Raw genomic sequence first — 208,353 nt, 5'->3', positions numbered from 1 at the left:
AACTAGGTTGCCAGCGAATAGCTGTTCGTCAGGTCGTCCTGCAGCACCTGGGCCGCCTGAGTCGTGGTGTCGACGCGCAACTCTTCGGTCAGCACGCGCGAGCGGTAGGCCCATCCGGTTGGCAGGTTGAGCCGGTCGCCGAGCCCTGGCAGGTCGGCCCGCGACAGGGCGGGATCGGTGACCTGGCTCCAGGTCTGCATGACCCATTGCCGGCCGTGGGGGTCCTGAAGTTCGTAGATCTCCTCGCCGGCGTCGAAGATGAAGACGGTGTTCCGGCTCACCTGGTTGACGGTGTAGGGCGTCGGATTCATCGACGACAGCAGCACGGTGGCCTGCAGCAACATGTCGATGCCGCCGAAATTCTTGACGATCTGCGGGCCCTTCGGAGTCTTTTCGATCCGGTTCATCAGCCAGTAGCGCGGACCGTTGAGAAGCGCTGTGGCAGCGCCGTTTTCGGTCGCGATGGTGTGGGCGTCGAGGGCCGACCACAACTCGGCCGGACAGTCGTTGAGGGGGTAGCTGTTGTAGACGGTGGCTTGGGGCCCCGCCTCGCCGGGAGTGACGAGAAGTACTTCGCCATAACGTTTCCCGGACAAATCGTCCGCCTTCTGGTGGCGGGGGGAGCTCGACTGAGGGGCTGACACCAGGGTGAACCTAATCACCCAGGTCAGCGGCGTCAACAATGGTCACCGGCGCGTTCGCACGCGGCTACGGTAGCGATTGCGGGCCGTCAGCGTCGCGCGCAGATCGTCGATCAGCGGGTCGACGAACGTGGAGCGATAATCGTCGTCACCGGCCGAGCGGGCGCTGATGTACATGAACGTCAGCGCGCCCAGGAACAGGCACAGATGGATCAAGGCGTCCGGGACGGGGACGGTCAGGCCCAAGATGGTGGCGTTGTCCGAGGCGGTGTGCGCCCATTCCTTCAACAGCTGTGGCGTGAGCACGATGAGCCCGAGTGTCACGTATATTGCCGCAGTCAGCACCGCAACGACCGTGATCTGCGCCAGCTGTGAGGCCGCCAGCACGAAGACCACATTGGCGCGCTCTGTGCGGCTCAGCGGGGGACTGCTCGGCGGGTCCGGCATGGTCTCGAAAGGTGTGTCGACCAGGTACTCCGATGCGGTAGGACCCGCCGCATGCGTCCGCAGCATCGGTCTGACCCGCTCGGCCGTCGCCGACACGACGAACGCGGCCGCGATACCGACCAGGAACAGCATCGCCAACGCCAGGCGTTCGGCGCTGATCGTGGCCGACATCAGCCAGACGTTGCCGTTGAAGAACACCAACGTGGTCAACAGCACCACCGGTAATGCCCGGACGGCAAGACCCCCGATGGTCGCGAAGTGACTGAGCGTCATGCGCGCCGACCAGCCCGCCACCGACCCGACGCCGCAGCCGGTCAGCAGCATCAGGACCCCCGCGGCGCCGACGGCATTCAAAAGGTGTGCAGGGTTCGCTCCGACGACGATGACGACACCGATGATCGTCATCGCCACCGTGGACGCCAATGCCCGATAACGACCGTTCGATATGCGGGATACCAGCCACCCGATGGTCGTCATTGCTATCGGAGCGAGCACGATGAGCAGCAGGAGGACCCATTCCCGCGGTGACGGCGCGCCGTCGATCACGACGTCTTTGCCTTCGGTGACAAGCAGGACCGGCACGGTCCAGCAGTGCAGCGTCGCGTTGGCAGTCAACATCGGGGCCGACCGCGACCACAGTCGGCGCCACCGGCCGCGTGTCGTGAGCACCGACGGCAGACCGCGCGCCAAGAACCAGCTTTCCGCCTCGTCCGTGGCCGATGAGGGGCCCATGACGGCTCACCTTAACCTCGGGACGCTCGCCGATCCGCGAATTAGTCCGGTGGAGTGTGGCGCTCAGCGTCTCCAGTTTGAACGCGGGGCTTCCGCGGGTGAAGCCTGGGCGTTGCGGGTGAAGCCCAGGCTTTGCGGGTGAAGCCTGGGCGGGATTTCGCCCCCCAGGCCACCGTAGCTGCACTCTCAAGTCCCTGAGTTCACGCTCAAGTCCCTGAGTTCACGCTCAAGTCCCTGAGTTCACGCTCGAGTCCCTGAGTTCACACTCGACGCCCAGCCCGCTAACCGAGCGCCCAGCCCGCTAATCGAGCGCCCAGCCCGCTAATCGAGCGCCCCAGCAGCGGCCTCCTCAGCAGCCCCGGCCGGGGCTGCATCGTCGACCCGCCTAAGCTCAAGGCATGCAACGGATTATCGGGACGGAGGTCGAATACGGCATCTCCTCGCCGTCGGACCCGACCGCCAACCCGATCCTCACATCGACGCAGGCCGTTCTGGCCTATGCCGCGGCCGCCGGCATCCAGCGCGCCAAGCGGACCCGCTGGGACTACGAGGTCGAGTCGCCGCTGCGCGACGCCCGCGGCTTCGACCTGAGCCGCTCGGCCGGGCCCCCGCCGGTGGTCGACGCCGACGAGGTCGGCGCGGCCAACATGATCCTGACCAACGGAGCGCGGCTCTACGTCGACCACGCGCATCCGGAGTACTCCGCGCCCGAATGCACCGATCCGATGGACGCGGTGATCTGGGACAAGGCGGGCGAGCGGGTGATGGAGGCCGCCGCCCGGCATGTCGCGAGCGTGCCCGGCGCGGCCAAACTGCAGCTGTACAAGAACAACGTCGACGGCAAGGGCGCCTCGTACGGGTCGCACGAGAACTACCTGATGAGCCGCCAGACACCGTTCTCGGCGATCATCGCCGGCCTGACCCCGTTCCTGGTTTCCAGGCAGGTGGTGACCGGATCCGGTCGCGTCGGCGTCGGCCCGTCCGGCGACGAGCCCGGTTTCCAGCTCTCGCAGCGCTCGGACTACATCGAGGTCGAGGTGGGGCTGGAGACCACCCTCAAACGCGGCATCATCAACACCCGCGACGAACCGCACGCCGACGCCGACCGGTACCGGCGGCTGCACGTCATCATCGGCGACGCCAACCTCGCCGAGACCTCGACCTATCTGAAGTTGGGCACCACGGCGCTGGCGCTCGACCTGATCGAGGAAGGTGTCGACCTCAGCGACCTCGCGCTGGCGCGCCCGGTGCATGCGGTGCACGCGATCAGCCGCGACCCGTCGCTGCGCCAAACCGTGGCGCTGGTCGACGGCAGGGAACTCACCGGCCTTGCGCTGCAACGGATTTACCTCGACCGGGTGGCCAAACTGGTCGACAGCCGCGACCCGGATCCGCGCGCCTCGCATGTCGTGGAGACCTGGGCGCACGCCCTGGACCTGCTCGAGCGTGACCCGATGGAGTGCGCCGAGTTGCTGGATTGGCCGGCCAAGCTGCGGCTGCTCGAAGGTTTCCGGCAGCGCGAAAACCTGAGCTGGTCGGCACCCCGCCTGCACCTGGTGGACCTGCAGTACTCCGACGTGCGACTCGACAAAGGCCTGTACAACCGCCTGGTGGCGCGCGGATCGATGAAGCGTCTGGTCAGCGAGCACCAGGTGCTCGAAGCGGTCGACAACCCGCCGACCGACACCCGCGCGTACTTCCGTGGCGAATGCCTGCGCCGATTCGGCGCCGACATCGCCGCGGCCAGCTGGGATTCGGTGATTTTCGATCTGGGTGGTGATTCGCTGGTGCGGATCCCGACGTTGGAGCCGCTGCGAGGCAGTAAAGCGCACGTGGGCGCACTGCTGGATTCGGTGGACAGCGCCGCGGAACTGGTGGAACAACTGACCAGCTGAGGGTTGTTAGGCCGACGAAATGTCGGTCGTGACCGGTAGGGTAGAAAAAAGCCAACGGGCGACTGCCCGTGAGGGAGCAGGAGGCGGCGATGGCGCAGGAGCAGACCAAACGTGGCGGTGGCGGCGGCGATGACGACGACATCACCGGCGCGGCGGCCGCGGGCCAGGAGCGCCGGGAGAAGCTGACCGAAGACACCGACGATCTGCTCGACGAGATCGACGACGTCCTGGAAGAGAACGCCGAGGACTTCGTGCGGGCATACGTCCAAAAGGGCGGCCAGTGACCTGGCAGTTGCCCGACCGCCTACCCATCAACCCAGCACTCTCCGGTACATCAGGTGTAGACCTGTCGTCTTTCGCCGACTTCCTACGGCGCCAGGCTCCGGAACTGCTTCCGGCCAGCATCAGCGGCGCGACCGTCGGCGACCAGCTGCCGCACGGCACCACCATCGTCGCCCTGAAATACCCCGGCGGCGTCCTGATCGCCGGTGACCGCCGCTCGACGCAGGGCAACATGATCGCCGGCCGTGACGTGCGCAAGGTCTACATCACCGACGACTACACCGCCACCGGCATCGCGGGCACCGCGGCGATCGCCGTCGAGTTCGCCCGTCTTTACGCCGTCGAACTCGAGCACTACGAGAAGCTCGAAGGGGTGCCGCTGACGTTCGCCGGCAAGGTCAACCGGCTGGCGATCATGGTGCGCGGCAACCTGCCCGCCGCGATGCAGGGTCTGGTGGCCCTGCCGCTGCTGGTCGGCTACGACATCCATGCCGGCGACCCCGAATCGGCGGGTCGCATCGTCTCCTTCGACGCCGCCGGCGGCTGGAACATCGAGGAAGAGGGCTACCAGTCGGTGGGCTCGGGCTCGATCTTCGCCAAGTCGTCGATCAAGAAGCTGTATTCGCAAGTCGCCGACGCCGATTCGGCGTTGCGGGTGGCCGTGGAAGCGCTTTATGACGCCGCCGACGACGACTCGGCCACCGGCGGACCGGATCTGGTGCGCGGCATCTATCCGACCGCGGTCACCATCGACGCCGACGGGGCGCTGGACATCCCCGAGCGACGCATCGCCGAGTTGGCCCGCGAGGTCATCGAGAGCCGCTCGCGCGCCGACACTTTCGGCCCCGATGGTGGTGAGAAGTGAGCTTTCCGTATTTCATCTCGCCGGAACAGGCGATGCGCGAGCGCAGCGAGCTCGCGCGCAAAGGTATCGCCCGAGGGCGCAGCGTGGTCGCGCTCGCCTACGCCGACGGCGTGCTATTCGTCGCGGAAAACCCGTCACGCTCACTGCAGAAGATCAGCGAACTGTACGACCGGGTGGGGTTCGCCGCCGCCGGAAAGTTCAACGAGTTCGACAACCTGCGCCGCGGCGGAATCCAGTTCGCCGACACCCGCGGCTACGCCTACGACCGTCGCGACGTCACCGGCCGCCAGCTCGCCAACGTCTACGCCCAGACACTGGGCAGCATCTTCACCGAGCAGGCCAAGCCCTACGAGGTCGAGTTGTGCGTGGCCGAGGTCGCTCACTACGGCGAGACGAAGGCCCCGGAGCTCTACCGGATCACCTACGACGGGTCGATCGCCGACGAGCCGCACTTCGTGGTGATGGGCGGCACCACCGAGCCGATCACCAACGCGCTCAAGGAGTCCTTCACCGAGAACGCTGACCTGCCCGACGCGCTGCGCATCGCGGTCGAGGCGTTGCGCGCCGGCAGCGCGGACGCCAGCAGCAACGGCCAGTCCAGCGTCGGCGTGGCCAGCCTGGAAGTGGCGATCCTGGATGCCAACCGGCCTCGGCGCGCGTTCCGCCGGATCAACCGTTCCACCCTGGAATCACTGCTGCAGGAACCCGCTTCGGACGACTCGGACGGACCAGCAGAGGGATCCGAGTCCGAGGGCGATTCGGCGGACTGAGTTCCCCGCAACTGACGGCCGGACGCCGCGCAACCGCCGTCACCGCCAAGTGCTCGGCACCATCGGCTCAGTGGGCCCGCCGCCGAATCCGTCGCCGGTCAACGTCGTCAATCCCGCGACGTCGGCCCCGGTATCACGGCTTACTGTCCCAGCCAATCCGAGGTGGCCGACACCCTGGCGTGAGGCCGTGGCTGTGTCGGGTTCGGCGCGCCCTGGCCCCGCCCAATCCGGATCGACCTCGACATCCATATCCATGAACTCGTCGCCGTAATGACGCTGCGTTGTCCGCTTGCGCTGTCGCGCCCGGGCCTGCCGGCGACTCGCGGCCGGTGACTGCGCCGCGGCGGCTGCGGTGTCGGGCTCTGGTGCCTTCCTCTTGGCCTGAGCGCTCAGGCCAGAGGCCATCCCGGAATCAAAGCCGATGCCGGGCGGACCCACTGCATAGGGCGCCATGAAACCCGCCGGAGGCGACGGCGGTGGGGAAGCGGCGGTCGACACGGTCGAAGGGGCCGGACCGGGTGTGGGCACGGTTCCAGGAGCCGACGCGAATGCCGTCACGGGAGAGTTCATGCCTGCGACCGGCCAGGAGCCCGGCGCCGTGGTGATGGGCACCGGCGCGGCCGCGGCGGCCGGGTGCGATAAGCCCGCCAGGCCGGCGAGACCAGCGAGCGCGCCCGCGCCCGTCGCGGGGACCGTCATCGCACCCCCGACAGCTGCCAGCAGCAGCGGGGCTTGGGTCAGCGCGTTTCCGAGTTGGGCGATGTGAGTGGGCCAGTCGAACACGGACAAGGCGACGAAATACTGCAGCGCCTGGGCGGGGTTCTGCGTCATCTGCATCGAGTCCCCGATGAGTTCGAGTCCCCGGGCGACGTACCACATCGGCTGAGTCGCATCGGCGTAGTACTCGTAGCCCAGACCGTTGAGCATGCCGGTCGCGGGGTCCCAGTAGATGCCGAAGTTCTCCAGCACGTCCGCGATGAGATCGGTAAGTGCGTTGGAAACCAACGGGTTACGGATGAGCGGGTTGACTCCGAGGTCGAGCAGGAACGATTGGAATGCGTTGAAGAACATTCGCCCGGGATCCAGCGTCGCTGCCGGTGCTGCCAGGATTCGCGGCGCCGGGACCGGCTGCGGAGTCGAGGTGCGCGCCGCCTCCGCGCTGGCCTGGTAGACGGTCATTGTGGTGGCGGCCTGGATCCACATCCGCACGTAGTCGGCCTCGTTGAACGCGATCGGGATCGTGTTGATCCCGAAGAAATTCGTCGCGACCAGCGCGGCGTGGGTGACATGATTGGCCGCTAACTCCGCCAGGGTCGGCATAGTTGCCAGCGCCGCGACGTAGGCCGCGGCCGCCGTCTCGTGCTGCGCGGCGATCGCTGCGCTGTCGACGCTCGCGTCCAGCAACCACGCCGCATACGGCGCATGCGCGGCTACGCAAGATTGCGCGCCGGCCCCTTCCCAGGCAAGCGACGCGATCAGCCCGGTCAGTTCTTCGGCGGCCGTGGCGTATTCGATGCTCAGCGAATTCCATGCCGCTGCCGCCGCCAGCAACGCCGCGGGCCCCGGGCCCTCGCTCAGCAGCGCTGAGTGCACCTCCGGCGGCGCGGCCATGAACAACGGGGCAGTCACCGGGCACCCGGTGCTGACATCAAACAGGACCTCCCGACCGGGCTGAGGACGGAGATTTTCGAGGAGCCAAACTTTTCGATTCGGCATCACGATACCTACCGCCGCGGGAAACCGCGGCGATTTGCGCCGGGCAAGACAAAACCCGCGGCTGCACTGCGCGGCTTGCTCACCGTCGCTGTCGGACAGCAAGTACCCTCGAACTGTGCAGCGACGAATCATGGGCATCGAGACCGAGTTCGGTGTCACCTGCACCTTCCACGGGCATCGTCGACTCAGCCCGGACGAGGTGGCCCGCTATCTGTTCCGCCGGGTGGTGTCGTGGGGGCGCAGCTCCAACGTCTTCCTGCGTAACGGCGCCCGGCTCTACCTCGACGTGGGAAGCCATCCCGAGTACGCCACCGCCGAATGCGACAGCCTGGTGCAACTCGTCACCCACGACCGCGCGGGGGAATGGGTGCTCGAAGACCTACTGGTCGACGCCGAGCAGCGCCTCGCCGACGAAGGCATCGGTGGCGACATCTACCTGTTCAAGAACAACACCGACTCGGCGGGCAACTCTTACGGCTGCCACGAGAACTATCTGATCGTGCGCGCCGGCGAGTTCTCCCGCATCTCCGATGTACTGCTGCCGTTCCTGGTCACCCGTCAGCTGATCTGCGGGGCCGGCAAGGTGCTGCAGACGCCGAAGGCGGCCACCTTCTGCCTTTCCCAACGCGCCGAACACATTTGGGAGGGCGTCTCCAGCGCGACCACCCGATCCCGTCCGATCATCAACACCCGCGACGAACCGCACGCCGACGCCGAGAAGTACCGACGGCTACACGTCATCGTGGGCGACTCCAACATGTCCGAGACCACCACGATGCTCAAGGTCGGCACCGCCGCATTGGTGCTGGAAATGATCGAAGCCGGCGTGGCGTTCCGTGACTTCTCGTTGGACAACCCGATCCGCGCGATCCGCGAGGTCAGTCACGACGTCACCGGGCGGCGCCCGGTCCGGCTGGCCGGTGGCCGTCAGGCCAGTGCGCTGGACATCCAGCGCGAGTACTACAGCCGCGCCGTCGAGCACCTGCAGACCCGCGAACCCAACCCGCAGATCGAGCAGGTCGTGGACCTGTGGGGTCGCCAACTCGACGCCGTGGAGAGCCAGGATTTCGCCAAGGTGGACACCGAAATCGACTGGGTGATCAAGCGCAAGCTCTTCCAGCGCTACCAGGACCGCTACAACATGGAGCTGTCCGACCCCAAGATCGCGCAGCTGGACCTGGCCTACCACGACATCAAACGCGGCCGCGGCGTGTTCGACCTGTTGCAGCGCAAGGGTCTGGCCGCGCGGGTGACCACCGACGAGGAGATCGCCGACGCCGTCGACCATCCGCCGCAAACCACCCGCGCCAGGTTGCGCGGCGAGTTCATCAGCGCAGCACAGGCCGCCGGGCGTGACTTCACCGTGGACTGGGTGCATCTCAAGCTCAACGACCAAGCGCAACGCACGGTGTTGTGCAAGGACCCGTTCCGGGCGGTCGACGAGCGGGTCAAGCGGCTGATCGCGAGTATGTAACCCTTAACCGGATGCCCACTTCCAAAGTCGAGCGCCTGGTCAATCTCGTCATCGCCCTGCTGTCCACGCGCGGGTACATCACCGCCGAAAAGATCAGGTCAAGCGTCGCCGGCTACTCCGACAGCCCCACCGCCGAGGCGTTCTCCCGGATGTTCGAGCGCGACAAGAACGAACTGCGCGACCTCGGCATCCCACTCGAAGTGGGCCGGGTATCCAACCTGGACCCCACCGAGGGGTACCGGATCAACCGCGAGGCCTACGCACTGCCCGAAGTCGAACTGACCCCCGCCGAGGCGGCCGCGGTCGCGGTGGCCACGCAGCTGTGGGAGTCGCCGGAACTGGTCACCGCCACCCAGGGCGCGCTTCTCAAACTGCGCGCAGCCGGCGTCGACGTCGACCCCGTAGACAAGGGAGTGCCGGTGGCGATCGCCAGCCCGGCCGGCGTCACCGGACTTCGCGGCTCGGAGGATGTGCTCGGAATCCTGTTGTCCGCCATCGAATCTCGGCAGGCTGTCCAATTCCCGCACCGGCCGTCGCGCGCCGAACCCTACGCCACCCGCACCGTCGAACCATGGGGCGTCGTCACCGACAGGGGCCGCTGGTATCTCGTCGGCCATGACCGCGACCGCGACGCCACCCGGACCTTTCGCCTCTCGCGCATCGGCCCCGGCGTCACGACCATCGGGCAACCGGGCGACGTGGCCGTGCCCGACGGTGTCGACCTCCCCGGGATCGTCGCCGCCGCCGTCGCCGAAGCGCCGACCGGCGCGCACGCCACCGTCTGGGTTGCCGACGGCCGCGCCACCGCGTTGCGCCGCGCCGGCAGGTTGGTGGGGCAGCGCCGCTTGGCCGGCCGCGACGGCGACGTGATCGAGATCGACATCGTGTTCAGCGACCGGTTGGCGCGCGACATCACCGGCTACGGAGCCGACGCGATCGTGTTGGAGCCGGCGTCGTTGCGCGAAGACGTGCTGGTCCGGTTGCGGGCGCAGACCGGGAAGGGCGGGGACGAATGACGGCCATCTCCGAACGCCTGATCCGGCTGCTCAACATGGTGCCCTACCTGCTGGCAAACCCCCGCATCACCAAAGCCGACGCTGCCGCCCAGCTCGGTGTGTCCGAGAAGCAACTCCAGGCTGACCTCGACCAACTCTGGATGTGCGGGCTGCCCGGCTACCTTCCCGGCGATCTCATCGACTTCGAGTTCTCCGGTGACACAGTCAAAGTGACGTTCTCGGCAGGCATCGACCGGCCCTTGAAGCTGACCTCGCCAGAGGCGACCGGTCTGCTGGTGGCGCTGCGTGCGCTGGCCGACATTCCCGGTGTGGTCGATCCGCAGGCCGCGCGCAGCGCGATCGCCAAGATCGCGGCGGCGGCCGGCGCCGGAGCCATCGGGCACGAACCCAACGTCGCCGCCGTCGACGAACCGGCACCGATCGAGAGCCGCGCTGCGGCTGCGGTGCGAGCCGCCGTGCGCGACCAGCACGCGCTGACCATCGACTATTACGCCGCCTCGCACGACTCACTGACCCAGCGGGTCGTCGACCCGATCCGGGTCCTGCTGATCGGCGGCCACAGCTACCTGGAGGCGTGGTCACGCGAAGCCGAGGGCGTCCGGCTGTTCCGGTTCGACCGCATCGTCGACGCCACCGACCTGGGCGAAGCCGCCCGCGCGCCCGAACCGGCGTTGCAGTCGCCGCCGGACACGTCGCTGTTCGACGGGGATCCGTCGTTGCCGTCGGCGACGCTGCTGGTGGCGCCGTCGGTGTCGTGGATGTTCGAGTACTACCCGATGCGTGAGGTGCGCGAACTGCCTGACGGGTCCTGCGAGGCGACGATGACCTACGCCTCCGACGACTGGATGACGCGGCTGGTGCTCGGATTCGGGTCGGAGGTGACGGTGCTGGCGCCCGAGTCGCTCGCGCAGCGGGTGCGTGCCGCCGCGGCAGCGGCGCTGGACGCCTACCAGGCCGCTGAACTGGGCTGACAGCGTCGTGGCCGGCGGCGCGCGGTGCGCGTGGTCCGGTGGGCGGCCTGTCCTGCGGTAACATCGGGGCGAACGTCTGGAGGTAATCAAAGTGGGCAGTCTTCAACCGTGGCACTGGCTGATCCTGGCCGTTGTGGTGATCGTGCTGTTCGGTGCCAAGCGGCTCCCTGATGCGGCGCGTTCGCTGGGCAAGTCGTTGCGGATCTTCAAATCCGAGGTCCGCGAGATGCAGAGCGAGAACAAGACCGACGCGGCCATCGAGACCCCCACGCCGGTGCAATCGCAGCGCGTCGACCCCCCGGCCGCCGCTGAGCAGGGTCACACCGAGGCGCGGCCGGCCTAACCCGGCGGCTCTGTCGACCGAATGTGGTGAAAGGTTCCCGGGCTTCAGCGCGCGCCTTCGGTCCTCTGAAACGGCTCAATCCGCGCAATCGGCGCAGCCGCGTCAACCCCGACGCGACCATGTCCCTGGTCGATCACCTCACCGAACTGCGCACCCGGCTGCTGATTTCGCTGGCCGCGATCGTGGTCACCACCACCTTCGGATTCATCTGGTACTCGCACCCGATCTTCGGGCTGGAAAGCCTGGGTGAGTGGCTGCGGCAGCCGTACTGCGCGCTGCCGCAATCGGCGCGCGCCAGCATCAGCGCCGACGGGCAGTGCCGGCTGCTGGCCACCGCGCCGTTCGACCAATTCATGCTGCGGCTCAAGGTCGGGATGACGGCCGGGATCGTGCTGGCCTGCCCGGTGTGGTTCTACGAGCTGTGGGCGTTCATCACCCCTGGCCTCTACAAGAAGGAACGCCGCTTCGCCGTGGCGTTCGTGATTCCGGCGGCGCTGCTGTTCTTGGCCGGAGCGGCGCTGGCCTACCTGGTGTTGTCCAAGGCGCTGAGCTTTCTGTTGACGGTGGGCAGCGATGTGCAGGTCACCGCGCTCTCCGGCGACCGGTACTTCGGTTTCCTGATCAACCTGCTGGTGGTGTTCGGCGTGAGCTTCGAATTCCCGCTGCTCATCGTGATGCTCAACTTCGCCGGCGTGCTGACCTACGAGCGACTCAAGGCGTGGCGCCGCGGGCTGATCTTCACCATGTTCCTGTTCGCGGCGATCTTCACCCCCGGCTCGGACCCGTTCTCGATGACCGCGCTCGGGCTGGCGCTGACGGTGCTGCTCGAGTTCGCCATTCAGATCGCCCGACTGCACGACAAGCGCAAGGCCAAGCGCGAAGCGGCAGCAATCCCCGACGACGAGGCCTCGGTCATCGACAAACCCGAGCCGATACCGGAGCCCTCGGTGCTCGGCGGGACGCATGACGACGTCACCTGACCTTCCTGCCCGCTCCGTCCGCGAGCGCGCCCAAATGTACGACGACACGCCGGCGGGGCTGACATTTTGGGCGCCCTCGCGGAGTGCGAAATGACCGAACTGGACCGCTTCAGCGCCGAGCTCTCTTTCCAGCTCGACGACTTCCAGAAGCGGGGCTGCGCCGCACTCGAAGCCGGCCACGGCGTGCTGGTCTGTGCGCCGACCGGCGCCGGCAAGACGGTCGTCGGCGAGTTCGCCGTCCACCTGGCGCTGGCCGCCGGCGGCAAATGCTTTTACACCACGCCGCTGAAGGCGCTGAGCAACCAGAAGCATTCCGACCTCACCGCCCGCTACGGCAAGGAGCGGATCGGGCTGCTGACCGGAGACCTGTCGGTCAACGCCGACGCCCCGGTGGTGGTGATGACCACCGAGGTGCTGCGCAACATGCTCTACGCGAATTCATCTGCGCTGCAAGGACTTTCACACGTCGTGATGGACGAGGTGCATTTCCTGGCCGACCGGATGCGCGGCCCGGTGTGGGAGGAAGTCATCCTGCACCTGCCCGAGGAGGTGCGGCTGGTCAGCCTGTCGGCGACAGTGAGCAACGCCGAGGAGTTCGGCGGCTGGATCCAGTCCGTGCGCGGGGACACCACCGTGGTCGTCGACGAGCACCGGCCGGTGCCGCTGTGGCAGCACGTCCTGGTGGGCAAGCGGTTGTTCGACCTGTTCGACTACCGCTCGGACACCCACAAGGACAAACCGCACGTCAACCCGGACCTGTTGCGCCACATCGCCCATCGCCGCGAGGCCGACCGGATGTCGGACTGGCAGCCCCGGCGACGCGGGCCCGCCCGTCCCCGCTTCTACCGTCCGCCGGCCCGGCCCGACGTGATCGCCGCGCTGGACTCCGCCGGACTGCTGCCGGCGATCACGTTCGTGTTCTCCCGGGTCGGCTGCGACGCCGCCGTCCAGCAATGTCTGCGGTCGCCGCTGCGGCTCACCACCGAGGCCGAGCGTGCGCAGATCGCCGAGGTCATCGAACACCGCTGCGGTGATCTGGCCGACGCTGATCTGGCCGTACTCGGCTACTACGAGTGGCGCGAGGGTTTGCTGCGCGGGCTGGCGGCCCATCACGCCGGAATGTTGCCCGCGTTCCGTCACACCGTGGAGGAACTGTTCACCGCCGGCCTGGTCAAGGCCGTTTTCGCCACTGAGACCTTGGCTCTGGGCATCAACATGCCGGCGCGGACCGTCGTGTTGGAGAAGCTGGTGAAGTACAACGGCGAGCAGCACGTGCCGCTGACGCCGGGGGAGTACACCCAGCTGACCGGCCGGGCGGGCCGGCGAGGTATCGACGTCGAGGGCCACGCGGTCGTGCTCTGGCACCCGGACGTCGAGCCGTCCGGGGTGGCCGGTTTGGCCTCCACCCGCACGTTCCCGCTGCGCAGCTCGTTCGCGCCGTCGTACAACATGACGATCAACCTGGTGCATCAGCTGGGCCCCGACCAGGCGCACCGACTGTTGGAGCAGTCGTTTGCCCAGTATCAGGCCGACCGGTCGGTCGTCGGGATAGTTCGCGGCATCGAACGCGGCAAGGCAATGCTCGACGAGATCGCCGCCGAGATCGGCGGTCACCAGGCGCCGGTACTCGACTACACCCGGCTGCGGGCGCAGATCGGCGAGCGCGAACGTTCCCAGGCGCGCGCCTCACGGCTGCACCGCCGGCAGGCTGCCAGTGATGCGCTCGCCGCGCTGAAGCGCGGCGACATCATCAACATCAACCACGGACGCCGCGGCGGGCTGGCCGTGGTGCTGGAGTCGGCGCGCGACAGTTCCGACCCGCGGCCGCTGGTGCTGACCGAACATCGCTGGGCCGGGCGGATCTCCTCGGCCGACTATTCCGGGTCGACGCCGCCCGTCGGATCCATGACACTGCCCAAGCGGGTCGAACACCGGCAGCCGCGGGTGCGTCGGGACCTGGCCTCCGCGCTGCGCTCGGCCGCCGAGGGGCTGACGATTCCTGCCGGCCGTCGCGACAAGGACGACGCGCACTACGACCCCGAGCTGGCCTCGTTACGTGAGGAGCTGCGCCGCCACCCGCTGCACAAGTCGGCGGGCCTGGATGAGCAGGTCCGCCAGGCCGAACGCTACCTGCGCATCGAACGCGACAATGCGCAGCTGCAGCGCAAAGTTGCCGCCGCCACCAACTCGCTGGCCCGCACGTTCGACCGCATCGTCGGGCTGCTCACCGAGCGCGAGTTCATCACCGGCCCCGCCCCGGATCCCAAGGTCACCGACGACGGGCGACTGCTGGCGCGCATCTACAGCGAGAGCGACCTGCTGGTGGCCGAATGCCTGCGCACCGGCGCGTGGGCGGGTCTGAAGCCGGCCGAGTTGGCCGCGGTCGTGTCGGCGGTGCTGTTCGAAGCGCGCGGCGGTGACGGCCCGGGCGCACCGTTCGCGTCAGACGTGCCCACGCCGGCATTGCGCCGGGCACTGTTGCAGACGTCCCGGTTGTCGACGGCGCTGCGCGCCGACGAACACACCCATCGCATCACTCAGAGTCGTGAACCCGACGACGGTTTCGTCCGCGTGGTCTACCGTTGGGCACGCAGCGGAGACCTGGCGGCGGCGTTGGCGGTGTCGGACTCCGGAACACCGCTGTCAGCAGGGGACTTCGTACGTTGGTGCCGCCAGGTGCTCGACTTGCTCGACCAGGTTCGCAACGCGGCGCCCGACCCCGATGTGCGGGCCACAGCCAAGCGCGCTATCAATGACGTTCGGCGCGGCGTCGTCGCAGTTGACGCCGGGTAGGCTAAGCCGAAGCTACGGTTACATCCGGACGTGATCGCCGGCCCAGCGTGTGGCCAGCACAAATCGGACTGAGGAGTGACGATGAGTGGACCAGACCCGAGGTGGCAGCAGCCTGGCCAGGGTTCCTCGGACCCGACGATGGCGGGGTCGCCCTGGCAGCAGCAGCCGAACCAGGACGCGACCTGGCACGCCCAGTCGTACCCGGCCGCGGAGTATCCCGGCTACCAGCAGCAAGCCGACCAGGCCTATCCGCAGCAGTACGCGCAGCCCGGCTACGACCCGAATTCGCAAGCCACCCAGTTCGGCGCGACTCCGCAGTACGGGCAGACTCCCCAGTACGGGCAGCAGTCGCAGTACGGTCAGCCTCAGTACGGGCAGCCCGGTCAGACGGGCCCGCAGTACGGGCAACCCGCCCAGTACCCGGGTCAGGCCGCGCCGTACGCCCAGCCAGGACCCAAGCGCTCCAAAGGTCTCCTCATCGGTGTGATCGGCGGCATCGCGGCGCTGTTCATCGTGGTCATCGGGATACTCGGGTTCGTGGTGCCCGGCTTCTTCGTCACCACCAAGCTCGACGTGAACAAAGCCAACTCCGGCGTGCAGTCGATTCTCACTGACGAAACCAACGGTTACGGCGCCAAGAACGTCAAAGACGTCAAGTGCAACGGCGGTTCTGACCCGACCGTGAAGAAGGGCGGCACCTTCGACTGCACGGTCAGCATCGACGGCGCATCAAAGCGCGTCACGGTGACGTTCCAGGACGACAAGGGCACCTACGAGGTCGGCCGGCCGCAGTAACTACAGCGCGTCCAGAGCCTTCTGCAGTCGCGCGACCGAAGAGCCGACGCCGTAGCGGGTCGCCAGTTCGGCGGTGCGTTTGGGGTCTTTGGCGTGCAGCGGCAGCTCGTCGGTGCGCGCCGACAGTGTGACGGGGGCGTCGGTGGCGACGCGTACGACCTTTTCCGCGGCCTCGATGTAGTCGGCGGCGTCACGCAGTTTCGCTCGAAGTCCTTTGGCCAGCTTGGATTTCGGGTCAGCGGCGGCAGCGACGATCCGGTCCAGCGAACCGTATTGGGCGAGCAGGGTGGCTGCGGTTTTCTGGCCCACCCCGGGCACGCCGGGCAGACCGTCGGAAGGATCTCCGCGCAGTAGCGCGAGTTCGGCGTAGGCCGACCCCGCCCGATCCACCGGCACTCCGTACTGTTCGGCCACCTCCGAGGGACCGAACAAGGTGGCGTTGGACATACCGCGGCCGAGGTAGAGCACCCGGACCTGCACCGGGTCGTCGGCAACCACCTGCAGCAGGTCGCGGTCCCCGCTGACCACCACCACCGGGTCTTTTCGTTCCCGGGAAGCCAGCGTGCCCAGCACGTCGTCGGCCTCGAAACCCGGTGCGCCGGCCGTCGGGATCCCGAACGCGTCCAGCAACTCCATGATCATGTCGACCTGCGGTGTCAGCTCGTCGGGCACTTCTTCGACGTCAGGCTCTCCGGCCGGTTCTTCCATGGCGACGCGCTGCGACTTGTACGACGGGATCAGCTCCACCCGCCACTGCGGGCGCCAATCCAGATCCAGGCACACCGCCAGCCGGCTCGGCTTTTGTCGAGTGATGACCACGGCCATCGAGTCGATGAACCCGCGGACGGCGTTGACCGGGCGTCCATCGGGCGCCTTGATTGAGGTCGGTACCCCGAAGAAGGAGCGAAACCACATGCTGGCGCCGTCCAACAGCGCGAGGGGAGCGGACATGCGGGTAATCCTGCCAGGCCGTCCGGTTAGCCTTGGCTGCCATGGACTCTCACCGATTCGAGGCCGCGGTCTATGCCCGCCGCCTGGACGCCGCCGCCGGATTGGCCGCTCGAGCCGGGCTGGCGGGGTTGGTGATCAGTCCGGGGTATGACTTGCGGTATCTGCTCGGTTCACGCGCGGAGACGTTCGAGCGGCTCACCGCGTTGGTGTTGCCGGCCATCGGTGACCCGACGGTAGTGCTGCCGAGACTGGAACTCGCGTCGCTGCGGGGCTCGGCCGCGGCCGAATTGGGACTGGATGTGCGGGACTGGGTCGACGGCGACGACCCCTACCGGTTGGTGCGTGAGGCTTTGGGGTCGGAGCCGGCCGCGGTGGCCGTCACCGACTCCATGCCTGCGCTGCATCTGCTGCCGCTGGCTGCGGCGCTGGGTGTGATGCCCGTGTTGGCCACGGATGTGCTTCGCGAGCTGCGAATGGTCAAGGGGGAGGCCGAGATCGACGCGCTGCGCAAGGCCGGCGCGGCGATCGACCGGGTGCATGCCCGGGTGCCGTCGTTTCTGGTGCCGGGCCGGACCGAAGCCGACGTTGCCGCCGATATCTCGAAAGCAATTGTGGCCGAGGGGCATTCAGATGTGGCGTTCGTCATCGTCGGATCCGGGCCGCACGGTGCAGATCCCCACCACAGGTATTCGGACCGCGAATTGGCGGTAGGCGACATCGTCGTCGTCGACATCGGCGGCACCTACGAGCCCGGCTACCATTCCGACTCGACCCGCACCTACAGCATCGGTGAACCCAGTCCGGAAGTGGCGCAACAGTATTCGGTGTTGCAACGAGCTCAACGGGCGGCGTTCGACTTCGTGCGGCCGGGGGTGACAGCAGAACAGGTCGACGCTGCCGCCCGCGATGTATTGGCCTCGGCGGGGCTCGACGAGTATTTCGTGCATCGCACCGGGCACGGCATCGGGCTGTCCGTACACGAAGAGCCCTACATCGTCGCCGGCAACGATCTGCCATTGGTTGCGGGCATGACGTTTTCGATCGAACCGGGCATCTACTTCCCGGGACGGTGGGGTGCGCGCGTCGAGGACATCGTGGTGGTGACCGACGACGGCGCGATGTCGGTCAACAACCGTCCCCACGAGCTCGTCATTGTGCCGGTGGCCTGAGAAATTCGATTGACCGTCCGCCTTTGCGGGTGCGATCCTGCTCCGTTGCGCTGTCCCCGAAACAATCACGAAGCAGATGAACCTCACTTACCAAGAACTGACCGACTTCACCGCCGGAACTGGCCCGCACCGCCGGTCCATCGCCGACGTCAACGCATGGCTCGACGGACTGGAATACGGTGTGCGGTCGGCGTTGCGAGCGCTGGGCGAGCTGTTGGTCGGTGCGACGGAGCGCGAAACTGCCGAAACCGCCGAACGATTCACCGCGCGCTGCCTAGGCGTGGCCGACTGCGGGCATCTGCTGGAGGAAGAACGCGAACTGAACGCGGTGTCCGGGTTGACGACCGCGCTGGCGCTCGCGGAGCGGATCGATCAGTTCACGGGCGTCTGCGAGATCGGCCCGGGGGAGTACGCGAATCCGCCGATGTGGACGCAAACCGAGATCGGCGAGCAGCGCTACCGCCATCCGCTTTGTCTGCGTGTGCATTTCCCGACTGGGACGTTGCTCGACCACACGGGCTGCGTGGTGCAGATCGAGACGCGCGAAACCATGATGCGTTCGGCCGCGGTGGGCGTTTATGTGATGCCCGCCGAGCAGGCTCAGGCTCGTGCGGTGCTGGACCGGCTCGCCGAACGCGCCAACCAACTCAACCCGTACCGAGGACGGGTCGTGCGCGCCAGTTACCGGCACGGGTTGAGCTTGTCGGTGATTGACCTGCCTTCGACCGCGACGCGCGAGAACGTGATCGTCGGCGACGAAGTGTGGACTGAGGTCGCGCTCGGCGTGACGTCGGTGCGCGACCGTCACGCACTGCTGAACGCGCACAGCCTCGGCGCGCGGCGTGGAGTGCTGTTGTGCGGTCCGCCCGGGACCGGCAAGTCGGCCGTGAGCGCGGTTGTGGCGCGTGAAGTGGTCGGTGACTTCACCGTCATCTACGTCGAGGCGCGAGCCGGTGCGGAATTGCTGACCGTAGTGGTGGAAGAGGCGCAGCGGCTCGGTGGCCCGGTGCTGCTGGTGTTGGAGGATGTCGATTTGTGGTGTCGGGACCGCGCGACCGGCGGCGGGGGACTCTCAGAACTGTTGCAGGCCATGGACATCAAGCCCGAGGCCCGCATCCTGACGCTGGCATCCACAAACGACGCCGCGACCTTGGACAAGGCGGCGATTCGCACCGGCCGTTTCGACTCGATCGTCGAGGTCGGCTATCCGGATCGTGCCGATGCCGCGCTGATCCTGGCCGCGCTGATCCGCGGGGTGCCGGGTGGTGACGACGTCGACGCCGTGGCGGTCGTGGCCGCGCTACCCGAGCGCACCACCGGCAGCGACATCCGCGAGATCGTTCGTCGCGCGGTGCTGAGTGGGAATTTGAGTACGGCGGCGCTGCTGGCTGAGTTGGGTAGCGGACGGTATCGAGCCGAACCGCCGGTGGGGATGTACTTATGAGGCGTGGCGTCTGATTTGGGCGCCGGACTTTGTCACATCTGTCACTGTCCGGACTTGTTTTTCGATTGACCGGCTATCAGCGACAAGTTGTGACTCCGCTTAATCGGGACCGTTGTCGGGTGTGCCGTCAGGAACCAAGCCAGGTGATAGTTGGCGACGGCCTTTTCCCCGCCGATGAGCGCATCGATGGCAGCCAGCAGCTGCCAGTTACCGATGTGCTGTGGGTCGACGGCGTCGGGGTAGCTGTCGAGGACTTGAGTGCTGACCGTCTTCAAATGCTGGCGCAGCAGGTCGATTTCGGAGTCCAGCACCCCGGTACCCGCCGTCACTGCCTTCGCGAGTGTGTGCGCCAGTCGCGGGAGGCCGTCTCGCCACTGGGTGGCCTGACAGAGTTCCCAGCCGAGTTCGTTGACCTCAGGCGCGGATCGTGGTCGCGGCGACATCGCAGGTGGCTCGTCGTCGTCGGCGACGTGATGAATTGGCGTGTAGCTGGCGGCGAGCGTGACATCGCCCAGCAAGGCTTCCAGGTTGCCGCGGCGTCGGGCTGGCGCCAGCAGGGTCACCGCGGACGGCAGCTCAATGCCCGGAGGGATCCAGCCGCTCGCCAAATCCGTTGTCAGCACGGTGGTTTGATCCGCGCAGTCGCCGGCCGCCCACGCAAGGAGGGGTTGCTGACGGGCGACCGCGTTGACCAGGCGCTGTAGTCGTGCTTGCGCGGTGGCATCGGCTGATGCGGCGCCGACGACGGCTCCGGCCGCCGTGGCGGCGACGGCGTGGGCCGCGACTGCCGTGCCCGACGGAGGTGGTGCGGATGCGGCGTTGGCGGCGCTGGTCTGGCGCACCACCGCAGGCTGGCCCGTGCCCGGTTGGCCGGCCGAGGGATTCACCGGCGCCGATGTCGGAGCCGCCGACACGGCTGTGGGCGGACTGGGAGGTGGCGGCGGTGCGATGGTCGTCGAAACCGGTGGCCTCAGGTCAGCGCCGTAAGAGGGGAGTGGGCCGACGGGTTGCGGTGTGACCGCCGGCGCCACCGCAGGCGCGGCCGCGACTATCTGCGGAGGCGGCGAAGCTTCCGGGGCCGCGGCGTGGTGAGCCGGTGGCGGCGAATCGACCACTGGCACATGGGTTTGCGCGGCAGGCACCGCTGCCGGAGTCGTCGATGCGGCGGCGTGGCTAAGATGCGACTCCGCAGACACCGTTGGTGTTGATGGGACGGCATGGGCAGTCGCGGATAGAGGAGTGCCGGACTCGAGGCCCTTGTTGAAGCTTTGGGCGAGTTCGGACGGGGAGACGGAAGAAAGCCCAAGAGAGGTGGGTGCAGAAGACATTGGTGGGGGCGCCGCCTTGGGGGTCCACGCGCCTGACGCCCCCGGCGGTAGGGCAGTCGATACCGGTACGACCGGCGGCAAGGGCGCTGCTGAAAATTGTCGAGCCTGAATTCCTTGACTGCTCGACGGAGACGGGTTCAGTCCTGCTGCGGCCAGACTCGAGAGCGAGCGAGGACCCGTGACCGGTGCCGGAGTGCCGACCGGTTGGGCGCCGGGTGGTTGGGGTAGATGCCCGGATGCCGCGATGGCGGCTAAGGGACTTGGTGCTGCGCGGTCTAGCGCTTCAGGCGGCAATGGCGGATTTCTGAACGCCGACGGCGGAGCAATCGACGCCGACGGATTTTTCAGTAGGTCGTTGACTCGCGGCTCTAAGTCTGGTCGATCAGTCGGTTCCCGGAACATCTCCCGAGAGTTAAGGCCACATCCCTCCGCAAATTGACGTGCTGACTGCCCGGATCCTTCGGCGTCGAGTACTAGTTGTATGGCGTCTAACACGTTGCCGCCATACTTAGCCGCTGCTGAGTTCGCCAGCAATCGGTATTCATTAATAACTGCAATAATATGCGCGGTTTTTGTTGCTGTGGGTTCCTTCGAACCCTCAATTTGCTCTAATATTTTGTTCCCTTCGGCGGCTATACTTGCCAGGTCTTGCCGAAGGCTCATTACGCTATTGAAGGCATTCGAGTATGCAGTCTGTTTAGCGGCATTCTTTTCAGCGACGCGTTGCGCCTGGTCTCGACTGCGGCGAAATGCATTGCGCAGCTCGTCGGCTGTGAGACCAAGTTGCGGAGCGAGAGGGCCGGATTCCGCACTACGGAGAAGATCGGTGAAGGTAGCATAGCCAGTCTGGATTCGTTCACGATTCAATTTGTTCTGCTGGAGTGTCATCAAATCTCCAACATCCGGCCATTGATCACCAACCAAAATGGCAGACCACTTGCCGGGCGGTAAGTCAGTCATGTTTATCCACCGAAAAGCTGCTCATCGGCATATGTCTTCTAGTGTCCGACTCGATTCGTCGCCTGACTGAACTGCGCCGCTGATCTCATTGTCTGACTCGTCTGCAAGGAGTTTGAGCGTAAGCAACTGATAGGAATTTGCAAGAAGGCGAACTTGTTTTGCTAGCTCGGGCGCAGTTGCTGGCTGATCATCGAGCGTAATCAACAAATAATTGCTTCCCGCAACTAGCGCTTGGCGCGCGTTCACCGCCGAGGCAAGCTGTGTTGTGTAGTCGGTACCCTTGTCGCGTGCACTGGTTGTCCTGATGGCTCTGCTCACTTGTCCAAACGCAGCGCACACTTTCGCCTTCGCATCCGCCACCTGCTGACTCGAATACGTCGGAGGAGCCGGAGGCTCATATTTGAGTACCGGACGAAGCCAGGCCGCAACGGCGACGCCGACTGCCACCAACGCAATCCCTAACGACACCAGCGCGAGCCACCGCGACGGCCGCCGGGGCGGAGGCGCCACGGGCGGCCACGGAGCTGGCTGCGGCACAGACACATTCGACACGCGAGGATCGTATCGTTCATCCGGAATTTCGCCAGTCACACTTTGCCACCACCGCCGTACAAGCACGCTGACCTGGATACGAGAACCACAACGTGCGTTTGCTCGGCGACAGCGTTATCGGCCGGGGCCGACGCCCTCGTCACCGCGCTTGTCGTCCGGCAACAGAATGCGCCGCGTCGCCACCGGCTTGCCCTCGACATGTTTGACCACCGCGGGCGCGGGCGGTGGTGTGGTGATGCGCCCCTGCACGGGAGCACCGTTCTTCACCGTCGGACCGACGATGCGTTTGGTATCGGGCTTGGCTTCATTGTTGCTACCCGCGGCGCCGTGCATGGCCCCCGGCGGCATCATCGGCATAGCCCCCATCGCACCTCGTTGGGGCGCCGCAGGTTCCGCCGGCGCGGGCGCGGCAGATGAGACAGCCTGCGATGAGGCGGGCACGGTTCCGGCCGAGGGCGTCGGTGGCGGTCCGAGCATCGCCGTTGGTGTGGTTCCCTCGATGCCCGCACCGCCGCCACCTCCACCACCGCTGACGCCACCGCCGCCTCCGGAGAACCCGCCACCACCGCCACTGAGTTCCTCGGCGTCGACCAGGTCCGCGGGTTCGCCCATACCCCCGCCCGCGCTCTGCTGCATCATCCCCATCCCGGCCTGCATCGCCTGCTGCCCGGCCTGCGCGAGCTGGGAAGGAATCTGGCTCAGCGGTTGCAGCAGACCCCCGAGTGCGCCGGCAATCCCCCCGGCCATGCCCGACACCATCTGCGGCATCTGCTGCAACATCTGAGACATCTCACCTTGACCGCCGACGCCGGCCAATTGCGCCGCGGCCTGTTCCTCGTTGGCCGGGAACTTGGCCAGCGCATCCGACGTTTTCGCCTCCCGTTCGTCGTGGCCGGCCTGGGCCTCGCTGTTGTCCCCGGCATCACCCGCGTTGGCCGCAGCACCCAACGCCCGCAGCAGTTGACTGATCTGAGAACTCCCTGTCGCCAACTGGTCAGGGGTGATCATCGGCGGCGGAGGTATCCCCAGCAGCTGTGAAAGCTGATCGAGGATGATTCGTAGCTGGTCGTCCCCGCTCATCATGTCCTTCCAAGCGTTGCTGCCGTACCTGAAGCTGTGAGCCTCCAGCACACGCCTCGATACTTACCGTCCGCAGGGTCACGGCATTCGGTGATGCTAGCGCCAATTCGACATCTCGGTTATTCAGTACCGCCGCAACACCCAGGCCAGGTAGGACGTTGCTATTTCCTCGCCGGGTCGGGGTCCGCAACGATCAGGTTGTAGCGCTGCATCATGTGCTGGTCGATGATGACGGGCTGGTTCGCCCCTGCCTCGAAGTTCTGTGCGAACAGATCAGTCACCGCCTGGCTGAGCACGTGGTCGTATTCGTCCGGTGTCAGACCGCTGATAAGCCTTGCCACTTCTTCCGGGGTCCCGACATGGCCGTTAACCAGGTACGCATCCGGAAGGGAGATGGGATGTCTGGAAGCGAGTACAGCGTCGAGGATTTCGCGGTCAGCTCTGCCGATGGACATCGGCGGCACGGCGTGGTCGGTAAGAACGGTTGCTGTGGGAGCAGGTCCGAGGATGTCGTTCTCAACGAGGGTGCCGTACACGCTTATTGCAGCGCCGGTGATCACACCGACCTTAGGTATCAGGCCTATTCCCGAGCTGGCGATCTTGACCCCAGCCTCATACGCCGTTTTTCTTTGGTCATATTCGCTGCGCAGTGCGGCATCCTCGACAACATGCTCATTGTCGGCGCGCGCCTGTACCGCGTTGTGGATTCCCGAATCAATCAACCCACGCAGGGTCATGGCATGGCCCAGGTTGGCGTTGTAGCTGTTCATGTTCGGCGCATGGCTCAACAGCTCGCTGACATAAGCATTTTCGGCGACCAGAGCCTGGTTCGCGGCGATCCCGTTGAAGTAATCGGAAGCCGCACGCTCAGTGCTGAGCACGGAGAATATTCCCTTGGCCATCGGCATCGTTCCGGACTCGGCCGCACCCATGTTGTCGGGGGCTTCGCCGAATTCCGTCAGGCCGCCCGGCGTGTGAGCGATATTGCCGATGTAGGGCGCCAGTCCATGTGCCATGCCCCCAACCAGATGCGGATTCACATCACCGAGGGTGTGATGGCCGGGGAGATGGAGAAGTTCCTGTTCGTGACTCCCGATATAAGTGGCGACGGCGTGAGCTGTTTCGCCGGCGAGCCGCGCTTCCGGGCCATGCGCGGCGGCCTCTGCCCAATTGAACAGCGAAGCAACACCTTTGCCGTTGTCAGACCAGAAGTGGTGGGTAACGCGTCCCAGGAACTCGTCACCCCCTCTACCAGTCAACGCATCGTGCACAACCTGGTGATCCGGCGACACCGCCGCGAACATACCGGCGACTAACGGGTCGAGATAAGGGTCGCGCCCGAAGTTCTCGCCGTTGCTGGCGCGGTCATGTGACCAGATCGGTGCGCCCATGATCGCTGATGCCTTGCGCATCATTCCTCGATCCAGCTCTGTGTTGGTTTGCAGAGCCTGATTGCCGCCCTTGACCAACCGCGAAATCGCCTGCAGATCAGTCGCATACAGAATCCCGGGGGAATCCAGTGCGCGCCGCAAGGTGTCCGGCAGTTGTGCCGCACCACCGTTGACCATCTCGGTTCCCTGCGTGGCCCCGGGTTTGAGTTCGGTGCGCGGAAACGCGATCGCGGGATTGCTCATCAATTGCCACGAGTTGGCGATCAGCTGCCCCTGGTCACCGAGTCGACCCTGGGCAGTTTCCACTGCGGCGATCGACATCCCGTGCTGCTGAGCCTGCAACTGACTCAGCACTGCAGCCTGTTCGGGCGTCAATGGTTGCTTGCCGGCACGCTGTTCGTCGGTGATCGAGTTCAACATGTCGTTGACCCGCGAAGCCGCCTGCCGATCACCGGCGAGGGCATCGTGCACGTCGCGTTCGGCCTGGTAGGGCGTCTCGAATTCGTATCCGTCCAAAGCGCCCAACGGTGCCGCGTCATAGCCAAATTCGAAGCGCATTGTTCCAGATAAGCGTTGCAGCACAGCGGAATACGTGTCCCTGACCCAATTGACTACGTGCAGTACCCTGGCCAGGCAATGGGCGGCCTGCTGTTCGAGGCTTTCAACTTCTCGCTCAAGTTCCCATTCGTAGGCCCAGGACAGGAGGCCTTTGTCCGCGAGCGCGTAAGCTTCCCCGATTTGGCGGTCGATGTCTTCGAGTTCGCGTTCCAGCGACGTGATTTGACTACGGGACGCGCGTTGCGCGTCGGCCAAAGCCGCCGCGACACGTTCCAGAGCCACTGCGATCTTGGGAAGTTGTGCCGCTTGCACTCCCAAGGATTCAGTGGTGCGTCGGACTTCGGCCGAGTCGTTGATCGGGTGCTCACCGTTCTCCCGGTTCCAAGCCGCCTCGAACTGGCGGCGGGCTTCGGCGAACGCCGCCTCGGCGTCGCTGGTCGACTGACCCGCGTCATGAAAAGCCTGTGCCAGACTTGCGATCTGCGCCGGGCGTCCGCGCTGCAAGCTCTGGTCAATGATCCATGGATCACCACCGGCGCGATCGATCAGCTGCGCGACGTTCAGATAGCGGAGGTGCACCGCACCGCCCGAATCCGGGTTGCGTTGTCGGCGTCCATGTCTGCGAAGCGCTGCGCCGCGATATCTGCGTGGTCACCGATCGCGACCAGGCTCGTCCGGTGAGTCGACAAACTTCGCTGATGCCGGTCGCGTGCCGCCGTCGCCATATCGTGAAATGCGGAGGCTGCGGCATAGTCACCGAACATCTGTGACGAAAACATCGCTTGCGCAAGATGTTTGACGGCCTCGTGGGTGTGCTCACCAGCACCGTGCGATTCGCTGCCGCCTGAACGCAATCTTGCGTTGTCGACGAACACTTGTGGCTCCCTCCGCCTACCGATAGGACCGAGCAACAACCGAGGCTATTGTCCGGCCGGGACCCCGGCAATTCACCGTTGCCGCGCGTAGGCGGTGAACCGGGAAAACCGGCCAAACGCCAACGAAGCAGAAGTGCCAACGGAGGCTGTGGCCGCGGTAGTTACGACGTGATTGCAACACTCAACCAACTCGACAACGTTTCCCGAACCGGTAGTACCGCCGTGCCAAGGTTGCGCGCATGCTTAGCGCCCCGTGGCTGAAGTGTGCGGTCGTCATGAGTGCGCTGACACTGACGTGGGCCAACGCCGCACCGGTGACCGCCGACGTCAACGAGCTTCCGAACCCTCCGTCGCCGACCGCGCCGTGCAACGCCATCAGCCCGGTCGCCTTCCCGTGCGTGGGGACCGGCAAACTCGCCGACGCGGTCGCCGCCGAATGCCGCAGGGTCGGGATCCCGGACAACCTGTGCCGGGTTCCGTTGGCGCACAAAGTGACTCAAGCGGCGACCGTCGCCTATCTGCAGTCATGGGTACACCGCACCGCCCGATTCCAGTACGCGCTCGGCGACCCGGTGCCGTTCGCGAACGCCCAGTGGATCGGCACCCACAACTCGTTCAACAGCCTCGCCAACGAGTTCACCCCCTCCCACGCCGACTCCAACCAGCAGCTGTCGATGCCCCAGCAACTCGATATCGACGTCCGAGCCATCGAATTGGATCTGCATTACGTGCCGCAGATCGGCCAGCTCGGCGGCCGCGGTGTCGCTGTCTGCCACGGTCTTTCGGCAGCTCAGGCCAACCTGGGTTGCACCACCGAACCGCTGCTGAACCAGGTGCTGCCCAGCATCGCGGCGTGGTTGAACGCCAACCCCAACGAAGTCGTCCTGATTCTCGTCGAGGACCAGTTGCGAAATCCCATGGCGTACACATCGGCGCTGAGCACCCTGCAAACTCAGCTGCGCCGTCCCGACGGAACCAGCCTGATCTACCCGCCGAACCCCGCCGACATCGGCCTCAACGGTTGTGCGCCGCTTCCCAGAACCGTCTCACGCAACGACGTCCGCACCGCCGGCGCCCAGGTGGTGCTGGTCAGCGGCAGCCCTTGTGCGCCAGCGCTCGGCAACGCTGTTTTCAACTGGCAAGGCGAAGAGGTGGACGGCGGCAAGACGTCCCAGTACCAGCCCTACCCGGCTTGCGACGGCACCTACGGCCCGCCCGTCTATGCCACCAACATCGTCCGCTATTTCGAGGACTCGACGTTCGTCTCTGCGTTGGTCAACCCGACCATGCCGCCCAACAATCCGGAGGCGCTCACCCCGGCCAAAACGCAGTCGATGACCAACTGCGGCGTCAACCTGTTCGGCTTCGACCAGTTGCTGCCCGAAGACGGACGTATTCAGGGCACGTTGTGGAGTTGGGCGCCCGACGAGCCGCGCGCGAGCGTAGGAACCTGCACGCTGCAGGGGGCCGATGGCCGGTGGATGGCCACCTCGTGCGGGGAATCGCATCCCGCGGCCTGCCAGGCCGGGTCGGGTGCCTGGACGGTGACGGCGCCCGTCGCGTTTGCGGCAGCTCCGGCCGCGTGCACGGCCACGGGATTGACCTTCGGACTGCCACGAACCGGGGTGCAGAACTTTCTGCTGCATGCGGTGGCGGGACCGGCCGGCGGCGCGTGGGTGCAGTACACCCTCACGCCGTAGGCCGACGAGAGCTATTCGACGCGGTCCAACAGTTCCGACGAGCCCAGCACCCGCTCGATCTGGACCTCGATGACCACCCGGCGCGGGTTGGCCCGCGGGGTGCGGTAGCGCTGGGCGTAGCGCAACTCGGCGTCGCGGATGGCGTCGACGTCTTTGTTCACGATGGAGCGCCCCTCCAGTGACAGCCAGCGGGCACCGTCGACCTGGCTCAGCACGGCTATGCCGCCGCGTTCGGCGTTGACGGCCTTTTGTGACCCGCCGGTGGTGATCACCCGTGCGATGTGAGTCTTGGGGTCGAAGGTGAATCCCACCGCCACCACATGCGGCGAGTTGTCGGCTCGCAGCGTGGTCAACATGGCCAGATGGCGTTCGGTGAGAAACGCCAGCGCGTCGTCGGTGAGGCGGGTCGTGGTCTTGGCCATCGCCCTCCACGCTAGCGCAGGCAATAATCACAGCCGTGGACGACACGGGCACGGGTCCGGTGGTAATTTTCGGCGGGCGCAGCGAGATCGGCATCGAACTCGCGCGTCGCCTGGCTCCCGGGACGTCGGTGGTACTGCTGGCGCGCAACGCCGACCGGCTCGCTGACGAAGTCGCCGCGCTACGAGCGGCCGGCGCCGCGGCGGTGCACACCAGAGAGTTCGACGCCGACGACGTCACCGCACATGGCCCCCTCGTCGAGTCGATCGTCGCCGATCACGGTCCCATCGGCACCGCGGTCCTGGCCTTCGGAATCCTGGGCGACCAGACCCGAGCTGAAACCGACGCCGCGCACGCCGTGGACATCGTGCACACCGACTACGTCGCGCAGGTCAGCCTGCTCACCCATTTGGCGGCCGTCATGCGCCAGGCCCGAAGGGGAGACATGGTGGTGTTCTCCTCGGTGGCCGGGGTGCGGGTGCGTCGGGCCAACTACGTCTACGGTTCGGCCAAGGCCGGTCTGGACGGCTTCGCCAGCGGATTGGCCGACGCCCTGCACGGCAGCGGCGTGCGGTTGCTGATCTCACGGCCGGGCTTTGTCATCGGACGAATGACGGAGGGGATGGCACCGGCGCCGTTGTCCAGCACCCCCGAACAGGTCGCTGCGGCCACGGCCAGAGCCTTGCGCAAGGGCCGACGCACCGTGTGGATTCCCTGGGCGTTGCGGCCGATGTTCTTCGGGCTCAAGCTGCTGCCGCAATTCGTGTGGCGGCGGATGCCGCGATGATCACCGTGGTCGGTCTCGGCGCCGACGGCATGGCCGGGATCTCGGATGCTTCGCGCCGCGAATTACGCAACGCCACAGTCGTTTACGGATCCTCACGCCAACTCGGCCTGCTCGACGACACCGTCCAAGCGACCCGGAAGGAGTGGCCGTCCCCGCTGTTGCCGGCCTTGCAAGACCTGCCCGTCGGCCAATCCGACATCCACGTCCTGGCCAGCGGCGACCCACTGCTGTTCGGCATCGGCGGCACGCTGATCCGGTTGTTCGGCCCGGACAAAGTGCGGGTGCTGCCACATGTCTCGTCGGTGACGCTGGCATGCGCGCGGATGGGGTGGAACGTCCATGAGACGGAGGTGATCAGCCTGGTGACGGCGCAGCCGCACACCGCGGTGCGGCGCGGGGGACAGGCAATCGTGTTGTCGGGCAACGGGAGAACCCCGACATCACTGGCCGCGCTGCTCACCGACCACGGCCGCGGCGACTCGCAGTTCACCGTGCTCGAGGAACTCGGCAGCCCGCGCGAACGACGCCGCGACGACACCGCGCGGGGGTGGGCTGAGAACACCCCTGTCGATGTCGAGGACCTGAATGTGATCGCCGTTCGGTACCTGCCCGACGAGCGCGTGTTCTCGTTGCCCGACAACGCCTTCGCCCATGACGGCCAGATCACCAAACACGGCATCAGGGCGGTCACCCTCGCGGCGTTGGCCCCCCGGCCGGGACAGCGGTTATGGGATGTGGGCGCCGGTTCGGGCAGCATCGCGGTGCAATGGTGCCAAGCCGGCCACGGTTGCACCGCGGTCGTCTTCGAACGTGATGACCAGCGGCGCCGCAATATCGGCACCAACGCCGCGGCCCACGGTGTGCATATCGAAATCCGCGGCGCCGCACCGGATGCGTTCGACGGTGCCCCGAGGCCGTCGGCGATCTTCGTCGGCGGTGGCCTCACCCAGCCCGGTCTGCTCGACGCCTGCCTGGATCACCTGCCGCACGGCGGTCGGCTGGTAGCGAACGCGGTCACCGTGGAATCCGAAGCGCTACTGGCGCAAGCGTATTCCCGCCACGCCGGGGGTCTGCAGCGATTTCAGCACTACCGAGCCGAACCGCTGGGCGGGTTCGCCGGGTGGCGCCCGCAGCTGCCCGTCACGCAGTGGGTTGTGACGAAATGACGGTGTATTTCATCGGTGCCGGGCCCGGCGCCGCGGACCTGATCACCGTGCGCGGTCAACGGCTCCTGCAACGCTGTCCGGTGTGCCTGTACGCCGGCTCGATCATGCCGACAGACCTGCTGTCGCAATGTCGGCCGGACGCGAAAGTCGTCGACACCGGCCCGCTGACGCTGGATCAGATCGTCGGCGAACTCGCGGCCGCCGACGCCGCGGGCCACGACGTGGCCAGACTGCACTCCGGCGACCCGTCGCTCTACAGCGCGCTGGCCGAGCAGTGCCGACAACTGGACGCCCGGGGCATCGGCTACGAAATCGTGCCAGGGGTAACCGCTTTCGCCGCAGCCGCCGCCGCCATCAAGCGTGAGCTCACCGTGCCGGGTGTGGCCCAAACGGTCACGTTGACCAGAGTCTCGACGCTGTCGACCGCCATGCCGCCCGGCGAAGACCTGACCGCCCTGAGCCGCCCCGGTGCCACCCTGGTCCTGTATCTGGCCGCCGCGCAGATCGACGCGGTGGTGCCGCAGCTGCTCGACGGCGGTTACCGCCCCGAAACCCCGGTCGCTGTCGTGGCTTTCGCAAGCTGGCCGCAACAGACCGTGCTGCGCGGCACGCTAACCGACATCGCCGCACAGATGCATAGAGCGAACATCACCAAGACCGCGGTCATCCTGATCGGCGATGTGTTGGCCGCCGAAGGGTTCACCGACAGCTATCTGTACTCGGCGGCGCGACGCAGCCTGGGACCGCATTGATGCGCGTGCTGCTGCTCGGCGGCACCGCTGAAGGGCGCGCGCTGGCCACAAGACTGCACCCGCGGGTCGACCTCGTCAGCTCGCTGGCCGGCCGGGTGCCTGATCCCGCGTTGCCGGTCGGCCGGGTACGCATCGGTGGTTTCGGCGGGGTGGACGGGCTGCGAAGCTTCCTGCACGACGCACACATCGACGCCGTCGTCGACGCCACCCATCCGTTCGCGGCCACCATGACCGCGCATGCCGCGCGAGCGTGCGGCGATTTGGGGATACCCATGTTGGTGCTGGCCCGCCCGGCGTGGGACCCCGGCGCCGCCACGGTCGTGACATCCGACACCGAGGCGGCGGAGGTTGTTGCACGGCAACGCTATTCGCGGGTATTCCTGACCAGCGGCCGGTCGGCTGTCCGGGCGTTCGCCGACAGCGACGCATGGTTTCTGGTGCGGGTGGTCACCGCTCCCGACGTGTTGCCGTCCCGGCATCGACTGCTGCTCTCCCGCGGCCCGTATGAGTACGACGGCGAGCTCGCGCTGATGACCGAGCACCGCATCGACGCGCTGGTGACCAAGAACAGTGGCGGGGACATGACCCGTCCCAAACTGGATGCGGCTGCCGCACTCGGCATCCCGGTGGTGATGGTGGCGCGTCCGCGCCTGCCCGACGGAGTGAACACCGTCGGCACCGTCGAGGAGGCCGAGCACTGGGTGGCGGCGCTCCGGTAGCGCGAGCAGACGCAAAAACCCCCATTTCATGCTGAAATGAGGTGTTTTTGCGTCTGCTCGCGAGGGGTCCGCAGTTAGCCGGGATACCGTCGCAGCGTGAAAACCCGATCACCTGAATCTGTTGTCTGCCAACGGGTTTGCGACGACCCGATGATCAGCAGGCAGCGCATGTCCACCTCGTCGGGGTTCAGGTCGGCCAGCCGGACCACCCGCACCGTTTCGTCGGGGCCGGCCACGTTGCGGCCGATCACCACCGGCGTGCAAGGTTCGCGATGCTCGAGCAACAGATCGCGCATCGCGCCGACCTGCCAGGTCCGCGACTTCGACGCCGGGTTGTAGATGGCCAGCACCAGGTCGGCCGCGGCGGCGGCCCGCAGGCGCGCGGCGATCACGTCCCACGGCTTGAGCCGGTCCGACAGCGAGATCACCGCGTAGTCATGGCCCAGGGGAGCCCCGACGCGGCTGGCGACCGCCTGCGCTGCCGTCATCGCCGGAATCACCCGGACCTGCACGCCGGGCCACTGCTCGGCCTCCTCCAACACGGCGGTGGCCATCGCGAACACCCCCGGATCCCCCGAGGACACCACCGCCACCGAGTGCCCCTGCTCGGCCAGCGAACAGGCCAGTTGGGCCCGCCCGGGTTCGTCGGTGTTGTCGCTGGGATGGCGGCGCTGTCCCTCGCGCACCGGCACCCGATCCAGGTAGTTGCCGTAGCCGATCAGATCGGTCGCCGCGGCCAGTTCGCGCCGGCTCTGCGGTGTCATCCAATCGGAGCCGCCCGGGCCTAGACCCACCACGGCCACCGAACCGGTGGCGGCGGAGGCGCCATTGCGTCGCCGCCCCCCGGGCAGCATGGCTAGTGAGAAATACGGCACGCTGGTCTCGTCGACGTCGGCGGCTGGCAGCACCCGTTGCCCGGGCGTGCTGGCCCGCTCCACATAGAACGTGTCGTCCAGCCGGCCGGCCACCGAAAGTGCCTGCCGCACATTACGATACGAGCGCCCGAGCTTGAGGATCACCGCCGCGTCGGCATCGGCGAGCCGGCGGGTCAATTCAGCCACCGGCAGGGTGCCCGGCAGGATCGACAGCACCTCGTCGCCGGCCACCAGCGGAGTGGCGACGGCGGCGGAGGCGGCGCTCACCGACGTCACACCGGGCACGATCACCGCATCGAAGCGCTCGGTGAGCCGGGTGTGCAGATGCATGTAGGAGCTGTAGAACAGCGGGTCACCCTCGGCGAGCAGCGCCACATTGCGCCCGGCGGCCAGGTGCGCGGCGATGCGCTCGGTGGCTTCGACATAGAAATCCTCCAGCGCGCCCGCGTAGCCACCGGGATGATCGGTCGTCTCGGTAGTGACCGGGTAGACCAGGTGCTCCTCGATCTGACCGGGCCGCAGATAGGGCTCTGCGATACCGCGCGCGATGCTGCGACCGTGCCGCGCGCTGTGATAGGCGACCACGTCGGCGTCACCGATCACCCGCGCGGCTTTGACGGTCACCAGTTCCGGATCGCCGGGGCCCAGCCCGACTCCCCACAGCGTGCCCCGGCCGGTCATTCGCGTTCGGTCGCAATCGCATTGACCGCCGCGGCGGCCATCGCGCTGCCGCCGCGACGGCCGCGCACCACCAGATATGCCATGCCGCGCGGGTTTTCGATCAGCTCTTCCTTGGACTGCGCGGACCCGACGAAGCCGACCGGTCCGCCAAGCACCGCGGCGGGCGGCGGGACCCCGTCGTCGAGTAGTTCGAGCAACCGGAACAGCGCGGTCGGGGCATTGCCGATGGCGACGACGGCGCCAGGCACTCGTTCGGCCCACAGTTCCACCGCGGCCGCCGATCGAGTGGTCTGCCGGCGGGCGGCGAGCTCGGGCGCGCGTGGGTCGGCCACCAGCGAGACCACCTCGTTGCCCGCGGGCAGGCGCGCGCTGGTGATCCCGGCAGCCACCATCGACGAGTCGCACAGCACTGGGGCGCCCTGGCGCAACGCGGCGCCGGCGCGGACCACGACATCATCGGTAAACGCCACGTGTTCGACGACGTCGACCTGCCCGCAGGTGTGGATCAACCGCACCACCACCCGCTCGACGTCGCCGGGGAACCGGGTCAGGTCGGCTTCGGCGCGGATGGTCGCGAACGACTGCCGGTAGATCTCCGCGCCGTCGCGGATGTAGTCGAGCACCCGCCCACTTTAAGACCTCAGTACCCGATACCCCGTCCCGGTGGCGACCAGCACCTCCCCGGTTGGCGGGCTGCCGCATGCTCGTTCGCATCCGACGAAGTGCCGGTGCACGGTGCAGGTCTCGTCCAGCGCCCCTGCCGCGTCGGCGCGCACATCGACACGCGAGTGCGCACAACCCGGGCTGCCGGTACACGCGCTGACATTCAGCCACGGCGAGTGCTCGTCGAACACCAGGCCCAGCGGCGCCAGCACGCGCAGCGCGGTGTCGGCCACGTCGTCGCTCAGATCGCACACCAGCACCGACCGCCACGGTGTGATCACCAGCGGCGCCTCGATTGCGCCGAGGAACTCCGCGATGCGAGCGGGCAGCATCCCGAGAGGGACCCCCGCGCCGAGCGCGACCCGTCCGTCGTCCTGGGGCAGCCAGCCCACCGGCGGTTTGGTCACCGGTGCGAACTCAGTGCCCAGTGCGACGCCGGGAAGCAGCTCCGCCAAGTCATCCAGTTCCGTTATCCGCCAAGCCTTTCCGCGGATCTCCACGAACCGCACTGCGAGCCCGATCAGCGCGCCGGTGATGTCATCCAGGCGCATACCGGTGTCGCGTCCGGCGACCAGGAGCGCCGGACCGTCCTCGGCGACCATCACACCGACGTCGGCGCGCAGACCCGACACATCACCACGGCCGTCGTCGATGCTGAACAAGAACCGGCCACCCAGTCCGGCGAGCCGGGGTTCCCCGCAGATCGCCGCGTCCAGTTCGGCGATCCACGGTCGCACGTCGGCGTTACCGCCGGCCCGACCGGACAACGGTGACGCCACGATATTGCGGACCCGTTCGTGCGTTTCCGACGGCAACAGCCCGGCTCGGGCGACCGCGTCGGCCACCGCGTCCACATCGGCGACCGCCCGCAACTGCACATTGCCGCGGGCGGTCAACTCCAACATGCCCGAGCCGTGTTCCACCGAAAGCCGGGCCAACGTGGTCAACTGCTCGGCAGTAATGATGCCGCCGGGCAGCCGAACCCGCACCAACGCGCCGTCGGCGGCCGGGTGCACCTGCAATGCGCCCGGACACGCGTCGAAGTCGCGGGTTCTGGCCACCCAACTACGGTACGACTTCGGCGGCACGGTTTGGAATCAGACTTCTCGGGCACACCGGTGTCTGTGCGAACGCAGGAATATGCCCCCGGTCGGCTGGCCGACGTGTTCGGTGACCCGGCTCAACCGCTGGTGCTGCTCTGGCACGGCATGCAGACCGATGCCCGCGCCGCGGTCCGCCCGCTGGCCGGCCTGATCGCCGGCCACGGCGCCGCGGTGGTCGCCCCGGATTGGAACTCACACGCTGACGACGGTGGCCGCGCGGATCTGTTGCGGTCGCTGGACTTCGCCCGTCAACACGGCAACGACACCGAGGGCATCGTGCTGGTGGGCTGGTCCCTGGGTGGAGCCGCCGCCGCGGGCCTCACCCTCGACGGCGCCCGCCGCGATCTTGCTCTCGCACATACGGTTTGCCTGGCCGGCGCATTCATGGCACCGGATCCGATCACCGGTCGGGTGTTGACCGAGGAGCTGCCGTCCGACCATATCGGCGCGCCTTTCACGTTGCTGCACGGCGTCGCTGACGATGCCGTACCGGTCGCGGCCAGCAGAGACTTCGCAGCCGCACTGGAACGGATCGGATGGCCGGTGGACCTGGCTGAGCTGGCGGCCGATCACGGCTCGATCGCCGGCGCCGAATACGACGCCGCCGCCGACCGGTACGTGCCGGGTCACGGCGAAGAGACACAGCTGGTGGCACGGGAAGTCGCCGAGCGCATCGCGGCGACGCTGAAGTGAAGTAGTCGACCGCCGTGGCCGCCGGCTGGGGGTTGTCCCGGAAGTGCCTGAAACTCAGGAAGTCCCGGTCCGCTTTGCATAACCCCGGCGCTTGTCGGCCTGCACGTCGCTGGTGAACACCCGGTCGGTGCCCAGCACGCGCCCCATCGCTTCGGCCAGCGGACGCGGCATCAGCCGCTGCTGCAACGACACCATGATGCCCATCGACCGCGGAATAACCACCCGCGCTTCGGGTTTGGTGATGACGCTGACCACCGCCTGCGCCACGTCCACCGGCTCGGCGTTCTTGAATCCTTTCGCGTGCCCGATGCCGACGATCATCTCGGTGTTGGTCAGCGTCGGCATGATCGACGAGAACTGCACGCCGCTGCCCCGATTCTCCAGCCGGACGGAGTCGGTGTAGCCGAGCACCGCGTGCTTGGTGGCGCAGTAGGTGGCGATGCCCTCGGCCGGTAACACACCACCCAGCGACGCGATGTTGACGATGTGACCGCGACGACGCGGCAACATGCGCTGCGCACCCAGCTTGGTGCCGAGGATGACGCCGAACACGTTGACGTCGAGCAGCCGGCGGGTGACGTCGTCGTCCTCCTCCACGGCGCTGCCCACCGCGATCACGCCGGCATTGTTGACCAGGACGTCGATCGGCCCCAGCCCGTTCTCCACCGCGTCGAGGAATTCGATGAACGACGCGCGGTCGGTGACGTCCAGGTGACGCGAGACCGTCAACCCCAGCCGGTCGCCAGACTCGGTGACGGCTGCGTCGTCGATGTCTCCGATCGCCACCTTGGCGCCTGACCGCTGAGCGGCGGTCGCGATGGCCAGACCGATTCCGCGAGCGCCGCCCGTAACAGCGACGACCTTCCCGGCAAGAGACTCAGTGTGCATCGCATCAGCGTACGGTCCCGCTCACCCGGACCGCGCCCGATTCCGCTGTCCTGCTGCACCGCAAAGGTTTTCCAGTCGCGAGTAGAGTAGCTGCGATGGCGACGGCCTCGTGGAATGAACGGATGATCGCCGGGGTCGCCTCGGCCGCGGTGGCTCTCGGTGTCGCCCAGCTGCTCTGCATTCCGTTCGGCGGACGGGCCGACGCCCGCACCGCGGTCGGCTCGGCGGTGATCGACCTGACGCCCGGCCCTGTCAAAGAGTGGGCGATACAGACCCTCGGCACCTTGGACAAGCCCTTCCTGGCGGTGGTCGTGCTGATCGTGGTTGCCACGATCGCAGCGTTGGCCGGGACCTTGGAGACGCGACGACGCCCGATGGGCAGCGCGGTGCTGGTGGTGCTCGGCGTCCTCGGCTGTGCGGCGGTGTTGTCGCGGCAGGGCGGATCGGCGCTGGACGTCATCCCTACCGTCGTGGGTACCGCTTGCGGCGTGGCGGTCCTGCGCGCGCTCGCCCGTCGGTCCTGGTCCGATTCGGAAGATGCACCTGATGCCGGCCGGCGCAGACTGGTCATGCTCGGACTGCTGGGCTTTGGAGTCGTCAGCGGAGTCGCCGGAGCCTTCTTCACGCGGTTGGCGCATTCGGTGACCGCTGACCGCAAGACCTTCGCCCTGCCGCGAGCGCGCACCACGGCACCGCAGATACCGCCCGACGTGCAGCCGAAAGGTGTTGCGCTGCCGAGTTTCATCACTCCCAATGCCGAGTTCTACCGAATCGACACGGCGCTCGCGGTGCCGCAACTCAGCCGCGGCGACTGGAGGTTGCGCATCCACGGCATGGTGGACCACGAAACCACCTACAGCTTGGAGGATCTCGCACGCTTTGACGTCGTCGATACCGTGACGACGCTGACGTGCGTATCCAATCCGGTTGGCGGAGATCTGATTTCGACGGGACTGTGGACGGGCTACCGGCTGGCCGATCTGCTGGCGGCGGCCGGTGTGCACAAGGACGCCGACATGGTGCTGTCCACCTCCATCGACGGGTTCACCGCCGGTACGCCGGTAGAGGCGGTGACGGACGGCAGGGAGGCGCTGCTGGCGGTCGGCCTCAACGGGGTGCCGCTGCCCGTCGAGCACGGCTACCCGGCGCGGCTGGTGGTGCCCGGACTCTACGGCTTCGTGTCGGCCACCAAGTGGGTCGTCGATCTGGAACTGACCCGCTTCGACAGGGCCAAGGCGTACTGGACCAGGCATGGCTGGGCAGCGCGTGCGCCGATCAAGACGCAGTCGCGCATCGACGTGCCGAGAAGCGGTCAGCAGGTGCCGATCGGACCCGCGGTGTTCGGCGGGGTGGCATGGGCGCAGAATCGTGGTGTTCGAGCCGTGGAAGTCCGCATCGGCGATGGCGATTGGCAGTCCGCCGAACTGGGCGCAAGCTATTCCAACGAAACCTGGCGGCTGTGGAGCTTCCGGTGGCAGGCGAAAAGCCCCGGGCGGCAGCAGATTACCGTGCGAGCCATCGACAACACCGGCGCCGCGCAGACCGACGACCGGGCCGATCCCGTCCCCGACGGCGCCACCGGCTGGCACTCGGTGAACTTCACCGTGGCCTGAAAGCCTTACTTCGACGACAGTTTCCGCCAACTGAAGACCGCGATCACCACACCGATCAACGCCGTGATCGGACCGATGACCGACCACGTCGTGGTGTTGCTCATCGGGCTGCCGCCCAGCACTCCGAAGCCTTGCAGCGCCCAGATCAGGCCGAAGAGGGCCACGATCAATCCGACGGCGAACATGACGACGAAACCCCTGCTCATGCCTGGACCCTACGCGCCGATTCGGTGGACTGATCGCCCTGCGGTACGAATGGGGAGTGGCTGAGCCGACCATCCTGCTGTTGTCGACGTCCGACACCGACCTGATCACCGCCCGTTCCACCGACAAGAACTACCGGTGGGCCAACCCGGCGCGGCTCGCCGAAGTCGAATTGCCCGACCTGCTCGAAGACGCCGACATCGTCGTGGTGCGCATCCTCGGCGGCTACCGGGCGTGGGAGGACGGCATCGCCACGGTGCTGGCCAGCGGCGTGCCTGCCGTGCTGGTCAGCGGTGAGCAAGCCGCCGACGCCGAGCTGACCGGACTGTCCACCGTGGCGGCCGGGATCGCCGTGCAGACCCACATCTACCTGGCGCACGGCGGCGTGGAGAACCTGCGCCAGCTGCATGCCTTCCTGTCCGACACCGTGCTGATGACCGGCGTCGGGTTCAGCGAACCGGTGACGACACCGACCTGGGGCGTGCTCCAGCGCCAGGATGCGGGAAACCCGGACGGCCCCACCATCGCGGTGCTCTACTACCGCGCGCAACAGCTGGCCGGCAACACCGCCTACGTCGAGGCGCTGTGCGAGGCGATCGAAGACGCCGGTGGTGCCGCATTACCGGTCTACTGCGCGTCGTTGCGCACCGCGGAACCCGAACTGCTGGCCAAGCTCGCCGAATCCGACGCGATGGTGGTCACCGTTCTTGCGGCCGGGGGAACCAAGCCGGCGGAGGCGGCGGCCGGTGGGTCGGATGACAGCTGGAACGTCGAACACCTTGCCGCACTTGACGTCCCGATCCTGCAGGGACTGTGCCTGACCAGCCCGCGCGACCAGTGGTACGCCAACGACGACGGTCTGTCGCCACTGGACGTCGCCACCCAGGTCGCGGTGCCCGAGTTCGACGGCCGCATCATCACGGTTCCGTTCTCGTTCAAGGAGATCGACGACGACGGCCTCATCTCCTACGTCGCCGACCGCGAGCGCTGCGCCCGGGTGGCCGGCCTGGCCATCCGGCATGCCCGATTGCGACGCGTCGCACCCGCCGACAAGCGCGTCGCCGTCGTGTTCTCGGCCTACCCGACCAAGCACGCGCGCATCGGCAACGCGGTCGGCCTGGACACCCCGGCCAGCGCGGTCGCACTGCTGCGGGCCATGGGCGCCAACGGATATCGCCTCGGCGAGCTGCCCGGCGTCGCAGCCGGCGACGGTGACGCGCTGATCCACGCCCTGATCGAACGCGGGGGACAGGACCCCGACTGGCTCACCCAGGGCCAGCTGGAAGGCAACCCGATTCGGGTGTCCGCCAAGGACTACCGCGACTGGTTCGACACGCTGCCCGCCGAATTCACCGACGCGGTGACCCGCCACTGGGGCGCGCCGCCCGGTGACCTGTTCGTCGACCGCAGCAGCGACCCCGACGGCGAAATCGTCGTCGCCGCAATCCAATCCGGCAATCTGGTGCTGATGGTCCAGCCGCCGCGCGGATTCGGCGAGAACCCGGTGGCGATCTACCACGACCCCGACCTGCCGCCCAGTCACCACTACCTGGCGGCATATCACTGGCTCGATACCGGCTTCGGCGCGCACGCCGTCGTGCACCTCGGCAAGCACGGCAACCTGGAATGGCTGCCGGGCAAGACGCTGGGCATGTCGGCGGCCTGCGGATCCGACGCCGCACTGGGCAACCTGCCGCTGATCTATCCGTTCCTGGTCAACGACCCCGGCGAGGGCACCCAGGCCAAGCGCCGGGCGCACGCGGTGCTCGTCGACCATCTCATCCCGCCGATGGCCCGCGCCGAAACCTACGGTGACATCGCCCGTCTGGAACAGTTGCTCGACGAGCACGCCAACGTCGCCGCGCTGGATCCGGGCAAGCTGCCGGCCATCCGGCAGCAGATCTGGACGCTGATCCGGGCCGCCAAGATGGACCACGACCTGGGTTTGACCGAGCGCCCCGCCGAGGACACCTTCGACGACATGTTGCTGCACGTCGACGGTTGGCTGTGCGAGATCAAGGACGTGCAGATCCGCGACGGCCTGCACATCCTCGGCCAAAAGCCAACGGGGGAAGGCGAACTCGACCTGGTGCTGGCCATCCTGCGGGCCCGTCAGCTCTTCGCCGGTGAACACGCGCTGCCCGGCTTGCGGCAGGCGCTCGGACTGGCTGAGGACGGCAGCGACGAACGCGTCGCCGTCGACGAGGCCGAAAGCGCGGCACGAGAATTGGTGAGCGCCCTACAGAAGGCGGACTGGGACCCCGCGGCGGCCGACCGGCTCACCGACAACCCCGGCGTCGCCGCGGTGCTGCGGTTCGCTGCCACCGAGGTGGTGCCGCGGCTGGCCGGCACCTCGTCCGAGATCGACCAGGTGCTGCGGGCACTGGACGGCCGGTTCATCCCGGCCGGGCCATCGGGCTCTCCGCTGCGCGGACTGGTCAACGTGTTGCCCACCGGGCGCAACTTCTACTCCGTCGACCCCAAGGCGGTGCCGTCCCGGCTGGCGTGGGAAGCCGGTGTGGCACTGGCTGATTCGCTACTGGCCCGCTACCGGGCCGACCATGGGGAGTGGCCCCGGTCGGTGGGCCTGTCGGTGTGGGGCACGTCGGCCATGCGCACCTCCGGCGACGACATCGCCGAGGTGCTGGCCCTACTCGGCGCCCGGCCGGTCTGGGACGACGCATCGCGGCGCGTGGTGGACCTGACCCCGATCCCGTTGAGCGAGCTGGGCCGGCCGCGCCTCGACGTCACCGTACGCATCTCCGGGTTCTTCCGTGACGCGTTCCCGCATGTGGTGACCATGCTCGACGACGCCGTGCGCCTGGTCGCCGCCCTGGACGAACCCGACGAGGACAACTACGTGCGCGCGCACGCCAACGCCGATCTTGCTCAGCACGGCGACCAAAGGCGCGCCACCACACGAATTTTCGGGTCCAAGCCGGGCACCTACGGCGCCGGGCTGCTGCAACTGATCGACAGCCGTAACTGGCGCGACGACGCCGACCTGGCGCAGGTGTACACCGCGTGGGGCGGATTCGCCTACGGCCGCGGATTGGAAGGCCGGCCCGCCACTGAAGACATGAACCGCCAGTACCGGCGGATCGCGGTGGCGGCCAAGAACACCGACACCCGCGAACACGACATCGCCGACTCCGACGACTACTTCCAGTACCACGGCGGCATGGTGGCGACCGTCCGGGCGCTGACCGGTCAGGCGCCGGCCGCCTACATCGGCGACAACACCCGGCCCGACGCCATCCGCACCCGGACGCTGTCGGAGGAAACCACCCGGGTCTTCCGCGCCCGCGTCGTCAACCCGCGCTGGATGTCGGCGATGCGCCGGCACGGCTACAAGGGCGCGTTCGAGATGGCGGCCACCGTCGACTATCTGTTCGGCTACGACGCCACCGCCCACGTGATGGCCGACTGGATGTACGAGCAACTCACCGAGCGGTACGTGCTCGACCCGGAGAACCGCAAATTCATGACGCAGTCCAATCCGTGGGCGCTGCACGGCATGGCCGAGCGACTGCTGGAGGCCGCCGGGCGCGGCATGTGGGCAGAGCCGCGGCAAGACACTCTCGACGGTCTGCGCCAGGCGCTGCTGGAGACCGAGGGCGACCTCGAGGGCTGACCCCGGGACCCGCGAGCAGACGCAAAAGCCCCCATTTCGTGCCGAAATGAGGGGCTTTTGCGTCTGCTCGCCCGGGTTAGATGAAGTCCGAGCCGCCGTCCACGTTCACCGTGGCGCCGGTGACGTAGCCGTTGCGTTTCGACGCCAGATAGGCCGTGATCGACGCGACCTCCTCCGGCAGCCCGGCGCGACCGAGGTCGCAGGGCTGGTGAAAGTTGTTGTCGATCCACGTCATCACGTCCCGCGGGTCGGTGGCGTCCAGCCCGTCGGCGGCCAGGATGTCCTTGAGCACCTCGGTGAAGCTGGCCGTCACAATGGTCCCCGGGCACACGCAGTTGACCAGAATGCCGTCGCCGGCAAGGCTTTTGGACAAGTTCTTGGTGACACTGGCCAGCGCCGCCTTCGACGCTGTGTAGGCGACGATCCGCGGATTCTGGCGCTGGATCGAATGCGCCGACAGCGTCACGACGCGGGCCCAGTTGGCGGCGCGCAGCAGGGGCAGCGCGGCGCGGATCGATCGCACCGCCGACATCGTGCCCAGCGAGAACGCGGCGTCCCATTCGGAATCGTCCATCTGCTCGAAATATCCGTCGCTCGGCCCAATCGTGTGAATCAACGCATTGATTCGCCCCCACCGGCGCGCGACCACAGTGAATCCGTCGGCGATCGAGTCGGCGTCGGACATGTCCACACTGATACTCACAGCGTCCGGTGCGCCCCGTTCACGCAACGACAAGGCGGCGGCGTCGAGTGCGTCCCGGCCCCTGGCCATCACCGCCACGCTGGCGCCTTCGGCGGCGAGGGTTTCGGCGATCGCCAGCCCCATGCCCTTGCTGCCACCGGTGACCACCGCCGTCGCCTCGCCGTACCCCAGATCCATCGACCATCTCCTTCGTCACGATTGTGCGCCCAGCCCGCCCAGCACGAAACGCGCGATGTGCCGGCGGATTTCGTCGCGGTCACCGTCCCCGGTCGCCCAGTGTCGGTCGATGGCGGCCCACACCACGCCGTGAATGAACTGCGCGTCGGCTTCCGGATCGATCCGGTGGAACGTCCCGCCCGCCAGGCCGCGGCGCAGCACATCGATCAACGGCTCCAACATCTCGGCATACGCCGGCCGGACCAGACCAGGAGAGCCCGCGGTCTGCGCTTGCGCCTCCAGGGATAGGCGGCGCAACTCAGCGCCGACACTGTCGTCAAATGCCAGGTCCAATCGCCCGTCAACCCACGCCAGGACGGCTTCGACGTCGTTGCGGGCGGCGCCCATCAGCCGCCTCAGCCGCTGCTTCTCGACACGCGAAGCATCCAGGAACACCTCGGCCACCAGCTCGTCCTTGGAGGCGAAGTGCCGGTAGAACGCACGTGTCCCCAACCCGGCGCGCTCCAGGACCACTGCGATGCTCAGGCCGCGGACCCCGTGCTCACCGAGGACGGTCGACGCGGCGGCGACGATCTGACGGCGGACTTCCGGATCGGGGGCCAGCTTGTCGCGACGCCGGGTGCGCGGCACCCGGTCAGGCTGTTGCGTCATAGGTGGCCAGATAGTCGGTGAACCGTTCGCGCACGCCCTCGGGAGTCAGACCGTAGTCGGACAGGTCGTAGTCGTGTGCCCCGCGGGCGCCGGGCTGGTGCGCTTCGGCCCACGACCGCACCGACCGGGCGGTGTCGTCGGTGAACGCCAAACCCAGAGTCTCGTAACCGATTTGCAGGGTCCGCAGCGGTGCGCGTTGCAGATCGGCGAACGAGATGTCGGCGAACCGGTCGTCGCCGACCCGGCGGCGGAAGCTCATCGCCCGCGCAACCCCTTCGGCCCAACTGTCGACCTGCTCGGCACCGAGCTCATGAGCGTCGTCGCGGTCGCTGCTCCAGCTGCGCACGTAGTGGATCAGGCTGCATACCGAGCCCATCACCTTGGCGGGATCGCGGTGGCTCCACAGGAATTTCGCGTCCGGATAGGCCTCCACCAGCGCATCGAGGGCGAACATGTGCACCGGGGTCTTCAGGTGCCACAGGTTCGGCGGGCAATGCCATTGCAGCAACTTGAGCACCCGGCGATGGAAGGTGTACGTCTCTCGCATGTCGCAGTCCATCAACCACGCCAGGTAGCGCGGGGCCCGCACTGCGCCGTCGAAATGGAAGGTGCGAAAACTCATCCCCATCAGATCCTGGCACTCGGTGGGCGCCGTCGCCTCGGAGTTGTACAGCGTCTTCATCAACGGGAACATCTCGTCGAGCATCTTCAGGCCCGCTTCGGCCTGGGCGATGCGCGGATCCTCGTGCTGGGTGGCGGATTCCGGGGGAGGGGTGGGCGCCTGCGACTCCCACATCCGCAACGATCGGAACTGCGGGTCTGCGGCCACCAGCTGGCTCAGCGCGGTGGTACCGGTGCGGGGCAACCCGATGACGAAGACCGGGCCGCCGACGACCTCGTCGTCGATCTCGGGATGCCGGGCATAGGTGTCCTCGATCTTCAGTCGTTGGATGAGCGCGTTGCTGATGGTGGCGTGCTGAATGACCCGACCGATCTCGTTCAGGTCGGCTTCGGTGTTCAGCGCGTCAACGATGCGTTCCAGGCCCTCCCGGTAGTACGGTGACCCGAAATCGTCGAGACCTGTTGCCGCGCAGGCACCTTGCTCCAATTCGTCGGCGCTGAACGTCATCTCGCGAACCTTTCCCGAACGGCCCGGCGCCGTCCCGCCAGGATTGCTGCCCGCTGATCGGGGCTGACCCGCGCCGTGTCCGGTGGCAGCGCAGCCGCAATCGCATCGAACGGCACCACCCGCACAGTCGGTGTCGGTGCTGTCTCGGTACGCACGCAACGCAGGATGATGGGGCCGTTACTGTGACCCGCGGTGTCCAGCCAGTTGGCCACTCCCGGGTCGTCGGCGGACAACACCACGCGCACCAACCCGTCCGAATCGGTAACCGCCTGATGGGCATTCAGGCTGGATTGATGGCGGCCGTAGTGAATGGTCTCCCACCACGGATTGCCGATCGAGAAACTCCAGTAGACCCCCTCGGGGGGTTCGACTTCCACGATCAACGCCTCACCGGGATCGAGTTCCCACCGCCCGATCACCGGCCTGTTCTCCGCCGCGGCCCCCATCGCACTGCGATCGATCGGTGGCAGGAAGCCGTTGGTCGGCGGCGCGGCGCCGAACTGTACGAAGAATGCCAGATTCTCTTGGACGAAGTCACCCAGCGCGACCACCTGCCGGGACAGCACAGCGCCTGGATCAAGCGAATCAGCTTGCACCGCAACCGGATCACCGAGCTGTTCGACCTGTAGCGCCGACGCGACCTCGGTGTCCCAGTCGTAGAAGAAGTGCCGCACCGTGAACGTGGGATGATCCCCTTCGATGCGCATCCAATTGCCCGGTCGCTCATCGGCGGACAGCACCACCTCGAAGTTCCCCTCGGCATCCACGTCGAGTTCGTCGACCAGCGCGTTGGCGGTCGCGGCGATGCCGTTCATCGTCTGCAGTCCGACGTAGCGTGCGGTGCCGCGGTTACCGAAGACGCGATACGTCCGGCCGCCGCGCAGCACGGCGCGGGTGTAGATGCAGTCCGGGCATTCCATGCCCCACGTCACCACGTCGTCGGTGCTGGTGGGCTGCACTTGCAGCACCGGATCCGGGTCGAACCGCAGCACTTCGTCGATGCCTGCGACAAGGAGCACCAGCAGGTGTCGCATGCCGGCGGCAAGGTCGGCGCGATTGCGATTTCCCGGGTCGGACTCGACGGCCGCGGCCGCACCGGCAAGGCGCTCCAGCAGGTGGGACCAGGCCTGTGCGAGGGCAGGCGCGTCGCCGTGAGACGACGCCGCTTCGGCGATGGAAAACGGCAACCAGGCCGTCGGCTTCGGCGCCTCAGCCACCGACCCAGCCCCTTAAATGAAAATAATATTTTCGCTTAATGAGCTCCGACTATGGCAGCCGCCCGGTCGCGTGTCAACGCTCCCCCCCCCCGCGAGCAGACGCAAAAGCCCCCATTTCGTGCCGAAATGAGGGGCTTTTGCGTCTGCTCGCGCAGCAAGGGCGCGGCGGGCTAGGTTGGCAGCGTGACACCCACGTTCGGCGACCTGGCCAAAGCGCAGTACATCCTGCTCACCACGTTCACCAAGGACGGCCGGCCCAAGCCAGTGCCGATCTGGGCCGCGGCGCAAGGCGACCGGCTGCTGGTCATCACCCAGGCAAAGTCCTGGAAGGTCAAGCGGATTCGCAACACCCCGCGGGTCACGCTGGCGATCTGCGACATGCGGGGCAACCCGAAGAGCGAAGCGGTCGAGGGCACCGCGGCCATCCTGGACAAGTCACACACCGCCGCCGTCTACGACGCGATCGGTAAGCGCTACGGCATCGTCGGCAAGGTCTTCAACCTCGTCAGCAAGCTGCGCGGCGGCATGGAGAACAACGTCGGCCTCGAACTGAAGGTGGCCTGACCGGAATTCAGCCCAGGTGCTCGCCGAAGAACGCGAAGACCCGGCGCCACGCGTCTTCGGTCGCGGCCTCGTCGTAGCCGAACCCGGCGATGCGCAGCAGCGGTTGCCGGGGCAGCTGGTTGGCGAAGCTGTGCCCGGCGCCCGGATAGGACTTGATGTCGGCGGTGATGTTCTTGGCCTCGGTCACCTTGCGCAGTTTCCCGGCCGCCCCAACGCCCAGCGGATCACGGTTGCCGAAGCTGGCCACAACCGGGCAGGCACCCTCCAGGGTCTGGTCGAGCCGGCGCGGCAGCGGAGTGCCGTAGAACGGCGCCGAAGCGCCGAAACCCTTGGGCGACAACACCAGTGCGAACTGGCCGCCCATGCAGAAGCCCGCGATGCCGACCTTCCCGGAACAGTCGGGGCGGGCGAGGAGATGCTCGCGCGCGGCCAGCACGTCGTCGATCGATCGACCCCGCTGAGTCATCACCTCGCGCATCACCCGGGTGATGCATCGGGCCCGGCCGCCGCGCGCGTACAGGTTGGGTGTCAGCGCCAGATATCCCGCTTGTGCGATGCGCTGCGACACCGACTCGTTGTCGGGCGCATAGCCGATCGCGTCGTGGACCACCACCACGCCGGGCCACGGGCCGTCGCCTTCCGGGACGCTCAGCAGCGCGTCGATCGGTCCGGCCGGGGTGTCGAGCTCAATCGTCGTCATAGCGTCATCTAACTGCAGCCGCGACGCGACCGTGCGAGGAACTCCCGGACGATGCCCGGACGTTGGTCCTGACGTGTTAGGACGGGTGCTTCTCAGCTACGCCGTCGTCGAGCTCATGGTGACCATCGGGCTGTCGGCGGCGATCGGTGTCGGCTGGACGATTGCGGTGCTGACGGCCGCTTTCGTCCTCGGACTGGCGCTGGGGGTGCCGCTGGGCGGGTTGCAGCTCAGTCGCGGGTTCACGAAGTTGCGGTCCGGTTCCTCGGAGCCGCGCAGCGCCCTGACCGACGGCGCACTGACCGCGCTGGCCACCGGCCTGCTCGTCATTCCCGGCCTGGCCACCACCGCGCTGGGTTTGTTGCTGCTGGCGCCACCGATTCGCACTGCGAGCCGCCCCGCATTGGCGGCGATCGCGTGGCGCGTTTTCGATCGCCGGGTCCCGCTGGTCACCGACCATCGGCCCGAAGGCGACTACATCGACGGCGAGGTGATCGACGTCGTCGAAGGCGAGGCTCCGACGTTGCCCGGCGCGCCGGGCGTCTATGAGCGAAGCATCCGGCACCCGTAGTTTGGCGCTGTGACGCAGGTTCCGACCAAGCTGTTGGTCAACGGCCGGATACACAGCCCGACGCATCCGGACGCCACCGCGATGGCGGTGCGCGGCGAGGTCGTCGCCTGGTTGGGTCGCGACGACGTTGGGCGCAGCCAATTCCCGGACGCCGAGGTGCAGGATCTCGATGGGGCCTTCGTGGCACCGGGATTCGTCGACAGCCACATCCATCTGAGCGCCACCGGCCTGTCGCTCAGCGGTTTGGACCTGCGCGCAGCTGACTCGAAGGCGCACTGCCTGCAGCTGGTGGCCGACTACGCGGCCGCGCACCCCGGCCGGCCGGTGTGGGGGCACGGCTGGGACGAGTCAGCCTGGCCGGAGGACACCCCGCCGAGCACCGCCGAGCTGGACGCGGTGCTCGGCGACCGCCCGGCCTACCTGGCCCGGGTCGACGTGCACTCGGCGTTGGCGTCGTCGGCTCTGCGCCGACAGCTGCCCGATTTGGCGGCATCCGCCGGGTTCGCTGAACAGCGGCCGCTGGCCGGCGACGCGCATCACCGGGTCCGTTCGGTCGCACGCGGGCTGCTCACCGACGGTCAACTCGCCGAGGCCCGCGCCGCGGCGCTCCGAGCGTTGGCCGCGGCGGGCATCGTCGCGGTCCACGAATGTGGGGGACCGGAGATCGGCGGACTCGACGACTGGCTGAGTTTGGCCGCTCTCGAGCACGGCGTCGAAGTGATCGGCTACTGGGGTGAAGCGGTGACCACCGCGGCGCAGGCCCGCGCTCTGATATCGGAGACCGGGGCCCGTGGCCTGGCCGGAGACCTTTTCGTCGACGGTGCGCTGGGTTCGCGCACCGCCTGGCTGCACGAGGCGTACACCGATGCGCCCGGATGTACCGGCACCCGCCACCTCGACCCGGCCGCCATCGAAGCTCACCTGCGGGCGTGCAGTACCGCCGACGTCACCGCCGGTTTCCACGTGATCGGGGATGCCGCGGTATCCGCGGTCGTGGATGCCCTCGAACGAGTGGTGACCGACCTCGGGGTGCCCACGGTCGCCCGCTGCGGGCACCGACTCGAGCACCTGGAGATGGTCACCGCCGAGCAGGCCGCCAAACTCGGCTCGTGGGGCGTCATCGCCAGCGTCCAGCCCAACTTCGACGCGCTGTGGGGTGGCAACGACGGCATGTACGCGCAGCGCCTAAGCCCGCAACGAGGTTCTCAGCTGAACCCGCTGGCGCTGTTAGCATCCCAAGGCGTGCCTCTCGCCCTCGGTTCCGACGCGCCCGTCACCGCCTTCGAGCCGTGGGCAAGCGTGCGGGCGGCGGTCCATCATCGAACGCCGGGCAGCGGGGTGTCGGCACGCGCGGCGTTCGCGGCCGCGACGCGTGGCGGCTGGCGGGCCGCCGGTGTTCGCGACGGCGGCACGTTGGTTCCGGGGGCGCCCGCCTCCTACGCGGTGTGGGAGGCCGGTGTGCTCGACGTCAGCGCACCCCGCGACGACGTTCAGCGCTGGTCCACCGACCCCCGCTCCCGGGTGCCGGCACTGCCCCGACTCGACGCGTCGGACGATTTGCCCGGTTGCCGCCAAACCGTGCACCGGGGTGCGGTCATCCATGGCTGACCGGCCCGACGACCGGGTAACCGAGAACGGTCCGGAGCAAACCGACGAGGATTTGCCGGTTGCCGAACCCGAGGAGTTGCCGGCCGAACCCGAGGAGTTGCCGGCAACCCCGACTCGGAAGCCGATGACGCGCCGTGTCCGCGCCGCGTTGGTACCGCGGACGGCGCGCCTGATCGCCGCCCTGAGCGCCGGCGGCCTGATGTATGCGAGCTTCGCGCCGTTGAACTGGTGGTGGGCCGCCGTCGTCGCGATCGCGCTGCTGGCCTGGGTGCTCACCCGTCCCGCCACCACACCCGTCGGGGGAGTCGGCTACGGATTCCTGTTTGGTCTGGCCTTCTACGTGCCATTGCTGCCCTGGACCAGCACGCTGGTCGGGGTGGTGCCCTGGCTGGTGCTGGCCACGGCGTGCGCGCTCTTCCCCGGCCTCTTCGGTCTGTGTGCCGTCGTGGTCCGCCGACTGCCCGGCTGGCCGGTGTGGTTTGCGGTGTTGTGGGGTGCGCAGGAATGGCTGAAGTCCGTCGTCCCGTTCGGCGGGTTCCCCTGGGGGTCGGTGGCGTTCGGTCAAGCCGAGGGCCCGCTGCTGCCGCTGGTGCAACTGGGCGGGGTCGCGCTGCTCTCCAGTGCGGTCGTGCTGGTAGGCGCCAGCCTGACTGCGTTCGGAGCCGAGATCGTGCGCTGGTTGCGCGCCGGGGTCGCGCCCGCCAACACCGAGCCGCCGGCCGTGGTGTTGCCCGCGGTGAGTATCTGTCTGGTGCTGATGGCGGCGATGTTGGTGTGGCCGCAGGTACGGCACGCCGGGGCGGGGTCGGGCAGTGAACCCAGCATCAACGTCGCCGTCGTCCAGGGCAACGTGCCGCGGTTGGGACTCGGGTTCAATGCCCAACGCCGCGCGGTGCTGGACAACCACGTCAGCCAGACGCTGCAACTCGCCGAAGACGTGCATGCCGGGACGGTTCCGCAGCCCTATTTCGTCATCTGGCCGGAAGACTCCTCGGACATCGACCCGCTGGCCAACCCCGACGCCGCACAGGTCATTTCCCGGGCGGCCGAGGCCATCGGCGCACCCATCCTGATCGGCACCGTCATGGATGCGCCGGAAAGGATGGGCCAGGACCCGGCATACACCAACACGATGATCGTGTGGAATCCCGGCACCGGGCCCGCCGACCGGCACGACAAGGCGATCGTGCAGCCGTTCGGCGAGTACCTGCCCATGCCGTGGCTGTTCCGGCACCTGTCCGGGTATGCCGACCAGGCCGGCCACTTCGTTCCCGTCCCCGGCTCCGGCGTGGTCCACATGCGCGGAGTTCCGGTCGGCGTCGCCACCTGCTGGGAAGTGGTATTCGACCGGGCGCCGCGCAATGCGGTTCGGCACGGCGCGCAGTTGCTGACCGTCCCCAGCAACAACGCCACCTTCACCAAGACGATGAGCGAGCAGCAGGTGGCCTTCGCGAAGGTCCGGGCCGTCGAGCACGACCGCTACGTCCTGGTGGCCGGCACCACCGGGATCAGCGCGGTGATCGCTCCGGACGGCGCGGAGCTGATGCGCACCGACTTCTTCGTCCCGGCCTACCTGGACAGCGCGGTGCGCCTCAAAACCACGTTGACGCCGGCCACCCGCTGGGCTCCGATCGTGCAGTTGGTGCTGGTCGGAGCGGCTGGCGCAGTGATTCTGGTCGCGATACGGCACAATGGTCATTTCTCGGATCGGTTTCGGCGGCCGACGCGTCGACGGTCCGGGCCGACGGACGAACCCAAAGATCCCGATACGCCGTCAGCTGAAACCGACGATTCGGATGCTGCGGCGGACGTTGACAGTGCGAACGACGCCCCATCCTCCGACGACGAAGACAGCGGGCGCACCTCTATCGGGCGAAATGAAGGAGCTACATGACCACCGGCCAGCCTGTGCCCGAGGTGTCGGGCAGCAGTCCCAGTCAGCGCACCCTGGTCATCATCCCCACTTACAACGAGCGGGAGAACCTGCCGCTGATCCATCGGCGGGTCAAGGACGCCTGCCCCGGCGTTCATATCCTGGTCGTCGACGACAGCAGCCCGGACGGCACCGGTCAATTCGCCGACGAGCTGGCGGCCGCCGACGTCGGTTGCACGCACGTGCTGCATCGCACCGCCAAGAACGGGCTGGGAGCGGCGTATCTGGAAGGCTTCGCCTGGGGTCTGGGCCGCGGCTACACGGTGCTGGTCGAGATGGACGCCGACGGCAGTCACGCGCCCGAACAGTTGTACCGCCTGCTGGAGGCGGTCGACGCCGGAGCGGACCTGGCCATCGGCTCGCGCTACATCCACGGCGGCACCGTGCGGAACTGGCCGTGGCGGCGCTGGGCCCTGTCGTGGACCGCGAACACCTACTCGCGGCTGGCGCTGGGGGTCGGGGTGCACGACATCACCGCCGGCTACCGCGCCTATCGCCGCGAGGTGCTCGAGACGATCGACCTCGACACCGTCGACTCCAAGGGTTACTGCTTCCAGATCGAGATGACCTGGCGCAGCGTCAACGCCGGGTTCGAGGTCGTCGAGGTGCCGATTACGTTCACCGAGCGAGAGATCGGCGTATCGAAGATGAGCGGCTCCAACATCCGCGAGGCGCTGGTCAAAGTCGCTCAATGGGGCGTTGAGGGTAGGCGCGACCGCAGTCGGTCGACTCGCGCGCAGACCAGGTCTCGATCGCCGCGCCGCTAGCCGCTGCCGCGTGAGCGTGCAGTCTTTGAGCGTGAAACCTGGGCGTTGCGGGTGAAACCTGGGCGGGATCGCGCCGATTTTCCCGCCCTGGCTTCACCCCCAAAGCCGTCGTTTCACAATCAACGCCAAGGATGCACGCTCAAAGCCGTGCAGCAGGCAGAGCGCAGCTAGCCCGCGCGTAACGCCTAACCGCGCCGCCGCGACCGAATCAGCTCCAGGCGCTCCTTGAGCAGTTCTTCGAGCTCCTCGACCGAACGGCGCTCCAGCAGCATGTCCCAGTGCGTACGCGGCGGCTTGACCTTCTTCGGCTCGGGCAGGTCACCCTCGATCAGGGTGCCTTCCATACCGTTACGGCACAGCCAGGTGCCAGGGATCTCCGCGTCGTCGGCGAACGGAACTTCGAACTCTTCGCCGTTCTCGGTGCGATAGCGCGCAATCTGACGTGGCGCCAGGTCGTGATTGCGGTCGGTCTCATAGCTCACGGCTCCGAGGCGACTGCCTCGCAGGACACGATCAGCCATTGGTGCTGCTCCTTTGGGTCCGGTGAGCTCTCGATGCTCCCGTCATGCGAATCTCTCTAAGCAAACGTTAAGACTGCTTACGTAGTTCCCGGCTCGGGGATCGCGGCAAACGCGCGACGCGACACTCGATGATACCGGGATCGCGGACAGGATCGGACTAAAGTCGGCAGCCGTGACCCGTCGTGTTCGTCCCCAACCGTGCCGCTGGTGTGGTCGGGACGTGACCGACGTCGGGATGGGACGTCGTCGCCAGTACTGCCGGCAATCGTGCCGCCAGCGGGCTTACGAGCAGCGGGCAATGGTCGCCAGGGGTGAGGCAGGAGCTCAGTCGACCCTCTCGCCCGACGCCGTGGTGCTGTCCGCCGAGGAGGCGGCCGACCTCTCGGATCGCGTCTACCAGCTCCGGTGCGCTGCCGAAGACGTGGCCACCGCGGTCGACGAAAACGCGGGAACCGCGGAGTTGCGGGAGCTGTGCGACGAACTGCTGCGGGCCGCCCGGGCGGCCGACGGGTGGCGGCGCGTCGGCGTCTGAAGCGCCCGTTCGCTTTGCTGCTCAATACCTTGTTTGGCGTTGACCATGAAGCTAGTGTTAATCGCCAGATAGCTGGGAGGGGATGCCATGAGGCGCACAGCAATCGTTGCCGTATCGGTTGTCCTGGTAATCGTGCTGCTGGTCACGGGTTGCGGCCCCTCGCGGAAACAGCAGAAAAGACGATCGAAATCGTCGACGACGACAACCAGCCAGGCGTCCGGCGTCAATAGCGCTGACATCGAAAACCGGATCGTCGTAGCTCTACAGGGGCTGAAATCGAACGGGAGACAGAGCTTGGACTCCGGGTCGGTCGCCGCGACCTGCCCGGCCACCATCGAAGCTCGGCAGGGCGCGTCGTTCGACTGCACGTTGAAGGCCAACCAGGCCACCGGTTCGCGCGAGGCGATGACGGGAACCGGCACCGTGACGCTCAGCGAGCCGAGCGGCAAGACGTTCTCGCTGAAGTACAAACTCGAGGGCAGTACCTCCACGGTCAGCGGCAGCATGACTTCGGTGCCCTGAGCCCGGCCCTGACGTCGCCGCCCTGCGAGAACAACGGAGACGTCGTCACGAGGCGCGGTACAGTCGCGCAATGACTGAAGGCCCGGGTGTACAAGGGAGTGCAGGGCCATCGATCACCAACTTGCGCGGGCACCGGGATGCCCAGCAGCTTTTCGCCGAAGCCGGGAGCATCTGACGTTTTTGAAATCCTGCCGGAGTTGGCGATACTCACCAGCGACATTCTTGGTCGGAGCGCAGCACGAAGCCGCCGCTTCATGCAGCACCTCTGAAGGCTCGGCGAACGCCGCAGCGGGGGTCAGAGACGACCGAATTAACCGAGGGGTTTGGTAATGGCTGATCAACTCCAGCACGCAACCGAGGCGTTGCGGAAAGCGCTGGTGCAGGTGGAGCGCCTGAAGCGCACCAACCGCGCGCTGCTGGAGCGGGCCAGCGAGCCGATCGCGATCGTGGGCATGTCCTGCCGGTTCCCCGGTGGCGTCGACTCCCCGGAAGCCCTGTGGCAGATGGTCGCCGACGGCCGCGACGTGATCTCGGAATTCCCGACCGACCGCGGCTGGGACGTGGGCGCGCTGTTCGACCCCGATCCCGACGCGGCGCACAAGACCTATGCCAACACCGGCGGCTTCGTCGACGGCGTCGCCGACTTCGATCCGGCGTTCTTCGGGATCGCCCCGAGCGAGGCGTTGGCCATGGACCCCCAGCACCGGATGCTGCTGGAGCTGTCCTGGGAAGCGCTGGAGCGGGCCGGGATCGACCCGGGCGGACTGCGCGGCAGCGCCACCGGTGTGTTTGCCGGGATCATCGCCCAGGGCTACGGCATGTTTGCTGAAGAGATCGAGGGCTACCGGCTCACCGGTATGACGTCCAGTGTCGCGTCCGGCCGGGTGTCCTACGTGCTGGGTCTGGAAGGTCCGGCGGTGTCGGTCGACACGGCGTGTTCGTCGTCGCTGGTGGCGTTGCACATGGCGGTGCAGTCGCTGCGCACGGGAGAGTGCGACCTGGCCCTGGCCGGCGGCGCCACCGTCAACGCCACCCCGACGGTCTTCGTGGAGTTCAGCCGGCATCGTGGCCTGGCTCCGAACGGGCGGTGCAAGGCGTACGCGCAAGCCGCCGACGGCGTCGGCTGGTCCGAGGGCGGCGCCATGGTGGTGGTGGAGCGGCTTTCGGACGCGCAGCGCCTCGGTCATCCGGTGCTGGCCGTGGTGCGGGGCACGGCGGTGAACCAGGACGGCGCCTCCAACGGCTTGACCGCGCCGAACGGTCCCTCGCAGCAGCGGGTGGTGCGGGCTGCGCTGGCCAACGCCGGATTGTCGGCCACTGAGGTGGACGTGGTGGAAGGTCACGGCACGGGCACCACACTGGGCGATCCGATCGAGGCGCAGGCGTTGCTGGCCACCTACGGACAGGGGCGCACGCAGCCGCTGTGGTTGGGGTCGGTCAAGTCGAACATGGGCCACACCCAGGCCGCCGCCGGAGTCGCGGGCGTGATCAAGATGGTGCAGGCGATGCGGCACCAGGTGTTGCCCGCGACGCTGCACGTCGACGCACCCAGCCCACATGTGGACTGGTCGGCGGGTTCTGTTGCGCTGCTGACCGAGTCGCAGGCATGGCCGGCCGGCGACCGCGCTCGCCGCGCGGCGGTGTCGTCGTTCGGGATCAGCGGCACCAACGCCCATGTGATCATCGAGTCGGTGCCGGAGTCGCCGGCGCGCGAGCCCGGCCCGACGCGGCCCGCGGTGCCGTGGATGCTGTCGGCCAAGTCCGAGACCGCGTTGCGGTCGCAGGCGGCCCGACTGGCCGAATACCTGGGTGCCCGAGACGATTTGGACGTAGCCGACGTCGGTTGGTCCCTGGCGGGCCGGTCGGTTTTCGAGCACCGCGCCGTCGTGGTCGGCGCGGACCGGCAGGCATTGCTGGCCGGGTTGGCCGAGGTGGCCGACGACGCCCCGGCCGCCACGGTCATCCGCGGTGTCGCTGCGCCGGTCGGCAAAACCGTCTTCGTCTTTCCCGGCCAGGGCTCCCAATGGGTCGGCATGGGCGTCGAATTACTCGACACCGCACCAGCTTTCGCCCGTCAGATCGAGGCGTGCGAGGCGGCGTTCGCGAAGTTCGTGGACTGGTCGTTGATCGACGTCCTGCGCGGCGCGCCCGGTGCGCCCGGCTTGGACCGCGTCGACGTCGTACAGCCGGTGCTGTTCGCGGTCATGGTGTCCTTGGCCGAACTGTGGAAGTCGCTCGGGGTGCGCCCCGACGCGGTCATCGGGCACTCCCAAGGTGAGATCGCCGCCGCTTTCGTCGCGGGCGGACTGTCCCTGCGAGACGCCGCCAAGGTGGTCACGCTGCGCAGCCGGCTGCTGACCGGTTTGGCCGGTCCCGGTGGCATGGTGTCCATCGCGTGCAGTGTCGAGCAGGCGCGTGAGTTGTTGGCGCCGTTCGGTACCCGTATCGACATCGCCGCCGTCAACGGTCCGTCGGCGGTCGTGGTGTCCGGGGAGGTGACCGCGCTCGAGGAACTGATCGCGGTGTGCACGGACCGGGAATTGCGCGTCCGCCGCATCGACGTCGACTACGCGTCGCACTCGGCCGAGGTCGAAGCCATCCGCAGCGAACTCACCGAGGTGCTGGCCGGGATAGCACCGACGTCGTCGCGTATCGCATTCTTCTCGACGGTGACCGGAAGCCGTTTGGACACCGCCGATCTGGATGCCGACTACTGGTATCGCAACATCCGCCAGACGGTGCAGCTCGACCAGGCCGTGCGCAGCGCGTGCGGGCACGGGTATCGGGTGTTCATCGAATCCAGCCCGCACCCGGCCCTCATCACCGGCATCGAGAACACCGTCAACGACTGTGTGGCGGGCGACGCCGAACCGATCGTGGTGCCGACCCTGGGACGCGAGGACGGCGGGCTGCGGCGATTCCTGTCCTCGGCCGCCGCGGCCTGTGTTGCCGGCGTCGCAGTGGACTGGCGCGGCGCGCTGGCCGGGGCGAGTTTGGTGGAGTTGCCCACGTATGCCTTTGACCGGCGGCGCTTTTGGCTGTCCAGCGAAGCTTTCGACGCCGACGCGTCGGGTCTGGGATTGGCTGCCAGCGAACACCCGCTGATGCGGGCGGTGGTGGAGCTACCGGCCTCGGGCGGGGTCGTGCTGACCGGACGGCTGTCGCCGACGGCGCAGGGCTGGCTGGCCGACCACGCGGTGTCGGGAATGGTGGTATTCCCCGGAACCGGGTTCGTGGAGTTGGCGATCCGCGCCGGCGACGAGGTCGGTTGCTCGGTGGTCGACGAGCTGACGTTGCGGTCCCCGCTGGTGATTCCCGGCGGCAATTCGGTTGCCGTGCAAGTGGTCGTCGGTGCCGCCGCCGACGAGACCGGGCAGCGCAGCGTGTCCATCTACTCCCACGCCGACGTCGACGGCGCGTGGGTGTGCCATGCCGAGGGAACCTTGAGCGCCGCGGCCGTCGAACCCGGCGCGGACCTGTCGGTCTGGCCTCCGGCGGGTGCGGTCGGGATCGACCTGTCGGACGGCTACGAGCGGCTGGCCCAGCAGGGCTACGGGTACGGACCGGCGTTTCGCGGGCTGACCGCATTGTGGTCCCGGGGTGAGGAATTGTTCGCCGAGGTGACATTGCCGGAGGCGGCCGGCGGCGCCACCGGGTTCGGCGTGCACCCCGCCCTGCTGGACGCCGCGCTGCACGCGGCGGTACTGGCGAACCCGGCGGGCGACGTGGTGCTGCCCTTCTCCTGGCAGGGCGTGTCGTTGCATGCCGCGGGGGCGTCGAGTGTGCGGGCCCGGATCGCGCCGGTCGGGCCGTCGGCGGTCTCGGTGGAACTGGCCGACGGGTTGGGTCTGCCGGTGCTGTCGGTGCAGGCGATGGCGGCCCGCCCGATCTCCGAGCAGCGGTTGCGGGCCGCGGTCTCCGGGACCGGTCCCGACCGGCTGTTCGAGATGGCCTGGGCGCCGGCCACCTCCGCCGGCACCGACATCCCGTCCTACCAGATCTTCGAATCCGTTGCGTTGCATACCGATCCGGTGAGCGGAACATATGAGCGCACCCGTCGCGCACTGACCGCCGTGCAGTCCTGGCTGAGCGACCATGAATCGGGAGTCTTGGTGGTCGCGACCCGAGGCGCGGTGGCGCTGCCGGGCGACGACGTCACCGATCTGCCGGGTGCGGCGGTCTGGGGTCTGGTGCGCTCGGCGCAGACCGAGAATCCGGGCCGGTTGGTGTTGGTCGATTCCGATGTGCCCGTTGATGATTCGACGGTAGCGGCCGCGCTCGCGGTCGGGGAGCCGCAGGTGTTGCTGCGGGCGGGGCAGGCCTTCACCCCGCGGGTGCGCGCCAGTCGTGCCGTCGACGGCATCCTGGATCCACCGTCCGGGGAGGGACCGTGGCGGCTGGGGCTCAGCAGCGCAGGCACATTCGAGAATCTGCAACTGGAACCGGTGCCGAACGCCGGCGCCCCGTTGCAGCCGGGTTATGTCCGGGTCGCGCTGCGGGCCATCGCGGCCAACTTCCGCGACATCATGATCACCCTGGGCATGTTCACCCACGAAGCGCTGCTGGGCGGTGAAGGTGCCGGTGTGGTCGTCGAAGTCGGCCCGGGCGTCACCGATTTCGCGGTCGGCGACGCGGTGTATGGCTTCTTCCCCGACACCAGCGGCACCCTGGTGCCCGGCGACGTCCGACTGCTGCTGCCGATGCCTTCGGACTGGACCTACGCCGAAGCCGCCGCGATCTCGGCCGTCTTCACCACCGCGTGGTTCGCGTTCATCGACCTGGCAGCCGCCAAACCGGGGCAACGGGTCCTGATCCACGCCGCCGCGGGTGGTGTGGGCATGGCCGCCACCCAGCTGGCCCGGCACCTGGGTCTGGAAGTGTTCGCCACCGCCAGCAAGGGCAAGTGGGACACGCTGCGCGCGATGGGATTCGACGAGGACCACATCTCCGATTCGCGCAGCCTGGAGTTCGAGGAGAAGTTCCGCACCGTCACCGGTGGGGCGGGATTCGACATCGTGCTGGACTCGCTGGCCGGCGAATTCGTCGACGCCTCACTGCGGTTGGTCGCACCCGGCGGCATCTTCCTGGAAATGGGCAAGACCGACATCCGCGACCCCGGCGCGGTCGCCCAGGAGTACCCGGGCGTGCGGTACCGGGCCTTCGACCTGTTCGAACCCGGCCGTCCTCGCATGCACGAGTACATGCTCGACCTCGCCGAACTCTTCGACACCGGCGTGCTGCGCCCGTTGCCGGTCACGACGTTCGACATCCGGCGGGCACCGGCGGCGCTGCGATACCTGAGCCAGGCGCGCCACATCGGCAAGGTCGTCCTGACCCTGCCCGACGCATGGGCACAGGGCACGGTGCTGATCACCGGTGGCACCGGCATGGCCGGTTCGGCGTTGGCGCGTCACGTCGTCGCCCGGCACGGGGTGCGGCACCTGCTGCTGCTCAGCCGTCGCGGCCCGGATGCGCCGGGAGCCGTGGCGTTGACCGCCGAACTCGAGGCCGCGGGCGCCCAGGTGCAGGTGCTGGCGTGTGACGCGGCAGACCGGCCGACCTTGGCGAAGGTGATCGCCGACATCCCGGTGCAGCGGCCGCTGTCGGCGGTGATCCATGCCGCCGGGGTGCTCGACGATGCGGTGCTCACCTCCCTGACACCCGAGCGGGTTGAGCCGGTGTTGCGGGCCAAGGTGGACGGCGCCTGGAACCTGCACGAGTTGACGCGCGACCTGGATGTGTCTGCGCTCGTGCTGTTTTCGTCGATGGCCGGACTGGTGGGCTCGTCGGGGCAGGCCAACTATTCGGCGGCGAACTGCTTCCTGGACGCACTGGCCGCGCACCGGCGCGCCCACCGGCTGCCGGCGATGTCGCTGGGCTGGGGGCTGTGGGATCAGGCCAGCGACATGACGGGCGGGCTGGACGCCGCCGATCTGGCACGTCTGGGCCGCGAAGGGGTCCTGGCGTTGTCGTCGCAGGAGGCGCTGGAACTGTTCGACACCGCGCTGATCGTCGACGAGCCGTTCCTGGTGCCCGCCCGTATCGACCTGTCCGCGTTGCGGGCCCACGCGGTCGCGGTGCCACCGATGTTCCGCGATCTCGTCAACGCGCCGACCCGCCGTCAGGTGGACGACTCACTGGCCGCAGCCAAGTCGAAATCTGCTCTCGCGCAACGCCTACACGCGCTGTCAGAACCCGAGCAGCATGCTCTGCTGCTGGACCTGGTGCGTTCCCACATCGCCACGGTGCTCGGTAACGTCACCCCGGAGGCCGTCGACCCCGACAAAGCTTTCCAGGAGTTGGGTTTCGACTCGCTGACCGCCGTGGAGATGCGCAACCGGCTCAAAACCGCGACCGGCCTTTCGCTTTCACCCACCCTCATCTTCGACTATCCGACCCCCAACGGCCTGGCGTCCTACATCCGCACCGAACTCGCCGGCGTGCCGCAGGAGATCAAGCACGTCCCGGCGGTGCGCACCGACACCACTGACGACCAGATCGCGATCGTCGGCATGTCGTGCCGCTACCCGGGTGGGGTGCAATCCCCAGAAGACCTCTGGGACATGGTGATCCGCGGCCGCGATGTGCTGTCGGATTTCCCGACCGATCGGGGCTGGGACCTGGGCGGGCTCTACAACCCCGATCCCGACGTCGCCGGCACCTGCTACACCCGCACCGGCGGCTTCCTGGACGGTGTCGCCGATTTCGACCCCGCGTTCTTCGGGATCGCGCCCAGTGAAGCGCTGGCGATGGACCCTCAGCAACGTCTGTTCCTGGAACTGTCCTGGGAAGCGTTGGAGCGCAGCGGAATCGACCCCGCGGCACTGCGCGGCAGCGCGACCGGTGTGTTCGCCGGTGTGTACACCCAGGGTTACGGGATCGGCGCTGCGCAGACCGCGGAGGGTTTCCGGTTGACCGGACAGTCCTCGAGTGTTGCGTCGGGCCGGGTGGCGTATGTGCTGGGTCTGGAAGGTCCGGCGGTCTCGGTGGATACGGCGTGTTCGTCGTCGTTGGTGGCGTTGCACATGGCGGTGCAGTCGCTGCGGTCGGGGGAGTGCGATCTGGCGCTGGCCGGTGGGGTCACCGTCAACGCCACACCGGACATCTTCGTGGAGTTCAGCCGCATGCGCGGACTGTCGGCCGACGGGCGGTGCAAGGCTTTCGCCGGCGCGGCCGACGGCACCGGCTTCTCCGAGGGCGGCGGAATGCTGGTGGTGGAGCGGCTTTCCGACGCGCAGCGGCTGGGGCATCCGGTGCTGGCGGTGGTGCGGGGCTCGGCGATCAACCAGGACGGCGCCTCCAACGGCTTGACCGCGCCGAACGGTCCCTCGCAGCAGCGGGTGGTGCGGGCCGCGCTGGCCAACGCGGGTTTGTCGGCGGCCGATGTGGATGCGGTCGAGGGGCACGGCACCGGCACCACGCTGGGCGATCCCATCGAGGCCCAGGCGTTGCTGGCCACCTACGGGCAGGGCCGCACCCAACCGCTGTGGTTGGGGTCGGTCAAGTCGAACATGGGTCACACCCAGGCCGGTGCCGGTGTGGCCGGTGTGATCAAGATGGTCCAGGCGATGCGGCACGAGGTGTTGCCGGCGACGTTGCACGTCGACGCCCCCAGTCCGCATGTGGACTGGACGACCGGTTCGGTTGCGCTGCTGACCGAATCTCAGGGGTGGCCGGCCGAGGACGAGCCCCGGCGCGCGGGGGTGTCGTCGTTCGGGATCAGCGGCACCAACGCGCATGTGATCATCGAGTCGGTGCCGGCGGCGCCGCCTCGGGAGCCCGGCCCGGTGCGGCATGCGGTGCCCTGGGTCGTCTCGGCCAAGTCCGCCGCGGCGCTGCGCACGCAGGCGGCCCGGTTGGCCGAATACATCGGTGCCCGAGCCGCTTTGGATGCCGTCGACGTCGGTTGGTCCCTGGCCAGCCGGTGCGCCTTCGAGCACCGCGCGGTCGTCGTCGGTGAAGACCGGGACGCTCTGCTGGCCGGCCTCTCGGAGTTGGCTTCCGAGGATGGGACCGGTGCAGGCATCCAAGGGGTCGCCCAGCCCGGCAAGACCGCCTTCGTGTTCCCGGGTCAAGGCGCCCAGATGCTGGGCATGGGAATACGATTGCATGCGGCCTATCCGGTGTTCGCCGAGGCGTTCAACGCCGTCGTCACCGAATTGGACCGCCACCTGCTGCGCCCACTGCGTGAGGTGATGTGGGGTCCGGAGGAAAGCCTGCTCAACAGCACCGAGTTCGCGCAGCCGGCGTTGTTCGCCGTCGAGGTCGCGCTGTTCCGGTTGCTGGAATCCTGGGGTGTGCGAGCCGATTTCGTGATGGGGCATTCCGTCGGCGAGCTGTCGGCCGCACACGTGGCCGGTGTGCTGTCGTTGGAGAACGCCGCGGTCCTGGTTGCCGCGCGGGGCCGGTTCATGCAGCGCCTCGATGCCGGTGGCGCCATGGCCGCGGTGCAGGCCACCGAGGACGAGGTCAGGCCGTTGCTGGGTCCCGAGGTCAGCATCGCCGCGGTCAACGGCCCTGCCTCGGTGGTCATTTCGGGTGCCTCCGACCAGGTGGCCGCGCTGGTCGACCAATTCCGTGCCGACGGTCGCCGGGTCCACCCGCTCGCGGTGTCACACGCGTTCCACTCGGCACTGATGGACCCGATGATCGACGAGTTCGGGGCGGTCGCCGCCGGACTTCCGTTCGGGCCGCCCACAATCCCGGTCATCTCGAACGTGACCGGCGCGCTCGCCGGAGACGACTTCGGCACGGCCGCCTACTGGAAACGTCATGTGCGGGAAGCGGTTCGGTTCTCCGACAGCATCCGCTTCGCGCAGTCGGCCGGCGCGACCCGCTTCCTCGAGGTCGGTCCCAGCGGTGGTTTGACGGCCGCCATCGAAGAGTCGCTGCCCGATGCCGCGGTCGCCACGATCAGCACGATGCGCAAGGACCGGCCCGAACTGACGACGCTGACCACTGCGATGGCCCAGGCATTCGTCGCGGGTGTGCCGGTGGATTGGCAGGCGTTGCTGGGGCAGGCCGATTTCGTCGAACTACCCACGTATGCCTTTGAGCGACGCAGGTTTTGGCTGTCCAATGACGGCGCGACGGTAGACGCGGCCGGCTTGGGCTTGACCGCGGGCGAGCACGCGTTGCTGGGCGCGGTCGTCGAATTGCCGTCGTCGGGCGGGGTGGTGCTGACCGGTCGGCTTTCCTCGGCCGCCCACGGCTGGCTGCGCGACCACGCGGTGGGTGGCGTGGTGATCTTCCCGGGTGCCGGTTTCGTGGAGCTGGCCATCCGCGCCGGCGACCAGGTCGGCTGCTCGGTGGTCGACGAACTGACCCTGGCCGCTCCGCTGATCGTGCCCGAATCGGGTTCGGTGGCGGTACAAGTCGTGGTCGACGCCGCGGACGAAACCGGTTCCCGCCCGGTGTCGGTGTTCTCCCGCGCCGAGGGATCGGGATGGCTGCTGCACGCCGAGGGATCGGTGAGTGCCGGTGCCGCGCAGTCCGGTACCGATCTGTCGGTGTGGCCGCCGATGGGAGCCCAGCCGGTGGACGTGTCCGGAACCTATGAGCGGCTGGCCGAAAGTGGGTATGGCTACGGCCCGGCGTTCCAGGGTCTGACAGCGATGTGGCGGCGCGGTGACGACGTGTTCGCCGAAGTGACGCTGCCTGCCACGGCCGGGTTGTCCCCGGCGGGCTTCGGGGTGCATCCGGTGGTGCTGGATGCGGCCCTGCACGCGCTGATCGCGACCGGGGATGTGATCGACCGTGCCGACGGGGTCCTGGTCCCGTTCTCCTGGCAGGGCGTATCTCTGCACGCGGCGGGCGCGTCGGCGGTGCGGGCCCGCATCACGCCGACCGGACCGTCGTCGGTGTCGGTGGAACTGGCCGATGCGCTGGGTCTGCCGGTGTTGTCGGTGGCCTCGATGGTGGCCCGCCCGGTGACCGAGCAGCAGCTCAAGGCCGCCCTGTCCGGTTCCGGCGCCGACCGGCTGTTCGACGTGGTCTGGTCGCCGTCACCGGCGTCAACGACCGATGGCACCCCGGTCTACCAAGTGTTCGAGTCGCAACCCGTCGCCGGCGACACCCTCGCCGGGGTGTACGCGGCGACGCACGCCGCGCTGCGTGCCGTCCAGTCCTGGCTCGCCGAACACGACGCCGGAGTGCTGGTGGTGGTCACCAGAGGCGCCGTGGCGGCGCCCGGCGAGGACGTCACCGACCTGGCCGGAGCCGCGGTCTGGGGCCTGGTGCGGTCGGCCCAGACCGAGCATCCGGGCCGGATCGTGTTGGTGGACACCGACGTATCCATCGGCGACGACGAAGCGGCGGCCGTCCTGGCGGTGGGTGAGCCGCAGGTCTTGTTGCGCAACGGAACCACCCACATCGCACGGGTACACGGCAGCCGCGCCGCACGCGGGCTGTTGACCCTGCCCGCCGAGGGCGCCTGGCGACTGGGCATGAGCACCCCGGGCACGTTCGAGAACCTGCGCGCCGAACCGATCCCCGACCTCGAGGGCCCGTTGCCGCCGCGTCAGGTCCGCATCGCCACCACGGCGATGGCCGCCAACTTCCGCGACGTGATGATCGCGCTGGGACTCTACCCCGACGCGCACGCGGCCATGGGCGTCGAGGCCGCCGGAACGGTGATCGAAACCGGTTCGCAGGCAACCCGTTTCGCGGTGGGCACTCGGGTCACGGGGCTGTTCCCGGACGGAACCGGGACCGTGGCCACCACCGACGAACGGCTGCTGATCGAGATACCGGCCGGGTGGTCCGACACTGCCGCGGCCACCGCCCCCGTGGTCTTCGCGACCGCCTACTACGCGCTGAAGGTCCTCGCCGATGTGCGGCCCGGCCAACGGCTGCTGGTGCATGCGGCCGCCGGCGGGGTGGGCATGGCCGCGGTGCAGCTGACCCGGCACTGGGGTGTGGAGGTCTTCGCCACCGCCAGCAAGGGCAAGTGGGACACCTTGCGGGCCTTGGGGTTCGACGACGATCACATCGCCGATTCGCGCAGCCTGGAGTTCGAGGAGAAGTTCCGCGCGGTAGCCGCCAGGGCAGGCGCAGCCGGAATGGATGTCGTGCTCGATTCGCTGTCCGGCGATTTCGTCGACGCCTCGCTACGACTGGTCACCCCGGGCGGGATCTTCCTGGAAATGGGTAAGACCGACATCCGCGATGCCGCTGTGGTGGCCGAGCAACACACCGGAGTGCGCTACCGCGCCTTCGACCTGTTCGAGGCCGGGCCCGACCACATCCAGCGGATGCTGAGCGAACTGTCCGGACTGTTCGCCGCCGGCGTCCTGAATCCGTTGCCGGTCACCACGTTCGACGTTCGACGGGCACCGGCCGCGTTGCGCTACCTGAGCCAGGCGCGTCACGTCGGCAAGGTGGTGATGAGCACCAGTTCTGCGGTGGCGGACGGGACGGTCCTGATCACCGGCGGCACCGGCATGGCGGGTTCCGCGCTGGGCCGGCACCTGGTGACCCGCCACCGGGCGCGCCACCTGGTGCTGGTGAGTCGTCGTGGGCCGGATGCCCCGGGGGCGGCGGAACTGACCGAAGAGTTGACCGCGGCCGGCGCCGATGTTCGGGTGATCGCCTGTGACGCCGCCGATCGGGACGCCTTGGCCGAGGTGATCACCTCCATCCCGGCGCAGCATCCGTTGTCGGCGGTGATCCACGCGGCGGGGACCCTGGACGACGCGGTGGTGACGTCGCTGACCCCGGACCGCGTCGATGCGGCGCTGCGGGCCAAGATCGACGCTGCCTGGAACCTGCACGAGTTGACCCGCGACCTGAAACTGTCTGCGTTCGTGATGTTTTCGTCGATCGCAGGTCTGGCCGGCGCCTCCGGTCAGGCCAACTACGCGGCGGGCAACTCGTTCCTGGACGCGCTGGCCGCCCACCGGCACGCACACGGGCTGCCGGCCATCTCCCTGGGCTGGGGGCTGTGGGACCAGACCAGCAGCATGACCGGCGAATTGGGCAAGGCCGATCTGGCCCGCTTCGCCCGCGACGGCATCGTGGCGATGTCGTCGGACGAAGCACTCGAACTGCTCGACACCGCGCTGATCCTCGACGAGCCGTTCCTGCTGCCGGCCCACATCGACCTGGTGGCGCTGCGCGCCAAGTTCGACGCCGGCACGTTGCCGCCGATGTTCGTCGACCTGATCAACGCGCCGGCGCGACGGCAGGTCGACGACTCACTGGCCGCCGCCAAGTCGAAATCCGCGCTGCTGCAACGCCTGGACGGCCTGCCCGAGGATGAGCAGCACACCATCCTGCTGGATCTGGTGCGCTCGCACATCGCCACCGTACTGGGCAGCGGCACACCGGAATCCATCCATCCCGACCGCGCCTTCCAGGAACTGGGCTTCGACTCGCTGACCGCGGTCGAGATGCGCAACCGGCTCAAAGCCGCCACCGGCCTGCCGCTTTCGCCGACACTGATCTTCGACTACCCGAACTCGGCGGCGCTGGCCGGCTACTTCCGCCAGGAGTTGCTGGGCAGCGACAGCCCGCAGGCTCAACCCGCGGCGCCGGGTGAAGAGGAGCTGCAGCGGGTGGTCGCCTCCATTCCGGTGCGGCGACTGCGTCAGGCCGGCGTGCTGGATCTGTTGCTGAGCCTTGCCGACGAGGCCAACCCAACGGACGGCGACCGCAACGGCGCCCAGGAGGCGCCGGGTGGGACGGCCGTGAAGGACATCGCCGACATGGACCTCGACGATCTGGTCAGCGCGGCGTTCATGGACGACGACGAATAGTGGCAATGCAGTGAGGGTCGCCGTCACCGGGGCCAGCGGAGTCCTCGGCCGCGGCCTGGTCGCCAGGCTGCTCAGCCAGGGCCACGAAGTGGTGGGGATCGGCACCCGCCGGCCCGAAAGCTGGCCGAGCGCAGCCGAGTTCGTTGCCACGGACTTCCGCGACGCGGCGACGGTGCGGCGGGCCGTTTCCGGCGCGGACGCGGTCGCGCATCTCGAGCCCGCACCCGACGCCATGTCCGAGGTCCTGCACGCCGACAGCAAACGCATCGTGTTCGCGTCTTCGGCGCGTGTTTACGGCGACGTGATCGGACCGGTGACCGAAGACGTTCCGATGGCTTCCGACGGCCCCGGACACGCGCAGGCCGAACGGCTGCTTGCGGCGTCCGGAACACCGTGGGTCGCGGTCCGTTTGCCGCTCGTGGTGGGTCGCGGTGCCGACGACGAGCTGCGCCGTGTCGCGGCGCTACCGGTGCTACCCGTCGACTCCGCCGATCGCCGGGTGCAACTGGTGCACATCGACGACGCGCTGCGGCTGCTGAACGCAGCACTGGTGCGCGACGAGTTCGTCAGCGGCCCAGTCAATCTCGCGGCGTCAGGCTCGCTGACCTGGCGGCAGGTGGCGGCGGCCCTGGGTCGTCGGGTCCTGCCGGTCGGGACCAAACTCGCCGGGCGAAGCCGTTTCTCGGTCCTGCGGAGTGCTGCGCTGCTGGATACCTCGCGGTTGCAGCACGTTTGGGAGTTCACCCCGGCCTGGACCGCCGAGGAATGCCTGGAGGATTTCGCCTTGGCGGTGCGAGGTCGAGTCACGCTGGGCAAGCGGGTGCTGTCGGTGCCGTGGCGATTGGCGCCCGTCCAGGATCTGCCGGCGGTCGACACCGCCGCAGACGACGGCGTCGTACCGCAATTGGCGGGCCCGGAAGGGGCCAACGGCGAGTTCGACACCCCGATCGACCCGCGGTTCCCGACGTTCCTGGCCACCAACCTGTCCGAGGCGCTGCCCGGGCCGTTCTCGCCGTCGTCGGCGTCGGTGACGGTACGGGGACTCCGCGCCGGCGGTGTCGGCATCGCCGAACGGTTGCGGCCGGGTGGTGTGGTGCAGAAGGAGATCGCGATGCGCACGGTCGCGGTGTTCGCGCACCGGCTCTACGGCGCGATCACGTCAGCGCACTTCATGGCCGAGACCGTCCCGTTCGCCAAACCGACGACCATCGTCAGCAACAGCGGATTCTTCGGTCCGAGCATGGCCTCGCTGCCGATCTTCGGTGACCAACGGCCACCGTCGCAGACCGATCCCGTTCGCCGCCAACTGCGGACCTTGCGCAACATCGGGGTGTTCGGCGTCAACCTGGTGGGGCTGTCCGCCGGCTCGCCGCTCGACACCGGTGACTACATCGCCGATATCGAGCGCCTGGAACAACTCGTCGGTGACGACGTCGCCGGCCTCGGCGATCGGAGGCTGCGCAGCTTGATCCTGTTGGCGCGCGACCACGTCGTGCACGGTTGGCTGCTGGCGTCGGGTTCGTTCATGCTGTGCGCGGCGTTCAACGTGTTGCTGCGCGGATTGTGCGGACGGGAGACCGCCCCGGCGGCCGGACCGGAACTGGTCAGCGCCCGGTCGGTGGAGGCGGTGCAGCGCCTGGTGACGGCGGCCCGCTCCGATCCGACGGTGCTGCGTGTGCTCGCAGAACCCGGCGAACGACTGGACAAGCTGGCCGTGGAGGCTCCGGAGTTTCACTCCGCGGTGCTGGCCGAGCTGGCACTGATGGGACACCGCGGCCCGGCCGAAGTCGAGATGCTGTCCACGAGTTACGCCGACGATCCTGAGCTGCTGATCCGGATGGTGACCAAGACACTCGGCGCACCGCCCGCGCCGGCACCACGACACACACCGATTCCGTTGCGCGCCAAGACGATTGCTGTGCTGGCCGCACGGCAGCTGCGCGACCGTGAGGTGCGCCGCGACCGGATGGTGCGCGCCATCTGGGTGCTGCGCGGGCTGCTGCGCGAGTACGGACGTCGGCGGGCCGAGGAAGGCGTGTTCGGGTCCCCCGACGACGTGTTCTACCTGCTGGTCGACGAGCTCGACGCGTTGCCGCCCAACGTTTCCGAGTTGGTGGCCCGGCGTCGCGCCGAGCAGCGCCGCCTGATCGCCGTCGTCCCACCGATCGTGTTCAGCGGCGCCTGGCAGCCGACCACGTCGTCGGCGGCGGTGCTGGCCGGCGGGGACACCCTGCGCGGAGTCGGCGTCTGCGGCGGCCGGGTGCGCGGGCGGGTGCGGATCGTGCGCCCCGAAACCATCGACGACCTGCAACCCGGCGAGATCCTCGTCGCCGAAGTCACCGACGTCGGCTACACCGCCGCGTTCTGCTACGCCGCCGCGGTGGTCACCGAGCTGGGCGGGCCCATGTCCCATGCCGCCGTGGTGGCCCGCGAGTTCGGGTTCCCGTGCGTCGTCGACGTGCGGGACGCGACCCGCGTGTTGCCCTCGGGTGCGCTGGTCGAAGTCGACGGCACGACGGGTGAAATCCACCTTCTCGAACCCTGATCGAGCTACTCTGTGCTGCACGTCCGACGAGGGCCGGGAGGTGCGCAATGTCGTTCGTGGTTGCCACGCCCGAGTTAATGTCGGCTGCCGCAGCGCAATTGGCGACAATCGGGTCAGCGGTCAACGCCGCCAACGCATTTGCCGCAACCCCGACGGTCGAGGTGCTCGCCGCCGGGGCCGACGAAGTGTCGGCGGCCGTGGCGGCCCTGTTCGGTCGGCACGCGCTGGGGTATCAAGCGCTCAGCGCGCAAGCGGAAACCTTCCACGCCCAGGTCGTGGCAACACTCTCCGCCGCGACCCAGGCGTATGCAAGTGCCGAAACCGCCGCCGCGGCGCCGCTGACCGACCTGCTCAACCTGATCAACACGCCGTTCCAGCTGGTGCTGGGCCGTCCGCTGATCGGCAACGGCACCGACGGGGCCGCGGGCACCGGAGCCGACGGCGGCGCCGGGGGACTGCTGTTCGGTAACGGCGGCGCCGGCGGTTCTGGCGGCGGTGCCCATCCGGCCGGCGGGCGGGGCGGCGCCGCGGGACTACTGGGCAATGGCGGTGCGGGCGGTGCGGGCGCCGAAGGAGCCGTCGGAGGTTCGGGTGGCAACGGCGGCTGGTTGTTCGGCAACGGCGGCGTCGGGGGCGCCGGCGGTGATGCTCCGCTCGGTATCGGCGGTCTCGGAGGGGCCGGCGGCCAGGCGATCCTGCTCGGTGCCGGAGGGGGCGGTGGCGCCGGCGGGCAGGGCGCCAACGGCGGCGGCAACGGCGGCGGCAACGGCGGTGCCGGTGGATGGGGCGGACTGTGGGCCGGTAACGGCGGAGCCGGCGGCGCGGGTGGTCTGGCCACCGCGGCGGGTAACGGCGGGATCGGTGGCGCCGGTGGTAACGCGTGGTTGGTCGGCGACGGCGGGGCCGGCGGCCACGGTGCCGCGGCCACGGCCCCCGCAGACACTGGCGGACTCGGCGGCGCCGGAGGTGCCGGGGGCAGCGGCGGGCTGTTGTTCGGCAACGGCGGGACCGGCGGCGGAGGCGGGACCAGCGCTGCCGGCGGCATCGGCGGCGCGGGCGGTCTCGGCGGCAATGCCGGGCTGATCGGGTCCGGCGGCGCCGGAGGCGGCGGCGGCCTGGGCGGCGGGCACTTCAGTGAAACCGGCGGCAGCGGCGGCAGCGGCGGTGCGGGTGGCTGGTTGTTCGGCAACGGCGGTGCCGGCGGAGCCGGCGGCGACGCGCTGACCCAGGCGAACGGCGCGGGTGGTGACGGCGGTGTCGGTGGCGCGGGCGGTGCCGCCAGGCTGTTCGGCGACGGCGGGTTCGGCGGTGCGGGAGGCGCCGGCGGTCAGGCGAACGGCGCCGGCGATGCGGGGGGAGCCGGGGCGCGCGGCGGTCGCGGCGGCTCCGGTGGCTGGGTCTTCGGCAACGGCGGCGGCGGTGGTCGCGGCGGGGTCGGTGGATCGTCGGACACCGCAGCCGGCGGGCCGGGCGGGGCCGGCGGCGAAGGGGGATCGACCACCCTGGTCGGCGACGGCGGCAATGGTGGCGCAGGCGGGTCCGGGGGACAGGGCGCGATCGTCGGCGCCGGCGGCCCGGGCGGCACTGGCGGCGCGGCGGGGCTGCTGTTCGGCAGCGACGGCAGCACCGGCGCGGCGGGCTAGAGCGACCAGCTGTTGGGCTCGGGCCGGAAGCAGAACGCGGGCGCGGGCGGCAGCGGGCGTCGCTCACCGATCGTGATCGCGTCCATGATCAACGCGACATAGCGTTGCCAGCCGTTGCCGGTGTCCATCGTCGACAACACGCTGTAGAGCATCGCGATCAGCCGGGGTAGGTCGTCGGCGACCAGGTCGGCGCGGATGCGACCCTCCCGCTGCCCGCGGCGCACCAGCTCGCCGAGCGCCTCGTTCAACTCTTCCGAGACGTCGGCGGTCAACGATCCGGCGCGTCGGGCGGCCATCAACAGGTTCTGGTCCCGGGCTCCGAGCGTGATCGCCGCTTCGATCAACTGAGTGAGGCCGCGCAGCGGGTCGGCGCAACGCAGTGCATCAGCCAGCGCCGGGCCCAGTTCCTCGCCGATGCTCTGATCCAGGGCCGCCCGGACCAGTTCGCCCTTGGTGGGGAACCGGCGGTACAAGGTCCGCTCGCCGACGCCGGCGCGACGCGCGACGGCCTCCACGGGGGCGTCCGGACCGAGTTCGCCGTAGACGTCCCGCGCGGCACGCAGAATCCGCTCGACATTGCGGGCGGCATCGGCTCGCAGAGTCGGCCGGTCTTCGACGGCTGTCACCGCTACAGCGTAACCGCCGGTTGACTGCCGATGCCGACAGCTCTACGCTCGAACAACTGGCAGACCTCTGACACTTAACGGGAATCAGCTTTGATGTCAACCACTTCCGATGTGCGCTCCGAACCGGACCTGCCGGTGATTCCCGTCCCACGCGCGCCGCACTGCCCGCTGGCGCCGCCCACCGAATTCGCCGACTGGCGCGACGGGCAGGGCCTGCGGCGGGTGATGTGGCACGGCCAACCGGCCTGGATGGTCAGCCGCTATCAGGACATCAGAGCGGCGTTGACCGATCCACGGCTGTCGGCGGACACCATCCCGGATTTCATGAAGCCGCAGAGCACCGAGAACACGCCGGTGATGTTCGCCCGGGTCGACGATCCCGAGCACCACCGGTTGCGCCGAATGCTCACCACCAACTTCACCTTCCGGCGCACCGAGACGATGCGTCCGCAGATCCAGGAGCTGGTCGACCACTACCTGGACCGCATGATCGACAAGGGACCCCCCGCCGACCTGGTCCGCGACTTCGGGCTGCCGGTGCCGTCCATGGTGATCGCCCTGTTGCTGGGGGTGCCGCCCGCGGATCTGGAGATCTTCCAGCACCACACCACGGTCGGTCTGGACACCCGGTCTTCCGACGAAGAGAAGGCGCAGGCCTTCATGGCGATGTACTCCTACATCCAGGAGTTGGTGGATCGAAAGCAGCACGAGCCGGGCGACGACCTGATCAGCCGGCTGGTCACCGACTATGTGGCGACCGGGCAGCTCAACCGGGAGACCGCGGGCATGACCAGCGTGATCATGATGCAGGCCGGTCACGAAACCACCGCCAACATGATCTCGCTGGGAACGGTTGCGCTGCTGGAGAATCCGGAACTGTTCGCCCGTCTCGGGCAGACCGACGATCACACCGTCATCGCCAACATCGTCGAGGAGCTGATGCGCTACCTGAGCATCGTGCACAGCCAGGTGGACCGGATAGCGACCGAAGACTTGATGCTGGGCGGTCAGTTGATCCGTGCCGGGGACGCCGTCCTGATGAATCTGCCGGCCGGGAACTGGGATGCCGACTTCGTCGACAATCCGCAAGTCCTCGATCCCGACCGAAACACCCGCGGCCACTTGGGTTTCGGCTACGGTGTGCACCAATGCATCGGGGCGAACCTGGCGCGCGTCGAGATGCAGGTTGCATTCGCGACGCTGGCGCGGCGGCTGCCCGGATTGAAGCTAGCGGTGCCGGCGGATCGGCTGCAATTCAAGGAATCATCCGACATTTACGGCATGAAAGAGTTGCCGGTCAGTTGGTGACGGTGAACGGCCTGCGCTTCGACGACCGAGTAGCCGTGATCACCGGCGCCGGTGGAGGTCTGGGTGAGCAGTACGCGCTACTGCTGGCCTCCCGCGGCGCGCGGGTCGTGGTCAACGACATCGGATCGTCGGTGACCGGCGAAGGATCCGACGCCGCGGCGGCCGACGCGGTCGCGGAAGCGATCCGCGAACAGGGCGGCCAGGCCGTCGCCGACACGCACAGTGTCACCGACCCCCAAGGCGGACAAGCGATCATCGACACCGCGCTGGCGGCCTGGGGGCGGGTGGACATCGTGATCAACAACGCCGGGATCGTCGGTGACGCGCCGTTCGAGGACATGACCGCCGACCGTGTCCAACCGCTGCTCGACGTGCACCTCAAGGGTGCGTTCCACGTGACCCGCCCGGCGTGGAAAGTGATGCGCGAGCAGCGGTATGGGCGCGTGCTCAACACCTGCTCGGCCGCCGGGATCCTGGGCGCGGAGAACATGAGCAACTACGGGGCGGCCAAGACCGGTCTGATCGGTTTGACGCGCGTGCTGGCGGCCGAAGGCGCCAACGACAACATCAAGGTCAACGCCATCTCGCCGATCGCGCTCACCCGGATGTTGACGCACTCCATCGATCAGACCGGTGACCCGGACGATCCGGGCGCGCAGGCGGTGCTGGATGACCTTGTCGGGCAATACCTTCGGAGGCTGGATCCGGGGCTGGTGGCCCCGGTTGCGGCGTTTCTGACGCACGCGGACTGTCCGGTTTCCGGCGAGATCTACACCGTGGGCGCCGGCCACGTCGCCCGGTTCTTCGTCGGCCGGACCAGAGGTTTCTACAGTCCCACGCTGTCCGTCGAGCAGGTGCGTGACCATCTCCAGGAAATCCGCGACGAAACGGGCTATACCGTTCCCGGCGGCCCCGGCGACGAGATGACCGAACTGTTCGCCACCATCATGAGCAGCTGAACGCCACACCGACACCGTCGGGTGGCGGCACCGACTTCAGACACCCGAACGGTTCGATACCCGCGGCGCTGAACCGGGCGGCGGACTGGTGGGCGTAATTCACGCAGAACAGGCCGGCTTGGTCTGCGCGGCAGCGAAAGTCGCCGAAGGACACCGCGTCACCGTTGGCCAACTCCGCCCCGGTGCCGGCCAGAAACGGCCCCGGATCGGCGCGCGCCGCGCCGATTTGCAGGTGGGCACCGTCGAAGTCGACCCACCCGCCCTTCCACTCGCCATAGGCCGTCTCGGGAGGCGGCGGGGGACTGGCCAGCTCGACCAGACACGACAGCAGGCCGGCGGTGTGCTCGGCGTCCGTCGTGCACTTGGCCTTGGCTCCCGCAGCGCTGAACGCGGTATTGCCGGCGAGCTGGTAGCGGGCCGGATCGACCGGATGAGCTGCTTCGATCCAGGCGATGACGGCCCCGATCGGCGCCCCGGCCACCGGTGGGGTCGACGCCGGTTTGCTGCTGGTCGGTACGGCCGACGTGGACCCCGTCCCCGGTGTTGCCGGTTCACCGGTGTTCGAGTGCGAGCAACCGGCGACCAGCAACGGTATTGCGACCAGCGCGGCGATCCGCATGACATGAGGCTAGCCGCCAGACAGCAGATTTCGGCGCTACCCGCGCCGTGCCCGCGACGATTCCGCTACCGTCGATCTATGCATGAGCGCACCGTCCGCGCCCGTACAACCGCCGGCACCGTCGAAGGGTTCACCCGCGACGGCGTCAACCGCTGGCGATCCATTCCCTACGCCCGCCCACCGGTGGGCGCGTTGCGCTACCGCGCGCCGCAACCGGCGCAGCCGTGGTCCGGGGTGCGGCACTGCCACGGGTTCACCAACTGCGCGCCTCAGCAGCGCCGCTACACGCTGCTCGGCGTCAACCGGTACCAGCCGATGAGCGAGGACTGCCTGACCCTCAATGTCGTCGCCCCGGAACGCGGCGGCGACGGCCCGCTGCCGGTCATGGTGTTCATTCACGGCGGCGGGTACATCCTGGGCAGTTCGGCCACCCCGATCTACGACGGTGCCGCGCTGGCCCGCCGCGGTTGTGTCTATGTGTCGGTCAACTACCGGCTGGGCGCGCTGGGCTGTCTGGATCTGTCAGCACTGTCCACGGCGGACGTCACCATCGACAGCAACCTGTACCTGCGCGACCTGGTGCTGGCGTTGCGGTGGGTCAAGGACAACATCGCCGGCTTCGGCGGCGACCCGGACAACGTGACGATCTTCGGCGAGAGCGCCGGTGCCCACATCACCGCCACGATGCTCGCGGTGCCCGCCGCCGAGGGCCTGTTCCACCGGGCGATCTCGCAGAGTCCGGCGGCCGGCATGACGCGTTCGCAAGACGTCGCCGCCGAGTTCGCCACCCGCTTCGCGCGGCTTCTCGGCGCCCGCGGGCAGGACGCGGCCGACACGGTGATGCGGGCACCGGCCGCGCAACTCATCGACACCCAGCACCGGTTGATCGACCAGGGCATGCAGCAGCGGCTGGGCGCCTTCCCGATCGGTCCGGTCTTCGGTGACGACGTGGTGCCCATCGAGCCCGTCGAGGCGATGCGTTCGGGTCGGGCGCACCGGGTCCCGCTGATCGTCGGCACCAACGCCGACGAGGGCCGGCTGTTCACCCGGTTCCTCGGGATGCTGCCGACCAACCGCAAGATGGTCGAGGAGCTGCTCGCCGATCTGGAACCCGCTGCCCGCGAACGCATTACCGCCGCCTACCCGAAGTACCCCAAGCAGTCGGCGTGTATCCAGCTGGGTGGTGACTTCGCGTTCTGCACGGCGGCCTGGCAGATCGCCGACGCGCACGGCGCGCACGCGCCGACCTACCTGTACCGGTACGACTACGCGCCGCGGACCCTGCAATGGTCGGGTTTCGGGGCCACCCACGCCACCGAGCTGCTGGCGGTCTTCGACATCTACCGCACCCGGTTCGGCGCGCTGCTCACCGCCGCGGCCGACCAGCGGGCCGCCCTGCGGGTCAGCAACGACGTGCAACGACGCTGGCGGGCGTTCAGTCGTACCGGCGTCCCGGGCGACAACTGGCCGGTCCACACCGACGACGAGCGTGCGGTGCTGGTCTTCGACCGCAAGCCCCGCGTGGAGTTCGACCCGCACCAACACCGTCGGCTGGCCTGGGAGGGTTTCACGCTGGCGCGGTGACCTGGCACGCTGTCCTTCATGGCCCCGAACACAGACCAAGCCATTGAGCGTCCCGGCGACCTGACCGCCGAATGGCTGACCGCGGCGGTCCGTGCCGGCGACGTCGCCGAGTTCACCGTCGAACGCATCGGTACCGGCCAGATGAGCGAGTGCTACCGCATCGGGCTGACATACGCCGACCCCGAACCCGTTGCCGGCCGCCCACATTCGGTGGTGTTGAAGGTCGCGGCGACCGACCCGGTGAGCAGGCAGACGGGGCTGGCCATGGGCCTCTACGAGCGCGAGGTCCGTTTCTACCACGACATCGCGCCGCGGTTGGGTGGCGCGATCGCGACGTGCTACCACGCCGCCATCGACGTCTCCACCGGCATCTTCGATCTCCTGCTCGACGACGCGGGACCCGCCGCGGCCGGTGACGAGATCGCCGGTGCCACAACCGAACAAGCTCAGCTGGGCGTCACCGAGTTGGGCCTTCTGCACGGGCCGCTGCTGGGGGACGCGACGCTGGCCGACGCCCAGTGGCTCAACCGTGACTCGCCACTGAACCAGGCATTGGTCACCGCGCTCTACGCCGACTTCGTCAACCGTTACCGCGATCAGATCGCACCCGAACACCGCGCGGTGTGCGAGCGCCTCGTGGAGTCGTTCGACGGATATCTGGCCCAGGAGGCTGCCCGCGGCGGAATCCAGGGCTTGGTGCACGGCGACTACCGGTTGGACAACATGCTTTTCGGTGCCCCGGGAGCCAACCGGGCACTGACGGTTGTCGATTGGCAGACCGTCTCGTGGGGACCGGCACAGACCGATCTGGCTTACTTCCTGGGCTGCGCCCTGCCGGTGGCGGACCGCCGCGCCCAGTACGAGGACTTGCTGCGGGCCTATCATCAGGCCCTCGGCCCGCAGCCAGCCATCACCCTGGACGAAGTCCGGGAAGGCGTACGCCGGCAGAGTTTCTTCGGCGTGATGATGGCGATCGTCTCGTCGATGCTGGTGGTGCAGACCGAACGTGGCGACCGGATGTTCATGACGCTGCTGCAACGGCATTGCGAACATGTCCTGGATACCGACGCGTTGGCGACATTGCCCGAGGCCGCGGTACCCGAGCCGCTGCGGCCGGCACCGGAGGACGAACTCGCCCACGCCGCCACCGATGAGCCGCTGTGGAGCGAAAGCTGGTACGCCGATTTCGTCGACCCTGCGGAGGGGCTGGGCGGCTGGTTCCGGCTCGGCTGGATAGCGAACGAGCAGCAGGTGTGGATCCACGCCTTACTGTGCGGGCCGGACCTGCCCACCATCGCCGTCGATACCAAAGTGCCACTGCCGCAAAGTCCTTGGTCGGTACGGTCCGACACCCTCGAACTGCACCACGCGGCTGACGACCCGCTGCGCAGCTATCGTGTCGACCTGCGCGCGCAGGGACGCTCGTATGCCGATCCGTCGGCATTGCTGCGCGGCGAAGCGGGTGAGCCCGTCGAACTCGCGATGAATCTGGTGTGGGCCACCAGCGGGATCCCCTACCGGTACCGGGTGACGACGCGGTACGAGATCCCGTGCACCGTGTCGGGCACCGTCACCGTCAAACACGCTCGCTACCAGTTGGATTCGGTCCCCGGACAGCGCGACCACTCGTGGGGGGTACGCGACTGGTGGAGCATGGACTGGATGTGGAGCGCGCTGCACCTCGACGACGGGACCCACCTGCACGCGCTGAGCCTGCAGATCCCCGACACCCCGCACCTCAGCATCGGCTACGCCCAGGACGCGGCCGGCAACATCGTCGAGCTGAGCGCGGTGAGCATCCGAGAAGCGTTCGGCGGCAACGGTTTACCGCAGGACACCACGCTGCAGCTCGAGCCCGGGCAGCTCACCGCAGACGTCGTCGTCCGGGCGCACGCGCCGGTGCGGCTGACCGCCGTCGACGGCCGGGTCAGCCAGTTTCCCCGGGCATGGGTCGAGATCACCACCACCGACGGCCGCAACGGCGTGGGCTGGATGGAATGGAACCGCAGCCGGGCCGAACAGAGCCGGTGAAACGTCCGGTGGGTCCCGTCGTCGTGATGGGGGTTTCCGGATGCGGTAAGTCGACCGTCGGGGCGGCGCTCGCGCAGCGGTTGAACGTGGCTTTCCTGGACGCCGACACCCTGCACCCTCCGGCAAACGTCACCAAAATGTCTGCCGGGCAACCGCTTTCGGATGCCGACCGGCATCCGTGGCTGGAGCGGGTCGGCGCCTGGCTGACCGGGCACCCTCGATGCGTGGTCAGCTGTTCTGCGCTGAAGCGCAGCTACCGCGATCAATTGCGCGGACACTGCGCCTCAGCGCAGTTCTTGCACCTGGACGGGTCAAGTGACCTGATCGGCGCACGCCTGGCCGCCAGGTCAGGTCACTTCATGCCGGCAACGTTGCTGCAGTCACAACTCGACGCGCTGGAGCCGCTGGGCGCCGACGAGCACGGTGTGGTCGTGCAGCTCGCCGAGGACCAGGACGTGAACGCCGTCCTCGACGCGTTCCTCGCTAGCGTCCCCAGCGCTTGCGACGGCTGCTGAGTTCGTCGTCCAGCCGGTCGCGTGCGGTCAGGGCTAGTTCGTTGCTGCGAGCAACCGCCCGGTCGGCGAGTTCGCTGCCTCGGTGCGCAGCCCGGTCGGCGAGTTCGCTGCCCCGGTTCACCGCCCGGTCGGCGAGTTCACTGCCCCGGTGCGCGGCGCGGTCGGCGAGCTCGCTGCCCCGATTGGCGGCGCGGTCGGCGAGCTCGCTGCCACGGTGGCGCGCGGTCTCGGCGAACTCCACACCGCGGGTCTGCGCGGTGTCGGCCAACTTCTTGCCGCGCTTGCGCGCCTTCTTGGCATACGGCGCGCTCTTCTCCACCGCGGTGCTGGCCAGCTCTTCTCCGCGCTTGCGGGCCTTCTTCGCATAGGGCGCGCTCTTCTCGGCAGCCGTGCTGGCCAGTTCGCGACCGCGTTCCAGTGCCGCCTCGGCGTAGGGCTGGCTCTTTTCGGCGGCCGTGCTGGCCAACTCCCGACCGCGCTCGAGCGCAGCCTCGGCGTACGGTGCGCTCTTCTCCGCGGCGGTGTTGGCCAGTTCGCGGCTGCGCTCGGCACCGGCCTGCAGACCATGCACGATCCGCTCACCCAACTCCGAATCGAGGAACGAATCGCTGGACCCGGACACCCGGTCCGACAGCCGCTCGGCGGCGCGGCGACCACGCCAACCCAACGACGGCTTACCCGCGGTGTCGGCGGACGCGATGATCAGCCCGCCCAGCAGACTGACGTCGCCCAGGAACGCGCGCCGCTTCTCGGCCTTGCGTTCCGGGTCGGTTTCGTTCCAAAACTGGTGTGTGCCAAGGTTGCCCGGAATCACGGTCAGCGCCAGCGCCGCCGAAGCCAGCCGCGGCAGCCGGCCCGCGGCCAGCAACACCCCACCGCCGATCTGGACGGCGGCGTTGATTTGAGCGAACGTCTCGGCATCCGCGGGAATGTTGGAACTGACCGACTCCGGCAGCGACTGCAAACCGTCGACAGTCGGTTGTGCGGCTTGAGCTGCGGGTTTCGGGTTCAGCAGCGCCTCTATTCCTTGGCCGATGAAGACAGCTGACAGCATGGGTCGCGCGATTCGTCGGATCAACATGGGCGGTGTGTTCCCCGGTCGGCCAGCCCACAAACCGCTGGATTCGTGCCAATCCTCCGTCCCTGCAGCGGGGGATAGGGTGTACCCCGTGCGGGCACTGATCATCGTCGACATGCAGAACGATTTCTGCGAGAGCGGAGCGGTACCGGTGGCCGGCGCACACGCACTGGCGCAGTCGATCAACGACCATCTGACGGGTGCACCCGGCTACGACCACGTCGTCGCGACCAAAGACTTCCACATCGACCCGGGCGACCACTTCTCCGACGACCCCGACTTCGCTTCGTCGTGGCCGCCGCATTGCCGGGCCGGCAGCGTGGGAGCGCAGTTCGACCCCGATCTGGACACCCGGCCCATCGAAGCGATCTTCCGCAAAGGCGCCTACGCCGCGGCCTACAGCGGTTTCGAAGGTGTCGACGAGCGTGGCACCGCCCTGCTGGATTGGCTGCGCCGGCGCGATGTGGACGCCCTCGACGTGGTCGGCGTCGCCACCGACCACTGCGTGCGGCACACCGCGCGGGACGCGGTCCGGGCGGGGTTGACCACCACGGTCCTGTTGGACCTGACCGCGGGGGTCTCGGCCGAGTCCGTCGCACACGCACTGAGCGAGATGCGCAGCGCCGGTGTCGAGTTGATCGGGAGTCGGCGATGACCACAGCAGAGCGAGACGAGTTGCTGGCCACGGTGGAACGCTCGCCGCAGGCGGTGGCCGCGCACGACCGCGCCGCCTGGGTGCAGGTGTTCGCACACGACGGCCGGGTCGAAGACCCTGTCGGGTCGAGTCCGCACATCGGGCACGACCAGATCTATCGCTTCTACGACACCTTCATCGGTCCGCGCGACATCACGTTCCACCGGGATCTGGACATCGTCAGCGGCCGCGCCGTGTTACGCGATCTCGAACTCGAAGTCGGCATGGGTCCGGGTGTCACCATGTACATTCCCGCCTTTCTGCGTTACGACCTTCGAGAAGTCAACGGCGAGTGGCAGGTTGAGCGACTGCGGGCCTACTGGGAGCTGCCGGCGATGATGCTGCAGTTCCTCAAGACAGGTGCGCGGGCATTGCCCCCCGGCGTGCACCTCGCCCGAGGATTGCTGGGCAACCAGGGTCCGCGCGGCACCGTCGGGTTCATGACCGGGTTCCGCCGCGCCGGGGCGCGTCACAAGAAGCTCGTCGAGAACTTCCTGGGTGCGTTGACCCGACGCGACGAGACCACTGCATCGGGCGCGTTGTCGGCCACGGCCACAATCACTTTGGGTGACGACGACACGCTCGATCTGGCCGGACTCGCCGAGCGGCTCCGCGGCGGCAAGTGGACCAAAGTGATCGGCGCCGGGTCCACCGTCGTCGTGGGAGTCAGCTCCGAGCGCGGACGCGGCATCCTGTTCGCCGATGTGGCCCGGCGCGGCGATCGGATCAACCAGATCCGTTACTTCCCAGGCTGATTGGGCCTGTCGTGCCGAGCGGCACGGCCGCGGAACTCGCCGGGCGGCGACGTTGGACAACGCCGCGGCTGGTGGCGAGGAAGATAATCCCTTAAGGTCCGCTATGCCGCACTGCGGCCGACACCGGGAGCGTCATGTTCGACAAGCCGTTTGCGCGGCGCAGCCTGCTGCAGGGGGCGGGCACGGTCACCGCAGCCGCAATGGCGCCGTGGGTGAGCGGGTGTTCCTCGGACGACGACGACGCCCTGACCTTCTTCTTCGCGGCCAATCCCGACGAGATCCGGCCACGGATGCGGGTGGTCAACGAATTTCAGCGTCGGCACCCCGATATCAAGGTGCGTGCGCTGCTGTCCGGTCCGGGCGTGATGCAGCAGTTGTCGACCTTCTGTGCGGGCGGCAAATGCCCGGACGTGCTGATGACCTGGGAGTTGACCTACGCGGAACTGGCCGATCGTGGGGTGCTGCTGGATCTCAACAGTTTGTTGGCCGGTGATCGCGCCTTCGCTGCGCAACTCGTGTGGGACAGCATCGACACGCTGCAGAACTCGTTCGTGTTCAACGGCGGCCAGTACGCCCTGCCCGAGCAGTGGTCGGGGAACTTCCTGTTCTACAACAAGGAGATGTTCGCCGCGGCCGGGGTAGCGCCACCGCCGCGCGCGTGGCAACAGCATTGGAGCTTCGGCGAATTCCTCGACGCGGCTCGAGCTCTCACCCGACGCGACGCCTCGGGCCGGATCACCCAGTGGGGTTTCGTCAACGCGTGGGTCTCGTTCTATGCGGCCGGTCTGTTTGCCATGAACAACGGCGTCCGTTGGTCGACTCCGCGGACGAATCCGACGCACCTGAACTTCGACGACGACGCCTTCGTCGAGGCGGTGCAGTTCTACGCCGACCTGATCAACAAGCACAAGGTTTCGCCCAGCGCCTCCGACCAGCAGTCGATGTCCAACGCCGACTTGTTCTCGGCGGGCCGGGCGGCGATCGCGCTCGGTGGGCACTGGCGCTACCAGACTTTCGACCGCGCGCGCGGCCTGGATTTCGACGTCGCGCCGTTGCCGGTGGGTCCGAACGCACAGCAGGCTTGCTCGAACATCGGTGTCACCGGTCTGGCCATCTCGGCGACGAGTCGACGCAGGGAACAGGCCTGGCAGTTCGTCAAATTCGCCGCCGGGCCGGTCGGGCAGGCTCTGATCGGCGAATCGGGATTGTTCGTACCGGTGCTGCGGTCCGCGCTGCATTCCGAGGGGTTCGCCCGCGCACACCGACGGATCGGCAACCTCACGGTGCTCACCGACGGACCGGTGGTGTCCGAAGGTCTGCCCATCACCCCGGCGTGGGAGAAAGTCGTGGCGCTGATGGACCGCAACTTCGGACCGGTGCTGCGAGGTTCCCGGCCGGCCAGTGTTCTGACCGGATTGTCGCGAGCCGTCGACGAGGTGTTGCGTAACCCATGACCGCCATCGACGCACGCCCCGAGATCCGCCGTTCGCGCCGACGTGAGTGGGCCGGTCGCCTGTTCGTCGCCCCCAACCTGGCCGCCGTCGTCGTCTTCATGGTGTTTCCGCTGGGCTTCTCCCTGTACATGAGCTTCCAGGACTGGGACATGTTCACCCCGGCTGAGTTCGTCGGAGTGGCGAACTTCCACCGCCTGTTCACCTCCGACCCGTTGTTTCTGATAGCAGTGCGCAATACGGTCATCTACACCCTGGGGACCGTCTTGCCGACCCTAGCGATCAGTCTCGTCGTCGCCGGACTGCTGAACCGGAAAATCAAGGGCATCAGTGTCTTTCGAACCCTAGTCTTCCTGCCACTGGCCATCTCTTCGGTGGTGATGGCCGTGGTCTGGCAGTTCGTCTTCAACACCGACAACGGACTGCTCAACATCATGCTCGGCTGGGTGGGGATCGGCCCGGTGCCGTGGCTGGTCGAACCGCGCTGGGCCATGGTTTCGCTGTGCCTGGTCAGCGTGTGGCGCAGCGTCCCGTTCGCCACCGTGATCCTGCTGGCCGCGATGCAAGGCGTTCCGGAGACGGTGTACGAAGCGGCGAAAGTCGATGGCGCGGGCGAGGTTCGGCAGTTCGTGTCGATCACCGTGCCGCTGATCCGGGGCGCCCTGTCGTTCGTGGTTGTCATCTCGATCATCCACGCATTCCAGGCCTTCGATCTGGTCTACGTACTGACCGGAGCCAACGGCGGTCCCGAAACCGGAACCTATGTGTTGGGCATCATGCTGTTCCAGCACGCGTTCTCGTTCCTGGAATTCGGATACGCCTCGGCGCTGGCCTGGATCGTCTTCGCCATCCTGCTGGTGTTGACGGTGCTGCAGTTGCGGATCCTTCGGCGGCGTTCCTGGGAGGATTCCCGTGGCCTCGGCTGACCGGTCGCTGTTACGCAACAGCATTCGCGCGGCAACCCTGTACGCCGCGCTCATCGGCGTCGCCTGGTGCGCGCTGTTTCCCATCCTGTGGGCGCTGTCGGGGTCGCTGAAGAAGGACGGCGAGATCAGCGAGCCCCGACTCCTCCCGTCCAGCCCGCAATGGTCCAACTACACCGAGGTGTTCGGGTTGATGCCGTTCTGGCGAATGTTCTTCAACACCGTGCTCTATGCCGGCTGCGTGACCGCGGGTCAGGTGTTCTTCTGCTCGCTGGCGGGATATGCGTTCGCGCGGCTGGACTTTCGCGGCCGTGACACGTTGTTCCTGCTTTATCTCGGCACCCTCATGGTGCCGCTGACCGTGACGGTGATTCCCCAGTTCATGCTGATGCGGGCCGCGGGCTGGGTCGACACCCCGTGGGCGATGATCGTCCCGGGATTGTTCGGCAGCGCCTTCGGCACCTATCTGATGCGGCAGTTCTTCCGCACGCTGCCAACCGATCTGGAGGAGGCCGCGATACTCGACGGTTGCTCGCCGTGGCAGATCTACTGGCGCATCCTGCTTCCCCACGCGCGGCCGGCGGTGGTGGTGCTGGCCGTGCTCACCTGGGTCAGCGTGTGGAATGACTTCCTCTGGCCGCTGCTGATGATTCAACGCAACAGCCTGGCGACGCTGACACTGGGCCTGGTCCGGCTCCGTGGCGAGTACGTCGCCCGCTGGCCGGTGTTGATGGCCACCTCGATGCTGATCCTGCTACCGCTGGTCGTCGTCTACGCGGTCGCGCAACGTTCCTTCGTCCGCGGCATCGCCATGACCGGGCTGGGCGGGTAGCGCCGATGGCTTCGGTGAGTTTCGAGCAGGCCACGCGACGCTATCCGGGCGCCGACCGGGCGGCGCTGGATCGGCTGGACCTTGAGGTCGGTGACGGTGAATTCGTCGTCCTGGTAGGGCCGTCCGGGTGCGGCAAGACGACATCGCTGCGGATGGTGGCCGGGTTGGAAACCGTTGACTCCGGCCGTATCCGGATCGGCGGGACTGACGTCACCCATCTCGATCCCAAGCACCGCGACGTCGCGATGGTCTTCCAGAACTACGCGTTGTATCCGCACATGACCGTGGCGCAGAACATGGGCTTCGCCCTCAAGGTGGCCAAGACACCGAAGTCCGAGATCGGCGAGCGGGTCCTGGCTGCTGCGAAAATGCTTGACCTGGAACGTTTTCTGGATAGCAAGCCCAAGGAGCTGTCCGGCGGGCAACGGCAGCGGGTGGCGATGGGCCGGGCCATCGTGCGCCGCCCCCGGGTGTTCCTGATGGACGAGCCGCTGTCCAACCTCGACGCCAAGCTGCGCGTGCAGACGCGCAATCAGATCGCGGCCCTGCAACGGCAACTGGGTACCACCACGGTCTACGTCACCCACGATCAGGTCGAGGCGATGACCATGGGAGACCGCGTCGCGGTGTTGTGCGACGGCGTGCTGCAACAGTGCGCGCCGCCGCGCGAGCTGTACCGCAACCCCGCGAACGTGTTCGTCGCCGGCTTCATCGGGTCGCCGGCGATGAACCTGTTCACCCTGCCGGTGCTGAATTCCGCGGTGTCACTCGGTGACTGGGAGATCCGGATACCGCGCGAGATTTCCGCTACGTCGACCGACATCGTCGTCGGCGTTCGACCGGAACACTTCGAGGTGGGCAGCGTCGGCATCGAGATGGAGGTCGACGTGGTCGAGGAACTGGGCGCCGACGCCTACCTGTACGGGCGGGTCACCGGCTCGGACACGGTGATCGGCCGGCCCATCATCGCCCGCACCGACGGCTACGACCCGCCCGCCAAGGGCAGCCGGGTGCGTCTGCATCCGCAGCCCGGGCACCTGCATTACTTCGGCGCCGACGGACGCCGTATCCCGTCTGCTCGCGCCACGCCCCTTCCGCGAGAGTGAAATCGGCGACACACCCGCGGCGTGTCTCGTCGTGAAATTCACGCTCGGCAAGAACTATTGCCGGGTGATCGATCGCTACGGAACCGATGTCCTGGCCGGGTCGGGACGGCGTAAGCCCCGCTCGGTCGAGCAGCCCGTCGAGCCCGGCATGGTCGTCGAGGACGCACAGACCGGCTACGTCGGCGCGGTGGTCCGCGTCGAATACGGGCGCGTCGACCTCGAGGACCGGCACGGCAAGACCCGCGGCTTCCCGCTGGGGCCTGGCTTCCTGCTGGAAGGCCGACCCGTGATACTCACCGCACCGCGCCGCGCGGCCCCCGCGCCCGCCGGCCGCACCGCCTCCGGGTCGGTCGCCGTGCCAGGTGTGCGCGCCCGGGTCGCGCGGGCCGGCCGAATCTACGTGGAGGGTCGCCACGACGCCGAACTCGTCGCTCAAGTCTGGGGCGAGGACCTCAAAATCGAGGGCGTCGTCGTCGAATACCTCGGTGGCGTCGACGATTTGGTCGGCATCGTGCACAAGTTCCAACCCGGCCCGCAGGCGCGGCTGGGGGTGCTGGTGGATCACCTGGTCGCCGGGTCGAAGGAGTCACGCATCGCCGAGGCGGTGCGACGGGGCCCCGGCGGCGCTGACACGTTGGTGGTCGGACATCCCTACGTGGACATCTGGCAGGCGGTCAAGCCGCAGCGGCTCGGACTGCAGGCCTGGCCGACGGTGCCCCGGCACGTCGAGTGGAAGCACGGGATATGCCAGGCGCTGGGCTGGCCGCATGCCACCCAGGCCGACATCGCCCGGGCCTGGCAGCGGATCCGGTCGAAGGTACGCGATTGGAACGACCTCGAGCCGGCACTGATCGGGCGGGTCGAGGAGCTCATCGACTTCGTGACGCAGCCGGCGTAGCGCTGTGGCGTAGATCACCGTCACGTTCTCGCAGGCGCGCGGCACCAACTCCATGAACCCGAGTGAATGGAGGAAGTCAATGACCGACGCGCTGATCATCGATGCAGAGGGCCTCGACCGACTGTCGTGTAACGCCAAGGCCGACCCCAGCACGGGCAAGAAGACCTTGAAGGCCAAGACGGTCTGCGAGTCCGGGTTCCGGAACATGACCTACGTGCGGGATCTGGCGCCCATGCTGGTGGGCGAGCCTCCGGCGCTGCTGGGCGACGACTCGGCGCCCAATCCATCCGAAGCCTGCTTGGCCGCACTCGGATCGTGCATCTCGGTGGGCTTGTTGGCCAACGCCACCCACCGCGGCGTGACGCTGACCAAGATCGAGGTGGAGATGGAAGGCGACATCGACATCTCGGCGGTCTGGGGCGTCGGCGACACTCCGGACGGCAAGGTCCTGGGCATCACCGACGTGCGCTGCAAGGTGACTCTGGCCGGCGACGCCGACGATCAGACGCTGCAGGAGATCCACGACAACGCCATCGCATGGTCGCCCGTGGTCAATACATTCAGGCGTCCTGTAACTGTCGACTCGGCGCTGTCCATCGGCTAGGCAGTCACAATGACCACCACGACCGACGCCGCCATCGGCCTGCTCGACTCGGAGCTGTTGGCAGACATCCGTGCCCATGCCGGCGCCCTGGACCGTGGGGAGGACACCGCCCGCCGCAGCTTCGCGGCGCTCGGTGCCGCCGGGTTGCTGGGCGTGGGGGCGCCGGGCAACGCCGACGGCAAGCTGCGCGAGATGGCCGAAGTGATCAAACTGATCTCCGCGGAGTGCATGAGCACCGGATTCGCGGTGTGGGCCAACCGGATGGCGGTGGAGTATTTGCTCAGCGCCGCAACGCCGTTCGGCCTCGAGACGGTGCCGGCATTGTTGACCGGCAGCACGCTGGGGGTGACGGGCATGGCCGCGGCCTTCAAAGAATTGGCGGGCTGCGGCAGTCTCGAACTCACCGCGAAGACGGTCGACGGCGGGTACCGGGTCAATGGTCCCATCCGCTGGGCTTCCAACCTCTACGACGACTCCTTGCTGGTCACCGCGGTACGCACCGACGGTGGCGAGAAGCTGATCGTGGCACTGCCATTGAGCACCCCCGGAGTCACGGTCGGGGACCATTTCAAGCTGTTGGCCATGGACAGCACGGCGTCTTCGTACCTGGAGTTGACGGATGCCTACGTTCCCGACGATCAGGTGCTGGCCACCGACTTCGAAGGTTTCCTCGGCGCGGTCCGGCCCACCTTCCTGGTCCTGCAGTCCGCGATGTGCATCGGTTTAGCCAAAACCACGGTGGCACAAGCCAAGTTGGGACTCACCGGGGTGAACGCGGTGTTCGCCGGCGAGGTCGACCAGGTCGCCGAGAAACTCGGCCGAGCCGAGATCGCCCTGGACGAGTTGGCCGGCGCGGTCGGGGGAGCCGAACCGCCCAGCAAGAAAGACTTGCTCTCGCTACGGCTGTCCGCAGCCGAAACCGTCAGCACCAGCGCGGCTTTGGAGATTCGTACCGCGGGCGGCAAGGGCTATGCCAGTAAGACTCCGGCCAGTCGTCGATATCGTGAGGCCGCATTCATCCCGGTCCAGTCGCCGTCTGAAGCTCAATTGCGCTGGGAGCTGAACGGGTGTTCTTGAACGGCCGTCGACGGTGAGTCCGCCGGTGGTCGTCCACGAGGGATTGGAACCCGAACCTCTGGTCGGGGGGATATCGGTGGCCGCCTTGGTCCGCGACTACCACCGGCCGATGGTCAACTTCGCTCGCACGCTGGTCGACTCGGCTGCGCTGGCCGAGGAAGCCGTGCAAGAGGCATGGGTGCAGGTGCTGAAGTCGGCGGAGTCGTTCGAGGGTCGATCCTCGGTGGCGACCTGGTTGTTCGGGATCGTCAAACACACCGCGTCACGGCACCGCCGTCGGGAGACGCGGATCCGCGAACACGAGATGCTCGGCACCGAGGATGCCGACCCGTTGTCCGGGCGGATGCACCCGGCAGGTCACCCCGACGCCGGCCATTGGAGTCTGCCGCCATCGCGGCGATTCCTGCCGGAAGACCAGACCGTGCACCGCGAACTCGTCGGGTACGTGCGAGCGGCGCTCGACACGTTGCCGGTGCGGCAACGGCAGCTGATCATCCTGCGCGATCTCGTCGGCACCTCGTCGGAGGAGGCGGCCGAGATCCTGGAGTTGTCGGCCGAGGCGCAGCGCGCGCTGCTCTACCGCGCCCGAGGCAACCTTCGCAACGAATTGGAAAAGCGGTATCAACGATGACCGGTCACGACAACACCGTCCCTGCCATCGACTGCGTCGAGTTCGTTCGGCTCGTCGACGACCTGGTCGACTCCGACCCGCGACACTGGGGCCCGATCGTCGCGCGGCATCTCCGAGACTGCCCGCCCTGCCTGGTCTATCTGCAACAGATGCTGGATCTGAAGGTGCTGCTCAATCACGTCTTCGACGGCGAGAAACTCAGCGACTCGCACGTCGCGGGGGTGGTCAATACGCTGAATACGTTGCGGGACAGGGGTTGAGGGTAGCCGCGGGAGGTCTACCGAACGGGGCCGTGCGCTCGGCCGTCAAGATTGCATCTGTGCAGAAGAACGTCGAGTGGGGACCGGCAGATTCTCCATCTGGGTGACGACGCCGAGGGCGAAGGCATCTCTGGCGACGACGATTCACCGGTCTTCTCGTACTATCGGGGCTTGTGGCTGAATTCGGGATCCTGGTCGCGATCGACGGGTCGGCGGAGTCCGACGCGGCCGTAGCCTGGGCGACCCACGAGGCGGCGATGCGCAATGTGCCCCTCACCCTGCTGCACGCGGTCGCTCCGGTGGTGGTCGGCTGGCCGGCCGGCCAGCTCTACACCGAAATGCCGGACTGGCAGAAGGACAACGCTGATCACGTCGTCGCGCACGCCCGCAAAAGCGTGTCGCAAAGCGATACACAGCCGCCCGCCGTCAACGTCGAAGTGGTCTATGCCAGCGTGGTTCCCACGGTGGTCGATGCGTCCGAGCACGCCCAGATGGTGGTGGTTGGAAACCAGGGAATGGGCACGTTGGGCCGCATGTTGTTGGGCTCGGTCAGCTCCGCACTGATTCAGCACGCGCACTGCCCGGTCGCCGTCATCCGTTCCGGCGACGGCACCATCGCTCCGGACCCGCACGCGCCGGTGCTGGTGGGTATCGACGGCTCGCCGGCCTCCGAAGCCGCGACGGCGCTGGCCTTCGACGAAGCATCGCGCCGCGGTGTCGACCTGGTCGCGTTGCACGCCTGGAGTGACATCGGCGTGTTCCCGGTCCTCGGAATGGACTGGCACGACCGCCAAGATCAAGGTCAGGAAGTTCTCGCCGAACGCCTGGCGGGGTGGCAGGAACAGTATCCGGACGTCCACGTGCAGCGCTCGCTGGTGTGTGACACCCCGGCGAAGTGGTTGCTGGAAGCGGCCGAGCGGGCGCAGTTGCTGATCGTCGGCAGTCGCGGCCGCGGCGGGTTCTCCGGCCTGTTGCTCGGGTCGACCAGTTCGACGGTGGCGCACTCGGCAAAGATTCCGGTCATCGTCGTCCACTCCTAGCAGGGGCCTTTGGTCCTTGCCGTCGAAGGCCGTTCGACCGGCGCGGACAACGACCGGAACCGATACGGTGGTTGTCGACAGCTCCTTGACCGGGCGATGCCGGCCCGCATGGACTGACGAAGGGACAGCGAAATGAGCTCAGGCACAGCCGGATCCGCCAAGCCGCACGGCGTCCTGGTCGGGGCCGACGGCTCGCCCGCGTCGAAAGTTGCCGTCGTCTGGGCGGCCCGCGATGCGGCGTTGCGAAACGTTGCACTCACCGTCGTGCATGTGGTCAACGCGGACGTGGCGACGTGGCCGCCGATGCCCTACCCGGACACCTGGGCGGTCTGGCAGGAGGACGGCGGGCGCAAGATCGTGGCCGAAGCGGTCGAGGTCGCCCAGGCGGCCGTCCCGGACCGCGAGCTCACTGTCCACAGCGAGCTGGTGTTCGCGACACCGGTGGCCACCATGGTCGAAATGTCAAAGGATGCAGAGCTTTTGGTGGTGGGCTCGTCCGGGCGGGGTGCGGTGGCCCGGCTGCTGCTCGGCTCGGTCAGTGCCAGTGTGGTGCGGCACGCGGACTGTCCCGTCGCCGTCGTCCACGACGAGGACCCGCTGATGCCCAACCCGCTCGGCGCTCCCGTCTTGCTGGGCATCGACGGTTCCCCCGCCTCGGAGGCGGCCACCGCGGTTGCGTTCGACGAAGCATCGCGGCGCGGCGTCGAACTGATCGCGTTGCACGCCTGGAGTGACCGCGAAGTGATCGAGCTTCCGGGCCTGGACTGGTCGCAGGTCAAAACTCAAGCCGAGATCAGCCTCGCCGAGCGGCTGGCCGGTTGGCAGGAACGCTATCCCGATGTCACCGTGCAACGGGTGGTGGTGTGCGACCAGCCGGCCCGCCAACTCGTCGAACGGTCGGAATCGGCTCAGCTCGTCGTGGTGGGCAGTCACGGGCGCGGCGCGATCGCGGGCGCGCTGCTGGGCTCGGTGAGCAACGCCCTTGTGCACTCGGCACGCATGCCGGTGATCGTGGCCCGGGGATAGCCGGGGGTTGAAACACGGCCACGTGGGAAACCACTGTCGCATGGCTGAATTCAGAGTTATCGACCCGCACGGCGAAGTCGTCGCGACCAAGGAGATCGAAAGCGCCGACGATGCCCACGCGTGGTTCGTCGACACGGTCGCCGACAATTCCGAGCTGGGTTGGCGGATGGAAGTGAACTCCGATGGCGAATGGTCGTTCTTCGACGACACCGAAGGCGCATCGAAGTAGGGTCAGGCCTGGCCCACGCGGGCGGAGGCGGTCAGTAGCAACTGGTCGAATTCCGCTCGCGACGGCACGGCGTGCGGGACCCCGCGGAAGTCTTCGACAATCTGCTCGGCCAACACCCGCAACTTGACATTGGACTCGTGCATCTGCTGCAGCTGATTGGACCATTCCCAGCTCCGGTAGGCGAAGAGGAAACGAAACCGACCGCGGTCCGGGCGACGACCGGCAACTGCGGTCGCCGACCCGAACTGCGGGGTGTGGTCAGGCGTTTATGACCTCGCGCTTGGTCTCGTCGTTGATCGCATGGTGCCCGTTGCCGCGACCGACGGAGATCTTGCGCGGCTTTGCCCGCTCGGCCACCGGTATGCGCAGCCGCAGCACGCCGCCGTCGTAGTTGGCTTCTATCCGCTCGGTGTCGAGGTTCTCACCGAGGACCAGCTGACGGCTGAAGACGCCACGGGGCCGTTCGGCAGCCAACATCTCGCGGTCCGGGTCCACGCTTGGACGCTCGGCTCGCACGGTCACCACGTTGCGTTCGATGTCGATGTCAAGGGTGTCGGCGTCGACACCGGGAAGGTCGAACTCGACCACGAACTCTTCACCTTCGCGCCACGCGTCCATCGGCATCACCGCTGGCCGGGCGGCGGTTCCCAGCACCTGCTGGGCGAAGCGGTCCAGTTCACGGAACGGGTCAGTACGCATCAGCATGGCGGTCACCTCTCACTCCAATCTGTTTTCTGGGCGACATAGTGATCTATGTCAGATGGCATAGATTTCTTATAACACCTTGGCTAGAAGATCGCAAGTGTGGTAAATAAGTTTTCTGTCGCATGACGGAGGGAACTACTGATGAGCGAGCGTCCTGGCGGCTCCGGAGCGCCGGCACCCGAGCACGGTGTGTACGGGATCTCCGTTGCCGCGGAACTCTCCGGCGTCGCGGTGCAGTCACTCCGCCTCTACGAGCGTCACGGCTTGGTCACCCCCGCCCGCAGCGATGGAGGAACACGGCGCTACAGCGCGCGCGACCTGGCCCGGTTGCAACGCATCAGCGCCCTGGTCGACGCCGGGGTCAACCTGGCCGGAATCGCACGGATCCTGAGCCTTGAAGACGACAACGCCGAACTGTCCGCGGCCAACACCGATCTGCGTTCGGCCAACCGTAGCCTGCGCAGCGCGGTACGGGACGCTCGCGAGGACGGCCGACCGCCGGCGTGATCAGCCTCGGGCGACCACCCGAAATTGCTGCATGCTCTGATCCGCCGCGTCGGGCAGGTTCATGCCCGCTTCGACACCGGAGCGCAAGTAGTCGATGACGGCCTCGTTGAGGCGCTCGCCGGGCACCACCGCCGGGATCCCGGGCGGATACGGGGTGATCTGCTCTGCGGCGATCCGCCCGGCGGCCTTCTCGGCGGGCACCATCTCGGCCGGCCCGAAAAAAGCGTCGCGGGGAAGTTGCACCGAATCCAGCTGCAGCTCGTCGGGTGACGGCAGCCGGATCTGCGGTGGCTTCTCGAAATCGTCTGCGGCCCTGCGCCATTCGGTCATGGCAGACACCAGTCGCTCGGCGGTGTGCTCGTTGTCGGCAAACGACATCGTCGCCAGGATCCGGCGATGGTCACTCATCCCCACATCCACCTGGCAGTTCTCGCGCAGCCAGTCCGCGGCCTGGTACCCCGATGTCCCGGTGGCCGAGACGTCCATCAGGACCTGAGTCCGGTCCAGGTCCTTCGACGCCTCCTCGCCCAGCAACTCGTCTTCGAGCACCAGGACATCGGGGATGTCGGCGAGCCTGGCCCGCAAATTGTGGGCCAGCTCGAGTTCGGCGCCCAGCAACTCCTGGCCGTGCTCGACCATCTGGCGGCGCCACCCGTCCAGCGCGGCGTAGATCATCACGTTGGGACTGGTGGTCATCAGCAGGTCGGCGCACGCCGAAAGATGCTGCCCATCGACCAGGTCCCCCTGCAGGTGAAAGACCGATCCCTGCTCGAACCCGGCCCCCATCTTGTGCACGCTGACCACGCAGACGTCGGCGCCGGCATCCATCGCCCACGTCGGCAGGTCCTCGTGGAACGGCAAGTGCGCACCCCAGGCCTCGTCGAGGATCAGGGGCTTCCCGTAACTGTGACAAACCTCGGCGATGCCCTCGATGTCGGCGCAGGTGCCGTACGGACTCGGGCTGACGATCAGCGCGCCGGCGGCGTCGGGGTGCTGTTCCCAGGCATCGCGCACCTGCTCCGGCGACGGGGGATGGGTGAAGTGGTGTGCATCGTCCCAGCGGGGTGTGATCCAGCACGGCCGTACCCCGGAGAAGATCAGCCCGGCGACGATCGACTTGTGGCTGTCGCGGGCTACCAGCAAGCCGCCCTCGGCACATCCGGCCACGGCCATCATCGCCGCTTTCACCGACAGCGAGCTACCGCAGGTGGAGAAGAACGCGGTATCGGCACCCACCGCGTGGGCCATCAATTCCTCGGCGCGCGAAAGGTATTTCCCGCGGCTGAGCCGGTCGTCGAGTCCGCCGCTGGCCAGCACGTCGCTGCGGAACGGGTCCTTGCCCAGGACTGCCAGCACCCGGTCGTCGGTTCCGGCGCCCTGTCGGTGACCGGGAGGGGTGAACCCGTAGCGGTTGTAGCGGTGATAGTCGAGTAAAGCGTCCAGCAGCGGTGCCTGCGACTGATCCATCCCGGACGGGTACCCTGCCCGGACGGCGCCTACCCGGCCAAGTTTTGTCGATCGATATGCGGGTATGAACCCCACCATGACCGACCCTGCGCTGGTTCCGCTGCGTGCCGTTGCCCTGGTGTGCAGCCTCAAGCCCAGTCCCGGGGAATCGAGCAGCGAACTGATGGCCAAGCACGTCACCGGGCAGCTGGGCAAAGCAGGCGTCGAATCCGAGTTGATCCGCTGCGTGGATCACAACATTCTGCCCGGTGTCGAGGACGACATGGGCGAGGGCGACGAGTGGCCCGGCATCCGTCGCAAGATCCTCGACGCCGACATCCTGCTGATCAGCACGCCCATCTGGCTCGGTCACCCCTCGAGCGTCACCCAACGTGTCCTGGAACGCCTCGATGCGGAGTTGTCCAATACCGACGACGACGGCAGACCGGCCATGGTCGGCAAGGTAGGCGTCGTCAGTGTGGTGGGTAACGAGGACGGTGCGCACAAGGTCATCGCGGACGTGTTCCAAGGGCTCAACGACATCGGCTTCAGCATTCCGGCCCAAGGCGGTACCTATTGGACCGGCCGTGCGATGGAGTCGGTCAATTACGACGACCTCGACGAGGTGCCCGATCCGGTGGCATCGACGACGGCGGCGCTGGCCCGCAACGCCGCCCACCTGGCCCGGGCGCTGAAGCAGCAGCGCTATCCGGCGTACGAAACGTAATCCATTCTCGTGCAAGGGTGTATCAAATGAGTGACGTGAGCGAGGCCGGTGCCGAGTTGATCGCGCGCGCCCAGCGGGAAGCCGACGAGTATCGCGGCGACGAGACGCGGCCGATGGCAGGGTACGTGGCGTCCATGACGGCTTACAGCCTGTTGGTGAGCGCGGCGACGGTACTGGCAGTCGCGACCGGGCGCCGGTTGCCGAATCGGTGGCGATTGCAGGATCTTGCCCTGGTCACGGTGGGTACCCACAAGCTGTCCCGGACGATCGCCAAGGACCCCGTCACCAGTCCGATTCGCGCGCCGTTCACGCGGTATGAGGGTGCCGGCGGGCCCGCCGAGGTCAACGAAGAAGCCCGGCACGACAGCCAGCTGCGGCACACGCTCGGCGAACTGCTGACCTGCCCGTTCTGCCTCGACATGTGGATCGCCACCGGCTTCGCGATCGGACTGATCTTCGCGCCCAAGGTCACCCGCCTGGTGGCCGGAACCTTCACCGCGCTGGCAGGGGCCGACTTCTTGCAACTGGCCTATACGATGGTGCAGCAGAAAGCCGAAAGTTCCTGAGTACGAACAGAACCGAGGTGTGAGATGCCCAAGACCACGAAGAGCGGCGCGGTCAAGAAAGACGAAATCCCCGGCACGCTGCGCCGCTCCAGTGCCAAGGCGCAACGCACCTTCGCCAAAGCTCACGACGCGGCCGCCGAGCAATACGGCAGCGAGGAGCGGGCGCACCGGGTCGCCTTTGCCGCGGTGAAGCACAGTTACGAGAAAGTCGGCGACCACTGGGAAGCCAAGGAACAACGCGGTCCCTCCGACGACCGAGCCGAGCGCGGTGGTCTGGCCAATCCGTTGCCCTCGCAGGAAGGCGTCGACGCCAACGCCAGCAAGAAACACCTGCTCGACATCGCGCGGCGGCTGGACGTGTCCGGCCGGTCCAAGATGACGAAAGACGAACTGGTGGAAGCGATCAAGAAGGAAAACCGCCGGGCCACTCGGCGACGGTGAGGTCCGATGGCGACGGCACCGGCGGTGGGCGCGGAGAACTTCCTGCCCGACGACCACGCGCTGAGTTCCCTCGAACACGCGGCAAGTAACTGTCAGGGGTGTGCGCTGTATCAGGATGCCACGCAGACGGTGTTCGGGCACGGCCCCGGCGACGCACCGTTGATGCTGGTGGGCGAACAGCCTGGCGATCACGAAGACCAGGAGGGACTTCCGTTCGTCGGGCCGGCCGGTCGGCTGCTGCAGCGCGCTCTGGAGGATGCCGACATCGACCCTGATCGGACCTACAAGACCAACGCCGTCAAGCATTTCAAGTTCAGCCGGGAGGGCAAGCGGCGCATCCACCAGAAACCCGGCCGAATCGAAGTCGTCGCCTGTCAACCCTGGCTGTTGGCCGAGATCGAAGCGGTGCAACCGTCAGTGATCCTCTGCCTGGGCGCGACAGCCGCACAGTCGTTGTTGGGCAACAAGTTTCGGGTAACCGCCCAGCGCGGTGAACGCCTGCAACTGCCGGCAGCGCTCGGTATCGAGCTGGCACCGGAACCGGCGGTGATGGCGACGGTGCACCCGTCGGCATTGTTGCGTGACCGCAGTGACCGCCGACAGCAGAACTACGACCTGTTCGTTGAAGACCTGCGCCGGGCGGGCGCGGGCCTGCGTTAGCCGCCCGGGGTTCGTCGATGTTTCGGCCCAGCGCACTTGGGTAGTCGACCAGGATGAGCCTGCAACAGAAGGAAACCGCTGAGGAGATCTCCAATCAGAGCCTTCCGCAGACTGCGGACGACGGTGACGGACGGATCCGGGCCCGGCGTGGAGTGGTCAACTGGGTGCTCGCGCTCCTGACGGTTCCCGCCGCGGCGCTGATCATGATTTCGGCGGTCGGTGCGGCGATGAGCATGGCCGCATGCAGTTCGAACTGCCCCAACCTGGGTCCGCAAGGCATCCTCTACGGCGTCTTGCTCTACGGCGCTCCGGTGATAGCGGGGTTGACGATCATCGTGTCCTTCTTCACCGCGTTGCGCCGGCGCGGATTCATCGTGCCGGTAGTCGGGTTGGCGTTGCTGCTCGCCGACTTCGCCGCCATCGCGCTGCTGTTCTGACGGCCTTGTCCGGCAACGAATCCGACGGCCGCGCGGCCGTCCTGTTCGATATCGACGGCACCCTCGTCGACTCCAATTACCTACATGTTCAGGCCTGGCAGCGGGCTTTCGCCGAAGTCGGTGTGGGCGTGGAGACTTGGCGTGTCCACCGTTCGATCGGCATGGACGGCTCGACACTGGTCGAGTCGTTGTCCGACGACGCCCCAGACGACGTGCAATCGCGGCTCAAAGACCTGCACACGCGCTACTACAAAGAAGCCGCACCGTTGCTGCGCCCGCTGCCCGGCGCCCGCGCGCTGCTGCAGCGGGTCGCCGACCTCGGGATCCAGGTAGTGTTCGCCACCTCGGCGCCGCCGGACGAATTAGCGATGCTGCGGGAGGTGCTCGACAGCGACGACCTGGTCGCGGCCGTCACCTCCGCAGACGACGTCGACACCGCCAAGCCGAAGCCGGACATCGTGGAAGTCGCCCTGCGCAAGGCCGGGGTCACGGCCGAGCGGGCTGTCTTCGTCGGCGACGCGGTCTGGGATGTCGAAGCGTGCGTGCGGGCCGAACTGGCCTGCATAGGCGTGCTCAGCGGCGGGGTGTCCCGGGGAGAACTCGAAAACGCCGGTGCTATAGCGATTTTCGAGAACACCGAAGAGTTGCTGCACGAACTCGACGAGACGCCGATAGGCCGGTTGGCCAACTGAGACGAAAGGCCCGGTCCGTGCGGACCGGGCCTCTCGCTTCGAGCAACGAAATTACTGGTTGGCCTTCTGGCGCTGCTCGGCTGCCTCCGCGCCACCGCGGGCGGATTCGGCTTCGGCCTCTTTCTTCGCCGCGTCACGCTGCGCGTCGGCCTTGTCCTGCTGCGCCTCGCCCTCGCGCTTCACGTCGTCGCGGCCGGTAACGGTCCCGATGACTTCCTTGGCCTTGCCCTTCACGCCCTCGACGACACCCTCGATGCCCTCCTGCGGGCCACTCTTCTCCGCCATGAATCCTCCTATTGCTCACTTGCTTCACATGGCGACCTCGCGCTGTTGATCGATCGCGCTCAGTCAACAGGGCCGGTCCAAAAACGCTTCCCCTGCTTGGTGAGGTGTTTCCGAATGCCGTGGTGGTCAAACCTGTGGGCTGTGTCACGTCGCCAACGGCACAGGCCCTACCGCGAGGATCGTATTCGCTTCTGGCTGAGCAGATATGGCGAGGCAATCATTTGCGCCGGTGTGGAAGGAATTCCTGGGCCTTGATCTTGACGCCCTCTTTGATGATGCCGAACGCATCCTCGTCACCGCGCAGCACGGCGCTGGCGGCGCTCTTCATCTGTTCGAAGGTCGCATGCGGCGGGACGGGTGGGACATCCGGGTCACAGTGCACGTCCAGCACCGTGGGCCGGTCGGCCCTCAGTGCCCGGTCCCAGGCGGGGGCGATCTGTTCGGGATCGGTCAACGTGGCGTACCCCAGCCCGAGGCTGGCCGCGAAACCGGCGTAGTCGACGTCGGGAAGCGTCTGGGACTCGGCGAACTTGGGTGCCCCGCCCATCGCGCGCATCTCCCAGGTGACCTGGTTGAGGTCATTGTTGTGCAACACCGCCACCACCAACCGCGGATCCGTCCACTGTCTCCAGTAGTGCGCGATGGTGATCAGCTCGGCCAACCCGTTCATCTGCATCGCGCCGTCACCGGAGAACGCGATCACCGGCCGGTCCGGTCGGGCGAACTTGGCCCCGATGGCGTAGGGGACTGCCGGACCCATGGTTGCCAGCGTGCCGGACAACGACCCGCGCATGTTGCCGCGGAACTTCAGTTGGCGCGCATACCAATTCGCCGCAGAACCCGAGTCGGCGGTGACGATCGCATTGTCCGGCAGTTGGGGTGACAGTTCGGCGAACAGTCGCATCGGATTGATCGGATCGGCGGACACGTCGGCCTCCATCGCCATCGTCTCCCACCACCGACCCACGTTGGCTTCGATTTTGTCCCGCCACGAACGATCGGTCTTGCGTTGCAGCAGCGGCAATAACGCCCGCACGGTCGCTGCCGCGTCACCGACGAGGTTCACTTCGTTCGGATAACGCATCCCGATCAGCGTGGGATCGATGTCGATCTGCACGCCGCGAGCCTGGCCGTAGGGCGGCAGGAACTGCGAGTAGGGGAAGCTGGACCCGATCGTCAGCAAGGTGTCGCAGTCGCGCATCATTTCGTAGCTCGGGCGGGTGCCCAGTAACCCGATAGACCCTGTCACCCAAGGCAATTCGTCGGACAGCACGTCCTTGCCCAGCAGCGCCTTGGCGACGCCGGCGCCCAGCACGTCGGCGAGTTCGGTGACTTCGGCGACCGCGCCGCGGGCGCCGCAACCGATCAGTATCGCCACGCGCTCGCCCGCGTTGAGGACGTCGGCGACTTGCTGCAGACCCTGTGGCGACGGCTCCACCACGGGTTGTTCGAATCCCAGACTCGATGGCACCATCTTGAACTCGTGTGCCGGCGGTGAATATTCGAGGTCCTGCACATCGGCGGGAATGACGAGTGCGGTCGGCGCCCGCCTGGTCAGCGCGGTACGGATGGCGCGGTCCAGCACGTTGGGCAGTTGCTCGGGCACGGTGACCATCTGCAGGTAGTCGCTGGCGACGTCCTTGAACAGGCTCATCAGGTCGACCTCCTGCTGGTAGGAGCCACCCATCGCGGAGCGGTTCGTCTGCCCGACGATCGCCAGCACCGGGACCCGGTCCAGTTTCGCGTCGTAGAGGCCGTTGAGCAGGTGGATCGCACCGGGACCGGAGGTCGCCGCGCAAACCCCTAGTCCGCCAGCGAATTTCGCGTAACCGACCGCTTCGAACGCTGCCATCTCCTCGTGCCGGGCCTGGATGAACATCGGTTTGTTATCCGCCCGGCCCCACGCCGCCAGCAGGCCGTTGATCCCGTCGCCCGGGTAGGCGAAGACTTTGTCCACCCGCCACTCACGCAGTCGTTGCAGTATGAAGTCGCCGACCTCCATGGCTGCCATCAGACACCCTCCCTGTTTCGCGTCTTCGGTCGCGTTTACCCATTTGGCCAGGATGTGAACGCGCCGCGATGTTTGACCAGGCGATTTCGGGGAATGCTTGATGCCTCTCGGGCAAGGAGCTGAAGCGCATGTTTATGGTCAAGGCCGTGGTCAGGATGGTGGACTTCTTGCGGGCCGCGTACCCGCAGGGCGTTCCGTCGACCGACACCTTCCCGGTCTTGGCGGTGTTGCCACACCGGCTGTCGCATGCCGAACTCCATCCGGCCGGCCGGGCAAGCCTCGCGGACGTTCCAGCCACGGCATAACCCGGTCACGTCGCGTCCGGTGTGAATCCTGGGGTGTGTCCCGAGCGTGGAGGGGAGCTGGATGTAGGTAGAGCTTCTTGAAGCGGTGCTGTGCAGGAGATGAAGGATTGTTGGCCCTTCGGGGTCGCCCTGCGGGGGGTGGCTTCAAACCGCCACATGCTGCGGGAGTGGTAACGCGACCGTGGTGAGCGATGTGGAAAAGGCGCGCGTGACGTGTCAGGTGGGGATCGGGAAGGCGAGCGTAAGCGAATCGCTGTGGACGTGTCGAAATTCATTTAGGTGGCATCAGAACCGGGGTGTCCTAGGGATCCCGGGATGAGTCTGGCGGGTGCCCGTTGATTGGCCAGGCGGTGTCCGGCATGGAGGCGACGCGAGCCCGGTCTGCGGCTTTTGCATGGAACGGGAGAAGGTCGGATCCGATACTGTCCGTTGGGTTTTGGGCGGCGAGAGGGAGTAGCCCGCGCGTGGCGTGGGTGTGAGTACCGTCGCGGGTCCGGTTGGCGGACCGGCTCGTAGTAGTGGTGAAGCCCTGGTAATGGGGGTGGAGCGAAGGGGCCGGGTCATCTGTGACGGTGTTCGTTGGATCAACCAACCCCGTGGGGGTGTGGGAGGAATCGGATGAGCGAGTTGAAGTCGCCGGGCAAGCCGTTCGAGATTTCGAAGTGGGCGGTCCAGGAGGCCTGGGAGAAGGTCAAGGCGAACAAGGGCGCGCCGGGGGTAGACGGGGTATCGATCGAGGGTTTCGAGGCCGACCTGAGCAACAATTTGTACAAGGTCTGGAACCGGATGTCCTCGGGTAGTTACTTCCCGCCGCCGGTGCGTGCGGTGGAAATCCCCAAGCCGCATGGTGGAGGAACCAGGATGTTGGGGCTGCCCACGGTGGCTGACCGAGTGGCGCAGACGGTGGTAGCTGAGCAGTTGAAGTCCAAGACCGAAGCGGTCTTTCACGAAGACTCCTACGGGTATCGGCCGGGCCGCTCAGCGGTGGACGCGGTGGGCATGTGCCGGCAGCGGTGTTGGAAAACCGACTGGGTGATCGATTTGGACATCCAAAAGTTTTTCGACAGCGTGCCCTGGGATCTTTTGCTCAAAGCGGTGGAGGCCAACACCGATGAGCCGTGGGTGCTGCTGTATGTGCGTCGGTGGCTACAAGCCCCGGTACGGCTGCCCGACGGCACCCTGGCCCAGCGAGACCGGGGCACCCCGCAAGGGTCGCCGGTCTCGCCCGTGCTGGCCAATTTGTTCTTGCATTACGCGTTCGACCAGTGGATGGCGCGGGAGTTCCCGACGGTCCGCTTTGAACGGTATGTCGATGACGCGGTAGTGCACTGCGTCAGCGAGCGCCAAGCCCGTACTGTGCTGGCTGCGCTGCAAGACAGGATGGGCGAGGTCGGTTTGCGGCTGCATCCCGACAAGACCCGGATCGTGTACTGCAAGGACGGTAAACGTCGCGGTGACTATGTGCACACTTCGTTTACCTTCCTGGGTTTCACGTTCCGGCCGCGCGGTGTCTGCGGCAAAGACGGCAGCAGGTTCCTGTCGTTTATGCCCGCGGTCAGCAGGGAGGCTTTGACCAAGATCGGGCGCGAGGTGCGGTCCTGGCGACTGCATCGACGCGTCGACTATTCATTCGGCGAACTCGCACGCTGGCTTAACCCGATCGTGCGGGGCTGGATGAATTACTACGGTGCCTTCTACCGATCGGCGCTGTATGCCTTCCTGGCACGCATCAACGCCTACCTGATGCGTTGGGTCCGCAACAAGTATCGGCGGTATCGCGGCCGACAGCAGTTCAACCAAGCCTGGAACCGGGTCATCACGCACCACCCGCGTTTCTTCGCGCACTGGAAATGGACCACCGCTGTCCCCGCCGTCTGGTGATCAAGATGACAAGAGCCGGATGAACCGAGAGGTTCACGTCCGGTTCTGTGGGAGCCGGAGGGTGAAACCCCCTCCGGCCACCCGACCTTTGGGCGTGAATCCTTGGCGTTGAACGTGAATCCTTGGCGTTGAGGGTGAAGCCTGGGCGGGATCTCGTCGATTCTTCCGCCGTGGCTTCACCCCGAAAGCCCTCATTGCACAATCAACGCCGAAGATTCACCCCGAAAGCCGTCATTGCACAATCAACGCCGAGGATTCACCCCCGAAGGCGTGGCATGTCGCAAGCCACCCCCGGCGATGCTGACGCCTCGGCCAATCACGGGCCTGACCGCGAACATCGCTCACCGGCTGTCGGGCTCGATCGACCGGACCAGCGCGGCCGCGCGCACGTCGTCACCGACGGTGAACTGCATGCGCACCGCATCGTCGCCGACGTGGTAACGGATGGTCAGGTCTTCGCCGTATTTGATCGGACTGCGGTATTCGAGCACCGCGCGGTAGGGGCGTTGCTCCAATTCGGGTACCAGGCCGAGGATTTCGTGTACACCATGCCAGTAGATCGTGTTGTTGACATGCTCGAACAGGTCGATATCGGTGCGGCGCAACGGAAACGGGATCACCTCGGCGTCCTGGATCGGTGCGGTGAGCCAGGGGCGCCATTTGAGCCGGTGGTCGTCGGCGGTGCTGCCGAAGCGCGCGACGCAGTCGTCGGACAGGCGCGAAGGCGTCAACGTGTCCTTGTTCATGCAGATCCAGAAGCCGGCTGTCTCGATCCGTCCGCCCTGGGCGCCGAGCAGCTGCACCCGCATGTTGCACCATCTGCTGGAAAGCCCTGCGCACCAACGGCGGAAGACGATCTCGCTGGGTATCTCGATCGGCTCGAGGACGTCGATCACCGTGCGTAGCACGATCCAATGCGGATGAACTTCGGCCAGTTGCGCATCATTGAGATGCTCGGCCCCGACTTCCTGGATGTAGCGCGCGACGCCGTCCAGCCGTAGCCGCCGGTGCTCGTCGATGTCGGACGTGCCCAGCCGCCAGCCGGTTCGATACACGTAACCCTGACCCGGGACGTCGACCAGCGGCAGCTCCGCATCGGGATGATAGGACGGCTCACTCATTGCTGACCTCGCTGAGCAACTTCTCCAGCTGTTCGCCCGCGGCATTGAGTTTGGACTGGAACATCGAAACCACTCGCTCGCGCACCCGCGGCTTGTGCGACAGCGGCGGCAACAGTTCGGCGAGCAGATTCAGCCGCGCCGCGGCAAGCCAGTCGGTCAGCTCGGGATCATCGAGCCAGCGGGAAAAATTCAGCAGATCCGACCGGGTGAGCCGCAACCAGTCCACATCCCGGTCCGGGTGCGGAATCGGTTCGCACAGTTCGTTTTTCACCGTATCGTCGGTGTAGGAGAACTCGCAGTGGGCGATGAACGCGGCACTGAACACCTGCTGGCATCCGCGCACCGCCTGCAGCGTCATGCGATCGCCGTCGAACACCGGCACCGCCGGGCGTTCCGGCGCGCCGTCGGCGGTGCAGTCGATGTAGAGGGCCGACGGGGACGCGGTCACCGACCCGCCGTCCAGCACGATGGTGTCCGGTTCGATGCGTTGGACGTGGCCGAGCCGCACGACGTCCTCGATGCGGCGGAGCTGGTCGTATTCGGGTTGCGACACGGTCGCGCACCGGTACATGGTGGGCCGGACCGAGCCGTCGAAGCGGAGCAATGTGCCCGCGGCCTCTAACCGGCCGAACAGGTCCTCGACCGACGTCGCGGCGTCGATCGCTTCGAGGGTCGCGCCGTAGTTGTCCCGGAACTTCTTGATGAACGTGGGCCCCGGCTGCAGGGTGACCCGGTCGATCAGCCACGAGTCGCGCGGCATGATCCAGGTCAGCCGCTGCGGGCTCACCCCGTTGCGCAGCAGCCACAGGCAGACATCCATCCCGGTTTTTCCGGCGCCGACGATCACGTACCGTTCCCGCGCCGCGAACTTGGGTAGCTCGTTGGGCGGGATGCAATCGACGCCGGGGGCGACGGCGTAGGGCGCGGGCCGCATGGACGGGACCACCGCACGCAAGTAGGTGGCATCCACGACGCGGCGCGCGACATTGACGACGTATTCGTCGCCCGCCAACGTCCGGAACCGGCCTTCGCCGAGGTACTCGGTCATCGGGAAGTACTCGACCCGCCCCGAGGGCAGGAACTGTTGCTGCATGACGGCGTCGAAGTAGGCGCAGATCTCGCCGACGGGTGCCAGTTCGTTCAGTCCCTGATTCCACCCGACGCTGTCGATGGTGTTGTTGCCCAGCGCTCTTGAGTTCACCCCGTAGTAAGCCGACGGCTGGTGCAGCCGCACGAACGGGTAGGCGGTGGTCCAATGCCCGCCGGGCTGGTGTGCCCGATCGACCATCACGACGCGCGCCTCGGACTCGGCGATCAGCGTATCGGTGAACGCCATCCCCATGGCTCCGGCGCCGATCACAAGATAGTCGGTGTCCAAAGTTTGGACACTCATCGCGCGTCCGCTCCCATTCGCCCTCCCTATTGCGGCAACCGTTGCGCCACGATAGCGCCTGACCCGGGTAAGTTCCCGTAGATGGGCGCCGATCTCACCGTCGCGATCGCGGACGGTGTCGCGCTGTTGACCCTGAACCGGCCCGAACGACGCAACGCCTACACCGCCGAGATGGGTGCCCTGCTCAACCGCGCGTACCGGCAGTGCGACGACGACGACGCGGTGCGCGCGATCGTGCTCACCGGCGCCGGGGACGCGTTCTGCGTCGGTGCCGACTTTGCCGCCGAAACCAGCCCGTTCGATGCGCCGTCGGGCGAATCCGCGTTCACCGCATCTCCGACCGACCCCGCGGCTTTCGAACTGCGCACTCCCGTCATCGCCGCCGTCAACGGGCACGCCATCGGCATCGGTCTGACGATCGCGCTGCAGGCCGATATCCGGATCATGGCCGATGACGCCAAATACGCGGTGGCACAAGTTCGTCGGGGTGTCATACCGGACTGCATGTCGCACTGGACGCTGCCGCATCTGGCGGGCGCGGCCGTCGCGGCGGAGTTGCTGTTGACCGGCCGAACGTTCGACGGGAAAGAGGCGGTGGCAATGGGTCTGGCCACGCGCGCACTGCCGGCCGTCGAGGTCCTGGACCATGCGATGACGGTGGCGCGCGATATCGCGGTGAACGTGGCGCCGATGTCGGCTGCGCTGAGCAAACGCCTGCTGTGGGACACCGTGATCAACGGCTACCCCCCGCGCCGTGTCGCCGACCTGGAAACACGGCTGCATCACCTGGTGATGGGCAGCGCGGACGCCCGGGAGGGCGTGGAGGCGTTCCTGCAGCGCCGCACCCCACGCTGGAGCGGCTCGGGAAGGATGAACGGGTGACGAGCTGGAGAAGTCGGGCGCTGCCGGCGCTCCTTCGGTTCACGGGACGGACCCGCCCCTACGCCAGCGCCGAGACGGCCCGCGCGCACATCGAGCAGCGCGCCGAGCATCGGCAGCTTTTCGGCCCGCCCCCTCGGTTACGGCGCGACGTATCGCTGGCCTTCCAACACGGGTCGGGATGGCCCACGTACACCTTGACACCCAAGCGAGGCAGGAATGGTCCGTCCCAACGAACGGTGATCTACCTGCACGGCGGCGCGTGGGTGAACGAAATCGCCAGTCAGCATTGGCGTTTGGCGGTGCAGATCGCAGCCGAAGCCTACGCGAAGGTGATCGTTCCCATCTATCCGTTGGTGCCGTTCGCCACCGCCGTCGACGTCGTGCCGCAGGTGGTGGCGATGGTGACGCACAGCATGAGCGCGGGACAAAGCGTGTGTCTGGCCGGTGATTCCGCCGGCGGCCAGATCGCGTTGTCCGCGGCATTGCTGCTGCGCGACGACCACCATGTCACCCTTCCGCAAACCGTCCTGATCTCGCCGGTCGTCGACCTCTCGCTGACCAACCCGCTGATCGGTGCCGTCGACGACCCGTGGTTGGGCCGCGATGCCCTGCACGTGTTCGCCGAGCGGTGGCGTGGCGAACTTGCGGTGGACGATCCGCGGGTGAGCCCGCTGGCGGCCGAACTGAGCGGGCTGGGGCCGATCACGCTGTTCACCGGCACCCGCGACATGCTTAACCCGGACGCCCGGCTGCTCGCCGAAAAGGCAACTGCGGCAGGCGTAGAAGTCGATTTTCACGAACAGCCGGGTTTGCTGCACGTCTATCCGCTGACACCCACGCCGGAGGGTCGTGCCGCGCGGGCCGTGATCGTCGAGCGGCTGGGTCGGCCATGACTTCCGACGAGCAGTACTACGACCTCGGCAGCTACGGTCGTCGGGTCGGGACCGCAGTCGCGGAGTCGCAGACCTGGTTCGACCGCGGCCTGGTATGGGCGTATGCGTTCAACCATGAAGAGGCGATCCGCTGCTTCGAGCGCGCTCTGCGGGCCGACCCGGATCTGGCCATCGCCCGCTGGGGAATCGCCTACTCGATCGGACCCAACTACAACAAAGCCTGGGAAGCCTTCGATCCGCTGGATCGGAAAGCCTCGTTGGCTCGTGCGCGTGCCGAACTAAGCCGGGCGGCAGGGGGGCGGCTCAGCGAGGTCGAACGCTGCCTGATCGGCGCGCTGTGGGCTCGTTTCCCCACCGGCAACCCGGACAACACCGATGCGCTGGAAGCCGGGGCCGTCGGCTATGCCGACGCGATGAAAGTGCTCGCCGCGGCTTACCCGCACGACCTGGACATCCAGGCGCTGACCGCCGATGCACTGCTCAACGTCACCCCGTGGGCGCTGTGGGACACCAGCACCGGGGAACCCGCGGCGGGCTCGCGTGTAGTCGAAGCCCGCGGAATTCTCGAGCGGGCGCTGGCCGGGGCGGCCGGCCGGGCACATCCCGGCATCCTGCACCTGTACCTGCACGCGATGGAGATGTCGCCGACGCCGGAGGTGGCGTTGCCGGCTGCCGACCTGCTGCGCGACCTGGTTCCCGATGCCGGGCACCTGCGGCACATGCCCAGCCACATCGACGTGCTGTGCGGTGACTACGGCAACTCCGTGGCTGCCAATGTTGCCGCCGTGCAAGCGGATCGACGATTCGTCGAGCGCGCGGGACCGCTGAACTTCTACTCGCTGTACCGCGCGCACGACCTGCATTTCATCGTGTATTCCGCGATGTTCCAGGGCAAGTCGCGAATCGCTCTTAGCGCCGCCGACGAGCTCGCCGGGCAGCTGACGCCGGAGTTGCTGACGATCGACTCGCCGCCGATGGCCGACTGGTTGGAGGCGTTCGTGCCTCTTCGGACCCATGTGCTGGTGCGGTTCGGTCGCTGGGCGGAGTTGATCGCGCAACCCCTGCCCGAGAACCCGGACCTGTATTGCACCACCGCGGCCACCATGCGCTACGGGCGCGGTATCGCGCTGGCGGCGACCGGACGGCTCGCGCAGGCCGAAGAAGAACGTGCCGCATTCGGCGAAGCGTATGCCCGCATACCGGAGTCCCGATACCTGTTCAACAACACCAGCCGCGACATCCTGGCGGTGGCCGCAGCCATGCTCGACGGTGAGATCGACTACCGCGCAGGGCGTTACGACGAAGCATTCGGCCACCTGCGACACGCCGTCGACCTCGACGACGCCCTGCCGTATGACGAGCCATGGGCCTGGATGCAGCCCACCCGGCACGCGTACGGGGCGCTGCTGCTCGAACAGGGGCACGTCGAAGAGGCGGCCGCGGTGTACGCCGCCGACCTCGGGCTGGACCCGACGCTGGCCAGGTGCTGTCAGCATCCCGGCAACGTGTGGAGTCTGCACGGCTACCGCGAATGCCTGAACCGATTGGGCCGCAACGACGAAGCCCGCATCGTCGATCAGCAATTCAGGCTTGCCGCCGCCCGCGCCGACGTACCGATCCGGGCCTCATGCGCGTGCCGGCTGGACGCGTGCTGCGAATGAGCGCGATCAGAGTGCCGGTCCGGGCGGCTGCCGGCTCAGTTCGACGGCCACATAGGTCGAACTCATCGCCGGGGTCTGCGACAGCGGATCCACCGGTTCACCGTCGATCAGCAGGTTGCGGTTCACCCCGAACGACTGCGGCGCGTCGCGGCCGCGCGGATCGAAAACCCGTGAGCCCCAACCATGATCCAGCACGATCAGTCCGCGCCGGGGCCGGTCGCTCAGCGAGGCCCGGACCCGGACCTCACCCGTGGGGGAGTGCACCCGCACCAGGTCGCCGTCGCTGACGCCCAGGGCGGCGGCGTCGGCCGGATGGATCAGCACGACACTGCCTTTGCCACCGGGATGCAGCCCGGGCAAGTCGTTGAGAAACGAGTTCATGGAGTGGCGGTGCCGGCGGTTGCCGATCTGAAAGGGATAGCCGGCCGGGGGCTCGGGCGGCGCCGCGGCGAGCAACTCGCGGGTCCGCGCCACCAACTCCGGCGGCGCCACCTGCACCCGCTTGTCGGCGGTCCGTAGCGCGGCCGAGAAGTGGCCGTATTCGCGGGGGCCGAGCACCAGGCCGTGCGGGTGAGCCAACAGGTCGCGCCATTTGAGCCTGCGGCCGTTCACCTTTCGGGACATGGCGATGATCAGCCGGTTGATCCAGTGCGGCGAGAACGCCAGTGCCGGGCGGCGGGTGGCCCGGGCCAGTCGGCGGCTCCCCTTGACGAACGCGTTGACGCCCTTGACGCCGAACAGCGGGACCTCCATCGCCAACGCCAGATCGACGAAGATGCGCCACTCTTCGCGCGCGCTCGTCGGTGGATCGACCGCGCGCACGCCATACTGCACGTAGGGTTCGTCGTGCAGATTGCTGGTCAGCGCGAGCAGGTCGTCGCGTTCCAGCCAGTGCACCGCGGGCAGCAACCAGTGTGCGTGCCGGTGACTTTCGCGTTGCACGAAGTCGATTGCCACCAGTAGGTCGAGCTGCCCCAGTGCCTCATCCAACGCCGCGCCGCCGGGGCCGGAAACGACCGGGTTGCCCGAGTTGATGACCAGGGCGCGGATCTGACCGGGCCCCGGGGTGGTGATCTCGGCGGGCAATTCGCTCAGAGCATGCGCGCCGGCCACCATCGGCCGGCCGGTCAACCTGCTGCGGTGCCCGGAAGGCTTGGCCGCCGCGGCAAGTTTCAGCGCGTCGATGTAACCGGGTTCGAAGCGACGACCCCCGGGGCGGTCCATTCGCCCGGTGATCACGTTGAGCACGTGCCCCAGCCATTCGCCCACGGTGCCGGACACATGCAGCGAGATCCCCGTCCGGGTCACCGCCATCGCCGCCCGGGCGGTAGCGAAATCTCTTGCGGTGGATTCGATTTGCGCACGCGGCACGCCGCACCGGTCGGCGAGGTCGTCAAGGTCGGCCTCGGCGGTCAGCGCGCGCAGCGTAGGCAGGCCGGCGGCGAGTTGTGCGCAGTCGAGGCGATGTTCAAGGCCCTCGGCGAGAATGACTTTGACCATGCCCAGCAGCAGCGCCCAGTCCTGGCCGGGCCGCACCGCGATGTGCACATCGGCCTTGTCGGCGGACTCGGTGCGCAACGGGTCGACGACGACGATCTTGGCCCCCAGTTTCTGCCGGGCCAGCGCACGCTTCCACCCGCCGGGCACGCTCTCCACCCAATTCCAGGCGCTCACAGCCGGATTCGCGCCGACCAACAGAAAATAGTCGCAGTTGTCGATGTCGGAAACGGGCACCATGATCGACGACCCGTACATCGCCTCGGCCACCACGTGCAGCGCGTTCTGATCGACCGAGCCCACCGCATAACGATTCTGGGTGCCCACGGCGTCCAGCCAGCCGTTCATGAAGATCAGGTTCGACGACGAATACGCCGCGGGATTGCCGTAATACGCGCCGATCGCGTCCGGCCCGTCGGCGTCGATCAGCGCATTCATCCGACCCGCGATGTCTGCGATGGCCTCGTCCCAGGTCGCCTCGACATAGTGGTCGCCGACCCGGCGCATCGGCGCCAGGATCCGGCGGGGATGTTCGACGAGTTGCGCGGCGTTGCGACCCTTGGCGCAGAAGTCCTGCCAACTGTGCGGGTTCTGCTTGTCCGGAGAGATCCTGCGCACCCGGTTGCCCTCGACGCTCACCTCGATACCGCAGGAGGCCAGGCAATAGCGGCAGAAGGTGAATACCGTCCGGGTGCCCGTGTGGTTCACCCCCTGGTCTTGTCCCACCGTCACAGCGTGACAGTAGGCCGATATTTTGTATAGCTAACAGCGGGTGGCGTCTCGGATCATCTGTCGCCGGCGGTCGCCGTCGGTATGACTAAGTTCGCTGACCGCGATTTTGCTTGCTTTGTCTGCCCCTTGCTTCACGCTGATCCGGCGCGACACCTCGGCAACGGAGATGTGGGAGTCCTCCGAGAGCCGTCTCAGCAACGAGAACGCGTCTTCCGCGGTGACGTTGTAGCGCTCCATCAGGATGCCCTTGGCCTGGCCGATCACGTCCCGGGAAGCGACCGCGCGACGGAGTTGACTCCTGGTGCGCACGGTACTCCAGGCCAGTGCGGCGTGAACGGCAAAGATCTTGGCGATCTCGACCGCTTCGGTGTCGAATGCCTGGCGCTGCTCGGCGAATACGCTGAGCACCGTCGCCGCGTACTGGTCGGGCAGCAACCCCGCCGACACCAGCGACTTCACCGGCGTCCTGGCCCCTGCTTCGCGTCGCAACAGCGGCCATCTCGGATCGCTCGTCAAGTCGTCGACGTGGACGGGAACGCGGCTGCGAACGGCATCCAGGCATGGTCCCTGCCCGGCACGCTTCTGCAAGTTGTCCAGCACGGCGGGATACGTGCCGTTCGCGGCGACCGTCTGCAACTGCCCCCGGCGGCGGATGAGTGTGATGCCGGCATGCTGCGCGCCCGGAACGAAATCGACGGCAGCGTCGACCAGTTCGCTACCACACGCATGGAGGTCGTCGCTGTACCGCTCGCACACGGCTCGGACGCGTTCCGCCATCGCGGAATAAAGGTTTCGTGGGCTCGCGTCAATCAAGGTGTCCCCCTCTCCGCTGTTGGCAGCTACGCGGTAGCCGGAGCCGTCAGAGTGGATGTGCCCGACACAAAAGGTCCGCCTGCGACGACAACAATGGCGCGCCGCGACAGGCGCTCGTGCTCAACGCCCGCAGTCAGATACCCGGTGCACAGCTGTACAAACGTCGAATCCGGCCGGGCGAACCGCCTGTCCATACCGCGAAGCCGAGCGGCCACGACGCGCGCCAAAGACGCTGTACAGTCGCTCAGCATTACTGTTACAGTCCGCAGTCACAGCACTGTTGCGGGAAGAAGGAACAGCAGTGACCGAACGACTGCGCGACATCCGCGAGTTGGCCGACGACACCGACGCCTACCGCGACGAGCTGTACCGGCGCTGGACCGGTCTGCTCAGCTACCGCTACATCGGCCGCAAGCATTCCTCGATGGACCTCGGCGACGTCGACAACACGGTGACCATCCGCCGGGACATGCGCAACGAAGCCGGCGGCATCCTGGTTGCCCCGCTTGCCATCTCGTCGCCGGAAGGCTGCCAGACCGACATGGTGGCGGTGCCCAACCCGGTCATCGCGTCGGTGCAGATCGTGGACCCCGGATACGACGTGTCCCGGATCGAGATCGCCGATTCCGGCATCGTGCACCAGGGCCGCACCATGGGGTACGGCCGGTGCAAGATCGTCGACGCCGACAACCCCGACCGGGTGATCGCGTTCAACGAAGGGCAGGGCGCGATCATCGGCATTCCGCCGGAAGGTCTTGACCGGATGGATGTTTCGGGCACCGAACTCGTGATCGAGGACTCGCCGGACCTGCCGCCGCTGTGGCAGGCGTTCGGTGCCGCCAAGCGCGACGACGGGCACTGGGTGTTGCCGCCGCTGAGCGTCGAGTACGCCTCACCGGATGCGGCGCTGCACATCGGCCCGCAGCACGTCGTACTCGAAACGGCGGCAACAGATTTCGCCGCCGACCTCGCCGGGACCCGCAAGCTGCAGGTGGTCAGCTGGCATGTGATGTTCATGTCGCGTGGCAAGGTCGGCCCGTTCCGCGTCGACGGCACCGCGCACCGGGGCGGGTCCGGCCGGGTGGGGGTGCGGATGCTGCTGCACGACGAGGGCAACGCGGACAAGGCGGTCACCTCGGCCGCGGCGGTCTTCGACGTCGTGGAGTAAATGTACCGTTCGAGGTGCCTGCAATGTGCTACTGTGTAGCACATGCGCTCGATCGGGGTACGTGAGCTGCGGCAAAACGCCAGCACGTACTTGAAGGCGGTCGCATCAGGAGAGTCAATCGAGATCACTGATCGCGGCAACCCAGTTGCTCGTCTGGTCCCGATATCGGGTGATCCTTGGGAAGACTTGATCGGCGCGGGTGAGGTTGTCCGCGCGACACGTGCGCTCGATGTCGACGAAGTCGTCCCCCGCGACTACCCGCACAGCGGCTCCGAAGCCCTCGAGCGACTGCGCGAGGACGAGCGCTAGCGCCGATGCGGATCTATCTCGATACCTCGGCGTTGGTCAAACTCGTCGTTCGGGAAAACGAAACCGATTCGCTGCGTGATTATTTGCGCAATCACACCGACGACAACCTGTTTTCGTCGGCTCTGGCGCGCACCGAACTGATTCGCGCGGTCGGTCCGTCCGGTTCTCGAGCGGTGGCCGACGCGAAGCGGTTGTTGGAAGGTCTGGACCTGGTCGTCTTGAGTCCGCGACTGCTCGACGACGCCGGCGTTCTACAACCTGTGCGACTCCGCAGTCTCGACGCGATTCACCTCGTATCCGCACAACGGGCCCGCGACGATCTGCGCACCGTCATCACGTATGACGTCCGAATGCTGGCTGCGGCCGAGGAACTCGGCATCCCCGCGGCCTCGCCCCGCTGACATACTGGGGTCAAACCGACGTCAGCGCTTCGGTTTTCTCCGTGCTTCGGGCGTTCCCGGACGGCCAGGGGGAGGGGACCGGCCGCTGCCGGACCCGTTGCGGCCACCAGAACCACTTGCCCAGCAATGCCGCGATCGACGGTGTCATCAGCGATCGCACGATCAGGGTGTCGAACAACAGACCCAGCCCGATCGTGGTGCCCACCTGGCCGATGACCGTCAGCTCGCTGACCGCCATCGTCATCATCGTGAACGCGAACACCAGGCCCGCCGAGGTGACCACCGAACCTGTTCCGCCCATAGCCCGGATGATCCCGGTGTTCAGCCCGGCATGGATCTCCTCTTTGAACCGGGACACCAGCAGCAGGTTGTAGTCGGCACCCACGGCCAGCAGGATGATCACCGACATGGCCAGCACCATCCAGTGCAGTTCGATGCCGATGAGGTGCTGCCAGATCAGTACCGAAAGCCCGAAAGACGCACCGAGGGAAAGCAATACGGTGCCCACGATGACCGCCGAGGCCACCACGCTGCGGGTCAGGATCAGCATGATGATGAAAATCAGGCACATCGACGCGATCCCGGCGATCAGCAGGTCGTAGTTGCTGCCTTCCTGCATGTCCTTGAAGGTGGCCGCGGTGCCACCGAGCAGGATCTTGGAGCCCTCCATCGGGGTGCCCTTGAGCGACTCGTAGGCGGCCTTCTTGATCGCGTCAATGTGCGAAATGCCTTCTGCGGACATCGGATCGCCGTCGTGGCTGATGATGAAGCGCACGGCGTGGCCGTCGGGGGAGATGAAGTTCTTCATCCCCTTCTTGAATTCGGGGTTGTCGAAGGTCTCCGGCGGCAGATAGAACGAGTCGTCGTTCTTGGACGCATCAAATGCCCTGCCCATGGCGGAGGAGTCGCGCTGTGCCCGCTGCTGCTGTTCCAGCAGCCCCTTCTGGGTCGAATACATGGTCAGCATCATGGTTTTCATGTTCTTCATGTTCTGGATCATCTCGGGCATCAGCGCGTTCATCCGCGGCATCAGCGTGTCCAGGTGCTCCATGACGGGGATCAGGCTCTGGATGTCGTCGGTCATCGTGTCGACGCCGTCCAGGGCGTCGAAGACCGACCGCAGCGAGAAACACACCGGAATGTCGTAGCAGTGCTTCTCCCAGTAGAAGTAGGAGCGGATCGGCCGGAAGAAGTCCTCGAAATCGGCCATGTGGTCGCGCAATTCGGCGACGTCCATGGTCATGCTCTTCATCTTGCCGACCATGATGTGCATGTCATTGGTCATCTGCGCGGTGATGTCCTGCATCTCGACCATGCTGTTGATGGTCGTCTGCATCTCTTCGGACTGCTTGAGCATGTCGGCGATCTGGTCTTCTTGATACTTCTGCGTCATCTGCTGACTGACGCCCTGCATGCTGATCTGGAACGGGATCGAGGTGTGCTCGATCGGCGTGCCCTCGGGCCGGGTGATGGCCTGCACTCGACTGATGCCCGGCACCCGGAAGATGGCCTTCGCGATCTTGTCGATGACCAGGAAGTCCGCGGAATTGCGCAGATCGTGATCGCTTTCGATCATCAGCAATTCGGGGTTCATCCGCGCCTTGGAGAAGTGGCGGTCGGCGGCGGCGTAGCCGGCGTTGGCGGGCAGGTCGGCGGGCAGATAGTTGCGGTCGTTGTAGTTGGTCCGGTACCCGGGCAGGGTGAGCAGGCCGATCAGCGCGATGCCGATGGTGACGACCAGGACCGGGCCGGGCCAGCGGACGACGAGTGCGCCGATCTTGCGCCAACCGCGAATCCGCTGCGCGCGCTTGGGTTCCAGCGTCTGCCGGAAGCGCGACGCCACCGAGATGACCGCGGGGCCGAGCGTCAGCGCCGCGAGCACCACCACCACCATGCCGATGGCCAGCGGGACACCCAGCGTCTGGAAGTACGGCAGGTTGGTGAAGTGCAGGCAGAAGGTGGCACCGGCGATGGTGAGGCCGGACCCGAGCACCACGTGGGCGGTGCCGTGGAACATGGTGTAGTAGGCGTCTTCTCGTGATTCGCCGACCGACCTGGCTTCCTGATATCGGCCGATCAGGAAGATCGCGTAGTCGGTCGCGGCCGCGATCGCCAACGTGACCAACAGGTTGCAGGCGAACGTGGACAGCCCGATGATCTGGTGGTAGCCCAGGAAGGCGACCGCGCCGCGTGCGGCGGCCAATTCGAACACGACCATCGCCAGCGTGAGCAGCACCGTGACGATCGAACGGTAGACCATCAGCAGCATGGCGATGATCACGACGAAGGTCGCCATCGTGATCACCTGCAGGCTGCGGTCGCCGGCCAGATGCTGGTCGGCTTCCAGCGCCGAGGGACCGGTGACGTACGCCTTGACCCCGTTGGGCGGCGTCACTTCTTTGACGATGGCCTGGACGGCCTCGACCGAATCGTTGGCCTTCGTCTCGCCCATGTTCCCGGCCAGGTAGACCTGGACGTAGGCAGCCTTGCCGTCGTTGCTCTGGGCACCCGCCCCGGTCAGCGGATCACTCCAGAAGTCCTGAACATGCTCGACGTGCTTGTTGTCGGCCTCGAGTTTCCGCACGATCTGGTCGTAGAAGGCGTGCGCCTCGGCGCCGAGCGCGTTCTGGCCCTCCAGCACGATCATCACCGAGCTGTTGGACTTGTACTCCTGAAACACCTCGCCGACCCGCTTGGTCGCGATCACCGACTGCGCGTCATCGGGACTCATCGAGACCGACCGCAGCTTGCCGACCTCGTCGAGCTGGGGGACGACGACGTTCAGCAGCGCGATCAGCGCGATCCAGCCCAGGATGATCGGCACGGCGAACTTACGAATGAAACGCGGGATCGCAGGGCGCGCAGCGTGTTTGGCGACCGGGATGGAGTCCGTCGGTGCGTCGTGGGTGGCAGTGCTCATGCGGATTTCACCAGGCAGGAGGTCAGGGCGTGCACGCCGTTGGATGTTTGTTCGTCCTTGACTTCGTCGTCGACGGTGATGCGACAGCCCAGGTAATCGCCGTCGCTCTGCGCCGAGATGTTGGGAAAGACCGACGGCGCGGTGGTGCTGAGCACCAATGTCCAGGGCAGCGGCGCGCCGTCCAACCGTTGTGGTTCGGCGCTGAGGTCGAGGTAGTTGACGTTTGCGTGGGCGGCCGAGCCGAAGATCTCGTACTTGACCACCTTGGGCTTGAACGGCTTGGAGTCGTCGACCTTCGAGCTGGTCAAGGTGTCCTCCTGCTGGAGCGCGTAGAACGACTTGACCCGGGCGACGGTGAAACCGCCGATGGCGACGACGGCCACGATCAACAGCGGCAACCAGGCATTACGCACGAGCTTTGCCATCTGCACTTACGTGAGCCTTTCCGGTCGCACGACGAATTACGTTGCACCACAGCGATCTAGAGGACGCGTTGGGTACGCAGCCCGATGGGGCCGGAGCCATTAGTTATATGTGCTAACCGGACCACCCGTACATCATCTGCATATTTTGCAGACGATGCAACTTTCTGTAATCCTGGTCACGCTCTCATTGCGTGAAGATGCTGTTGACCAGCGCGGCGGCGCGCTCGACGTAGGGCATCGGCGTGTCGCCGGCATCCTCCGGCTCGCTGCTCGACCAGCGTTCGATGCCCGAACGCACCGCCGTCAGGGCCAGCGCCGAGATCAGCGCCGGGATCTCGTCGTCGGACGGCACTCCCTGACGCTTGGCGACGATGTCGGTCAACTGCGTCTGAAACCGCTCCAAGTCGGCTAGGAACGCGGCCAGCACCGCAGGGGTCGTTTTCGCCAGGTCCAGCATGCAAACGGCCTGCTCACGCTGGGGTGGCATGTCACGCAGATGGTGTGCCGCCAGGGTGATCAACTCGGCCAGCACCACCGGGTAGGGCGCGGCACCGGCGGCGACGAACTCGTCGGCCAACTCGGCCGGCAGGTCCGAGGGGCCGTAGGCGATCGCGGCTTCCTTGTTCGGGAAGTAGTTGAAGAACGTGCGGGTGGAGATGCCGGCTTGCGTGCAGATCTCCTCCACGGTGACCCGGTCCCAGCCGCGTGCCTGCGCCAGTCGCACCGCAGCCCCGCGGATGTCGGCGCTGGTCTGGCGACGACGTCGCTCGCGAAGACCCAACTGGTTGGCCATAGTCTCCAATAGTTGCACGTTCTGCACATTTTGCACACATTCAGCGTTTACCCCAGTCCCACGGTGGAGTCGTCAGCAAACCCTGGCCGGAGATCCGCGTCTCGCCGAAATCCTTGTACAGCTCGATTTCAACGGTGTCTTCGTTCTGCAGGGACTCCCGTAGCGAACGGGAGTGCGTGACCACCACCACTTGGGTGTGTGCGGAGGCCGCTCGAATCAGTGCGGCCAGCGGACCGACCAGGCTCGGGTGCAGTGAGGTCTCCGGTTCGTTGAGCACCATCAGCGACGGCCGCTGCGGGCTCAGTAGCGCAGCCGCCCACAGCAGGAAACGCAGTGTGCCGTCGGATAATTCGGCCGCGCGCAGCGGTCGCAGCATGCCGGGTTGTTGCAGCTGCAGATCGAACAGGCCGTTGCCGACGTCGACCGAGAGGGTGGCGCCGTCGAATGCGTCGGCGACGGCACGGGTCAGGTCGTCGAAGCCGGCCTCGATGATCGTTTGAATGGCGGCGGCCAGGTCGCGGCCGTCGTCGGACAGCACCGGGGTGCGGGTACCCACCTGCGGTTGCCGTGCCGGTGCGCCGGCATCGACCCGAAATCCGTCGTAGAACCGCCAGCCGCGCAACCGCTCACGCACGGCCGCGAGTTCGGGAAGCGCTTGCGGGTGGGCGAATTCGGCAAGGACGCTCCGATACGACGGCAAGGTACGGGATACCTCGTCGAACCCGCGGCCGGAATCGCTGGTGGCTTCGACGAATTCGCGGGTGCGCTGCACCAACGTGGTACTGCGCCGCAAGGTGGGTCCGACGAACACCGCCTCGCGCTTGATCTCTGGATCGCGGGCGAACGCACTGCGGTGCCCTGCCATCTGCGGTATCCCGAGGTCGACGAGATAGCCGAAATCGTCTGCGGCGAAACCGAGTTCGAGGGACACCGGCCGGGTGCGGGTGGTGCCCTGCACTTTGCCTTCCCGACGGGCGCCGTTGAGTTGCTCGGGACCGGCCCACAATACCGATTCCAGTCCGCCCTCGCGGGCCAGTGAACCGATCACCTCGCCGCGACCGCAATCGGCCAGCAGGCGCAGCGCCCGGTAGACCGATGATTTACCGGTTCCGTTGGCGCCGGTGACGATCGACAGTCGGCCCAGCGGCAGCACCACCTCACGCAGCGAGCGGTAGCCGCGGATCGCGACGGTCTGGAGCATGCGGAAGACTCTAGTGCCGGATGCCGACAGGCTTCGAATTAGTTGTCCGGCAACGCAATCAACAGGATGCTAGGGGTTGTTGGCGATTGTGCTGCCGCTAGGAGTGGTGAAGTCGATGTAGATGGGCTGCTGGAAGAAAGGAAGGTAGCCGGTGTTCATCAGGCCGGATGAGATGACCGTGGGCTGGTAGGTGCTGGTGTTGAATTCGTACAGCTTGTCACCGCCGGTCTGCGCTGTGTAGAACTGGTACTGGCCTGCCGGCAGACTGGTTGCGCCGCCGATTGCCGATGACGGCATTGTGCCGTATACGCCGCCGGAGTCGATGATCGACGGGACCGCGATGCGATCCACTCCGCCATTCGTGGACATCCATAGGGTGGTGATCGGGGACCCGCCGGGCACCGTGAAGTTGACCGTGCCGGTGTTAGGGCCGAAGTGCAACTTCTCGTCAGCCATGTCGATGAGCACGCCCTCGTTGAGGCCGGTCGGCAATGCCAGGTTCGGAATGCTCGGGCCCGGCCCAACTGCGTTCGGGCCTACACCCAAAACGCCGTCGACACCTGCGGTGCGGAAGTAGGCGTCGAACGGGGTGACGAAGGGGTTCTCCAGGAAAGCGTTGAAGTATTGGCCGATCGCGAACGGTGTTGTCGGAACGGAGAGCAGCACCACATTGACGCCGGTCGGCGCGGTGACAATGCCGTTGCCGAAGTCCACCGTGGCGGGGAAGGTTGCGTATAGATAGGTCAATCCGCCGCTGTAGGCGCTGATGTTGAGCCCGGTTGGCAGGCCCATGCGGAGCAGACCCAGCGGTCCGCCGACGTCTTTCATCTGGACGACGAGACCTTCGGATCCGGTGTCGACCAGGATTGGCGTCGGAGCGTGGCCGTTCAGCTGCATATTGACTACCGGCTCGGTCACGGCGACGGTCGGCATCGGGACGCTCTTGCCGTCCCACCCAGCGCCGCTGAACCCAGGATTGCCCCATAGGAGCCCGCCAGCGCCTCCGGTGCCGCCGAGGCCTCGATTGAGTCCGCTGACGCCGCCACCGGTACCGCCGGAGCCTCCGTTGCCGATCAAGCCGGCCGCGCCGCCGTTACCGCCGCTCAGGCCAACTTCCGTCAGGGTCCGGGAATAGCCCGCGCCACCGTTGCCCCACAGGATCCCGCCGGCCCCGCCGTTCGGGTTCGCGGCGGTACCCGGTGCGCCGTCACCGATCAGCGGCCGGCCCAACAACAGCTGAGTCGGCGCATTGATCACCGCAAAGAACGGATCCAGCACTGTCGCTGCCGTCGCCTCGGCGGAAGCGTACGACCCCGCGGCCGCGCCCAGCGATTGCAAGAACTGCGCGTGATACGCGCTGACCTGGGAATTTATCGCCTGAAACTCGTCGCCGAACTCGCCGAACAACGCCGCCACCGCGGCGGACACCTCGTCGGCAGCCGCAGCAGCAAGCCCGGTGGTCGGCACGGCGGCGGCCGCACTCGCGGAGTTCAGCGCCGAACCGATGCTCTCCAGATTCACCGTCGCCGACGTCAACCAGTCCGGCGACACGGTTAGAAACGACACGTCGCCCCCTTAACGTCGACCACCGATGTGCCCATAGAGCCTATCGAGTTCCCGTCCCGACATCCCGGCTTTCCGCACTCCGGTCCTTGCTACATCAGATACTCACACAAAATCCCGGTCGGGGCTGTGCGAAGGGCAAAACGGCCGGCACCGCTACCGTGCCTGCAGACTGAAGTCTCGGGTCACCAACGGCGAAGGGACAAGCCTTGTCTGCGATACCGGTGATCGCACTGACCGGTCACCTCGGAGCCGGCAAGACGACGCTGCTCAACCATCTGCTGCGAACTCCCGGCACGCGAATCGGCGTGGTGATCAACGATTTCGGCGAGCTCAACATCGACGCTGGATTGGTGGCCGGCCAGGTCGACGAGCCGGCCTCGATCGCCGGTGGATGCATCTGCTGTCTGCCTGATGACGGCGGTTTGGACGACGTGCTCGCCAAGCTCGCGGACCCGGCGCGGAGGCTTGATGCCATCGTCGTCGAAGCCAGCGGACTGGCCGAGCCGGTGACGATCGCGCGGATCATCGGTTTCAGCGAGCTGCCCGGCATCCGAAGCGGCGGCCTTGTCGACGTCGTCGACGCTGTCAACCACTTCGACACCGTCGACCGCGTCCAGCTACCGCCGGCGCGATACGGTGTCGCCTCGCTGATCGTGGTCAACAAGCTCGACCAGGTGCCCGAGGGTGAGCGTGCGCTGCTGCTACAACGTGTCAAAGAGCGGGTGGCGCAACGCAATCCGCGCGTCCACGTGGTGGGCACCACGGGTGGCAGGATCGATCCCGCGCTGCTGTTCGACGCATCGGGAACCGGCCAAGAGCCCGGGCAACTCTCGATCTTGGAGCTGCTGCGCGACTCCGAACCCGTACACGATCACGTCCACGCCGACGCCGTCACCGTCAGCAGCACCGGCTGCGTCGACCTCGATGCACTGTTCGACCTGCTGGAGAAGCCGCCCCCGAACGTTTTCCGGCTCAAAGGCGTGGTGGCCGTGCGCCACGGCGCCGCGGGCAGGAACTACGTGGTCAACCTGGTGGGCAGTGCCATCCATATCGCCAAGGCGCCGCCGCGGGCGGTCGCCAACTCCCTGGTGGCGATCGGAATGCATCTCGACGTCGACGATGTGCGCGCGCAACTGACCGCCGCGCTGCAGCCCGCCGCCGGGAAGCCGTCCGCGGCGGCGCTGCGCCGGTTGCGTTCATTCAGCCGCTGAGTGCCGTCAGGCAAGATACGTCCCGATGTCCTCCTCACTCGTCGACGTACTCGCCACCATGGAACTCGCCCGGACCGACCAGTGGCTGTTCGTCGGGCAGCAGTTGCCCGCGCCCGCCAACCACATCTTGGGTGGACACATCTCTGCCCAGGCGCTGCTGGCAGCCAGTTACACCGCGCCCGGCCGCGCGCCGCACAGCGTGCACACCTACTTTCTGCGGTCCGGTGATTCCCGTCGCCCGGTGGACTTCGAAGTGGTGGATCTGCAAGAGGGACGGACGTTTTCAGCGCGCCGGGTCACCGCCCGGCAGGACGGCAAGATCCTGATGGAAGCGATGTCGTCGTTCAAGGTCGCCGACCCGACCGCGGCTCAAGTGGCTTATCAGCCGTCGATTCCGCGCGTGCCCGAGCCCGAAGAGTTGCCGCCGGTGGCGCCACATCTGGCCGAGTCCGACGAGCGCACCCAGGGCCGGTGGGCGAGCCTGCGCTGGTTCGAGCGCCGCATCGTCGACACCGAACACGCGCCTCCGGCCCGGTCACCGATGTGGTGGCGACCGGACGGCGACGTTCCCGACGATCCGGCGCTGACCGCGAGTTTGGTGGCATACCTGTCGGCGGTGACGTTGACCGAGCCGGCGTTCGCGGCGCGCGGCGGTGTCGGGGAATCCGCCCAGCGTGACCACTCGGTCTGGTTCCACGCACCGGCGGTGCTCTCCGATTGGCTGCTGTTCGAACGGTCTTCGCCCAGCAGCGCCGATTCGCTCGCGCTCGCCAGCGGCACGATGTTCAACCGCAACGGCACCCTGGTGTGCACCGTGCGCCAAGAGATGTACTTCCCGCCGCAGCGCTGAGCCGGATCCTCAGCCGGCTGAGCCGCACGGACCCGCAACGGCAAGGGCGCCTAACCTGGGTTTCAAGAATTCATCAAGGCCGGTGTTAGACCTTCTACGCCATGAACACCATCGACCTTGCCATTGTCGGCATCGGCTGCGGAATCTTCGCCTGGGCGCTGGCCCGGTGCGCGCCGAAAGCGGTTTCTGGAATGGGCCTGGCCGCGCAAGGCGTGCTCGGTGTCTACACCGGCCTCATGGTGCGCGACATCTCGTTCGCGGCGCTGGGTTCGCACTGGCCGATCGTCATCGCGATCACCGTCAGCACCTTGATCGTCAGCGTCGCCGGCGGTGCGCTGCTCGGTCTGCACAAAGACGTCAGCCCGCTGACCGGCGGACTGGCTCTGGTGGCCGGCGGTTCGTCCGGGCTGGTCGCCATCGCACGCGACCTCGGCGGCGACGACCGCGTCGTCGCGGCGGTTCAATACCTGCGCGTTGCGCTGATCACGGCCGCCATGCCGGTGGTCGCGACCGTCTTCTACCACGGCAGCGCCGCACAGGGATCGCACCCGAGCGAAACCTCTTCTCTGCCTTTGTCTTTCGGCCTGCCGCTGATCGCCGGCATTGTGCTGGCCGGCGCGGTGGCCGGACGTGCGGTACGCGTCCCGGGAGCTGGGCTGCTGGGGCCGATGGCGATCACCATCGCGCTGGAGTTCTCCGGACTGATCCACGGTCTGGCCGTTCCGATGCTGCTGGTTCAGGCCGGGATCATGATGATCGTCTGGCAGACGCTGCTGGCGTTCGACCGCGAGTCGCTGCGGGCGATTCGCCGGATCCTGCCCGGTGCGTTCGCTCTGATCATGGTGCTGAACCTCGCCGCGGCCGGTCTGGGTGTGGTGCTGGCCGACGAGGCCGGACTGAGCATGCTGGACGGCTACCTGGCGACCAGTCCCGGCGGCATCTACGCGGTGCTGGGCACCGCCGCGGGCTCGGGCTCCAATGTGACGTTCGTGATGGCCGCCCAAGTCATCCGGGTCGTGTTGATGCTGTTGGCCGCGCCGTTCGTCGCCCGGTTGTTCATGCGGTTCGCCCCGCAGGGCGCACCGATGCGCCGGCCGAGCCGGGAGCTTGTCCCGGTGGCCGCCTGACAGCGACCACCGCACCCTGTCGTGGCTGACCAGCACAGCGCTGGTCAGCCACGACGCTTTTGAGGGGGTCGCAAGCCCGGGCGGCGCCTTTCCAAGAATTCATCAAGGCGGACACGTCAAACTCATAGAAAGCGCCAAAGCTAGACCAAAGGGGAGAGATCATGGGGATGATCACCGCAGAACGCAGCAGGGACGAACTGCTCTTCGGCAAGAAGGCGGCACAACCTCAAGCGGCCGTCCGTCCTCCGATTACCGGACCGTCGGTCTGGAACCGGGACAGCCTGCACGCCTGGGACTACATGATCGCGGTGGGACCGCGCCAGATCGAAGCCTTCCTGGACATCCGCAACCGGCTGCGCCGTCGTGGCCGCCGGCTGGACACCATCGTGGCGTCGGACTTCCGGCAGCCGGAGCTGGTGGAGGTCGCCCGCGCCATGCGGCACTGCCTGCGCCTGGGGCCGGGCTTCTGCGTGCTGCGCGGTCTGCCCCTCGAGGGCTGGACGGACGAGGAACTCTCGATGCTCTACTGGGGTCTGGGCACCTACCTGGGCGGCCCGCAGCCGCAGAACCGCCAGGGCGACCGCGTCTACCTGGTTCAGGACACCGGGCAGACGGTCGGGGAGGCACGCGGCTCGAAGACGAACTCGGCGTTGATCTTTCACACCGACTCGGCGTGCGCCTACGCCGGCAGCCGGCCCGACATCCTGGGGTTGTTGTGCCTGCGTAAGGCGGTGTCGGGCGGTGAGTCGCTGATGGTCAGCGGCCACAGCGCCTACAACGCACTGCTTGCCACCGACCCCGGACTGGTCGACGAGCTCTACGGGCAGTTTTGCTTCGATCGCTCGCACGAGACCCAGCCGGGTGAGGACCCGATCACCGAGGGCGCGATCTTCACCGACACCACCGACGGTGTCCGGATCCGCTACAACCGCCTGCACATCGAACTCGGCCACTACCGCGGCGGCCGCCCGCTCACCGACCGGCAACGCCAGGCGCTCGACGCCTTCGACCGTGCCCTGACCGACCCGGCCAACGCCGTCGAATTCACGCTGCAACCCGGTGACGTCCTGTTCGCCGACAACTACACGACGCTGCACAACCGCCGCGCTTTCGTCGACGCGCCTGACGTGCGGGCCCGGCGCTGCCTGGTGCGGCTGTGGCTCGCCGGAGAACCGCGCAACTAACCGTCGACACGGCCAGCTGACCGGCCTAGATTCACGCTGTGATCTCCATTTAGAAAGCGCCAAGGTCCGCGCGGCACGCTGCCAGGAGCAGCAGAACAGGCACGGGGGAGAGGCAGACATGTTGAGGCGGTTGGCCGAATTCACCGTGCGGCGACCCAAGCTGGTGCTCGCGGCCGTGCTGGTCCTGCTCGGCATCAGCGTCGTGCTCGGCGGCTCGGTGTCCGACAAGCTCGGCACCGGCGGCAACACCGATCCCGCGTCGGAGTCCTCGCAAGCCGAGGACTACATGAACGCGCAGTTCGGCACGAATCCGAATCTGGTGATTCAGCTGCTGCCGCGCGAAGGCACCGTCGACAGCCCCGAGGTCGCGACGGTGCGCGATCAGGTGCTTCGTCTCGTCGCGTCCGAGCCGAAAGCCAGGATCACCAGATCCTTCGGCGACGAGGGGGCCTCGGACCTGCGCAGCAAAGACGGCCGTTCCGGACTCATGCTCGTGCATGTCGGTGGGACCGCCGACGAGGCCGCCGAGACCGCCAAGCGGATCATCGCCGATCTGCCCCATGACGGGAACGTCGCGGTGCGCGCCGGTGGCGGTCTGGGGGTGCAGCAGGAGATCCGCGACAAGGTCAAACAAGATCTCAAGACCAGCGAGAGCATCGCGGTGCCCGTTTCGCTCGCCGTGTTGGTCGTCGTGTTCGGCGGTCTGATAGCCGCGGCGCTGCCCGTGGTGGTCGGAGTCGTCTCGATCGTCTCGACGCTGTCGGTGTTGCTGCTGATGACGGCGATCACCGATGTGTCGGTGCATGCCCTGACAGTCACCACCGCCTTCGGTCTCGGATTGTCCATCGACTTCGGCTTGCTGATGGTGTCGCGGTTCCGCGAGGAACTGGCCAACGGCAAAGAGCAACATCCCGCCATCGTCGCCACCGTGACCACCGCCGGCCGGACCATTCTGTTCAGCGCGGCAACGGTCACCCTGGCGATGACCAGCCTGCTGGTCTTCCCGACCTACTTCCTGCGATCCGTCGGTCTTGCGGCCACGGCCACCGTGTTGCTGTCGGCGTTCGCCGCGATCGTCGTCCTGCCCGCGCTGCTGGCTCTGCTCGGCAAACGCGTCGACTCGCTGTCGATCATCCGCCGCAAGGTGGCGCCCTCAGCCGACTCCCTGTTCTGGCGGCACTTCGCCGAACTGGTGACGCGCAAGCCGCTCATCTACGCCCTGCCGGTCGTCGCAATGCTGCTGGGACTGGGCATTCCGTTCCTCAACGTCGAATTCGCCACGCCCGACGAGCGAGCGTTGCCGACGAACTCTAGCGCGCGGTTGGTCTCCGAGTCCTTGCAACGCGACTTCGCGCTGGACCCCTCGCAGGCGATCACCCTGGTCACCCGCAAAGACGCCGGCGCGCTGCAGACCCTCGCCCCCGACATCTCGCGTATGAACGGCGTCGTGCTCGTCACCGGTCCCATCGGCAGATTCGAGCACGGCCAGGCGGCCGGACCGACGCCGGCGGTGTCCGGGCCGAGCTACGCGATCGTCTACCTGTCGGTGCAGGCCGATTCGGACACCGCACAGCACGTCGTCCGTGACATCCGGGCCAAGATCACCAACCGTCAGATCGAGGTGGGCGGTCCGACCGCGACGCTCATCGACAGCCTCAGCTCCATCGGCGCCAAGCTCCCACTCGCGATAGGTCTGATCGCGGTGGCCACCTTCATCCTGCTGTTCCTGTTCACCGGCAGCGTCGTGGTGCCGATCAAGGCGCTGATGCTGAATCTGCTTGTGATGAGCGCGGTCCTGGGGATCATGGTCTGGGTCTTCCAGGAAGGGCATTTGGCCGGGCTGCTGGGAATCACACCGGCGCCGCTGAACCTGTCCATGGTCGTGCTGCTGTGCGCGATCGCATTCAGCTTGTCCGTCGACTACGAGATCTTCCTACTCAGCCGCATCAAGGAAGCCCGCGACTCCGGGCTTTCGAATACCGCGTCCACCGTCATCGGATTGGGCCGGGTGGGCCGGATCGTCACCAGTGCCGCGTTGTTGTTGACGATCACCCTCGTCTCGTTCGCCAACGGATTGTCGTTCATGAAGATGTTCGGCATCGGCACCGCGCTGGCCGTGGTGATCGACGCGACGATCATCCGCGGCGTGGTCGTGCCTGCGTTCCTGCAGGTCGCCGGCGACCTCAACTGGTGGGCGCCAAAACCGTTGCGGTGGTTGCACTCTCGCATCGGCATCAGCGAGGCGCCGTCCGCGGAAGTCATCGAGACCCCGGCCACGGCGGCCGTCGCCCCGGCCCCGGCTGCACCCGCGGCCCCGTCGGCCCCCGCCCCGGCGGGTCCCCCCGAGATGCCGGTTGGCGTTCCTGCGCGGGTGCCCCAGGAACCCGTCGTGGTCGGGCGCTCCGCGGCGTCCAGCGAGATCGAGGTCATCCCCGGACAGCATCTGGTGGCCAACGTCAACGGCACAGTGATCGTCGTGGCGCACCGCGAGCGGTCGCCGTTGTCTCAGCACTCGCTGGCCGCCAAGCAGATGGCCGCATTGTCCGACATGGTCGGACGGTCCGACCCGCAGAAGCTGGTCAGCGCGTTCCAGAAACTCGCCAAGGAGCCCTGGGACCACACGCTGGTCGACATCGGGATCGTGATGCCGACAGCGACGGGTCTGGAGATCCTGCTGTGCGGCAGTGTCACCGTGGCACTCGACGACGGCATGGGTCAGACGGTGTTGCGTGGCCGCGGACGCTTGGTGCACAGGTCGGTGCCGGTACCGGTCGTCGCGGCCGTCATCACGGTCGACGAATTCATCGCCAGGCCGCGCGCTGCAGCCGAGGGACAGGGCGTGTACAAGCTCTCCGGCGGGACCGTGCCGGGACAAGGTGCCGTCCTGTGGTCGAGGCGGGACGCGCCGGCGGTGCCCCCGCACCGCCCCGAGCCCGCCCGCTTCGAGAACGTGCCTGCCGCCCCGATGGACCATGCGCCGCAGCCGAAGCGCTGGGTCTCCCTCGACGACAACTCCCGCTTCGAGATCGACCGGGACTGCGTAATCGGTCGGGATCCGCACGGGTCGGAAGCTGCGCAGCAAGGACTTCGTCCCGTGCGCATCGACGATCACTCCGGTGAGATGTCACGAGCCCACGCCGAAGTGCGCATCGTCAACGGCGAAGTGTTCATCGTCGACACGAATTCCACCAATGGAGTGTTCGTGCGCGAACAGCCACAGCTGCGCTGGTCCAGGCTCACCCCGTGGGAGCCCGTCGTCTGGCGGCCGGGCGCGTACGTCCAGGTCGGCGGGCGGATTCTCCGGTTGCACGAGACGACCGCGGACGCCTTGCAGCGCGGACCGCGGGTCAATGTGCATCACGGTGTGCCGGGGCGTCCACACTCGGGACGGGCGGATGTCGGGAGATAGGTTCGTGGGCAGGGGATTTGGGTGGTTGTAGCCGCCCGGACTCTCGGCACGTCGTGGCCAGCGGGGCAGAGTCGAGGTCTTGCGTGGGCGTCTAGGAAGCGCTATCAGTCGCGTTTCGCTTCGTAGCGCAGCAGGACCGTGCCGCACGGGAAGGTGCGATTCTCCAACAGTCGCAACGAGATCCATGACGGCAGGGCCGGGAAGAACGGGGTGCCGCCGCCCACGGCGGTGGGCGCAACGACGATCCGGTATTCGTCTACCAGCCCGGCCTGCACGATCGGTGCGGCCAGGGTTGCACCGGCCACCTCCAGCCTGCCGTCTGTTTCGGCTTTCAGCTTCGTCGCCACCTCGACCGGGTCGCCGCGTTCCAGGCGGGAGTTCCAGTCGACGGACTCCAGCGTGCGCGAGAACACCACCTTGGGCATGTCGCGCCAGATCCGCGCGTAGTCGACGATCAAAGGGGTGGCGTCCGGGGCCTCGTCTGCGGTCGGCCAGTACGCGGACATCAGTTCGTAGAGGCGTCGGCCGTAGAACGACAGGGCGGTCTCTCGCGCGAAGTCGTTCCAGTACTGGTGCAGTTCTTCGCTCGGCTCGGACCAGTCGATGTTGCCGTGCGCGTCCGCGATGTAGCCGTCCACCGACACGTTGAAGCCATAGATGAGTTTGCCCATGCAGATCAGACTGCACCGGCGGACGAAAATCATCGCGGCGCCACTAGATTGCGCGGTCCGAACTTGTCATACCCCGCTGCGATGATGAGGTCATGTCGTCGTCTCCCGTCGTGACTCCGCGTGAGCGTCTGGATACGTTGGTCGAGGAACTGGCGGAGTTGGCCGGTCAGCGCAACGCCATCGATGGGCGCGTGGTGGAGATCGTGGCCGAGATGGAGCGCGACGAGTTGTGCGGGGCCACCGGTGCGCGTTCGGTGGCGGCGTTCGTGGGCTGGAAGCTGGCTTTGTCTTCGGCGACCGCGCACACGCTCACCACGGTGGCGCGCCGGCTCGAGGAGTTCCCGCGCTGCGCCCAAGGGATGCGGGAGGGACGGCTGTCGCTGGATCAGGTCGGGGTGATTGCCGCGCGCGCCGGGGAAGGATCCGACGAGCACTATGCGCAGTTGGCAGCGGTGGCCACGGTCGGCCAGTTACGCACCGCGGTCAAGCTCGAACCGCGCCCCGAGCCCGAGCCCGCACCCGAGCCGACGCGACCGGAGATCACCAAGACCTGCGATGAGCGGTTCACCTGCTGGCGGATCAAACTGCCGCACTTGGATGCGGCGACATTTGACGCCGCGCTGACCGCGCATCGGGAAGCACTGGTCACCGAATGGAAAAACGACCACAGCGACGGCGACCCCGATCTGCGCCCGCCGCTGCCCGGTAACGGAGAGGCGTTTATGCGGCTGGTCGAGGCCGGCTGGGACACCGAGGCCGCCCGCCGTCCGCATGGGCAGCACACCACCGTTGTGGTGCACGTCGATGTCGCGCAGCGCGCCGCCGCTCTGCATCTGGGGCCGCTGCTCAGCGAGGCTGAACGCCAGTATCTGAGTTGTGACGCCACCTGCGAGGTGTGGTTCGAACGCGACGGCGAGCCCATCGGCGCGGGCCGCACGACTCGGGTGATCAATCGGCGGCTGCGCCGGGCGCTGGAGCACCGCCATCCCACCTGTGCGGTGCCCGGGTGCGGGGCCACCCGGGGTCTGCATGCCCATCACCTTCGCCATTGGGAAGACGGCGGGCCTACCGAGCTTTTCAACCTGGTGCTCGTGTGCCCCTATCACCACCGGGCCCATCACCGCGGGTTGATCACCCTCACCGGACCCGCCGACAGTCTGGTGGTCACCGACAGTGACGGGCGGGCGCTGAGCTCGGGATCCCTGGCGCGTCCGCCCAACGAGCCTCCGCCCGACGTCCCGCCGTGGCGGGGGCCCCACGGCGAACGCGCCGACTGGTGGTGGTACCAACCCTACGAACCACCGGGCACCGCAACAGAAGCTAAGCAGGCTGAGACTTAGCGACGACGCGCTGACCACGATTCGTTGTTATCTGATCTCCAGGAGCGTCTTGGCGGCTGTGGCCCAATAACCCAGCGCTGTAACGCAATTCGTCACGGTGACGAAATAAAAGTGGAGGGCGGCGGCGCCTGCGCAGGACCGGCGCGGGTCATCCGGTGCGTTGCGAGGCCGCCGCAGCCAGACTGTCGCACTCTGATGACGACGGAAGGGTGACGCCCGGCCATTGGCGGCTGCGGATTGAGACAGTCGGCGACGCAGGCCGTCGCACTCTGATGACACGGAAGGGTGATGCCCGGCCGTTGGCGGCTGCGGATTGAGACCGTCGGCGACGCAGGCGGTAGAGCTCAGTTGGCTCTGCGCCAAGCTGTGGGTTGCACGGCAGCAGTCCAGTGGCGAATCTTCAGGCATTGCAGGACAACTCCATCGTCCGCCCACGTAGTCGATTTGCCGATAAGCGACATTATGTCAACTAACTACGTCCTATTGCACTGCACCCCAATTGTTTTCATTCGACGACGCGCTATTCCGAGGGCTGGGCATCACAGATCTAGGACGAAGCGCAGTGCTTGGTTGATGGCTTGTATCTGTTCTGGACTAATCATTCCCTGGCGAGCTGACAGTCGTTCGACGGAGACCACCCGCAGTTGGTTGCAGCGCGCGTAGGAAGTGTGGCCCAACCCGGTGCTCGCTGGCTCAAGTTCGACGTGGCTTCGCAGGCCGTAACCAGTGGTCGTGATCGGGACGACGACTACTAAACCGCCCGGTCCGTTGTTGAGAATGTCGACCGACACCACCACCGCCGGTCGGCGAAAGGCTGGCTCGTGTCCGGCTGGCTGGCCGAGATCGACGTGGTAGACCTCCCCTCGCCAGATCAAGCCAGTGCGTCCCACTCGTGACGCTCGGCCAGGTATTGCTCCCACAGTTCGGGGTCGTTGCGCAGGCGCTGGTAATCCCCATTGAGCCCGCGCAGGAATTCCTGCCTCTCCAAGGCGTCGATGGCTGCGTGCACGACGTCGACAACAGCGGTTTGACGAGCCTTGGCTAGAGATTGCAGCCGCTCAGAATCGGAACGGCGGACTCGGACAGTTGTGGTTTCTGCTGCCATAAAGCCAGTGTAGATGAATTGTAGACATAGGCATGGCGGCAGGCTTCGAGTGCTACCGACCCGTGCTCTCCTGCTTGGGCAGGACGACGCCCAGATTCCAGATCTAGGACTCGGTGGCGATCGCTGGCTTGCCCCGGTGAGGAATACGGCGAGATCAAATATGGCGGGTTACCGGTAAAGCTCGCCGCGTTGCGCTGCGGCAGCGCTCAAAGATCGAGGACGATGCGCAACGCCGCATCAACGCGGCGCATCTCGTCGAAGCTGAGGAACCCGATGCTCCTGCCGAGTCGGCCTGGGTCGACCGCCGCGGCCTGCTCAGCAAGCACCCGGGTATTCACGCCACCGATCTGAACCTCGGGACGGAAGCTTGCGGCACGGGCCGACGTAGACGTTGGCGCAACCAGCCACGTTGACAGAGGCAGCTGATCTGACTGGACGACGACGGCGTAGCGGGTGTTAACGACGGTTGAAAACCCGGCCAGTCGCGACGGTTGAAAAGTAGGCCACCCAATCAGATTGGATGGGTGATCTCTTTGGAAGACTGGGCTTTGATCCGGCATCTTTACCGCAGCGAGGGTTTGTCTCAGCGGGCCATTGCACGCCAGCTCGGCATCGCGCGTGACACGGTGGCCGCGGCGCTGGCCAACGATGGGCCGCCGAAGTATCAGCGGGCCTTGACGCCGTCGGCGATCAGTGAGGTGGAGCCGCGGATGCGGGCGTTGCTGTCGGCTTACCCGACGATGTCAGCGACGGTGCTGGCCGAGCGGGTGGGGTGGGCGGGTTCGATCTCGTGGTTCCGGGAGCGGGTCCGAGCGATCCGCCCGGAGTACCTGCCTGCTGATCCGGTGGATCGCCTCGAGCATCTGCCGGGGCGAGCGATGCAGTGCGACCTGTGGTTCCCGGCACCCAGGATCGCGGTCGGGTTCGGCCAAGAAGCGATGCTGCCGGTGTTGGTGATGGTCGCGGCGTTCTCCCGGTTCATCGCTGCGGTGATGCTGCCTTCACGTCAGACGATGGATTTGGTGGCCGGGATGTGGCAGCTGCTCTCGGGCAGCTTCGCTGCAGTGCCTCATGAGTTGTGGTGGGACAACGAGGCCGGGATCGGGCGCCGCGGCCGGTTGACCGATGCGGTCACGGCGTTGATGGGCACGCTGGGTTCGCGTCTGGTGCAACTCAAACCCTATGACCCTGAATCCAAGGGCATCGTGGAGCGAGCCAACCGCTATCTGGAGACCTCGTTTCTGCCCGGGCGCAGCTTCGCTTCACCGGCAGACTTCAATGCTCAACTGGGGCAATGGCTTCCGATCGCCAACGCTCGTCGGGTGCGAGTCTTGGATGGTCGTCCGGTGGACTTCCTCGACGCCGACCGAGCCCAGATGCTGGGCCTGCCGCCGGTAGCGCCGGTCACCGAGACGCTGACCTCGATGCGGCTGGGGCGTGACTACTACGTGCGGGTGGCCGGCAACGACTACTCCGTGGACCCGAGCGCGATCGGTCAACTCGTCGAGGTGAGCACCACCTTGACTCAGGTGGTGGTGACCCGGGCGGGGCGCGTACTGGCGGCCCATGACCGCTGCTGGGCGAGGCGACAAACCCTGACCGACCCCACCCACGTCGCGACAGCTGCAGCGTTACGTCAACAGTTCCAAACCGGCCCACCACCGGCGGCAGGTGATCACCCGGTGCGTGATCTGGCCGACTACGACCGCGCGTTCGGTGTCGACTTCACCAGCAACACAGTCACTTCCGATGGTGAGGTGGCGTGATGATGGCCGAGGATCCGATCAAATCCGTCCTGCACTACGCCCAGGCCCTCAAGGCGCCACGCATCCGCGACTCCGCTGCCCGACTGGCTGAGCAAGCCCGCGACGCCAACTGGACTCATGAGGAGTACCTGGCGGCAGTGCTGTCCCGGGAAGTCGCGGCCCGCGAGGCCTCCGGTGCGGCGACCCGCATCCGCTCGGCGGGATTCCCCACCCGCAAGTCGTTGGAGGACTTCAACTTCGATCACCAACCGGCACTTAACCGGGACATGATCGCCCACCTGGGCACGGGTGCGTTCCTGGCCAAGTCCCGCAACGTGGTGCTGCTCGGCCCACCGGGAACCGGCAAGACCCACCTAGCCATCGGATTGGCCATCAAAGCCGCCCAGACCGGACACCGCATCGCCTTCGCCACCGCAGTGGACTGGGTCGCTCGCCTCAAAGCCGCCCACAACGCCGGCCGACTGCCCGCCGAGCTAGCCAAACTGCGCCGCATCGGTCTGCTCGTCGTCGACGAGGTCGGCTACATACCCTTCGAACAGGACGCGGCCAACCTGTTCTTCCAACTAGTCTCCAGCCGCTACGAACACGCCTCACTGATCCTGACCTCGAACCTGCCCTTCGCCCGCTGGGGCGACGTGTTCGGAGACCAAGTCGTGGCCGCCGCGATGATCGACCGCATCGTCCACCACGCCGACGTCCTGACCCTCAAAGGCTCCAGCTACCGACTCAAGGACACCGGAATCGACACCCTGCCCTCCGCCAGAGCCGACAACACGGCACAATAACCACCGACCACGTGGCCTACTTTTCACCGTCGCTTCTGGCCTAGTTTTCGACCGTCGTCAACAAGTCGTTGCGTGACCCTTCCTGCCAGGTGTTCAGGCAGGACGGGTCACCAATGGCATGACTTAAAACAAGCGCTGGCGGGCATGCGTCGGCCCAGATTGTCCGCAGAGCTTGTCGAAGGCAACAGACTCCTCGCGTGCGGCTAGGAACTCGACGAGGTGTGTGCCGGCTTCCGGATTCGCTGGGCCGATGTGGCATCGCTTTCATGCCCATTACCGAGGCATGAGAGCCAAAGACTCGAGACGGCGCAAAGTTTGTGGCGCAGGCCCTCGACGATTGGTGCCGGTTCAAGGGCGGCGGTTCGCCAAAACGGCGATCCGCGGCGCGCCGCGGCAGAACGCCCGGTTCGGGTGGTTCAACGGCCGACTATGCGACGAATTGCTCAACTCGTGGCGATTTCGACTCGCTGCGGGAAGCCCGCGTGATCATCCAAGACGGGCGCTGCGACTGCAACGCCAACAGGCCCCACTCCGCTTCACGGCGAACTAACTCAACCGAATTCGCCCCTGCGGCGGACCACGATGCGTGACTACCGCCAAAGCCGCGCGGGATGGCACGGCTCCATCAGTAGGTTCCAAGCTGGTGAAAGGCCCCGGGTACCGCGCCAGTTGTTAGGTTGTGTAGGCGGTGTAGGTCAGGCTGGTCATCATGCCGGCTTCCTGGTGGTAGGCGTTGTGGCAGTGGATCATCCAAGTGCCGGGATTGTCGGCGACCAGCACGGCGCCGAGCTTTTGGTGGGGCAGCACGATGACGGTGTCTTTGCGTGCCCCGAGGCTGCCGTCGGGCTTGATCATCTGAAAGGTGTGACCGTGCAGATGCATAGGGTGGTACATCGTCGTGGAGTTGGTGAAGTTCAGCATGGCCCGCTGTCCCTGTTTGATGGTCAGGGGCGGGTCGTTCGGATAGGACTTGCCGTTGATCGACCAGTCGTACTTCATCATCGAACCGGTCAGTTCCAGAGCGAGGTTCACCTCGGATTGTGACGATCCCAAGCTGGCAGACGGTGTGGCGGTGAACATCTCGACGGTACCGACTCGGCCGTTGAGTTGGTGCGGCTGAAAGTTGACGTCGGGCGGGCTGCCGGCAGCGGTCTTCAGCAGCGCGCGCCCCGGGGTCGCCTTCTTGCCTTCGGGTATCGCCACCAGCGGGAAGACCCCGTCGCCGGCGGTGACGATGACGTCGTAGCGTTCGGCCATGCCCAGCAACAGGGCGTCGGTGTCGGTCGGCACGACCGGGAAACCGTCGGTGTGTGTCACCGTCATGACGTGGCCTGCCAGGGCCACGCGGAAGGCGGTGTCGGCGCCGGCATTGATGATGCGAAGGCGGATGCGCTGACCCGGTTTGGCGTCGAAGGTGGTCGGCGCTGCCGGAACCCGCCCGTTGACCAGGTAGTAGGGATAGTCGACGTCGCCGGAGTCTCCGCCGAGCAGGGCACTGCTACCCACCGCAGTCATCGCGGGCATCTCCTGCTGCCCGGGCCCCTGGGCTGGCATATGGGAACCTTTGACCTCGTCATAGATTTGTTGAGGATTTCTGGCGATTCCGTCGGTCCAATCGTCGAGGACGACAATCCATTCGGCGTCGTAGCGTCCCGGATCGGCCGGGTCGTCGATGATGACCGGCAGGTACAGCCCGTAATCGGTCTGCACACCGACATGTGGGTGAGCCCAGTAAGTCCCGGGGTGAGGCGACGAAAACCGGTAGGTGAAGTCGCTGTCAGGTGCGATATTGGGGGTGACCGGGAAGACGCCGTCCATATCGTTGCGCAGCGCGATGCCGTGCCAATGCACCGAGGTAGCGTTGCCGAGCCGGTTTCTGACCGTCACCGCCAGTTCGTCGCCGACATTGGCGCGGATCGGTGCACCGGGCAGGGCGTCGCCGTAGGCGAGTGTGCCCGCGATAGGGCCGCCGAGGTCGATCGACGCCGGTTGCGCAGTCACAGTAGCGGTTACGGTGCGCCCGGTGTGCGGTCGGCCCTTTTCGGCGGCAGCGATGGCCTGCCCCAGGGTGGGTGCGGAACTGATTCGTCCACACGCCGCCACTGCCAAGCCGGCTCCGCCGGCGACCGCGGCGGTGAGGAACGTCCGCCGGTCGAGTGGAAAGTCATTCCACGCTTCATTCACCACACGTTTTCCTTCGCTTCGTACCTATCGAACAGACTGCTTTTGCTAGAGCGCCGGCGCCCGTCGCGAAAGTGGTGTCGTTGAGCCGACGGGCCGATGAGATCGTTACTCGCATCTTTGTGCCCGAGCAGTGTCGTGCTCAAGATCGTCCCGGCTAAGTGTCGGGGGAGTGTTGGGCGTCGCTCTGTCCGGTCGCGTTTCTTCGGCTGCCTGGGGGCTGTAGGTGATGATTGCGGTCGAGGAAGTGCAAGGCCACCGCGGCGGTGACACCGACGAGAAATAGTCCTGCCCAGACGAGTTCGCCGGCTCCCAACTGTCGCGCTGCTCCCATGGCCCAGCCGGTGGCCAAGTTGCCGCCCAGAATTCCTACCCCGACGATGGTGTTGTAGAACCCGTAGTGGGTGCCCATGAGTCGGCCTCCGGCCAGGGCCATCACGGTGTCCATTTCGAACGGGAACACCGCCGCAGAGCCGACGGCGAGCATGGCTGCTGACACCAGCAGCGCGGTGACCGCCGCGATGATCCCGAACCGGGAACTGTCGGGGATGACTACCAGCGGCAAGAACGAGGCTCCCAGGATGATCAGGCCGATCGCCAGGCTGCGGCCGGGACCCCACCGTGCGGCGAACCAGCGGGTGATGCGCAGCTGTCCAGCGACCGCCACCAGTCCTGAAACGACGAAAATCGCTGCCACCAAAACCGTTTGGTAGCGCTTTGTCAACAGGGCTGCCTGCAGAGGAAGGGCGAGATAGACCTGGAACGACAACACGTAGGAGCCGGTCATCGCCATGGCGAACAGCAGGAAGGACCGGTTGCCGATGACGACGCGCCAGTCATCGAGTATCGATGTTTTCTCCAGCGCCGGATCGGCGGCGTGCTGCGGCAGCGCCAACAACTGTGCCACTGTCAGTACCGCGAAGATGGCGGCCGCGCCCGCCGCGGTGATGCGGAAGTCGATGGCCACCAGCATCACTCCGACCAGCGGGCCCAGCAGAATCCCAGCCTGATAGAAGATGTTGAACACCGCGAACGCTTCGATGCGGCGGTCACCGGAATCGGCGGCCAAATAGGCGCGCACCGCGGGATTGAACAACGCGCCGGCGAAACCGGTGGCCGCTGAGGCGATCACTACGACCGGGAGCGAGTGAGCAACGATCAGTAACGCGAAGCCGCCGGTGCGAAGCAAGCAGCCGGCCACGATTAGCGGCTTGTAGCCGATCCGGTCGGCCAGGGTGCCGCCCACGATGAACATCCCCTGTTGGGAGAAGTTGCGGACACCCAGGACCAGCCCGACCGCCCACCCCGCCAGCCCGAGTGGGCCGGCGAGGTAGGCCGCCAGGTAGGGCATCAACATGTAGAAACCCAGGTTGATGCCGAACTGGTTGACCATCAGCATCCGGCTGGGCCGGTCGAAGCTGCGGAATCGGGTGAGCAGTTCCATCACTGCATCGTTCGGGTCGGGTCCACCACCGTGGCACAGCGGGTCCAGGATGACACCACCTGCTCGGCGGGGTCAGCGATGACGGCCGGCTCCTCGGGGGGCAGGTGATCGAGCAGGCCGTGTCGGCGGCAATAGTCGTCGTTGTAGATGGTGTCGAAATAGCGTTGCGGGCCATCGGGAAACACCGCGGCGATGGTGGTGTCTGCGGGCATGGTGCGTGCGGCCCAGCCGGCGACCAAACCGACCGCACCCACACTCCAGCCGCCGCTGGCGTGGTGGGTGGCCGCCAGGGCGCGCGCGGCCCACACGGCCTCGGCGGGGGCCACCCAGTGCACCTCGTCGAACGCCGGATAGTCGACATTGCGGGGGTAGATGCTCGAGCCCAGACCGCGCATCAGCCGACTGGCCGCGGGTTGGCCGAAGATGGTCGATCCGACGGTGTCCACCCCGATCACCCGCAGATCGGGGTTGGCCTGGCGCAGCACCCGTGCCACACCGGCCGAATGCCCCCCCGTACCCACAGAGCACACCAGCACGTCGATGTGGCCGAGCTGGTCGAGCAGCTCAAGCGCCAGCGGCCCGTAGGCGTCGATGTTTTCGGGGTTGTTGTACTGGTTGGGGCACCACGCATCAGGGTCGGCGGCCAGTAGCTGGGCGATGCGGTCTTTGCGGGCTTGCTGCCAGCCGCCGACCGGGTGCGCCTCGGTGACCAGATCGACCACGGCGCCATAGGCGCGCAACATGTTTTGCACGATGGGTTCCATGCCCGGGTCGGTGACCACCGTGACCGGGTGCCGATACACCATGCCGGCCAGCGCCAGCCCCAATCCCAGTGACCCGCTGGTGGATTCCACTATGCGGGCTCCCGGGCGCAGTTCATCGCGGGCGCGGGCGCGCTCCACCATGTGCAGCGCGGGCCGGTCTTTCATGCTGCCGCCGGGGTTGAAACCTTCTAGCTTGGCCCAAAATCCGCGGTCGGCGGCAGTCAACGGCTCCGAGATCCGCAACACCGGGGTGTTGCCGACCAGCCCGGCTGGCTGGCGGTGATTACCCAGAGCGGGATGGCAATGTCCAGCGCTGGGTGGGCGGTTCACCACAGCCAACGACCGGGAACTGCACGACAGACGGGATTCCAACGAAGAGGTCAAAGAACGAGAGTTGTTGTTATTCATTGTGATCGTCGCTTTCTAGCGCGAGGCCGCAGGGCGCGGCCGTTGACACGGGCAGCGGCCACCGGCCGTCGTGACAACGCACAAGCGGCCTGGCGCTAACCAATCAGCGACGAGACAAGCACAACCGCGTCAACAGATCTTGACCGGTCACCACAGCGGCAAGCCCACGCGGCGGACTGCGCCCGGCCAACGTCGCGTGCCGCCAAAACACACCGACAGCGGCTACCGCCACCATCACACAAAGGGCCGCCACCGTGGGGGCTGGCGAATTGGGTACCACCGCGGCCAGCAACGCCTCATGGTGACCACCCGATGACGGATGACCCAGATGTGCGTGATCGCTGTCGATCGTGGGTTTACCACTGTGCGAACTCACCGACACGTGCGCGGGATGAGATGCCGGTGACTCAGACCGCACCACAGCGTGCCCCTGGACCAGCACCCACATCGCGACCGCCGCGACAACAGCAGCCACCGCTGCAATAAATAGCCACTGCGGCCGTCGGCACAGGTCTTTTGCTCTCACAACATCTGTAGGGTAGCAGCGCCCACTGCGGACTGACGCCGACATGAGTTGGCGCTGCACCCCCATCCTCCGCTGCGTTTGGGTGATGCGACCAGGCAGCGCGTATCGCGCGTCCGGCGTCGCCATCGTGTACCCCATACCCCCTGAGGGTACTCGTCGTCGAATGTTTCGGCAAGAGCGCGGCAAGCATCGCCGCCAGGGCCGCGAAACGCTCTCGGTGCATCCCTGAAGATGCCCGCAAAACAGGGTGATCCTCGTCAGGCGTCCGCGCCCCTATCCTGCGCGGAAATCCCCATTCCAGGTGCCGGCTTCAACGGAATGCGCGGCCCGGCGCCGAACCCGTCTTCGGTCAGCGTCGTCAGTCCCGCTGCGGCACTAGCGCCTCGCTGAGTCCCGGCGAAACCCCGTTGCAGCTCCCAGTTTTGACGCCCACGCCGCGGGCTCCTCGGCACTGCCGGCCTCCGCTGTGCGTTTTTCCGGGCAGTAGATCGCCGCTTGCTTGGCGACCAAGCCCAGGTCAGCTACCAAGTGGCCGAAGTCCTTGATGCCGGTGCCCAAACCAGACCCACACCGGTATCTGTCACCGTCAGAGGCGCGGCGCATGGTGGCAGAGCCGCGGTGGGGCCCGTGGTGTACCCTATGCGGGTATGAGAAACATCCGATTGTGGTCGGATGATCGAGATGTTGTAGCGGCACGTCGACCGCTGAGGTTGCGGTTGGCTGTCGGCTTGGCGACCGCGGTCGCGGGACTGGCGATTCTTGGCCATTGCGTAGCTGTGCGGACTCCTTCTTTGCCCTCGTATGCAGGGCAGCCGCTGTCGTCGACAAGGCTTCCTGCGGCGCTCGGTGCGGGCGCGGATCAGCCGTATTTAGCCCAAGTGCTGCCGGTGTGCAAGGCGTCCAAGCTATTCGCCGTTGATGCGATACCGAAGTCGGCAGTCACGACGTTACTCGCACTTGGCATTGGTTTGGTGGCACTCGCGTTTGGGGGATGGCTGGCTCAGCTAGTGGTACCGGCTGGGCGGAGCCCTCCCGTTGCGCCGGTTGCCATTCTTGCCGGTAGAGACCTTCTGACTCGGTACTGCCTAGCTCGCCGCTGACTGGTCAGCGTCAGGTTGTGGGGCTCTGCCACCACGGCCCGTGACTTGATCCACGTCAATTGCCGTAGTACGTGTCGCGGCCTGACCCAAGCGACGATCTCATGAGCATTCAACGTCCGGTGACCTTTCTCGCCATATTAATCTCTCCGACCTGCGTAGCTGCTGGCGCCTCAGTCAGGCGGCGAGGCATTCCAGCGTCCGTCGAGGCCGATCCGGCTGTGCCTCTCAGGGCGCTGCCATGCGCCAGTCGCTACCGCTCGTGCGCGGTCATCTGGGAGAAGTCGCCGGCTCATCGACTGGCTGAAACCACCAGCAGTTCAACGACATACAAAGTCAGGCCACGCGCGCTATCGAGTTACGAACGCGTCGGCGGTTGAAAAGGGAGACAAACACATGTCTTTTGTGACAACAGATCCAGAAGCGCTGGCGTCGGTGGCAGGTGATCTGCAGATCATCGGTGTAGCGGTGGGAGCCACAAATGCGGCTGTCACAGCCCCGACGGTCGGGGTGTGCCCAGCGGCCGCTGACGAGATTTCGGCGCTAACGGCGACCCAATTCGCCGCCTACGCGCAGCTGTACCAATTTGTTGCTGCTCAGGCCACAGCCGTTCATGACCAATTTGTCGCCGCCTTGGCGACCAGCGCGGGTTCCTATGCCGCTACCGAGGCTGCTAACGCCGCCGCGACCGGCTAAAGCGACCACAATCGAAGGGATACGCGAATGGATTTCGGTGCGCTCCCGCCGGAAGTCAACTCCGCCAGAATGTATTCGGGTCCCGGGTCGGGACCGATGCTGGCTGCCGCGGCCGGCTGGGATGAGCTGGCAGTCGAATTGAGTTCGGCGGCAACGTCTTACGCAGCGGCGATCTCCCGATTGACTGCCCTGTCCTGGCAGGGTCCGGCGGCGACCTGGATGGCGTCTGCAGCAGCGCCGTATGTGGCGTGGATGTACATGACCGCCACCGGGGCCGAGCAGGCGGCCGGCCAGGCCCGGGCTGCGGCGGCGGCTTATGCGGCGGCGTTCGCGGCAACCGTGCCGCCACCGGTGATCGCGGCCAACCGCAGCCTGCTGATGTCGCTGGTGGCAACAAACATTTTCGGGCAGAACACCCCAGCTATCGCGGCCACCGAGGCCCAGTACGCCGAGATGTGGGCTCAAGATGCGATGGCGATGTACGGCTATGCCGGCTCGTCGGCGGCCGCGTCGACGTTAACGCCGTTCACCGCGCCGCAGCATATCACCAATCCGAGCGGGCTGGCGGCGCAGGGTGCAGTTGTCGCCCAGGTCACCGGTGGTGCGGCGGTAACGGATACGCAAGCGGCACTCACGCAGCTGACGTCCTCGCTACCTACGGCACTGCAGGGACTCGCCTCGCCCCTCTCGTTTAGTTCGGTGTCCTCGGCGCTCAGTGCGATGAACCCGGGGCTGTCAACGATAAGTTCCACCGCGTGGATCGCCAGTGCGGGGTTGTCGACGGGGGAGAAGCTCAAGGGCTTGCTCGGCTCGGCTACCGCTGGATTAACACCGGCTGTTGCTGACGGGCTGGGTTCGGGGGCGCTGGGGTCCCAGGTTGCGGGATTGGCGGGGGTTAGCGGTCCCAGTGCGGCAGTCTCGGCGGGCATGGGGCAGGCGGGATTGGTGGGGACGTTATCGGTGCCGCCAAGCTGGACCACCGCCGTGCCGGCCAGAGCGGCCGCGGGACTCGCAGGCACCAGTTTGGGCGCCGCCCCGGCCGCCGACGCAGCCGGGCCGGGCATGTTGGGCGGGCTGCCATTGGCGGGTGCAGCCGAACGCGGCGCCGCCGGTATCGTGCCCGATGCTCGGTTCTTGGAACGCCCCCCGATGGTGCCTCGCTGGTCGAGCCTCGGATAGCTGATAAGTGTCAGGCTCGTGCATGAATGCGAAGACAGAGAAGGCGAGAACCCGCAGATCAACGCGAAAGCGAACCGAGGCCGTGTCCGGTTGCCACGACAGAACCCAACCCGTACCCTATAGGGGTATGAGGTTACTCGGGAAACGGACGGTTCCGTCTCCGACTACCCCGCCGAGCCTCACCGCCTGTGATATGTGGACATTTGACGGCCGATCAACGGGTACGCGGTCCACGCCATCCCGCGCAACCCTCGGGCATTGCTCTGCGCCGCTACGCTTCAGACATTCTGCGGGCGAGCAGCGCACCCTGGCGGTCGCGGTGGCGACTGGTGGTTGCCGCGGCTAGCGCGGTGTTCTTACTGGCCCTGATCGACCACGCCGCAATGCTGCATTCCGAGACTCACCGGTCCCACCACCACTCACATGCGCTGCTGCCCGCAGTGGGCGGGGCATTCACCGCCGACGCCGACCACACTCATTTTTTCCATGGGTCGTTGACCGAATTTCACGACGCGTTGGCATCTGTCGTGTTGCCGCGGGCAGCAACCACATTGGTGGAACTCGGCGTGGCAGTGGCGGTGTTCGTGATCACCGCTGCGCAGGCCTGTCTGATAGCGCCATTCGTGCGAGGGCCGCCCAAAGTCCCGCGCGCCGCCTCGCCGGGCAAGACCTCTTGACGCGCTTTTGCCTGACTCGTCGCTGATCGATCAGCGTCAGGTCGTAGTGCTCTGCACGACGACCGGTGACCGCTGACCGACGTCCAATGCCGCCAATCTGCGGCGCACCTGGGAAAGCGATGATCAATGACCAACCTCTTGTCCGTAGCAGCTTGTGAACGCTTCGAGCCGTCGAGTGATGCTGCGAAATTGCACCGCAACTGGGGCTTGACCTCGGGCCTGCGCAACGTGCGGGAACTCAACTCTGCTGGGCGCGGCGTCACCGCCGGTAGGCACCGCAAGACCGCCAGCCTGGTAGGTAATACACCGGTGTTGTGGATTTCAGACCCTTTTGGTGACGATGGCCGCGGGTTTTGGGCCAAGTTTGAAGGCGCTAATCCCGGTGGATTGAAAGACCGCCCGGCCTTGCACATGGTGGAACGCGCGCGAGCCCGCGGCGACTTGCGCCCAGGCGCCCAGATTGTCGAATCCACCAGCGGCACTTTGGGCCTGGGTCTCGCGCTAGCGGGGCAGGTACACGACCATCCGGTGACGTTGGTTACCGACCCCGGCATGGAACCGATCGTGCAACAGATGCTGGCCGCGTACGGGGTGCGCATCGACATCGTCACCGAGCCGCATCCCCGCGGGGGATGGCAGCAGGCCCGCAACGACCGGGTGGCCGAACTACTGGCCGCAGATCCGCACGCGTGGAATCCCGACCAATACAACAACCCCGACAACGTCGACAGCTACCAGTCGATGGCGCTGGAACTGCTCGACCAACTCGGAAGCATCGATGTCCTGGTCTGCTCGGTGGGTACCTGTGGTCACTCGGCCGGCGCGCGTGCTGCGCCAAGCCAACCCCGACCTCAAGCTGATCGGTGTGGATACCATTGGCTCGACAATCTTTGGACAACCAGCTGCCGCCAAGCGGTTAATGCGCGGCCTGGGATCAAGCAGCTATCCCCGCAACGTCGACTATCCGGCGTTCGCCGAGGCGCACTGGGTAGCGCCAGCCGAAGCGGTGTGGGCGTGCCGCACACTGGCACGCAACTACTACACCAGCGGGGGATGGAGTGTGGGCGCGGTGGCGCTGGTCGCCGGTTGGGCGGCCCGCACCCACCGTCGCGGCACCACGATTGCTGCGGTATTCCCCGATGGTCCGCTGCGCTACTTCGACACCATCTACAACGACGATTACTGCCGCGAGCACGATTTGCTGACCGAGGTCACGCCGAGCCAACCCGCGGTCATCAGAGACCCGACTGAAACGGTGGTCCAATCCTGGACGCGGTGCACCACGGTGGTCGACCCATCCTTCGTCCGGTAGAGGCTTTCGCACGGTCCAGATTCCCCGGGCCTTGGGAAGCCAAAGATCCCCGGGTGGCTAACCAGCTAAAGCGGCCCAAAACCCCGAAGCACCAGGCTGGCCGGGCGCGGGCGCACTTGCAGCGGCCACCAGAACCAGCGCCCGAGGAGCGCCGCGGTAGACGGCGTCATCAGCGAGCGGACAATCAGGGTGTCGAACAGCAGCCCTAGGCCGATGGTGCTGCCGGCTTGGCCGATGGAGCGCAGGTCACTGGCGACCATGGACATCATAGTGAAGGCGAATACCAGGCCCGCAGCGGTAACCACCCCGCCGGTGCTGCCCATGGAGCGGATGATGCCAGTCTTTAGTCCCGCGCGGATTTCTTCCTGGAATCGCGAGATCAGCAGCAGGTTGTAATCCGACCCGACGGCCAGCAGGATGATCAGTCCGAACACCGGTGCGATCCAGTTCAACTCCAGGCCGAAGATGTATTGCCAGACCAGCACGGACAGCCCGAAGGCGGCGCCCAGGGACAGCAGGACGGTACCGACGATCGCCACCGAAGCAACCAAAGCCCGGGTGATGATCAGCATGACAACAAAGATCAGCGTCAGCGCCGCTAATCCCACGATCAGCAGGTCATATCGCATGCCGGTTTGGATATCGTTGTACACCGCCGCCGTCCCGGCGAGGTAGAACCTGGCGTCGGTCAGGGCTGTTCCCTTCACCGCTTGATGCGCGGCGCCCAGTTCCGGCTTGACCGCAGCGATACCTGCCGGAGTGGCCGGGTCCGTGTCGTGGGTGATGATGAAGCGCGCGGCCTTGCCGTCGGGCGACAGGAAAAGTTTCATGCCGCGCTGGAAGTCGGGATTGTCGAACGCTTCCGGCGGCAGGTAGAAGTAGTCGCCACCTTTCGAGTCGTCGAAGGCCTGGCCCATCGCGCTGGCGGTGTCGGTCATGCGAGCCATTTGGGTGATGAGCCCCAGAAAGCTACTGTGCATGGTCAACAGGGTCCCGCGCATCGACTTTGAGACAGCGATGATCGGGGGGAACTGTGCGCGCATTTGCGGCAGCACCGCATCAATATTGTTCACGTCTTCTACAAGCGCATTTATGTTGTCGCTGAATTTGTCGGAGGTGTCGAGCGCGTCGAACATCGATCTCACCGCCCAGCAGACGGGGATGTTGAAGCAGTGCTGTTCCCAGTAAAAGTAGTTGCGAACGGGCCGCGCGACATCATCGAAATCCGCCAGATGGTCTCTTAATTCGTCGGCGGTGGCCTTCGCCTCCTGCAGGTCACCGACCATGTGATGTGTGCTGGCAGCCATCTGGCCCAGCAGGTCATACATCCGCTCCATGGACCCGATCATGGCACCGAGGTCCTCGCTCATCGTGAGCATGTCGGCTGCACGGTCTTTCATGAACTGCAGGTTCTGTTGTATCGGAATCGACTGCGCACTGATTTGGAAAGGTATCGACGTGTGTTCGATTGGGCCTCCCAACGGCCGGGTGATGCTTTGTACCATCGCGATACCGGGTGTGCGGAAGACCTCTTTGGCGATCCTGTCCAAAATGATCATGTCGCCCGGGTTCCGCATGTCGTGATCACCGTCGATCATGAGGATGTCGGGATTCATTGTGGCGGCGCTGAAGTGGCGCTCCGCGGCCGCATATCCGACGTTTGATGGCAGGGTGCGAGGTATGTAGAAGCGGTCGTTGTAGCTGATCTTCATGCTCGGCATGAGGAGGATGCCGACGACGGCGGTGGCCAACGAAACCGCGAGCACCGGACCGGGCCAGCGCACGGTGGCGGTGCCGATGCGCCGCCAGCCGTGAACTTTGACGATACGTTTCGCGTCGAGCAGGCCGAACCGGCTGGCCACAGCGACAACGGCCGGGGCCACGGTCAGTGCCCCCGCGACCACGATGAGCAGCCCCAGCGCGGAAGGAATGCCCAGCGCTTTGAAGTACGCCAGGCGCGCCAAGTGCAGGCAGAACGTTGCTCCAGCGATCGTCAGGCCAGAGCCCAAGATGATGTGCAAGGTGCCGCGGAACATCGTGTAATAGGCCGTTTCCCGGTCTTCACCGGCCTGACGAGCCTCCTGGTACCGGCCGATGAGAAATATCGCGTAGTCGGTGCCCGCCGCGATGGCCAGCGACGACAGCATGGCGACGACGAACGTGGAAAATCCCAGCAGGTCATAGTTGCCTAGGATCGCGACGACTCCTCTGGCCGTGCCCATTTCGAAACCAACCATGACCAGCACGAGCAGCACCGTGCTGATGGAACGATAGGTGATGAAGAGCATGATCATGATGACCAGGCCCGTCACCCCCATCATGGTGAGCATGCTTTTGTCGGCTGCATCGTTCATGTCCGTTGTGAGCGCTGCGGGGCCGGTGACGTAGACCTTGAGCCCGTTGGGCGGCGCTGACTCGTCGACGATGTCTCGGACCGCGTTGACGGACTCGTTTCCCAAGGTGCTGCCCTGGTTGCCTGCCAGATTGAGTTGGACGTACGCGGCTTTGCCGTCCCGGCTTTGGACACCAGCGGCCGTGAGCGGATCTCCCCACACGTTTTGGACATGCTGAATGTGTTTGGGGTCGGCCTGCAGCTTCCTGACCAGGCCGTCGTAATGGCGGTGCGCCGCCTCGCCGAGTTCGTTGTCGCTTTCCAGAACAACCATCACAATGCTGTCGGAATCGGACTCGCGGAACTCCTGGCCGATACGTTTCGCGGCGATCATTGACGGCGCATCTTGCGGCGACATCGTGACCGCATGGTTTCGCGCGACCGATTCGATCGGCGGCACAACAACGTTCACGGCGACGGTCAAAAGAAACCAGGCCAGGATGATCGGCACCGCAAACCTGCGGACTGCCCGCATGTACCTTGAGCCACGGTCGTTGTCGGCGTTCATGCGGCCTTCACCAGGCAGAAGGTCTGGGCATGATGCCCGGCCGCGGATCGTTGGTCCTTCACGTCACCGTTGACGGTGATGCGACAACCGATACTGTCGCTGTTGCCCTGTGCCACCACGTTGGCGATAACCGCCGGTATCGTCGTCGTGATTGTGTAAGTCCAGGGCAGGCTGGTGAAGCTCGCATCCTTCGGCTGGGCATTGCTGTTCAGATAGCTCACGCTTCCTTGAGTGTCGCCGGGCCCGAAAACCTCGTACGTCACCTGCTTGGGATTGAAGGGCACGAGCGGTTCGGCATCGCTTCCGGTCGCGGAAAAGATTTTGTCGGAGCCAAAAACACCGCGGAGCCGCTCGACGCCCATCCCACCCACAGCAACGGCCGCCACAACCACGAGCGGCACCCAAACACGCTTAAAAATGCTCAGAATTGGAGTATCCCCTTCGCTCGTGGCCCGCCCTTGTCGGTGCGTCGTGGTCCATGCCCGACGTCACCGCCTCGCAGGGCTTGTTGCGTGCGTGCTGGACGGCTTCCCGAGAGGCAGGCCGCTTCGCCGACGTCGCTCAGCAGTTGCGCGCTTCGGTGCCCCGGTAACCCGCGCCCGAACCCGGGAGAGCCATACCCGCACAAGTTGAGGCCTGACATCCGCATCCCACAGCAAACCTCCCTTCATACCCAGGGGGGTATGGCAACTGAAGAGTTCAACACCTCCTTGCGGCGGCACGGCTCCCGGCGCGGGGTGATCGAGCACCTGCTGACACCGCTGACCGGTCATACGGCATTGATACCATACCGGGTATGGTATGATGGAATCATGACCAACAACACGAGTGGGCAGGCGCCGCAGACCCCGGCTCACGCCAGCGCCGACATCGAGGCCACGCTCAACCGGTTACGCCGAGCCCACGGCCAGCTGGGCGGCGTCATCGCGATGATCGAGCAGGGCCGCAACTGCAAAGACGTCGTCACCCAGCTCGCGGCCGTATCCAAGGCACTCGATCGCGCCGGCTTCAAAATCATCGCCACCGGTTTACGGGGCTGCCTCGATCAGTCCGGCGCCGACGGGGCTCCGGCATTGACCATCGACGAGTTGGAGAAGTTGTTCCTCAGCCTGGCCTAGCGGCCTCGGCAGGTGAGAAGGGAATCAGACCATGACGAACACCATTGACAAGCCAAAACATTCAGGCATACCCGCAGTGACAATGTGGTTCGACCCGGTGTGCCCCTACTCGTGGAACACCGCCCGCTGGCTCCACCGCGCTGCCCTCGAACTCGGATTCGACATCGACTGGCAGCTCGCAAGTCTGGCGATCCTCAACGAGGGACGCGAGCTGGCACCGCCTCAGCAGACGCGGATGGCCGACTCTGCCCGCGTCGGGCGGCTAATGGCCGCCATCCAACGCGAAAAGGGGACAGCGGGCTTGCAGGCCGCGTACTTCACCTTCGGCCAGCACTACTTCACCCAGCCGCCCGGCACTATCCACGACGGCCTGATCCAGGACGTCCTGAGCGCGGCGGGCGCCCGCGAAACCACCGCCCGCGTGCTCTCTGATGCATCGCTTGATGCACTGCTGCAGCACTCTCACCGGGCTGGTCAAGACGCGCTCGGCGAACCCGGCGGCAGCCCCATCCTGTCCATCAACGATCACGCGTTTTTCGGTCCGGTGCTGACCGCCGTGCCGCCGGCCGAACAGACCACCGCCCTGTTCGACGCTATCGCCACCCTGGCCGCCACCGCCCCATTCGCCCAGCTGCAACGGCCGCGCGCCGCCGCGTAACTACCCCTTCAGGAAAAGGCACACGCCGATGGGTCATTGCGTGCGATGCCGCCTCTGCGACAAACCACGTGGTCGGGATGCGAAGCACACACCGACGCGGTCAAACGCAGCGTGCCCGCGGACCAAGTGGCGCCGCGGCCACCGCCACACCGAAACCCCGGCGAACCGCCGAGGGCTGTTCAGAAAGAAAGAAGGTAGACAACGCAATGAAGACGCATCAGCATCTGGTCATACTCGGCGCCGGGATCGGTGGCCTCAGTGTCATCAAAGAACTCGCCGAGTCGGCTTCCGGGACCGATTTCGCCATCACGATCATCGACGACGACTTCTCTCATTTCCTCGGATTCACCTTGCCATGGGTGATGCGCGGCTGGCGCGCGGAGGACAGCGTCGCCATCCGTCCCGACGCCGACGCACTGCGAGGGGTCCGCACCGTCACCGGTTCGGTCCGTCACATCGATCCGACCGCACGCACGGTCACCCTCGAGGATTCGACTGTCATCGCCTTCGACGCATTGGTGATCGCCACGGGCGCACGCAATGCGGTCGACAAGATCCCGGGACTGCAAGAAGCCCTCGACGCCGGGACAGCGGTGCACTACTACAGCCCCCACGCCGCCGCCGACGCGCACCGCGCCCTGCAGAACTTCACCGGCGGCAAGGTCGTGTTCCTGGTCACTTCGGCCCCCTACCGCTGCCCCGTCGCCCCGTACGAGGGGGCTCTGCTCGCCGCTGACCTGCTACGCGACAACGGATCCCGCGACGCCACACACATCAGTGTGTACAGCCCCGAGCAGCAACCCATGCCCTCAGCCGGACCCTACGCCGGCCAGGAACTCATCACGATGCTCGCCGCCAACGGCATCGACTTTCACGGCGAACACAGCGTGGCCCGCGTCGACGGCGACAAGCGGCGCATCGAATTCCAGGACGGCACCACCGTCGACTTCGATCTGCTGGTTTTCATCCCGCCGCACGAACCCGCAGTCACCCTCGACGGACCCGGCTGGATCAGCGTCGACGCGACCACGATGCAAACCGCGCATCCCGGCGTCTTCGCCATCGGCGATGGGAGCGCCGTCATCTCCCCCTCGGGGCGACCCCTGCCTAAGGCCGCGATCTTCGCAAAAAACGGTGCCAAGGCCGCCGCCGAGAACGTCTTGCGCTACCTGGGCAAGACCAATCACGCGAACTCACTGTCCGGCGAGGGCTACTGCTACATCGACACCGGGGCGCACACATCCGCCCTGGGCAAAGGCGACTTCTTCTCCCTGCCCCACCCCGCAATCCACCTCACCGCACCCTCGGTCGAACTGCACGAGAACAAACGGCAGGAAGAAGACGACTGGCGCACCCTGTGGAGCCGGTAGGTGGGGCGATCGACGGCGTGGGCGGTGACTTTCTGAAAGTAGAACCGTCTTCCGGGGGCGAGCACCCCGGCGGCTTCGGCCACCGCGGCCGCCGGTCGGGATGTGATGGGATGTTGCCGAAGTCGAGCACCGCATCGTGGTTGCTGTCGCCGGCTTTCAGGGCAGCCCGAAACTGCCGTGGGCCAGGTTTACCCGGTCGCCTTGGGAGGCGAGCCGCTGGCGGCCCCGTTGGATCATCGCCGGGTCCAGATCGAGGGCGTCGATCCGCGCGGCGCCAAAGCGCTGCAAGCCGTAACCGGATCAGCAGCCGATTTCGAGGGCTGTGCTGCCCCGGGGGCCGCCGGCACCTCGTAGAGGCGTTGCAGCCACCGTCAACGTGGCGAGTTGATCAGGGGCGTCTCCGCCCGATTCATCAACACCGAAGGCTCTTCCCCTCTGCCCGGAACCGATCACCCCGGTGTCGACAAGCATCGGGTGACAGCGGTGGCATCGCCCTTAATCGATCATTACCAAACGCTAGAATCGTTCGGTGGCGATGAATGGGCGCGCCGGCGATGGTGCCGCTGAACCGCGGTGGGGCGGGGCGGCGCTGCTGCGCCCGGGGGTGTTGGCCTTCACCGGATCGATCGGCACTACCGATGCTCACGCCCACCACGCCGTGCAGATCATGACCGCCACAACGGCTTTCACGGTCGTTGACCAGGACGGCGCACGGCACACCGGCACCAAGGTTGTCGTGCCCGGCGATGCCCCACACTGGATCGAGGCTGGCGCCGACGAGGGCACGGTGGTGTTCCTCGACCTAGAATCCGCGCCAGGACGATCCGCCCACCTGCGTGCGGCCCGTTTCGGGTGGACCGTCGCCCCGGCCCTCGCCCTCGCACCACAACGACCGCTTGTCGCTGTGGTTGACGAGCTTGTCGCGCACCTGGCGCCTGCCAGGGCCGGAGGCGACGTGGCGCCGCGCCACCCGGCGGTCGATCATGCGTTGCAACTGCTACCCGACCTCGTGGCGACAGGCCCGGTCAGCGGCACGGAAATCGCTGCCGAGGTCGGCCTTTCGGCGAGCCGGCTGACACATCTGTTCACCGAACAGGTCGGCATCCCGCTACGCCGCTACGTGTTGTGGTCACGGCTGCAGATCGCAATCGACCGGGTGCAGGCCGGCGATGACCTGACCGGCGCAGCCCACGGTGCGGGGTTCGCTGACAGCGCCCATCTCACCCGCACCACCCGCGATATGTTCGGCTTGGCGCCCTCGGTGCTGAGCCGGCACGTGTCCTGGGAGCTCCCTACCAGCGGTTAGCCGAATCGTTCAAGCCTCACCACGGGCAGGGCGCCGACCATCGATTCATGAGCACGAGTGCTTCCTCGACATCGACCCCCACCCCCGTTCAGGCGGTGGCCCGCTACGGTTACGTGCCGTTTATGCTGATCGGCCTCAACGGCGCTGGCATCGCCCTGACCGCAGCCGGGGCACCGAAAGTCTGGTTGCTGGTCGTTCTGACGGTCGCGATCACGACCTCGTTTCTGGTCGAGCGGATCATCCCGTACGACCGCGACTGGAACCGTGACTGCGCCGACAGCATCCGCGACCGGATCCACGCCGCGGTCAATGAAACCCTGATCCTGGCCAGCGTGGCGGCCATCCCGCTGCTGGCCGCGCTCGTTCCGGCACCGCAGCTGTGGCCACACAGCTGGCCATTCGTCCTGCAGGTCCTTGCCGCTATTCTGATCGCCGACCTCGGCATCACCGTCGTGCACCTGGCCAGCCACAAGATCGGCGTGCTGTGGCGCTTCCACGCCGTGCACCACAGCATCACACGCTTCTACGGCCTCAACGGACTGATGAAACACCCCCTGCACCAAACCGTCGAAATGGCCGCCGGCGTCGCCCCACTCATTGTGGTCGGCCTACCGGTCAGCGTCGCCTCCGCCCTGGCCCTGGGCGTCGCGATCCAGCTGCTGCTGCAGCACTCCAACGCCGACTACCGCATCGGACCCGTCAAGTACATCCTCGCCCTCAATGAAGGCCACCGCTTCCACCACCTGAAATGGGCGGGCGTAGGCGACGTCAACTTCGGACTGTTCACCCTGCTGTGGGATCACCTCATGCGCACCTACTCCTACGACTCAATCCGCCGCTTCGACTCCACTCAACTGGGCATGGCCGCCAAACCCAACTACCCGAGCAGCTACCTGCGCCAGATGGTCTACCCGTTCACCCACGGCGGCGGCTGCGCCCTCACACCGACCCCCGTCGCGTCCGCCGTTACAGGCGCGGACGCCAGGATCTGATCCTGGCTCGAAATATCGCTGCTGGCCGGCTATCATCCCCCGATGGCGATTAGTAGGTCGGACGCCTGCCTTGCCGGCAGCAGCGCTGGGACCTCCTTGAACCTCGATGCCGCGGTGGCGCTATTCCACAGCCTCTCCGACTCCGCCCGGCTGGCGATCGTGCGCCGGCTGGCCGACGGGGAAGTCCGAGTCGTCGACCTGATCGGCGAGCTGAGCTTGGCGCAGTCCACCGTCTCGGCACACGTGGCGTGCCTGCGGGACTGCGGACCGGTCACCGGCCGCCCCGAAGGCCGCCACATGTTCTACTCCCTGACCCGCCCCGAACTGCTCGACCTGCTCGGCTCGGCTGAAACGCTGCTCGCCGCCACCGGCAACGCCGTGGCGCTATGCCCAACTACCGAACTCGCGCCCGCATGAGCGCGACGATCAATACGGAGGTGGTCGATCGACTCGGCCGCTCGGCCGCCGAAGTCACCCGAACTTCGCCGATCGCAGGTGAGCGTTGCTCACACATGGCGTGAGAAGCGCTCGTCCGACGTCCGATGCCGTCGGGGCAGCAGGGGCGGGCGCAGCACCTCAGCCCGCTAGCTTCACCACCCTGCCATTGCCGCGGTCGGCGACGTAAATGTTGCCGGCGCGATCTACCGCAACTGCTAGGGGGGTGTTGAGGCCGGTGAACGGTAGCACGGTCTGAGTGTTGGACCCCGCCGCCAGTTTCAGGACCTCGTTGTTCTCTTGGTCGGTGACATAGACGTTGCCACCGGTATCGACCGCAATACCCCACGGCAGGGTGAAACCGGTGAACGGAAGCACGGTCTGAGCGGTGAACCCGGCCGCCAACTTCACCACTCTGTTGTTGTCGGAGTCGGTGACGTACACGTTGCCGACGGTATCCACCGCCACATCATCAGGGTTCTTGAGGCCGTCAAAGGGCAGCACGACCTGGCTGCTTGATCCGGCCGCCAATTTCACCACCCTGCTACTTCCCCGGTCGGCGACATACACGCTGCCCTCGGCGTCAACCTCTACGCCCTCGGGATAATTCAGACCAATGAACGGCAGCTCAGTCTGGGTGTGTGACCCGGCCGTCAACTTCAGCACTCGGTTGTTGAAGTCGGTGACGTATACGGTGCCCGCGGCATCCACCGCTACGCCTTGGGGTTCGTAGAGGCCGTTGAAGGGCAGCAATGTCGGGGTTCCCGTCCCGGCGGCCAACTTCACCACCCGTCCGTACATGCCCTGGTTAGTGACGTACACGTTTCCGGCGCCGTCGACTGCCAACCCTCCTGGGGTGAGGCTGAGGTTGAGGCCGGTGAACGACAAGACGGTCTGCCCAGACGCCGGCTTCGACGGAGCCGCGCGGCGCGTTCCCAGATATCCGGCGACGCCGATAGCGGTGATCAGTGAGAGTAAGAGCGCAGCAGCGCCGATCGCGGCCCAAGGCTGCTTTTTGCGGCGGGGCCGGGGCCCACCGGGCGTGAGGTTGGGCTCGTTGGCGCGGGGATGTGAGCTGAAGGGCGGCGGGCTCGCGGAGCCGGCGGTGTATGGAAGCTGCCGTTGGTTACGCCAGCTGCCAATGGTGGGGTCTGATGGCACGGGACGAGCCATCGTCTCGGCGCCCGGCGTGGGTGCGGGCGGAACCGCTGGCGGTGACGTAATCGGGGGATCGACGCCCGAGGCCGCGTGAGGTGCCCAGACGCCAGCCGGCCCGTGATCGGCGGCGCGGTCCGCGAGCGTCGCGTTATCGCCGTGCTGCAAGATGGTGGCTTCTTGCTGCCGCTCGGGTGCGGTGAGCGCCTCGTGTGCGGCGGCGGCCAGGTCACCTGCCGTGCGGTAGCGGTCCTCGGGGTTTTTTGCCATGCCGCGCGCGATTACCTGGTCGAAGGCCACGGGGACCATCCCGGGTCGCAGCTGGCTGGGCCGCGGTGCCGGTTCGAGTAAATGCGCGGCGACCATCCGTTCGAGGCTGTGAGCCCGATACGGTGGTCCCCCCGTCAAAGACTCACTCAGCACACAGGCCAGCGCGTAGATGTCGGCGCGATAGCTGACCTCATCGGCGGTGAAGCGTTCCGGGGCCATGTAGTTGTAAGTTCCCATCGCGGTCCCGGTCTGCGTGAGCCCGGGATCATTGGCGGCGCGGGCGATGCCGAAATCCACCAGGTAAGCGAAGTCGTCGCCCGTGAGAAGGATGTTTTCCGGTTTGACATCGCGATGAGTTACGCCGATGGCGTGCGCAGCGTCCAGCGCGGCGGCGACTTGACGCACGATGGCCACCGCCCGGGGCGGGCTCAACGCACCGGAGCGCTTCAACATCGTGGACAAGTCGATGCCTTCGATCAAGCGCATCTCAACGTAGAACTGCCCGTTGATCTCGCCGTAGTCATGGATCGGCACCACATGAGGTTCGTTCAGCCGTCCCGCTGCATCGGCCTCACGTTGCATCCGCGCGCGCAACACCGGGTCGCCCGAATAGTGCGTCGAAATCAGCTTGAGTGCCACAACCCGGTGCTTGCGCGTGTCCTCGGCCTGGTAAACCTCGCCCATGCCGCCGCGACCCAGCAGCCGAATCAGCTGGTAGTGACCAAAGCGCGACCCCGCCCGCGACCCCGGCTCGGTGCCGCTCACCGTCGACACTCCCTCCGCCCGATCGCGCTAGCCGTGGCTCCGCAATCCACCGCGGCTCGGCGGCAAATGTGATGCTTGCCAGTATTCACGGTAGTTCCTCGTAAAGTTGGCCACAATGACAGCCGAGGCACTCACAGCCCAATCCACCCGGGGCGGCAAAGTAGAGGCGCCCGGCGAGCGGCCTGGCGGGTTTCACTTCGCTGATTCGGCAGGGTGGTCGGGTGCTGTACCGTTCTGTCGTCACCGATTTGCTCGCCCCAGCTAACTCCCCCGCAGGTTTTATGCAACCTGCCCAACGAGCACGCTTGCCCTCCAACGCGCCGTCGCCCCCACGGAATCGATATGTGTCAGCAAGATCGCAGTCTTGCGACAACGAACTTCCGGTTGCAGGTTCGGCCGCCGTCACGGCCATTTTGGAACGGCCTGCCCGAGGCGCCGCATCAGCGGTGCCGGATCGCCACACTTCGGCGAGCCACTGGTGACCTGTTTTCATGCGATGAGATTCACCACCGTCGCCACCTTTGCTTGCAGGGAGCCCGGTAGCGGGAGGTACCCGTACTGCTCCAAACCCTGTTGTCCGGTACCGATCGTGGACTGCATAAACGCTTTAACGGCTGTGCCGGTCTGGGATTCAAAATATTTCGAACAGACGATCTCGTAGGTCACCAGCACAATCGGGTAGGCCCCGGCGCGCGTCGGCCGATAGAACGAGGACGTGTCCACCACCAAATCGCTGCCCGGTGCCTTGAACGTGGCGCCGGCAAGGGTTTTGCCGACCGAGTCGGTGGTGATCGACACAGGAGCGGGGCCCGCGGAGGTGACGATCTGGGCCACGTTCAACTGACGGGCCATCGCGAAGGACCACTCGGTGTAGGTGATCGATCCCTCGGTTCTCCGCACTGCACCCGAGGTGCCATCGTTTCCGCTGGCGCCGTCACCGACACCGCCGTTGAATGTCTGGCCGGCGCCTTTGCCCCAGGCACCGTTGGATGCGGCGTCGAGGTACCGCTGGAAATTGTCTGTGGTGCCGGACAGGTTGCTGTCGAAGACGACGTGAATGAGCGTGGTGGGCAGGTTCGTATTGGAGTTGAGCGCCTTGATCGCCGGATCGTTCCACCGAGTGATGGCGCCGCTGAAGATCTTCGCGGTCGTGGGCCCGTCCAGAGTCAGCGAACCTACGCCGCCGATGTTGTAGGCCAGCGCGATCGGTCCAAATCCCATTGGCAGGTCCCACGCCGGCGAACCGCAGCGCTTGGCGGCACTATCTGGCTCGCCCTTCGATGGGTCCATCGGGGAGTCGGAGCCTGCAAGATCGGTTTCACCCGCGATGAATTCCTCCATTCCAGCACCGGAGCCGTTTGCGTGATAGTCCAGCGAGTAGCCTGGGCACGCTCGGATGTAGGCGACGACCAACTGTTCCATGGCGTTCTTCTGCGCGGTCGAGCCGCTTGCCTCCAGTTGCTTCTTGCCGCCGCAGTTCACGGGCGCTGACCGACTACTGGATCCAGATGACGACGATGAGGTGTTTGTGCTGCTGCCGCAGCCCGAAGACATCATCGCGCTAATGACCACCAGGCTCAGCGCGGTGGCAATTCGAATGGCCTTCACACAACTCCTCTCAGGGTCGAAGTAGCAAGCACACTGACTTGGCCACTGGTCAAGCCCAGACCCGACTCGTGAACACTCTGTATTGGGCGGACGCGCCGTTACCAGCGAACAGGCCGTCGGTGCGGCCGGTTATGCGAGTGCTGCCAGAGTTGGTCATCGCAGGGCGCTGCCCGCCAGCCACTGGTCCCACGGCACACTCCAGTCGCCGTTTTGCCAGATGGCCAGGGGCGCGCCTCCGGTGTTGCGAACTTCGACGACGTCGCCTGGTTGGGAGAACTGGTAGAACCAGCGGGCGTTGTCGGCGTTAAGGTTCAAACAGCCGTGGGACACGTTGGCGTTACCCTGCGCCCAGACTGTGTCGTCGAGCTCGTGGAGGTAGATGCCGTCGGTACTGATGCGGGTGGCGTTATTGATGGTCTCGCGGTAGCCGAGCCGCGAGTTGATCGGCAGGCCGTACGTTGATGAGTCCATCACGACGGTATTGGCCTTATCCATCACGGTGTAGACACCGGGTTGGGTCCAGAAGCTAAATGTGCGCCCGCCGATCGTTTGGCTGCCGCCCATGCCCATTGAAGTCGGCATGGTGCGCACGAGGTTCCCGTTGTCATAAACAGTCACCTGTTTAGTAACGTCGTCGGCGACCGCGAGGTGGGCGTCGCCGATGCGGAAACTCACCCGGGTGTCTTCTTGGCCGTACAGCCCCTCGCCGAGGGCGGCGCCGTAGAGGTCGGCGGCCACGGTGACGACGGTCCCCGGAGGGTAGTAGCGCTGCGGGCGCCAATGCGCAGTTCGGTTATCAACCCACGTCCAGGCCCCGTCCACGGGCGGGTTGGTGATGACTCGCAGGGACCGCTCGGCGGCGGCGCGGTCGGGAATATGTTCGTCGAAGCGGGCCACGATTACGGCGCCCACACCATAAGTGCCGCCGTCGCGAAACGGGGCGTTGGCGGTGGTGCTCAGGCGCACAGCTGTCTGCTCGCTGGGCACTACCGTGGAAAAGCTAGAGGTCAGGGTCGTGGTGGTGGCATCGCTGCCGCGACTGATGACCCGCAGCGTATAGAGGCGGCCGTAACCCAAGGCCACGGTGGGCTTCCACACTGTGTGGTCAGGTGTGAAAACACCCTCGATCTCTTTGCCGGTCTCGTTAACCATTTGCACCCCTACCAGCGAGCCCGTGGTCGCGGTGACTGCGATTGGGGTCAGCGGGTCGACGTCGCGGGCGCCGGCGCCAGGATTGACAGTTACTGTCGCCGGACCCCGCGGCGGTACGCCCGCGGCCGGTGCCTCATCGTGGGCCGCTGCGCCCACCGGGCACATTCGCGCAGGACACTCAGCGGGCGTCGCGGCCACACCGATCAACGCCGCGACCGCGACCAGTTCTAAAGCGATCCACTGTTTACGTCGACTGCTGGGTGTCATCAGGGATATCTCCGCGGTATCAGGGTGTCACCGGCACACTCCTCGGCGTACCAGCAGCACCTCTATCTACGTACTAGCATAATAGGAGAATGGCCGTGTGCCCTAGGGGGGTAGGGTACAGAACCTGTATGGTGCTCATCGGTGAGGCGTGCCCTACCCATTTGCACCGGTGACGCCTAGCACCTTGCTTCAACCTGTGCGATGGGGCCACCGGACGCATCCGTCGTCGCCGTATGGCGACCGCGCCGGTGGCAGCGTTTCCGAGACAGTTGTTTTGCGACGGGTCACGGTTGTGGCGATGGTTAGCTTTGGCTAACCTAAATTTAGTGGCGTCATTCGATCAGGAGTGGAGGGCCCGTCAATTGTCCAGTACCAGCTACCCCCATCAAACGAGATTCACGTTTCGGTCGGGGGCCACGTGCGCGAGTACACCCCACGGCGCTGTGCTGTTGGATCCTCCCCACCGCGAGAAGCTCGTCGGATTGACTGCCGGACAGCTCCAAGCACTCAACGCACTAAGCGAAGGGCCGGCGACGGTGGCTGAGATCTGCCCGCCAGGACACCGAAGCGACATCAACACACTGATGCGTCGGCTTCACGCCGGTGGCTGGCTCACAATCACCGTTCGCGACGGCGAAAAAGATTGCTACTCCATACTGCCGTTTACGCAACCCTCATCACCGCCTGCGCCGACGCTGACGACACAGCCCGCAGCACTATCGAAATTCGCTGTGCTGCATCGTGACTCGAATGGTTTGGTCCTCGAGCATCCACTGGGTTGGTGCGATGTGCGCATCCACGACGGTGGTTTGCTTGCCCTACTTGACGGGACAACAGAGAACGGCTTGGGACCACGATCCAAGGTCGAGTCCCGATTCTTCATGGATCTGCACCGGTGCGGCTTCCTGGTCCCGGTCGGCGACGAGGACCGCACCTTCGATGCCCTGAGTTGGAGCGCACCAGATCTGTGGTTTCACCGTCGCAGCACCCTCGGCAAGCGCAGCGTCACCTGGGAACATTTCGGGCCGACCAAGTGGGCCAAGGGCCGCTTCCCGCAGCCCTCCGTCCGCCGTACACCTTATCCGGGTGCACCGATTCCGCTACCCATTCCCGATCTAGACGCCAGGCGCCGCCAGGACCCGCCGTTTACGGCCGTGCTTGAAGATCGGGTGTCGACAAGGACATTCGATGAGAGCCACCCGATCAGCGTTGAGCAATTGGCCGAGTTGCTCTACCGCACAGCGCGTACGCGTAGCACACATCGGGTTTCCGATGGCGAGGAACTCGTGTCGCGGCCATACCCGTCGGCGGGCAGCGTCTATGAACTTGAGCTCTACCCGGTGGTCCGAAATGCCACCGGATTAGAGCCAGGTATGTATCACTACGACTCCTTCGATCACGCGCTCCGCCCAGTAGCGAACGCGGATTCGCCGGCGGTGTCGCAGATAATTAAGCTGGCGGCGGCGACGCTGACCGCAGGCGCCGAGCCGCAAGTCCTCGTCGTGATGGCTGCGCGTGGCGGTCGGGTGATGTGGACCTACGAGCAAATCGCCTACTCGGCCATTCTGAAGGATGTCGGAGTCCTGATGCAGACGATCTATTTGGCTGCTACTGCGATGGGTCTCGGTGTTTGTGCGCAAGGCTTCGGCGACACCGCGGCGTTCGTCGCGGCCACCGGAGCTGACGAATTGCAGGAATGCAGTGTGGGAAGCATCGTCCTCGGCTCGACCGCGCCGCATTGAGTGCTCACCTCACCACTGGGCAAAAATCTGTTCATCGGTCAATGGCTGGAATTGTGAAATAGTGGTGGGTGATTACGGCGAAACATTGTGCCGCACTTGCGACTTCGCTCACGGTCTGGTGGGATGATAAGTCTCTTGGTGGCGACGACGCCAACCCTCGACGACCTCGCCGACCTCGTCAGGATCGTCGGAGACCACGAGCAGCTGGAGGTCGTCTGCCGAAATCATCCCCAGCTCAAGCAACTGGGTCCGGATCCAATGCTCCAGGCCGACCCAGTGCTGCGACCCCGCAAGCACGACGGGAAAATTCCGGATCTTCTGGGTCTGTATGAGTGTAAGCGCCTCGAACAGCTCGTCGAGGGTTCCGAAGCCGCCCGGCAACACCACGGACGCCGACGCGTAGCGGACCAACATGAGCTTACGGACGAAGAAATATTTGAATTCAAGCGAGAGATCCACAAAAGGATTCGTGTGCTGCTCGTAGGGCAGCTCGATGGCAAGGCCGATCGAGCGCACCCCCGCGTCGCGGGCGCCCCGGTTGGCGGCTTCCATGAGGCCAGGCCCGCCGCCGGTGATGACGTCGAACCCTAGGGTGCCCAGGCGTGCGGCCAGCGTGCGCGCCAGCCGATAGTACGGATGTTCCGGCGGTGTGCGCGCGGAGCCGAAAAATGACACCGCGCGGGTCACGTCGGCTAGGGCCGCAAACCCGTGGGCCACCTCATCGCGGATCCGGGCCACACGGTCCGGATCGCTGCCGGCCAACGAGTGGGACCCTGGGCCCAGGCAGCAGAGCAACTCCTCATCGCACGTAGCGGGGATGTGCGCGTGGGACTCATGCATTCACCCGATCATGCCATCGCGACACACCGACCTCCGCGTGTTCAACACCATCGGTCAACGCCGGTGTGTTGCAAGAGCCAATGTTTACTCGCCAGGGTTATGGCGGTTGTGGGTATCGCGACGGCGGAGCTGCACCCCGGTGTGTACGTCGCTGGATTCGGCTCGCGGACCGCCGATGCGACCAACTCGAGGCGTCATCACGATCTCCTGACGGGTCGATACCCGAAGCCCCAATTCAGGGACTTTGTACCCTACCCCGGGTGGGTACCGGCATGAGAGACTGGGCCCGCCCAGCAAGCAGCGCTGGGGAAGGGATAAGGAAATGACCACGAGCATTTCGCGGTTGAGGAGTAAGGAGATTTTGTCATGACGGTAGCGGCAAACCAGGCCTGTCTGGAGGCGTGTGCGGAGTGTCAGGCGGCGTGTGAGGCGTGCGCGACCTGTTGCGTCAGCGAGGCGAAGATGGCCGACTGCGTCCGGTTATGCCTGGACTGCGCGGCGATTTGCGCGGCGTGTGTGACGCTGGTCTCGCGCGGGTCGCGTTGGGCGGCTCAGTTGTGCCAGTTGTGCGCAGAGATTTGTGATGCGTGCGCGGCCGAATGCGACAAGCACGACAACGATCACTGCCGCGCCTGCGCAGAGGCTTGTCGCCGTTGCGCTCAGGAGTGCCGGGCGATGGCCTGATTCGATCCAGCGTCGCCACGTCCATGGCCACTGCGCCTACCCTGGTGGAGCGGTCATGGACGCACTCCGGCATTGGTGACGCCTGTCGAACACCGAGATCGCCTCTCGCACACGGGTGGCGCGTCCGACAATGATTGCGTGGCGGGCGCGCTATGAGCAGGCCGGCAGCGGCGGGCTGGTCGACCGGCCCTGCTCCGGTCGTCCGCGTCACGGGGACATCGTGTCGGCGACGTCGAAGCCGCCTACACCGGAACTCGCTGTGGGGGAGTTTGACGCCCACGCTGCTCGAAATCGGCGGTCAGCCAGCCGGATTCAGCGAAGAACCCACCGGGGTGCGGATCCTCAACGCGCGCTGAGAGCCATCCCCTGACCAGAGCGCGTGACATCATCGATCTCCGCTCGGGTCGATACCTGATCTCCCAAAGTAGGGGCTTACGACCCTACCCCCGTTGGGTACCGTCGTAAAAGACTGATTGAACCTGCGCCAGCAAGCACTGAGAAGGATCTAGAGGAAAATGTCAACAAAGGTTATACGTCGAGCCGCGGTTGGAGTCGCCGGACTGGCAGCTATCGCCGCAACGAGCGTCACGTTGGTCGCAACGGCAGGCGCCCATGACGTCTCGATTCCCGAGTTGCCCATCCCTCCACGTATTTTCTATGGAGCGATCGCATATGCACCCACCGGCGAGGTCGGCACCGCACGGCGTCAGTTAAGTACGGCGCTAGCAGAAGCGGCGGCCCTCGGGGAGTGCGGCGTTGACAGCTGTAAAGTGCTCAGCAGTTTCACCCGCTGTGGAGCGATCGCTTACGACGGTGCGAAGTTTCAGGGAGGAACCGGCTACACTCGCGCCGCGGCAGAACAAGACGCCACAAATAGCCTCGGTGGCGGGCGGATCGTGACCTGGGCGTGTAACCATCCGTAGTATCCGCGCGACTGGCCGAACATTTTGGCAGCCGCCCGGCCGCTGCAGACGTCGCTCGAATTGCGGCACTGCGCACATAGTCGCGACATGAAAGGGAACCAGTGTTTATACGGTCCGGAACAGCGTGACGGGCAAAACTTGGTTGCTTTCGCGCTCTGACCGCCTTTTACCATCAATATAGGGTGCAGACGTGTCCGCAGTTGCAAGCCAAAGGCGAGCGACTTGGCGGCAGTAGGGTATCAAATGGTGGTCGCGCTACCGTAAACGGTCAGGAGCGAACAAGTCGTGCGATAGCTGCGGATGCTTCGGCCAGTTTTGCGTCCGCCTCTTTCCCGCCCTCGGCGACCGCTTGGCTTACGCAGATGTCAAGGTGGTCGTCGAGCAGGTTCAGCGCCACGGACCGCAAAGCACTGCTGGCCGCACTGATTTGAGTGAGGATGTCGATGCAGTACTTGTCTTCGTCAATCATCTTCGCGACGCCGCGAACTTGGCCCTCGATTCTACGCAATCGCTTCGCATAGCCATCCTTATTGGCCGCATATCCGTATGCTTTTTTCACCTGAACTCCGGCACTCTGGTCAATGGGTCGCTGCTTGCACTGCCGCATGCCGAGCGAGGTCGACATTTAATGACGTCTTCTGTAGCCACTGTACCTAATGGGGAGTTGTCGAGATTTTCGCCAGTTCGTCCCTGATAGTGGTGTAACGCGGACCGCGTGATCGTTTCGGTGCGTCGTTGGGGACGAGAGCGCGATCACCGCGTGATTTCGAGCGAACCTTCCAGAGCAACTTTCGAGAGGAACTACACGATGACCGCTCCCATGTGCCGCGCCGAGAACGGCCGGCCGGGGCAGCCCGGATCGGAGGAACTCGCGTAACGGCTACTGTTACTAGTGAACTGGATACCGGCCCACTCGGTGAAGCAAACCCGTTCACCTTCGTCGCGTGCTGATGCGTTGACGATGAAAGTCCGCGAAGACTGGCGGGTGCTCAACGCTGTCGTCCTCGGTGGCCACCGGCGTCAACGCCGACGGGACCGCGAGGTGCTCAAGGCCAGAGTCGCACCAGTGAGACGTCGTGGAACATCTTCTTCGCCGATCTGGTCGCCCGCGGCATGCACGGGGTCAGGCTGGTCACCTCCGGCGCCGCAGGCACTACGCCGCCAACTTGATGGATGTGACCCCGAAGAGCTCTTGATGGGGATGGGCCAAAGCGCTGCTGCACTCGCTCTCTATGACCGGCCCGATCCCCAAGCGGAGAACGTCCGACCCGTGTAGTCGATGCGTTGGCCGATAAGCTGCCCACGGTGGCCGAACACCTTCTGGTGCCCGCGCGGAGACACTGGCCTTCACCGCGTGCCCGAACGACCTGTGGCGCCAGATCTGGTCGAATAAAACCCGAATGTTTAGACCGCGAAATCCGCAGGCGCACAGATGTTGTCGGCACCTTTGCCAGCCGAGACGCCGGTCATTCGCCTCGTTGGAGAGTCCTGGCCGAACGGTAGACGAATGGGCTGAAGACCGTTGCTTTTCTTGGACTGGACGGCTCGGTCCGAGCCGCTACCGTCGGCAACACCGACCCCGCATCCACCCCAGCGGGCCGCCGACAGCCCGCCCGAACTAGAGCCCGCATCGAGATAAACCCAGACGCCCCAGACGAATTCGGTCAGGGCTGATCCGCCGAGCCTACCTCGACCGGCTCTCACACCAGCGGCTCTCGTCGAACAATCGCCAGCGTCGGCAGCAAATTGCCAAAAAGGTTGCTCATCCTCGGGATTACCAAGAGCTCTTTTCAAACTTGCAGACAGCGTTGACGATATCGCGGGTCGATGCGCTGAAGGCCGCAGGCACAGAATAGAGGACCTACCAGACCTGGCCGCCACTTGAGTAGTCCGACGTTACGCTGCGATTGTTCGTTGTCGCCGGAGATGGGCCAGGTTGTCGACGCCCATCACGAAGCTGAAGTCCACCCCTCACGCGTTCGTCCCGAACCCCGCCTCTTCATTAGTTCCGCGGCACGCCGGCGTAAACGCGCTGCCAAGTTTATTAGGTCGGGGAGCGATAGGTCGGGCAAGCCTAACCGAGTGGCCGGACTTTAGCGCTAGGGTGACGGGGGAGCAAGTGGCGTCGTCGTGCGCATCTGCGGAGGAACATTTGGACCTTCGGGCCCCACCATTCCGCCCGATCCTTTCATCTGTCCATTCATCGAGCAGCTGTGATCCATGCCAGCGTCGTGGCCGCGGTGCCAGCCGTAATGGCTGCCTGATGACCAGCCCAGAAAGAATCCCGAGAAAAAGATCGCAGCAACCGAAAGAACAACACCAGCAACAATGCCTGTCCATGCCGCGACATGCACTACTCGGCTGGTCTCCTTGGTCCGGTCGTCGTCGCGGGCGCGCTTGGCCTCGGCGGTTGGTTCGACTGAGGAAGAGGGTATTTCTGTCATAGCTGAAAAGGATGCCACAGGTATACCCAACCGGGGTAGGGACTAATGGCCCTATCCGGACCCGCGTGACCTGAGGCGCCGAGGCGGTCTCGCTAGACGTGTTGTTGCGGGCGGGTGGTGTGGAGCATGACCCATTTGTCCGGTCGCAAGCACCTCCGCTTCGTTCGGATTGACTGGCAGATACCACATCATCATCGACATCAATACATGGCGTCTGCTGGGAGGTCAAACGCTGGCGACGGCGGTCCCGGGGTCAATTCAGGCTGCCACGCACAGCAGGCTTGCGGGCGTCGGGGCGTTCGGATGGTCCGACTGGCCCCGCGTGAGCGTGATCAGTGTCCGTGTGGCCCAGATTGCTGGTTACGGAGGTGGGTCGGAGGTAAACCCGACCGGCGCCGCCGACAACGTCTCTATGCAGCGTTCGAGGCTCCTAAGACCGCGACCCCCACCCACGAGTAATGAACCAGAGGCCCGTGCGGATCTCAATTCTTGCGCGCGTGAAACGGGTGGTGTGCTGCGCGTGATCGCACGAGTGCCCGAACGCGCCCGCCACCAATAAACGTCGAATGCCTCGTCGCGGCCCAACACCTGAGAATCTACCAACGTCGTTGCAAACCGACTTCATACTGGCCTACTAAGTAGTACAGTAACTCATGAAAATTTGCCCTCACGAAGGAACCGATGACAGTCGCCGCGTCCCCCCAGCGGTCTCTCAGACCCTCACTGTGGGCGGTATCACATCGGCATCTTCATCGTCGCAGTCGGCGTGTACTTCACCTTCCCCCGTCCTGCTGTGCCGGTATGTGAGCAGCCTGAAATGCCTCTTCCTACGGTCAGTCAGCGTAGGGCAGGTTGGCCGCGACCCTCGTGGCCTGCATCCCGTCGCGGCGCCCGTATGCCGATAGCGAACGGAAAGGTATTCGCTGGCTACAGAATCCTGCGTTTGCTGGGATCCGGTGCGCTGGGGGAGGTATACCTGGCGCAGCACCTGCAGCTCCCGCGTAAAGACGCTCTGAAAATACTAGCCGCGGATGTGACTGCACTTGCCGATGATCACGTCTCCTTGCGTGATGCTGACGTGGCGTCCAGGCTTTGGCACCCCAACATCGTGCGCATCTACCGCCGCGGGGCCTGTCATGGCCACCTGTGGATCTCGATGGCTTACGTCGAAGGTATGGACGCGGCCCGCCTGCTTCACACTCAATTCCCATCGGGCGTAGATCCCCGCCGAGTGACGAAAATTATCGTCGCGGTCGCCGCCGCGTTGGACTATGCCCACAATCGCGGACTGCTGCACCGCAACATCAAGCCATCCAATATTATGCTGGCCACTGACCAACAGCGCATCCTGCTAGCCGATTTCGGGATTCCCCGCAGGTGTGACGACATCAGTAGATGGACTGCCCCCCACCTGACGGTCGACAGTGTTGCCTACTCCGCCCCCGAGCAGCTGATGAGGCAGGAGCTAGACGGCCGCGCTGACCAATATTCCTTGGCGGCAACGACATACCACTTGCTTGCCGGCTCGCAGCTGTTCCCTACCTCTGATGCTGCGGTTGCTTTCAATCGGCACCTCACCGCAGTACCGCCAGCGCTCGCAGATACCCGACCTGAACTGGCGGCCCTTGACCCTGTTCTGGCGATCGCTCTCGCTAAGAGGCCTGGCAACCGTTTTCGGCACTGCCGCGACTTCGCAGCAGCCATCGAATCGGTGAGTCGACAGTAGGCAGGAATATGCCTGCGGCCCACGCGCAGTGAGACCTACCGGGAAGCTATTTGGTGAGTTGAGTTGCCGGGGTGAGCAGTTCGCTCAGAAAGGTCGAGTGTGACGTGGTAGCCTATGGCCTCGAGATGTCGGACAGGACAGGGGAATTGGGTGACGAATGGACAACCCCTCAACGTGGGGGACCAACGCGACCGCTGACGATCGCAACCATTGGGGCATTCTGCCGGAGGGCCGGGTGGTCATCGCCGACTGCAAGCACGAGCACAATCACCGACACCGCTCAGCGCTGGTCCGCCGGGCGCTGGTCGATGTAATGCTGCGGCGCCTAGGCACATCGACACCCCGGTGGCCTGCGCGATCAACTGAAAAGGATCAAGCCAACCCGACTCTAAAACCCGGACTCAGGAACGGAGACTCGCCAGCGGGGCTTGAGCTGCAGCACTTCGAGATTCTTGCGACTATCTGTTCAGGGCGCAAGGCGAGCTGCGAGGCGATTTGCAGATGTAGCTCATTGATGTCGCCTGCTGCGGGACAAGTCCGTTGGTCGGTATTTAGGTCTGGGAACCGTGGGATAGCAGCGGCGATATCAGCCCTGTAAAGAGCTTGGGGGCCGAAAGCGGCTGCTCTGCAATTGCTTAGTCCGCCAGTCGGCCAGTCATATGATGCTCAACGCGCGCCGCTGAGCTCATCGCGAAGTGGTCGTTGACCCATTTGCCATCCGAAAACGAATAAAGCGGCCGCGACGAAACGGGTCACGACGTTAAAGAGCAGAGTGCCGCTGGCGGTAGTGAAACTGATGTACAGGATCTCAAGAGCACCGGTGGCCAAGTGGAACACCACTAACGCGGCGACGATGAGACGCAGGGCTGCTCTGTCGCTCAACCGGGCAGCCCCCAATGACAGCAAGCCTATTGACAATTCGGCGGCGGCGAGAAAATAGGAGAGGAGGAAGCCTTGTTGCTCCAATGTGATGTTCACCGTCGCCGGGATGTTGGCGGGGGCTACGGCCAGCACGACAGCGGCGGCGAGAGTCACCACGCCGTGCATGATCAAGAGCACTCGCAGTAGCCTGGAGCGGCCGTCAAGGATGTCGGGGCGATATGCGGTTTCTGGCATTAGCGGGCCTACTCCTCGAAGCAGTGTTTGATTCCTAGCAAAACCAGGGGCGAACTCATGGCTCCTCCGGTCGCACTGCCTTCGAGTCGCGGCGGCGGTGCGCGGAGTGCGTCGGCGCTTCGTCGGCTCGCGCGGTGCGGGTCGCTGATCCCAGGCATATTCAATTTGTACGCGACAACGCGCCCGCGGCGGCAGCGTGGCGGGCGTCGATTCCGGCCAAACCTGGCATGAGAATGGAACCGAGGCCGCCGGCGCTGTTGACCCGCTCCATCGGCACGATCTGGATGGCACTTCACCCGTCGAGAAGGAAGGTCAAAAGTCCTGCGGTGTCGGTAATTAGCCGGCCAGTCGGCATCCGATGCGACGATGGCAATCGGTTCGATTGCGTCGGTCAGAGTCGCGTCAACTGTGCCACGATCTGCTTCTTGTCCACTTTGCCGACGGTGGTCAGGGGAAGCGAAACCACGGGAACCAGCATGTCCGGGCGCGAGTGCGTGCCCACCCCTCGTTCGTCGAGGTATTGGTTGAGTTCAGGAAGGGTGATCGGCTTTCCGCTGAAAACCACCGCTGCGCAGATCTTCTCGCCGAGGAGTTCGTCGGGTAAGGCGACCGCCGCCACCGAGGAAATCACCGGGTGTGTGAGCAGGTGCTCCTGGATTTCGGTCGCCGACACGGTCTCTCCCCCTCTGTGGATGACATCCTTGATCCGACCGGTCACCTCTAAGTATCCAGCGCGGGGACCGTCGGTAAACATGCGCACCTGGTCTCCGGTGCGGTAAAAGCCGTCCGGGCTAAATGCTGCGGTGTTGGCGTCGCCGGCGCGGTAGTAGCCGTTGAAAGTGTAGGGGCCTCGCACCAACAGTTCACCCTCTTGGCCCGGGGCAACCTCGCTTCCGTCCTCGTCGACGATGCGCAACTCGTCATGCGGCGACATGGGCCGGCCTTGGGTGTTTTCCACGACGTCAATCGGATCTCCAGGACGGGTGTAGCTCAGCATCCCTTCGGCCATCCCGAATATCTGTTGCAGCGCCGGTCCGAACGCTTCGCGCAGGAAGCGAGCCTCTTCGGGGGACATTCGTGAACCACCCACCTGAAGCAGGCGCAGCGATGTCGGCGGCGTGGGTTCCCATTCGCATGCGTGCGCCCACAACTTGGCCAGTGCGTTGACCAGCCCGGTGGCCGTCACTCCGTGCTGGTGGATAAGAGCAAACGCTGCCTCGGGGCTGGGGTCTTGGGTAAACACTGTGGTCGCCCCGACAGACATTGCTCCGAGGAACCCTGGGCAGGCCAGCGGGTAATTGTGTCCGGCGGGTAGCGCCACCAGATACACGTCAGCCGCGGTCAACTTGCACACCTGGGCGCAGGCGGTGGCGTTGTACAGGTAGTCGTCATGGGTGCGGGGGATGAGCTTGGGCATCCCGGTGGTGCCTCCGGACACCAACAGCAGGGCTGGCATCGTGGTGTCGACATGCTGGGAGGGGAGGTCGGGTGAGGCAGCGTCGAAACTTCGCAGGTTAGACAGCGATGCGAACGTTCCGGGATCGCCATCGACGAAGACATGACGCAAACGGGGATGATCCTTGGTCAGTCTGGTAGCCATCTCGCGGTAGTCGAAACTACCCACCCGCTCGGGAATGATGAGTGCTGCGGCCCCGCTCACGTCGGCGAAGTAGCCTAGCTCGGCGGCGCGGTGCCCCGGCAGACACAACACTGGGACGGCGCCCGCTCGTAGTACACCGAACAACGTGACGGCGAACTGACATGTGTTGGGCAGTTGAACCAGCACGCGTTCGCCCGGGTTGATGCCCATGCGCAGCAGCCCTGTCGCGACCCGGTCAGCAACAACGCTCAGTTCGCCGAAAGAGTAGCTGCTGGTCAAATCGATGATGGCGGTCCGTTGCGGCCAGTTCTTCGCTGCGTCGGTCAAGAGCGAATCCATCGGCCGGCCGGTCCAATAGCCGGCCCGCCGGTACTCGGCGGCCCTATCCGCTGGAAAAGGTACGAAACCTGCTGCGAGTTCATTCTGTTCGGGCAGTGATGCCGCGCTCATGCTGTCGAAACCGCCCCTCGTTCAACAGTGGTGTTGTAAAACCAAGGCACCCCGATGTTGTAGCCTAACAGAAAAGTTAGGGCAACCTATGCTAACCACTCGGGGAGGGGTCGTGAACGCACGGATAACAAGTCCCACTACGGTCCGCGATGAGGTCGCCGAGCTCTTGGGCGTCAGCCCAGACGCTCTCGACCCGGCCACCGATTTGATCGCATCGGGCCTGGATTCTATCCGGATGATGACGCTGTGCGGGCGTTGGCGCAAACAGGGCGTCAATGCCAATTTCGCGGCCTTGGCGGCTGATCCCACCGTGCAAGCGTGGTCGGATCTGGTAGCTGAACACCAAGCCGTCAGCGGATTGTGCGACGACCCAGGTCCCTCCGCCGCAGCAGCCGACAGCGGCGATCCTGCTGATCCGTTCCCACTCGCACCGCTGCAGCATGCGTATTGGGTGGGGCGCAATTTCGACCAGCAGCTCGGTGGGGTCGCTGCGCACCTCTATGTGGAATTCGACGGCGCCGGTGTCGACCCCGAGCGGCTGGCCAGAGCTGCTGAACTATTGGCGGCCCGCCATCCGATGCTGCGTGTCGAAATCGACGCCGACGGGACGCAGCGCATCGGCGATCGCGGCCTTGCGGTCACGGTGATCGACCTGCGAGATCGCGACCCCCACGCGGCCGCGGAAGCTCTGCAAATCACCCGTACCGACAAGTCTCATCAGCTACTCGACGGTGAGGTGCTCGAGCTAACGCTGTCGCTGCTGCCCTACGGCCGCACCCGCTTACACGTCGATCTGGACATGCAAGGCGGCGACGCGGTGAGCTACCGCATCATCATGTCCGACCTCGCGGAGCTTTATCAGGGCAACCAGCTGCCGGAGCTGAACTACACCTACCGCGAGTACCGGACCGCCATAATCCCGATGGAAGCGGCACGATCCGACACCGACCGCGACTGGTGGACGCAACGCATCCCCGACCTGCCCGATCCTCCTGCGCTGCCCTTGGTCCCACGATCTGAGCAGGACAACCCCCGCAGCAGCCGGCGGCGCTGGCACTGGTTCGATGCTCACGTCCGCAAAGCGTTGTACGCCGCCGCCCAGCGCCGTGGTATCACCCCGGCCATGGCGTTCGCAGCGTCCTACGCCGGGACACTGGCCAGGTGGTCCACTAGCCGCCGATTCCTGCTCAACGTGCCGATGTTCGGCCGCGAACAGTTGCACCCCCACGTGGACAGGCTGGTGGGCGACTTCACCTCATCATTGATGCTCGACGTTGACCTGAACGGCGCCAACACCCCCCTCGCCCGGGGGCTTGCGCTGCAAGAGGCCCTGCATTCCAGCGCCCGCCACGTTGGCTATTCAGGTCTGTCGGTGCTGCGCGATCTGAGCCGCTACCGCGGCGTCCAGACGCTGGCACCGTTCGTGTTCACCAGCGGCGTGGGTCTCGGCGACCTGTTCGCCGGTACGGTGACTGAACAGTTCGGAGAGCCCGTATGGACCCTCTCCCAAGGCCCTCAAGTGCTGCTTGACGCACAGGTAACTCCAGTCGCCGGCGGCCTGCTGGTGAACTGGGACACCCGCGAAGAGGCATTCGCGCCGGGCGTCATCGACGCGATGTTCGCTCATCACCTCGCCGAGCTGCACAGGCTCACCGACGACGACTCCTGGTACACCGCAGATCCGCCCGACGTCGGCGAAGAACAGCGAGCCGTGCGGGCCGCAGTCAACAGCACGATCGCGCAGCCGACAGGCGAGGCGTTGCATGACGGGTTCTTCCGCCAAGCCGAACTACAGCCAGACGCACCCGCGGTTTTTGCGCGCTCCGGTGATCTCACCTACGCGCAGCTGCGCGACCAGGCGTTGGCGGTAGCTGCTGCACTCCGCGCACAAGGCGTGACCTCCGGCGACACGATCGCCGTGATCGGCCCCAAGAACGCTGAACAATTGCCGGCGGTCTTGGGCATCCTTGCTGCCGGGGGCGTCTATCTGCCCATCGGTGCCGATCAGCCGCCGACACGGGCACGACACATCCTGCAGACGGGCTCAGTCCGGTTAGCCCTTTATTCCGGGGAACAGCAGACACTGCCGACGGTTCCCGGCCTGCGACTTGCCGAGCTGCTATCTGGTCAGCGGGTCGGAATAGGCGAATTCACGTTTGTGAAATCTGACCCTAGTGCCCTCGCATACGTGCTGTTCACCTCGGGTTCCACCGGCGAACCCAAAGGGGTGGAGCTGACCCACAACGCAGTAATGAACACCGTCGAATTCCTAATCCAGCATTTCGATATCGGCTCCACCGACCGTTGGCTCTCGCTGGCCACCCTGGAATCCGACATGTCCATACCGGACATCTTCGCCAACTTGCGCGCCGGCGGAGCCGTCATCGTCGTCGACGAAGAACAGCGCCGCGATCCCGACGCCTGGGCCCAATTGATTGACACTCACCGTGTCACGGCGCTGAACTTCATGCCAGGGTGGCTGGAGATGCTGCTCGAGGTGGGCGACGGACGACTATCCTCACTGCGGACAGTGGCCATCGGGGGCGACTGGGTACGTCCCGAACTCGCCCGCCGACTGCAGCTGCAGGCGCCCAACGCCCGATTCGCCGGACTTGGCGGGGCCACCGAAACCGCAGTCCACGCAACGATCTACGAAGTCATCGATGCCGCCAGCCTGCCGAACACCTGGAACTCGGTGCCCTACGGTGTGCCGCTGCCGAACATGGCCTGTCGGGTCGTCAACGACGCAGGCGGTGATTGCCCCGACTGGGTGATCGGCGAGCTCTGGGTATCGGGGCGGGGCATCGCGCGCGGCTACCGCGGTCGCCCCGATCTGACCGCCGAGCGCTTCGTCGAATACCCGTTGGGCGGGGAAATGCGGACCTGGTACCGCACAGGAGACCTGGCGCGCTACCTACCCGGCGGCGGCACACTGGAGTTCGTCGGGCGGGCCGATCACCGCATCAAGATCAGCGGATACCGCGTCGAGCTCGGCGAAGTCGAAGCCGCACTGCGACGGGTGCCGGGGGTATACACAGCGGTCGCCGCGGTCGTTCCCGGTCCCGGCGAAACCGACGTGCTTGCAGCGGCGGTCTGCGCCGACGATACAGCCCTGACACCAGCTGACATCTGCGACGACCTCGTCGATCTCCTTCCCGCGCACATGATTCCACGCCACATCCTGCTGCGGGAGCGGATCCCGTTCACCGATTCCGGCAAGATCGATCGCACGGCGATAGCCAGCTCGCTCGCCGAGGCGTCGGCACAGCAATCCCGTGACACCGCGACCAGATTCGAAGCGCCGCCAACGACATTGGAGAAAGCTCTGTGTCATATCGTCGGGGAAGTTCTGCATCTCGCCAACAACACGGTAGGCGTCTATGACGACTTCTTCTCCCTCGGCGGTGATTCCATCCTCGCGACGCAAGCGGTCGCCCGCATCCGTGAAGACCTCGACTCGCCGAATCTGATGGTCTCCGATGTCTTCGTTACCAGGAATGTCGCCGGCCTGGCCGAGCGAATCACCACCCGGGAAGCCAGCGATGAGCGACTAGATCTGCTGGCACAGCTTTATCTGGAAATCGTCGACATGTCCGATGCCCAAGTGATTTCTGCACTCGAGACCAGAGGACCGAAGCGCCTCGACGGCATCGGCACCTGAAATCGATCTTCAGCGGTCAACCCCGACAAAGCTGCTTCATTCATCCGGAGCCACAGGCACACAGACCATCTGACACGCCCTGGCGCGCAGACCTGTCCGCGTTGCTGTGGCACGTGACCCATCACAGATATGCCGCCGGGTGGTTCCTCCCGGGCCGGTGCCGCCCTGACCCCTGCACTGGAAAGGAGCGCAAGGCCCGTGGCAATGGTGGCAGAAACGGTGGACGCTGTCATCGGTGGCGACACCCACTCATTGGAGATGACCGCACCGAACGGTGCGACGATGGCGACACTGACGATCACAACAACGCTTGCGGATTCGCCAAAGCACCGGCCTGGATCGCTTAGCATGCGCCCGGGCCCCGCGTCGTCGTTGGACTCGAGGGCACTCGCAGTTACGGAATCGGGTTGGCTCGTGCGCTTGGCAGCGCCGGCCTGACCGTCGTGGAGGTCGAGTGCCCCCGCCGGCAGTACCGGCGTCGCGGCAAGTCTGATCTGATCGACGCACGACTTGCTGCTCTTGAGGTGCTGCGGATGGATGATGTCCGAAAGCCGTTGCCGCGCAGTGACGGTGACCGCGAAGCCATTCGTATTCTTTTTGGCGTGCGGTACCTCAAACGCTATACCGCCCGCGAACTCTTTCGCGTCCTTAATGCCTCTGTCGCGCATTGACAACATAGAAGCGCCTTCGAGAGACCTGCGTGGGCACATCCGCCACCGGGTCAGCACGGTGCCGGGAAGTGCGGCCGCTACTGGCCGGCACCGGGCTGACTCCGGCCAGTGCCGCGAAGGCTGCTTCATGGCGGCACCGGCCGCGATGTGACCAGGACACGATCAACTGACCGCCGCTCACCGGCTTGACCCCGAGCCGGTCTTGCAGGCCGGGGGCGAACGCTTCGACCAGCTCGGCCAACTGACGCTTGTTATCGGCAAGGACGCGAGCACTCTCGCGGATCGCCAATGCCAGCAACGTGCTTCAGCGCGACGCACTTTCGCTTCGGTCCGTTTTCGACACTGCCGCGACTTCGCAGAAGCCATCGAATCGGTGAGTCGCCCGGCAGGAATCTGCCCCGCAGCCCACACGCAGTGAGACCTACCGAAAAGATATCTGCGAGTCAAGTTGCCGGGGTAATGAGTTCGCTCAGGAAGCGTGGTCGAGTGTGACATGGTAGCCCATGGCCTCGAGTTGCCGTACAGGACAAGGGAATTGGGTGACGGATGGACAACCCCGGCAACGGCGCGCCAACCACCTCTACACCCGCAACTGTGAAGAGCCGGAAGAGCTCGACCCGCTGGCGGTCGTCCTGTTCGCGAAGAAAGCCGGACTCATAGGCGCTGTCGCTACGCGCCACCGTCCAATCGAACGGTGCTCACTCTGAAACGCAATCACATGCCAGAATGAACGGAGTCGATGCCCGCCACGCGGCCGCCACGGGCGCGACCCGCTGCCGAGTCCCTGTTGCTGTGTTCGGCTTATTGGTCGGGTTGGCTTGACCCGTTTTCAGTTGTTCGCGCAGGGCCCACCGGCGTGTGGATGTTCCTGGGCGCGCAGCGTTCTTCGGTCAGCGCTCGGTGGCCAGCGTTGAGCGGTGTCGCTGATTGTGCTCGTGCTTGCAGTCGGCGATTACCACCCGGCTCTCCGGCAGAATGCCCCAATGGTTGCGATCGTCAGCGGTCACGTTGGTCCAAAGGTTAAGAGGGGTTGCACCCTCAACTGTGCAGAGCCGCTTTTCCGCCCAGCGCACCCGCCCGGCAGCTGCAGAGTGCCTCAACCCGATACCTATCGTGAACCCCAGCTGTCATTCACGAAGCACCCGCTTCGTCCGGTGTCCAGGTGCCTGGGACCATCGGCAGCTTCGGCCCGCTGCCGAATTCGTCCTCGGCCAGCGTGGTCAGGCCCGCCGCCGCGCCTGCTTCCTTAACCACAGTGCCTGCGAAACCCAGATGTCCGGCGCCTTGATCCGACGCAACGGTCGACAGTCCCGGCTCCCTACTCGGCGGTCCGCTCCAATCCGGGTCAACGTCGACATTCATGTCCATGAACTCGTCGCCGTGGTCGTGCAGCGCCGCGCGCCGACGTCGACGTGCCCGCGCACGCGCGGCCTCGCCGGTTGCCGCCGCGGCAGCATCGGGCTCTGGCGCCTTCTTCTTGGCACTGGCACTGGCGCCACTGCTCATCCCGGACCCGGACCCGAAGCCGATACCAGGGCCGCCGCCCACTAGGAACGGGTAGCCGAAGCCTGCGGCGGCCGGGGCCGGTGGCGGGGGTGCCGGCCCCGCGCTGATGACCGCGCTTACAGAAGGCGCAGGCGCGGGCGCCGGCGACGCGGGCGCGACCGACGCAACCGGGGCCATCCCCGCGACCGGCAACATTGGTCCTGCGGGGGGGACAGACGGCGCCACGACGGCAGGGATCGCCGTAGGCTGAATGGCGGCCAAACCGGAGAGCCCCGCTAGGCCGCTGACCGCTCCGAGATTAGTGACGCCGGCACCGAGCCCGACCCCCAGTAACAGCGGGGCCTGATTCACCGCTTGAAAAATCTGCGGTATGTGCTCGGGGTAGTCGAAGAAGATAAGATCAAAATAGGACTGCAAGGCCTCTTGCGGATTTGTAAAAAGTTCCTGAACAAACGTTTCGAAATCTTTCGGGAATTCGATGGCACGAGCAACCCACCAGTACGGGTCGGCCGCATTCGTATATTCTTCGAAAGGAATCCCGTTCAGGGTGCCGTCGGCGGGATCCCAGATCACGCGGCCACCGGAGAAGACGCGCAAGAACTCCGCAACGACATTGTCAATGAAGGTCGCGTCGCCTCCGTGCGCGACCTCATCCGCCTGTTCGCTCTCAGGGCTCTGCTGCACGATCTCCGGTGCGGGATCGGTCTGCGGTGTCGACGCCAGCGCCGCATCGGACACTGCTTGATATGTCGCCATCGTGGTGGCGGCCTGGATCCACATCCGCACGTAGTCGGCCTCGTTGAGCGCGATCGGGATGGTATTGATCCCGAAGAAGTTGGTCGCCACCAACGTTTGGTGGATGACGTGGTTAGTAGCGAGTTCGGGCAGCGTCGGCATCGCCGCCAGCGCGGTTGTATATGCGGCGGCCGCGATCTCGTGCTGCGCAGCGGCGTCCGCGCTGGTTGTGCTGGCCTGGGTCAACCACGCCAGATACGGCGTGTGCGCGCCGACATACTGCTCGACGCTCGCTCCCTCCCAGGCCCCGCCCTGCACCGCACCCAACTCGGCCATGAGTCCGTCGGCCACCTGCATGTACTCGGTGCTCAGCGCTGACCACGCCGCGGCGGCCGACAACAACGGGCCGGGGCCCGGACCGCTGCTAAGCAGCGTCGAATGCACCTCAGGCGGCGACGCCATCCACATCGTGCCCATCTGAACCCTCTTCCCCAAGCACCCCAGCTTCGAACCTTACTGGGTTTGAAAATCGTTTTCAACACGGGCGAAAATCAGCTCGCTGAAGTGATTGCCCGACCGCGAGAGGGGCCATGGCGCGTAGGTGCGCGGTCCTATGGCCGGCCCATTTAAGGAGGGAAACCCGATAGCGGGCCCGCACCGGGTGGCCAAGCTACTGGTCGCAGACGAGCACGCCCGCAATCCCGACCGATAGACCATCCCCGACAAGGTCCACAGTGACCGCCCGCTGGCGCCGAAACTGCTCGACCAGCCCAAAATCGTTGATGTCCCGGTCTGCTCGGTGGATGCCGGAGGCCACCTTGGGCGTAGGCTCCGCCGGATCGGTGCGGACACAGATTAGGAGGGGAGCGATGGTGGTCAGACTGCGCATGAGCCGCCGCAACGGCTGGGCGGTGGTGGCGGCCGCCGTTGTCGTGGTCGTGGTGGCGGCAGCGATCGGGGCTGCAGTGTGGTACCGCCGCGCACAGGACCCCGATCACGTGGATTGCCACAAGGCCAAGTGCGTGGCACTGACGTTCGACGACGGGCCGACCCCGTTTACCGACCGGCTGTTGCAGGTGCTACATCAGCGTGACGCGAAGGCGACGTTCTTCTTGATCGGCAACAAGGTGGCCCGCGATCCACAAGCGGCCAAGCGCATCGTCGACGCAGGCATGGAGGTAGGCAACCACACCTGGGAACACCCCAATATGACCACGATCGATCCAGCCCAGATCCCGCGACAGTTGGCGGCCGCCTCCCAAGCCATTGCCGCGGCGATCGTATACAAACCCACACTGCTGCGCACCGCCGGCGGGCTGATCAACGACGTCGTGCTCAGCGAAGCCAGAAGGCAGGGCCTGGCCGACGTCAACTGGGATGTCATCCCGTACGACTGGATCAACGACGCCAACACCGCCGCCACACGCTCCATGCTGATCACCCAGATCAAGCCCGGATCAGTGGTGCTGCTACACGACACCTATTCCAGCACCGTGGATCTGGTGTATCAGTTTCTCCCGGTGCTGGCGGCCAACGGCTATCATGTGGTCACGGTAAGTCACCTCCTTGGCTCGCGTTCACCGGGCAGCAGTTACGGAGGGCGGGAAAACGGGCCCCCAGTCAACTTGTTGCACGACATCGATCCCGCGGCCATACCGACGTTGCCGGCTACCGCGTCGTCGAAGCCCGCGCCGAACATCCCGATCACCGATCTGCCGAACCAAAGTGCAGGCGGCCCACCGCAATAGGGTCGCCCTCACTATTGGGGTCCGCATCAAATCGACCACCAATTAAGCTCGCAGAACAACACCAGCCGCAAGATCACCCGATGCCAGACACGACGCGCTGATCTTCGACGGCTCCCCCGCTAGTCAACACCTAGCCGTTCATTCAACGTCGGCTCGCGACTTGGTAGCAGGGGGCCGAGCACCGGTCAAGGTGTCGCTGGCCCCGCCTCGAAGCCTCGACTCGCTGGGCGGAGTGTTCCCTGGGTGGTTTGGCCATCGCGGCCGATGACGAGCTGAGGACCGCGACAACCTGCGCTGAGGCCGGATCTGGTCGCGGCTCGGCGCTTTCGGCGCCGGGGAAGCCGATCGCGCGGCTGTTCCGGTAGGTCTCGATGACCGCGAGTAGTTCGGCTTCGATGGGCACGCTGCGTTGTGGGCCGCCTTCAACTTTGGCGGCATGTTGGCCCGCTTCGGTTCCGTGAGAAATCAGCGGTCGAGGCCGGTGGCGTGCGGCCATCGCGCACTTGCCTCCCGTCCCGCCGGGCTATGGGTTGCCGCCTACCCCGTCGTCCGGTTGGGAGTTCGACGCCGAGTCGGCGGCCCAAGTGCCCGGCATCATCGGCATGCGCGGACCGCCACCAAACGCGTCGTCGGCCAGTGTGATCAAACCGGCCGCCGCAGAGATGTTCGGACGCGGCACGGTTCCGGCGAACCCCAGCGTTCTCGCGCCCTGATTTGAAGCCGACGAACCGCCCGCATCGGGCTCCAAATCCATGTATTCGTAGCCGCGACCCAGCATAGTGACCTTCGCCCGCCGGCGCCGCGGTGCCGCGGACGGCTCGGGGGGAGTCGCCGCGGCACCGGGGGCCTCGGCACTGTCGGGTGCGGGTGCTTTCTTCCGGGCACCGGCGCCGGCCGCGCGTTTGGCAGCTGAGGCAAGGTCACCGACCAGGTAGCCGAAATTTTCCATCCCCGCACCCATACCTAGGCCCGCGCCCGCCCCACTCACCGACGGTGGCGCGGCCGCCGGCGGCGGCGCTCCGGGCGCGGGTGTCGAAGCGATCGCCTCCGCGGGAGGCGGTGTCGGGGACGCACTAGAGGAGAGAATGCTGGGGGCAAGCGCCGCAAGGGGCGGCGTGGCGGGCACCACAGGAGGCGCCGGCGGCGATGCTACGGCGGCCAACGCCGCCAGGCCCTTGACGCCGATCGGTGTCAACACCGCCGCTGCAGCCAACGGCACCAAAGGAGCAGTCAGCAGCGGCACCAGAACCGTGATCAGCACGATCGTCTGCTCTAGCAGAGTCTTCAGCAACGCGATGGTGTCGGTGATGATCGTGCCGACGGCTTCGACGGTGACGAAGAGAATGGTGAAACCGATGGTCGTCGGGTTACCCGACGCGAATGCCGCAGTGAGATCCAGGGAGATGTAAAAGAACGTCTGCGCCAAGAATGCGGCGTACTGACCGATGTCCATCGGGTAACCGAGCGCGAACGCGATGTTGAACGGGCTCAGGAACGAAAGTGGGTTACCCAGCAGTGGCAGGTACGGATCGAATCCGGCGAACATCGATTGAAAATACGGGCTCTCGAACAGAGCGTCGATTAACGGTTGGAAGTTGGCGTCGTAGTACTCGACGTATCCGATCTGCTCCAACCATTGAAAGAAGTCGTTCTGTTGGTCGGCGGGCAACGGGAACTGCCCATTGATAATCTTCGCCAGCGCTTGGGCTGCGTTGACGATGTACGGCGCCGACAGGGGATGCGAAGCAGCCGCCACCAGCGCATCGATGAGCTCTTGATAGGTGCTCATCACCGTCGCGGCCTGAATCCACATCCGCACATAGTCGGCTTCGTTCAGGGCGATCGGGATCGTATTGATGCCAAAAAAATTGGTGGCTGACAGCACCGCGTGCGTGGCGTGGTTAGCGGCCAACTCCAGCAGCGTCGGCATGTCGGCCAGGGCGGTCGTGTACGTGGCTGCCGCAGTTTCTTGTCGCACAGCGGTGGCCGCGCTGTCGGCGCTGGCCTGCGCCAGCCACGCCAGGTAAGGCGCATGGGCGGCCACGTAGGCAGCAGCAGTCGGGCCGTCCCAGGTCCCGGCCTGCACCGCCGCCAACACCGCCATGAGTTCTTGAGCTGTCTCCGCGTATTCGGAGCTCAGCGAAGTCCACGCCGCCGCGGCAGCGAGCAACGAGCCTGAGCCCGGGCCGCTACTTAGCAGCGCCGAGTGCACCTCGGGCGGTGCGGCCATCCAAATCGGGGCGGTCATCGGAATGCCGGCCTGAGCCATGCGAGCATCGACGATCAGCTCTCTCGGGGTACACCGCCCCGGGTCGCAGGACGCGATGACGCGAGTCTCCTGGCTCTCGGATCGCTGCTCGCCTCGCCTTCCAGCTTTCGCCGTGGCCTATGAGGGTCGCTTCCCGATTACAGTGGCGGGACCGCACCGGATTCACACCGGCTTCCTACTTCGTCATTGCCTTACGTGTTACATTGTCGCACTCCACTGGTCCACGCAAATGACAAATCAGCGAGATTGCTAGTACCGATTGAATACACATGCACGGTCACCGGGACCCCGTGAATAGTCCACGCGTTCTGCAGTGAGTCCCTAGGTCCTGTGTCTCGTCGGCTGAGGGTGCTTAACCCCCGGTAGTGGATGCCTGCAATGCAACGGCTCGACCCCGGCATGGCGGCTGACAGAAGAAGCCACCGACAAGGTCCAGCAACGCCGACAGCGTTACGTTGACGACGACGTCCACGCGCCGAGCGTGATCACCCTTAACGCGGTCGCCTCATGGCCATTGGCGGCCTCGCGGATCCGCAGGCCAGCCCGGACCATTGGATCTCCCACCATCCGCTCACCGACGAGGTGGTTGAGCAAAAACCCGACAAAACATCCGACTGCAGCCATTGCGGCCCATCTCGCCTCGCGATTGGCGATGGCGCAACTCTGGTAGCTCGGCGGAGAGGCAGCGATCGCCGCCGGGCCTGGACATCCGAGAGCGGCTCGGCGATCTGCAGCTCCTTCAAGATCAACTGCGACCGACTCGATGACTGCGATTCGGTAGAGACTGCTAATCGTCTGGTCCGCAACGGGCTCTCACACGGGACGTCCGACTCCAACGGCTGGCCGATCAGCTGCATGGGGTTGGCCACGAGTTGCTCGGCAGCGTAATCGATGGGCGGATGCCCGCGCCGCCGCCCTGCCCATTCCGAGCTCAGCCTCCGCATTGCGGCAACCTCATTCACGCCGTCGGCCTATCCCGGGTCAGCGGCGGGCTCTGTCAAAGGCCGGGGCGCGGTTCCTGTTTCATGGTGCGACTCTGATAATGCCTGGCGGCATGGAAGGCGTAGGAGAAGGCTCCATCGGGCCGCGACCGCGGTCGCCGCCGCCAGCGCCACCGCTGCCGGCACCGCCGCCACCACCGCTGCCGGCACCGCCGTCACCACCGCCGCCACTGCCAGCAGCACTCCCCGGCAGAGGAGCATTGGCGGGAGCGCCACCTGTTGCGTCGGGGGCGGCGGCTCCTGGGGCGGCGGGGGCTCTTGGGGTGGCGCTGGCGGCGGCTCCCGAGGCGGGGGTGGCGGCTCCTGAGGTAGCGGCGGCGGCTCCTGGGGCAGGGGCGGCGGCTGCTGCGGTGCGGGTGTCCGTGGGGGTAGGAGGACATGCGCTGGCGGAGGCGATGGCACCGGAATCTGAGGTGGACTCGGCGCGACGGTCTCCCCTGTAGAAACGGTTTCGACCAGCGGAGCGAGAAGCGAGTTGCAGTCTGATCGGTCGCCGCAGCAGGGGCCCGCAACAAAGACGCCGCCGCCCATCGAGTAAAGCCGTCGCACCACCCCGCTGGATGCCCGTTTCCGGCCCGCCGCCGGCGTGTTGATCATGACCGGCGCCGGCAGGCGGCAGCGCAAATCGCATTCTGAGGTCACTGTGCTGTGCGTGTACGCAGCAACCCGGGGCGTGGGTTCATTCAATCCGGGCGCGGAATTAGCCGTGACAGGGGCCAACTTGTCCTGGTTGAAGGGGCAGTAGACCTGCACAGCCGCAGTGACGAAGCGGGAGAAGGTGCGTGTGAGGCGGTCGCGACGGTATTGGCGCAGGTTCGGGTCATGGTTGACCGCAAAGTTGGTCATCGACTCGACTACGCCATCGAACGGCATGCCGCCGTCAAGGCGGCCACAAACCTCATGGGCTAGCGCAATCAGGCTCGGTACGTTCTCGAGGGCGGGAATGCCATGTCTGTCGAGCGATGCCAAAAACTGGTCGTCCTGGCTCGGGTCGGCCACTGCTGCACTGCCCGCAGGATTGCGGCGCCGACCAATAGCACTGCGGCGGTAGCCACGACGCCCGCACGGCGAGCGGTACCGGTAAACATGACAGTGGTCTCCGTCCTATAGGTTCGCCGATTGACGGGCTGGCGTGGTGACCGATGTCACTTGTCTGGCCGTCTGTACACCCCCGGCTTCTGCTGCTGTGACATTGCTCAAATATGCGGCCCGGGCCGGTGGCATTAGTGGCAAACCGTCTCGGGATATCTACTATCTATGTACAAAGATAGTAGATCGGAGTGGGGTCACTCGCAATCACGCTCGGTCCGTTGGTACCACCGTCGCCGTGGCCGTTCGCCCGCCGCGTGGCCGTTTACGACGGAGACCTGCAGGGCAACCTGAACACCGCGGACTTCGGGATCCCGCTCGCCGACCGGGCTAAGGGCTGGCATTTGGCATTGGTGATTCAGTGCCGCGCCGCAGTGAGCCGGCATAAAGGACATGCGGCTAACCAGGGACCGCGGTGTCGCTGAGCGGAAAACGTCCGACCGCCATGGCCTCGGTCATCGCATGCGACACCAGGGTCATGCAGGACAACAGCGGTCATGCATCGGTTACGCCACGAGGCTCGCCGCCCGTCAGGTTCTTGCCCCGCTCGCCCAGTAGTCGGTCTGCAAGCATCGAAAAGACCAGTCCCATGGTCACCCACAGCACCAGCTGCGTACCCAGCGACACCAACCTGAACTGATAGAGAACATCAGCGGGGAAGCCAGGATAGGTGATCGTCCCCGCGGAGTCGCGCAGAGGCTCAGGGGTCTCGTCAACAGTCGGCCATAGCAGCATGACTGCCGCGATCACGACGATGTAGCCTCCGGCTGCGGTCAGCCCAGCGTTCCACGCACCAAGTCGCGCTGCAAGCAGCCTGGCCAGCAATAGCGCGCCGATCGCCAGCGCAACCGACACCAGCAGCATCACCAGATACCATCGGGTGCGCGCGCCGATCGTGTCCGATTGACCGACGGCCGGCGGATTTGACGGGTATTTCACGAACGGCACCAGGTATACCGCGGTGAAGATTCCGCTCGCCAGGCGGATCGAAAGAGCGCGTGGGCTAACATCTTTCGATCGTCCATAAGCGACGCAGAAGGCGACAGCGAACAGGGCACCTATCGCGATGCCGAAAAACAGCAAACCGAAACCTAATCCGGCGTTGCCCTGTGTGCCGCGGGTGAACAGTTCGGCGCCGTGTTCGTGAACGCCCGAAGGGTGCGCTGCGTCGATGCGGCCGTCTTCATACTCTATTGCGCGGGCAATGACCGGCTCAGCCAGTAGCCGGGCGAAGACGAACGCCAGCACAGCACCAACCGCGCCCGCCAGGACACCGCGCGCTATCAGACGCTTTTCCATGTGGACGGCTCAGTGGCAGGGAAATCCGATCAGATGCCTTGGGTCATGTAAGAACTCGTGCACGTACGTGTCGTTGCCGAACAGCGATACCGCGCCTTGGTCTATACCGACCAAGTAGAGCACCAACAGCGCCAGGAAAGCGGTTGCCGCCAACCAGAGCGCCGAACGCGCCGTTGACAGATCGCGCGTGCCCACCTGGGTTGTTTGCGAATGCGCCATCATGTGCTCCTTCTGGGAATCTCGCGTCCCGCTCGGGCTGATGACGGGCCGCGGGTCTGACTTTAGACAGTGGCGCGACCGTTCTGGAGTTTCACCAGATTCCGTAGCTCGTCTACAACATCAGCCAGTGTAAACCGGACGCAGAAACGGCACACTTCTGACGGGTGACCTGACTTCGTCACTGTGGGCGGTCCGATGTTTGGTCCGCATATCAGGGGTTGTCCACGAGCACCCGCCGGATAATCCCGGTTATCCATCGTGTTCGCGGGGCGGCGACCGGTGTTTTGTAGAGCCGACTATGAAGCACCGTCGGTCACCAGTTTCTCGAGCTCCGCGATATCGGTGTCGGTGATCTTGCCGCGCAGGGGACTCGCAACTTTCCAGTCGTCTGTAGTTTCGCGTACCGGCCGGCAACAACCGCGACGCCTATCCCCAGACGAGCAGCCAGAACAACAAGATCCTGTCGCGAGCGAGCCTTGGCGATGAGGTGATTTGCCTCGCCGGGAAACAGTGTCTCGCAGGCAAATGCATCGGCTTCGTCTTCTGCAGGGTCATCGTCCCCTCTTTCGCAATCAAGGTCGAGAAAGGTTATACGACGCTGATGTTTGACCACATGGCCAAGCTCGTGCGCGAGGTTAAACCAAAAGATGTCGGGTTTGCGATGCCGCTCGGTCATTCCGATGACAGGGGTTTCGCCGTCGAGCCACCATGTGGCGGCGTTAATTCTAGTGCCGGGAACTTCCCGGACGAAGGTCAGAACGACACCCGCTGTGGCCAGCGTCGTGCGGGCCGCGAGAAACCCGTTGGTGACCGAGAGGTTGGTATAGCCGGCAACGCTTTGGCGGCTTTCCGAATGTTTCGCATACTGAGCGGAGCTGTATCGGTATGGGCCGCGGAGAGTTCCACTAGGCGCAGCGATAGTGCGGTGTTGTGTTCAGCGACGGTGAATGCTTGGCTGCGCCGAAATGAAACCCTACGTTGCATCCAGCGCTTGTCGAAGGCCTCGGGTGAAGCCACCTGAAAGAATCTCAAGGTCTTGTCGACCTTCGTCGCGTCGTCGTCGTCGGCACTGATAATTGCATTTCGCAGCAGCGTGGGCTGGTCGAATCGGCTCACCCACGTAATGTGTTGGCCGAGAGCTTCTTTCGATTTTCGGCGGAGCTATGGTAAGAGCCGTCGCCCGCATTTGGTCGCCGTTCCGTCTCTCGGGATTGGTTACGTCCAAACCTCACAAGGAATGGACGTTTGCGAGTTGTCCGCTTTGCCGACGGGCGCGTCCGGCGAGCCGTCCAAGCGCCAATGTATCTCCGACGAATAGACCATAAATAATCAAACTTATCCATGAGTCAGCACGGCAGTCGCCAATTCGTTGTCGAATGAAAGCGGCTGCACAGCAATATGTTTCAGTCCCGATCTCAATGACTACGTCTGCCAAAGAACATCAAGCCCAGGGAAGCTCTACAAAACTCGAGCGACTGCGAGAGAAGCATTTGCGGATCGCGCAGATCATGGCACAGTCCGCAGACGGTGAGGGCACCGTCACGGTGTTGTTGTGTACCGATCGCCGGTAGCTTTGCCTACGATCATGACTCGTGATGCTGCGATGCACCGCCAAGGTGTTGGCGCTAGTGGGGGTGTCTGAGTCGGCCCTCGGCGAAGCCTGCCCGCAGGACTGGTATGCCCACCTGATCTGGATCGACCGGCGCAAGTGCCTGCTGGTGACCCACGCCGGCACCTTGTTCTCGGTGTTCATGCCGAACGTCACTGCCACCGGCCTGCGCCCGATCGGCTCGGCCGTCGTCTCGGCGATCCAGGCCGCGCTGCAAGCCGAACACCTGCCCATCGATACGCTCGGCGAACTCGATCCCCAGAAGGTGGCCGTGGCGAAGACCACCGACCGCCGCATCCTGGGCACCATCAACGATCTAGCGTTCACCATCGAACACGTCATCGCCACTAATGGCGGTCTGGCCCGCTGCGACATCAACGCGCTCCACCACGGCCTGCATCGCACCATCAACAGCATCACCGGCTACATCCCACCGATCGACATGGTCACCGACAGCCATCAAGGCCAGCGGTAAAAGCGGTCAGATGCGGGGAGGGAACCGGCCTGCCGGGGAGCTAAATCCGTCACTGTGACGTAATGCTATGTGCAACAACACTTCTGCGTATTGCCGTACCGGCCCGATCCGCCCGTCCATGTCCGTTGTCCGTTCTCATTGATGTTGGGGCATTCTCATTGAAGCTGGGGTAAGTGCGTGTCTTTCTCATTGAATCTGGGATCCATGATTCAGCAGATCATCGCCGGCAGCCTGCGCCGTCCGCCGGATCTGCCCATGCGGTCGATGGTGGACACAACGGTGCGCCATACCGGCCGTGACTGCGCGACACAACCACGGGCGTCCGCCACGGTGGTTCGGCTACTAAATCTCACGGCTACAAGTAGCAGGTGGGGTCGAGCACCGCGCACAACGCTTGCAGCGATTCCGGCCGCACCCGGTGAAAGACGTTCATGCCGCGGCGATCTGAGATGGCGAGCCCGGCTTTGCGTAGTTGGCCGAGATGGTGGCTGACCGTGGACTCCGAGATTGCCAGGACGGTGGCCAGGTCCCCACTGGTTTCCTCACCGGCGGCGGAGCTGAACAGATACGACATGATCTTCACCCGCACCGGATCGGCGATCGCCTTCAGTCGCATCGCCACCGCCAGGGCGTTCTCATCGCTGATCGGCCCCGCTGCCACCGGCGCGCAGCAGACCGGCGCGGACATGTCGATCACCGGCAACGCTTTAGGCATCTCCCTATCCTGCCATGGTTCTTGACATATATCAAAAAGGTGGCATGTTGGGCATCGGCGCGCTAGTTCGATATATGTCTCACAAGTCGGAGGAGGATCCGCTTATGTCCCGTGTTCAACTCGCCCTCAATGTCGATGATCTCGATGAGGCGATCACGTTTTACTCCAAGCTGTTCAACACCACCCCAGCGAAGGTGAAGCCGGGTTATGCCAACTTCGCCGTTGCCGAACCCCCGGTGAAGCTGGTGCTGCTGGAAAACCCCGGCCAGGGCGGCACCATCAACCACCTCGGTGTCGAGGTCGAGTCCAGCGAGCAGGTGCACGCCGAGATTGCTCGGCTCTCCGGTGCGGGTTTGTTCACCGATGAGGAGATCGGCACCACCTGTTGCTTCGCCACCCAGGACAAGGTGTGGGTGAGTGGCCCGGCCGGGGAGAAGTGGGAGGTCTACACCGTGTTGGCCGATTCCGACACCTTCGGCACCAGCCCGCAGCGGCCAGCGGACGCCGACGCCGCCGTGTGCTGCGGCGGATCGTCCACGGAAGCAGAAACTGCAACAGCATCCTGCTGCTAGTCGCTCGCGACCTACCGCGGCCATGGCGACCTGGCCGCGGTAGGCGCATGATCGGGGCATGGACCGCGACGCCATAGCTGCTGACCTGGAGCGCGCGCGTGTGACGTTTCATCAGCTGTTAGCAGCGGCCGGCACAGACGACTGGCGCACACCATCGTATGGAACCCGATGGACCAATGAGCAATTGCTGTTCCACATGGTGTTCGGCTACATGGTCGTGCAACGGCTGCTGCGACTCGTGCGGGTGATGGGCCGCCTGCCTGACGGGGTGAGCGCGGCATACGCCCGGCTGCTCAACGCGGCGACGACGCCGTTTCATCAGATCAACTACTACGGATCATGCTCGGCCGCATTGTTCTACAACCGGCGACGGATGGGCGCCAAATTTGACCGGGTCATCGCTGCACTGCAACGCCGACTCGCACGAGAGACCGACGATGACCTGCGTCGCGGCATGCATTTCCCACCGAGGTGGGATCCGTTCTTCTCCGACTACATGACGCTTGAAGAGGTCTACCGATACCCCGGGCGCCACTTCGACTTCCACGCGAAGCAGCTCACCTTCACCTGCCACACCTAGCGTTCATTTGCCAACTGGATTCGATATCTGTCAATATCGATGCATGTCGAAGTCATCGGAGTTGTTGACCGACCAGGGCTGTTGCCCACCCGGGGCGCTGCTGCGTGAGCCACTGTCGGCCGCGGCGGCCGCGGATATGGCGAGCAAGCTCAAGGCGCTGGCTGATCCGGTCCGGCTGCAGTTGTTCTCGGCGATCGCCAGCCACGCTGGCGGGGAAGCCTGCGTCTGTGACATCTCGGGCGGGTTGGAGGTTTCCCAGCCCACCGTGAGCCATCACCTCAAGGTGCTGCGTGACGCGGGGCTGCTCACTTCTGAGCGTCGAGCGTCGTGGGTGTATTACGCGGTGGTACCCGACGCGCTGGCCAGCCTGTCGGTGCTGCTGGGCGCCGCTGCCGACACGGCGGGGGCCCCGGCATGACTGACGCTGCGGTATCTCCCGCATCGGCCGTGATGGCCAAGCTCTCCACCCTCGACCGGTTCCTGCCGATCTGGATCGGCGTGGCGATGATCGCCGGGTTGCTGCTCGGGCGGTGGATCCCGGGCTTGAATACGGCGCTGGAAAGCGTTCAGCTGGACGGGATTTCACTGCCCATCGCAGTGGGCTTGCTGATCATGATGTATCCGGTCTTGGCGAAGGTCCGCTATGACCGGCTCGACACCGTGACCGGCGACCGCAAACTCCTGGTCGCCTCCCTGCTGGCGAACTGGGTTCTCGGCCCGGCGTTGATGTTCACCCTGGCCTGGCTGCTGCTGCCTGATCTGCCCGAATACCGCACCGGGCTAATCATCGTCGGACTTGCCCGCTGCATCGCCATGGTCATCATCTGGAACGACCTGGCCTGCGGCGACCGCGAAGCCGCCGCCGTCCTCGTCGCCCTGAACTCGATCTTCCAAGTCGTCATGTTCGCGGTGCTGGGCTGGTTCTACCTGTCGGTGCTGCCCGGCTGGCTGGGACTGGAACAAACCACCATCGACACCTCACCCTGGCAGATTGCCAAATCCGTGGTCATATTCCTCGGCATCCCCCTGCTCGCCGGATACCTGTCCCGACGCATCGGGGAAAAGACCAAGGGTCGCGACTGGTACGAGAGGAAGTTCCTGCCCCGTGTCGGGCCGTGGGCGCTCTACGGGCTGCTGTTCACCATCGTGATTCTCTTCGCGCTGCAAGGCGATCAGATCACCAACCACCCGTGGGACGTGGCTCGCATTGCCCTGCCGCTGCTGGCCTACTTCGCCATCATGTGGGGCGGTGGCTACCTACTCGGCACCCTGCTCGATCTCGGGTATGAGCGCACCACCACCCTGGCATTCACCGCTGCGGGCAACAACTTCGAACTCGCCATCGCGGTGGCAATCGCCACCTACGGTGCGACCTCCGGGCAAGCTTTGGCCGGGGTCGTCGGGCCACTCATCGAAGTACCCGTCCTGGTTGCGCTGGTTTATGTCTCGCTGGCATTGCGGCGCCGCTTCACCCACCACACCCCCCAACACATCCCCGCCCACTCGGCGACGACAACGGACGCCACACCATGACCGACAACCCCGCAACCCACCCAGTCCGCACAGACCTGTCCACCGACCAACAGCTCGCATCGACGACGGCGACCCGCCTACACGGCGAGTTCGATGGCACGTTTGACATCGAAACCATTAAACGCTTCCTGCAGTCCTCCGGCGACCAGTTAGCGGGTCGCGCATCCTTTCCTAACCTCCCGCCCTTGTTGGCCGAGCGGTTCGCCCGCCAACGCCTGCGCGCACTGGCCCGCATCGAGGGCAAATCTGGCGACGCCAAGCCCACCGTGCTGTTCATCTGCACCCACAACGCCGGCCGCTCCCAGATGGCCCTTGGGTTCTTCACCCACCTGGCCGGCGACAACGCGATCGCCTGGTCGGGCGGATCCGAGCCCGGCAATGAGGTCAACCCCGCCGCAATCGCCGCCATGGCCGAAGTCGACATCGACATCACCGGCGAATACCCCAAACCCTGGACCGACGAGATCCTGCAGGCAGCCGACGTCGTGATCACCATGGGATGCGGCGACTCGTGCCCGATCTTCCCCGGAAGGCGCTACGAAAACTGGGAACTCCCAGACCCCGCCGGCCAAGGCCTCGACGCCGTGCGGCAAATCCGCGATGACATCGACCAACGTGTCCGCCGGCTGCTGGCTGACCTCACCGTCACGGTCAGCCACTGATTCGAGCGCAGCCCGATCACCTGAAGCCCGCCACACCGGAGAACGCCACGTGACACCACCTGCGGTCCTGTTCGTCTGCGTCAGCAACACCGGCAAATCCGTGATGGCACAAGGCCTCATGCAGCACACGGCGCCAGGTCAGATCATCGCCACCTCGGCCGGCACCAACGCCAAAACCAACGTCAACCTCGAGTCTGCGCAAGTCCTGGCGGAACTAGGTATCGACGTCACCAACCACCGTCCCGTGCAACTGACCAACAAGATGCTCCAGGCCGCCGACCTCATTGTCGTTGTCGGCACCAAAGCCCACGTCCAACGCGTCGCCGGAACACCCATCGAAATCTGGGACACCGACGAACCCTCCCTGCGCGGCATCAAGGGCCTCGAACGGATGCGGCTAATCCGCGACGACATCGCCGACCGCGTCAACGATCTCGCCGCCCGCCTCACCCGGCAAGACCCGACCACAACGGCACCGACCACGACAACACCGAGCCGCCCCAGATAGATTGGCAAACCCAAGACGCCGATCTTGCCAATCTAGCTGGGACACTGCAGGTCAGAGCGCCGAAGACGCCTAAATAGATTGACAACGGACACTAACCAAGGGACGCCATCCGGCACACCACCCGCCATACTCGGCGGCCCAGTGCGTGCCTGACGGGCGACTAGCCACTCGAGCGTGTGGGTGGCCGGTGCGGAGGCGCCGACGCCGCGGTGAAAGACCGGCCCGACCGGCTGCCCTCGTGGGACTTGATCAGCGACTGGATCCGGTTGGGGAGCAGCAACGGTGAAGACAGCCACAGTAGCGCCGCCAACCTCGACATAGGCGACTCTCCCAGTGCGGGCCATCCACGAACGCTTTGAGCTATCCTGCGCCACAGCGGGATCGAGTTCTGCGACGCCGGCGGCCTGCCCGGGCTCGACGCCCACAACGAAATACGCTTCGCCCGCCACACTCGCGAACCGCGGTCTGGGGTACGGGTTGGCGAAGCCAATAATGGTCCGCGCGCTCGCCGAATCGCCACGCCGGGGTGCTGAAATCCAGCCGGCTCGTCCATTCGACCCGATGCGTTTCCGAAGTGCCCACATCGGCCCGAAAGATCGCTTCGGCCAATGCATTAAGGCGCTGTGCGGCGGGCAGCGGCGCCGCGGTGTCAATACCGGTGAGCGACTTCTCGCCCCATCTCTGCAAAAGTTCGAGAACTTGCACGTGCGGGTCCAAGATGGCACCCATCTCTGACATGCTCGAAGACCCCGGCAAGGCGCAGAACGGAGCAAAATCAACGACTACGACATCTTCGTGAGGCCTAGGCGGCGAAGAATGAGAACAACCAGATGAACGCGCACTATGAACGGCCCACGGGTGCTGGCCCTTGCCCTCGACGAGGTCCTGGACGCTGGCTGTGGCTCGGGTGCCTTTCCGATGCGCTGCGTGGACGTGCCGCCGTCACCGGTATCGATCCCGTGACGCGTGCGCGACTGGCCAGACGGCGGCTCGGTGAGGACACATCACTACAGGTGGTCGATCATTAGTACCGAGAGCATCGCCATCCGCGTTGTGGTGCAACGCAATCCGTGCTTGCGAAACAGCGTTCGGATGCGGTCCTCACCGGTATCGGGGCGGGCTTGGTCAGGATCGTCTGCCGCCGCCCTCATCACACCCGCCGCGATTCAGCAGCGCACCGCTCGGTGTCCTGGTTTCCTTGCTAAGTGGGGCGGCATTTATATTGCAAGTCCAGTGCACCCACGTTGGGTACGGAGCGTCCGTCGTGGTCTGTCGCGGTGAGGTGTGCACTATCGTGGTCGGCGCGCAGCGTGACTCGACAAGGTAAGGAAACCCATGGCCCGCGCCCCTGCTGCTGTGGCTGACGGATCCCGATTAGCCCGGTTCCGCGCTAGCCTGTCCCCCCAGGACTGGGTATCGCTGGCGGGGATGGCTGGGTTTATCTTGCTGCTCAACGTTCTCGGGTGGGGTGTGCTGGCGTTGTTCATCGCGCCGCGGCATTACGACCTGGGCCCATCGGGGGTGTTCGGTGTGGGGCTGGGTGTCACCGCGTTCCTGCTCGGGTCGCGCCACGCCTTCGACGCCGATCACATCGCTGCGATCGACAACACCACCCGCAAGCTGGTCGGGGAGAACCGCCGCGCAATGTCGGTGGGGTTCTTTTTCTCCCTGGGCCACTCCACGGTCGTGTTTACCGTTTCGCTAATGCTGGCCTTGGGATTTCGCGCACTCGCCGGGCAGATCGGGCCCGAGAGGAACAGGTCGGCGTTGCAGGAGAACCTGGGCCTGGTGAGCACCATCGTCTCCGGGGTGTTCCTGATGCTAATCGGACTGATCAACCTGGTGGCCCTCGTCGGCATCGTCAAGGTGTTCCGCCAGATGCGCAGCGGCGCGCTCGACGAGGCCGAGATGGAACGCCAGCTCAACTCCCGCGGCTTCATGGCCCGCATCCTGGGGCCGATCATGCGCTCGATCACCAAGCCCTGGCAGATGTATCCGGTGGGGCTGTTGTTCGGGCTGGGGTTCGACACCGCCAGCCAGGTCGCGCTACTGGTGCTGGCCGCTGGCTCGGCCGCATTCGCGCTGCCCTGGTACGCGGTCCTGGTCCTGCCGACCCTTTTCGCGGCCGGCATGTGCATCTTCGACACCCTCGACGGAGTGTTCATGTCCCGCGCGTACGGCTGGGCGTTCCTCAGACCGGTCCGCAAAGTCTTCTACAACCTGGCCATTACCGCGCTGTCAGTAGCGATCGCCCTGATCATCGGGCTCATCGAACTCCTCGGGCTGCTCGCCGAGAAACTCGGCATCGACTCCGGTTTCCTAGGCTGGATCGCTTCGCTAAAACTCGGCGCCATCGGCTACACCGTCGTCGTCCTCTTCATCGCCACCTGGCTGATCGCATTAACGGTCTGGCGCTTCGGGCGCATTGAAGAACGCTGGAGCACCCCACAAACAACAGCAACGGACTGACACGTTAAGGCCCCACGTAGTTCTGAATTGTCGGCGCTATGGGATGTAGGAGACGACGGTCAGTCCGGGCGTCGCCGACGCGGGCGTAGTCGAGCAACGCGGCCGGCCCCGGGCGGATGCGTTTTCGCGCTGGCGAGCGCCCGACCGGGTCACGGTGAAATCGATAGCGAGAGGCGAGAACGCCCGCGCACACGACACCGCAATGCAAGCTCTCGCGTCTCCGCCGCGATCGAAGACCCAGACGATCGGGCGGTGGCGTTGGCGGAAGTGCTCGCCGCCGCCGGTGACCACAGGGGCGCCGCCCTGGAGGTCGTGAACTCGATCCCCAAGTCATCTTGGCGGGCCAAGCCCGGCTCGGGGGTCAGACCATCAAGCAATTGCAGGCCGACGGCAGAATTGTTGCCATGATCGGTGATGGCGTCAACGATGCGCCCGCCCTCGCCCAGGCCGACCTCAGGCTCGCGACGGGCACCGGCACCAATGTCGCCATCGAGGCGAGCGACTCGACACCGAACCGCGCTGACTTGCGCGTAGTCACCGACGCAATCCGCCTCTCCCGCAATACCTTAACTACCATCAAGAGAAACCTGTTCGATGCCTTCGCCTACAACATCGCTGCGCTGCCACTGGCGGCCGCCGGCCTGCTCAACCCATGCTGGCTGGCGCTGCGATAGCTTTCTCCTCGGTATTCGTCGTCCGCAACAGCCTGCGACCTCGCAGGTTCAACCCGCTCACGTGAGCGCCGCAGACAATCACTCAGCCCATTCCAGGCCAGCCAACATCAGCCGTAAAGTTTGGCGGCATACTTATCGGGTACGGGAGCAAAGGTAAAGTACCTATACCCGGTATACCCAACAGGCCGGGCGCGTATCCCGAAAGGAAGCCATGGTGAGGCGACGGCTATTTACCCTTACCGCAGCAGCAATCGCGGTGCTACTGACCATGGTAGCGTGCGGCGACTCAGAGAATCCGTCCGCGCCTAGCAACACCTTTCGCATGCCTTCTAGGGCGTCAGGTTCGGCCGAGAGCACTCCTTCGGCGCACAATGCTGACGACGTCACCTTCGCCCAGAGCATGATTACTCACCACCAGCAAGCGATCCAGATGAGCGACATCATCCTTGGTAAGCAGGGCATCGACACTCGCGTGATCGACCTGGCCAACAAGATCAAGGCGGCGCAGGGGCCCGAGATCCAACAGATGCAGACATGGCTGACCCAGTGGGCGCAGCAAACGACTGCGCCAACAACTGCCCTCAGCAGCACACCCGCAACCACAATGCCGGGAATGCCAAGCCACAGCGGCATGCCCGGGATGACCGGAATGCAGGGGATGATGTCTGACCAGGACATGCAGGCTCTGCGAAACGCTCAAGGCATCGAGGCTAGCAAGCTATTTCTCACCCAGATGATTCAGCACCATCAAGGCGCAATCACCATGGCCCAGAACGAAATTCATTCCGGTCAGTACACTCCGGCCATCGCGCTGGCGCAATCGATCGTGACTAATCAGCAACAGGAGATCGACACCATGCAAACCCTACTGAAGTCGCTCTAGGTACGTCACCGGCCGGACTCCATGCGCATGGCCGACGGTGTCATTGCCGCAGTGACATGACTACCGGTTTCGCAATCGGTTAGGGACCACCTAATTGGCTCAGGGGCATGAGCTGGTGTCCTCGGGTCAGCTGTCAACTGATGAGTTTCTGCCGTCGGTGGCAGGACTGGCCTTCGATGACGAGTTCGTGCGCGGTGGAGGTGAGTCGGTCGACCGCGGATTGGGCCAGCAGAGGCTCGGCCACGACGGCCAAGCGATTCGTCGGGGGGTTGCGGTTGGACGTCAGCACGCTTGTGGGGGTGAGGGCTGCGCGCGCTTGAGGCGGAAACAGGATTTCAGATGCCATCACCATCGACGAACCCGAGCCCGGCGCCGTGCTCACCCGGCAGCGCACAGGACGTACTCGTCATGGCCGGGGGCCGGCGGTCTCCGGCGTGTGCAACGCCTCGCTCCCGGCGCGAGTCATGATTGCCAGTCCATTCTCCTGCGGTCATCATCCACGGGTCGGCAACATGGTAGCCCTGTTCCTCGATGGCCTCGATCAGCCGCCGGGTCGTTGCTCGGTGGTCGTGATGGACGGTGATCGTCTTTGTTGGCAGGTCGACCCCCACAGCGCCGACGCCCGCGATGGGGGTGACGATGCCCTCGAGCGCGGACTTGCATGTTGGGGACGCGATCCCGGGCAGCAACAAGGTCGTGGCCGCCTGGAGCTGTTTGGTGTTGCTTGCTACGCGTTGGCCGGTGGCGGATCCGTTGAGCTGGCTTTGCGGGGTGGCTGGGGTAGGGGTGAACTTGACGGCATCGACCAGTTCATCGATGGCTGCCTGTCCCCGGCCGTACAACACTGCGTCCGAAAAGCAGGTCTCCAAGTGGTTGTGCAAGGTCACGCGGTTCGCGCGTTCCAGCGAACACTGCAGCCTCTGGATCTGCTTCATCACCTCCACGCAATATGCGTCGGATTGCAGCATCCGGGTGAGCTCATCCAGCTGCCTCCGCACGGTCTCTACCTGGTCTAGCGCCGCGTGCTTCTTCGCTGTCAACTCCGGGCTCATCGCTCCTCATTCTTCAACCTCGAGACATCGCTCGAGCCATTCGCATTCCGATGGGATGGGAAAGCCCGGTTAACCCGCTCCCGCGGGCGGGGTCAGCTGACGGCGCCAGCGCGGTGCGCTTGATGGAGGCGCTTGTGTGGTCGTCGAGTGGCGCTTGCCCACCGCGAGCAGCGCAGTGCAAAACCGATACGCTCACCGGTTCTGCCGCAACAGCGACACCGCCGGGCGAGAGGAGATGCGCCACACCGGGGGAAGCGCGGTGGCGCGCGCGGTCTCTATCATGGGCTCCTCCTCGTCCAGTGATCCACAAACTACTAAGCTACTTAGTAGACCAGTAGGAGAGTCCTAGCACAAGTGGAGACGCCCCCGTAGCGGCGGACGGACGTTAAGCGACGGTGATGTCCGTGGCACGGTCCGCAGCCCATTAACCGTCCGTCAACGTCTTGGCCGAGTCCGAGCTGGAACCCGATTGGCATACCAGCCCATTAGCGGTCCAGCCTGCGGTGCGAACGATCGACGGTGCCCCAGCGTTCGGCGACGTCGAGGACCGCCGCGATCTCCTCGGGCAGCAGCGCGTGCATCGGGTGCCCGCCCGAGCACACCCAAGTGTGTGGAAACCCATCCGCGACCGCATCATCGACTGACTTCAAGACCAGCTCCTTCACCTCGGCGTGGAGTCGCGGGCGTTCAGGCGGGCCAGGTGGCCGATGTGATCGGCAATCATGGAGCAACCCGGGCAGGCGTGGTCCGGCCAGCCATGCACGCCGGGCTCGAAGAAGGCGCGGTAGATGATCAGCTGAGCCGGCCATCGCCCTCTTCGCCAGGCTGGTTGTGAGTCGGTTGCTACCAGCGTAGGGAGTGGGTTGTGTTGGTTGGTGCGGGTTTTACCGCTGCTGAGATCTGTGAGTTGGTGTTTGAGTTTCAGGGCGTTGCTCATGGCAGTAAGGGTCGGTGGTTGGCCGAGCGTGGGTTGACCAGCAGGCAGCTGTGGAAGTGGCGGGACTCGGTGTTGGATGGCGACCTCGACAGGGGCGCGATTCCGCGTCAAGGTAATGCGGTGACGAGGTCTGCTGCCGAGAACACTGCGATCGCACGGCGACGTGCCGCTGAGCACGCCGCCCATGCCGCCGAGGTGGATCGGCTCAACGCCCGTATCCGCGAGTTGGAAAAGGTCAATGGCACGTTGGAGCAAGCCAACGATGCACTGGGAAAAGCTATCGGGCTCTTGCACGACAGGAACGAGCACGAGCCCGCCGACACCCCGATGAGCCACGATCAGTCGAATTCCTCGACGCTGAGAACCGACTCGTCACCGAGCTGACCGCGGCGCTGGGGTCACAGCGTCAGGCGCTGGCGACGATCGAGTTGTCGCGATCCACCTGGCACTACCGACATCACCCACGTAGCGCTGTGGCACAACCGATTCCGCAGACCGATCGGGCCTACCCGTCGCGAATCGGCGCCGAGGACCGCGGGCGGATCGAAGCGCTGATCAACGCAGGCTGGGCTGAGGGCGGCTCCGTCGATTACGCGTTCGCTACCGCGTGGGACGAGGGGATCATGTTGGCCTCGCAGCGCAGTTGGTGGCGCATCGCCGCCGGCATCGCCGATCAGTCCGGCCGTCCGCTCACCCCCACAAAAGCCCGCCGCAGCGGCGGTCCTCGCCCAGTACCGGTACTTAAAGCCACCGGCCCGCAACAGGTATGGAGTTGGGACATCACCGATCTGCGCGGCCCGTGGCGCGGGGTGGCGTTCAAGGGGTATTCGATCATCGACATCTTTTCGCGCAAGATCGTCGGCTGGCGGGTCGAAGAACGCGAAGTCGACGCCCTGGCGGTCGAGATGTTCGAAGATGCGTTCAGCGACCACGGTGTGCCCGCCGCGGTGCATGCTGATTCCGGGCCGGCGATGCGCTCACACGATCTCAAAAAGCTGTTGGCCGTCCACGGGATCGTTGAGACCCACAACCGACCACGGGTCAGCAACGACAACCCGTTCTCCGAGTCGGAGTTTCGGACCATGAAATACCGGCCTAATTACCCCGGCACCTTCCTCACCATCGACGACGCGCGCGCCTACATGGCCTGGTATGTGGACTGGTACAACAGCCATCACAAGCATTCCGGGATCGCGTTGTTCTCCCCGAACCAGGTGCACGACGGCACCTGGCGAGAACACTGGCAGCGCCGTGCGCCAACCCAGCAGACCTACTACCAGGCCCACCCGGAACGGTTCCGCCACACGCCACGAACACCCAGCCCCGCCGACACCGTCGGCATCAACCTCCCCGACTCCGAACGACTCCAAGCAGCTTGACAACGCCCGAGGGGCACTGTCACGTTGATGAGAGTCGGTGACCTGGGAGAATCGGCGGGTGAGCACCGCAACGGCGTCGTACAAGGGCCACCGCTACCCGGTCGAGATTATCAGCCACTGGCTGTACTTTCGGTTTCCGCTGAGCTTTCCAGAGGTCGAAGAGGTGATGCCGGCCCGCGCCGAAAACTCCCATCACCCCCCGGCAACGCGAACGAGCGATGAAACGCTTCAAATCGGTGCGGCATGCCCAACGGTTCCTATCAGCTTTCAGCTGCATCTCTGCACACTTTCGGCCCGATGGCATCGGCTCAGCGCGACCGGTTGGCGAACTGAAATGGCTGAACGCTTCGCGGTTTGGAATCAGGTCACCGCGCTCGACACTGCCGCCTGAAATGTTAGTAACCCAAGTTGATCATCGACACAGCTCCAAAACCAACATCGCCACTGCACATTTCAATTAACGTGACAGTGCCCATGGGAGCGGCAGCGGCAAGCAATTCCGCCATGCAAATGCGACTGAGCGCCTGACGACCAAAGCACCATTGCGCCAAGAGGGTGCCAAGACGGGCTGAACAGGGCGACACTCTGCGGACATTGCGGACACTAGCCAGCTGAGCAGGGCATTTTGCAGACGCTATCGCAGCGTGTGAAACGCGGTAGCCGGTCCGGCTCGGATTACACACCCGCGGCTGGCCTGTGTTTGCGCCTTCAGAGGTCGGGGCGCCGCTCGGGGGGACCCGAATTCCAGGACTCGGCGCCGGCAAGTACGGCCGCGCGCACCGCTCGTGCGATCCGGGCGCCGAATGCCGAGCGCGGCCCGCCGTATGTCTCCGGAGTCCCGTTCGTCGGGCAGTGCACGACGATCGCGTCCGAGGCGGTTCCGGTGGCCCGCACCCCGACCTCGTATAACGCCTGCACCTTCGCCTCCGTTGCGGTGGCCACGGCGTTGACGAGGGCCGCCTGAGACAGCCGCGCCGGCACCGCAACAACGATGTTGATCGTCCCCGCCCGGTACTCGTCACCATCGGTGAGCGGTCGGTACTTGACGGTCTTGTAGTCGGCGAACGCGGTCGTTGGGACGTCAGACGGCAAGTCGCGGCGGAAGTGACGGTCGGGCGCGGCCGCCCAGGACGGGCTGGAGAGCCCAACGGTTGCGGTGGCGTGCACACCGCTGTCAGCGGCGAGGTGGTGTCGGGTCACGTCGACTGCAGTGAGCAGCCCGCAGCCAGTACCGACGAGCTTGAGCGCGGTACCAATCTCAGTCAGGTGGCGGTCCGGGTCGGTCCGGTCGTAATCCAGCGGGACCGTTGCGTTGACCACCCAGTCCCGCGCGCCGATGCCGCCGCCGAGCGGGCCCGACGAGATGCACAGTCGAGGCTCGGCGAATTGCCACAGAAGGACCGGGATCGGATGAGTTTGTTCCATCCGCGCGGTCAACCTGGGCTGCATAGTCTCATCCTTGCGCGCCGGTGCAAACATTCCCAGCCACCTCAATCCGCAGTTTCTGACTGCCCGATCGGCTGAGAGCGGCCGGTCAACCGGTGAATGCGCCGACGGCAGCCAGGCCGCCCGCCATGTGGGAGATGCGAACGATCCGGTTCGTTCTTTGTAAGCGAGGTCCATCAGCGACGGCTCGTGGGTGTTCACTGTGCTGCCCCAGCTTCCGCGAGGGTGGCGTAGCGGTGTAGATAGAGTAGCCATCCGGCGTCGCCGTTAACACCGCCAGCCAGTGACTGCCAACCGGGGCCGTGCCGGTCGAGGTGGCGATGCTCTAACTCGACTCTGGTGCGGTGAGCACTTTCAGCGACGGAATGGATTTCGACTTCACTGGTGCCGTCAGGATCGGGCTCCAGCTGCCAGGTCGGACCGATATCCCAGGAGAACACGATCCGCGTGGGCGGTTCACAGACCAAGACACGCGACCACTCGCAGCGGCTGCCATCGGTGCCGATGTCATAGATGCGCCCACCCACGCGGGGTTCGAAACGGTGTTGGCGATGGGAACCGAAAGCAGATTGTGCTTGCGAGGCTTGATCGCGTCGAACCGCTCGGTGAATAGCCGAAACGCCTCATCGACGCCCACGTTGACGACGACCATTTTGCGTATCGGCTCAACTGTTGGCGGCATCACGATCGGTGTCCTTCCTGGTCGGCAATCTGTTTGAAAGCGGCTGAGGCTCTGTCCCAGAACACGTCCAGCTCGGCGCGCAGGGCAGCGATGCCATCGGGGTCAACGTGATAGAGCCGCCGCGTCCCGGCGGTCCGGTCCCGGACCAGGCCGGCGCATTTGAGGACTTTGAGATGCTGAGAGACCGCCGGTCGACTGACGGGCAGTTCACAGGCGATCTCGCCGACCGCCAACGGGCCGGCGGCGAGGCGCTTGAAGATCGTTCGCCGGGTGCCGTCCGCGAGGGCGCCCCACGGATCAGCGACTTGGATAGTGTTCACTAATGGTAAGTCTACACTTACCGATGAAGAGCGACGCGGCTATGCGGACCCTGAGGGGGTCTCGGAGCCGGTTCCCGGGTGGCTGGCTGCGTTGAGCTGCATCGCGCAGGGTTCTTAGCCCAGGTGGTCCCGTAGTTTGGGGATGCGGGGCTTAGTGCGTGGTTGGGCGAGGTTGAGGCTGGCGGTGGCGATGGCTAATACGCCCAAGGTGATGCGCAGGACGCGTTCGGGCAGGCGGGGTCGCAGCATTGCGCTGAGGTAGGCGCTAATGAGTCCGCCTGTGCCGGCGCATTTATCCGACCCTCCTGGGCGGGGCGAATCGCCGCCGGCGGTTGTGAGGGTTCACAGGAGGTAGGTCACAGCGCCGGCGATGGAGCTGGTGAATGTGGTGAGGAGTGCTACGGCTGCGACGTTGGCCAGCGGCATGCCGCGTCCGATCAGGATCGGGCTGAGCAGTGATGCCCCGCCGATGCGTCATAAGAGTCCTCGGCTAGGGTCGGATAATGAATCACACAGTCAGTGTGCCGAATTCGTCACGGTGACGTAATACGTTGTACGGCTATAGCATTCGCGTGTACTCGTTCCGATCTATCTGCGCGCGTCCGTCGCGCCAGCCACGGGGCAAGGCCGACACGCTCTGCCGGCTGGATTCAGCGACCAGTTCGGCTTACGGGACGTGACTCCACCGACGCCGGCTCACAAGCGAGGTGTCTTGCATCTATACGCGTGCGCCTACTAGACACCGGCTGCCAAGGACACGCGTTTCGTCGTAAAGACGATATGTCATGCATAACTGATATTATGCATGAACAATGCATACGCTGAGCCGCCTCCGTTAGGGCCACCGCTGCACCGGCGTCGGCGCCGACCCTGGCCGCAGTGGTTTGTGTGCTCTTGGCCGACCGGGCGGCTCGCAAGCCCTCACCGCGCACGGCGAAGGCGTAACGGTGTGACTTCGACGCGATCGCCATCGTGCTCGCCAACGGACCCTGACATCTGCAGCGGCAGACCGACAAAGAAACCCGGGTGCGCTGCTGGTCCGGCCTCGCCGTTGGAGGACAACGATACGTCACTGTGACGCATTTGAATGCTAATCACGCTGCCGCGCAGTGTATCCCGTGCGTGTCATAGATAATCGTCGTTATCCATGAAATTCGTGAGTACCCCTGTCAACCGATACCGCTCGCGCGACCAAGGCCCCTAGGGGAAGCGGCATCATGGGCGGCCGAAAGCGCCCTGGTCGTCGCGGCCTTGTGCCACAGGCGTCCCCAGCTTCACGTGTCACTGGGCCCTCGCCCAACAACGCTCTTGACACTCGCCGCTTCCGCCGCAGCTACTGAGAACCCATGTGCGCGTCGAATCGCATTGGCGACGAATGCATCCCAACCTGGCGACTCTGTGTCGAGCAATCCCTTGCGCGGACGACTGGAGTCACCTCGATAGTGGCGAAATGCGCGTCGGCGACTCACCTCGTGCCAGCAATGGCGCGCCGTCGCCGATCGCGAAACGCGTTGGACCACAGTGCAAGCAGTCTGGTGACCTTGTTGGGCGGAGTTCGACGACGTCGTCCGTGAGAGGGTGGTATTCGACCCAATGGTCAGCTTCGACGGTCGGATCTACGAGGCCCCCAATCATGATGAGCCAGTCATCGACCGCTCGGGCTGCGGCGACCGCGTTGAGTGTGATCACGCTCGGGGCATGGATGTTCTCATCGTCGATATAGCGCTGCCGGCGGCGTTGGACTTCCCCTGCGGCTTCCTCGGCCAAGCGCCAGGCGGGGATCAGACCATTGCACTGCAGGCAACCGCTTCCAGGGTTGCTCAACCGGGACACTGAGAAAATGTCGGCGATCTGGCCATCGATGACCGAAACCTTGGCGCCGACTTGAGTGTGGGGGATCAGGTATTGATGGCTGATCGAGTTGACCACCTGGCGGGCGAGCGCCGAGTCTGCAGCGAGGAAAATATGATCGCAGTCGGTCAGTAGCGCGGCCACGTCGGCGTCGACGACCGAGCGCGCCACCGCGGAGATCTGGACGGTACGAGAGGCTTGGCGAGCAACTCGCGCGGCGATCTTGACCTTTGGTGTTGCGACGCGAGCTCCGAGATCTCGCATCCATCGGGGTCGCGTGCCGGCCTGAAGCCAGGGCATTGCGTCGAGTCTGCGGGCACCGACGACCCTCGGAAGATTCGTGGTGTCGAGCCGGTCGGGGTCGATAAACACCAGATGTCCTACCCCGAGCCGGGTGAGATATTCGGCGATGAGCGAGCCAGCCCCGCCGAGTCCGACGACGGCCACCTTTGACTGCGCAAGGAGCGCCTGGCCGCGGTCACCGAAGACGCGAGTTTGGCGGTCGTAGGTCAGATCTGCGAGCTGGGCCGGGATCGGCTCGGGGGTCAAGGTGAGCTGCGGTCGCCCCATCACACGGAAGCAGGTGAGGGCGTGACGTCTTCCGCCGCTCGTCCAGATATCCCCGGCGACGGCGCTTTCGGCGAACACCAGCGCCCCTACCGGGACGCCCCCGTTGATGTCGAGTAGCGCTGGATAGCCGCGTTCGTGGGACGTCATGTCAGTGCGCGAGAAGGCTACTCGGTCGCGGCCCCCGTGATTGTGCACCGCGAGGTAGGCTAATCCTTGCTCTGCGCAGGCGTCGATGGCATCGGCGACGAACTCCGCGGTGAGCTTCCGGTAGCCGCGGGTTCCCTCGACATAGTCGATACCGTCTGCAGCCATCAGCACATCGCGCACCAGCAGTCTGGTGCCCCGCGCGCTTCGCGCGATACCGCACCGCAGTACGGCACCGTGCTCCTCACCATCGCCGCGAAACAGATTATCGCGCAGGGTATTCCACTGCTGCGCGGTGATGACCACTGACCATGGGTCGTTTACTGTTCGTTGAGCCATTTGAGCACCTTCAGAACTTTGGTCGTGGCCGTGTCGACTGCAGGGTTGAGCCGATTGCTTTTCCGCGACAGCTGCATTCCCGGCTTCCCGGCCGGCCCCCACTTCGTTGGCGAGAACCCTTCACCGAGGCCTGCGCCGTCCGTGCGGTTCAAGTCGGGTCGCACGAAGTGCGGATAGACGTCGGCCTCTGGGTAGGCGAACGTGATGAGAAAGGCGATCCAGGAGCTGTCCTGCGAGTAGGTGGAGCTGAGCGGGACCGCGTCGATGATCACCCACGCGCCACCGTCACCGGTGGCGGTGACGGTGACGGTGGCTTCGGCGAAGGTTTCCTGGATCTCTTGTATCGCCCCGGCGATGGCCGCACTGACCGGTGTAGCCGTCACGAGTTGTCATCCCCGTCGACGGCGCGGAACTCGTCGTCGTTGTGGACCCGGATCTGCTCGTCGTCGCCGATCGGCTCGAACTTCGCGCCGGTCTTACGGGACACCAGGAAGTCCAGCTGGATCGGCACGCCCTGGGCGATGGCGGCCTCCTTGACCGACAGGCCGGTCTGCCGAGCGCCGTGAAGGATTACGGTGTGCTTTCGGTTGACGATGACGCGCAGTTCCTTCTTCGGCAGTGCCTTGGTGAAGAAGCGGTCCCCGTCAGCGATGTGGAAGATCTCGCCTTCCTTGATCGGATCATCGAGGTCGTCGGGAATGTCCTTCCAGATGCCGTAATCGTCGGGTACCGGCGGAGCGGGCACGTCGCGCAGCTGGGTTTCGGTGAACACGCCAGTGCGCACCTGGTAGGGCACCTTGTCGATATAGATGGTGCGCGGGCGGTCGGTGTAGAAGCGCATGTTGTGCTCGATGGCCACGGTCTCGGTCGGGGCGATCGGCTCGTCTTGTGCGTCGGCGATGTCGAGCCACACATTGTCGGCAGCCGGTGAGACGAGCGCGGCGAGCTGCGCGCCGGTGACTCGTCGCCGCTTGACCGTGATCGGATCACCGTCGATATAGATCTTGATGTTGTCCTGGGGCGCCACGGGGGTGCTCCTTCCACTGTTTCCTCGATGCAGGCGTTCGCCTGCTCAACAGCTAGAGACGGGACAACGTCGGAATCGTCCAGAACACCGCCTGCTTGATAGTGCCGTCGTCAGCCCGCGCAGTCCCGGCACACCAAGGCGCCGGTGTCGAATTGGCTGGGGTGTTTGTGCAGAAAGCACTGCGTGCAGGTCTTGTCGGCGCGGGCGGTGCAGCCGCAATGACCTGACGGGCAGCGAGGTTGCTCGCAGCGGCCGCAGACACCCTCTGCGACAAACTCCTGGTGGCAGTGTTCACATTCTTCCCAGGCGGCGGGAACCTGGTCGGCCGTGTAGTCCCGGGGCGGTGAGAACGTCAACCACGGCGCACCGTAGGAGACCATCGTCAGGAACAGTCGATCTCCCGCCCACGAGGCTTGGCCGTAGAGCAGGTCGGAAGTGTGGCCACTGCGGTACGAGATCTGCGCGTCGGCTCGCGTGACCAACCGATCCCCTACTTCGGCACGCATCGCGGCCTGGACGAGCGTGTTTGCGGACTGATCGCTACCGCGTGCCGGCGGAAATAGTCCGCCGCGTGCGGCGGCGAAGGTGACGATGCCATCCCTGTCGAGCACGGCGACTACGCCAGGTGATGAGAGTCGTCCGACGAGGCGGACGCAGATCGCCGCCCGGGAGGCATTGGAGGCTGCGAATAGACCGCTCGCTGTGCTGGCCGTGGGCCCATGGCCATGGATGTGCGCATCGACGAGGTCGTCAGGAAGCAGCATCAGCGCGGCAAACGCGTCGCAGCTCGCATCCTCGAACGCCTCGGGTTCGCGGTGCTCGACGATTGCAGTGCCGAGGGTGATGTCGGTCTTTTGAATGTGATGGCCGAGTTCGTGTAGCAGCGTGAAGTGCTGCCGGCGCCAGGACATGGACTGCGTCACAATCAGCGTCGGCGGATCCCATCGATACCCACCAGCTACTGAGCAGCCCAGTTGAGAATCGTGAGGCAAGAACTCTGGCACGCGCAGCACCGTGAGATCGTGTCGACCTTCCAGCGCCGCAAATGCATCGCGCGTCAGATCATCTCGACTACCGCCCCGCGCTTCCCACGTGCGCACCATCGCGTCGACCTGGGCGGGCACGGCGTCGAATGTGCGCGGCACTGCCTAACGTCCTTCTGCTGCGACGATCGCTTCCAGACGTTGCCGCCAGTGTTGCTGTCCTTGGCCGGTTTCTCGCGCGGCAAGCTGGTAAGCCTCGTAGCCAAGCTCTGTACGTGCTAAATCTTCGTCGCCACCGGCCGCGCGCCGGCGAATCTGCTCCCGCCAGCGAGGTTCTTGCAGTTCACGCGCCAGGTCGCTCGGGAGTGGTGCGACAGCTGCAAGGATGTCATCGACAGCGAGATCCGCCGCAGTAGCAAGCCGTTCTGCTTCGTCGCGCGTCAGCGGTTCCTTGCCTATGCGAATGGCCATGGCACGAGCTTGTGGAACGTTCAAAGCGTCCACGATGATCGGTAACGCAATGTCGAGTGGTGCAACCGCTTTCGCCGCTTCACTCAGGGTAAGTCCGGGCGCGCTCTGAAGGACCTCCAAAGCATCGAAAAGCTCGTCGATCGCCATGGCGGCTCCTGAACCGAGCGGAGGATCGGCATGCCCCCTGCGCAGCCCATCTCCGGCGTCGCGATTGGTTGTTGCGCCGGTGATGATTTCGAGTAACGGCCGAGGAATTGACGCGATGATTGTGTCCAGGACTGCGAAAGGAATCTCGGCGGCGGCGTCCGGCCAAATCGCAATAGGACCGTATAGCGGGCTGGCGTCGGCTTCCACGATCACGGTCGACTTGTCCTCAACTCCCGTCTCCAGGGTCACCGGAACAGCGCGGGCTCGCGCAAGGGAGTCATCAACACCCACAATTAGCAGCACTGCAGTCGCTTCACGCCAGTATGCCTGACGTACTTGACCGGCTGAAACATCGTCCGTCGGACTGGCGCTGCGAAGAAGCCCACCGCGTTTCGGACCGATTGGAGCACGTCGGGCGAGTTCGAACCAGCGCTCAGATGACTCAGTTGGCATTCGAACCCTCCATACTCATGTCCTTTAGTGACGGGACAACGGCTGCATCGTCCAGCACCAAGCCGATTAGAGCCGCGACGACCTCGCGGCCGCGTTCGGCGTCGCCGGCCATCTCGGTCAGACGCGCGCGAAGCTTGGCGATCAGGCTGTAGGCACTGCTGCGTCCCACACCAAGTTCGTCCGCGAGCCCCCGTGGGTCGCTAAAGAAGCGGATCACTGTGCGCTCCCGGGCGGTCAACGTCGACAGGAGTTGGGCGGCAACATGTTCCTGACTGAGTTTCGCCTCCGCAATCGCACCACTATCATGCCCGGCCACGGTGTCTTCAACTATCTCCCAATCGATTTCCGACGTCGCGTCGAAGACATCATCGGCTTCTAACAACGATGGGAATCGGTCAGCGCAGATCTTCGTAAGTTCAGAGACGTGTAGTCGGCCGGCCCCGGCCAGCACGCGCCGTAACATCTCTTCCAGCTGCCCTACCCTGCCCAAACGCACAGGGCTATCGCCCATCGAGGGCACCACTTCGATGGGTGCCTCTGCCGCAATCTTCCTCAGCTCATCATCTTCGACCGGTAGATCGATATCCTCGGTGTCGGTAAGCAGCCAGTGATGTGCCAACTTCGATGGCATGAACAGACTTGACCGCTGCAATCGCTTTTCCAACCGATGCCGCAACGCGCCCCACGGGCGTTGACGAACTCGGTCCACCAGCCAGTGCTCCACCCACTTGGAAGTGAGGCGACGAGCAGCACTGTCGTCAGGAACTGCGGTGACGGCGTTCGCATAGCCGGCTCCCTTGGCTTCGAAAAAGTCGTTCACCAAATCATCGACTTCATCGGCATCGTCGAGGGCAGGAAATCGCGGCAATTGCTCACGAAACACGCTGCGCATCATCTCCAACGCTGCGCTGCCGAGATATCCGAGTGCTAGGGCCTCGTCCCGAATGTGTGTCGTGCTCACCCCCACCCCTCCAGCTAGTACCAAGTGCTCTGCTGCGCACCGCGCAGGCGCACCCGACCCGCGACGCGCTGTACCGGCCGCAAAGCGGCGAATTGTGCTGCAATGTCGTCATATAACGTGCCGTAAGCGTCGGGATCTGAAACCGATACGAGCATGGCGAAAGGGACCTCAGTTGGCGAGCCGTCCAAGGCTCCCGCGCGGCGAGCAACGTAGCGCACCTCCAGCCGTGCGCTGTCGAGCTCCCCCGCTGCAAGACTCACTCGATAGTGTCGCACCGTTTCCCACTTACCCGAGTCCCGCAAGTCTGCTTCGTTCAAACTCGCTGTGTTAGTCAGGGTTTTGGTCACCGGCTCCTGACCGCTTTTCCACCCGTCCATCAACAGGGTCCGCGCCTCAGCCGAGGTGAGGTCAACCTCTCTGGCCTGATCCTCAGATCCCGGCGGCGGGGAAAACCGAAACATGTTGCGGTGCGGCCGCAATGTCAGTTCGAGTGAAGCCGAGGTGTACTCGGTTGGCTGAGTCGGCTCCACGGGTGAGGCATAGGCAAGGGTGACTGACATCTTCGCGGGCCCCCCAAAATATCGAGGCAGCGGCAACTGGTAGCCCACGATGTCCCCTCGCGCGATCTCGTCGACGAACAGCACGTGCACTTGGTCCGGGCTGCATTCCATCGCATCGGCGAACGACAAAGGCAGCCGCCCAAAGCCGAACTCATCTTGCCGCTTCTTGAAGGCGCGATGGCGTTCGGCGAAATGTACTGCGAACACGCGAAGTACGCTGCTGTTCACCCGAGGCAGCCGCGTCGTAAGGTCCGCAAGCGCGTGGGTGACGACCGGCGCTGCAAAGCTCGTACCCGTCGCCTCCAAAAACGTTCCGTCAGCACGCAGGACGTCGAACATCCGGTCGTCCACTCCCCCGAACTGGACGCCCAGTGGCTGGGTCCGATTTCCGGGGCGTCCGGGACCCATTGATGAATATGGTGCGCGCGTCCACGGCCGATCGGGAGCGGGCACGTCGCATGCACCGACCGAGATCGCGTTGGCCATGTCTGCCGGTACCTGCACCCTATGCAGCCCGGTGCCGCGATCTTGGTTTCCATCGTTTCCAGCCGCGACGACGAACACGATGTCGCGTTCCCACGCCAGTTGATCCAATTCTGCGGTCCACCGGTTTGGCTCGATATCATCCTCGACAGCCAGCGTCGGACCCAGACTCAGATTGACCAGCTTGTGCCGACCCTGGGTCAGAATGTCCTTAATTTGGTCGAGGATCCAGTAGCCATCCAGATCCCCAGGGTCGTATGGCGGTGGCATGACCCGAAAGCTCTCCACGGGCAGAGGTGGCTGCGGTGCCTGATCGCCCGAGCGCAACAGCCCGTATAGAACCGCAGCGGTAACCCCGGTGCCGTGATCGGCATCCTCGACCTCGATCGGCTCCGGCGTCAGATCGATCACCGGGATCGGGAACAGCCCGAGCTGATCTGGACCGCGAACGCCGCCGTCGAAGACCGCAACGGTCGTGACATCGGCAACGGGGTCTTGAACATTCGGCGGCTGGATCCGGCTAGCACTGCGCAGCCCGAACCGAGGCCGCGGCCGGATAGCCGGCATAGGCCGCAACGCCCGCAGCGGGTTGAACCTCGCTATCTGGGGTGCGTCCGCGGCTGCCACCCGCACCGGCACGAAGGTCAATCCGCCGACGGTGCGAAGAAAATCGCTGTGCACGGTGCCGCCGTACGATTCCACCAGTGCCACCCAGCGATCGACCGTTGCATCGTCGATCGCTACAGGCCCTCCGGACCGCACGGCGCGCGGATGCAGTACTGCCTCATACAGGGAGCTCGCATCCTCACCGATAGTTTCGGCTGCATCCACGCGCAGAACAGAACTCACGGGAGGTGACGCGACTTCCTCGAGCCGCCTAATCTGCTCGAACGCTTGCTGGGCGCTTCGGCCGGGCCCCGGTGCATCAACGAGTGCTTCGAGCCGCTCGAGCGCCGCGTCATCGACGGCAAGGATAAGTCGGCGGGTCCCGCTTGGCCGATCTCGCGCCGCTGTGCGCAAGATGCTGGCATCCGCCCTCGAACCGACGGGCACCGCCCCGATGTATCCGAGCAGAGCTTCGGGATAATAGGTCGGGGCAAGATAATTCGGGAATAGCTTGGCTTCGACGTAGATGCGGTCCGCAGCCCGCAGTTCCTCAGGCAACTCTCGCAAATCACCACGCGCGGAACGGATCTGCGGGAGCAGCCACTCTCGAGCTTGTTCGGAGGTGAACGGGTTGTACTTCGGACCACCACCCGTCGGGGCAGGCTC

At 65.9% G+C, this 208,353-nt stretch carries 178 protein-coding genes, 11 pseudogenes and 1 riboswitch (1 of these 190 only partly in view); of the genes and pseudogenes, 108 read left to right on the top strand and 81 right to left on the bottom strand.

Annotated features, from left to right (window positions below; translation table 11 throughout):
• Window positions 1-2 precede the first annotated feature (2 nt).
• Window positions 3-644, bottom strand: coding sequence for a hypothetical protein (locus AC5Y4D_RS06875; RefSeq protein WP_499945087.1), 642 nt, complete (start codon window positions 642-644; stop codon window positions 3-5).
• A gap of 10 nt (window positions 645-654) precedes the next feature.
• Window positions 655-1,820: pseudogene (locus AC5Y4D_RS06870) on the bottom strand (hypothetical protein).
• Window positions 1,821-2,218: 398 nt separating this feature from the next.
• On the opposite strand from AC5Y4D_RS06870, the gene dop reads away from it, so the two are divergent.
• The 4 genes from dop to prcA all read left to right on the top strand — a co-directional run bounded on the left by dop (window position 2,219) and on the right by prcA (window position 5,632).
• A complete protein-coding gene (gene dop / locus AC5Y4D_RS06865) occupies window positions 2,219-3,715 on the top strand; it encodes a pup deamidase/depupylase (RefSeq protein WP_499945088.1) in 1,497 nt (498 codons plus the stop codon).
• A gap of 89 nt (window positions 3,716-3,804) precedes the next feature.
• Window positions 3,805-3,999, top strand: coding sequence for a ubiquitin-like protein Pup (locus tag AC5Y4D_RS06860; protein ID WP_499945090.1), 195 nt, complete (start codon window positions 3,805-3,807; stop codon window positions 3,997-3,999).
• Window positions 3,996-4,862, top strand: coding sequence for a proteasome subunit beta (prcB, locus tag AC5Y4D_RS06855; protein ID WP_499945091.1), 867 nt, complete (start codon window positions 3,996-3,998; stop codon window positions 4,860-4,862). Before AC5Y4D_RS06860 ends, prcB begins: the two co-directional genes overlap by 4 nt.
• Window positions 4,859-5,632, top strand: coding sequence for a proteasome subunit alpha (prcA, locus tag AC5Y4D_RS06850; RefSeq protein WP_499945092.1), 774 nt, complete (start codon window positions 4,859-4,861; stop codon window positions 5,630-5,632). The genes prcB and prcA overlap by 4 nt, the downstream gene beginning before the upstream one ends.
• 39 nt (window positions 5,633-5,671) lie before the next feature.
• Here the strand turns inward: prcA and AC5Y4D_RS06845 are convergent, their stop codons facing one another.
• Window positions 5,672-7,261 (bottom strand): PPE family protein, encoded by a 1,590-nt coding sequence (locus AC5Y4D_RS06845; protein WP_500036799.1) that lies wholly within the window; start codon window positions 7,259-7,261, stop codon window positions 5,672-5,674.
• 202 nt (window positions 7,262-7,463) lie between these two features.
• Between AC5Y4D_RS06845 and pafA the strand changes: the two genes are divergently transcribed.
• From pafA to AC5Y4D_RS06810, 7 genes are all read left to right on the top strand, one after another.
• The gene (gene pafA, locus AC5Y4D_RS06840; protein ID WP_500036798.1) at window positions 7,464-8,822 is read left to right on the top strand and encodes a Pup--protein ligase; all 1,359 of its coding nucleotides are present in this window, start codon (window positions 7,464-7,466) and stop codon (window positions 8,820-8,822) included.
• Window positions 8,823-8,833: 11 nt separating this feature from the next.
• The gene (locus tag AC5Y4D_RS06835; RefSeq protein WP_500036797.1) at window positions 8,834-9,838 is read left to right on the top strand and encodes a helix-turn-helix transcriptional regulator; all 1,005 of its coding nucleotides are present in this window, start codon (window positions 8,834-8,836) and stop codon (window positions 9,836-9,838) included.
• A complete protein-coding gene (locus tag AC5Y4D_RS06830; RefSeq protein ID WP_500036796.1) occupies window positions 9,835-10,809 on the top strand; it encodes a helix-turn-helix transcriptional regulator in 975 nt (324 codons plus the stop codon). The genes AC5Y4D_RS06835 and AC5Y4D_RS06830 overlap by 4 nt, the downstream gene beginning before the upstream one ends.
• Before the next feature lie 91 nt (window positions 10,810-10,900).
• Window positions 10,901-11,152 carry a Sec-independent protein translocase subunit TatA gene (gene tatA, locus AC5Y4D_RS06825; protein ID WP_499945103.1) on the top strand — a complete coding sequence of 84 codons (252 nt, stop codon included), beginning with the start codon at window positions 10,901-10,903 and terminating at the stop codon, window positions 11,150-11,152.
• A 119-nt stretch (window positions 11,153-11,271) separates the two neighbouring features.
• Complete coding sequence (tatC, locus tag AC5Y4D_RS06820; RefSeq protein ID WP_499945105.1) at window positions 11,272-12,132, top strand: twin-arginine translocase subunit TatC; 861 nt, start codon at window positions 11,272-11,274, stop codon at window positions 12,130-12,132.
• 90 nt (window positions 12,133-12,222) lie between these two features.
• Window positions 12,223-14,925, top strand: coding sequence for a DEAD/DEAH box helicase (locus AC5Y4D_RS06815; protein ID WP_500036795.1), 2,703 nt, complete (start codon window positions 12,223-12,225; stop codon window positions 14,923-14,925).
• 81 nt (window positions 14,926-15,006) lie between these two features.
• A complete protein-coding gene (locus tag AC5Y4D_RS06810) occupies window positions 15,007-15,720 on the top strand; it encodes a DUF4333 domain-containing protein (protein ID WP_500036794.1) in 714 nt (237 codons plus the stop codon).
• Here the strand turns inward: AC5Y4D_RS06810 and AC5Y4D_RS06805 are convergent, their stop codons facing one another.
• Window positions 15,721-16,671, bottom strand: a complete 951-nt coding sequence (locus AC5Y4D_RS06805; RefSeq protein WP_500036793.1) for a 5'-3' exonuclease — start codon at window positions 16,669-16,671, stop codon at window positions 15,721-15,723.
• 41 nt (window positions 16,672-16,712) lie between these two features.
• Here AC5Y4D_RS06805 and AC5Y4D_RS06800 point away from each other — a divergent pair, with 41 nt between their 5' ends.
• Window positions 16,713-17,840: a M24 family metallopeptidase gene (locus AC5Y4D_RS06800; RefSeq protein ID WP_500036792.1), complete on the top strand. Its 1,128-nt coding sequence runs from the start codon at window positions 16,713-16,715 to the stop codon at window positions 17,838-17,840.
• Window positions 17,841-17,916: 76 nt separating this feature from the next.
• Window positions 17,917-19,284 carry an ATP-binding protein gene (locus AC5Y4D_RS06795; protein ID WP_499945115.1) on the top strand — a complete coding sequence of 456 codons (1,368 nt, stop codon included), beginning with the start codon at window positions 17,917-17,919 and terminating at the stop codon, window positions 19,282-19,284.
• Between the two features lie 41 nt (window positions 19,285-19,325).
• On the opposite strand, the gene AC5Y4D_RS06790 is transcribed toward AC5Y4D_RS06795, so the two are convergent.
• On the bottom strand, window positions 19,326-20,126 hold the full coding sequence (locus tag AC5Y4D_RS06790; RefSeq protein WP_500036791.1) for a DUF5631 domain-containing protein: 801 nt from the start codon (window positions 20,124-20,126) through the stop codon (window positions 19,326-19,328).
• A gap of 16 nt (window positions 20,127-20,142) precedes the next feature.
• Here AC5Y4D_RS06790 and AC5Y4D_RS06785 point away from each other — a divergent pair, with 16 nt between their 5' ends.
• Window positions 20,143-20,271 carry a hypothetical protein gene (locus AC5Y4D_RS06785; protein ID WP_500036790.1) on the top strand — a complete coding sequence of 43 codons (129 nt, stop codon included), beginning with the start codon at window positions 20,143-20,145 and terminating at the stop codon, window positions 20,269-20,271.
• A gap of 1,322 nt (window positions 20,272-21,593) precedes the next feature.
• On the opposite strand, the gene AC5Y4D_RS06780 is transcribed toward AC5Y4D_RS06785, so the two are convergent.
• The 4 genes from AC5Y4D_RS06780 to AC5Y4D_RS06765 form a co-directional block, all read right to left on the bottom strand.
• Window positions 21,594-22,019: a hypothetical protein gene (locus tag AC5Y4D_RS06780; RefSeq protein WP_499945116.1), complete on the bottom strand. Its 426-nt coding sequence runs from the start codon at window positions 22,017-22,019 to the stop codon at window positions 21,594-21,596.
• Between the two features lie 219 nt (window positions 22,020-22,238).
• On the bottom strand, window positions 22,239-23,204 hold the full coding sequence (locus tag AC5Y4D_RS06775) for a hypothetical protein (RefSeq protein ID WP_500036789.1): 966 nt from the start codon (window positions 23,202-23,204) through the stop codon (window positions 22,239-22,241).
• A gap of 161 nt (window positions 23,205-23,365) precedes the next feature.
• Window positions 23,366-25,732 carry a putative alpha/beta hydrolase gene (locus AC5Y4D_RS06770; RefSeq protein WP_500036788.1) on the bottom strand — a complete coding sequence of 789 codons (2,367 nt, stop codon included), beginning with the start codon at window positions 25,730-25,732 and terminating at the stop codon, window positions 23,366-23,368.
• A complete protein-coding gene (locus AC5Y4D_RS06765) occupies window positions 25,714-26,028 on the bottom strand; it encodes a DUF2563 family protein (protein ID WP_500036787.1) in 315 nt (104 codons plus the stop codon). Before AC5Y4D_RS06765 ends, AC5Y4D_RS06770 begins: the two co-directional genes overlap by 19 nt.
• A gap of 239 nt (window positions 26,029-26,267) precedes the next feature.
• Here AC5Y4D_RS06765 and AC5Y4D_RS06760 point away from each other — a divergent pair, with 239 nt between their 5' ends.
• Window positions 26,268-27,728, top strand: a complete 1,461-nt coding sequence (locus tag AC5Y4D_RS06760; RefSeq protein WP_500036786.1) for a phosphoinositide-specific phospholipase C-related protein — start codon at window positions 26,268-26,270, stop codon at window positions 27,726-27,728.
• Window positions 27,729-27,739: 11 nt separating this feature from the next.
• On the opposite strand, the gene AC5Y4D_RS06755 is transcribed toward AC5Y4D_RS06760, so the two are convergent.
• On the bottom strand, window positions 27,740-28,150 hold the full coding sequence (locus AC5Y4D_RS06755; protein ID WP_499945123.1) for a F420-dependent biliverdin reductase: 411 nt from the start codon (window positions 28,148-28,150) through the stop codon (window positions 27,740-27,742).
• Window positions 28,151-28,185: 35 nt separating this feature from the next.
• Here AC5Y4D_RS06755 and AC5Y4D_RS06750 point away from each other — a divergent pair, with 35 nt between their 5' ends.
• Genes AC5Y4D_RS06750 through AC5Y4D_RS06735 form a run of 4 tightly spaced genes read left to right on the top strand, consistent with a single transcriptional unit; the run spans window position 28,186 to window position 31,572 of the window.
• Window positions 28,186-28,935: an SDR family NAD(P)-dependent oxidoreductase gene (locus AC5Y4D_RS06750; RefSeq protein WP_500036785.1), complete on the top strand. Its 750-nt coding sequence runs from the start codon at window positions 28,186-28,188 to the stop codon at window positions 28,933-28,935.
• Window positions 28,932-30,101 (top strand): precorrin-6y C5,15-methyltransferase (decarboxylating) subunit CbiE, encoded by a 1,170-nt coding sequence (gene cbiE / locus AC5Y4D_RS06745; protein WP_500036784.1) that lies wholly within the window; start codon window positions 28,932-28,934, stop codon window positions 30,099-30,101. The genes AC5Y4D_RS06750 and cbiE overlap by 4 nt, the downstream gene beginning before the upstream one ends.
• Entirely contained in the window at window positions 30,098-30,853 is a 756-nt protein-coding gene (cobM, locus tag AC5Y4D_RS06740) for a precorrin-4 C(11)-methyltransferase (RefSeq protein WP_500036783.1), read from the top strand. Before cbiE ends, cobM begins: the two co-directional genes overlap by 4 nt.
• Window positions 30,853-31,572 (top strand): cobalt-precorrin-6A reductase, encoded by a 720-nt coding sequence (locus AC5Y4D_RS06735; protein WP_500036782.1) that lies wholly within the window; start codon window positions 30,853-30,855, stop codon window positions 31,570-31,572. The genes cobM and AC5Y4D_RS06735 overlap by 1 nt, the downstream gene beginning before the upstream one ends.
• Before the next feature lie 74 nt (window positions 31,573-31,646).
• Here AC5Y4D_RS06735 and AC5Y4D_RS06730 read toward each other — a convergent pair whose 3' ends face one another.
• From AC5Y4D_RS06730 to cobG, 3 genes are read right to left on the bottom strand one after another with little or no spacing between them, the layout of a single operon-like run.
• Window positions 31,647-33,128 carry a precorrin-2 C(20)-methyltransferase gene (locus tag AC5Y4D_RS06730; protein ID WP_500036781.1) on the bottom strand — a complete coding sequence of 494 codons (1,482 nt, stop codon included), beginning with the start codon at window positions 33,126-33,128 and terminating at the stop codon, window positions 31,647-31,649.
• Window positions 33,125-33,751, bottom strand: a complete 627-nt coding sequence (locus AC5Y4D_RS06725; protein WP_500036780.1) for a precorrin-8X methylmutase — start codon at window positions 33,749-33,751, stop codon at window positions 33,125-33,127. Before AC5Y4D_RS06725 ends, AC5Y4D_RS06730 begins: the two co-directional genes overlap by 4 nt.
• 9 nt (window positions 33,752-33,760) lie before the next feature.
• Complete coding sequence (gene cobG, locus AC5Y4D_RS06720) at window positions 33,761-34,852, bottom strand: precorrin-3B synthase (protein WP_500036779.1); 1,092 nt, start codon at window positions 34,850-34,852, stop codon at window positions 33,761-33,763.
• 63 nt (window positions 34,853-34,915) lie between these two features.
• On the opposite strand from cobG, the gene AC5Y4D_RS06715 reads away from it, so the two are divergent.
• Window positions 34,916-35,587 (top strand): alpha/beta hydrolase, encoded by a 672-nt coding sequence (locus tag AC5Y4D_RS06715; RefSeq protein WP_499991153.1) that lies wholly within the window; start codon window positions 34,916-34,918, stop codon window positions 35,585-35,587.
• A gap of 54 nt (window positions 35,588-35,641) precedes the next feature.
• Here the strand turns inward: AC5Y4D_RS06715 and AC5Y4D_RS06710 are convergent, their stop codons facing one another.
• Window positions 35,642-36,475, bottom strand: coding sequence for an SDR family oxidoreductase (locus AC5Y4D_RS06710; protein ID WP_499991155.1), 834 nt, complete (start codon window positions 36,473-36,475; stop codon window positions 35,642-35,644).
• Between the two features lie 95 nt (window positions 36,476-36,570).
• Between AC5Y4D_RS06710 and AC5Y4D_RS06705 the strand changes: the two genes are divergently transcribed.
• Window positions 36,571-38,088 (top strand): molybdopterin-dependent oxidoreductase, encoded by a 1,518-nt coding sequence (locus AC5Y4D_RS06705; RefSeq protein WP_499945142.1) that lies wholly within the window; start codon window positions 36,571-36,573, stop codon window positions 38,086-38,088.
• A 5-nt stretch (window positions 38,089-38,093) separates the two neighbouring features.
• Here AC5Y4D_RS06705 and AC5Y4D_RS06700 read toward each other — a convergent pair whose 3' ends face one another.
• A complete protein-coding gene (locus AC5Y4D_RS06700; protein ID WP_499945144.1) occupies window positions 38,094-38,294 on the bottom strand; it encodes a hypothetical protein in 201 nt (66 codons plus the stop codon).
• 56 nt (window positions 38,295-38,350) lie between these two features.
• Between AC5Y4D_RS06700 and cobN the strand changes: the two genes are divergently transcribed.
• Entirely contained in the window at window positions 38,351-41,926 is a 3,576-nt protein-coding gene (gene cobN / locus AC5Y4D_RS06695; RefSeq protein WP_500036778.1) for a cobaltochelatase subunit CobN, read from the top strand.
• Window positions 41,927-42,002: 76 nt separating this feature from the next.
• Here the strand turns inward: cobN and AC5Y4D_RS06690 are convergent, their stop codons facing one another.
• Genes AC5Y4D_RS06690 through AC5Y4D_RS06675 form a run of 4 tightly spaced genes read right to left on the bottom strand, consistent with a single transcriptional unit; the run spans window position 42,003 to window position 45,803 of the window.
• Window positions 42,003-42,806 carry an SDR family NAD(P)-dependent oxidoreductase gene (locus AC5Y4D_RS06690; protein WP_500036777.1) on the bottom strand — a complete coding sequence of 268 codons (804 nt, stop codon included), beginning with the start codon at window positions 42,804-42,806 and terminating at the stop codon, window positions 42,003-42,005.
• Between the two features lie 15 nt (window positions 42,807-42,821).
• Complete coding sequence (locus AC5Y4D_RS06685; RefSeq protein WP_500036776.1) at window positions 42,822-43,457, bottom strand: TetR/AcrR family transcriptional regulator; 636 nt, start codon at window positions 43,455-43,457, stop codon at window positions 42,822-42,824.
• Complete coding sequence (locus tag AC5Y4D_RS06680) at window positions 43,441-44,586, bottom strand: sulfotransferase family protein (RefSeq protein ID WP_500036775.1); 1,146 nt, start codon at window positions 44,584-44,586, stop codon at window positions 43,441-43,443. Before AC5Y4D_RS06680 ends, AC5Y4D_RS06685 begins: the two co-directional genes overlap by 17 nt.
• Entirely contained in the window at window positions 44,583-45,803 is a 1,221-nt protein-coding gene (locus AC5Y4D_RS06675; RefSeq protein ID WP_500036774.1) for a DUF1214 domain-containing protein, read from the bottom strand. The genes AC5Y4D_RS06680 and AC5Y4D_RS06675 overlap by 4 nt, the downstream gene beginning before the upstream one ends.
• 183 nt (window positions 45,804-45,986) lie before the next feature.
• On the opposite strand from AC5Y4D_RS06675, the gene AC5Y4D_RS06670 reads away from it, so the two are divergent.
• Window positions 45,987-46,367, top strand: coding sequence for a PPOX class F420-dependent oxidoreductase (locus AC5Y4D_RS06670; protein ID WP_500036773.1), 381 nt, complete (start codon window positions 45,987-45,989; stop codon window positions 46,365-46,367).
• A gap of 7 nt (window positions 46,368-46,374) precedes the next feature.
• On the opposite strand, the gene AC5Y4D_RS06665 is transcribed toward AC5Y4D_RS06670, so the two are convergent.
• Window positions 46,375-47,067, bottom strand: coding sequence for a dienelactone hydrolase family protein (locus AC5Y4D_RS06665; protein ID WP_500036772.1), 693 nt, complete (start codon window positions 47,065-47,067; stop codon window positions 46,375-46,377).
• Window positions 47,068-47,140: 73 nt separating this feature from the next.
• On the opposite strand from AC5Y4D_RS06665, the gene AC5Y4D_RS06660 reads away from it, so the two are divergent.
• The 4 genes from AC5Y4D_RS06660 to AC5Y4D_RS06645 are packed head-to-tail and all read left to right on the top strand — an operon-like array spanning window position 47,141 to window position 51,943.
• Window positions 47,141-47,635 carry an FxsA family protein gene (locus AC5Y4D_RS06660; RefSeq protein ID WP_500036771.1) on the top strand — a complete coding sequence of 165 codons (495 nt, stop codon included), beginning with the start codon at window positions 47,141-47,143 and terminating at the stop codon, window positions 47,633-47,635.
• A gap of 9 nt (window positions 47,636-47,644) precedes the next feature.
• The gene (locus AC5Y4D_RS06655) at window positions 47,645-49,243 is read left to right on the top strand and encodes an amidohydrolase (protein WP_500036770.1); all 1,599 of its coding nucleotides are present in this window, start codon (window positions 47,645-47,647) and stop codon (window positions 49,241-49,243) included.
• Window positions 49,236-51,137, top strand: coding sequence for an apolipoprotein N-acyltransferase (lnt, locus tag AC5Y4D_RS06650; protein ID WP_500036769.1), 1,902 nt, complete (start codon window positions 49,236-49,238; stop codon window positions 51,135-51,137). Before AC5Y4D_RS06655 ends, lnt begins: the two co-directional genes overlap by 8 nt.
• Window positions 51,134-51,943, top strand: coding sequence for a polyprenol monophosphomannose synthase (locus AC5Y4D_RS06645; RefSeq protein ID WP_500036768.1), 810 nt, complete (start codon window positions 51,134-51,136; stop codon window positions 51,941-51,943). Before lnt ends, AC5Y4D_RS06645 begins: the two co-directional genes overlap by 4 nt.
• Before the next feature lie 185 nt (window positions 51,944-52,128).
• On the opposite strand, the gene rbpA is transcribed toward AC5Y4D_RS06645, so the two are convergent.
• On the bottom strand, window positions 52,129-52,464 hold the full coding sequence (rbpA, locus tag AC5Y4D_RS06640; protein WP_083114870.1) for an RNA polymerase-binding protein RbpA: 336 nt from the start codon (window positions 52,462-52,464) through the stop codon (window positions 52,129-52,131).
• Between the two features lie 172 nt (window positions 52,465-52,636).
• Between rbpA and AC5Y4D_RS06635 the strand changes: the two genes are divergently transcribed.
• The 5 genes from AC5Y4D_RS06635 (at window position 52,637) to AC5Y4D_RS06615 (ending at window position 70,461) form a co-directional block, all read left to right on the top strand.
• A complete protein-coding gene (locus AC5Y4D_RS06635; protein WP_500036767.1) occupies window positions 52,637-52,996 on the top strand; it encodes a hypothetical protein in 360 nt (119 codons plus the stop codon).
• Window positions 52,997-53,128: 132 nt separating this feature from the next.
• Window positions 53,129-53,518 (top strand): hypothetical protein, encoded by a 390-nt coding sequence (locus AC5Y4D_RS06630; RefSeq protein WP_500036766.1) that lies wholly within the window; start codon window positions 53,129-53,131, stop codon window positions 53,516-53,518.
• A gap of 329 nt (window positions 53,519-53,847) precedes the next feature.
• On the top strand, window positions 53,848-66,273 hold the full coding sequence (locus AC5Y4D_RS06625; protein ID WP_500036765.1) for a type I polyketide synthase: 12,426 nt from the start codon (window positions 53,848-53,850) through the stop codon (window positions 66,271-66,273).
• A gap of 10 nt (window positions 66,274-66,283) precedes the next feature.
• A complete protein-coding gene (locus AC5Y4D_RS06620) occupies window positions 66,284-68,818 on the top strand; it encodes a PEP-utilizing enzyme (protein ID WP_500036764.1) in 2,535 nt (844 codons plus the stop codon).
• Between the two features lie 47 nt (window positions 68,819-68,865).
• Window positions 68,866-70,461 carry a PE family protein gene (locus AC5Y4D_RS06615; protein ID WP_500036763.1) on the top strand — a complete coding sequence of 532 codons (1,596 nt, stop codon included), beginning with the start codon at window positions 68,866-68,868 and terminating at the stop codon, window positions 70,459-70,461.
• Here AC5Y4D_RS06615 and AC5Y4D_RS06610 read toward each other — a convergent pair.
• Complete coding sequence (locus tag AC5Y4D_RS06610) at window positions 70,458-71,087, bottom strand: TetR/AcrR family transcriptional regulator (RefSeq protein WP_500036762.1); 630 nt, start codon at window positions 71,085-71,087, stop codon at window positions 70,458-70,460. The two genes, AC5Y4D_RS06615 and AC5Y4D_RS06610, sit on opposite strands and share 4 nt — an antisense overlap.
• A 93-nt stretch (window positions 71,088-71,180) precedes the next feature.
• On the opposite strand from AC5Y4D_RS06610, the gene AC5Y4D_RS06605 reads away from it, so the two are divergent.
• Both AC5Y4D_RS06605 and AC5Y4D_RS06600 read left to right on the top strand, forming a co-directional pair.
• Entirely contained in the window at window positions 71,181-72,395 is a 1,215-nt protein-coding gene (locus tag AC5Y4D_RS06605) for a cytochrome P450 (protein ID WP_500036761.1), read from the top strand.
• A 2-nt stretch (window positions 72,396-72,397) separates the two neighbouring features.
• Complete coding sequence (locus AC5Y4D_RS06600; protein WP_500036812.1) at window positions 72,398-73,354, top strand: SDR family NAD(P)-dependent oxidoreductase; 957 nt, start codon at window positions 72,398-72,400, stop codon at window positions 73,352-73,354.
• Here AC5Y4D_RS06600 and AC5Y4D_RS06595 read toward each other — a convergent pair.
• Window positions 73,341-73,973, bottom strand: a complete 633-nt coding sequence (locus AC5Y4D_RS06595; RefSeq protein ID WP_500036760.1) for a hypothetical protein — start codon at window positions 73,971-73,973, stop codon at window positions 73,341-73,343. The two genes, AC5Y4D_RS06600 and AC5Y4D_RS06595, sit on opposite strands and share 14 nt — an antisense overlap.
• Before the next feature lie 78 nt (window positions 73,974-74,051).
• Between AC5Y4D_RS06595 and AC5Y4D_RS06590 the strand changes: the two genes are divergently transcribed.
• From AC5Y4D_RS06590 to AC5Y4D_RS06580, 3 genes are read left to right on the top strand one after another with little or no spacing between them, the layout of a single operon-like run.
• Entirely contained in the window at window positions 74,052-75,557 is a 1,506-nt protein-coding gene (locus AC5Y4D_RS06590) for a carboxylesterase/lipase family protein (RefSeq protein WP_500036759.1), read from the top strand.
• Between the two features lie 18 nt (window positions 75,558-75,575).
• The gene (locus AC5Y4D_RS06585) at window positions 75,576-77,588 is read left to right on the top strand and encodes a DUF7064 domain-containing protein (RefSeq protein ID WP_500036758.1); all 2,013 of its coding nucleotides are present in this window, start codon (window positions 75,576-75,578) and stop codon (window positions 77,586-77,588) included.
• Window positions 77,555-78,103: a gluconokinase gene (locus AC5Y4D_RS06580; protein WP_500036757.1), complete on the top strand. Its 549-nt coding sequence runs from the start codon at window positions 77,555-77,557 to the stop codon at window positions 78,101-78,103. The genes AC5Y4D_RS06585 and AC5Y4D_RS06580 overlap by 34 nt, the downstream gene beginning before the upstream one ends.
• Here the strand turns inward: AC5Y4D_RS06580 and AC5Y4D_RS06575 are convergent.
• On the bottom strand, window positions 78,072-79,157 hold the full coding sequence (locus tag AC5Y4D_RS06575; RefSeq protein ID WP_499945958.1) for a DoxX family membrane protein: 1,086 nt from the start codon (window positions 79,155-79,157) through the stop codon (window positions 78,072-78,074). The genes AC5Y4D_RS06580 and AC5Y4D_RS06575 overlap by 32 nt on opposite strands.
• A gap of 115 nt (window positions 79,158-79,272) precedes the next feature.
• On the opposite strand from AC5Y4D_RS06575, the gene AC5Y4D_RS06570 reads away from it, so the two are divergent.
• The 14 genes from AC5Y4D_RS06570 to AC5Y4D_RS06505 all read left to right on the top strand — a co-directional run bounded on the left by AC5Y4D_RS06570 (window position 79,273) and on the right by AC5Y4D_RS06505 (window position 90,707).
• Window positions 79,273-79,836, top strand: coding sequence for an isochorismatase family protein (locus tag AC5Y4D_RS06570; RefSeq protein WP_499945957.1), 564 nt, complete (start codon window positions 79,273-79,275; stop codon window positions 79,834-79,836).
• Window positions 79,833-80,630, top strand: coding sequence for a nuclear transport factor 2 family protein (locus AC5Y4D_RS06565; RefSeq protein ID WP_499945956.1), 798 nt, complete (start codon window positions 79,833-79,835; stop codon window positions 80,628-80,630). The genes AC5Y4D_RS06570 and AC5Y4D_RS06565 overlap by 4 nt, the downstream gene beginning before the upstream one ends.
• Before the next feature lie 134 nt (window positions 80,631-80,764).
• On the top strand, window positions 80,765-82,084 hold the full coding sequence (locus AC5Y4D_RS06560) for an ABC transporter substrate-binding protein (RefSeq protein ID WP_499945955.1): 1,320 nt from the start codon (window positions 80,765-80,767) through the stop codon (window positions 82,082-82,084).
• The gene (locus AC5Y4D_RS06555) at window positions 82,081-83,007 is read left to right on the top strand and encodes a carbohydrate ABC transporter permease (protein ID WP_499945954.1); all 927 of its coding nucleotides are present in this window, start codon (window positions 82,081-82,083) and stop codon (window positions 83,005-83,007) included. The genes AC5Y4D_RS06560 and AC5Y4D_RS06555 overlap by 4 nt, the downstream gene beginning before the upstream one ends.
• A complete protein-coding gene (locus AC5Y4D_RS06550) occupies window positions 82,994-83,836 on the top strand; it encodes a carbohydrate ABC transporter permease (RefSeq protein WP_499945953.1) in 843 nt (280 codons plus the stop codon). Before AC5Y4D_RS06555 ends, AC5Y4D_RS06550 begins: the two co-directional genes overlap by 14 nt.
• A 5-nt stretch (window positions 83,837-83,841) precedes the next feature.
• Complete coding sequence (locus tag AC5Y4D_RS06545; protein ID WP_500036756.1) at window positions 83,842-84,942, top strand: ABC transporter ATP-binding protein; 1,101 nt, start codon at window positions 83,842-83,844, stop codon at window positions 84,940-84,942.
• Window positions 84,943-85,006: 64 nt separating this feature from the next.
• Window positions 85,007-85,840: a DUF3097 domain-containing protein gene (locus AC5Y4D_RS06540; RefSeq protein ID WP_500036811.1), complete on the top strand. Its 834-nt coding sequence runs from the start codon at window positions 85,007-85,009 to the stop codon at window positions 85,838-85,840.
• 79 nt (window positions 85,841-85,919) lie between these two features.
• Entirely contained in the window at window positions 85,920-86,444 is a 525-nt protein-coding gene (locus AC5Y4D_RS06535) for an OsmC family protein (RefSeq protein WP_499945951.1), read from the top strand.
• 9 nt (window positions 86,445-86,453) lie between these two features.
• The gene (locus AC5Y4D_RS06530; protein WP_500036755.1) at window positions 86,454-87,521 is read left to right on the top strand and encodes an acyl-CoA dehydrogenase family protein; all 1,068 of its coding nucleotides are present in this window, start codon (window positions 86,454-86,456) and stop codon (window positions 87,519-87,521) included.
• Window positions 87,522-87,534: 13 nt separating this feature from the next.
• Entirely contained in the window at window positions 87,535-88,152 is a 618-nt protein-coding gene (locus AC5Y4D_RS06525; RefSeq protein ID WP_500036754.1) for an RNA polymerase sigma factor, read from the top strand.
• Window positions 88,149-88,412: a hypothetical protein gene (locus AC5Y4D_RS06520; protein WP_499945948.1), complete on the top strand. Its 264-nt coding sequence runs from the start codon at window positions 88,149-88,151 to the stop codon at window positions 88,410-88,412. The genes AC5Y4D_RS06525 and AC5Y4D_RS06520 overlap by 4 nt, the downstream gene beginning before the upstream one ends.
• A 173-nt stretch (window positions 88,413-88,585) precedes the next feature.
• A complete protein-coding gene (locus AC5Y4D_RS06515) occupies window positions 88,586-89,452 on the top strand; it encodes a universal stress protein (protein ID WP_500036753.1) in 867 nt (288 codons plus the stop codon).
• Between the two features lie 132 nt (window positions 89,453-89,584).
• Window positions 89,585-90,478: a universal stress protein gene (locus AC5Y4D_RS06510; RefSeq protein ID WP_500036752.1), complete on the top strand. Its 894-nt coding sequence runs from the start codon at window positions 89,585-89,587 to the stop codon at window positions 90,476-90,478.
• Window positions 90,479-90,518: 40 nt separating this feature from the next.
• Window positions 90,519-90,707, top strand: a complete 189-nt coding sequence (locus tag AC5Y4D_RS06505; protein WP_499945945.1) for a hypothetical protein — start codon at window positions 90,519-90,521, stop codon at window positions 90,705-90,707.
• A 2-nt stretch (window positions 90,708-90,709) separates the two neighbouring features.
• Here the strand turns inward: AC5Y4D_RS06505 and AC5Y4D_RS06500 are convergent, their stop codons facing one another.
• Together AC5Y4D_RS06500 and AC5Y4D_RS06495 are read right to left on the bottom strand one after the other, a co-directional pair.
• Entirely contained in the window at window positions 90,710-90,850 is a 141-nt protein-coding gene (locus AC5Y4D_RS06500) for a hypothetical protein (protein WP_500036751.1), read from the bottom strand.
• A gap of 115 nt (window positions 90,851-90,965) precedes the next feature.
• Window positions 90,966-91,412 (bottom strand): Hsp20/alpha crystallin family protein, encoded by a 447-nt coding sequence (locus AC5Y4D_RS06495; RefSeq protein ID WP_499945944.1) that lies wholly within the window; start codon window positions 91,410-91,412, stop codon window positions 90,966-90,968.
• Window positions 91,413-91,553: 141 nt separating this feature from the next.
• On the opposite strand from AC5Y4D_RS06495, the gene AC5Y4D_RS06490 reads away from it, so the two are divergent.
• Window positions 91,554-91,919, top strand: a complete 366-nt coding sequence (locus AC5Y4D_RS06490; protein ID WP_500036750.1) for a MerR family transcriptional regulator — start codon at window positions 91,554-91,556, stop codon at window positions 91,917-91,919.
• On the opposite strand, the gene AC5Y4D_RS06485 is transcribed toward AC5Y4D_RS06490, so the two are convergent.
• A complete protein-coding gene (locus tag AC5Y4D_RS06485; protein ID WP_500036749.1) occupies window positions 91,920-93,386 on the bottom strand; it encodes an aminotransferase class I/II-fold pyridoxal phosphate-dependent enzyme in 1,467 nt (488 codons plus the stop codon).
• A gap of 76 nt (window positions 93,387-93,462) precedes the next feature.
• On the opposite strand from AC5Y4D_RS06485, the gene AC5Y4D_RS06480 reads away from it, so the two are divergent.
• From AC5Y4D_RS06480 to AC5Y4D_RS06455, 6 genes are read left to right on the top strand one after another with little or no spacing between them, the layout of a single operon-like run.
• Entirely contained in the window at window positions 93,463-94,092 is a 630-nt protein-coding gene (locus tag AC5Y4D_RS06480) for a flavodoxin family protein (RefSeq protein WP_499945941.1), read from the top strand.
• A gap of 26 nt (window positions 94,093-94,118) precedes the next feature.
• Complete coding sequence (locus AC5Y4D_RS06475; RefSeq protein WP_500036748.1) at window positions 94,119-94,658, top strand: DUF1360 domain-containing protein; 540 nt, start codon at window positions 94,119-94,121, stop codon at window positions 94,656-94,658.
• Window positions 94,659-94,682: 24 nt separating this feature from the next.
• A complete protein-coding gene (locus AC5Y4D_RS06470) occupies window positions 94,683-95,099 on the top strand; it encodes a ChaB family protein (RefSeq protein WP_499945939.1) in 417 nt (138 codons plus the stop codon).
• A gap of 6 nt (window positions 95,100-95,105) precedes the next feature.
• Window positions 95,106-95,759, top strand: a complete 654-nt coding sequence (locus AC5Y4D_RS06465) for a UdgX family uracil-DNA binding protein (RefSeq protein WP_500036747.1) — start codon at window positions 95,106-95,108, stop codon at window positions 95,757-95,759.
• Between the two features lie 53 nt (window positions 95,760-95,812).
• Window positions 95,813-96,196, top strand: a complete 384-nt coding sequence (locus AC5Y4D_RS06460) for a hypothetical protein (protein ID WP_500036746.1) — start codon at window positions 95,813-95,815, stop codon at window positions 96,194-96,196.
• 5 nt (window positions 96,197-96,201) lie between these two features.
• Window positions 96,202-96,888, top strand: coding sequence for an HAD family hydrolase (locus AC5Y4D_RS06455; RefSeq protein WP_500036745.1), 687 nt, complete (start codon window positions 96,202-96,204; stop codon window positions 96,886-96,888).
• Window positions 96,889-96,939: 51 nt separating this feature from the next.
• Here the strand turns inward: AC5Y4D_RS06455 and mbp1 are convergent, their stop codons facing one another.
• Both mbp1 and AC5Y4D_RS06445 read right to left on the bottom strand, forming a co-directional pair.
• Window positions 96,940-97,173 (bottom strand): microaggregate-binding protein 1, encoded by a 234-nt coding sequence (mbp1, locus tag AC5Y4D_RS06450; RefSeq protein ID WP_499945935.1) that lies wholly within the window; start codon window positions 97,171-97,173, stop codon window positions 96,940-96,942.
• 217 nt (window positions 97,174-97,390) lie between these two features.
• Entirely contained in the window at window positions 97,391-99,184 is a 1,794-nt protein-coding gene (locus tag AC5Y4D_RS06445) for a thiamine pyrophosphate-requiring protein (protein ID WP_500036744.1), read from the bottom strand.
• Window positions 99,185-99,312: 128 nt separating this feature from the next.
• Between AC5Y4D_RS06445 and AC5Y4D_RS06440 the strand changes: the two genes are divergently transcribed.
• Window positions 99,313-99,489 carry a DUF3349 domain-containing protein gene (locus tag AC5Y4D_RS06440; RefSeq protein WP_500036743.1) on the top strand — a complete coding sequence of 59 codons (177 nt, stop codon included), beginning with the start codon at window positions 99,313-99,315 and terminating at the stop codon, window positions 99,487-99,489.
• A gap of 618 nt (window positions 99,490-100,107) precedes the next feature.
• Entirely contained in the window at window positions 100,108-101,370 is a 1,263-nt protein-coding gene (gene ltrA, locus AC5Y4D_RS06435; RefSeq protein WP_500036742.1) for a group II intron reverse transcriptase/maturase, read from the top strand.
• 341 nt (window positions 101,371-101,711) lie between these two features.
• Here the strand turns inward: ltrA and AC5Y4D_RS06430 are convergent, their stop codons facing one another.
• Together AC5Y4D_RS06430 and AC5Y4D_RS06425 are read right to left on the bottom strand one after the other, a co-directional pair.
• Window positions 101,712-102,491 (bottom strand): acyl-[acyl-carrier-protein] thioesterase, encoded by a 780-nt coding sequence (locus tag AC5Y4D_RS06430; RefSeq protein ID WP_500036741.1) that lies wholly within the window; start codon window positions 102,489-102,491, stop codon window positions 101,712-101,714.
• Window positions 102,484-103,884 (bottom strand): NAD(P)-binding protein, encoded by a 1,401-nt coding sequence (locus AC5Y4D_RS06425; protein ID WP_500036740.1) that lies wholly within the window; start codon window positions 103,882-103,884, stop codon window positions 102,484-102,486. The genes AC5Y4D_RS06430 and AC5Y4D_RS06425 overlap by 8 nt, the downstream gene beginning before the upstream one ends.
• An 81-nt stretch (window positions 103,885-103,965) precedes the next feature.
• Between AC5Y4D_RS06425 and AC5Y4D_RS06420 the strand changes: the two genes are divergently transcribed.
• The 3 genes from AC5Y4D_RS06420 to AC5Y4D_RS06410 are packed head-to-tail and all read left to right on the top strand — an operon-like array spanning window position 103,966 to window position 107,320.
• Window positions 103,966-104,766, top strand: a complete 801-nt coding sequence (locus AC5Y4D_RS06420; RefSeq protein WP_500036739.1) for an enoyl-CoA hydratase/isomerase family protein — start codon at window positions 103,966-103,968, stop codon at window positions 104,764-104,766.
• Window positions 104,763-105,659, top strand: coding sequence for an alpha/beta hydrolase (locus tag AC5Y4D_RS06415; RefSeq protein ID WP_499945930.1), 897 nt, complete (start codon window positions 104,763-104,765; stop codon window positions 105,657-105,659). Before AC5Y4D_RS06420 ends, AC5Y4D_RS06415 begins: the two co-directional genes overlap by 4 nt.
• Window positions 105,656-107,320: a tetratricopeptide repeat protein gene (locus AC5Y4D_RS06410; protein WP_499945929.1), complete on the top strand. Its 1,665-nt coding sequence runs from the start codon at window positions 105,656-105,658 to the stop codon at window positions 107,318-107,320. The genes AC5Y4D_RS06415 and AC5Y4D_RS06410 overlap by 4 nt, the downstream gene beginning before the upstream one ends.
• 6 nt (window positions 107,321-107,326) lie before the next feature.
• On the opposite strand, the gene AC5Y4D_RS06405 is transcribed toward AC5Y4D_RS06410, so the two are convergent.
• Both AC5Y4D_RS06405 and AC5Y4D_RS06400 read right to left on the bottom strand, forming a co-directional pair.
• On the bottom strand, window positions 107,327-109,549 hold the full coding sequence (locus tag AC5Y4D_RS06405; RefSeq protein ID WP_499945928.1) for a molybdopterin-containing oxidoreductase family protein: 2,223 nt from the start codon (window positions 109,547-109,549) through the stop codon (window positions 107,327-107,329).
• A gap of 30 nt (window positions 109,550-109,579) precedes the next feature.
• Entirely contained in the window at window positions 109,580-110,326 is a 747-nt protein-coding gene (locus tag AC5Y4D_RS06400) for a GAF and ANTAR domain-containing protein (RefSeq protein ID WP_499945927.1), read from the bottom strand.
• Window positions 110,327-110,663: 337 nt separating this feature from the next.
• Between AC5Y4D_RS06400 and AC5Y4D_RS06395 the strand changes: the two genes are divergently transcribed.
• Genes AC5Y4D_RS06395 through AC5Y4D_RS06385 form a run of 3 tightly spaced genes read left to right on the top strand, consistent with a single transcriptional unit; the run spans window position 110,664 to window position 112,240 of the window.
• Window positions 110,664-111,530: a hypothetical protein gene (locus tag AC5Y4D_RS06395; RefSeq protein WP_499945926.1), complete on the top strand. Its 867-nt coding sequence runs from the start codon at window positions 110,664-110,666 to the stop codon at window positions 111,528-111,530.
• Window positions 111,531-111,572: 42 nt separating this feature from the next.
• On the top strand, window positions 111,573-111,839 hold the full coding sequence (locus AC5Y4D_RS06390) for a type II toxin-antitoxin system Phd/YefM family antitoxin (RefSeq protein WP_499945925.1): 267 nt from the start codon (window positions 111,573-111,575) through the stop codon (window positions 111,837-111,839).
• A gap of 5 nt (window positions 111,840-111,844) precedes the next feature.
• Window positions 111,845-112,240: a type II toxin-antitoxin system VapC family toxin gene (locus AC5Y4D_RS06385; protein WP_499945924.1), complete on the top strand. Its 396-nt coding sequence runs from the start codon at window positions 111,845-111,847 to the stop codon at window positions 112,238-112,240.
• 10 nt (window positions 112,241-112,250) lie between these two features.
• Here the strand turns inward: AC5Y4D_RS06385 and AC5Y4D_RS06380 are convergent, their stop codons facing one another.
• The 5 genes from AC5Y4D_RS06380 to AC5Y4D_RS06360 form a co-directional block, all read right to left on the bottom strand.
• A complete protein-coding gene (locus AC5Y4D_RS06380) occupies window positions 112,251-115,160 on the bottom strand; it encodes an MMPL/RND family transporter (RefSeq protein ID WP_499945923.1) in 2,910 nt (969 codons plus the stop codon).
• Window positions 115,157-115,585, bottom strand: a complete 429-nt coding sequence (locus AC5Y4D_RS06375; protein ID WP_499945922.1) for an MmpS family transport accessory protein — start codon at window positions 115,583-115,585, stop codon at window positions 115,157-115,159. Before AC5Y4D_RS06375 ends, AC5Y4D_RS06380 begins: the two co-directional genes overlap by 4 nt.
• 184 nt (window positions 115,586-115,769) lie before the next feature.
• The gene (locus AC5Y4D_RS06370) at window positions 115,770-116,378 is read right to left on the bottom strand and encodes a TetR family transcriptional regulator (protein WP_499945974.1); all 609 of its coding nucleotides are present in this window, start codon (window positions 116,376-116,378) and stop codon (window positions 115,770-115,772) included.
• A 40-nt stretch (window positions 116,379-116,418) separates the two neighbouring features.
• Complete coding sequence (locus AC5Y4D_RS06365; RefSeq protein WP_499992905.1) at window positions 116,419-117,579, bottom strand: AAA family ATPase; 1,161 nt, start codon at window positions 117,577-117,579, stop codon at window positions 116,419-116,421.
• A 69-nt stretch (window positions 117,580-117,648) separates the two neighbouring features.
• Window positions 117,649-119,145: a PecA family PE domain-processing aspartic protease gene (locus AC5Y4D_RS06360; RefSeq protein ID WP_499992904.1), complete on the bottom strand. Its 1,497-nt coding sequence runs from the start codon at window positions 119,143-119,145 to the stop codon at window positions 117,649-117,651.
• 206 nt (window positions 119,146-119,351) lie between these two features.
• Between AC5Y4D_RS06360 and AC5Y4D_RS06355 the strand changes: the two genes are divergently transcribed.
• The 5 genes from AC5Y4D_RS06355 (at window position 119,352) to AC5Y4D_RS06335 (ending at window position 126,926) form a co-directional block, all read left to right on the top strand.
• The gene (locus AC5Y4D_RS06355; protein ID WP_499992901.1) at window positions 119,352-120,356 is read left to right on the top strand and encodes a CobW family GTP-binding protein; all 1,005 of its coding nucleotides are present in this window, start codon (window positions 119,352-119,354) and stop codon (window positions 120,354-120,356) included.
• 25 nt (window positions 120,357-120,381) lie between these two features.
• Complete coding sequence (locus tag AC5Y4D_RS06350; RefSeq protein ID WP_499992898.1) at window positions 120,382-121,206, top strand: acyl-CoA thioesterase; 825 nt, start codon at window positions 120,382-120,384, stop codon at window positions 121,204-121,206.
• A gap of 101 nt (window positions 121,207-121,307) precedes the next feature.
• Window positions 121,308-122,333, top strand: coding sequence for an AbrB family transcriptional regulator (locus AC5Y4D_RS06345; RefSeq protein WP_499992896.1), 1,026 nt, complete (start codon window positions 121,308-121,310; stop codon window positions 122,331-122,333).
• Between the two features lie 161 nt (window positions 122,334-122,494).
• Entirely contained in the window at window positions 122,495-123,517 is a 1,023-nt protein-coding gene (locus AC5Y4D_RS06340) for a TauD/TfdA family dioxygenase (RefSeq protein WP_499990774.1), read from the top strand.
• A 118-nt stretch (window positions 123,518-123,635) separates the two neighbouring features.
• A complete protein-coding gene (locus tag AC5Y4D_RS06335; protein WP_499990773.1) occupies window positions 123,636-126,926 on the top strand; it encodes an MMPL family transporter in 3,291 nt (1,096 codons plus the stop codon).
• Window positions 126,927-127,030: 104 nt separating this feature from the next.
• On the opposite strand, the gene AC5Y4D_RS06330 is transcribed toward AC5Y4D_RS06335, so the two are convergent.
• Window positions 127,031-127,597, bottom strand: coding sequence for a dihydrofolate reductase family protein (locus tag AC5Y4D_RS06330; protein WP_500036738.1), 567 nt, complete (start codon window positions 127,595-127,597; stop codon window positions 127,031-127,033).
• 92 nt (window positions 127,598-127,689) lie between these two features.
• On the opposite strand from AC5Y4D_RS06330, the gene AC5Y4D_RS06325 reads away from it, so the two are divergent.
• Window positions 127,690-128,937: an HNH endonuclease signature motif containing protein gene (locus tag AC5Y4D_RS06325; RefSeq protein ID WP_500036737.1), complete on the top strand. Its 1,248-nt coding sequence runs from the start codon at window positions 127,690-127,692 to the stop codon at window positions 128,935-128,937.
• Window positions 128,938-129,476: 539 nt separating this feature from the next.
• Here the strand turns inward: AC5Y4D_RS06325 and AC5Y4D_RS06320 are convergent.
• The 3 genes from AC5Y4D_RS06320 to AC5Y4D_RS06310 all read right to left on the bottom strand — a co-directional run bounded on the left by AC5Y4D_RS06320 (window position 129,477) and on the right by AC5Y4D_RS06310 (window position 130,554).
• The gene (locus AC5Y4D_RS06320) at window positions 129,477-129,827 is read right to left on the bottom strand and encodes a type II toxin-antitoxin system PemK/MazF family toxin (protein ID WP_500036736.1); all 351 of its coding nucleotides are present in this window, start codon (window positions 129,825-129,827) and stop codon (window positions 129,477-129,479) included.
• The gene (locus AC5Y4D_RS06315) at window positions 129,809-130,042 is read right to left on the bottom strand and encodes a hypothetical protein (RefSeq protein ID WP_499945846.1); all 234 of its coding nucleotides are present in this window, start codon (window positions 130,040-130,042) and stop codon (window positions 129,809-129,811) included. The genes AC5Y4D_RS06320 and AC5Y4D_RS06315 overlap by 19 nt, the downstream gene beginning before the upstream one ends.
• A gap of 206 nt (window positions 130,043-130,248) precedes the next feature.
• Window positions 130,249-130,554, bottom strand: a complete 306-nt coding sequence (locus AC5Y4D_RS06310) for a type II toxin-antitoxin system PemK/MazF family toxin (RefSeq protein ID WP_500036810.1) — start codon at window positions 130,552-130,554, stop codon at window positions 130,249-130,251.
• 21 nt (window positions 130,555-130,575) lie between these two features.
• Between AC5Y4D_RS06310 and istA the strand changes: the two genes are divergently transcribed.
• The 3 genes and pseudogenes from istA to AC5Y4D_RS06295 all read left to right on the top strand — a co-directional run.
• Window positions 130,576-131,808: an IS21 family transposase gene (gene istA / locus AC5Y4D_RS06305; RefSeq protein ID WP_500036809.1), complete on the top strand. Its 1,233-nt coding sequence runs from the start codon at window positions 130,576-130,578 to the stop codon at window positions 131,806-131,808.
• A gap of 2 nt (window positions 131,809-131,810) precedes the next feature.
• Complete coding sequence (istB, locus tag AC5Y4D_RS06300) at window positions 131,811-132,593, top strand: IS21-like element helper ATPase IstB (protein WP_499947058.1); 783 nt, start codon at window positions 131,811-131,813, stop codon at window positions 132,591-132,593.
• Window positions 132,594-132,895: 302 nt separating this feature from the next.
• Window positions 132,896-133,172, top strand: a pseudogene (locus tag AC5Y4D_RS06295) (integrase core domain-containing protein); the annotation flags it as partial.
• A gap of 93 nt (window positions 133,173-133,265) precedes the next feature.
• Here the strand turns inward: AC5Y4D_RS06295 and AC5Y4D_RS06290 are convergent.
• From AC5Y4D_RS06290 to AC5Y4D_RS06270, 5 genes are all read right to left on the bottom strand, one after another.
• On the bottom strand, window positions 133,266-134,777 hold the full coding sequence (locus tag AC5Y4D_RS06290) for a multicopper oxidase family protein (protein ID WP_500036735.1): 1,512 nt from the start codon (window positions 134,775-134,777) through the stop codon (window positions 133,266-133,268).
• A gap of 154 nt (window positions 134,778-134,931) precedes the next feature.
• A complete protein-coding gene (locus tag AC5Y4D_RS06285) occupies window positions 134,932-136,218 on the bottom strand; it encodes an MFS transporter (protein ID WP_500036734.1) in 1,287 nt (428 codons plus the stop codon).
• On the bottom strand, window positions 136,218-137,312 hold the full coding sequence (locus AC5Y4D_RS06280) for a PLP-dependent cysteine synthase family protein (protein WP_500036808.1): 1,095 nt from the start codon (window positions 137,310-137,312) through the stop codon (window positions 136,218-136,220). Before AC5Y4D_RS06280 ends, AC5Y4D_RS06285 begins: the two co-directional genes overlap by 1 nt.
• Before the next feature lie 181 nt (window positions 137,313-137,493).
• Window positions 137,494-137,865, bottom strand: a complete 372-nt coding sequence (gene lpqS / locus AC5Y4D_RS06275; protein WP_500036733.1) for a putative copper homeostasis (lipo)protein LpqS — start codon at window positions 137,863-137,865, stop codon at window positions 137,494-137,496.
• A 308-nt stretch (window positions 137,866-138,173) separates the two neighbouring features.
• Window positions 138,174-138,368, bottom strand: coding sequence for a PPW family C-terminal domain-containing PPE protein (locus tag AC5Y4D_RS06270; RefSeq protein ID WP_500036732.1), 195 nt, complete (start codon window positions 138,366-138,368; stop codon window positions 138,174-138,176).
• Between the two features lie 195 nt (window positions 138,369-138,563).
• Here AC5Y4D_RS06270 and lpqS (AC5Y4D_RS06265) point away from each other — a divergent pair, with 195 nt between their 5' ends.
• From lpqS (AC5Y4D_RS06265) to AC5Y4D_RS06245, 5 genes and pseudogenes are all read left to right on the top strand, one after another.
• Window positions 138,564-139,016: a putative copper homeostasis (lipo)protein LpqS gene (lpqS, locus tag AC5Y4D_RS06265; protein WP_500036731.1), complete on the top strand. Its 453-nt coding sequence runs from the start codon at window positions 138,564-138,566 to the stop codon at window positions 139,014-139,016.
• A 393-nt stretch (window positions 139,017-139,409) separates the two neighbouring features.
• On the top strand, window positions 139,410-139,709 hold the full coding sequence (locus AC5Y4D_RS06260; protein WP_500036730.1) for a PE family protein: 300 nt from the start codon (window positions 139,410-139,412) through the stop codon (window positions 139,707-139,709).
• 27 nt (window positions 139,710-139,736) lie between these two features.
• The gene (locus AC5Y4D_RS06255) at window positions 139,737-140,888 is read left to right on the top strand and encodes a PPE family protein (RefSeq protein WP_500036729.1); all 1,152 of its coding nucleotides are present in this window, start codon (window positions 139,737-139,739) and stop codon (window positions 140,886-140,888) included.
• A 329-nt stretch (window positions 140,889-141,217) separates the two neighbouring features.
• The gene (gene lpqS, locus AC5Y4D_RS06250) at window positions 141,218-141,565 is read left to right on the top strand and encodes a putative copper homeostasis (lipo)protein LpqS (protein WP_500036728.1); all 348 of its coding nucleotides are present in this window, start codon (window positions 141,218-141,220) and stop codon (window positions 141,563-141,565) included.
• 291 nt (window positions 141,566-141,856) lie between these two features.
• Window positions 141,857-142,877 (top strand): annotated as a pseudogene (locus AC5Y4D_RS06245) (PLP-dependent cysteine synthase family protein).
• A gap of 65 nt (window positions 142,878-142,942) precedes the next feature.
• On the opposite strand, the gene AC5Y4D_RS06240 reads toward AC5Y4D_RS06245, so the two are convergent.
• Window positions 142,943-145,777, bottom strand: coding sequence for an MMPL/RND family transporter (locus AC5Y4D_RS06240; protein ID WP_500036727.1), 2,835 nt, complete (start codon window positions 145,775-145,777; stop codon window positions 142,943-142,945).
• The gene (locus AC5Y4D_RS06235) at window positions 145,774-146,139 is read right to left on the bottom strand and encodes an MmpS family transport accessory protein (protein WP_500036807.1); all 366 of its coding nucleotides are present in this window, start codon (window positions 146,137-146,139) and stop codon (window positions 145,774-145,776) included. The genes AC5Y4D_RS06240 and AC5Y4D_RS06235 overlap by 4 nt, the downstream gene beginning before the upstream one ends.
• A gap of 450 nt (window positions 146,140-146,589) precedes the next feature.
• On the opposite strand from AC5Y4D_RS06235, the gene AC5Y4D_RS06230 reads away from it, so the two are divergent.
• From AC5Y4D_RS06230 to AC5Y4D_RS06200, 7 genes and pseudogenes are all read left to right on the top strand, one after another.
• A complete protein-coding gene (locus AC5Y4D_RS06230) occupies window positions 146,590-146,895 on the top strand; it encodes a metal-sensitive transcriptional regulator (protein WP_500036726.1) in 306 nt (101 codons plus the stop codon).
• Between the two features lie 31 nt (window positions 146,896-146,926).
• Window positions 146,927-147,553: a mycothiol-dependent nitroreductase Rv2466c family protein gene (locus tag AC5Y4D_RS06225; RefSeq protein ID WP_500036725.1), complete on the top strand. Its 627-nt coding sequence runs from the start codon at window positions 146,927-146,929 to the stop codon at window positions 147,551-147,553.
• A gap of 206 nt (window positions 147,554-147,759) precedes the next feature.
• Entirely contained in the window at window positions 147,760-148,923 is a 1,164-nt protein-coding gene (locus AC5Y4D_RS06220) for an NAD(P)/FAD-dependent oxidoreductase (protein WP_500036724.1), read from the top strand.
• A gap of 177 nt (window positions 148,924-149,100) precedes the next feature.
• A complete protein-coding gene (locus AC5Y4D_RS06215) occupies window positions 149,101-149,277 on the top strand; it encodes a hypothetical protein (protein WP_500036723.1) in 177 nt (58 codons plus the stop codon).
• Window positions 149,278-149,458: 181 nt separating this feature from the next.
• Window positions 149,459-150,229, top strand: a complete 771-nt coding sequence (locus AC5Y4D_RS06210) for a helix-turn-helix domain-containing protein (protein WP_500036806.1) — start codon at window positions 149,459-149,461, stop codon at window positions 150,227-150,229.
• A 47-nt stretch (window positions 150,230-150,276) separates the two neighbouring features.
• Complete coding sequence (locus tag AC5Y4D_RS06205) at window positions 150,277-151,221, top strand: sterol desaturase family protein (RefSeq protein WP_500036722.1); 945 nt, start codon at window positions 150,277-150,279, stop codon at window positions 151,219-151,221.
• A gap of 42 nt (window positions 151,222-151,263) precedes the next feature.
• Window positions 151,264-151,658: pseudogene (locus AC5Y4D_RS06200) on the top strand (ArsR/SmtB family transcription factor); the annotation flags it as partial.
• 139 nt (window positions 151,659-151,797) lie between these two features.
• Here the strand turns inward: AC5Y4D_RS06200 and AC5Y4D_RS06195 are convergent.
• From AC5Y4D_RS06195 to AC5Y4D_RS06185, 3 genes are all read right to left on the bottom strand, one after another.
• Complete coding sequence (locus AC5Y4D_RS06195) at window positions 151,798-153,846, bottom strand: serine/threonine-protein kinase PknD (RefSeq protein ID WP_500036721.1); 2,049 nt, start codon at window positions 153,844-153,846, stop codon at window positions 151,798-151,800.
• A 489-nt stretch (window positions 153,847-154,335) separates the two neighbouring features.
• Complete coding sequence (pstS, locus tag AC5Y4D_RS06190) at window positions 154,336-155,454, bottom strand: phosphate ABC transporter substrate-binding protein PstS (RefSeq protein ID WP_500036720.1); 1,119 nt, start codon at window positions 155,452-155,454, stop codon at window positions 154,336-154,338.
• 153 nt (window positions 155,455-155,607) lie between these two features.
• On the bottom strand, window positions 155,608-156,873 hold the full coding sequence (locus tag AC5Y4D_RS06185) for a L,D-transpeptidase (RefSeq protein ID WP_500036719.1): 1,266 nt from the start codon (window positions 156,871-156,873) through the stop codon (window positions 155,608-155,610).
• 362 nt (window positions 156,874-157,235) lie between these two features.
• Here AC5Y4D_RS06185 and AC5Y4D_RS06180 point away from each other — a divergent pair, with 362 nt between their 5' ends.
• Window positions 157,236-158,615 (top strand): SagB family peptide dehydrogenase, encoded by a 1,380-nt coding sequence (locus AC5Y4D_RS06180; protein ID WP_500036805.1) that lies wholly within the window; start codon window positions 157,236-157,238, stop codon window positions 158,613-158,615.
• Between the two features lie 108 nt (window positions 158,616-158,723).
• Here the strand turns inward: AC5Y4D_RS06180 and AC5Y4D_RS06175 are convergent, their stop codons facing one another.
• Window positions 158,724-159,377, bottom strand: a complete 654-nt coding sequence (locus tag AC5Y4D_RS06175) for an LOG family protein (RefSeq protein ID WP_500036718.1) — start codon at window positions 159,375-159,377, stop codon at window positions 158,724-158,726.
• A 444-nt stretch (window positions 159,378-159,821) separates the two neighbouring features.
• On the opposite strand from AC5Y4D_RS06175, the gene AC5Y4D_RS06170 reads away from it, so the two are divergent.
• Window positions 159,822-160,139, top strand: coding sequence for a four-helix bundle copper-binding protein (locus AC5Y4D_RS06170; RefSeq protein ID WP_500036717.1), 318 nt, complete (start codon window positions 159,822-159,824; stop codon window positions 160,137-160,139).
• A 515-nt stretch (window positions 160,140-160,654) separates the two neighbouring features.
• On the top strand, window positions 160,655-161,062 hold the full coding sequence (locus tag AC5Y4D_RS06165) for a DUF4189 domain-containing protein (protein WP_500036716.1): 408 nt from the start codon (window positions 160,655-160,657) through the stop codon (window positions 161,060-161,062).
• Between the two features lie 268 nt (window positions 161,063-161,330).
• On the opposite strand, the gene ricR is transcribed toward AC5Y4D_RS06165, so the two are convergent.
• Window positions 161,331-161,621: a copper-sensing transcriptional repressor RicR gene (ricR, locus tag AC5Y4D_RS06160; RefSeq protein WP_500036804.1), complete on the bottom strand. Its 291-nt coding sequence runs from the start codon at window positions 161,619-161,621 to the stop codon at window positions 161,331-161,333.
• Between the two features lie 350 nt (window positions 161,622-161,971).
• Between ricR and AC5Y4D_RS06155 the strand changes: the two are divergent.
• Window positions 161,972-162,585 (top strand): annotated as a pseudogene (locus AC5Y4D_RS06155) (transposase); the annotation flags it as partial.
• A 576-nt stretch (window positions 162,586-163,161) separates the two neighbouring features.
• Here AC5Y4D_RS06155 and AC5Y4D_RS06150 read toward each other — a convergent pair.
• Window positions 163,162-163,506: a hypothetical protein gene (locus AC5Y4D_RS06150; protein ID WP_500036715.1), complete on the bottom strand. Its 345-nt coding sequence runs from the start codon at window positions 163,504-163,506 to the stop codon at window positions 163,162-163,164.
• Window positions 163,507-164,401: 895 nt separating this feature from the next.
• Here AC5Y4D_RS06150 and AC5Y4D_RS06145 point away from each other — a divergent pair.
• Complete coding sequence (locus AC5Y4D_RS06145) at window positions 164,402-165,232, top strand: serine/threonine-protein kinase (protein ID WP_500036714.1); 831 nt, start codon at window positions 164,402-164,404, stop codon at window positions 165,230-165,232.
• Window positions 165,233-165,898: 666 nt separating this feature from the next.
• Here the strand turns inward: AC5Y4D_RS06145 and AC5Y4D_RS06140 are convergent.
• Complete coding sequence (locus tag AC5Y4D_RS06140) at window positions 165,899-166,291, bottom strand: hypothetical protein (protein WP_500036713.1); 393 nt, start codon at window positions 166,289-166,291, stop codon at window positions 165,899-165,901.
• A gap of 448 nt (window positions 166,292-166,739) precedes the next feature.
• Window positions 166,740-168,398 carry a (2,3-dihydroxybenzoyl)adenylate synthase gene (locus AC5Y4D_RS06135; protein WP_500036712.1) on the bottom strand — a complete coding sequence of 553 codons (1,659 nt, stop codon included), beginning with the start codon at window positions 168,396-168,398 and terminating at the stop codon, window positions 166,740-166,742.
• Window positions 168,399-168,486: 88 nt separating this feature from the next.
• Here AC5Y4D_RS06135 and AC5Y4D_RS06130 point away from each other — a divergent pair, with 88 nt between their 5' ends.
• Window positions 168,487-172,059 (top strand): non-ribosomal peptide synthetase, encoded by a 3,573-nt coding sequence (locus AC5Y4D_RS06130; RefSeq protein ID WP_500036711.1) that lies wholly within the window; start codon window positions 168,487-168,489, stop codon window positions 172,057-172,059.
• Window positions 172,060-172,466: 407 nt separating this feature from the next.
• A complete protein-coding gene (locus AC5Y4D_RS06125; protein WP_500036710.1) occupies window positions 172,467-172,730 on the top strand; it encodes a hypothetical protein in 264 nt (87 codons plus the stop codon).
• On the opposite strand, the gene AC5Y4D_RS06120 is transcribed toward AC5Y4D_RS06125, so the two are convergent.
• On the bottom strand, window positions 172,708-172,911 hold the full coding sequence (locus AC5Y4D_RS06120) for a transposase (protein WP_500036803.1): 204 nt from the start codon (window positions 172,909-172,911) through the stop codon (window positions 172,708-172,710). The two genes, AC5Y4D_RS06125 and AC5Y4D_RS06120, sit on opposite strands and share 23 nt — an antisense overlap.
• A gap of 950 nt (window positions 172,912-173,861) precedes the next feature.
• The gene (locus tag AC5Y4D_RS06115; RefSeq protein ID WP_500036709.1) at window positions 173,862-175,448 is read right to left on the bottom strand and encodes a PPE family protein; all 1,587 of its coding nucleotides are present in this window, start codon (window positions 175,446-175,448) and stop codon (window positions 173,862-173,864) included.
• 392 nt (window positions 175,449-175,840) lie between these two features.
• Between AC5Y4D_RS06115 and AC5Y4D_RS06110 the strand changes: the two genes are divergently transcribed.
• Window positions 175,841-176,719, top strand: coding sequence for a polysaccharide deacetylase family protein (locus AC5Y4D_RS06110; protein WP_500036708.1), 879 nt, complete (start codon window positions 175,841-175,843; stop codon window positions 176,717-176,719).
• A gap of 523 nt (window positions 176,720-177,242) precedes the next feature.
• Here AC5Y4D_RS06110 and AC5Y4D_RS06105 read toward each other — a convergent pair.
• From AC5Y4D_RS06105 to AC5Y4D_RS06080, 6 genes are all read right to left on the bottom strand, one after another.
• Window positions 177,243-178,967 (bottom strand): PPE family protein, encoded by a 1,725-nt coding sequence (locus AC5Y4D_RS06105; protein WP_500036707.1) that lies wholly within the window; start codon window positions 178,965-178,967, stop codon window positions 177,243-177,245.
• Between the two features lie 63 nt (window positions 178,968-179,030).
• A riboswitch (cobalamin riboswitch) is annotated at window positions 179,031-179,209 on the bottom strand.
• Window positions 179,210-179,959: 750 nt separating this feature from the next.
• The gene (locus AC5Y4D_RS06100; RefSeq protein ID WP_500036706.1) at window positions 179,960-180,988 is read right to left on the bottom strand and encodes a DUF732 domain-containing protein; all 1,029 of its coding nucleotides are present in this window, start codon (window positions 180,986-180,988) and stop codon (window positions 179,960-179,962) included.
• 585 nt (window positions 180,989-181,573) lie between these two features.
• The gene (locus tag AC5Y4D_RS06095) at window positions 181,574-182,377 is read right to left on the bottom strand and encodes a CbtA family protein (RefSeq protein WP_500036705.1); all 804 of its coding nucleotides are present in this window, start codon (window positions 182,375-182,377) and stop codon (window positions 181,574-181,576) included.
• 9 nt (window positions 182,378-182,386) lie between these two features.
• A complete protein-coding gene (locus AC5Y4D_RS06090) occupies window positions 182,387-182,596 on the bottom strand; it encodes a CbtB domain-containing protein (RefSeq protein ID WP_500036704.1) in 210 nt (69 codons plus the stop codon).
• Between the two features lie 313 nt (window positions 182,597-182,909).
• Window positions 182,910-183,320, bottom strand: a complete 411-nt coding sequence (locus AC5Y4D_RS06085; protein ID WP_500036802.1) for an ImmA/IrrE family metallo-endopeptidase — start codon at window positions 183,318-183,320, stop codon at window positions 182,910-182,912.
• Window positions 183,321-183,349: 29 nt separating this feature from the next.
• Window positions 183,350-183,712, bottom strand: coding sequence for a hypothetical protein (locus tag AC5Y4D_RS06080; RefSeq protein WP_500036703.1), 363 nt, complete (start codon window positions 183,710-183,712; stop codon window positions 183,350-183,352).
• Between the two features lie 479 nt (window positions 183,713-184,191).
• Between AC5Y4D_RS06080 and AC5Y4D_RS06075 the strand changes: the two genes are divergently transcribed.
• A complete protein-coding gene (locus AC5Y4D_RS06075) occupies window positions 184,192-184,680 on the top strand; it encodes a DUF6933 domain-containing protein (protein WP_500036702.1) in 489 nt (162 codons plus the stop codon).
• A gap of 355 nt (window positions 184,681-185,035) precedes the next feature.
• Here AC5Y4D_RS06075 and AC5Y4D_RS06070 read toward each other — a convergent pair whose 3' ends face one another.
• Window positions 185,036-185,395, bottom strand: coding sequence for an Rv2640c family ArsR-like transcriptional regulator (locus AC5Y4D_RS06070; RefSeq protein WP_500036701.1), 360 nt, complete (start codon window positions 185,393-185,395; stop codon window positions 185,036-185,038).
• 104 nt (window positions 185,396-185,499) lie between these two features.
• On the opposite strand from AC5Y4D_RS06070, the gene AC5Y4D_RS06065 reads away from it, so the two are divergent.
• The 9 genes and pseudogenes from AC5Y4D_RS06065 (at window position 185,500) to AC5Y4D_RS06025 (ending at window position 193,276) form a co-directional block, all read left to right on the top strand.
• Window positions 185,500-185,967 (top strand): ArsI/CadI family heavy metal resistance metalloenzyme, encoded by a 468-nt coding sequence (locus tag AC5Y4D_RS06065; protein ID WP_500036801.1) that lies wholly within the window; start codon window positions 185,500-185,502, stop codon window positions 185,965-185,967.
• A 58-nt stretch (window positions 185,968-186,025) separates the two neighbouring features.
• A complete protein-coding gene (locus AC5Y4D_RS06060; protein WP_500036700.1) occupies window positions 186,026-186,547 on the top strand; it encodes a DinB family protein in 522 nt (173 codons plus the stop codon).
• Window positions 186,548-186,590: 43 nt separating this feature from the next.
• Window positions 186,591-186,965 carry an ArsR/SmtB family transcription factor gene (locus tag AC5Y4D_RS06055; protein WP_500036699.1) on the top strand — a complete coding sequence of 125 codons (375 nt, stop codon included), beginning with the start codon at window positions 186,591-186,593 and terminating at the stop codon, window positions 186,963-186,965.
• Window positions 186,962-188,038: pseudogene (gene arsB / locus AC5Y4D_RS06050) on the top strand (ACR3 family arsenite efflux transporter); the annotation flags it as partial. The gene AC5Y4D_RS06055 and the pseudogene arsB, both read left to right, overlap by 4 nt.
• Window positions 188,039-188,076: 38 nt before the next feature.
• Complete coding sequence (locus tag AC5Y4D_RS06045; protein ID WP_500036698.1) at window positions 188,077-188,742, top strand: arsenate reductase ArsC; 666 nt, start codon at window positions 188,077-188,079, stop codon at window positions 188,740-188,742.
• 49 nt (window positions 188,743-188,791) lie between these two features.
• On the top strand, window positions 188,792-189,250 hold the full coding sequence (locus AC5Y4D_RS06040) for an arsenate-mycothiol transferase ArsC (protein ID WP_500036697.1): 459 nt from the start codon (window positions 188,792-188,794) through the stop codon (window positions 189,248-189,250).
• Window positions 189,251-190,585: 1,335 nt separating this feature from the next.
• Window positions 190,586-191,719, top strand: a complete 1,134-nt coding sequence (gene nicT / locus AC5Y4D_RS06035) for a Nickel transporter NicT (RefSeq protein WP_500036696.1) — start codon at window positions 190,586-190,588, stop codon at window positions 191,717-191,719.
• A 368-nt stretch (window positions 191,720-192,087) separates the two neighbouring features.
• A pseudogene (locus tag AC5Y4D_RS06030) lies at window positions 192,088-192,458 on the top strand (heavy metal translocating P-type ATPase); the annotation flags it as partial.
• A 146-nt stretch (window positions 192,459-192,604) separates the two neighbouring features.
• On the top strand, window positions 192,605-193,276 hold the full coding sequence (locus AC5Y4D_RS06025; RefSeq protein WP_500036695.1) for a DUF305 domain-containing protein: 672 nt from the start codon (window positions 192,605-192,607) through the stop codon (window positions 193,274-193,276).
• Window positions 193,277-193,611: 335 nt separating this feature from the next.
• On the opposite strand, the gene AC5Y4D_RS06020 is transcribed toward AC5Y4D_RS06025, so the two are convergent.
• The 4 genes and pseudogenes from AC5Y4D_RS06020 to AC5Y4D_RS06005 form a co-directional block, all read right to left on the bottom strand.
• Entirely contained in the window at window positions 193,612-193,965 is a 354-nt protein-coding gene (locus AC5Y4D_RS06020) for a cation transporter (RefSeq protein WP_500036800.1), read from the bottom strand.
• A gap of 45 nt (window positions 193,966-194,010) precedes the next feature.
• Window positions 194,011-194,328, bottom strand: a pseudogene (locus AC5Y4D_RS06015) (metal-sensing transcriptional repressor); the annotation flags it as partial.
• A gap of 485 nt (window positions 194,329-194,813) precedes the next feature.
• Entirely contained in the window at window positions 194,814-194,978 is a 165-nt protein-coding gene (locus tag AC5Y4D_RS06010) for a hypothetical protein (RefSeq protein WP_500036694.1), read from the bottom strand.
• Between the two features lie 20 nt (window positions 194,979-194,998).
• A pseudogene (locus tag AC5Y4D_RS06005) lies at window positions 194,999-195,127 on the bottom strand (DUF899 family protein); the annotation flags it as partial.
• 258 nt (window positions 195,128-195,385) lie between these two features.
• Here AC5Y4D_RS06005 and AC5Y4D_RS06000 point away from each other — a divergent pair.
• From AC5Y4D_RS06000 to AC5Y4D_RS05990, 3 genes and pseudogenes are all read left to right on the top strand, one after another.
• Entirely contained in the window at window positions 195,386-195,649 is a 264-nt protein-coding gene (locus tag AC5Y4D_RS06000) for a hypothetical protein (RefSeq protein ID WP_500036693.1), read from the top strand.
• A gap of 89 nt (window positions 195,650-195,738) precedes the next feature.
• Entirely contained in the window at window positions 195,739-196,644 is a 906-nt protein-coding gene (locus AC5Y4D_RS05995; protein ID WP_500036692.1) for a transposase, read from the top strand.
• A gap of 58 nt (window positions 196,645-196,702) precedes the next feature.
• Window positions 196,703-197,035, top strand: a pseudogene (locus AC5Y4D_RS05990) (hypothetical protein).
• Between the two features lie 317 nt (window positions 197,036-197,352).
• On the opposite strand, the gene AC5Y4D_RS05985 reads toward AC5Y4D_RS05990, so the two are convergent.
• From AC5Y4D_RS05985 to AC5Y4D_RS05935, 11 genes and pseudogenes are all read right to left on the bottom strand, one after another.
• On the bottom strand, window positions 197,353-198,093 hold the full coding sequence (locus tag AC5Y4D_RS05985; RefSeq protein ID WP_500036691.1) for an adenosylcobinamide amidohydrolase: 741 nt from the start codon (window positions 198,091-198,093) through the stop codon (window positions 197,353-197,355).
• Between the two features lie 194 nt (window positions 198,094-198,287).
• Window positions 198,288-198,772 (bottom strand): annotated as a pseudogene (locus AC5Y4D_RS05980) (SRPBCC family protein).
• Window positions 198,772-199,092, bottom strand: a complete 321-nt coding sequence (locus AC5Y4D_RS05975; RefSeq protein ID WP_500036690.1) for an ArsR/SmtB family transcription factor — start codon at window positions 199,090-199,092, stop codon at window positions 198,772-198,774. The pseudogene AC5Y4D_RS05980 and the gene AC5Y4D_RS05975 overlap by 1 nt, the downstream one beginning before the upstream one ends.
• Window positions 199,093-199,206: 114 nt before the next feature.
• Window positions 199,207-199,341, bottom strand: coding sequence for a hypothetical protein (locus AC5Y4D_RS05970; RefSeq protein WP_500036689.1), 135 nt, complete (start codon window positions 199,339-199,341; stop codon window positions 199,207-199,209).
• Between the two features lie 1,182 nt (window positions 199,342-200,523).
• The gene (locus AC5Y4D_RS05965) at window positions 200,524-201,996 is read right to left on the bottom strand and encodes a HesA/MoeB/ThiF family protein (protein ID WP_500036688.1); all 1,473 of its coding nucleotides are present in this window, start codon (window positions 201,994-201,996) and stop codon (window positions 200,524-200,526) included.
• Window positions 201,978-202,379, bottom strand: a complete 402-nt coding sequence (locus AC5Y4D_RS05960) for a hypothetical protein (protein ID WP_500036687.1) — start codon at window positions 202,377-202,379, stop codon at window positions 201,978-201,980. The genes AC5Y4D_RS05965 and AC5Y4D_RS05960 overlap by 19 nt, the downstream gene beginning before the upstream one ends.
• On the bottom strand, window positions 202,376-203,023 hold the full coding sequence (locus tag AC5Y4D_RS05955) for a multiubiquitin domain-containing protein (RefSeq protein ID WP_500036686.1): 648 nt from the start codon (window positions 203,021-203,023) through the stop codon (window positions 202,376-202,378). Before AC5Y4D_RS05955 ends, AC5Y4D_RS05960 begins: the two co-directional genes overlap by 4 nt.
• 110 nt (window positions 203,024-203,133) lie before the next feature.
• Window positions 203,134-204,168: an ImmA/IrrE family metallo-endopeptidase gene (locus AC5Y4D_RS05950; protein ID WP_500036685.1), complete on the bottom strand. Its 1,035-nt coding sequence runs from the start codon at window positions 204,166-204,168 to the stop codon at window positions 203,134-203,136.
• Between the two features lie 3 nt (window positions 204,169-204,171).
• On the bottom strand, window positions 204,172-204,873 hold the full coding sequence (locus AC5Y4D_RS05945) for a hypothetical protein (RefSeq protein ID WP_500036684.1): 702 nt from the start codon (window positions 204,871-204,873) through the stop codon (window positions 204,172-204,174).
• 193 nt (window positions 204,874-205,066) lie between these two features.
• A complete protein-coding gene (locus tag AC5Y4D_RS05940) occupies window positions 205,067-206,038 on the bottom strand; it encodes a hypothetical protein (protein WP_500036683.1) in 972 nt (323 codons plus the stop codon).
• A 14-nt stretch (window positions 206,039-206,052) separates the two neighbouring features.
• Window positions 206,053-208,353 carry the 3' portion of a S8 family peptidase gene (locus AC5Y4D_RS05935; RefSeq protein ID WP_500036682.1) on the bottom strand. 75 nt of this gene lie beyond the right edge of the window, so the window shows 2,301 of its 2,376 coding nt (coding positions 76-2,376); the start codon falls outside the window, past its right edge — the gene reads right to left on this strand; it ends in the stop codon at window positions 206,053-206,055.

It is taken from the genome of Mycobacterium sp. NGS67 (genome assembly GCF_059812185.1).
Note: the sequence above shows the minus strand (reverse complement) of the source record. Positions and strands in the feature narration are given on the sequence as shown.

Coding starts and splice junctions, on each gene's coding strand:
- dop (WP_499945088.1), top strand. CDS start 2,219: ATGCAACGGATTATCGGGACGGAGGTCGAATACGGCATCTCCTCGCCG.
- AC5Y4D_RS06860 (WP_499945090.1), top strand. CDS start 3,805: ATGGCGCAGGAGCAGACCAAACGTGGCGGTGGCGGCGGCGATGACGAC.
- AC5Y4D_RS06835 (WP_500036797.1), top strand. CDS start 8,834: ATGCCCACTTCCAAAGTCGAGCGCCTGGTCAATCTCGTCATCGCCCTG.
- AC5Y4D_RS06830 (WP_500036796.1), top strand. CDS start 9,835: ATGACGGCCATCTCCGAACGCCTGATCCGGCTGCTCAACATGGTGCCC.
- tatC (WP_499945105.1), top strand. CDS start 11,272: ATGTCCCTGGTCGATCACCTCACCGAACTGCGCACCCGGCTGCTGATT.
- AC5Y4D_RS06815 (WP_500036795.1), top strand. CDS start 12,223: ATGACCGAACTGGACCGCTTCAGCGCCGAGCTCTCTTTCCAGCTCGAC.
- AC5Y4D_RS06810 (WP_500036794.1), top strand. CDS start 15,007: ATGAGTGGACCAGACCCGAGGTGGCAGCAGCCTGGCCAGGGTTCCTCG.
- AC5Y4D_RS06805 (WP_500036793.1), bottom strand. CDS start 16,671: ATGTCCGCTCCCCTCGCGCTGTTGGACGGCGCCAGCATGTGGTTTCGC.
- AC5Y4D_RS06800 (WP_500036792.1), top strand. CDS start 16,713: ATGGACTCTCACCGATTCGAGGCCGCGGTCTATGCCCGCCGCCTGGAC.
- AC5Y4D_RS06795 (WP_499945115.1), top strand. CDS start 17,917: ATGAACCTCACTTACCAAGAACTGACCGACTTCACCGCCGGAACTGGC.
- AC5Y4D_RS06775 (WP_500036789.1), bottom strand. CDS start 23,204: ATGAGCGGGGACGACCAGCTACGAATCATCCTCGATCAGCTTTCACAG.
- AC5Y4D_RS06760 (WP_500036786.1), top strand. CDS start 26,268: ATGCTTAGCGCCCCGTGGCTGAAGTGTGCGGTCGTCATGAGTGCGCTG.
- AC5Y4D_RS06755 (WP_499945123.1), bottom strand. CDS start 28,150: ATGGCCAAGACCACGACCCGCCTCACCGACGACGCGCTGGCGTTTCTC.
- cbiE (WP_500036784.1), top strand. CDS start 28,932: ATGATCACCGTGGTCGGTCTCGGCGCCGACGGCATGGCCGGGATCTCG.
- cobM (WP_500036783.1), top strand. CDS start 30,098: ATGACGGTGTATTTCATCGGTGCCGGGCCCGGCGCCGCGGACCTGATC.
- AC5Y4D_RS06735 (WP_500036782.1), top strand. CDS start 30,853: ATGCGCGTGCTGCTGCTCGGCGGCACCGCTGAAGGGCGCGCGCTGGCC.
- AC5Y4D_RS06730 (WP_500036781.1), bottom strand. CDS start 33,128: ATGACCGGCCGGGGCACGCTGTGGGGAGTCGGGCTGGGCCCCGGCGAT.
- AC5Y4D_RS06710 (WP_499991155.1), bottom strand. CDS start 36,475: ATGCACACTGAGTCTCTTGCCGGGAAGGTCGTCGCTGTTACGGGCGGC.
- AC5Y4D_RS06705 (WP_499945142.1), top strand. CDS start 36,571: ATGGCGACGGCCTCGTGGAATGAACGGATGATCGCCGGGGTCGCCTCG.
- AC5Y4D_RS06700 (WP_499945144.1), bottom strand. CDS start 38,294: ATGAGCAGGGGTTTCGTCGTCATGTTCGCCGTCGGATTGATCGTGGCC.
- AC5Y4D_RS06690 (WP_500036777.1), bottom strand. CDS start 42,806: ATGGATCTGGGGTACGGCGAGGCGACGGCGGTGGTCACCGGTGGCAGC.
- AC5Y4D_RS06685 (WP_500036776.1), bottom strand. CDS start 43,457: ATGACGCAACAGCCTGACCGGGTGCCGCGCACCCGGCGTCGCGACAAG.
- AC5Y4D_RS06680 (WP_500036775.1), bottom strand. CDS start 44,586: ATGACGTTCAGCGCCGACGAATTGGAGCAAGGTGCCTGCGCGGCAACA.
- AC5Y4D_RS06665 (WP_500036772.1), bottom strand. CDS start 47,067: ATGACGACGATTGAGCTCGACACCCCGGCCGGACCGATCGACGCGCTG.
- lnt (WP_500036769.1), top strand. CDS start 49,236: ATGGCTGACCGGCCCGACGACCGGGTAACCGAGAACGGTCCGGAGCAA.
- AC5Y4D_RS06645 (WP_500036768.1), top strand. CDS start 51,134: ATGACCACCGGCCAGCCTGTGCCCGAGGTGTCGGGCAGCAGTCCCAGT.
- rbpA (WP_083114870.1), bottom strand. CDS start 52,464: ATGGCTGATCGTGTCCTGCGAGGCAGTCGCCTCGGAGCCGTGAGCTAT.
- AC5Y4D_RS06625 (WP_500036765.1), top strand. CDS start 53,848: ATGGCTGATCAACTCCAGCACGCAACCGAGGCGTTGCGGAAAGCGCTG.
- AC5Y4D_RS06615 (WP_500036763.1), top strand. CDS start 68,866: ATGTCGTTCGTGGTTGCCACGCCCGAGTTAATGTCGGCTGCCGCAGCG.
- AC5Y4D_RS06605 (WP_500036761.1), top strand. CDS start 71,181: ATGTCAACCACTTCCGATGTGCGCTCCGAACCGGACCTGCCGGTGATT.
- AC5Y4D_RS06595 (WP_500036760.1), bottom strand. CDS start 73,973: ATGCGGATCGCCGCGCTGGTCGCAATACCGTTGCTGGTCGCCGGTTGC.
- AC5Y4D_RS06590 (WP_500036759.1), top strand. CDS start 74,052: ATGCATGAGCGCACCGTCCGCGCCCGTACAACCGCCGGCACCGTCGAA.
- AC5Y4D_RS06585 (WP_500036758.1), top strand. CDS start 75,576: ATGGCCCCGAACACAGACCAAGCCATTGAGCGTCCCGGCGACCTGACC.
- AC5Y4D_RS06580 (WP_500036757.1), top strand. CDS start 77,555: ATGGAACCGCAGCCGGGCCGAACAGAGCCGGTGAAACGTCCGGTGGGT.
- AC5Y4D_RS06575 (WP_499945958.1), bottom strand. CDS start 79,157: ATGCTGTCAGCTGTCTTCATCGGCCAAGGAATAGAGGCGCTGCTGAAC.
- AC5Y4D_RS06565 (WP_499945956.1), top strand. CDS start 79,833: ATGACCACAGCAGAGCGAGACGAGTTGCTGGCCACGGTGGAACGCTCG.
- AC5Y4D_RS06560 (WP_499945955.1), top strand. CDS start 80,765: ATGTTCGACAAGCCGTTTGCGCGGCGCAGCCTGCTGCAGGGGGCGGGC.
- AC5Y4D_RS06555 (WP_499945954.1), top strand. CDS start 82,081: ATGACCGCCATCGACGCACGCCCCGAGATCCGCCGTTCGCGCCGACGT.
- AC5Y4D_RS06545 (WP_500036756.1), top strand. CDS start 83,842: ATGGCTTCGGTGAGTTTCGAGCAGGCCACGCGACGCTATCCGGGCGCC.
- AC5Y4D_RS06535 (WP_499945951.1), top strand. CDS start 85,920: ATGACCGACGCGCTGATCATCGATGCAGAGGGCCTCGACCGACTGTCG.
- AC5Y4D_RS06530 (WP_500036755.1), top strand. CDS start 86,454: ATGACCACCACGACCGACGCCGCCATCGGCCTGCTCGACTCGGAGCTG.
- AC5Y4D_RS06520 (WP_499945948.1), top strand. CDS start 88,149: ATGACCGGTCACGACAACACCGTCCCTGCCATCGACTGCGTCGAGTTC.
- AC5Y4D_RS06510 (WP_500036752.1), top strand. CDS start 89,585: ATGAGCTCAGGCACAGCCGGATCCGCCAAGCCGCACGGCGTCCTGGTC.
- AC5Y4D_RS06505 (WP_499945945.1), top strand. CDS start 90,519: ATGGCTGAATTCAGAGTTATCGACCCGCACGGCGAAGTCGTCGCGACC.
- AC5Y4D_RS06500 (WP_500036751.1), bottom strand. CDS start 90,850: ATGCACGAGTCCAATGTCAAGTTGCGGGTGTTGGCCGAGCAGATTGTC.
- AC5Y4D_RS06495 (WP_499945944.1), bottom strand. CDS start 91,412: ATGCTGATGCGTACTGACCCGTTCCGTGAACTGGACCGCTTCGCCCAG.
- AC5Y4D_RS06490 (WP_500036750.1), top strand. CDS start 91,554: ATGAGCGAGCGTCCTGGCGGCTCCGGAGCGCCGGCACCCGAGCACGGT.
- AC5Y4D_RS06485 (WP_500036749.1), bottom strand. CDS start 93,386: ATGGATCAGTCGCAGGCACCGCTGCTGGACGCTTTACTCGACTATCAC.
- AC5Y4D_RS06480 (WP_499945941.1), top strand. CDS start 93,463: ATGACCGACCCTGCGCTGGTTCCGCTGCGTGCCGTTGCCCTGGTGTGC.
- AC5Y4D_RS06475 (WP_500036748.1), top strand. CDS start 94,119: ATGAGTGACGTGAGCGAGGCCGGTGCCGAGTTGATCGCGCGCGCCCAG.
- AC5Y4D_RS06470 (WP_499945939.1), top strand. CDS start 94,683: ATGCCCAAGACCACGAAGAGCGGCGCGGTCAAGAAAGACGAAATCCCC.
- AC5Y4D_RS06465 (WP_500036747.1), top strand. CDS start 95,106: ATGGCGACGGCACCGGCGGTGGGCGCGGAGAACTTCCTGCCCGACGAC.
- AC5Y4D_RS06460 (WP_500036746.1), top strand. CDS start 95,813: ATGAGCCTGCAACAGAAGGAAACCGCTGAGGAGATCTCCAATCAGAGC.
- mbp1 (WP_499945935.1), bottom strand. CDS start 97,173: ATGGCGGAGAAGAGTGGCCCGCAGGAGGGCATCGAGGGTGTCGTCGAG.
- AC5Y4D_RS06445 (WP_500036744.1), bottom strand. CDS start 99,184: ATGGCAGCCATGGAGGTCGGCGACTTCATACTGCAACGACTGCGTGAG.
- AC5Y4D_RS06440 (WP_500036743.1), top strand. CDS start 99,313: ATGTTTATGGTCAAGGCCGTGGTCAGGATGGTGGACTTCTTGCGGGCC.
- ltrA (WP_500036742.1), top strand. CDS start 100,108: ATGAGCGAGTTGAAGTCGCCGGGCAAGCCGTTCGAGATTTCGAAGTGG.
- AC5Y4D_RS06430 (WP_500036741.1), bottom strand. CDS start 102,491: ATGAGTGAGCCGTCCTATCATCCCGATGCGGAGCTGCCGCTGGTCGAC.
- AC5Y4D_RS06425 (WP_500036740.1), bottom strand. CDS start 103,884: ATGAGTGTCCAAACTTTGGACACCGACTATCTTGTGATCGGCGCCGGA.
- AC5Y4D_RS06420 (WP_500036739.1), top strand. CDS start 103,966: ATGGGCGCCGATCTCACCGTCGCGATCGCGGACGGTGTCGCGCTGTTG.
- AC5Y4D_RS06410 (WP_499945929.1), top strand. CDS start 105,656: ATGACTTCCGACGAGCAGTACTACGACCTCGGCAGCTACGGTCGTCGG.
- AC5Y4D_RS06400 (WP_499945927.1), bottom strand. CDS start 110,326: ATGGCGGAACGCGTCCGAGCCGTGTGCGAGCGGTACAGCGACGACCTC.
- AC5Y4D_RS06390 (WP_499945925.1), top strand. CDS start 111,573: ATGCGCTCGATCGGGGTACGTGAGCTGCGGCAAAACGCCAGCACGTAC.
- AC5Y4D_RS06385 (WP_499945924.1), top strand. CDS start 111,845: ATGCGGATCTATCTCGATACCTCGGCGTTGGTCAAACTCGTCGTTCGG.
- AC5Y4D_RS06380 (WP_499945923.1), bottom strand. CDS start 115,160: ATGAGCACTGCCACCCACGACGCACCGACGGACTCCATCCCGGTCGCC.
- AC5Y4D_RS06375 (WP_499945922.1), bottom strand. CDS start 115,585: ATGGCAAAGCTCGTGCGTAATGCCTGGTTGCCGCTGTTGATCGTGGCC.
- AC5Y4D_RS06370 (WP_499945974.1), bottom strand. CDS start 116,378: ATGGCCAACCAGTTGGGTCTTCGCGAGCGACGTCGTCGCCAGACCAGC.
- AC5Y4D_RS06365 (WP_499992905.1), bottom strand. CDS start 117,579: ATGCTCCAGACCGTCGCGATCCGCGGCTACCGCTCGCTGCGTGAGGTG.
- AC5Y4D_RS06350 (WP_499992898.1), top strand. CDS start 120,382: ATGTCCTCCTCACTCGTCGACGTACTCGCCACCATGGAACTCGCCCGG.
- AC5Y4D_RS06345 (WP_499992896.1), top strand. CDS start 121,308: ATGAACACCATCGACCTTGCCATTGTCGGCATCGGCTGCGGAATCTTC.
- AC5Y4D_RS06340 (WP_499990774.1), top strand. CDS start 122,495: ATGGGGATGATCACCGCAGAACGCAGCAGGGACGAACTGCTCTTCGGC.
- AC5Y4D_RS06335 (WP_499990773.1), top strand. CDS start 123,636: ATGTTGAGGCGGTTGGCCGAATTCACCGTGCGGCGACCCAAGCTGGTG.
- AC5Y4D_RS06330 (WP_500036738.1), bottom strand. CDS start 127,597: ATGGGCAAACTCATCTATGGCTTCAACGTGTCGGTGGACGGCTACATC.
- AC5Y4D_RS06325 (WP_500036737.1), top strand. CDS start 127,690: ATGTCGTCGTCTCCCGTCGTGACTCCGCGTGAGCGTCTGGATACGTTG.
- AC5Y4D_RS06315 (WP_499945846.1), bottom strand. CDS start 130,042: ATGGCAGCAGAAACCACAACTGTCCGAGTCCGCCGTTCCGATTCTGAG.
- istB (WP_499947058.1), top strand. CDS start 131,811: ATGGCCGAGGATCCGATCAAATCCGTCCTGCACTACGCCCAGGCCCTC.
- AC5Y4D_RS06285 (WP_500036734.1), bottom strand. CDS start 136,218: ATGGAACTGCTCACCCGATTCCGCAGCTTCGACCGGCCCAGCCGGATG.
- lpqS (WP_500036731.1), top strand. CDS start 138,564: ATGAGAAACATCCGATTGTGGTCGGATGATCGAGATGTTGTAGCGGCA.
- AC5Y4D_RS06260 (WP_500036730.1), top strand. CDS start 139,410: ATGTCTTTTGTGACAACAGATCCAGAAGCGCTGGCGTCGGTGGCAGGT.
- AC5Y4D_RS06255 (WP_500036729.1), top strand. CDS start 139,737: ATGGATTTCGGTGCGCTCCCGCCGGAAGTCAACTCCGCCAGAATGTAT.
- AC5Y4D_RS06240 (WP_500036727.1), bottom strand. CDS start 145,777: ATGAACGCCGACAACGACCGTGGCTCAAGGTACATGCGGGCAGTCCGC.
- AC5Y4D_RS06235 (WP_500036807.1), bottom strand. CDS start 146,139: ATGGGCGTCGAGCGGCTCCGCGGTGTTTTTGGCTCCGACAAAATCTTT.
- AC5Y4D_RS06230 (WP_500036726.1), top strand. CDS start 146,590: ATGACCAACAACACGAGTGGGCAGGCGCCGCAGACCCCGGCTCACGCC.
- AC5Y4D_RS06225 (WP_500036725.1), top strand. CDS start 146,927: ATGACGAACACCATTGACAAGCCAAAACATTCAGGCATACCCGCAGTG.
- AC5Y4D_RS06220 (WP_500036724.1), top strand. CDS start 147,760: ATGAAGACGCATCAGCATCTGGTCATACTCGGCGCCGGGATCGGTGGC.
- AC5Y4D_RS06210 (WP_500036806.1), top strand. CDS start 149,459: ATGAATGGGCGCGCCGGCGATGGTGCCGCTGAACCGCGGTGGGGCGGG.
- AC5Y4D_RS06205 (WP_500036722.1), top strand. CDS start 150,277: ATGAGCACGAGTGCTTCCTCGACATCGACCCCCACCCCCGTTCAGGCG.
- AC5Y4D_RS06185 (WP_500036719.1), bottom strand. CDS start 156,873: ATGACACCCAGCAGTCGACGTAAACAGTGGATCGCTTTAGAACTGGTC.
- AC5Y4D_RS06170 (WP_500036717.1), top strand. CDS start 159,822: ATGACGGTAGCGGCAAACCAGGCCTGTCTGGAGGCGTGTGCGGAGTGT.
- AC5Y4D_RS06165 (WP_500036716.1), top strand. CDS start 160,655: ATGTCAACAAAGGTTATACGTCGAGCCGCGGTTGGAGTCGCCGGACTG.
- AC5Y4D_RS06150 (WP_500036715.1), bottom strand. CDS start 163,506: ATGACAGAAATACCCTCTTCCTCAGTCGAACCAACCGCCGAGGCCAAG.
- AC5Y4D_RS06145 (WP_500036714.1), top strand. CDS start 164,402: ATGCCGATAGCGAACGGAAAGGTATTCGCTGGCTACAGAATCCTGCGT.
- AC5Y4D_RS06135 (WP_500036712.1), bottom strand. CDS start 168,398: ATGAGCGCGGCATCACTGCCCGAACAGAATGAACTCGCAGCAGGTTTC.
- AC5Y4D_RS06130 (WP_500036711.1), top strand. CDS start 168,487: ATGCTAACCACTCGGGGAGGGGTCGTGAACGCACGGATAACAAGTCCC.
- AC5Y4D_RS06115 (WP_500036709.1), bottom strand. CDS start 175,448: ATGGGCACGATGTGGATGGCGTCGCCGCCTGAGGTGCATTCGACGCTG.
- AC5Y4D_RS06110 (WP_500036708.1), top strand. CDS start 175,841: ATGGTGGTCAGACTGCGCATGAGCCGCCGCAACGGCTGGGCGGTGGTG.
- AC5Y4D_RS06105 (WP_500036707.1), bottom strand. CDS start 178,967: ATGACCGCCCCGATTTGGATGGCCGCACCGCCCGAGGTGCACTCGGCG.
- AC5Y4D_RS06095 (WP_500036705.1), bottom strand. CDS start 182,377: ATGGAAAAGCGTCTGATAGCGCGCGGTGTCCTGGCGGGCGCGGTTGGT.
- AC5Y4D_RS06090 (WP_500036704.1), bottom strand. CDS start 182,596: ATGGCGCATTCGCAAACAACCCAGGTGGGCACGCGCGATCTGTCAACG.
- AC5Y4D_RS06075 (WP_500036702.1), top strand. CDS start 184,192: ATGCTGCGATGCACCGCCAAGGTGTTGGCGCTAGTGGGGGTGTCTGAG.
- AC5Y4D_RS06070 (WP_500036701.1), bottom strand. CDS start 185,395: ATGCCTAAAGCGTTGCCGGTGATCGACATGTCCGCGCCGGTCTGCTGC.
- AC5Y4D_RS06065 (WP_500036801.1), top strand. CDS start 185,500: ATGTCCCGTGTTCAACTCGCCCTCAATGTCGATGATCTCGATGAGGCG.
- AC5Y4D_RS06060 (WP_500036700.1), top strand. CDS start 186,026: ATGGACCGCGACGCCATAGCTGCTGACCTGGAGCGCGCGCGTGTGACG.
- AC5Y4D_RS06055 (WP_500036699.1), top strand. CDS start 186,591: ATGTCGAAGTCATCGGAGTTGTTGACCGACCAGGGCTGTTGCCCACCC.
- AC5Y4D_RS06045 (WP_500036698.1), top strand. CDS start 188,077: ATGACCGACAACCCCGCAACCCACCCAGTCCGCACAGACCTGTCCACC.
- nicT (WP_500036696.1), top strand. CDS start 190,586: ATGGCCCGCGCCCCTGCTGCTGTGGCTGACGGATCCCGATTAGCCCGG.
- AC5Y4D_RS06025 (WP_500036695.1), top strand. CDS start 192,605: ATGGTGAGGCGACGGCTATTTACCCTTACCGCAGCAGCAATCGCGGTG.
- AC5Y4D_RS05985 (WP_500036691.1), bottom strand. CDS start 198,093: ATGCAGCCCAGGTTGACCGCGCGGATGGAACAAACTCATCCGATCCCG.
- AC5Y4D_RS05970 (WP_500036689.1), bottom strand. CDS start 199,341: ATGCTGCGACCCCGCCTGCCCGAACGCGTCCTGCGCATCACCTTGGGC.
- AC5Y4D_RS05965 (WP_500036688.1), bottom strand. CDS start 201,996: ATGGCTCAACGAACAGTAAACGACCCATGGTCAGTGGTCATCACCGCG.